216 protein-coding genes, 3 tRNA genes and 1 riboswitch (2 of these 220 running past the window's edge) are annotated in these 225,571 nt (G+C 64.5%); of the genes, 105 read left to right on the top strand and 114 right to left on the bottom strand.

All coding sequences use genetic code 11. From position 1 onward, the window contains the following. Positions 1 to 286, bottom strand: the beginning of a protein-coding gene (locus ABIB66_RS08800; RefSeq protein WP_275169060.1) for a thermonuclease family protein. Its footprint begins 302 nt before the window's first position; the window shows 286 of its 588 coding nt (coding positions 1-286); its start codon is at positions 284 to 286; its stop codon lies off the left edge, out of view. A 57-nt stretch (positions 287 to 343) separates the two neighbouring features. Further along, a complete protein-coding gene (locus ABIB66_RS08795; protein ID WP_275169058.1) occupies positions 344 to 553 on the bottom strand; it encodes a DUF1674 domain-containing protein in 210 nt (69 codons plus the stop codon). A gap of 188 nt (positions 554 to 741) precedes the next feature. Here ABIB66_RS08795 and ABIB66_RS08790 point away from each other — a divergent pair, with 188 nt between their 5' ends. From ABIB66_RS08790 to purH, 3 genes are all read left to right on the top strand, one after another. After that, on the top strand, positions 742 to 2,088 hold the full coding sequence (locus ABIB66_RS08790; protein ID WP_354209739.1) for an RsmB/NOP family class I SAM-dependent RNA methyltransferase: 1,347 nt from the start codon (positions 742 to 744) through the stop codon (positions 2,086 to 2,088). A 156-nt stretch (positions 2,089 to 2,244) separates the two neighbouring features. Then, positions 2,245 to 3,963 carry a heparinase II/III family protein gene (locus tag ABIB66_RS08785; RefSeq protein ID WP_275169155.1) on the top strand — a complete coding sequence of 573 codons (1,719 nt, stop codon included), beginning with the start codon at positions 2,245 to 2,247 and terminating at the stop codon, positions 3,961 to 3,963. 59 nt (positions 3,964 to 4,022) lie between these two features. Beyond that, a riboswitch (ZMP/ZTP riboswitch) is annotated at positions 4,023 to 4,104 on the top strand. A gap of 25 nt (positions 4,105 to 4,129) precedes the next feature. Beyond that, a complete protein-coding gene (gene purH / locus ABIB66_RS08780; RefSeq protein WP_354254700.1) occupies positions 4,130 to 5,722 on the top strand; it encodes a bifunctional phosphoribosylaminoimidazolecarboxamide formyltransferase/IMP cyclohydrolase in 1,593 nt (530 codons plus the stop codon). Positions 5,723 to 5,886: 164 nt separating this feature from the next. Here purH and ABIB66_RS08775 read toward each other — a convergent pair whose 3' ends face one another. Further along, positions 5,887 to 7,275: an MFS transporter gene (locus ABIB66_RS08775; RefSeq protein ID WP_275169052.1), complete on the bottom strand. Its 1,389-nt coding sequence runs from the start codon at positions 7,273 to 7,275 to the stop codon at positions 5,887 to 5,889. A gap of 99 nt (positions 7,276 to 7,374) precedes the next feature. Here ABIB66_RS08775 and ggt (ABIB66_RS08770) point away from each other — a divergent pair, with 99 nt between their 5' ends. After that, on the top strand, positions 7,375 to 9,126 hold the full coding sequence (ggt, locus tag ABIB66_RS08770) for a gamma-glutamyltransferase (protein ID WP_354209742.1): 1,752 nt from the start codon (positions 7,375 to 7,377) through the stop codon (positions 9,124 to 9,126). A 150-nt stretch (positions 9,127 to 9,276) separates the two neighbouring features. Here ggt (ABIB66_RS08770) and ABIB66_RS08765 read toward each other — a convergent pair whose 3' ends face one another. Continuing rightward, positions 9,277 to 9,942: a glutathione S-transferase family protein gene (locus tag ABIB66_RS08765; protein WP_354209743.1), complete on the bottom strand. Its 666-nt coding sequence runs from the start codon at positions 9,940 to 9,942 to the stop codon at positions 9,277 to 9,279. Positions 9,943 to 10,093: 151 nt separating this feature from the next. Here ABIB66_RS08765 and ABIB66_RS08760 point away from each other — a divergent pair, with 151 nt between their 5' ends. The 4 genes from ABIB66_RS08760 (at position 10,094) to panE (ending at position 13,970) form a co-directional block, all read left to right on the top strand. Next, entirely contained in the window at positions 10,094 to 10,690 is a 597-nt protein-coding gene (locus ABIB66_RS08760; protein WP_354209744.1) for a DUF2239 family protein, read from the top strand. A gap of 89 nt (positions 10,691 to 10,779) precedes the next feature. Further along, positions 10,780 to 12,129, top strand: coding sequence for an MATE family efflux transporter (locus ABIB66_RS08755; protein WP_354254698.1), 1,350 nt, complete (start codon positions 10,780 to 10,782; stop codon positions 12,127 to 12,129). A gap of 88 nt (positions 12,130 to 12,217) precedes the next feature. Then, positions 12,218 to 12,832 carry a 2-hydroxychromene-2-carboxylate isomerase gene (locus ABIB66_RS08750; RefSeq protein WP_473305872.1) on the top strand — a complete coding sequence of 205 codons (615 nt, stop codon included), beginning with the start codon at positions 12,218 to 12,220 and terminating at the stop codon, positions 12,830 to 12,832. Positions 12,833 to 13,046: 214 nt separating this feature from the next. Next, the gene (gene panE, locus ABIB66_RS08745; protein ID WP_354209747.1) at positions 13,047 to 13,970 is read left to right on the top strand and encodes a 2-dehydropantoate 2-reductase; all 924 of its coding nucleotides are present in this window, start codon (positions 13,047 to 13,049) and stop codon (positions 13,968 to 13,970) included. A gap of 186 nt (positions 13,971 to 14,156) precedes the next feature. Here panE and ABIB66_RS08740 read toward each other — a convergent pair whose 3' ends face one another. From ABIB66_RS08740 to ABIB66_RS08725, 4 genes are all read right to left on the bottom strand, one after another. Beyond that, positions 14,157 to 14,750: a c-type cytochrome gene (locus ABIB66_RS08740; RefSeq protein WP_354209748.1), complete on the bottom strand. Its 594-nt coding sequence runs from the start codon at positions 14,748 to 14,750 to the stop codon at positions 14,157 to 14,159. Between the two features lie 216 nt (positions 14,751 to 14,966). After that, positions 14,967 to 16,247, bottom strand: a complete 1,281-nt coding sequence (locus tag ABIB66_RS08735; protein WP_275169042.1) for a PQQ-dependent sugar dehydrogenase — start codon at positions 16,245 to 16,247, stop codon at positions 14,967 to 14,969. A gap of 378 nt (positions 16,248 to 16,625) precedes the next feature. Further along, positions 16,626 to 17,612 (bottom strand): NAD-dependent epimerase/dehydratase family protein, encoded by a 987-nt coding sequence (locus ABIB66_RS08730; protein WP_354209749.1) that lies wholly within the window; start codon positions 17,610 to 17,612, stop codon positions 16,626 to 16,628. A gap of 78 nt (positions 17,613 to 17,690) precedes the next feature. After that, positions 17,691 to 17,765 (bottom strand) — tRNA-Gly (locus tag ABIB66_RS08725). 275 nt (positions 17,766 to 18,040) lie between these two features. Between ABIB66_RS08725 and trxA (ABIB66_RS08720) the strand changes: the two genes are divergently transcribed. Beyond that, positions 18,041 to 18,964, top strand: coding sequence for a thioredoxin (gene trxA / locus ABIB66_RS08720; RefSeq protein ID WP_354254696.1), 924 nt, complete (start codon positions 18,041 to 18,043; stop codon positions 18,962 to 18,964). Positions 18,965 to 18,995: 31 nt separating this feature from the next. Continuing rightward, the gene (locus ABIB66_RS08715) at positions 18,996 to 19,673 is read left to right on the top strand and encodes an LON peptidase substrate-binding domain-containing protein (protein ID WP_354209750.1); all 678 of its coding nucleotides are present in this window, start codon (positions 18,996 to 18,998) and stop codon (positions 19,671 to 19,673) included. Between the two features lie 15 nt (positions 19,674 to 19,688). On the opposite strand, the gene ABIB66_RS08710 is transcribed toward ABIB66_RS08715, so the two are convergent. The 3 genes from ABIB66_RS08710 to ABIB66_RS08700 all read right to left on the bottom strand — a co-directional run bounded on the left by ABIB66_RS08710 (position 19,689) and on the right by ABIB66_RS08700 (position 21,188). Continuing rightward, a complete protein-coding gene (locus ABIB66_RS08710; RefSeq protein WP_354254695.1) occupies positions 19,689 to 20,282 on the bottom strand; it encodes a cytochrome b/b6 domain-containing protein in 594 nt (197 codons plus the stop codon). Between the two features lie 62 nt (positions 20,283 to 20,344). Further along, positions 20,345 to 20,623 (bottom strand): PepSY domain-containing protein, encoded by a 279-nt coding sequence (locus ABIB66_RS08705; protein ID WP_247357338.1) that lies wholly within the window; start codon positions 20,621 to 20,623, stop codon positions 20,345 to 20,347. A 214-nt stretch (positions 20,624 to 20,837) separates the two neighbouring features. Then, positions 20,838 to 21,188, bottom strand: coding sequence for a hypothetical protein (locus tag ABIB66_RS08700; protein ID WP_354209752.1), 351 nt, complete (start codon positions 21,186 to 21,188; stop codon positions 20,838 to 20,840). A gap of 105 nt (positions 21,189 to 21,293) precedes the next feature. On the opposite strand from ABIB66_RS08700, the gene ABIB66_RS08695 reads away from it, so the two are divergent. Then, the gene (locus ABIB66_RS08695; RefSeq protein WP_354209753.1) at positions 21,294 to 21,824 is read left to right on the top strand and encodes a TetR/AcrR family transcriptional regulator; all 531 of its coding nucleotides are present in this window, start codon (positions 21,294 to 21,296) and stop codon (positions 21,822 to 21,824) included. Positions 21,825 to 21,885: 61 nt separating this feature from the next. Next, positions 21,886 to 22,083, top strand: coding sequence for a Trm112 family protein (locus ABIB66_RS08690; protein ID WP_354254693.1), 198 nt, complete (start codon positions 21,886 to 21,888; stop codon positions 22,081 to 22,083). 241 nt (positions 22,084 to 22,324) lie between these two features. On the opposite strand, the gene ABIB66_RS08685 is transcribed toward ABIB66_RS08690, so the two are convergent. Beyond that, a complete protein-coding gene (locus tag ABIB66_RS08685; RefSeq protein ID WP_354209754.1) occupies positions 22,325 to 23,545 on the bottom strand; it encodes a ubiquinone biosynthesis hydroxylase in 1,221 nt (406 codons plus the stop codon). Between the two features lie 212 nt (positions 23,546 to 23,757). Here ABIB66_RS08685 and tesB point away from each other — a divergent pair, with 212 nt between their 5' ends. After that, positions 23,758 to 24,621 (top strand): acyl-CoA thioesterase II, encoded by an 864-nt coding sequence (gene tesB, locus ABIB66_RS08680; RefSeq protein WP_211394983.1) that lies wholly within the window; start codon positions 23,758 to 23,760, stop codon positions 24,619 to 24,621. Between the two features lie 40 nt (positions 24,622 to 24,661). Here tesB and ABIB66_RS08675 read toward each other — a convergent pair whose 3' ends face one another. Next, a complete protein-coding gene (locus ABIB66_RS08675; protein ID WP_354209755.1) occupies positions 24,662 to 25,552 on the bottom strand; it encodes a DUF4339 domain-containing protein in 891 nt (296 codons plus the stop codon). A 240-nt stretch (positions 25,553 to 25,792) separates the two neighbouring features. Here ABIB66_RS08675 and ABIB66_RS08670 point away from each other — a divergent pair, with 240 nt between their 5' ends. The 13 genes from ABIB66_RS08670 (at position 25,793) to xth (ending at position 39,412) form a co-directional block, all read left to right on the top strand. Continuing rightward, positions 25,793 to 26,131 (top strand): P-II family nitrogen regulator, encoded by a 339-nt coding sequence (locus ABIB66_RS08670; protein ID WP_007598647.1) that lies wholly within the window; start codon positions 25,793 to 25,795, stop codon positions 26,129 to 26,131. Positions 26,132 to 26,258: 127 nt separating this feature from the next. Continuing rightward, positions 26,259 to 27,560 carry an ammonium transporter gene (locus ABIB66_RS08665; RefSeq protein WP_354209756.1) on the top strand — a complete coding sequence of 434 codons (1,302 nt, stop codon included), beginning with the start codon at positions 26,259 to 26,261 and terminating at the stop codon, positions 27,558 to 27,560. A gap of 43 nt (positions 27,561 to 27,603) precedes the next feature. Further along, positions 27,604 to 27,918 carry an ArsR/SmtB family transcription factor gene (locus tag ABIB66_RS08660; protein ID WP_275169024.1) on the top strand — a complete coding sequence of 105 codons (315 nt, stop codon included), beginning with the start codon at positions 27,604 to 27,606 and terminating at the stop codon, positions 27,916 to 27,918. Next, positions 27,915 to 28,289, top strand: a complete 375-nt coding sequence (locus ABIB66_RS08655) for an SRPBCC family protein (RefSeq protein ID WP_354209757.1) — start codon at positions 27,915 to 27,917, stop codon at positions 28,287 to 28,289. Before ABIB66_RS08660 ends, ABIB66_RS08655 begins: the two co-directional genes overlap by 4 nt. 41 nt (positions 28,290 to 28,330) lie before the next feature. Then, positions 28,331 to 28,933, top strand: a complete 603-nt coding sequence (locus ABIB66_RS08650; protein WP_027514844.1) for an ATP-dependent Clp protease proteolytic subunit — start codon at positions 28,331 to 28,333, stop codon at positions 28,931 to 28,933. 436 nt (positions 28,934 to 29,369) lie between these two features. Continuing rightward, positions 29,370 to 29,708, top strand: coding sequence for a P-II family nitrogen regulator (locus ABIB66_RS08645; protein WP_008142813.1), 339 nt, complete (start codon positions 29,370 to 29,372; stop codon positions 29,706 to 29,708). Positions 29,709 to 29,746: 38 nt separating this feature from the next. Continuing rightward, positions 29,747 to 31,195, top strand: coding sequence for an ammonium transporter (locus tag ABIB66_RS08640; RefSeq protein ID WP_275169018.1), 1,449 nt, complete (start codon positions 29,747 to 29,749; stop codon positions 31,193 to 31,195). Positions 31,196 to 31,400: 205 nt separating this feature from the next. Further along, positions 31,401 to 32,999, top strand: coding sequence for a caspase family protein (locus tag ABIB66_RS08635; protein ID WP_354209758.1), 1,599 nt, complete (start codon positions 31,401 to 31,403; stop codon positions 32,997 to 32,999). 116 nt (positions 33,000 to 33,115) lie between these two features. Further along, complete coding sequence (locus tag ABIB66_RS08630; protein ID WP_354209759.1) at positions 33,116 to 33,520, top strand: GFA family protein; 405 nt, start codon at positions 33,116 to 33,118, stop codon at positions 33,518 to 33,520. 340 nt (positions 33,521 to 33,860) lie between these two features. After that, positions 33,861 to 35,075: an aminotransferase class I/II-fold pyridoxal phosphate-dependent enzyme gene (locus ABIB66_RS08625; protein ID WP_354209760.1), complete on the top strand. Its 1,215-nt coding sequence runs from the start codon at positions 33,861 to 33,863 to the stop codon at positions 35,073 to 35,075. A gap of 9 nt (positions 35,076 to 35,084) precedes the next feature. Next, positions 35,085 to 37,562, top strand: a complete 2,478-nt coding sequence (locus ABIB66_RS08620) for a DNA translocase FtsK (RefSeq protein ID WP_354254690.1) — start codon at positions 35,085 to 35,087, stop codon at positions 37,560 to 37,562. Between the two features lie 152 nt (positions 37,563 to 37,714). Next, entirely contained in the window at positions 37,715 to 38,470 is a 756-nt protein-coding gene (locus tag ABIB66_RS08615) for an outer membrane lipoprotein carrier protein LolA (RefSeq protein ID WP_275169010.1), read from the top strand. 126 nt (positions 38,471 to 38,596) lie between these two features. Further along, positions 38,597 to 39,412: an exodeoxyribonuclease III gene (gene xth / locus ABIB66_RS08610; RefSeq protein ID WP_354064942.1), complete on the top strand. Its 816-nt coding sequence runs from the start codon at positions 38,597 to 38,599 to the stop codon at positions 39,410 to 39,412. Between the two features lie 111 nt (positions 39,413 to 39,523). Here the strand turns inward: xth and ABIB66_RS08605 are convergent, their stop codons facing one another. Both ABIB66_RS08605 and ABIB66_RS08600 read right to left on the bottom strand, forming a co-directional pair. Then, complete coding sequence (locus ABIB66_RS08605; protein ID WP_007598631.1) at positions 39,524 to 39,967, bottom strand: cyclic nucleotide-binding domain-containing protein; 444 nt, start codon at positions 39,965 to 39,967, stop codon at positions 39,524 to 39,526. Positions 39,968 to 40,025: 58 nt separating this feature from the next. Further along, complete coding sequence (locus ABIB66_RS08600) at positions 40,026 to 40,712, bottom strand: response regulator transcription factor (protein WP_007598630.1); 687 nt, start codon at positions 40,710 to 40,712, stop codon at positions 40,026 to 40,028. A gap of 202 nt (positions 40,713 to 40,914) precedes the next feature. Between ABIB66_RS08600 and ABIB66_RS08595 the strand changes: the two genes are divergently transcribed. Beyond that, positions 40,915 to 41,484, top strand: a complete 570-nt coding sequence (locus tag ABIB66_RS08595; protein ID WP_354209762.1) for a L,D-transpeptidase family protein — start codon at positions 40,915 to 40,917, stop codon at positions 41,482 to 41,484. Positions 41,485 to 41,490: 6 nt separating this feature from the next. Next, a complete protein-coding gene (locus ABIB66_RS08590; RefSeq protein WP_354209763.1) occupies positions 41,491 to 42,264 on the top strand; it encodes a 2-keto-4-pentenoate hydratase in 774 nt (257 codons plus the stop codon). Positions 42,265 to 42,402: 138 nt separating this feature from the next. On the opposite strand, the gene ABIB66_RS08585 is transcribed toward ABIB66_RS08590, so the two are convergent. Then, positions 42,403 to 43,092, bottom strand: a complete 690-nt coding sequence (locus ABIB66_RS08585; protein WP_354064948.1) for a YggS family pyridoxal phosphate-dependent enzyme — start codon at positions 43,090 to 43,092, stop codon at positions 42,403 to 42,405. A 107-nt stretch (positions 43,093 to 43,199) separates the two neighbouring features. On the opposite strand from ABIB66_RS08585, the gene ABIB66_RS08580 reads away from it, so the two are divergent. Next, complete coding sequence (locus ABIB66_RS08580) at positions 43,200 to 44,897, top strand: diguanylate cyclase domain-containing protein (protein ID WP_275169001.1); 1,698 nt, start codon at positions 43,200 to 43,202, stop codon at positions 44,895 to 44,897. Positions 44,898 to 44,900: 3 nt separating this feature from the next. Here ABIB66_RS08580 and ABIB66_RS08575 read toward each other — a convergent pair whose 3' ends face one another. Further along, complete coding sequence (locus ABIB66_RS08575) at positions 44,901 to 45,947, bottom strand: GGDEF domain-containing protein (protein ID WP_354254688.1); 1,047 nt, start codon at positions 45,945 to 45,947, stop codon at positions 44,901 to 44,903. Between the two features lie 193 nt (positions 45,948 to 46,140). On the opposite strand from ABIB66_RS08575, the gene leuS reads away from it, so the two are divergent. The 3 genes from leuS to holA are packed head-to-tail and all read left to right on the top strand — an operon-like array spanning position 46,141 to position 50,379. Beyond that, the gene (gene leuS / locus ABIB66_RS08570) at positions 46,141 to 48,765 is read left to right on the top strand and encodes a leucine--tRNA ligase (protein ID WP_354254686.1); all 2,625 of its coding nucleotides are present in this window, start codon (positions 46,141 to 46,143) and stop codon (positions 48,763 to 48,765) included. Further along, on the top strand, positions 48,752 to 49,303 hold the full coding sequence (gene lptE / locus ABIB66_RS08565) for an LPS assembly lipoprotein LptE (protein ID WP_275168995.1): 552 nt from the start codon (positions 48,752 to 48,754) through the stop codon (positions 49,301 to 49,303). Before leuS ends, lptE begins: the two co-directional genes overlap by 14 nt. Positions 49,304 to 49,350: 47 nt before the next feature. Further along, positions 49,351 to 50,379: a DNA polymerase III subunit delta gene (gene holA / locus ABIB66_RS08560; protein ID WP_354209766.1), complete on the top strand. Its 1,029-nt coding sequence runs from the start codon at positions 49,351 to 49,353 to the stop codon at positions 50,377 to 50,379. Between the two features lie 161 nt (positions 50,380 to 50,540). Here holA and ABIB66_RS08555 read toward each other — a convergent pair whose 3' ends face one another. The 8 genes from ABIB66_RS08555 to ABIB66_RS08520 form a co-directional block, all read right to left on the bottom strand. Further along, on the bottom strand, positions 50,541 to 51,425 hold the full coding sequence (locus tag ABIB66_RS08555) for a ParB/RepB/Spo0J family partition protein (protein WP_275168991.1): 885 nt from the start codon (positions 51,423 to 51,425) through the stop codon (positions 50,541 to 50,543). Between the two features lie 174 nt (positions 51,426 to 51,599). Continuing rightward, positions 51,600 to 52,454, bottom strand: a complete 855-nt coding sequence (locus tag ABIB66_RS08550; RefSeq protein ID WP_007598621.1) for a ParA family protein — start codon at positions 52,452 to 52,454, stop codon at positions 51,600 to 51,602. A 29-nt stretch (positions 52,455 to 52,483) separates the two neighbouring features. Beyond that, positions 52,484 to 53,125, bottom strand: coding sequence for a 16S rRNA (guanine(527)-N(7))-methyltransferase RsmG (gene rsmG, locus ABIB66_RS08545; RefSeq protein WP_354254733.1), 642 nt, complete (start codon positions 53,123 to 53,125; stop codon positions 52,484 to 52,486). 139 nt (positions 53,126 to 53,264) lie between these two features. Next, positions 53,265 to 55,145: a tRNA uridine-5-carboxymethylaminomethyl(34) synthesis enzyme MnmG gene (gene mnmG / locus ABIB66_RS08540; RefSeq protein ID WP_354209768.1), complete on the bottom strand. Its 1,881-nt coding sequence runs from the start codon at positions 55,143 to 55,145 to the stop codon at positions 53,265 to 53,267. 432 nt (positions 55,146 to 55,577) lie between these two features. Then, positions 55,578 to 56,936 carry a tRNA uridine-5-carboxymethylaminomethyl(34) synthesis GTPase MnmE gene (gene mnmE, locus ABIB66_RS08535; protein WP_354209769.1) on the bottom strand — a complete coding sequence of 453 codons (1,359 nt, stop codon included), beginning with the start codon at positions 56,934 to 56,936 and terminating at the stop codon, positions 55,578 to 55,580. A gap of 312 nt (positions 56,937 to 57,248) precedes the next feature. After that, complete coding sequence (gene rho, locus ABIB66_RS08530; protein ID WP_007598612.1) at positions 57,249 to 58,514, bottom strand: transcription termination factor Rho; 1,266 nt, start codon at positions 58,512 to 58,514, stop codon at positions 57,249 to 57,251. A gap of 246 nt (positions 58,515 to 58,760) precedes the next feature. Next, a complete protein-coding gene (gene hemJ, locus ABIB66_RS08525) occupies positions 58,761 to 59,195 on the bottom strand; it encodes a protoporphyrinogen oxidase HemJ (protein ID WP_027514824.1) in 435 nt (144 codons plus the stop codon). A 176-nt stretch (positions 59,196 to 59,371) separates the two neighbouring features. Beyond that, on the bottom strand, positions 59,372 to 59,587 hold the full coding sequence (locus ABIB66_RS08520) for a hypothetical protein (protein ID WP_275168984.1): 216 nt from the start codon (positions 59,585 to 59,587) through the stop codon (positions 59,372 to 59,374). 66 nt (positions 59,588 to 59,653) lie between these two features. On the opposite strand from ABIB66_RS08520, the gene ABIB66_RS08515 reads away from it, so the two are divergent. From ABIB66_RS08515 to dnaQ, 4 genes are read left to right on the top strand one after another with little or no spacing between them, the layout of a single operon-like run. Continuing rightward, a complete protein-coding gene (locus ABIB66_RS08515; RefSeq protein WP_018459640.1) occupies positions 59,654 to 60,493 on the top strand; it encodes a pyruvate, water dikinase regulatory protein in 840 nt (279 codons plus the stop codon). Positions 60,494 to 60,511: 18 nt separating this feature from the next. Next, entirely contained in the window at positions 60,512 to 61,120 is a 609-nt protein-coding gene (locus ABIB66_RS08510) for a Maf family nucleotide pyrophosphatase (protein WP_275168983.1), read from the top strand. Positions 61,121 to 61,143: 23 nt separating this feature from the next. Further along, on the top strand, positions 61,144 to 61,743 hold the full coding sequence (coaE, locus tag ABIB66_RS08505; protein ID WP_354209790.1) for a dephospho-CoA kinase: 600 nt from the start codon (positions 61,144 to 61,146) through the stop codon (positions 61,741 to 61,743). A 28-nt stretch (positions 61,744 to 61,771) separates the two neighbouring features. Beyond that, positions 61,772 to 62,488 (top strand): DNA polymerase III subunit epsilon, encoded by a 717-nt coding sequence (gene dnaQ / locus ABIB66_RS08500; RefSeq protein ID WP_354209771.1) that lies wholly within the window; start codon positions 61,772 to 61,774, stop codon positions 62,486 to 62,488. On the opposite strand, the gene secB is transcribed toward dnaQ, so the two are convergent. Continuing rightward, the gene (gene secB / locus ABIB66_RS08495) at positions 62,485 to 62,967 is read right to left on the bottom strand and encodes a protein-export chaperone SecB (RefSeq protein WP_007598595.1); all 483 of its coding nucleotides are present in this window, start codon (positions 62,965 to 62,967) and stop codon (positions 62,485 to 62,487) included. The genes dnaQ and secB overlap by 4 nt on opposite strands. 415 nt (positions 62,968 to 63,382) lie before the next feature. On the opposite strand from secB, the gene ABIB66_RS08490 reads away from it, so the two are divergent. From ABIB66_RS08490 to ABIB66_RS08480, 3 genes are read left to right on the top strand one after another with little or no spacing between them, the layout of a single operon-like run. Beyond that, positions 63,383 to 64,078, top strand: coding sequence for a Tim44/TimA family putative adaptor protein (locus ABIB66_RS08490; protein ID WP_354209772.1), 696 nt, complete (start codon positions 63,383 to 63,385; stop codon positions 64,076 to 64,078). Beyond that, entirely contained in the window at positions 64,056 to 65,582 is a 1,527-nt protein-coding gene (gene mltA / locus ABIB66_RS08485) for a murein transglycosylase A (protein ID WP_354254682.1), read from the top strand. The genes ABIB66_RS08490 and mltA overlap by 23 nt, the downstream gene beginning before the upstream one ends. Next, positions 65,579 to 66,169, top strand: a complete 591-nt coding sequence (locus tag ABIB66_RS08480; protein ID WP_354209774.1) for a Smr/MutS family protein — start codon at positions 65,579 to 65,581, stop codon at positions 66,167 to 66,169. Before mltA ends, ABIB66_RS08480 begins: the two co-directional genes overlap by 4 nt. Before the next feature lie 147 nt (positions 66,170 to 66,316). Here ABIB66_RS08480 and ABIB66_RS08475 read toward each other — a convergent pair whose 3' ends face one another. The 5 genes from ABIB66_RS08475 to hslV form a co-directional block, all read right to left on the bottom strand. Continuing rightward, positions 66,317 to 67,438 carry a hypothetical protein gene (locus tag ABIB66_RS08475; protein ID WP_354254680.1) on the bottom strand — a complete coding sequence of 374 codons (1,122 nt, stop codon included), beginning with the start codon at positions 67,436 to 67,438 and terminating at the stop codon, positions 66,317 to 66,319. Positions 67,439 to 67,618: 180 nt separating this feature from the next. Continuing rightward, on the bottom strand, positions 67,619 to 68,923 hold the full coding sequence (hslU, locus tag ABIB66_RS08470) for an ATP-dependent protease ATPase subunit HslU (protein ID WP_275168975.1): 1,305 nt from the start codon (positions 68,921 to 68,923) through the stop codon (positions 67,619 to 67,621). 52 nt (positions 68,924 to 68,975) lie between these two features. Next, positions 68,976 to 69,593, bottom strand: a complete 618-nt coding sequence (locus ABIB66_RS08465; protein ID WP_275168973.1) for a DUF2585 domain-containing protein — start codon at positions 69,591 to 69,593, stop codon at positions 68,976 to 68,978. After that, positions 69,590 to 70,075, bottom strand: a complete 486-nt coding sequence (locus ABIB66_RS08460; protein ID WP_275168971.1) for a GNAT family N-acetyltransferase — start codon at positions 70,073 to 70,075, stop codon at positions 69,590 to 69,592. Before ABIB66_RS08460 ends, ABIB66_RS08465 begins: the two co-directional genes overlap by 4 nt. Before the next feature lie 183 nt (positions 70,076 to 70,258). Then, the gene (gene hslV / locus ABIB66_RS08455; RefSeq protein WP_027566238.1) at positions 70,259 to 70,819 is read right to left on the bottom strand and encodes an ATP-dependent protease subunit HslV; all 561 of its coding nucleotides are present in this window, start codon (positions 70,817 to 70,819) and stop codon (positions 70,259 to 70,261) included. Positions 70,820 to 71,021: 202 nt separating this feature from the next. On the opposite strand from hslV, the gene hisB reads away from it, so the two are divergent. The 8 genes from hisB to ABIB66_RS08415 all read left to right on the top strand — a co-directional run bounded on the left by hisB (position 71,022) and on the right by ABIB66_RS08415 (position 76,127). Then, entirely contained in the window at positions 71,022 to 71,615 is a 594-nt protein-coding gene (gene hisB / locus ABIB66_RS08450) for an imidazoleglycerol-phosphate dehydratase HisB (protein ID WP_275168969.1), read from the top strand. A gap of 66 nt (positions 71,616 to 71,681) precedes the next feature. Further along, positions 71,682 to 72,212 carry a DUF2628 domain-containing protein gene (locus ABIB66_RS08445; RefSeq protein WP_275168967.1) on the top strand — a complete coding sequence of 177 codons (531 nt, stop codon included), beginning with the start codon at positions 71,682 to 71,684 and terminating at the stop codon, positions 72,210 to 72,212. After that, positions 72,209 to 72,859: an imidazole glycerol phosphate synthase subunit HisH gene (gene hisH / locus ABIB66_RS08440; protein WP_027514809.1), complete on the top strand. Its 651-nt coding sequence runs from the start codon at positions 72,209 to 72,211 to the stop codon at positions 72,857 to 72,859. Before ABIB66_RS08445 ends, hisH begins: the two co-directional genes overlap by 4 nt. Continuing rightward, complete coding sequence (gene hisA, locus ABIB66_RS08435) at positions 72,847 to 73,593, top strand: 1-(5-phosphoribosyl)-5-[(5-phosphoribosylamino)methylideneamino]imidazole-4-carboxamide isomerase (RefSeq protein WP_275168965.1); 747 nt, start codon at positions 72,847 to 72,849, stop codon at positions 73,591 to 73,593. The genes hisH and hisA overlap by 13 nt, the downstream gene beginning before the upstream one ends. 10 nt (positions 73,594 to 73,603) lie before the next feature. Continuing rightward, positions 73,604 to 74,380, top strand: a complete 777-nt coding sequence (gene hisF, locus ABIB66_RS08430; protein ID WP_007604055.1) for an imidazole glycerol phosphate synthase subunit HisF — start codon at positions 73,604 to 73,606, stop codon at positions 74,378 to 74,380. Between the two features lie 100 nt (positions 74,381 to 74,480). Next, a complete protein-coding gene (locus ABIB66_RS08425) occupies positions 74,481 to 74,807 on the top strand; it encodes a phosphoribosyl-ATP diphosphatase (RefSeq protein WP_007598445.1) in 327 nt (108 codons plus the stop codon). A 20-nt stretch (positions 74,808 to 74,827) separates the two neighbouring features. Next, positions 74,828 to 75,784: a type I pantothenate kinase gene (gene coaA, locus ABIB66_RS08420; RefSeq protein WP_027514807.1), complete on the top strand. Its 957-nt coding sequence runs from the start codon at positions 74,828 to 74,830 to the stop codon at positions 75,782 to 75,784. A gap of 103 nt (positions 75,785 to 75,887) precedes the next feature. Beyond that, positions 75,888 to 76,127 carry a hypothetical protein gene (locus tag ABIB66_RS08415; protein ID WP_275168963.1) on the top strand — a complete coding sequence of 80 codons (240 nt, stop codon included), beginning with the start codon at positions 75,888 to 75,890 and terminating at the stop codon, positions 76,125 to 76,127. A 61-nt stretch (positions 76,128 to 76,188) separates the two neighbouring features. On the opposite strand, the gene ABIB66_RS08410 is transcribed toward ABIB66_RS08415, so the two are convergent. From ABIB66_RS08410 to ABIB66_RS08390, 5 genes are all read right to left on the bottom strand, one after another. Further along, positions 76,189 to 77,247 carry an AI-2E family transporter gene (locus ABIB66_RS08410; protein ID WP_275168961.1) on the bottom strand — a complete coding sequence of 353 codons (1,059 nt, stop codon included), beginning with the start codon at positions 77,245 to 77,247 and terminating at the stop codon, positions 76,189 to 76,191. A 54-nt stretch (positions 77,248 to 77,301) separates the two neighbouring features. Next, entirely contained in the window at positions 77,302 to 77,931 is a 630-nt protein-coding gene (locus ABIB66_RS08405) for a histidine phosphatase family protein (protein WP_354209776.1), read from the bottom strand. A gap of 102 nt (positions 77,932 to 78,033) precedes the next feature. Continuing rightward, a complete protein-coding gene (locus tag ABIB66_RS08400) occupies positions 78,034 to 80,259 on the bottom strand; it encodes an ATP-binding protein (RefSeq protein ID WP_354209791.1) in 2,226 nt (741 codons plus the stop codon). Between the two features lie 140 nt (positions 80,260 to 80,399). Next, positions 80,400 to 80,867, bottom strand: a complete 468-nt coding sequence (locus ABIB66_RS08395; protein WP_354209777.1) for a hypothetical protein — start codon at positions 80,865 to 80,867, stop codon at positions 80,400 to 80,402. 109 nt (positions 80,868 to 80,976) lie between these two features. Further along, the gene (locus ABIB66_RS08390) at positions 80,977 to 82,515 is read right to left on the bottom strand and encodes a YifB family Mg chelatase-like AAA ATPase (protein ID WP_354254677.1); all 1,539 of its coding nucleotides are present in this window, start codon (positions 82,513 to 82,515) and stop codon (positions 80,977 to 80,979) included. Between the two features lie 228 nt (positions 82,516 to 82,743). Between ABIB66_RS08390 and ABIB66_RS08385 the strand changes: the two genes are divergently transcribed. Further along, on the top strand, positions 82,744 to 82,989 hold the full coding sequence (locus tag ABIB66_RS08385) for a PilZ domain-containing protein (protein WP_007598461.1): 246 nt from the start codon (positions 82,744 to 82,746) through the stop codon (positions 82,987 to 82,989). Between the two features lie 80 nt (positions 82,990 to 83,069). Beyond that, a complete protein-coding gene (locus ABIB66_RS08380; protein WP_354254675.1) occupies positions 83,070 to 83,855 on the top strand; it encodes a tetratricopeptide repeat protein in 786 nt (261 codons plus the stop codon). 57 nt (positions 83,856 to 83,912) lie between these two features. Here the strand turns inward: ABIB66_RS08380 and ABIB66_RS08375 are convergent, their stop codons facing one another. The 7 genes from ABIB66_RS08375 to rsmI form a co-directional block, all read right to left on the bottom strand. After that, positions 83,913 to 85,202 carry a CpaE/TadZ family protein gene (locus ABIB66_RS08375; protein WP_354205569.1) on the bottom strand — a complete coding sequence of 430 codons (1,290 nt, stop codon included), beginning with the start codon at positions 85,200 to 85,202 and terminating at the stop codon, positions 83,913 to 83,915. Next, positions 85,199 to 85,933, bottom strand: coding sequence for a CpaD family pilus assembly protein (locus ABIB66_RS08370; RefSeq protein WP_354205571.1), 735 nt, complete (start codon positions 85,931 to 85,933; stop codon positions 85,199 to 85,201). The genes ABIB66_RS08375 and ABIB66_RS08370 overlap by 4 nt, the downstream gene beginning before the upstream one ends. A 57-nt stretch (positions 85,934 to 85,990) precedes the next feature. Next, positions 85,991 to 87,508, bottom strand: a complete 1,518-nt coding sequence (locus tag ABIB66_RS08365; protein ID WP_354064225.1) for a type II and III secretion system protein family protein — start codon at positions 87,506 to 87,508, stop codon at positions 85,991 to 85,993. 10 nt (positions 87,509 to 87,518) lie between these two features. Further along, a complete protein-coding gene (cpaB, locus tag ABIB66_RS08360) occupies positions 87,519 to 88,322 on the bottom strand; it encodes a Flp pilus assembly protein CpaB (RefSeq protein ID WP_354205573.1) in 804 nt (267 codons plus the stop codon). Between the two features lie 364 nt (positions 88,323 to 88,686). Further along, positions 88,687 to 89,631, bottom strand: coding sequence for a glutathione synthase (gshB, locus tag ABIB66_RS08355; RefSeq protein WP_354205575.1), 945 nt, complete (start codon positions 89,629 to 89,631; stop codon positions 88,687 to 88,689). Between the two features lie 10 nt (positions 89,632 to 89,641). Next, complete coding sequence (locus ABIB66_RS08350; protein ID WP_275168944.1) at positions 89,642 to 90,043, bottom strand: YraN family protein; 402 nt, start codon at positions 90,041 to 90,043, stop codon at positions 89,642 to 89,644. After that, positions 90,030 to 90,980 carry a 16S rRNA (cytidine(1402)-2'-O)-methyltransferase gene (gene rsmI / locus ABIB66_RS08345; protein ID WP_275168942.1) on the bottom strand — a complete coding sequence of 317 codons (951 nt, stop codon included), beginning with the start codon at positions 90,978 to 90,980 and terminating at the stop codon, positions 90,030 to 90,032. The genes ABIB66_RS08350 and rsmI overlap by 14 nt, the downstream gene beginning before the upstream one ends. 351 nt (positions 90,981 to 91,331) lie before the next feature. Here rsmI and ABIB66_RS08340 point away from each other — a divergent pair, with 351 nt between their 5' ends. Next, positions 91,332 to 92,585 (top strand): penicillin-binding protein activator, encoded by a 1,254-nt coding sequence (locus tag ABIB66_RS08340; RefSeq protein WP_354205578.1) that lies wholly within the window; start codon positions 91,332 to 91,334, stop codon positions 92,583 to 92,585. Between the two features lie 121 nt (positions 92,586 to 92,706). Here the strand turns inward: ABIB66_RS08340 and hemW are convergent, their stop codons facing one another. From hemW to rph, 3 genes are read right to left on the bottom strand one after another with little or no spacing between them, the layout of a single operon-like run. After that, positions 92,707 to 93,861: a radical SAM family heme chaperone HemW gene (hemW, locus tag ABIB66_RS08335; protein ID WP_275168938.1), complete on the bottom strand. Its 1,155-nt coding sequence runs from the start codon at positions 93,859 to 93,861 to the stop codon at positions 92,707 to 92,709. Then, the gene (gene rdgB, locus ABIB66_RS08330; RefSeq protein WP_354205581.1) at positions 93,848 to 94,483 is read right to left on the bottom strand and encodes an RdgB/HAM1 family non-canonical purine NTP pyrophosphatase; all 636 of its coding nucleotides are present in this window, start codon (positions 94,481 to 94,483) and stop codon (positions 93,848 to 93,850) included. Before rdgB ends, hemW begins: the two co-directional genes overlap by 14 nt. An 11-nt stretch (positions 94,484 to 94,494) precedes the next feature. Continuing rightward, positions 94,495 to 95,208 carry a ribonuclease PH gene (gene rph, locus ABIB66_RS08325; protein WP_027514789.1) on the bottom strand — a complete coding sequence of 238 codons (714 nt, stop codon included), beginning with the start codon at positions 95,206 to 95,208 and terminating at the stop codon, positions 94,495 to 94,497. 181 nt (positions 95,209 to 95,389) lie between these two features. Between rph and hrcA the strand changes: the two genes are divergently transcribed. Both hrcA and grpE read left to right on the top strand, forming a co-directional pair. Continuing rightward, positions 95,390 to 96,478 (top strand): heat-inducible transcriptional repressor HrcA, encoded by a 1,089-nt coding sequence (gene hrcA, locus ABIB66_RS08320; protein ID WP_007598483.1) that lies wholly within the window; start codon positions 95,390 to 95,392, stop codon positions 96,476 to 96,478. A gap of 96 nt (positions 96,479 to 96,574) precedes the next feature. Continuing rightward, positions 96,575 to 97,189 carry a nucleotide exchange factor GrpE gene (gene grpE, locus ABIB66_RS08315; RefSeq protein WP_275168934.1) on the top strand — a complete coding sequence of 205 codons (615 nt, stop codon included), beginning with the start codon at positions 96,575 to 96,577 and terminating at the stop codon, positions 97,187 to 97,189. 76 nt (positions 97,190 to 97,265) lie between these two features. On the opposite strand, the gene pncA is transcribed toward grpE, so the two are convergent. Together pncA and ABIB66_RS08305 are read right to left on the bottom strand one after the other, a co-directional pair. Next, positions 97,266 to 97,988, bottom strand: a complete 723-nt coding sequence (gene pncA / locus ABIB66_RS08310) for a bifunctional nicotinamidase/pyrazinamidase (RefSeq protein WP_354064243.1) — start codon at positions 97,986 to 97,988, stop codon at positions 97,266 to 97,268. 160 nt (positions 97,989 to 98,148) lie between these two features. Further along, complete coding sequence (locus tag ABIB66_RS08305; protein WP_354064245.1) at positions 98,149 to 99,090, bottom strand: hypothetical protein; 942 nt, start codon at positions 99,088 to 99,090, stop codon at positions 98,149 to 98,151. 395 nt (positions 99,091 to 99,485) lie between these two features. Here ABIB66_RS08305 and dnaK point away from each other — a divergent pair, with 395 nt between their 5' ends. The 8 genes from dnaK (at position 99,486) to ABIB66_RS08265 (ending at position 106,908) form a co-directional block, all read left to right on the top strand. Further along, complete coding sequence (gene dnaK, locus ABIB66_RS08300) at positions 99,486 to 101,387, top strand: molecular chaperone DnaK (RefSeq protein WP_007604023.1); 1,902 nt, start codon at positions 99,486 to 99,488, stop codon at positions 101,385 to 101,387. Between the two features lie 260 nt (positions 101,388 to 101,647). Beyond that, a complete protein-coding gene (dnaJ, locus tag ABIB66_RS08295) occupies positions 101,648 to 102,781 on the top strand; it encodes a molecular chaperone DnaJ (protein ID WP_275168930.1) in 1,134 nt (377 codons plus the stop codon). 88 nt (positions 102,782 to 102,869) lie between these two features. Next, entirely contained in the window at positions 102,870 to 103,469 is a 600-nt protein-coding gene (locus ABIB66_RS08290; RefSeq protein WP_007598495.1) for a class I SAM-dependent methyltransferase, read from the top strand. Between the two features lie 57 nt (positions 103,470 to 103,526). Further along, the gene (locus ABIB66_RS08285) at positions 103,527 to 104,105 is read left to right on the top strand and encodes an NADPH-dependent FMN reductase (RefSeq protein ID WP_354205585.1); all 579 of its coding nucleotides are present in this window, start codon (positions 103,527 to 103,529) and stop codon (positions 104,103 to 104,105) included. A gap of 6 nt (positions 104,106 to 104,111) precedes the next feature. Continuing rightward, positions 104,112 to 104,822, top strand: coding sequence for an orotidine-5'-phosphate decarboxylase (pyrF, locus tag ABIB66_RS08280; RefSeq protein ID WP_354205587.1), 711 nt, complete (start codon positions 104,112 to 104,114; stop codon positions 104,820 to 104,822). A 21-nt stretch (positions 104,823 to 104,843) separates the two neighbouring features. Continuing rightward, the gene (locus ABIB66_RS08275; RefSeq protein WP_354205589.1) at positions 104,844 to 105,155 is read left to right on the top strand and encodes a DUF1330 domain-containing protein; all 312 of its coding nucleotides are present in this window, start codon (positions 104,844 to 104,846) and stop codon (positions 105,153 to 105,155) included. A gap of 294 nt (positions 105,156 to 105,449) precedes the next feature. Beyond that, positions 105,450 to 106,265, top strand: a complete 816-nt coding sequence (dapB, locus tag ABIB66_RS08270; protein WP_275168924.1) for a 4-hydroxy-tetrahydrodipicolinate reductase — start codon at positions 105,450 to 105,452, stop codon at positions 106,263 to 106,265. A 19-nt stretch (positions 106,266 to 106,284) separates the two neighbouring features. Next, a complete protein-coding gene (locus tag ABIB66_RS08265) occupies positions 106,285 to 106,908 on the top strand; it encodes a 2,3-bisphosphoglycerate-dependent phosphoglycerate mutase (protein WP_354205592.1) in 624 nt (207 codons plus the stop codon). A 184-nt stretch (positions 106,909 to 107,092) separates the two neighbouring features. Here the strand turns inward: ABIB66_RS08265 and ABIB66_RS08260 are convergent, their stop codons facing one another. Together ABIB66_RS08260 and ABIB66_RS08255 are read right to left on the bottom strand one after the other, a co-directional pair. Next, positions 107,093 to 107,989 carry a methylated-DNA--[protein]-cysteine S-methyltransferase gene (locus tag ABIB66_RS08260; protein ID WP_354064251.1) on the bottom strand — a complete coding sequence of 299 codons (897 nt, stop codon included), beginning with the start codon at positions 107,987 to 107,989 and terminating at the stop codon, positions 107,093 to 107,095. Positions 107,990 to 108,045: 56 nt separating this feature from the next. Further along, positions 108,046 to 108,579: a DUF2244 domain-containing protein gene (locus ABIB66_RS08255; protein WP_354205594.1), complete on the bottom strand. Its 534-nt coding sequence runs from the start codon at positions 108,577 to 108,579 to the stop codon at positions 108,046 to 108,048. A gap of 22 nt (positions 108,580 to 108,601) precedes the next feature. On the opposite strand from ABIB66_RS08255, the gene nth reads away from it, so the two are divergent. Genes nth through ABIB66_RS08240 form a run of 3 tightly spaced genes read left to right on the top strand, consistent with a single transcriptional unit; the run spans position 108,602 to position 112,140 of the window. After that, complete coding sequence (gene nth, locus ABIB66_RS08250; protein ID WP_354205596.1) at positions 108,602 to 109,354, top strand: endonuclease III; 753 nt, start codon at positions 108,602 to 108,604, stop codon at positions 109,352 to 109,354. A gap of 34 nt (positions 109,355 to 109,388) precedes the next feature. Beyond that, positions 109,389 to 110,525 carry an HlyD family secretion protein gene (locus ABIB66_RS08245; protein WP_354205598.1) on the top strand — a complete coding sequence of 379 codons (1,137 nt, stop codon included), beginning with the start codon at positions 109,389 to 109,391 and terminating at the stop codon, positions 110,523 to 110,525. Then, entirely contained in the window at positions 110,512 to 112,140 is a 1,629-nt protein-coding gene (locus ABIB66_RS08240; protein ID WP_354205600.1) for an MFS transporter, read from the top strand. The genes ABIB66_RS08245 and ABIB66_RS08240 overlap by 14 nt, the downstream gene beginning before the upstream one ends. A gap of 74 nt (positions 112,141 to 112,214) precedes the next feature. Here ABIB66_RS08240 and ABIB66_RS08235 read toward each other — a convergent pair whose 3' ends face one another. Then, positions 112,215 to 112,955: a sulfate transporter family protein gene (locus ABIB66_RS08235; RefSeq protein ID WP_354205602.1), complete on the bottom strand. Its 741-nt coding sequence runs from the start codon at positions 112,953 to 112,955 to the stop codon at positions 112,215 to 112,217. A gap of 194 nt (positions 112,956 to 113,149) precedes the next feature. Here ABIB66_RS08235 and ABIB66_RS08230 point away from each other — a divergent pair, with 194 nt between their 5' ends. Together ABIB66_RS08230 and ABIB66_RS08225 are read left to right on the top strand one after the other, a co-directional pair. Next, entirely contained in the window at positions 113,150 to 114,343 is a 1,194-nt protein-coding gene (locus tag ABIB66_RS08230; RefSeq protein ID WP_354254672.1) for a CaiB/BaiF CoA transferase family protein, read from the top strand. After that, positions 114,340 to 115,284 (top strand): hydroxymethylglutaryl-CoA lyase, encoded by a 945-nt coding sequence (locus ABIB66_RS08225; protein ID WP_354205605.1) that lies wholly within the window; start codon positions 114,340 to 114,342, stop codon positions 115,282 to 115,284. The genes ABIB66_RS08230 and ABIB66_RS08225 overlap by 4 nt, the downstream gene beginning before the upstream one ends. Before the next feature lie 45 nt (positions 115,285 to 115,329). On the opposite strand, the gene nikR is transcribed toward ABIB66_RS08225, so the two are convergent. Both nikR and ABIB66_RS08215 read right to left on the bottom strand, forming a co-directional pair. After that, entirely contained in the window at positions 115,330 to 115,776 is a 447-nt protein-coding gene (gene nikR, locus ABIB66_RS08220; protein ID WP_354064267.1) for a nickel-responsive transcriptional regulator NikR, read from the bottom strand. A 51-nt stretch (positions 115,777 to 115,827) separates the two neighbouring features. Next, entirely contained in the window at positions 115,828 to 118,263 is a 2,436-nt protein-coding gene (locus tag ABIB66_RS08215) for a heavy metal translocating P-type ATPase (RefSeq protein WP_354205607.1), read from the bottom strand. 50 nt (positions 118,264 to 118,313) lie between these two features. On the opposite strand from ABIB66_RS08215, the gene ABIB66_RS08210 reads away from it, so the two are divergent. Further along, positions 118,314 to 118,589 (top strand): metal-sensitive transcriptional regulator, encoded by a 276-nt coding sequence (locus tag ABIB66_RS08210; RefSeq protein WP_354064271.1) that lies wholly within the window; start codon positions 118,314 to 118,316, stop codon positions 118,587 to 118,589. A gap of 100 nt (positions 118,590 to 118,689) precedes the next feature. Here ABIB66_RS08210 and ABIB66_RS08205 read toward each other — a convergent pair whose 3' ends face one another. Beyond that, positions 118,690 to 119,658, bottom strand: a complete 969-nt coding sequence (locus tag ABIB66_RS08205) for a C40 family peptidase (RefSeq protein WP_354064273.1) — start codon at positions 119,656 to 119,658, stop codon at positions 118,690 to 118,692. A gap of 192 nt (positions 119,659 to 119,850) precedes the next feature. On the opposite strand from ABIB66_RS08205, the gene ABIB66_RS08200 reads away from it, so the two are divergent. After that, entirely contained in the window at positions 119,851 to 121,239 is a 1,389-nt protein-coding gene (locus ABIB66_RS08200) for a flavin monoamine oxidase family protein (RefSeq protein ID WP_354205611.1), read from the top strand. Positions 121,240 to 121,378: 139 nt separating this feature from the next. Here the strand turns inward: ABIB66_RS08200 and ABIB66_RS08195 are convergent, their stop codons facing one another. The 4 genes from ABIB66_RS08195 to pheS all read right to left on the bottom strand — a co-directional run bounded on the left by ABIB66_RS08195 (position 121,379) and on the right by pheS (position 126,210). Beyond that, positions 121,379 to 122,149 (bottom strand): sulfite exporter TauE/SafE family protein, encoded by a 771-nt coding sequence (locus ABIB66_RS08195; RefSeq protein WP_354205613.1) that lies wholly within the window; start codon positions 122,147 to 122,149, stop codon positions 121,379 to 121,381. A gap of 23 nt (positions 122,150 to 122,172) precedes the next feature. Continuing rightward, positions 122,173 to 124,581: a phenylalanine--tRNA ligase subunit beta gene (gene pheT, locus ABIB66_RS08190; RefSeq protein ID WP_354205615.1), complete on the bottom strand. Its 2,409-nt coding sequence runs from the start codon at positions 124,579 to 124,581 to the stop codon at positions 122,173 to 122,175. 82 nt (positions 124,582 to 124,663) lie between these two features. Beyond that, entirely contained in the window at positions 124,664 to 125,047 is a 384-nt protein-coding gene (locus ABIB66_RS08185) for an endonuclease domain-containing protein (protein WP_354205617.1), read from the bottom strand. A gap of 80 nt (positions 125,048 to 125,127) precedes the next feature. Then, on the bottom strand, positions 125,128 to 126,210 hold the full coding sequence (gene pheS / locus ABIB66_RS08180) for a phenylalanine--tRNA ligase subunit alpha (protein ID WP_354064281.1): 1,083 nt from the start codon (positions 126,208 to 126,210) through the stop codon (positions 125,128 to 125,130). A gap of 31 nt (positions 126,211 to 126,241) precedes the next feature. Here pheS and ABIB66_RS08175 point away from each other — a divergent pair, with 31 nt between their 5' ends. Next, a complete protein-coding gene (locus ABIB66_RS08175) occupies positions 126,242 to 126,772 on the top strand; it encodes a hypothetical protein (RefSeq protein WP_502918316.1) in 531 nt (176 codons plus the stop codon). 3 nt (positions 126,773 to 126,775) lie between these two features. Here ABIB66_RS08175 and rplT read toward each other — a convergent pair whose 3' ends face one another. Both rplT and rpmI read right to left on the bottom strand, forming a co-directional pair. Continuing rightward, positions 126,776 to 127,135 carry a 50S ribosomal protein L20 gene (gene rplT, locus ABIB66_RS08170; protein ID WP_007598538.1) on the bottom strand — a complete coding sequence of 120 codons (360 nt, stop codon included), beginning with the start codon at positions 127,133 to 127,135 and terminating at the stop codon, positions 126,776 to 126,778. 81 nt (positions 127,136 to 127,216) lie between these two features. Beyond that, positions 127,217 to 127,417, bottom strand: a complete 201-nt coding sequence (gene rpmI / locus ABIB66_RS08165) for a 50S ribosomal protein L35 (RefSeq protein WP_007598540.1) — start codon at positions 127,415 to 127,417, stop codon at positions 127,217 to 127,219. A 270-nt stretch (positions 127,418 to 127,687) separates the two neighbouring features. Between rpmI and ABIB66_RS08160 the strand changes: the two genes are divergently transcribed. Further along, a complete protein-coding gene (locus tag ABIB66_RS08160) occupies positions 127,688 to 128,092 on the top strand; it encodes a hypothetical protein (protein ID WP_275168893.1) in 405 nt (134 codons plus the stop codon). Positions 128,093 to 128,184: 92 nt separating this feature from the next. Here ABIB66_RS08160 and infC read toward each other — a convergent pair whose 3' ends face one another. Beyond that, positions 128,185 to 128,724 carry a translation initiation factor IF-3 gene (gene infC / locus ABIB66_RS08155; protein WP_085349942.1) on the bottom strand — a complete coding sequence of 180 codons (540 nt, stop codon included), beginning with the start codon at positions 128,722 to 128,724 and terminating at the stop codon, positions 128,185 to 128,187. Positions 128,725 to 128,971: 247 nt separating this feature from the next. Between infC and ABIB66_RS08150 the strand changes: the two genes are divergently transcribed. Both ABIB66_RS08150 and ABIB66_RS08145 read left to right on the top strand, forming a co-directional pair. Further along, a complete protein-coding gene (locus ABIB66_RS08150) occupies positions 128,972 to 129,784 on the top strand; it encodes an alpha/beta hydrolase (RefSeq protein WP_354205621.1) in 813 nt (270 codons plus the stop codon). 149 nt (positions 129,785 to 129,933) lie between these two features. Further along, on the top strand, positions 129,934 to 130,401 hold the full coding sequence (locus ABIB66_RS08145; RefSeq protein WP_354205623.1) for a nuclear transport factor 2 family protein: 468 nt from the start codon (positions 129,934 to 129,936) through the stop codon (positions 130,399 to 130,401). Between the two features lie 18 nt (positions 130,402 to 130,419). Here the strand turns inward: ABIB66_RS08145 and ABIB66_RS08140 are convergent, their stop codons facing one another. The 3 genes from ABIB66_RS08140 to ABIB66_RS08130 form a co-directional block, all read right to left on the bottom strand. Then, positions 130,420 to 131,217, bottom strand: coding sequence for an acyl-CoA thioesterase domain-containing protein (locus ABIB66_RS08140; RefSeq protein WP_354205625.1), 798 nt, complete (start codon positions 131,215 to 131,217; stop codon positions 130,420 to 130,422). Positions 131,218 to 131,478: 261 nt separating this feature from the next. After that, positions 131,479 to 132,615: a tRNA epoxyqueuosine(34) reductase QueG gene (queG, locus tag ABIB66_RS08135; RefSeq protein WP_354205627.1), complete on the bottom strand. Its 1,137-nt coding sequence runs from the start codon at positions 132,613 to 132,615 to the stop codon at positions 131,479 to 131,481. 111 nt (positions 132,616 to 132,726) lie between these two features. Further along, positions 132,727 to 133,419, bottom strand: a complete 693-nt coding sequence (locus ABIB66_RS08130; protein ID WP_007598553.1) for a glutathione S-transferase family protein — start codon at positions 133,417 to 133,419, stop codon at positions 132,727 to 132,729. A 169-nt stretch (positions 133,420 to 133,588) separates the two neighbouring features. Between ABIB66_RS08130 and ABIB66_RS08125 the strand changes: the two genes are divergently transcribed. After that, a complete protein-coding gene (locus tag ABIB66_RS08125; protein WP_027566187.1) occupies positions 133,589 to 134,395 on the top strand; it encodes an undecaprenyl-diphosphate phosphatase in 807 nt (268 codons plus the stop codon). 69 nt (positions 134,396 to 134,464) lie between these two features. Here the strand turns inward: ABIB66_RS08125 and ABIB66_RS08120 are convergent, their stop codons facing one another. After that, entirely contained in the window at positions 134,465 to 135,430 is a 966-nt protein-coding gene (locus ABIB66_RS08120; protein ID WP_354205629.1) for a complex I NDUFA9 subunit family protein, read from the bottom strand. A gap of 163 nt (positions 135,431 to 135,593) precedes the next feature. Here ABIB66_RS08120 and ABIB66_RS08115 point away from each other — a divergent pair. Next, positions 135,594 to 135,680 (top strand) — tRNA-Leu (locus ABIB66_RS08115). Positions 135,681 to 135,901: 221 nt separating this feature from the next. On the opposite strand, the gene ABIB66_RS08110 is transcribed toward ABIB66_RS08115, so the two are convergent. Next, on the bottom strand, positions 135,902 to 136,363 hold the full coding sequence (locus ABIB66_RS08110; RefSeq protein WP_354205651.1) for a lysozyme inhibitor LprI family protein: 462 nt from the start codon (positions 136,361 to 136,363) through the stop codon (positions 135,902 to 135,904). A 636-nt stretch (positions 136,364 to 136,999) separates the two neighbouring features. On the opposite strand from ABIB66_RS08110, the gene ABIB66_RS08105 reads away from it, so the two are divergent. The 9 genes from ABIB66_RS08105 (at position 137,000) to ptsN (ending at position 146,719) form a co-directional block, all read left to right on the top strand. Continuing rightward, positions 137,000 to 138,523 (top strand): hypothetical protein, encoded by a 1,524-nt coding sequence (locus ABIB66_RS08105; protein ID WP_354205653.1) that lies wholly within the window; start codon positions 137,000 to 137,002, stop codon positions 138,521 to 138,523. Positions 138,524 to 138,606: 83 nt separating this feature from the next. After that, positions 138,607 to 140,040 carry a glycosyltransferase family protein gene (locus ABIB66_RS08100; protein WP_354254669.1) on the top strand — a complete coding sequence of 478 codons (1,434 nt, stop codon included), beginning with the start codon at positions 138,607 to 138,609 and terminating at the stop codon, positions 140,038 to 140,040. 119 nt (positions 140,041 to 140,159) lie between these two features. Continuing rightward, positions 140,160 to 140,774 carry a ribonuclease D gene (locus ABIB66_RS08095; protein WP_275168874.1) on the top strand — a complete coding sequence of 205 codons (615 nt, stop codon included), beginning with the start codon at positions 140,160 to 140,162 and terminating at the stop codon, positions 140,772 to 140,774. Positions 140,775 to 140,918: 144 nt separating this feature from the next. Further along, on the top strand, positions 140,919 to 141,647 hold the full coding sequence (gene lptC, locus ABIB66_RS08090; protein WP_354205657.1) for an LPS export ABC transporter periplasmic protein LptC: 729 nt from the start codon (positions 140,919 to 140,921) through the stop codon (positions 141,645 to 141,647). A gap of 5 nt (positions 141,648 to 141,652) precedes the next feature. Continuing rightward, a complete protein-coding gene (locus ABIB66_RS08085) occupies positions 141,653 to 142,363 on the top strand; it encodes an LptA/OstA family protein (RefSeq protein ID WP_354064307.1) in 711 nt (236 codons plus the stop codon). A gap of 256 nt (positions 142,364 to 142,619) precedes the next feature. Beyond that, on the top strand, positions 142,620 to 143,618 hold the full coding sequence (gene lptB / locus ABIB66_RS08080) for an LPS export ABC transporter ATP-binding protein (RefSeq protein WP_354064309.1): 999 nt from the start codon (positions 142,620 to 142,622) through the stop codon (positions 143,616 to 143,618). A gap of 91 nt (positions 143,619 to 143,709) precedes the next feature. Further along, complete coding sequence (gene rpoN / locus ABIB66_RS08075; protein WP_354064311.1) at positions 143,710 to 145,323, top strand: RNA polymerase factor sigma-54; 1,614 nt, start codon at positions 143,710 to 143,712, stop codon at positions 145,321 to 145,323. Between the two features lie 81 nt (positions 145,324 to 145,404). Further along, positions 145,405 to 146,019, top strand: coding sequence for a ribosome hibernation-promoting factor, HPF/YfiA family (gene hpf / locus ABIB66_RS08070; protein ID WP_275168865.1), 615 nt, complete (start codon positions 145,405 to 145,407; stop codon positions 146,017 to 146,019). Between the two features lie 238 nt (positions 146,020 to 146,257). Beyond that, positions 146,258 to 146,719: a PTS IIA-like nitrogen regulatory protein PtsN gene (ptsN, locus tag ABIB66_RS08065; protein WP_027514736.1), complete on the top strand. Its 462-nt coding sequence runs from the start codon at positions 146,258 to 146,260 to the stop codon at positions 146,717 to 146,719. A 232-nt stretch (positions 146,720 to 146,951) separates the two neighbouring features. Here the strand turns inward: ptsN and ABIB66_RS08060 are convergent, their stop codons facing one another. The 8 genes from ABIB66_RS08060 to ABIB66_RS08025 all read right to left on the bottom strand — a co-directional run bounded on the left by ABIB66_RS08060 (position 146,952) and on the right by ABIB66_RS08025 (position 154,282). Further along, positions 146,952 to 147,224 carry a BQ00720 family protein gene (locus ABIB66_RS08060; RefSeq protein WP_007598581.1) on the bottom strand — a complete coding sequence of 91 codons (273 nt, stop codon included), beginning with the start codon at positions 147,222 to 147,224 and terminating at the stop codon, positions 146,952 to 146,954. 51 nt (positions 147,225 to 147,275) lie between these two features. Next, positions 147,276 to 147,701 (bottom strand): Hsp20 family protein, encoded by a 426-nt coding sequence (locus ABIB66_RS08055; protein WP_007598583.1) that lies wholly within the window; start codon positions 147,699 to 147,701, stop codon positions 147,276 to 147,278. A 341-nt stretch (positions 147,702 to 148,042) separates the two neighbouring features. Then, a complete protein-coding gene (locus tag ABIB66_RS08050) occupies positions 148,043 to 149,131 on the bottom strand; it encodes a sn-glycerol-3-phosphate import ATP-binding protein UgpC (RefSeq protein ID WP_354205660.1) in 1,089 nt (362 codons plus the stop codon). 5 nt (positions 149,132 to 149,136) lie between these two features. Beyond that, positions 149,137 to 149,985 carry a sn-glycerol-3-phosphate ABC transporter permease UgpE gene (gene ugpE / locus ABIB66_RS08045; RefSeq protein ID WP_354205662.1) on the bottom strand — a complete coding sequence of 283 codons (849 nt, stop codon included), beginning with the start codon at positions 149,983 to 149,985 and terminating at the stop codon, positions 149,137 to 149,139. After that, on the bottom strand, positions 149,985 to 150,866 hold the full coding sequence (gene ugpA, locus ABIB66_RS08040; protein WP_354200327.1) for a sn-glycerol-3-phosphate ABC transporter permease UgpA: 882 nt from the start codon (positions 150,864 to 150,866) through the stop codon (positions 149,985 to 149,987). Before ugpA ends, ugpE begins: the two co-directional genes overlap by 1 nt. A 47-nt stretch (positions 150,867 to 150,913) precedes the next feature. Further along, positions 150,914 to 152,230, bottom strand: coding sequence for a sn-glycerol-3-phosphate ABC transporter substrate-binding protein UgpB (gene ugpB / locus ABIB66_RS08035; RefSeq protein ID WP_354205664.1), 1,317 nt, complete (start codon positions 152,228 to 152,230; stop codon positions 150,914 to 150,916). Positions 152,231 to 152,462: 232 nt separating this feature from the next. After that, positions 152,463 to 153,680: a CaiB/BaiF CoA transferase family protein gene (locus ABIB66_RS08030; RefSeq protein ID WP_354205666.1), complete on the bottom strand. Its 1,218-nt coding sequence runs from the start codon at positions 153,678 to 153,680 to the stop codon at positions 152,463 to 152,465. Between the two features lie 176 nt (positions 153,681 to 153,856). Next, positions 153,857 to 154,282 (bottom strand): organic hydroperoxide resistance protein, encoded by a 426-nt coding sequence (locus ABIB66_RS08025; RefSeq protein ID WP_007598424.1) that lies wholly within the window; start codon positions 154,280 to 154,282, stop codon positions 153,857 to 153,859. A gap of 153 nt (positions 154,283 to 154,435) precedes the next feature. Between ABIB66_RS08025 and ABIB66_RS08020 the strand changes: the two genes are divergently transcribed. Further along, the gene (locus ABIB66_RS08020) at positions 154,436 to 154,897 is read left to right on the top strand and encodes a MarR family winged helix-turn-helix transcriptional regulator (protein WP_275168854.1); all 462 of its coding nucleotides are present in this window, start codon (positions 154,436 to 154,438) and stop codon (positions 154,895 to 154,897) included. Between the two features lie 2 nt (positions 154,898 to 154,899). On the opposite strand, the gene ABIB66_RS08015 is transcribed toward ABIB66_RS08020, so the two are convergent. From ABIB66_RS08015 to ABIB66_RS08005, 3 genes are all read right to left on the bottom strand, one after another. Then, positions 154,900 to 155,121, bottom strand: a complete 222-nt coding sequence (locus ABIB66_RS08015; RefSeq protein WP_354206423.1) for a GIY-YIG nuclease family protein — start codon at positions 155,119 to 155,121, stop codon at positions 154,900 to 154,902. A gap of 153 nt (positions 155,122 to 155,274) precedes the next feature. Further along, positions 155,275 to 155,350 (bottom strand) — tRNA-Ala (locus tag ABIB66_RS08010). 66 nt (positions 155,351 to 155,416) lie between these two features. Beyond that, positions 155,417 to 155,827, bottom strand: coding sequence for a TIGR02300 family protein (locus ABIB66_RS08005; protein ID WP_007598417.1), 411 nt, complete (start codon positions 155,825 to 155,827; stop codon positions 155,417 to 155,419). Between the two features lie 172 nt (positions 155,828 to 155,999). Between ABIB66_RS08005 and aroA the strand changes: the two genes are divergently transcribed. The 12 genes from aroA (at position 156,000) to ABIB66_RS07945 (ending at position 168,159) form a co-directional block, all read left to right on the top strand. Beyond that, the gene (gene aroA, locus ABIB66_RS08000; protein WP_275168850.1) at positions 156,000 to 157,337 is read left to right on the top strand and encodes a 3-phosphoshikimate 1-carboxyvinyltransferase; all 1,338 of its coding nucleotides are present in this window, start codon (positions 156,000 to 156,002) and stop codon (positions 157,335 to 157,337) included. Next, complete coding sequence (gene cmk / locus ABIB66_RS07995) at positions 157,334 to 157,972, top strand: (d)CMP kinase (protein ID WP_027514724.1); 639 nt, start codon at positions 157,334 to 157,336, stop codon at positions 157,970 to 157,972. Before aroA ends, cmk begins: the two co-directional genes overlap by 4 nt. A gap of 265 nt (positions 157,973 to 158,237) precedes the next feature. Beyond that, on the top strand, positions 158,238 to 159,944 hold the full coding sequence (rpsA, locus tag ABIB66_RS07990; RefSeq protein ID WP_354254666.1) for a 30S ribosomal protein S1: 1,707 nt from the start codon (positions 158,238 to 158,240) through the stop codon (positions 159,942 to 159,944). A 230-nt stretch (positions 159,945 to 160,174) separates the two neighbouring features. Continuing rightward, complete coding sequence (sppA, locus tag ABIB66_RS07985; RefSeq protein ID WP_354205669.1) at positions 160,175 to 161,155, top strand: signal peptide peptidase SppA; 981 nt, start codon at positions 160,175 to 160,177, stop codon at positions 161,153 to 161,155. A gap of 172 nt (positions 161,156 to 161,327) precedes the next feature. Further along, positions 161,328 to 161,633, top strand: a complete 306-nt coding sequence (locus tag ABIB66_RS07980) for an integration host factor subunit beta (RefSeq protein ID WP_007598410.1) — start codon at positions 161,328 to 161,330, stop codon at positions 161,631 to 161,633. Positions 161,634 to 161,704: 71 nt separating this feature from the next. Next, the gene (locus ABIB66_RS07975; protein WP_354205671.1) at positions 161,705 to 162,097 is read left to right on the top strand and encodes a lipopolysaccharide assembly protein LapA domain-containing protein; all 393 of its coding nucleotides are present in this window, start codon (positions 161,705 to 161,707) and stop codon (positions 162,095 to 162,097) included. 81 nt (positions 162,098 to 162,178) lie between these two features. After that, positions 162,179 to 162,850 (top strand): phosphoribosylanthranilate isomerase, encoded by a 672-nt coding sequence (locus tag ABIB66_RS07970; RefSeq protein WP_354205673.1) that lies wholly within the window; start codon positions 162,179 to 162,181, stop codon positions 162,848 to 162,850. After that, complete coding sequence (gene trpB / locus ABIB66_RS07965; protein WP_275168842.1) at positions 162,847 to 164,064, top strand: tryptophan synthase subunit beta; 1,218 nt, start codon at positions 162,847 to 162,849, stop codon at positions 164,062 to 164,064. Before ABIB66_RS07970 ends, trpB begins: the two co-directional genes overlap by 4 nt. Then, on the top strand, positions 164,061 to 164,897 hold the full coding sequence (trpA, locus tag ABIB66_RS07960) for a tryptophan synthase subunit alpha (RefSeq protein WP_354205675.1): 837 nt from the start codon (positions 164,061 to 164,063) through the stop codon (positions 164,895 to 164,897). The genes trpB and trpA overlap by 4 nt, the downstream gene beginning before the upstream one ends. Positions 164,898 to 165,034: 137 nt before the next feature. Further along, on the top strand, positions 165,035 to 165,976 hold the full coding sequence (accD, locus tag ABIB66_RS07955) for an acetyl-CoA carboxylase, carboxyltransferase subunit beta (protein WP_354205677.1): 942 nt from the start codon (positions 165,035 to 165,037) through the stop codon (positions 165,974 to 165,976). Then, positions 165,973 to 167,316 (top strand): bifunctional folylpolyglutamate synthase/dihydrofolate synthase, encoded by a 1,344-nt coding sequence (locus tag ABIB66_RS07950; protein ID WP_354205679.1) that lies wholly within the window; start codon positions 165,973 to 165,975, stop codon positions 167,314 to 167,316. Before accD ends, ABIB66_RS07950 begins: the two co-directional genes overlap by 4 nt. Before the next feature lie 102 nt (positions 167,317 to 167,418). Then, entirely contained in the window at positions 167,419 to 168,159 is a 741-nt protein-coding gene (locus ABIB66_RS07945; RefSeq protein WP_354205681.1) for a metallophosphoesterase family protein, read from the top strand. 101 nt (positions 168,160 to 168,260) lie between these two features. Here the strand turns inward: ABIB66_RS07945 and ABIB66_RS07940 are convergent, their stop codons facing one another. The 12 genes from ABIB66_RS07940 to ubiE form a co-directional block, all read right to left on the bottom strand. Then, entirely contained in the window at positions 168,261 to 169,280 is a 1,020-nt protein-coding gene (locus ABIB66_RS07940; protein WP_473320922.1) for an ATP-dependent DNA ligase, read from the bottom strand. A 139-nt stretch (positions 169,281 to 169,419) separates the two neighbouring features. Beyond that, a complete protein-coding gene (trxA, locus tag ABIB66_RS07935; RefSeq protein WP_007598398.1) occupies positions 169,420 to 169,740 on the bottom strand; it encodes a thioredoxin in 321 nt (106 codons plus the stop codon). 63 nt (positions 169,741 to 169,803) lie between these two features. Beyond that, positions 169,804 to 173,313 (bottom strand): double-strand break repair helicase AddA, encoded by a 3,510-nt coding sequence (gene addA, locus ABIB66_RS07930; protein ID WP_354254664.1) that lies wholly within the window; start codon positions 173,311 to 173,313, stop codon positions 169,804 to 169,806. Then, positions 173,307 to 176,453: a double-strand break repair protein AddB gene (addB, locus tag ABIB66_RS07925; protein ID WP_354205687.1), complete on the bottom strand. Its 3,147-nt coding sequence runs from the start codon at positions 176,451 to 176,453 to the stop codon at positions 173,307 to 173,309. The genes addA and addB overlap by 7 nt, the downstream gene beginning before the upstream one ends. Before the next feature lie 179 nt (positions 176,454 to 176,632). Next, positions 176,633 to 177,355 (bottom strand): nucleotidyltransferase family protein, encoded by a 723-nt coding sequence (locus tag ABIB66_RS07920; RefSeq protein WP_354064355.1) that lies wholly within the window; start codon positions 177,353 to 177,355, stop codon positions 176,633 to 176,635. Positions 177,356 to 177,479: 124 nt separating this feature from the next. After that, positions 177,480 to 177,797: a PilZ domain-containing protein gene (locus tag ABIB66_RS07915; protein ID WP_354205690.1), complete on the bottom strand. Its 318-nt coding sequence runs from the start codon at positions 177,795 to 177,797 to the stop codon at positions 177,480 to 177,482. A gap of 115 nt (positions 177,798 to 177,912) precedes the next feature. Beyond that, entirely contained in the window at positions 177,913 to 179,445 is a 1,533-nt protein-coding gene (tsaE, locus tag ABIB66_RS07910) for a tRNA (adenosine(37)-N6)-threonylcarbamoyltransferase complex ATPase subunit type 1 TsaE (protein ID WP_354064359.1), read from the bottom strand. Next, positions 179,442 to 181,946 (bottom strand): sensor histidine kinase, encoded by a 2,505-nt coding sequence (locus ABIB66_RS07905; protein WP_275168821.1) that lies wholly within the window; start codon positions 181,944 to 181,946, stop codon positions 179,442 to 179,444. The genes tsaE and ABIB66_RS07905 overlap by 4 nt, the downstream gene beginning before the upstream one ends. 190 nt (positions 181,947 to 182,136) lie before the next feature. Beyond that, positions 182,137 to 182,595 (bottom strand): dUTP diphosphatase, encoded by a 459-nt coding sequence (gene dut, locus ABIB66_RS07900; RefSeq protein WP_354205693.1) that lies wholly within the window; start codon positions 182,593 to 182,595, stop codon positions 182,137 to 182,139. Continuing rightward, a complete protein-coding gene (gene coaBC / locus ABIB66_RS07895; RefSeq protein ID WP_354205695.1) occupies positions 182,592 to 184,055 on the bottom strand; it encodes a bifunctional phosphopantothenoylcysteine decarboxylase/phosphopantothenate--cysteine ligase CoaBC in 1,464 nt (487 codons plus the stop codon). Before coaBC ends, dut begins: the two co-directional genes overlap by 4 nt. 55 nt (positions 184,056 to 184,110) lie before the next feature. Beyond that, positions 184,111 to 185,685: a 2-polyprenylphenol 6-hydroxylase gene (ubiB, locus tag ABIB66_RS07890; protein WP_275168815.1), complete on the bottom strand. Its 1,575-nt coding sequence runs from the start codon at positions 185,683 to 185,685 to the stop codon at positions 184,111 to 184,113. Further along, on the bottom strand, positions 185,682 to 186,443 hold the full coding sequence (gene ubiE / locus ABIB66_RS07885; protein WP_275168813.1) for a bifunctional demethylmenaquinone methyltransferase/2-methoxy-6-polyprenyl-1,4-benzoquinol methylase UbiE: 762 nt from the start codon (positions 186,441 to 186,443) through the stop codon (positions 185,682 to 185,684). The genes ubiB and ubiE overlap by 4 nt, the downstream gene beginning before the upstream one ends. A gap of 81 nt (positions 186,444 to 186,524) precedes the next feature. On the opposite strand from ubiE, the gene mutM reads away from it, so the two are divergent. Then, a complete protein-coding gene (gene mutM, locus ABIB66_RS07880) occupies positions 186,525 to 187,406 on the top strand; it encodes a bifunctional DNA-formamidopyrimidine glycosylase/DNA-(apurinic or apyrimidinic site) lyase (RefSeq protein WP_275168811.1) in 882 nt (293 codons plus the stop codon). 271 nt (positions 187,407 to 187,677) lie between these two features. Here the strand turns inward: mutM and ABIB66_RS07875 are convergent, their stop codons facing one another. Then, a complete protein-coding gene (locus ABIB66_RS07875) occupies positions 187,678 to 188,421 on the bottom strand; it encodes a nucleotide-binding protein (protein ID WP_275168810.1) in 744 nt (247 codons plus the stop codon). Positions 188,422 to 188,661: 240 nt separating this feature from the next. Here ABIB66_RS07875 and ggt (ABIB66_RS07870) point away from each other — a divergent pair, with 240 nt between their 5' ends. Then, positions 188,662 to 190,341, top strand: coding sequence for a gamma-glutamyltransferase (gene ggt / locus ABIB66_RS07870; protein ID WP_354205699.1), 1,680 nt, complete (start codon positions 188,662 to 188,664; stop codon positions 190,339 to 190,341). Positions 190,342 to 190,486: 145 nt separating this feature from the next. On the opposite strand, the gene ABIB66_RS07865 is transcribed toward ggt (ABIB66_RS07870), so the two are convergent. Continuing rightward, on the bottom strand, positions 190,487 to 191,845 hold the full coding sequence (locus tag ABIB66_RS07865) for a serine protease (RefSeq protein ID WP_354205701.1): 1,359 nt from the start codon (positions 191,843 to 191,845) through the stop codon (positions 190,487 to 190,489). Positions 191,846 to 192,074: 229 nt separating this feature from the next. Here ABIB66_RS07865 and ABIB66_RS07860 point away from each other — a divergent pair, with 229 nt between their 5' ends. Then, on the top strand, positions 192,075 to 192,878 hold the full coding sequence (locus tag ABIB66_RS07860) for a HesA/MoeB/ThiF family protein (protein WP_354205703.1): 804 nt from the start codon (positions 192,075 to 192,077) through the stop codon (positions 192,876 to 192,878). 9 nt (positions 192,879 to 192,887) lie between these two features. Here the strand turns inward: ABIB66_RS07860 and ABIB66_RS07855 are convergent, their stop codons facing one another. Further along, complete coding sequence (locus ABIB66_RS07855) at positions 192,888 to 193,895, bottom strand: aldo/keto reductase (RefSeq protein ID WP_354205705.1); 1,008 nt, start codon at positions 193,893 to 193,895, stop codon at positions 192,888 to 192,890. Between the two features lie 115 nt (positions 193,896 to 194,010). On the opposite strand from ABIB66_RS07855, the gene ABIB66_RS07850 reads away from it, so the two are divergent. Further along, positions 194,011 to 194,916: a LysR family transcriptional regulator gene (locus ABIB66_RS07850; RefSeq protein ID WP_354205707.1), complete on the top strand. Its 906-nt coding sequence runs from the start codon at positions 194,011 to 194,013 to the stop codon at positions 194,914 to 194,916. A gap of 12 nt (positions 194,917 to 194,928) precedes the next feature. On the opposite strand, the gene ABIB66_RS07845 is transcribed toward ABIB66_RS07850, so the two are convergent. After that, a complete protein-coding gene (locus ABIB66_RS07845) occupies positions 194,929 to 195,930 on the bottom strand; it encodes a 2-hydroxyacid dehydrogenase (protein WP_354205709.1) in 1,002 nt (333 codons plus the stop codon). A gap of 325 nt (positions 195,931 to 196,255) precedes the next feature. On the opposite strand from ABIB66_RS07845, the gene ABIB66_RS07840 reads away from it, so the two are divergent. Further along, complete coding sequence (locus ABIB66_RS07840) at positions 196,256 to 196,786, top strand: SH3 domain-containing protein (protein WP_354205711.1); 531 nt, start codon at positions 196,256 to 196,258, stop codon at positions 196,784 to 196,786. A gap of 162 nt (positions 196,787 to 196,948) precedes the next feature. On the opposite strand, the gene irrA is transcribed toward ABIB66_RS07840, so the two are convergent. After that, positions 196,949 to 197,440, bottom strand: coding sequence for an iron response transcriptional regulator IrrA (irrA, locus tag ABIB66_RS07835; protein ID WP_354205713.1), 492 nt, complete (start codon positions 197,438 to 197,440; stop codon positions 196,949 to 196,951). A 353-nt stretch (positions 197,441 to 197,793) separates the two neighbouring features. Between irrA and fabA the strand changes: the two genes are divergently transcribed. The 3 genes from fabA (at position 197,794) to fabI (ending at position 200,516) form a co-directional block, all read left to right on the top strand. After that, positions 197,794 to 198,315, top strand: a complete 522-nt coding sequence (gene fabA / locus ABIB66_RS07830; RefSeq protein WP_007603915.1) for a bifunctional 3-hydroxydecanoyl-ACP dehydratase/trans-2-decenoyl-ACP isomerase — start codon at positions 197,794 to 197,796, stop codon at positions 198,313 to 198,315. A gap of 39 nt (positions 198,316 to 198,354) precedes the next feature. Next, complete coding sequence (fabB, locus tag ABIB66_RS07825) at positions 198,355 to 199,578, top strand: beta-ketoacyl-ACP synthase I (RefSeq protein WP_354205716.1); 1,224 nt, start codon at positions 198,355 to 198,357, stop codon at positions 199,576 to 199,578. A gap of 137 nt (positions 199,579 to 199,715) precedes the next feature. Next, positions 199,716 to 200,516, top strand: a complete 801-nt coding sequence (gene fabI / locus ABIB66_RS07820) for an enoyl-ACP reductase FabI (RefSeq protein WP_354205718.1) — start codon at positions 199,716 to 199,718, stop codon at positions 200,514 to 200,516. On the opposite strand, the gene ABIB66_RS07815 is transcribed toward fabI, so the two are convergent. The 4 genes from ABIB66_RS07815 to ABIB66_RS07800 all read right to left on the bottom strand — a co-directional run bounded on the left by ABIB66_RS07815 (position 200,513) and on the right by ABIB66_RS07800 (position 203,532). Next, positions 200,513 to 201,109 carry a glutathione S-transferase family protein gene (locus ABIB66_RS07815; RefSeq protein ID WP_354205720.1) on the bottom strand — a complete coding sequence of 199 codons (597 nt, stop codon included), beginning with the start codon at positions 201,107 to 201,109 and terminating at the stop codon, positions 200,513 to 200,515. The genes fabI and ABIB66_RS07815 overlap by 4 nt on opposite strands. Before the next feature lie 102 nt (positions 201,110 to 201,211). Then, complete coding sequence (locus ABIB66_RS07810; RefSeq protein WP_354254662.1) at positions 201,212 to 201,844, bottom strand: hypothetical protein; 633 nt, start codon at positions 201,842 to 201,844, stop codon at positions 201,212 to 201,214. A gap of 292 nt (positions 201,845 to 202,136) precedes the next feature. Beyond that, positions 202,137 to 202,598 carry a GNAT family N-acetyltransferase gene (locus ABIB66_RS07805; protein ID WP_354205724.1) on the bottom strand — a complete coding sequence of 154 codons (462 nt, stop codon included), beginning with the start codon at positions 202,596 to 202,598 and terminating at the stop codon, positions 202,137 to 202,139. Between the two features lie 7 nt (positions 202,599 to 202,605). Further along, complete coding sequence (locus ABIB66_RS07800; protein WP_275168783.1) at positions 202,606 to 203,532, bottom strand: hydrogen peroxide-inducible genes activator; 927 nt, start codon at positions 203,530 to 203,532, stop codon at positions 202,606 to 202,608. Between the two features lie 114 nt (positions 203,533 to 203,646). On the opposite strand from ABIB66_RS07800, the gene katG reads away from it, so the two are divergent. Next, positions 203,647 to 205,815, top strand: coding sequence for a catalase/peroxidase HPI (katG, locus tag ABIB66_RS07795; RefSeq protein WP_354205727.1), 2,169 nt, complete (start codon positions 203,647 to 203,649; stop codon positions 205,813 to 205,815). Positions 205,816 to 205,888: 73 nt separating this feature from the next. Here katG and ABIB66_RS07790 read toward each other — a convergent pair whose 3' ends face one another. From ABIB66_RS07790 to rimP, 9 genes are all read right to left on the bottom strand, one after another. Beyond that, entirely contained in the window at positions 205,889 to 206,623 is a 735-nt protein-coding gene (locus tag ABIB66_RS07790; protein ID WP_354205729.1) for a superoxide dismutase, read from the bottom strand. Positions 206,624 to 206,837: 214 nt separating this feature from the next. Continuing rightward, positions 206,838 to 208,991: a polyribonucleotide nucleotidyltransferase gene (gene pnp, locus ABIB66_RS07785; RefSeq protein WP_007603907.1), complete on the bottom strand. Its 2,154-nt coding sequence runs from the start codon at positions 208,989 to 208,991 to the stop codon at positions 206,838 to 206,840. Positions 208,992 to 209,368: 377 nt separating this feature from the next. After that, positions 209,369 to 209,638, bottom strand: coding sequence for a 30S ribosomal protein S15 (gene rpsO / locus ABIB66_RS07780; RefSeq protein WP_007598346.1), 270 nt, complete (start codon positions 209,636 to 209,638; stop codon positions 209,369 to 209,371). Positions 209,639 to 209,641: 3 nt separating this feature from the next. Next, on the bottom strand, positions 209,642 to 210,760 hold the full coding sequence (gene truB / locus ABIB66_RS07775) for a tRNA pseudouridine(55) synthase TruB (RefSeq protein ID WP_354064392.1): 1,119 nt from the start codon (positions 210,758 to 210,760) through the stop codon (positions 209,642 to 209,644). Further along, positions 210,757 to 211,188 carry a 30S ribosome-binding factor RbfA gene (gene rbfA, locus ABIB66_RS07770; protein WP_275169145.1) on the bottom strand — a complete coding sequence of 144 codons (432 nt, stop codon included), beginning with the start codon at positions 211,186 to 211,188 and terminating at the stop codon, positions 210,757 to 210,759. Before rbfA ends, truB begins: the two co-directional genes overlap by 4 nt. A 156-nt stretch (positions 211,189 to 211,344) precedes the next feature. Beyond that, the gene (infB, locus tag ABIB66_RS07765) at positions 211,345 to 214,050 is read right to left on the bottom strand and encodes a translation initiation factor IF-2 (protein WP_354254660.1); all 2,706 of its coding nucleotides are present in this window, start codon (positions 214,048 to 214,050) and stop codon (positions 211,345 to 211,347) included. Positions 214,051 to 214,120: 70 nt separating this feature from the next. After that, complete coding sequence (locus tag ABIB66_RS07760) at positions 214,121 to 214,804, bottom strand: RNA-binding protein (protein ID WP_354254658.1); 684 nt, start codon at positions 214,802 to 214,804, stop codon at positions 214,121 to 214,123. Between the two features lie 22 nt (positions 214,805 to 214,826). Further along, positions 214,827 to 216,437, bottom strand: a complete 1,611-nt coding sequence (nusA, locus tag ABIB66_RS07755) for a transcription termination factor NusA (RefSeq protein WP_007598336.1) — start codon at positions 216,435 to 216,437, stop codon at positions 214,827 to 214,829. 2 nt (positions 216,438 to 216,439) lie between these two features. Beyond that, the gene (gene rimP / locus ABIB66_RS07750) at positions 216,440 to 217,219 is read right to left on the bottom strand and encodes a ribosome maturation factor RimP (RefSeq protein ID WP_275168770.1); all 780 of its coding nucleotides are present in this window, start codon (positions 217,217 to 217,219) and stop codon (positions 216,440 to 216,442) included. A gap of 362 nt (positions 217,220 to 217,581) precedes the next feature. On the opposite strand from rimP, the gene ABIB66_RS07745 reads away from it, so the two are divergent. Further along, positions 217,582 to 218,664 carry a DUF2336 domain-containing protein gene (locus ABIB66_RS07745; protein WP_354205737.1) on the top strand — a complete coding sequence of 361 codons (1,083 nt, stop codon included), beginning with the start codon at positions 217,582 to 217,584 and terminating at the stop codon, positions 218,662 to 218,664. Here ABIB66_RS07745 and trmB read toward each other — a convergent pair. The 7 genes from trmB to ABIB66_RS07710 form a co-directional block, all read right to left on the bottom strand. Then, a complete protein-coding gene (gene trmB / locus ABIB66_RS07740; RefSeq protein WP_354205739.1) occupies positions 218,661 to 219,371 on the bottom strand; it encodes a tRNA (guanosine(46)-N7)-methyltransferase TrmB in 711 nt (236 codons plus the stop codon). The two genes, ABIB66_RS07745 and trmB, sit on opposite strands and share 4 nt — an antisense overlap. Next, complete coding sequence (locus ABIB66_RS07735) at positions 219,368 to 220,525, bottom strand: M20 family metallopeptidase (RefSeq protein ID WP_275168764.1); 1,158 nt, start codon at positions 220,523 to 220,525, stop codon at positions 219,368 to 219,370. The genes trmB and ABIB66_RS07735 overlap by 4 nt, the downstream gene beginning before the upstream one ends. Positions 220,526 to 220,610: 85 nt before the next feature. Continuing rightward, complete coding sequence (locus ABIB66_RS07730; RefSeq protein WP_007598327.1) at positions 220,611 to 221,024, bottom strand: helix-turn-helix domain-containing protein; 414 nt, start codon at positions 221,022 to 221,024, stop codon at positions 220,611 to 220,613. A gap of 210 nt (positions 221,025 to 221,234) precedes the next feature. Continuing rightward, positions 221,235 to 222,848, bottom strand: coding sequence for an apolipoprotein N-acyltransferase (gene lnt / locus ABIB66_RS07725; protein WP_354205741.1), 1,614 nt, complete (start codon positions 222,846 to 222,848; stop codon positions 221,235 to 221,237). Further along, entirely contained in the window at positions 222,845 to 223,963 is a 1,119-nt protein-coding gene (locus ABIB66_RS07720; RefSeq protein WP_354254656.1) for a hemolysin family protein, read from the bottom strand. Before ABIB66_RS07720 ends, lnt begins: the two co-directional genes overlap by 4 nt. Position 223,964: 1 nt before the next feature. Then, a complete protein-coding gene (gene ybeY / locus ABIB66_RS07715; protein WP_354205744.1) occupies positions 223,965 to 224,474 on the bottom strand; it encodes an rRNA maturation RNase YbeY in 510 nt (169 codons plus the stop codon). Between the two features lie 61 nt (positions 224,475 to 224,535). Beyond that, positions 224,536 to 225,571 carry the 3' portion of a PhoH family protein gene (locus ABIB66_RS07710; RefSeq protein WP_219678884.1) on the bottom strand. Its footprint extends 23 nt past the window's final position, so 1,036 of the gene's 1,059 nt are visible here — the last part of the coding sequence; the start codon falls outside the window, past its right edge; it ends in the stop codon at positions 224,536 to 224,538.

Below are 225,571 nucleotides of genomic sequence, written 5' to 3'. Positions count from 1 at the left end.
TGCGCTGACGAACGCGTGCGAGAAAGGTGTCGCCGTCAATGGTGCGAACGACGTCGACCGGCTCACGGACGTCAGGATTGGCCTGCTGTAAGATGATTTCGGCGTCCCGCGACTGACCGTCAGTCGCATGAGGGAAGGGCCAGTTCATCCCGTGCCGGAACGTGAACACCACGGCCACCACGATTCCGACCACGAACATCCACGGCAACAGGCCTGAGAAGCGGCGGCCAAACGGCGAGCCGCTGTATGAAGGCCGATACGGATGGCTTGGATCGAAACGCGACATCCGCGCACGCTAGGGCTGAGTCGGGCAGTACGGCAAGCGAGCCTCAAAAGGCAAGCTTCAGAAGTCGGAAGCGATGCCCTTGCGCTCCCAATCGCCATAGCGGGTCGGTTCGGGTCCTTTTGGGCCCTGCAACTCCTTTGGCGCCGCCTGGCCGTTGTTTTTGGCTCGGACTGCCGCAGCCTGCCGGCGCGCGTCGGCCTCGGCCAGCGCACGCTGGGCGGCCGGCGTAAGCTGCTTGCGGTCGGGAACAGGAGGCTGGTCACTCATCGTAGGCTTTCTAGCGCGGGACGGCGCACGGCGCGACGCCCAATAACGCATTCCTGAAATGGCGCCGAAAGGGCTGAAAAAACCCGGAAGCGATTCTTACATTTGGCATATTCGCGTGCCAGAGATCGCCTTCTCAAGGCATGCGCCCATTACGGCGAACTGCCGCTCGCTCAGAACCTTGTTTCCGCATGCCTTCTCAACGTTTCGCTCCTCCATCCGAAGTGCCCGGTCTCGCGGCGCGGCGGATTGCCGCCGACATCGTCGACGGCGTGCTGCAAAAGCACCGCACGCTTGACGAGCAGCTCGATGGCAGCGGCGCCCATCCCGGACTGAAGACGCTCCCCGACCGCGACCGCGCGCTGATGCGCCGCCTGGTCGCCACCGTGCTGCGCCGGCTCGGCACGCTCGGCCATGTGCTGTCTCGGTTGCTCGACAAGGGCATTCCCTCCGACGCGCCGCGCGCGCAGAGCGCGCTGTTGATCGGCGCCGCCCAGATCCTCTGGATGGACGTGCCCGATCACGCGGCCGTCGATCTTTCCGTTCGCCTCGTGCAATCCGACCGGCGCGCCGCGCGCTATGCCGGCCTCGTCAACGCCGTGCTGCGCCGCTGCGCCCGCGAGGGCAAGGCGCTGGTGGACGAGGTTGCGGCACAGTCGCTGGATCTGCCGCCCTGGATGGTCGCGCGCTGGCGCGCGCATTACGGAGAGACGGTCGCAAGAGACATGGCGCTCGCGCTCAGCCACGACCCTTCGCTGGATCTGACCGTGAAGTCGGACGCCGCGCAATGGGCGAGCCGCTTACATGGCGAGGTGCTGCCGACCGGATCGGTGCGTACGGTGCTGCATGGCGCGGTGACCATGCTTCCCGGCTTCGCCGAAGGACAATGGTGGGTGCAGGACGCCGCCGCTGCGCTGCCAGCTCGGCTGTTCGGCGACATCAAGGGCAAATCCATCGCCGATCTCTGCGCCGCTCCCGGCGGCAAGACCGCGCAACTGGCGCAGGCCGGCGCGCACGTCACGGCCATCGACCGCTCGCCCGCCCGGGTGGCGCGGCTGCGCGAGAATCTGATGCGGTTGTCGCTCCAGGCCGAGACGGTCGTCGCCGACGCCGTGGAATGGGCGGGTCCGGCCGATGGCTTCGACGGCATCCTGATCGATGCGCCCTGCACCTCGACCGGGACGATCCGCCGCCACCCCGATGTCTCCTGGCTCCGGCAGGAATCCGACATCGCGGCAATGACCGTGCTCCAGCGGCGGCTGCTGCAAAAATCGATCTCGCTGCTCAAGCCCGGCGGGACGCTGGTCTACTGTACCTGCTCGCTGGAACCCGAAGAGGGCGAGCATGCGGTCGCCGCGCTGCTGGCCACAGAGCCTGGGCTTCGCCGGGTTCCTATCGATGCGTCCGAGGTGTCGGGACTCAGCGAGATCGTCACCGCCGAGGGCGATTTGCGCACTCTGCCCAGCCATCTGCCGAACGCCGATCCCAAGCTCGGCGGGCTTGACGGATTTTTCGCGGCCCGGCTCGTTAAATCCTGATTTTGCACTGGATTTTGCAACCACGGCGCTGATTCGCGTCGTTCAAGGTGGTGTCGGCCGTCCGATTTTGGGATTAATAAGGATTCGTCGGAATCCTCTCCCCCATCAAGGCAAGGCGTGTCGGTCGCTCAACGCAGACGTATCTCGACGCTGGTGATGAACCGCTTCGCGCGGAACATGCTCGCGCGCGCGAGCGGCGGTTCCGTCGCCCTGTCGCGGGTCTGGCCCGGCCGCGCCGACCGGCTGATCATCGCGCCGCATGATCTGCGCACCGCGGATGCGACCCGCGCCGCCGAGATCTATGCCGGCCGCTTCGTCTTCGCCGGCAAGATCGTCAATTGCCACGGCCGTTCGATCTTCGATCTCGAGCCGCCGTCGGAGGATTGGGAGGTTGCGCTGCTCGGCTTCGGCTGGCTGCGCCATTTGCGCGCCGCGGACACCGCGCTGACGCGCGCGAATGCGCGCTCGCTGATCGAGGACTGGATCGGCAACCCTGCCAGCAAGCGCCGTCCCGTCGCGCGACGCGCCGACGTGCTGGCGCGACGCGTGATCTCCCTGCTGTCGCAGGCACCGCTGGTACTGAACGATACCGACAACAAATTCTACCGTCGCTATCTGCGCGCGCTGGCGCGCGAAATCCGCTTGCTGCGCTACACCATGGTCAACATTCCCGACGGAGTGCCGAAGCTCCAGGTGCTGATCGCGCTATGCTATGCGGCGCTGTGCCTCGCCAACCAGGCAAGTCACATCCGCAGCGCCTCAAAAAAGCTCTCCGATGAATTGCAGCGGCAGATCCTGCCCGACGGCGGGCATGTCTCGCGCAACCCGGGCGCGCTGATCGAGCTGTTGATCGACCTGTTGCCGTTGCGGCAGACCTTTGCCGCGCGCAACATCGCGCCGCCGCCCGCGCTGCTCAACGCGATCGACCGCATGATGCCGATGCTGCGCTTCTTCCGCCACGGCGACGGCAATTTCGCGCTGTTCAACGGCATGAGCGCGACGCCCTCGGACCTGCTTGCCACGCTGCTTGCCTATGACGACACCCACGGCGCGCCGATGTCGAACATGCCGCATACCGGTTTCCAGCGCCTCGATGCCGGCCAGACCACGCTGATCATCGACACCGGCCCGCCGCCGGCGGCCAGCGTCAGCCACGACGCCCATGCCGGCTGCCTGTCGTTCGAACTGTCCTCCGGCATCAGCCGCATCGTCACCAATTGCGGCATGCCGACCACGGGCCGCGACAATTGGCGACCGTTCGCGCGCGGCACCGCGGCGCATTCGACGCTGACCTATCACGACACCTCGTCATGCCAGTTCGTGGAGATGTCGGCGATGAAGCGGCTCTTGCACGGCGCTCCGGTCACCAGCGGCCCCGTCGAGGTCGAGAGCTATCGCGAAATCGTGCAGAACGGCACGCTGCTCACGACGTCGCATGACGGTTACCTGACAAAATTCGGCGCGATCCACCGTCGCGTGCTAATGATCGCCAATGACGGCGCGCGCATCGACGGCGAGGACACGCTGTCGCCGCCGCAAGGCGGACGCTTCAAGGGTGCGGATGCCGATTTCGCGCTGCGATTTCATCTGCACCCGGCGGTGAAGGCGAGCCGGCTGTCCGATGCCCGCGGCGTCATGCTGGTGCTGCCGAACCGCGACGTCTGGACCTTCGAGGCGCTCGACGACAAGGTGGAGCTGGAGGACAGCGTGTCCCTGGCCGGCAATGACGGCCCGCGCCGCACCGCGCAGATCGTGATCCGCCAGGATGCGCGGCAGGCGCCCTCGATCCGCTGGAGTTTTGTCCGCTCCACCGCCTCGCCGGCGATCACGAATGCCCGCAGAAATGCGCGGCGAGAGCCGGAACTTCCGCTGTAGACGCCCGCGATTCGGCCCCATCTGATCGTTGTGAAAGCGACCGAAAACTGCTATCGAGCCCTCGCTCGCGCGACTGGCGACCTTGGATGGAGCACCATCGGGAAGCGCGGGACTGAGCAGCCGCGCGCCTGGGCATAGACACTCCTTCAGACAGAGGATCTTGCTCATGACTGACCATCCCCGCCGCGTCACCCGCGCACTTCTCTCCGTTTCCGACAAGACTGGCCTGATCGACTTCGCAAAGGCGCTTGCCGCGCATGATGTGGAGCTGATCTCGACCGGCGGCACCGCAAAGGCGATCGCCGCGGCCGGCCTCAAGGTGAAGGACGTCTCCGAGCTGACCGGCTTCCCCGAGATGATGGATGGCCGCGTCAAGACGCTGCATCCGAAGGTGCATGGCGGCCTGCTCGCGATCCGCGACAACAAGGACCATGCGGAAGCGATGACCGCGCATGGCATCGCGCCGATCGATCTCCTCGTCGTCAATCTCTATCCGTTCGAAGCAACCGTCGACAAAGGCGCGGGCTTCGAGGATTGCATCGAGAACATCGATATCGGCGGCCCCGCGATGATCCGCGCCGCCGCGAAGAACCATGACGATGTCGCCGTCGTGGTCGAGGCGCAGGACTATCAGGCCGTGCTCGACGAGCTAGCCGCCAACAAAGGCGCAACCACGCTGAAGCTGCGCCGGCGCCTTGTCGCCAAGGCTTACGCGCGCACTGGCGCCTATGACGCCGCGATCTCGAACTGGTTCAACCGCCAGCTCGAGATCGACGCGCCCGATTTCCGCGCCTTCGGTGGCAGGCTGATCCAGTCGCTGCGCTATGGCGAGAATCCGCACCAGACCGCGGCGTTCTATGCAACGCCCGACAAGCGGCCGGGCGTCTCGACTGCACGGCAGCTCCAGGGCAAGGAGCTCTCCTACAACAATATCAACGACACCGATGCGGCCTATGAATGCATCGGCGAGTTCGACGCCAAGCGCACCGCAGCCTGCGTCATCGTCAAGCATGCCAATCCCTGCGGCGTCGCGGAGGGCTCCGACCTCGTCAGCGCGTATCGCAAGGCGCTGGCCTGCGATTCCACCTCGGCGTTCGGCGGCATCATCGCGATGAACCGCGCACTCGATGCCGACACCGCGCGCGAGATCACGAAGATCTTCACCGAGGTGATCATCGCGCCCGACGCAAGCGAGGAAGCGATCGCCATCATCGGCGCGCGCAAGAACCTTCGGCTTCTGCTCGCCGGCAGCCTGCCCGATCCGCGCACGCCCGGCCTCACCGCCAAGACGGTGGCGGGCGGTCTCCTCGTGCAGAGCCGCGACAACGCCGTGGTCGACGACATGACCTTCAAGGTTGTCACGAAGCGCGCGCCCACTGATGCCGAGATGCGCGACCTGAAGTTTGCTTTCCGTGTCGCAAAACACGTCAAGTCCAACACCATCATCTATGCCAAGGATCTCGCCACGGTCGGCATCGGTGCCGGCCAGATGAGCCGGGTCGATTCAGCGCGGATCGCGGCACGCAAGGCTCAGGATGCGGCCGCCGAGCTGAAGCTCGCCGAACCGCTCACCAAGGGCTCGGTGGTGGCGTCGGATGCGTTCTTCCCGTTCGCCGACGGCATGCTCGCCTGCATCGAGGCCGGCGCCACCGCCGTGGTGCAGCCCGGCGGCTCCATGCGCGACGACGAAGTGATCAAGGCCGCCGACGAGCACGGCATCGCCATGGTGTTCACGGGCACGCGGCACTTCAGGCATTAGGTCTGTCGTGCACTAAACTCTCAACGGGTCGTCCCGGCGAAGGCCGGGACCCATAGCCCCAGGAAGTAGTTTGGTGTGCGGTACTAGCCGCGTCGCGGCAACGAGAAATCACGCGGTATGGGTCCCGGCCCCCGTGCGCAATTGCGCACTAGGCCGGGACGACACTAATTTTCCCGCACCCGCATCAACAGCGCCAGCCCCGCGACGAAGAACACCACCAGCACGGCCATGCCGGCCTTTTGGCTCGCCGTCACCGCGGTGATCACGCCGATCAGGAGCGGGCCGATGAAGGACGTCACTTTCCCCGTCAGTGCGAACAGACCGAAATACTGCGCGATGCGGTCCTTCGGTGCGAGACGGATCAGGAGCGTGCGTGAGGCCGCTTGCAGCGGACCGCCGGCTGCACCGATCAGGCAGCCAAGCACCAGATAAGCGCGCTCCGACGCAGCGGCAAACAATGCACCGCCGGGCGCGGGCGGCGCGACCTTGATGAAGAAGATCGAATCCTTGTCGACCAGCAGGATCGCCGCCAGCGCCAGCAGCAGGACCAGCATGCTGCCGGCGATCACGCGCTTCGGCCCGAAGCGATCGTCCAGCTTACCGCCAAACCACGCGCCAAACGCGCCGGCGATCGCGAGCATGATGCCAAAGGTGCCGATCTGGATCGTGTGCCAGCCGAACGTGCCAGCCGCATAGATGCCGCCGAAGGCAAACAGCGACACCAGACCGTCGGTGTAGATCATGTTGGCGAGTAGAAACGCGGCAAGCGATTTCTGCTGCGGCAGCCCCTTGATCGATTGCTTCAGCTCCGACAGGCCTTCGTGCAGTGCCTCGCGCACCGGACGCTTCGCCGGATAGTCCGGAGTGAACAGGAACATCGGCGTCACGAAAATGATGAACCAAAGCCCGGTCAACGGTCCCGCGGCGCGGTCGCCTTGACGGCTGACGGGATCGAGCCCGAACAGCGGCGTAAAGCCGAGCAGCGTGCGGCCGGTCTCGGGATTCGCGGCGAGCAGGCCGAGCACGATGATCAGGCTGACGATGCCGCCGACATATCCCGTCGCCCAGCCGGTGCCGGACAGCCGTCCGATACGCTCCGGCGGCACCAGCGTGGGCATCATCGCATTGTTGAAGAGAGTGGCGAATTCCGCGCCGACGCTGGCGAGCGCGACCGCGGTGAGCAGCGGCGGAATGATCGAGGGATCGCCCGGCTTGCCGATCCACAGCGTGCAGGATGCCAGCACCAGCACGGCACCGAATCCGGCGATCCACGGCTTCCTGCGACCCGAAGCATCGGCAATAGCCCCCAGCACCGGCGACATCAGCGCGATTGCGAGGCCCGCGGCAGCCATCGCAAAGCCCCACAGCGATTGCCCGGTGGCGGGATTCGGCGCAATGCCGGTGGCAAAATACGGCGCGAACACGAAGGTCGTGATCAGCGTGAAATAAGGCTGCGCCGCCCAGTCGAAGAAGATCCAGCTGACGACGGCCCTGCGCTGCGGATAGGTCCGCTGCGCGCCGGCGATGCGCGCATCCGGGGCGATCGTCGTCACTCCACAATCCTCATCACGAACAGTTTTGCCTCTGTCGAAACAAACCGTATAGCATTGCAACGCTGCATGTGAACTGCCCATGGCCATTGCGGAAGTTTGATGATGTCGTCTTTTTCGACACGGCGGACATTTTTCGCCTTCCTTGCCACTCTGGCGTTCGGACTTCCGACCGCGACCGCGCAGGATGCGCGGCGGGCCTATGTGCCGCCGGTGCTCGACACGGTACGTGCCGTTCCCGCCGAGCACGGCATGGTGGTCGCGCAGGAGAAAATCTCTGCGCAGGTCGGCGCCGACATCCTGCGACGCGGCGGCAATGCCGTCGACGCCGCGGTCGCGACCGGCTTTGCGATGGCCGTGACCTATCCGCGCGCCGGCAATATCGGCGGCGGCGGCTTCATGGTGATTCATTCCACTGAGCGCAACGAAGACATCACAATCGATTATCGCGAGACCGCGCCGGCTGCGACCACGCCACAGATTTTCCTCGGCGCCGACGGCAAGCCCGATGCGGCGAAGTCGCGGGATTCCGCGCTCGGCGTCGGCGTGCCCGGCACCATCGCGGGTCTTGCGCTGGCCCTGGAAAAATATGGCTCGGGCCGGTTCACGCTGGCGCAACTGCTCGAGCCCGCGATCGCGCTCGCCCGCGACGGCTTCCTCGTCGGCGACGACATTGCCGACACTCTGCCGGGGTGGCACAAGCGGCTGGTGCGCTGGCCCTCCTCGGCCAGGATCTTCTCGCGGCCTGATGGTACACCGCTCGGCGAAGGCGACCGACTGGTGCAGAGCGATCTCGCCGAAACGCTGTCGGCTGTCGCCGCACAGGGCCCGCGCGGTTTCTATGAGGGGCCGGTCGCGGAAAAACTCGCCAAGGCCGTGACTGACGCGGGCGGCATCATGACGCCGGCCGATTTGAAATCCTATCAGGCGGTGATCCGTGCACCGGTGCGCGGCACCTATCGCGGCTATGACATCGTGTCGATGCCGTTGCCGTCGTCGGGCGGCGTGGTGCTGGTGGAGACGCTCAATATCCTCGAAGGTTTTCAGCTCGCGAATCTGAAGCAAGGATCGCCGGCCTCGCTGCATCTGCTGATCGAGGCCATGAAGCGTGCCTATGCGGACCGTGCGCGCTATCTCGGCGATCCCGCCTTCGTCAACGCACCGATCGGGACGCTCACCGCCAAAGACTACGCCGCCAAGCTGCGGGCAACCATCTCCGCCGATCGCGCCACGCCGTCGAAACAGCTCGTTTCCACCGCGGCCTCACCGCATGAGGGCAGCAACACCACGCATTTTTCCGTCGTCGACGCTAGCGGCAACGCGGTCAGCAACACCTATACGCTGAACTTCAGTTACGGCGTCGGTCTTGTCGCCGACGGCACCGGCGTGCTGCTCAATAACGAGCTCGACGATTTCACAGCGGCGGTCGGCGCTTCCAATGCCTACGGCCTCGTCGGCTTCGAGGCCAATTTGCCCGGGCCGGGCAAGCGGCCGCTGTCCTCGATGTCGCCGACCATCGTGCTGAAGGACGGCAAGCCGGTACTGGTGACGGGCTCGCCGGGCGGCAGCCGCATCATCTCGACCGTGCTCCAGGTGATCGTCAACGTCCTCGATTACAAGATGGACGTCGCGGCTGCCGTGGCCGCACCGCGGCTGCATCACCAATGGCTCCCCGACGAGGTCCGGGTCGAGAGCGGCTTTCCCGATAATGTGCTGGTCGAGCTGAAGGCGATGGATCATCTCATCGTCACGCCGATGGGGCAGACATCGGCGAATTCGATCGCGGTGACCGCCAACGGTCCGCTCGGCGCGCCCGATCCGCGTACCCGAGGTGCGGAAGCAGCGGGGCAGTAACTCTGTCCTTGCATGGCGCGAAGGCCGTCGGCCGGCTTGCGCGCGGGCCGCGCGTGCTACCACCGCGAGGCCAGAGAAACTGTCAGAGACGCGCGGACGCGTATTACATGCGAACTGGCGGGCACTGTCGCGCAGGGCGCACTGAGGAAGTTAGCGCCCCACCTGATACGGACCGCCCTTCTCGAGCGCTCTCGCGTAGGCCGGCCGCGCGTGAATGCGCTCCAGAAACGCCATCGCCTTGGGATGGCCAAGCTCGAGCCCGCCGCGCGCCTGGGCCGCTTCGAGCGGAAAGCTCATCTGGATGTCGGCAGCGGTGAACTCGTTGCCGGCGAACCACTCGCTCTTGCCGAGCTCACCTTCCCAGTAGTCCATGTGCTGCTTGAGCTGCGGATTGACCAGCGCGGTGAGCGCCTGGTTCGAGACCTTGCGCACCAGCGGGCGGAGCAACGCCGGCGCACGCTTCGGCATCAGCGTGAACAGCAGCTTGAGCAGCAGCGGCTGCATCGCCGAGCCTTCCGCATAGTGCAGCCAATAGGCGAAGCGCAGCCGCTCGGGCGTGTTCGGCGGCGGGACTAGCCGGCCGTTGCCGTAGGTGGCGATGAGATATTCGATGATCGCGCCGGATTCGGCGATGGTGTTGCCGTTGTCGGTGATCACGGGCGACTTGCCAAGCGGATGGATCGCACGCAACTCCTTCGGCGCGCGCATGTCCGGCTGGCGCTGATAGCGCACGATCTCGTAGGGCACGCCCAACTCCTCGAGCAGCCACAGCACGCGCTGCGAGCGCGAATTGTTGAGGTGATGAACGGTCAGCATCGCGTGGTCCCCGGGGCTAGGCATGGTTCGATCAGCCGCGCGTTCGTGCCAGCCCGGGAACGCAATGTCGAGCCATCCGGTCGGTTATTTTAACCCGGGTATATTGACCTCAGCAATTTACCCGGGTATTAAAGTCGCCATCTCGACGAATATGGCAATGATTCCAATGCAGAAGACTTTCACCGCTTTCCAAGGGCATCGCCGTCTGGTCTCCGGGCCGGCGGGAGAGGTCGCGCTGGTCATCAAGCGGATGGCGGAGCGGCCCGACGAACCCATCATCATCTTCGAGGACGCCACCGGCCGATCGATCGACTTCGATCTGCGCGGCGGAGACCGCGAGGTGCTGGCGCGGCTGGCGAAGCTTGTCCCGCCCCCGGTTGAGGACACTCCATCGCCGAGCGAACCGCGCGGCCGCGGCCGGCCGAAGCTCGGCGTGGTCGCGCGTGAGGTGACGCTGCTGCCGCGGCACTGGGAGTGGCTCAGCGCGCAAGCAGGCGGCGCTTCGGTGGCGCTGCGGAAACTTGTCGAAGAAGCGCGGCGCGCAAGCGGCGACAAGGACCGCGAGCGGCAGGCGCGCGATGCGGCTTATCACTTCATGTCGACCATGGCCGGCAATCTGCCGCAGTTCGAGGAAGCATCGCGCGCGTTGTTTGCGGACGACCGGCGGCGTTTCACCGGACTGATCGCAGATTGGCCCGTCGACATCCGCGACCACATCGTCAAGCTCGCCTATAGCGACCGCGCTTAGGCGCGCGCCTTCTCACAACCCCATCGACGACCGCGCCGCGCGCACTTCGCGTGGCGACGGTTCCGCACGCCCTGACGAAAGGCGAATCCATGTCCGCCGCCAAGCCGCCCTGGAAAAGTTTTCTGCGCTTCGTCGCGCCGTTGATGCTGAGCAATGCGCTGCAATCGCTGTTCGGCACCCTCAGTAACGTCTATCTCGGCCAGATGGTCGGGGTCGACGCGCTCGCGTCGGTCTCGGCGTTCTTTCCGGTGTTCTTCTTCCTCTTCGCCTTCGTCATCGGGCTAAGCACCGGCGCCACGGTGCTGATCGGCCAAGCCTATGGTGCAGGCGAGCAGGGCCGGATCAAGCTCATTGTGGGCACGACGCTCGCGATCGGCCTGCTGCTCTCGATTGCGATTGCACTGATCGGCGGGATCTTCAGCCGCCAATTGATGACCATGCTCGCAACGCCTGCGGATATTCTCGACCAGGCCAGCGCCTATGCCCGAATCATGCTGCTCACCATGCCGCTCGGCTTCATCTTCCTGCTGATGACGGCGATGATCCGCGGCGTCGGCGACGCGCTGACGCCGCTGCTGGCGCTAGCCTTGTCGACCGCGATCGGCTTGATCCTGACGCCGATGCTGATCCGCGGGTCGTTCGGATTTCCGGCGGCCGGCATCACCAGCCCGGCCTGGGCGGCGGCGATCGCGAACGCGCTGACGCTGGTCGCGCTGGCGGCCTATCTGCTCCGAAGAAAACATGCGTTGGCACCGGACGCTGCACTGCTGCGCCATCTGCGGCTCAATCGTGCGGTGCTGAGACAAATCCTTGGCATTGGACTGCCGAGCGCGATCGGCATGGTGGTGATGGCGATCGCCGAGCTGGTGCTGCTCGGCCTCGTCAACGGGTTCGGCTCGAACGCAACCGCAACCTATGGCGCGGTCAACCAGGTGATGGGCTACACGCAGTTCACGGCGATGTCGATTTCAATAGCGGTCTCGATCCTCGGCGCCCAAGCGGTCGGCCGCGGCGACAGAGCGGGGCTCGACGGCATCGTGCGCACCGGACTTGCGTTCAACATCGTCCTGACCGGCGGGCTGGTGGCACTGATCTATCTCGCGCCGCGCGCCGTGCTCGGCATGTTCATCACTGATGATATCGTGCTCGATCTGGCGAAGGGCTTGCTCAACATCGCGCTGTGGAGCTCGGTGCCGTTCGGCCTGGCGACGGTGTTTTCGGGTGCGATGCGCGCCGCCGGCGTGGCGCTGACGCCAATGCTGCTCGCGATCTTCGCCATTGGAGCAATCGAACTGCCGTCCGCGGTGATCCTGAGCCGCACGATCGGCCTTGAGGGTGTGTGGGCCGCCTATCCGATCGTGTTCTGCTCCATGTTCCTTTTGCAGATGGGCTATTACCTTCTGGTGTGGCGCAAGCGAACGATCCGGCGTCTGATCTGACGACATCATCAAGAGATTATGACCGTCATTAAATGGTGGACCCGCGGCGCGCGCTGCGCCACAATGCGAAAAAGCGACGTCAGGGAGGATGATTTTGACCCGCACAGCCCCGCAATTCCTGTTCGATTTCGGCAGCCCGAACGCCTATCTCAGTCATCTCGCGATCCCCGCCATCGAGCAGCGCATCGGCGTCAAGTTCGAGTACGTGCCAATCCTGCTCGGCGGCATCTTCAAGTCGACCAACAACAAGTCGCCGGCCGAGACGTTCGCCGGTATCAAGAACAAGCGCGAATTCCACGCGGTCGAGACGGAGCGCTTCGTCAAGCGCTTCCAGGTTCAGCCCTACGTCATGAATCCGTTCTTCCCGGTCAACACGCTGAACCTGATGCGCGCGGCGATCGCGGCGCAGCTCGAGGGCGTGTTCGAAGCATATGTCGAGGCCGCCTTCCACCACATGTGGCGCGAGCCGAAGAAGATGGACGATCCGGAAATCGCGGCGAAGGCGCTGGCGTCCTCCGGCCTCGACGCGCAAAAACTGTTCACCCGCGCCGGGGAACCCGAGGTGAAGGGCAGACTGATCAAGAACACCGAAGAGGCAGTCGCGCGCGGCGCGTTCGGCTCGCCGACCTTCTTCGTCGGAAACGAGATGTTCTTCGGCAAGGAGCAGTTGCGCGAGGTAGAGGAGATGGTGTCGGGGAAGTGATTTTCGTATGATGGACAGATCGAGCCATCATCTCCGATGTCGTCCTGGCAAAAGCCAGGACCCATAACCACCGAAGGCTATGGCTGGGACGAGCTGGGGCTTCAACTTGCCCGACAACATGCAGTCGGGGTAATGGGTCCTGGCTTTCGCCAGGACGACGGCAAGAAACAACGACGACGGCAAGAAGCAATCAAGAAACAACAAGGACAATCCCATGCGTATCCTCGTGGTCGGCGCTGGCGCCATCGGCGGCTATTTTGGTGGCAGGCTGTTGCAGGCCGGCCGCGACGTCACCTTCCTGGTCCGGCCACGGCGCGCCAGCGAGCTCGCGAGCGCTGGCTTAGTTATCAAGAGCCCGAACGGCGACGTGACGCTGAAAAATCCGCCAACCGTTCAGGCCGACGCGCTCAAGGAAAAGTTCGAGGTCGTGCTGCTCAGCTGCAAGGCCTTCGACCTCGCTGACGCCATCAAGTCGTTCGCGGCAGCAGTCGGGCCGAATACCGCGATCATCCCGATGCTCAACGGCATGAAGCATCTCGACATCCTCGACGGCAAGTTCGGCAAGGAGCGCGTGCTCGGTGGCCTCTGCGCCATCGCCGCGACGCTCAACGAGAAGCGTGAGGTGGTGCAGCTGCAGCCGATGCAGTCGATCAATTACGGGGAGCGCGACGGCAAGCTGTCGGATCGCGTCAAGGCGATCGACGAGGCCTTCAAGAGCGGCATCGTTGGGGCCAGCGCCAGCCAGAACATCATGCAGGACATGTGGGAGAAATGGGTGTTCCTGTCCTCGCTGGCGGCGTCCACCAGCCTGATGCGCAGCTCTGTCGGCAATATTCTCGCCGCTCCCGGCGGCAGGGATTTCCTGCTCGGCATGCTGGACGAGACCAGCGCGATCGCCGCCGCGTCGGGCTACTCGCCGGGCGGGCCGTTCTTCGAGCGCGTGAAGGGTAACCTCACAACCGAGGGCTCGCCGATGACGGCCTCGATGTTCCGTGACGTTAAGGCGGGCCTGCCGGTCGAGGCCGATCACGTCATCGGCGATCTCATCGCCCGCGCCGACGCCGCCAAGGTGCCGGTACCGAAGCTGCGCATCGCGTACACGCATTTGAAGGCGTATGAGAAGCAGCGGGCGGGGTAAGGCCCCTCGCTCGATCGTCATCCCGGGGCGCGCATGGCGCGAGCCCGGGATCCATAACCACAGGCCGTGGTTATGAACCGAGCTGGTCACGACGAGTCTTCGCCAAACCACTCCCTGTGGTTATGGGTCCCGGATCTGCGCTTCGCTTGTCCGGGACGACGGTGGAGTTTTGCAGCACATCGCGCGCTATTTGAAATACGCAAGATAGTGCGAGACGGCGGTGATTTCCTCATCGCTCATGTGATAGGCGACATCGGCCATCGCCGCGCCTCCGCCGCCGACGCGCTGGCTGCTCTTGTAGTCGTGCAGCGCCTTGACCAGGTATTCCTCGCGCTGTCCCGCCAGCCGCGCGACGGCCTTGGTGCCGGCAAAGCTATCCGTATGGCATGATGCGCAACGGCGGCCGGCGGCAACCTGGGCGCCCTTTTTCGACAGGTCCGGATCCTTGTCCTCCGCCGCTGTCGGCGGCGTCAGCGCTGCGAAATAAGCGCCGAGATTGCGGACGTCCTCGTTGGTAATTTCCTCGGCGATGGGCTGCATCTGGTCGTTCTTGCGCGAGCCGGCGCGGAAAAACACGAGCTGCCATTGCAGGAATTGATCGGGCTGCCCGGCGAGCGAAGGAATGTTCTCGGTCTGCGAGATGCCGTTCTCGCCGTGACAGCCGGCGCAGACGGCGGCCTTCTCCTTGATCGCGGCATTGTCGGCGGCGCTTGTGGGGAGAGAACCGAGCGCTGCGAGCGCAACCGCGCTGATTGCGTGCGAGATGAACTGCCGGCGCATGATTGGAATTTCCGATCTATCGAACGCGTCATTCCGGGGCGAAGAAGCGCGAGCTATGATGCGCAATTGCGCATCTGAGAATTCCATAACCCGCGTTCGTGGCTATGGGTTCCGCACCTGTGCGCAAGCGGCGCCCAACTCCGGGCGACGACGTGCGAAAATGAAATGAGAAAGGCTGCGGTGCCCCTCGGCACCGCAGCCTCGTGTCATCTTACGCTACTTCTTGCTGTAGCTGATGCGGTAGATCGCGCCGGCCCAATCGTCGGCGACGAGGATCGAGCCATCCTTGGCGAGGATGATGTCGTCGGGACGGCCGAGATAGCCCTGGTCGCCCTCGATCCAGCCGGAGGCGAACACCTCCTGCTTGGCGTTCTTGCCGTCGGGCCCGACGATCACGCGCATGATGCGACCGCCCTGGTACTTGTGACGATTCCAGGAGCCGTGCTCGGCGATCAGGATGTTGTTCTTGTACTCGGCCGGGAATTGGTCGCCGGTATAGAACTTCATGCCGAGCGGAGCGACGTGGGCACCGAGGTTCAGCACGGGCGGCGTGAACTCGGAGCACTTGTGGCCCATCGCGAACTTGGTATCCGGCAGGTCACCCTGGTGGCAGTAGGGATAGCCGAAGTGCTCGCCGATCCTGCTGATCATGTTCAGCTTGTCCGAGGGCAGATCGTCGCTGATCCAGTCGCGGGCGTTCTCGGTGAACCAGAACTTGCCGGTGCGCGGATCGACGTCGCCGCCGACCGAGTTGCGAACGCCCAGCGCATAGATTTCCGCATTGCCGGTCTTGGGATCGACACGGCGGATCTGCGACACGCTGGTCGGGGGCACGCCGATGTTGAAGGGCGGTCCGAACGGAATGTAGAACCAGCCTTCCTTGTCGACCGCGATGTACTTCCAGCCATGCGCGGCATAGGACGGCATGTCGTCATAGACGACCTTGCCTTCGCCGGGACTGTCGAGCTTGTTCTCGATGTCGTCGTAGCGGATCAGCTTGTCGACCGCGATGACGTAGAGCGCACCGTCCTTGACAGCCAGACCCGTGGGCATGTTCAGGCCCTTCAGGATCGTCTTGACTTCCTTCTTTCCGTTGTTGTCCTTGATGGCATAGACGTTGCCGAGGCCGAAGGATCCGACGAACAGCGTGCCCTTGTCACCCCAGGCCATCTGCCGCGCGGCCAGCACACCGGACGCGTAGACCTCCATCTTGAAGCCCGGCGGCAGCTTGACCTTCTTGACGATGTTGGCGAGCTCGGCGTCGGACGCGCCGGTCGGCGGACCCGACGGCGGCGCCAGGCCCTTCTGCGCCTCGGTCTCGTCGCCGAGGAACCAGTCGTCCGGCGGATGGGTCCAGAACTCCTTGGTGCCGGATTCGTATTTCTTCAGCGGCTTGTTCTTGTCCTGCTGCTGCGCGTGACCGGCGCTTGTCCCCGCGAGAAGGGCAACCGCTGCAAGCGCCAGGACGGATTGAAAGACGGATCGATGGAATTTCATCGCGTCACTCCCCTAAGGCAGCCATCAGGGCTGCACGTTATTTTGTTTTGCTAGTCGAGAGGCGAAGTTTGGACTCTGTCGAGAGGACAGACGAAAAAGGTTAGCACATCTGCCCGCGGAGAGAAGCGCGCCGCGTGCGCTGCGATAGCGCTCAATAAAAATTGAGACGGAAAGTCAACGATGGCGAATGCCGCGACGACAACGCTCTCGCTGCAGCGCGGAATCAAAATCGCGCGCGGCTAAATTGCGGGCAGCAGGAGCTCCGGAACAAAAAAACGCGAAAACAACCCCATGCACAGTAGAAATGCTCTGGCCATCTTGCTGCCGGTGACCCCGGCTAGACATCTGACGCGTCGAGCGAATTAGCAAAGGTGGCGACTACGTGGCGACGGGGTAGGGACCATCGTCGAAAATCGTCTCATGATAGCCCTTCGACCCGATATCGCGCGCCAGCGTGCTGCGAAAATCGCGGCCCTCGCGAAGGCAGTTCAAGACATGCGCGAAGTGGAATTCGGGCCGCCAGCCCAGCTCGCGCCGTGCGCGCTCATTGACATAAACACGGTCGATCGCTGGGAACAGTCGCCAGCCGCGCGCCGCAAAGAGCTCCGCACAATCCGGATAGAGCTCACGCACCACAGCGGCCGCGTCACGTGCAAGTGCTGTTAGATGGCGCTGCTCGAACGGGCTCGTCGCTGACACAATGTAGCGGGCAAAACCGATGTTCGGCGCACGCTCGGCGGCGAGCAGATGGGCGCTCACCGCATCCGCGATATCCAGCCGGCGATAGAGCAGCTCGTTGGCCCGCGCATTCTCCGGAGCGTAAGCCGATCGCATCGCCGGATCGTCATCGTCTTCCGGGAAGAAGCGCGAGGTCCTCAAGACCACGACAGGCAGGCCGCGCTCGCGACAGAACAGCTCGCAGAGAGTCTCAGCCATCAGTTTGGTCGTGCCGTAGATGTTCTTCGGGATCGGCGGCAGGTCCTCGGTGACCCACACCGCGGCCTGTCCCGCCTCGGAGCGAAGCTGCGAGCCAAACGCGCTGGTCGTGCTGGTGAAGACAAAGCTACGCACGCCAGCGGCCACAGCCGCTTCGAGCAGGTTGAGCGTGCCGATGACATTGGTGTCGATGAAATCTTGCTTGCTGTGGGTCACCACATGCGGCTTGTGCAGCGTCGCGGTGTGGATCACCGCGGAGACGCCGTCCATCTGGCCCCGCACGAAATCGGGATCGACGATCGAGCCGACGGCATCGGTGAAGGATGACGCCTTCAGGTCGATCCCACGCGCAGGCGAACCGCGCCCGTGGAGCGTGCGGAGAAGGGCTTCCCCGAGATGGCCTGCACTGCCGGTGACCAGAATTGTCATTCGTGACCCAATACAGCCGCCAGCGGCGTGGAAGAACACGTGCCCGTCCGGTTCGGCTGGATGCTTTGGGAGAAAAATTGGAGCGGGCGAAGGGGCTCGAACCCTCGACCCCGACCTTGGCAAGGTCGTGCTCTACCACTGAGCTACACCCGCATCCTGTGTCGGTCGCATGACTGCGCCGGCAACGGCTGTCGTATGCCAAAAGCGGGAGGGGAATGCAACAGCTACCGGCGGCATAGATGCGCAATCGGAGGCCCAATATGAACCCGAACGCGGCCAAATGACCCAAAAATGCCCCGGAACCGTCGAATCGGCACGCACGGATTGAAATTCGGCCGTCCCGGCCCAATTTAGGGCCAACAGCGAAGCATATGAATTGGCGACGTGCTAAAGACCCGCCAATTCCAGACATCAGACGAGGGGATCCCGTGACGATCATCGACCAGGGTAACGGAGCAGCGGGCCCGGCTGCCGCCGATCTGATCAAGGACACGACCACCCAGACCTTCGTGAAGGACGTCATCGAGGAATCGAAGCGCCAGCCGGTGCTGATCGACTTCTGGGCGGAGTGGTGCGGGCCCTGCAAGCAACTCACGCCCTTGCTGGAAAAAGCGGTCAAGGCCGCCAAGGGCAAGGTCAAGCTGGTCAAGATGAATATCGACCAGCACCCGGCGATCCCGGGCCAGATGGGCATCCAGTCGATCCCGGCAGTGATCGCCTTCGTCAACGGCCAGCCGGCCGACGGCTTCATGGGTGCGGTCCCAGAGAGTCAGCTCAACGCCTTCATCGAAAAGCTAACCAAGGGCGTGGCCGCGCCGGGTGAGCCGAATATCGCGGAAATCCTCCAGGAAGCCGAGGCCGTGCTCGCCGAGGGCGATGCCGCCGCGGCCGCCCAGATCTACGCGGAAGTGCTGCAGCTCGAATCGACCAACATCGCAGCCCTTGCCGGGCTCGCGAAATGCTACGCCGTCTCCGGCGCGATGGAGCAGGCCAAGCAGACGCTCGCTATGGTGCCGGAATCCAAGCGCAACGACCCCGCTGTGAAAGCCGTGCAGACCGCGATCGATCTCGCCGAGCAGGCGGAGCAGCTCGGGCCCGTCGCCGAGCTGGAACAGAAAGTCGCCGCAAACCCGCTCGATCATCAGGCCCGATTCGACCTCGCGATCGCGCTGAACGCGCAAGGCAACCGGGCAGCGGCCACAGAGCAGCTGCTCGCGATCATCAAGCGCGACCGCAAATGGAACGACGACGGCGCCCGCAAGCAGCTGGTGCAGTTCTTCGAGGCCTGGGGCGGCACGGACGATGCAACCGTCGAGGGACGCAAGCGCTTGTCGATCATCCTGTTTTCCTGACGCGCGCTGGCAAGGCCAGGGAACCCTGCAGATGCCGATCAACATCGAATATCGCGGGCCCGCCGACCTTCCGGAGATCCTTCCGGTGTTTCCGCTGCCGGGCGCGCTGCTGCTGCCGCGCGGGCAGATGCCGCTCAACATCTTCGAGCCGCGCTACCTCGCGATGGTCGACGATGCCTTCCGCGATGGCCATCGCCTGATCGGCATGATCCAGCCCGACATCGCGCACTCGCCCAAGAATTCCGACAAGCCGGCGCTGTTCCGTGTCGGCTGTGTCGGCCGCATCACCCAGCTCGCCGAATCCGGCGACGGCCGCTACATCCTCGAGCTCACCGGCGTCTCGCGCTTTAGAGTGCTCGAGGAGCTCGAAGTGCTCACCGCCTACCGGCAGTGCAAGGTGGATTTCTTTGCCTTCGTCGACGACTTCACGCCGCGCATGGGCGAGGAGGAGGTCGATCGCGAAGCACTGCTGACGGTGCTGGCGGACTTTCTGAAGGCCAACGACCTCAAGGTCGACTGGGAGGGCGTCGAGACCGCCCCGAACGAAGCGCTCGTCAACGCACTGGCGATGATGTCGCCCTATGGCGTGGCCGAGAAGCAAGCGATGCTTGAAGCGCCCGACCTGAAGACCCGCGCCGAAATCCTGGTCGCGGTCACCGAGATGGATCTCGCGAAGAAGCGCACCAGCGGCGATCCGCCGCTGCAGTGATCGGTGCGTGCGCGCTCAGGAATGACCGCGGATGCGCTTACGTCCGGTGATCATCGCGCTGATCAGGTTCTCGCGTTGAAGGCGCCCCATCATCAGCACGCCCAAGATGTGCAGCACGACCAGGACGATGACCGCGTCGGATGAATAGTGGTGGGTGTCCTCGACCCACCAGACGCCGAAAAATGTCACGGTCACCGACATCGCGCCTGATATCGTCGAGACCGCGAGCGAGACCAGCAGCGCCACCAGCATCAACGTGCCGGCGGGATTGAGACCGATATAGCGGCCGGTGATGCCGCGGCGCAGATTCCAGAGATAACCCGGTGCGGCCCGAAGCCTGACGCCGACCATGCGGAAGCGCGAATAGCGGCTTCCCCAAAGACCCCAGACCAGACGGAACGCAACAAGCCCGAGTACGGTATAACCGACGATGCGGTGAAGTCCGTCATAGACGGTCGGCGTGAACCACGCGGCCAGAACGCAAGCCGCGAGCGCCCAGTGCCAGAGCCGCAGCGGGAGGTCCCAGACCGCGACTGTCCGCGCAACGGCTCGATCCGCGGGGGTCCGGTTGGACTCCCCGCGTGCGTGCGGCACCGTTTCTTCGATCAAGCGAGGACCACCCTCAGGCATGACTTTGCGCAGACATTTGCGCGCAGACCATCTCGCGCGGTCTACTTCGCAATCGTGTGCTTCAGGCTGAGATCTTCGGGGCTGTAGAACAGCTCGTAAAGCTTGCCTTCCTTGACGCCGTAGACCTCGTAGCACGAGCCTTCGATCTTGGAGCGCCGCACCTCGTAGCCGAGCGCCTTGGCCTTGGCTTCGGCTTCGCTCGCCGGCTTCCACGACGCCTTGTCGAGCTTGGTGCAGTCCTTGAAACCATCGGCCAAGGCGGCCGATCCCATGCCAATCCCGATCGTCAATGCAACGGCAACAACACGAATAACCTTCACGAACGTCTCCTCTTCTGTCGTGGGCGCTACGCCCTGAGGCGAAGCGGGACCGAAGGAAGCAAAGCACATGATGAAGTCAATCCGCAGCTACGGCGGAAGCCTTTAGAGATATTCTAACGATCCGAAAAAGCTCAGCGCCCTCCGTGCGCAACGTGCATTTGGCGCGTCGATGCGGCCTTTCGCCTCACAACAGCATGACTGCGATATACCGCGCCTAGTAGCCGGCAGCCGCCATCGCGACGACAGCACTGAGCGCCATCCAGCCGAAGTGGCGACCGCGCGTTGCCCATGCGTTGGCGAGAGCGGCGAAGCCGAACACGCCGGCCATGGTGACGACGATCCAGTGGCGCGCCGGCTCCGATTCCATCCAGGGCGCCGCGATCAGAAGCACACCACTGCCGATCCAGGCGACGGTCGAGGCCTGCCAGACCAGGCGGATCAGGGTGCGGAGCCGTTCCGGCTCGATGCGGGCGCGCGCAAAGACCTTGGTCTCGCCGAGAATGCCATGAATGAGGGCCACGATAATGGTTACGACCCCGGCGCACTGGAGCAAGAGATCACGCATCGTCAAAACTCCTGAAAACTTTTTCCATACAGCTCTGTATGGCGAGATAAGCGCTGGCCTGCCGGCTGTCAATACACTAGTGTATGGTCGAATCCGGAACCCGACATGGCCGAACAGCTCACCGCCGACGACTGGATCAAACAGGGCCTGAAGGCGCTCGCGAGAGACGGCTTCACCGCGCTGAAGGCCGATCCGCTGGCGAAAGCCATGGGGGTGTCGCGCGGCAGCTTCTATTGGCATTTCGCCGATCTCGGCGCCTTCCATGCTGCTCTCTTGAAGCGCTGGCGCGAGATCGCGGCCGAGCAGATCATCGCCGATGTCGAGGCGGACAGCGACGAGCCGCTGAAAGCGCTACTGCTCAGGACTTTTAGCGCGCGGCTCGACCTCGAGCGCGCGGTGCGGAATTGGGCGGCCTTCGATGCGGCGGCACAAACGGCGGTGCGTGCCATCGACCGGCGCAGGCTCGACTATATCGAGGAGCTGCTGAGGAAGCGCGGGTTCGAAGCGGCGACGGCGCGAGCCCGCGCGCAAATCCTGTACTGGACGTTTCTCGGCTTCGCCCTGTCGGGCCCGCCATTACCCGCCGCGCGGCTCGAGGGTCTGCTCGACGAGATCCTGCGCATGGTCTCCGCTTGAGGCGATGCGATGGGCTGCTACGATTTTTTATGCTAGAGGCAACCGACCGCCGGAGACCCCCATGAATGCGCCCACCGAACGCCCCGAAGCCAGCGTCGATCCCAAATTGCTGGAGATTTTGGTCTGCCCGCTGACCAAGGGTCCGCTGGAGTTCGATTCCGCAATGCAGGAGCTGATCTCGCGCAGCGCCAAGCTCGCCTATCCGATCCGCGACGGCATCCCGATCATGCTGCCGGAAGAGGCCCGTAAGATCGATTGAGAGACTTGTGGCCCGGTGGTCGTTTGGCGCGATGACCGCGCCGCACCCCAGGTGTCGTCTAGGCCTAGTGCGCAATTGCGCACGGGGGCCAGGACCCATAACCACCGAATTGGGTTGTTGCGCGAGCTGGTCACTCCGAGTCTTCGCAAAACTATTGCTGCGGCGTGTGGGTCCCGGATCTGCGCGCGCTTGAGGCGTGCTTGTCCGGGACGACGGCGGAGAGTGAGGCGTCAGCGCGGCGCTACAGCGCCTCGCCCTTCAGCAGCCGCGGTATCTCACCGGTCAAACCCGCGGCTTGGCGGATGAACAGGTTCTTCAGCGGCGGGGCGCGGTCGACGAGGCCGAGGCCGATGTCGCGCACGGTACGCAGCAAGGTCGACTGATTGGAGAACAGGAAGTTCAGCGAGTTGGTGGCAACGCCCATGGCCATGGTGTCGAAGCGGCGCCAGCGCTGGTAACGTTCGAGCACGTCGGCGGCGCCGATATCCATGCCGAGCCGGGCGGCATCGACCACGACTTCGGCCAGCGCGGCGACGTCCTTCAGCCCCATGTTGAGACCCTGGCCCGCGATCGGGTGGATGACGTGGGCGGAATCGCCGACCAGCGCGAGGCGCTGGGCAATAAAGGAGCGTGCGACGAAATAGGACAGCGGAAACGCGCGCGGCTTGTCGAGCGCCTTCACCTCACCGAGATGCAGGCCGAAGCGTTGCTCGAGCTCGCCGTGAAATTCCTCATCGCTCAACGCAACGATACGCGCGGCTTCGCTGCGGCGCTCGGTCCAAACCAGCGAGGAGCGCTTGCCTGAAAGCGGCAGGATCGCGAACGGACCCGCCGGCAGAAAATGCTCTTCGGCGCGGCCCTCGTGATCGCGCTCATGCCCGACAGTTACGACGATGCCGGACTGATCGTATTCCCAGCCATGGGTGGCGATGCCGGCGCGCTCGCGCAGTTTCGACTTCGCACCGTCGGCCGCGACCAGGAGGCTCGCGGCAATCACGCTGCCATCACCGAGCGTCACGTCGATGCCTTCGGCCCGCGCGTTGTAAGACGACACTGTGGTCGCGCGGAGATCGATGCCCTCGGCCTCGGCGCGCACCACCAGCGCATCGATCAGGCGGCGGTTCTCGACCATATGCGCGAAGGGCTCGCCCGGCGCGACATCGCCGGCAAAGTTGAGGAACGCCGGACGGGTGGCGTCTTCCAGCTTGGAATCGGTGACGATCATGTCGAGGATGGGCTGCGCCTCGCCCCTGACGTCGTCCCAGGCGCCGATCGCCTCGAACAGGCGGCGGCAGGCTGCCACGATCGCGGTGGCGCGCGGGTCCCGGCTCGTCCGGGTGCCGAGCGCGGGGTCGGCGACGATGACGGGGATCTCGGGGCCGAGCCCCTGGCGCAGCGCCAGAGCCAGCGCCAGGCCCGCAAACGCGCCGCCACCGATGACAATGCTACCCTGTACCGACATACCCAATTCCCGGCTAAGTCTTCGCGTTTTCTTGGTCTTGCTACCAGACTTGAGGTGGGCGAAACAGTGCGGTGAAACAAGGGCGGAACGGCCTCATTCCGTCGTTCCGGGGCTCGCGCGAGCGCGAACCCGGAATCCAGAGGTCGTCAGCTCAAGATTTCAGGTTCGCACTCCGTGCGCCCGGAATGACGAGGCATTTTGAAAGCACCAGCATGTCCAAGAGCCTGATCGACCTCATCTCGATCCTCGACCTCGAACAGCTCGAGGTGAATCTGTTTCGCGGCAACAGTCCGAAGACCAGCTGGCAACGGGTGTTCGGCGGCCAGGTGATCGGGCAGGCGATGGTTGCAGCGTGCCGCACCGTCGAGGGCCGGCTGCCGCATTCGCTGCATTGCTATTTCATCTTGCCGGGCGATCCGCAGATCCCCATCATCTACCAGGTCGAGCGCCTGCGCGACGGCAAGAGCTACTCGACGCGCCGCGTCACCGCGATTCAGCACGGCAACGCGATCTTCTCGATCATGGTGTCGTTCCATGCCGAGGAGGAGAGCGCGTTCGATCACCAGGACAAGATGCCCGACGTGCCGCCGCCGGAAAAGCTCACGGCGGAGGAAGTGGCGAAGCAGCCGATGTTCAAGGAGATGCCGGAGTTCATCCGCCGCTACTATGAATCCGACCGTCCGATCGAGCTGCGCCCGGTCGAGCTCGGCCGCTATTTCGGCCAAAAGATCGAGGACGGCCGCATCCATGTCTGGATCAAGACCGCAGCGACGCTGCCGGACGATCCGGCGCTGCACATGTGCGCGCTGGCTTATGCGTCCGACTTCTCGCTGCTCGATGCCATCATGGCGCGCTACGGCCGCACGCTGTTCGACAAGCGCATGATGCCGGCGAGCCTCGACCACGCGATGTGGTTTCACCGGCCGTTCCGCGCCGACGAATGGCTGCTCTACGCACAGGATTCGCCGAGCGCCCGAAGCGGCCGTGGCTTGACCCGCGGCTCGATCTTCAAGCCTGACGGCACGCTGGTGGCCTCCGTCGCGCAGGAAGGCTCGGTGCGCGAACGGAAAGCCTAGGACGCATAAGCACGATCGATCGCGCTTATGCCTCTCGAGGTCATGCCCGGAGCGATCCTCGCGGAGCCAGGACGGTCTCCGACGCGAACCAGTTCATGATCCAGCGATACACCCACGGGATCGGGATGATGAAGCCGCACAGGAATGCGGCCACGATGCCCCTCCAGAGAATCCCGAGACCGCTGCCGTTGAAGACAATCTCGCGCCGCGTGCCTTCGATGCTGCGGCAGAACCAGCGCATCTGGGCCGCGGCGACCCAGGCCCAGCCGATGATGGTAATGATGGAGATCGCAAACAGCAGGCTCCAGCCGACATAGGCCCAGACCGTGCCGGTGAAGCTCAGGCCGAGCGGCTGCCCGTTGGAGGCGAGGTTCGCGACCATCCATTTGATCAGGAGCCAGTACAGAACGATCTGGGCGATGAACAGCAAATTGCTCAGCAACGGGGCGCCGATCAACCCGATCACGATCGCCAGAACGATGAAGCCGAAATACCAGGGCACCAGCGCCATCGCATTGCCGGTGAAGCTGAGATTGGGCCGCCCGGGGACCTTCACACAGGACACGATCCATTTCGTGTACCAGACGAACACCCACGGCACCGGGATGATGAAGCACATCCCGATCAGCATCACGATGCTGCGCCAGGTGAACTCGAGGATGCCGAAATCGACCGCCAGCGATCCTCCGCCGCCACCGCCGCCGTAACCGCCGGAGCCCATCATCGGCGGGCCGCCAGCCGGCATCATCGGGGGCGCACCGCCGTGGCCGATCAGGCCGGGGATTTCGGCGGCCTTCTGCCAGCCGGCCATGCCCTCCGACCACACCAGCGTATCCGGGCGCACGACTCCCTGGGCGACGAGGTCGCGGAATTGACCTTCCTGATAGGGCCCCTGCTGCTTGCCCTCGGATGCGTAGAACCAACTCGCCATAAAGCGTCCCCCTCAAACATAGTTTTGTACCGGCCGCGACGCTTGGGTTCATCGCATCCATGCCAAAAACGCATTGTGGAGGATGAACGGCTGCCCTGTACAGAGGCGGCCGTTCACATGGTCCAACGATTTTTCCGCTTCAATCTGCAACATTTTTATGCCATTTGCCCGGAAAGATGCCAGATTGACGCTGCGCCGGGGACATACGGCGCGGCGCATCCCCGGGGAACAGGCCTGACCATGAAACTCGTCGTCGCGATCATCAAACCCTTCAAGCTCGATGAAGTCCGCCAGGCGCTGACGGCGATCGGCGTCCACGGCATGACCGTGACTGAAGTGAAGGGCTATGGCCGCCAAAAGGGCCATACCGAGATCTATCGCGGCGCCGAATATGTCGTGAATTTCCTGCCGAAGCTGCGGATCGAGATCGCGGTTGCCTCCGATATCGCGGAGAAGGCCGTCGCCGTGATCACTGCGACCGCGCGCACTGGCCAGATCGGCGACGGCAAGATCTTCGTCACGCCGATCGATCACGCGACCCGCATTCGCACCGGCGAGACCGACAGCGACGCGCTCTAGATATTTGTTCTGACGCGTTTTCCTTACGCGAATCGGTATCCACTTCGCTCGAAAACGCTCTCCTTCTTCGATCGCACCCGGCAACGGCGCCACAGCGTGCGACGCAATCAATAGCTGGGGGAACGACATGGCGGGATTGTTGCGCCGCGCGGCCGCTATGGCCGCGCCGATCGGGTTTGCGTCGATCCTGGCTTCGCCGGCGCAGGCTGCAGGCTCCGAGATCAACACCGCCGACACCGCCTGGATGATCGTCGCCACCGCATTGGTGCTGATGATGACGATCCCGGGGCTCGCGCTGCTCTATTCCGGCATGGTGCGCAAGAAGAACGTGCTCGCCACCATGGCGCAAAGCCTCGCCGCGGTGACGATCATCTCCATTCTCTGGGTCGCGTTCGGTTATTCGCTGTGCTTCGTCGGCGACGGCCCGTGGATCGGCACGCTCGACCGCTGGTTTCTCGCCGGCATGACCATGGACAGCGTCAATCCGGCGGCGAAGACGATCCCGGAAGCGCTGTTCATGCTGTACCAGATGACGTTTGCGATCATCACGGTGGCGCTGGTCGCGGGCGCGGTGGCCGACCGGATGCGGTTCTCGGCCTATCTGTTGTTCTCGGTCGCCTGGTTCATCTTCGTCTACATACCGCTGGCGCATTGGGTGTGGGGCGGCGGCTTCCTCGCCAGCATGGGCGTGCTGGATTTCGCCGGGGGGCTCGTGGTGCATCTGTCGGCCGGCACCGCCGGCCTGGTCGCGGCGAAGGTGATGGGACGCCGTCATGGCTACGGCACTGAAAATCTCTCCCCGTTCGATCTGTCGCTCGCGGTGATGGGCACCGGGCTGTTGTGGGTCGGCTGGTTCGGCTTCAACGGCGGCTCGGCGGGCGCAGCCAATTCGCGCGCGGTGCTGGCGATCATCGCCACCCATCTCGCCGCCTGCTCCGGCGCGCTGACCTGGGGCGCGATCGAATGGTCGACGCGGCGCAAGCCGTCCGTGCTCGGCATGATCTCCGGCGCGGTGGCCGGCCTCGGCACCATCACGCCGGCCTCCGGGTTCGTTGCGCCCTGGCACGGTATCGTCATCGGCGTGATCGCAGGCCTCGTCTGCTACTGGGCCTGCACCTGGCTGAAGCACCGCTTCGACTATGACGATTCGCTCGACGTGTTCGGCGTCCACGGCATCGGCGGGCTGACCGGCACCCTGCTGGCCGGCGTGTTCGCAGCCAGCGCAATCGGCGGCACCGCCGGCCTGCTCGAAGGCCATCCGCAGCAGCTTCTGATCCAGCTCTCAGGGGTCGCCGTCACCTTCGTCTGGTCGGCCGGCGTGAGCTTCGTCCTGCTGAAGCTGGTCGGCCTGTTCGTGCCGTTGCGCGTCTCCCGCGAGCACGAACTCGAAGGCCTGGATATTTCGCAGCACGGCGAGGCGCTGCAGTGATCGGGGGCTTGCGCAACACATAAGCGTATGCTTATGTTTTGCCATGATCGAAGCCGACATCTTCAAGGCGCTGGCCGACCCGACCCGCCGCAAGGTCTTTGAGAAGCTGGCCGGCGGAAGCCTGAATGCCAGCGCTTTGCGCGACGGATTGGAGATCAGCCAGCCGGCGATGTCGCAGCATCTCGCGGTGCTGCGCGGGGCAGGCCTGGTGCGCGAACAGCGGCAGGGCCGCTTTGTGAATTACGAAGTCGATCCCGAAGGAATCGTTGCCATCGGGACGTGGCTTGCGCGCTACCGCGCCTATTGGCCGAAACGTATGGATGCCCTCGCCGATCTCTTGAAGGAGATGGATCAATGAGCGACGCCGTGAAGCCTGATCCCTCCGACGCAGACTTGGTGCTCAAAACAGACTTGGTGCTCGAATATGAATTCGATGCGCCGCCGGCCAAGGTCTGGCGCGCGGTGATCATTCCGGCTTTGCGCGAGCGCTGGCTGCCGGATTGCGATCTTGCGGGCGCCGAGCCTGAGACATCGATCCCAGGTCAAGAGGTGCGGTACCGGCTTCGCGATTCCGAACCGCCGTTTCGCGAAAGCCATGTCATCTTCCGGATCGAACCGAACGAGCACGGCGGCACCCGCTTCCGCATCATCCAGCAAGCCTGCGATATCCGTATGAAGCTGCCGCAGCCGGCCAACAGCAATGGCTGCCTGATGCGCGCGGCCGCCTGACACCGACACCACTTCATCACCCGCAGACATGGAGGTCGCCGATGCGCGACATGCTTCAGCTCGTCCCTATGGTCGTCGAACAATCCGCTCGCGGCGAGCGATCCTTCGACATCTATTCGCGCCTGCTGCGCGAGCGCATCATCTTCCTCAACGGCGAGGTCAACGATGCGATGTCCGGACTGGTCTGCGCGCAGCTCTTGTTCCTGGAGGCGGAGAATCCGAACAAGCCGATCAATCTCTACATCAATTCCTATGGCGGCGTGGTCACCGCTGGCCTTGCGATGTACGACACCATGCAGTTCATCAAGGCGCCGGTGCATACGCTGTGCATGGGCACCGCGCGCTCCATGGGCTCATTCCTGCTGATGGCGGGCGAGCCCGGTCACCGCGCCGCCCTGCCCAATGCGAGTCTTCACGTGCATCAGCCGCTCGGCGGCTTTCAGGGCCAGGCGTCCGACATCCTGATCCATGCCACCGAGATGCAGGAAACCAAGCGGCGCATCATCCGGCTTTATGCCCGGCATTGCGGGCGCCCTGAACCGGACGTGGAACGGACCTTGGACCGCGACCACTTCATGACCGCGCAGCAGGCGGTCGACTGGGGGCTGATCGACCGGGTATTCGCGGAACGCAGCGCCGCCTGACGGTCTCTGGCGGCGGCCGTCCGGCAAACCTCGCCACGCTCCAGCTGGTTGGCCCGGTTGAGCGTATTCCGTGAGCATTTGTGCGAGGGGCCCGATATTCCGCAGCACGGCGAGCCCTGCAATAGGCGCCCGCCTTACAGAAATACCTTTCTGCTGCCCGACGCGTGAGCACCAATGTGTCGGCAGCTTGTCATGCCTTTATTTTAATCAGACGTGGTCAGGTATTGAGCGCGGCGTAATGGCGCACTGCACCGCAATACGCGTCAAACGCGAAAACACCCGTTTTCATAGTCCGTTAGGCAACACGCCCGATCTGGCACGGCATTTGATTCTATGGGTCCTGGCTGTGCCCGCGTAGTGAACTTTCTCCCTCGTGGCGAACCAGTCGAGAAACGCCCGGCCACGTCCGGACCGGGCCCAAGCGGGGATAGGACCCATGAAAATTGTTATGGCGATTATTAAGCCATTCAAGCTGGAAGAAGTCCGTGACGCCCTGACCGCCATCGGCGTTCACGGTCTCACGGTGACGGAAGTCAAGGGATATGGCCGCCAGAAGGGCCATACGGAAATCTATCGCGGCGCCGAATATGCCGTGAGCTTCCTGCCCAAGATCAAGATCGAGGTCGCTGTCGCCTCCGACCAGGTCGACAAGACCATCGACGCCATCACGTCTGCCGCGAAAACCGGACAGATCGGCGACGGCAAGATCTTCGTCATCAATCTCGACCATGCGGTTCGCATCCGCACCGGCGAGGCCGATGCTGCGGCCCTTTGATTTCGCGCTCTATCAAAATTCAATCAGGAGTAAATGAAATGACGTTTAAGCGTCCCTATGGCGCGGGATTGGCGGCTCTCGCAGTCGGCCTGTTCGCTGCGACCGCAGCCTACGCCGAGCCAACGGTCAACAAGGGAGACAACGCCTGGATGCTGACATCGACAGTGCTCGTGCTGTTGATGACGATCCCCGGCCTCGCGCTTTTCTACGGCGGCCTCGTCCGCTCCAAGAACATGCTCTCGGTCCTGATGCAGGTGTTCTACACCGTATGCGTCGTCACCGTGATCTGGGCCGTCTACGGCTACAGCCTCGCCTTCACCGGCGGCTCGGACTTCATCGGCGGCTTCTCCAAGGCCTTCATGATGGGCGTCACCACCGATTCGAAGGCCGCGACCTTCTCGGTCGACGCCAACATCTCGGAGCTCATCTATATGTGCTTCCAGATGACCTTCGCGGCGATCACGCCCGCCCTCATCGTCGGCGCCTTCGCCGAGCGCATGAAGTTCGCGGCGCTCGCGCTCTTCGTTCCGCTCTGGGTCACGCTGATCTACTTCCCGATCGCGCACATGGTCTGGTATTGGCCCGGCCCGGACATGATCCAGGATGCTGCCAAGGCTCTGGCTGCTGCGACTGACGCGGCGGCGAAGACCGCGGCGCAGGCCAAGCTCGACGAGATCAACGCCGACGCAGGCTGGATCTTCAAGAAGGGCGCGATCGACTTCGCGGGCGGCACCGTGGTGCACATCAACGCCGGCATCGCAGGTCTCGTCGGTGCTCTCCTGATCGGCAAGCGCGTCGGTTACGGCAAGGAGCTGATGGCTCCGCACTCGCTGACGATGTCGATGATCGGCGCCTCGCTGCTCTGGGTCGGCTGGTTCGGCTTCAATGCTGGCTCCAACCTCGAAGCCAACGGCGGCGCAGCCCTCGCCATGACCAACTCCTTCGTCGCCACCGCAGCCGCCGCGCTGTCGTGGATGTTCGCGGAGTGGATCATCAAGGGTCACCCGTCGGTGCTCGGCGTCATCTCCGGCGCTGTCGCGGGCCTCGTGGCCGTCACGCCTGCCGCCGGCTTCTCCGGCGTGATGGGTGCGATCGTCCTCGGCCTCGTGGTCGGCGTGGTCTGCCTGTTCTTCTGCACCGTCGTGAAGAACGCGCTCGGCTACGATGACAGCCTCGATGTGTTCGGCGTGCACTGCGTCGGCGGCATCATCGGCGCCCTCGGCACCGGCATTCTCGTCAATCCGGCGCTGGGTGGTGCGGGCATCATCGACTACACCGCGATCCCGCCGAAGGTTGCCGATTACGACTTCGCGGCGCAGATGATCTCCCAGATCTGGGGCGTCGGCACCACGCTGGTGTGGTCGGGCATCGGTTCGGCGATCCTCTACAAGGTCGTCGATGTGATCGTTGGCCTCCGCGCCAATGTCGAGAGCGAGCGTGAAGGCCTCGACATCACCGAGCACACCGAGCGCGCCTACAACATGTAAGTCTCCTCCCGGGCGCGGCCTCCTCGGAGGTCGCGCTCACAACTACGGTTTGGGGCACATACCCGGCAATGTCCCGACCGTTGAGGGGCTCCAGCGCAAGTTGGAGCCCCTTTCTTTTTGGTCCCGTGCCGCTGGGCCGTCATAAGTTAAATTGCATTGCTGCGAGCTTGCTGAATATCATGCTCCCCGTTTGGAGCAGGATTTCATGCGTCTGCCCTATTGCCTGGTCTGGTGTTTCCTGTTGCTCGCTTCGTCGAGCCTCGAGGCCCGCGCGGACAAGCGCGTCGCGCTGGTGATTGGCAACGGCGCCTACCGAAACGTTCCCTCGCTCGCCAACCCGACCAATGATGCGGCCGATGTCGGCGCGGCCCTCAAGCGATCGGGGTTCGATCCTGTGGTCGCGACCGACCTCGACCAGCCCGCCATGCAGGACACCATTCTTCGCTTCGCGCGTGAGGCCCGCGGCGCCGATGTCGCCCTGTTCTACTACAGCGGGCACGCGCTCCAGTTCGCCGGCGTCAACTATCTGGTGCCTGTCGATGCCGTCGTTCGCGACGAGGTCGATCTGCGCCGCCTGGTACGTGCCGACGAGATCCTGGCGGATCTGCAGCAGGCCAAGAACCTGCGAATCCTCGTGCTCGACGCCTGCCGCGACAATCCATTTGCCGACGAGTTGCGGCGAAACGTCGGACAGGGCCGCGGCGTCACCGTCTCACGCGGCCTCGCCAAGATGGAAAGTCCCGAGGGCACCATCATTTCCTATGCGACACAGGCCGGCCGGACCGCCGACGACGGCAGCGGCCGCAACAGCCCCTATACCAGCGCGTTCCTGGAGCACATCGGCGACAAGGGCAACGTCAACACGGTATTTCAGACGATCAGCGCCGGCGTCTACCAGCGCTCGAAAGGCTCGCAAGTGCCGGAGCTGTCGCTGTCGTTCTTCGGCGAGTTCTACCTGAACGGCAAGCCCGAGACGGCGGCGTTGTCGCCTGCGACGCCTCAGGTGGATCCCTGCGCGGAGGCCGGAGACCATTGGCGCAGCGCGGAAGCGCTGGGAACGCTCGCGGCATTCAAGGATCACCTCGTACGCTTCCCGGCCTGCGCCTTCGCAGATCTGGCGAAATCACGCATCGAGAGCTTGGCGAAACCAGCGGACGCCGCCAAGCGCGTAACCGCGTTCGATGGAACCTGGATCGCGAAGGAGACTTGCGAGAACAAGCCTCCATTTTCCGAGGCCTATTTCCAGTATGCCCTGCGCGTCAAAGATGGCGTCCTGCACACTCTCTCCGGGGAAGAGGGCAAGCCCGGTGCGACAATCTATGACGGGAAGATTGAAGCGGATGGCAGCGCGACTGTCACCGTCAGCGGGCTGGTTGGTGAGAATGATCCGCTGCGCCGCACCGCCGGCGCGCCCTATCGGTACAAGCTCGCACTCGAGCTGAAAGGAACCACCGGCGCCGGCGTCCGCACCGAGACCAGCCGACCGTGTCGGATGGAACTCTCCAAGCTGGCGACACAGAGCCCCGCCGCAAGTCCGGGCCAACCTGATTCGAAGCGGGCGCCCACGCGCGACGACAAGAGGGCGGTGCTGCCGCCAGATCAGGCCGGAGCAGGGCAACCGCGGCAGACCGGAAGCGGCATGAGCTGTTCGTTCATGCGAAGCAGGTGCGCCACGGCATGCGTCAGTATGGGCGGCCGCGCGGATTGCGCTTCAACCGCTTGTCCACGGCTGGAGGCCGAGTGCATGAGCAGCGGGTGCTGGCGCGGCCGGGGATTCAACGGCTGCGGACTTGCCAAGAAATAGATGCACGAACCGGCTGCGGATGGTCTGCCTTTGTCCGCTCGCAAAGAAAAAGATTGCCATTCCATGCCGCCGGGGCAGAAATATCGACCTCAAGAATAACAAACCGGGAGGTCGTCATGCGTTTGGAAGGCGGATGCTATTGCGGCGGAGTGCGCTATGTCGCCGAGGGCGACCCGATGATGCAGGCGCAGTGTCATTGCCGCGAGTGCCAGTACATCTCGGGCGGCGCGCCCAACACCTTCATCGCGATGCCGGCGGCCGGCTTCAGCTACATCACCGGGCAACCCAAGCAGTTCACACGCAAGGACCTCGCACGCGCCGTGACGCGCGAATTCTGCGCCGAATGCGGCACGCATCTGGTGACCAAGGTCCCCGGATTGCCGGCCGCGATCCTGAAGGTCGGCACGCTGGACGAGCCTGCGCAGTTCCATCCGCAGATGGCAATCTACACCTGCGACAAGCAGGACTTCCACGCGATCCCCGCGGGCATGGCGACCTTCGAGAAGCTTCCGGCGCGCTAGGCGCGCCTGGTCACGGGGCCCGTCATTCCCGGGCCTGTCCCGGGCATCCACGTTCTTGGGCACAGCAGGAAGTTCTTGGGCACAGCAGGAAAGGCCGTGGATGGCCGGGCCCTCGCCTCGCCGAAGCGGCTTCGGCCGCGCAGGCGGGACAAGCCCGGCCATGACGAGCTTGCGGTTCGCCGCGCATCCCGTTGTTATCCGGCCTCATTATTCCTGCTCTGGACGGAGGCGGCGGCCGATGGTTAATCGCGTCTTAACCTCGCCCTATCTATGGTGAACTGAACCGCTTCCCGCCGGCGCCGTGCTGCGACCGGCTGTTCCAAGAGTGCTGGCGTCCAGAATGGCTATGACCGCTTCATCCCGTGCGCCGCAGGACAGTGGAAGCTCCGATAGCGAACGCTCTCCCTTCGTCCGGCTGAACGAGCTGCTGGCACCCCATCAGCCGGGCAAGCCTTTGATTTCCCTTGCCGTCGGCGAGCCGCAGCATCCCGTGCCCGACTTCGTCGGCCCGGTGCTGGCCAAGCACATCGCCGATTTCGGCCGCTACCCCGCGAATAAGGGCACCGATCCATTCCGCAAGGCTGCGGGCGCCTGGCTGTCGTCGCGCTTCAAGCTGCCGCGCGCCCTCGATCCCGAGAGCGAGATTCTCGTCCTCAATGGCAGCCGCGAGGGGCTGTTCCTCGCCGCGATCGCGGCGGCGCGCTATGTCGGCCCGCGTCCCGGCAAGCCCGCGATCCTGATGCCGAACCCGTTCTATCCGGTCTATGGCGCCGGCGCCGGCGCCGCGGGCTGCGAGCCGGTGTTTCTGCCGACCACCGCCGAAAATGGTTTCCTGCCCGATCTCGACGCCATCGACGAGGCGACGCTGGCGTGCACGGTGGCGTTCTATCTGGCTTCGCCCGCCAACCCGCAGGGCTCGGTGGCCTCGCGCGATTATTTCACGCGCCTGAAGCAGCTCGCCGATCGCTACGGCTTCGTGATCCTCAGCGACGAATGCTATTCTGAGATCTACACCCGCGAAGCGCCCGGCAGCGCGCTCGAATGTGCCGGCCCTGATTTCACCCGCGTGGTTGCGTTCCAGTCGCTGTCGAAGCGCTCCAACCTGCCGGGCATGCGTGTCGGCTTCGCCGCCGGCGACAAAAAGTTCATCGGCATGTTCCTCGAGCTGCGCAACATTGCGGCGCCGCAGGTGCCGGTCCCGCTGCAGCATGTCGCGACCGTCGCTTACGGCGACGAGGCGCATGTCGAGGAGAATCGCAGGCTGTACCGGATCAAGTTCGATCTCGCCGACCAGATCATCGGCGATCGTTACGGCTATCGCCGGCCTGACGCCGGCTTCTGCGTCTGGCTCAACACGTCCAAAATAGGCGACGACGTGTCTGTGTGCCTAAAACTCTTCACGGAAGCAGGCGTGCGCGTGGTGCCCGGCAGCTATCTGGCGCGGCTCCAGCCCGACGGCTTCAATCCCGGCGCGGGCTACATTCGCCTTGCGCTGGTGCAGGATGGCGAGACCACGGCGCAGGCGCTGCACCGCCTGGTCGAGACTCTGGGTTAGGCGGGGCCCGTGAGCATGTCGACGATCGAACGTGTCATTCCCCTGGTCGGCCATCTGCCGCCCTCGATCCGCGAGGGGCTGGCGCGGCGCGTGCGCGAGCTCAGCGGCCTCGGCCTGATCGCATTGTCGGGCGTCGCCTCGGCGGCGTTGATGACCTGGTCAGTGCAGGATCCCAGCCTCAGCCACGCAACGTCGCGGCCGATCCGCAACATTCTCGGCTATGCCGGCGCGATCGGCGCCGACCTTGCGATGCAGATCCTCGGGCTCGGCGCGATCATGCTGGTCCTGACGGTCGCGGTCTGGGGCTGGCGCATGCTGACCCACCGCCCGTTCGACCGCGAGGCGCTGCGGCTCGGCTCCTGGATTCTCTGCACGGTGATCGCGGCGGGCTTCGTCAGCTGCTGGCCGCATGGCGGCGCCTGGCCGCTGCCGACAGGCCTCGGCGGCGTGGTCGGCGATGCCCTGGTTCGCGCGCCCGCGGTGATCTTCGGACCGGCGGGCATGATCTATCGCATCGTGCTCGGCACGATCCTGTTCGCGGCGATGTCGGCGACCTTCCTGATCGCCTGCGGCCTTGGCGCACGCGAGCATGACGACGAACTCGCGGAAATCGAGGATGACGACAAGCCGCTCGACCAGGACGAGGAGGGCGATCGCGGTTCGGTATCGCTGGGCTGGCTGTTCCACGCCTTGATGAGCACGAAGGCACGGCTGACCTGGTTGCTTGGCGCTGCCTACCGCTCGCTGGTCTCGAGCGGACCGAAGACCAAGGCCGTTGCATTCAGCCGCCAGGAGCCGAAGATCGGTGGCGGCCGCTCCGCGCCGCCGATCTCACCGCAGTCGCAAGACGAGGACTACGAGGACGAGCACGAAGAGGTCGAGGAAGACGAGGAGGAAGAGGAGGAGCCGGTTGCGCGCGCCCCACGCAAGAAGGCAGCGCCGAAAGCCACTTCCAAGAAATCCTCCGACAAGTTCGAGCTTCCCTCCGTATCGGTGCTGGCCGCGCCCAAGGCCGGCGATCGCCAGCCGCTCAGCAAGGCCGAGCTGGAAGCCAATTCGCGCGCGCTCGAAGGCGTGCTGCAGGATTTCGGCGTTCGCGGCGAGATCGTGAAGGCCCATCCAGGTCCCGTGGTCACGCTGTACGAGCTGGAGCCGGCGCCGGGAATCAAGTCGTCGCGCGTGATCGGACTGTCCGACGACATCGCGCGTTCGATGAGCGCGCTGTCGGCGCGCGTCGCCGTCGTGCCCGGCCGCAACGCGATCGGCATCGAGCTGCCCAACGCCCATCGCGAAAAGGTCTATCTGCGCGAGCTGCTGGTCGCCAAGGAGACCGTCGATTCGGTTGCGAAACTGCCGCTTTGCCTCGGCAAGACCATCGGCGGTGATCCCGTCATCATCGACCTCGCACGCACGCCGCACATGCTGATCGCCGGTACCACCGGCTCGGGCAAGTCGGTCGCCATCAACACCATGATCCTCAGCCTGGTCTACCGGCTGCGCCCCGACCAGTGCCGCCTGATCATGGTCGACCCGAAGATGCTCGAACTCTCAGTCTATGACGGCATTCCCCATCTGCTCACGCCCGTCGTGACCGACCCGAAGAAGGCCGTGGTCGCGCTGAAATGGGCCGTGCGCGAGATGGAAGAGCGCTACAAGAACATGGCCAAGCTCGGTGTGCGCAACATCGACGGCTATAACACGCGCTTGCTCGAATTGAAGGCCAAGGGCGAAGAGCCGACGCGCACGGTGCACACCGGTTTCGACAAGGAAACCGGCAAGGCGATCTACGAGGAAGAGAAGCTCTCGCTCGACCCGCTGCCCTACATCGTCATCATCGTCGACGAAATGGCCGACCTGATGATGGTCGCCGGCAAGGACATCGAAGGCGCGGTGCAGCGCCTCGCGCAGATGGCGCGCGCCGCCGGCCTGCACGTGATCCTCGCAACGCAGCGTCCCTCGGTCGACGTCATCACCGGCACCATCAAGGCGAACTTCCCGACCCGCATCGCCTTCCAGGTGACGTCCAAGATCGACAGCCGCACGATTCTCGGCGAGATGGGCGCAGAGCAGCTGCTCGGCCAAGGCGACATGCTCTACATGGCGGGCGGCGGTCGCATCAGCCGCGTGCACGGTCCTTTCGCGTCGGACGACGAAGTCGAGAAGGTGGTGCGCCACCTCAAGACGCAGGGACAGCCGGAATATCTCGAAGCCGTCACGGCCGAAGAACCCAGCGAGGACGAGGACGGCGCGGTGTTCGACGCGTCCGCCATGGGCGCGGACGGCGGCGGCGATTTGTTCTCGCAGGCCGTTGCGATCGTCAAACGCGACCGCAAGGCCTCTACCAGCTACATCCAGCGTCGCCTGCAGATCGGCTATAACCGCGCCGCATCGCTGATGGAGCGCATGGAACTGGAGGGCATCGTCGGACCCGCCAACCACGCCGGCAAACGCGAGATTCTCGTCGAGGAAGAAGACAGCCATATGTGAGGCGAGCCGCCTCAGACCACCATTTCACGCAAAAACGTTATCTGCTTTTGGCCGAAATCAGGCTAAAAGGGCGCCCAGCCACACAGGACGACGCGTTGATCAGACATCCGGACATTCGATTCGCTGCCATCGTCGCTGCGCGAAGCGCGCGCATGGCCGGCGTGATTCTCGTCATCGCCGCGATGGTGAGTGCGGCGTCGTTCGCGCAGACCGTTCCCGTGCCGAAGCCCGCACCGAAGGGCCGCGATGGCGGTCCGGCCGGCGGCGGGCCCACTGTCACCGGCGCGACCCAGGCGCCGCCGAATCCGGTGATCCCGGACCCGCGCCGTAACGTGCCGAGCAGCATCTTCCAGACCTTCGATGCGAACCAGAAGGCGCAGGCCGCCAAGGTCAGTGCCTACCTATCGTCATTGTCGACGCTGGTCGGGAATTTCGTCCAGGTCGGTCCCGACGGCAGCAAGACGCAAGGCGACTTCTACATCCAGAAGCCGGGCAAGGTGCGCTTCGAATATGACGCGCCGAGCCCGATCGACATCGTCGCCGACGGATCGTCACTGGTGGTGCGCGACCGCAAGCTCGCGACGCAGGACGTCTATCCGCTGTCGCAGACACCCTTGCGTTTCCTGCTGTCCGACCGCATCGATCTGATGAAGGACACCAACGTCGTCAACGTCTCGGCCGACGACGTCTTCGTCAGCGTCACCATCGAGGAGAAGCAGGCGCTGGTCGGCACCAGCCGCCTCTTGCTGATGTTCGGCGCCAAGGACGGCCAGTTGAAGCAGTGGACCGTCACCGATCCGCAGGGCTACGACACCACGATCGCGGTCTATAATCTGGATACGAGCAAGAAGCTCGATCCCGGCATGTTCAAGATCGACTTCACGAATTACGGCGCGTCGCCGGGCTAAGGACTGTTTACTGCTCTATCGTCATGCCCGGGCCTGTCCCGGGCATCCACGTTCTGGACCTACAAAAAGGCGTGGATGGCCGGGTCAAGCCCGGCCATGACGGATGGAGTTTGTTAGATCAATCTCATGCGTTTTTCCCTGACAACCTGGAACATCAACTCGGTGCGGCTACGCATCGATCTGGTCGCAAAATTTCTCAAGAGCGCGCGACCGGACGTGCTGTGTCTCCAGGAAACCAAGTGCATCGACGACGCCTTTCCCCTGAAGCGCTTCAAGCGGCTCGGTTACGAGCATGTCGCGTTGAACGGGCAGAAGGGCTATCACGGCGTCGCCATCGTCTCCAAGATTCCGTTCGAGTCGAAGGACATCCGCACCTTCTGCGACAAGGTGGATTCACGCCACATCTCAGTATCGTTCGGTGAGAAGGCTGGGATCGCGAAGCCCCTGGTGGTGCATAATTTCTACGTGCCGGCCGGCGGCGACATTCCCGATCCCGCGTTGAACGAGAAATTCGATCACAAGCTCCGCTTCCTCGACGAGATGAAGGCGTGCGAGCCGTTGCATCCGCGCGGCGAGGATCGCCACATCCTGGTCGGCGATCTCAACGTTGCCCCGCATGAGAACGACGTCTGGTCGCACAAGCAGCTCCTGAAAGTGGTGTCGCACACGCCTGTCGAAACCGAGAAGCTGCAAGCCGCGCTCGCCGCCGGCGAGTGGGTCGACGTCGCCCGCGAGCGCATTCCGCTGTCGGAAAAGGTCTACACCTGGTGGAGCTACCGCTCCGCCGATTGGACCGTCGGCGACCGCGGCCGCCGGCTCGACCACATCTGGGTCTCGCGCGCGCTGAAAGATGCGGTCAGTGATTTCAGGATTTTGCGCGACGCGCGGAGCTGGGAGCGGCCGTCGGACCATGTGCCTGTTACGGTGACGCTCGATCTGTGATTACCGGAGATCCGTAGCCCGGATGGAGCGAGGCGCAATCCGGGACGGACTTTCCGTAGGCGAGAATCCTGGATTACGCTTCGCTCCATCCGGGCTACGAAGCTAAGACACTCAGCTCGTCAGCTTCGCACCCGCCATCAATATATCGCTGGCGATCTGGCTGGAGCGCACTGCGAATTCATCGCGCAGGCGAACGGCGGCGGCGGGGTCGCTTTCGAGCACGCGCTGAAACAGGCTGCGCGCGACGCGGATGACGGAGGCGTGCTCGATCGCGATCGCGCTCGACGGCCGCTTCATCGGTACGATCAGCGCGAGCTCGCCGATCAGCGCACCGGGACTTGCGATCATCTCCGCGCCGGCGCCGTCGTCGACCCGGAAGGCGCCGCGCTGGACCACGAAGCCGGCATCGGCATCGTCGCCGAGATTGAACAAGACGTCGCCGCGGACGAAGTCACGCTGCTCGGAGCCGATCGCCAGCATGCGCAACGAAGCGTCTCCCAACAGGCGCAGTGTCGGGACACGCTCGAGAAGCGCTACATCGTCGTCGATTGACATTCAGGTCCGGAGCTCAAGGGCATGCAATCTAAAACGATTCGCACGCCCCAGAAGCGTATCACGGCACCAGCTTGTAGCCACCGGCTTCCGTGACCAGGATTTCCGGGTTGGCGGCGTCCTTCTCGATCTTCTGGCGAAGGCGGTAGATGTGGGTTTCCAGCGTGTGGGTGGTGACGCCAGAATTGTAGCCCCAGACTTCCTGGAGCAGGGTCTCGCGCGAGACCGGCATCTGGCCGGCCCGGTAGAGGAAGCGGAGGATGGCGGTTTCCTTCTCCGTCAGCCGGACCTTGCGCGCATTGGCGGCGGTCAGCATCTTGGAGCCGGGCCGGAAAGAGTAGGGGCCGACCGAGAACACCGCGTCCTCGCTGGCTTCGTGCTGCCGGAGCTGGGCGCGGATGCGCGCCAGCAGCACGGCGAAGCGGAAGGGTTTTGCGACATAGTCGTTGGCGCCGGATTCCAGCCCCAAAATCGTGTCGGAATCGGTGTCATGCCCGGTGAGCATGATGATCGGAGCCTTGAACCCGCCCTTGCGTAACGAACGGACCACTTCGCGGCCATCCGTGTCGGGCAGGCCAACATCCATCAGGACGAGATCGGGGGCATTGGCCTTCGCGGCGCTCGCGCCCTTGGCGCCGGTATCGACCGCGGAGGCTTCGAATTCTTCGTGCAGCGACAATTGCTCCACCAACGTATCGCGCAGATCGGTATCGTCATCCACGATCAGGATCTTGCGGGCATTGGCCATAGGGGGTCATCCTTTTGGGGTCCGGCGCGGCGCGCATCCATGCTGCACCCAGCCGAGAGGGAAGTTTAGGGGTCGCCGTTATTATTGTTGTTCGTCTTGAAGTAGTGGGCTGTTACCGATTCACAAGCCAGAACCACTCTAACCCAGAATAGCAGGCCGTTTTGATGAATGTCCTGTAATGAATTCGACATCGCACGTTCACATGAAAAATAAAGCTGCGTCAGCTAGTTACACCATAAACCGAAGCGCCGGGCCGCTCTCGGCGATCCGCGTTAAGCCTGCCGCCGGGAATCCGCGCCGGGGTTGGCTGACTGCCGGAGCGCTGACGATTCCGGTGGCGCTCGGACGCGGCGGCATTCTGGCGAACAAGCGCGAGGGCGATGGCGGCACCCCGAGGGGCAGCTTCCGTCCCAGGCGATTGTGGTGGCGGGGCGACCGGCACAGCCGCCCGCAGACCTTCCTGCCGGCCCGGATCATCACCGGCGAGGACGCCTGGTGCGAGGATCCCAAGGACCGCCACTACAATCAGGGAATCCGGCTCGGCGAGGGGCAGGGCGGTGACCGGCTCAAACGAGCCGACCATCTCTATGACTTCATCGTCGAAATCGACCACAACACGAGGCCGCGGATCGCCGGCCGCGGCAGCGCGGTGTTTTTGCATCTGGCGCGCGACAATTTCGGCCCGACCGCAGGCTGCGTCTCGATGACCGAAGCAGCGATGCGACACTTGCTGCGGCGGCTGGGACCAAAAACAAAAATCATCATCGGGTGAGGACACATGCTCGACAGGGATCAGATCGCCGCCGCCTCGCAGGTTCTGGTCAAACATTGGCGCGACGGCACCAAGTTAGACGCACTGGAGCCACGGTTGCGGCCTCAGAACCGCACCGAGGGTTACGCCGTGCAGGCTGCGCCCAGCGGGACATTATTCGGCTGGAAGATCGCGGCGACGAGCGAGTCCGGACAGAAGCACATCAATGTCGCGGGACCGCTGGCCGGTCGGATCATGAGCGACACCGTGATCGCCGATGGCGGCACCGCCTCGATGAAGGGCAACGCGATGCGCGTCGGCGAACCCGAGTTCGCTTTCCGCATGGCGCGCGATCTGCCGCCGCGCGCGGCGCCGTATCCTGTCGACGAGGTGCTCGCCGCCGTGGACAGCTTGCATCCCGCGATCGAGATTCCCGATTCGCGCTTTGCTGATTTTGTCAGCGCCGGCGAGGCGCAGCTGATCGCCGACAACGCCTGTGCGCATCTGTTCGTGCTGGGCGCAGCGACGAATGCGAACTGGCGCGCCATGGATCTCGTCGAGCAGCGGCCGCAGATCACGCTGCGCGGCCAGCGCTATCTCGGTTACGGCAAGAACGTGCTCGGCGATCCCCGCATTGCCCTGGTCTGGCTGGCGAACGAGCTGCGTGGCCTCGGCATCACCTTGCGGGCAGGGGAGGTGGTGACCACGGGCACGTGCCATCCGCCGCTGCCGATCCAGGCGGGCGATCATTTCGCGGCGGATTTCGGCGTGCTGGGGATGGTGTCGGTGAGGTTCGAATAGGCCCCGCATACACCACCGTCATTGCGAGCGCAGCGAAGCAATCCAGAGTCCCTCCGTGGAAAGATTCTGGATTGCTTCGCTGCGCTCGCAATGACGAAATCGATAGCCGTTGCCGGGCGCGACCCAGGCTTACAGCTCTCACCGGTGCCCGAAGATCGCACTTCCCACGCGCACATGGGTGGCGCCGAGCATGATCGCGGTCGCATAATCCGCGCTCATTCCCATCGAGAGCTTCTTCAATCCATTGCGCGCGGCGATCTTGGCGGTCAGCGCGAAATGCGCCGCCGGCGGCTCGTCTACCGGCGGGATGCACATCAACCCCGATATCGTCAGCCCATAGCTGTCGCGGCAGCTCGCGATGAAAGCATCGGCCTCGCCGGGGGCGATGCCCGCCTTCTGCGGCTCCTCACCGATATTGATCTGGACAAACAATTCCGGGTGCTTGTTCTGGGATTCGATTTCCTTGGCTAACGCCTGGCAAATGCTCGGACGGTCGACCGAATGGATGGCATCGAACAGCGCGACCGCCTCTTTCGCCTTGTTGGATTGCAGCGGCCCGATCAGATGCAGCGCGATATCGGAGTAACCAGAAGTTAACGCGGGCCACTTGCCTTTGGCCTCCTGCACGCGATTCTCCCCGAATACGCGCTGTCCGGCGTCGATGACTGGGGTAATTGCATCCGCGGCGAAAGTTTTCGATACCGCGATCAGCGTCACGGAGCCACGTTCGCGGCGCGCATCCTTGCAGGCGCGCGCGATTTCGGCTTCGACCGCGGCGAGCGCGTTTGGTGAATGGCCGGTTAGCGGCGCGGCGTTGGCTTCAGTCATGATGTCGCATCGGAGTTGTTGTTGCGGAGCTAGTTCTAATTTTACCGAGTTCAAGAAAGAGTTTTTGAACCCTTTGCTTTACCTTGGCTGCGGGGTGGGCAGCGAAGATGGCAAACGTCAGTTTCAACCGCAAACGAGCGAAACTCAAGCAGGTTCTCGGAATCCGGGCGCGGCTTGCGTTGCTCGCGGTGATTCTGGTGACGCCTCTGATGTTCGAGCGCATCCGTTCGCTTGAAGACACGCGCACGAGGCAGATCGCGCAGGCCACGGCCGAATTCACCACCGTTGCAAGGCACAGCGCCGATGCGCAGCGCGAGGTGATCTCGTCGGTCGAGACCATCCTGAAATCGGAAGCTTTCATCCGCGCCTCCGCCGGCGGCATCAGCAAGAGCTGTGACGTGCTGCGCGCGAGCCTGCCGTCAAATCTCCCCTGGATCCGCACGCTTCTGATTGCCGGCCAGGACGGACGCATCCAGTGCGCCACCAACAACATGTATGTCGGTCTCGACCTCAGCGACCGGCCCTACTTCCAGCAGGCGCAGGAAACCGGCCGTTTCGTGCTGAGCGACTTCATCCTGTCGCGCCCGGTGCTAACACCGACCGTCATGGCGGTCTACCCGGTGTCCGCCTTTAGCGGCGTAGCGGATGCCGTCGTGCTCGCCACCGTCAACCTCGACTGGATGTCGAAGGTCATGAGCAATCTGGGTGGCCGCGCCGGCATCACGGCCGTGCTGGTCGACAGCGCCGGCATCGTGCTGGCGGCACCGGCCGACCAGCATAGCGCGATCGGCCGTCCGCTCGACAACATGCCGCTGATGTCCGCGATCGCCGACAAGGCGCTGAGGTCGGACCAGGACGAAGGCTCACTCTCTTTCCTCGCTGCCGACGGCTCCCGCCGCGCGGTCAGCTATATCCGCATCGCCGGGACCAATGCCCGCCTGATCGCCAGCATCGACGAGGACAAGGTGTCCGCGGCCGTGAGCCGCGACATCCGCACCGCCTATCTCCAGCTCGCTTTCGTCGTGCTATTCGTGCTGCTCGGCGCGCTGATCGCAGCCGAGAAACTGGTGATCAAGCCGATCAGGATGCTCGCCGACATGGCCAAGCGTCTGGGCGAGGGCGATCTGTCGGCGCGCGCCGCGCGCAATCGCCTGCCGGCCGAGTTCGTGCCGCTGGCCCGCGCGTTCAACGCGATGGCCGCGCAGCTCAGCCAGCGCGAACGCGAGCTGATGGCGAGCAATGACCGGCTCACGGTGATGGCCTCGATCGACATGTTGTCGGGGCTCGCCAACCGCCGCGGCTTCCAGAGCCGCCTCGACTTCGAATGGATGCGCGCGCAGCAATATGGCAGCGACCTCGCGCTTCTGATGATCGACGTCGACCATTTCAAGCTGTTCAACGACACCTATGGCCATCTCGAAGGCGATTCCTGCCTGACCAGGCTCGGCGAATCACTGTCCGGCATCGCCGCCGACACGATGGGCTTCGCGGCCCGCTACGGCGGCGAGGAATTCTGCCTGTTGCTGCCGAACACCGACGTGGCGCGTGCCGTCGAAATCGGCGAACAGGCGCGCGCGGCCGTGCTGAAGCTGTGCCTGCCGCACATCACCTCCGACCACATGATCGTCACCGTCTCGATCGGCGTTGCCGCGACAAAGCCCAACGAGAGCTTGCGTCCGGGCGATTTGATCGAAGCCGCCGACGCCGCGCTCTACGCCGCCAAGCACCGCGGTCGCAACAACGTCGTCGAGCACGGCATCACGGTGATCGACAACGGCGCGGCGGAAATGATGATGGCGGGTTGAGGGCTAACCCGCAGCCCCAGCCTGATCGAGCTCGATCTCAGTGACAACGCGATTGCGGCCGCTGTTCTTGGCGAGATAGAGCGCACGATCGCAGCGCTCGATGAGATCGGTGATCGCTTCGCCGCTCCGGTACTGCGCAACACCAATCGACACGCTAATATGGGGAAGGACCTCGCCGGTCGACCGGCGCGTGATCCTGCATTCCGCGATCGCGTGCCTGATGCGCTCGGCAATCTGGGCGCAGACGGCGAGATCGGCATCCGGCAACACCGCGATCAACTCCTCGCCGCCATAGCGGGCCGACAGGTCCTGCTCGCGGACCTTTTCGCGCAGCACCTTGGCCATCAGGCGCAGGACCTGGTCGCCGACGCCGTGGCCGAAACTGTCGTCGAAGGTCTTGAAGTGGTCGATGTCGAGCATCAGCACGCTGAGCGACTCGCCCCAGTCCGCAGTCGCCTGCGCCTTGCGCAGGAATTCATCGAGCGCCCGGCGGTTGGCGAGGCCTGTGAGCGTATCGGTGCGGGCACGCTCCTCGGATCTGGAGAGAGAGGCGCGGATCACGTCGAGCTCGCGGGTCTTTTCTGCAAAGCCCGCCTCTAGCCGCGTCGCGCGGGTGGCCGCGCGGCCCAGCTCGTTCATGAGCTGGGCAACCAGCGCTTTGGGATCGACGCCGGCCTTGCCCTGGTCCGCGACCTCGTTGATCGCCTGCATCTGGGAGTGATTGTCGGCAATCGCAGTCGCAAGAAAATCCTTCGCCGCCCCCATGAGAGCATGCAGCCGCTCCGAGGTCTCCGAGACGATAGCGCCCCCCTTGGGCGCGACATAGGTCTCGAACAGATCCTGATTGGTCCTGACGTCGAAGGGACGGTTATGATCGATCAGGAGGTCGATGGCGTTGCGCAGATCATCATGGCTGCCCGCGAAATAGCGAAACCAGACGGCGAAATTGGCCGGCGTGGCAGGGATCCGCTGTTCGGCCATGCTCCGCATCGCCCGTTCGGCAACGGACGCGGCATAGTCGTAATCGAGATCGTCGAAGCTGGCGTCCATCGCGAATCTTGAGAGTTCTGGTCAGTCGCAAACTCGCATCGACCCCTTAATCACGCCCCAACGCGGCCTCAGTAGTTATGCGGTGCAGCGCCGAAGGTTCCCAAATTGCGGCAACCCATTGACCCCTTGAGGACTTCTATGGCCTAGTCCGCCGTCTTTAGACGGCCCAGATCCACGAAAACCCAACGATTCCATGACCTCCGAACGCTATAACGCCCGCGACGCCGAACCGCGCTGGCAAGCCGCTTGGGACCAACAGGCGATCTTCGTCTCCAAGAACGACGATCCGCGGCCTAAATATTATGTGCTGGAGATGTTCCCCTACCCGTCGGGGCGCATCCATATCGGCCATGTCCGCAATTACACGCTCGGCGACGTGCTGGCCCGCTTCATGCGCGCCCAGGGTTTCAACGTGCTGCATCCGATGGGCTGGGACGCTTTCGGCCTGCCGGCCGAGAACGCCGCGATCGAGCGCAAGGTGGCGCCGAAGGCCTGGACCTACGACAACATCGCCGCGATGAAGAAGCAGCTCCGCTCGATCGGGCTGTCGCTGGACTGGAGCCGCGAGATCGCGACCTGCGATCCCAGCTACTACAAGCACCAGCAGAAGTTGTTTCTGGACTTCCTGCGCGAAGGCCTCGCCGAGCGCGAAAAGCGCAAGGTGAACTGGGACCCTGTCGACATGACCGTGCTCGCCAACGAGCAGGTGATCGACGGCAAAGGCTGGCGTTCGGGTGCCGTTGTCGAACAACGGGAAATGAACCAGTGGGTCTTCAAGATCACGAGGTACTCGCAGGAGCTGCTGTCGGCCCTGGATACGCTGGATCGCTGGCCCGACAAGGTGCGGCTGATGCAGCGCAACTGGATCGGCCGGTCCGAGGGCCTGTTGATCCGCTTCGCGCTTGATGCGGCGACGACGCCGGCCGGCGAGAGCGAACTGAAGATTTTCACGACGCGCCCCGACACGCTGTTCGGCGCGAAGTTCATGGCGATCTCGGCCGATCATCCGCTGGCGCAGGCCGCCGCGGCGAAGAATCCGAAGCTCGCCGAGTTCATCGGCGAGATCAAGCGGATGGGCACGGCGCAGGAGATCATCGACACCGCCGAGAAGCAGGGTTTTGACACAGACATCCGCGCGGCTCACCCGTTCGACCCGAGTTGGAAGCTGCCGGTCTATGTCGCCAACTTCGTGCTGATGGAATACGGCACCGGCGCCATCTTCGGCTGCCCCGCCCACGACCAGCGCGATCTCGACTTCGTCAACAAATATGCTCTCGGCAACACGCCGGTGGTGTGCCCCGAAGGCCAAGATCCCAAGAGCTTTGTCATCATCGATACCGCCTATGACGGTGACGGCCGCATGATCAATTCGCGCTTCCTCGACGGCATGACCATCGATCAGGCCAAGGACGAGGTAGCGAAGCGTCTCGAGACCAAGCTGCGCGGCAACGCGCCGGTCGGCGAGCGCCAGGTGAACTTCCGCCTGCGCGACTGGGGCATTTCGCGCCAGCGCTATTGGGGTTGCCCGATCCCCGTCATCCATTGCCCGAAATGCGATGTGGTGCCGGTGCCGGATGCCGACCTCCCGGTGGTGCTGCCGGAGGATGTGAGCTTCGACAAGCCGGGCAACGCGCTCGATCATCATCCGACCTGGAAGCACGTCACCTGTCCGCATTGCGGCGGCAAGGCTAGCCGCGAAACCGACACCATGGACACCTTCGTGGATTCGTCCTGGTACTTTGCGCGCTTCACCGATCCCTGGAACGAGAACGCGCCGACGACGCCTGCGGTCGCCAACCGCATGCTGCCGGTCGACCAGTATATCGGCGGCGTCGAACACGCGATCCTGCATCTGCTCTACAGCCGCTTCTTCACCCGCGCGATGAAGGCGACCGGGCACATCGCACTGGACGAGCCGTTCGCCGGCATGTTCACGCAGGGCATGGTGGTGCACGAGACCTACCAGAAGGCCGACGGCACCTATGTCCAGCCGGTCGAGGTGAAGGTCGAGACCGGCGCGAACGGCCGACGCGCCACGCTGCTGACGTCAGGCGAAGACATCCAGATCGGCCCGATCGAGAAGATGTCGAAATCGAAGAAGAACACGGTCGACCCCGACGACATCATCGAGACCTACGGCGCCGACGTCGCCCGCTGGTTCATGCTGTCGGACTCCCCGCCCGAGCGCGACGTGATCTGGAGCGATGAGCGCGTCCAGGGCGCCTCGCGGTTCGTGCAGCGGCTGTGGCGGCTGGTGAACGACTCAATTGAGCCCGGCAAGACCGCGCCGGCGGCCCGGCCGGCCAGCTTCGGCCCGGACGCCACCGCCTTGCGCAAGGCCGCCCATGGCGCGCTGGACAAGGTCACCACCGGGATCGAGCGGCTGCACTTCAACGTCTGCCTCGCCCATATCCGCGAATTCACCAATTCGTTTGCGGAGGTCTTGCAGCGTCCCGGCCAGCCGGCTCCAGACTTGGCCTGGGCGATCCGGGAGGCCAGCCAGATCCTGGTCCAGCTGTTCTCCCCGATGATGCCGCATCTGGCCGAGGAGTGTTGGCAGGTTCTGGGCCACAGCGGGCTGGTTTCCGAGGCCAATTGGCCCCAAATCGAACGCGATTTGCTGGTTGAAGACAGTGTGACCCTGGTGGTCCAGGTCAACGGCAAGAAGCGGGGCGAGGTCACAGTTGCAACAGCGGCCGAGAATCCGGAAATCGAGGCTGCCGTTTTGGCCCTCGATGCGGTAAAACTGGCCCTGGACGGCAAGCCCGTCCGCAAGGTGATTATCGTCCCCAAGAGGATCGTGAATGTTGTCGGCTAGGATCCGCATCGCAGCCCGCTTGCTGGCGGTCGCCGCACTGGCGGCCATGACGGCCGGCTGCTTCCACCCGATGTATGCCGAGCACACCGACGGCACCCCCGGCCTGCGCGAGAAGCTGATGGGGGTCGATCTGCCCCCGATCGCCAAGGCCAATGCGTCGCGCGAGGCCCGCGTCGGCGTCGAGGTCCGCAACGCGCTGGCCTTCAAGCTCTATGGCACCGCCACCGGCATGCCGCCGACCCACCGCCTCGAGATCCGCTTCGCAAGCAGCAAGACGTCGCTGATCGTCAATCCCAATACCGGCCTGCCGAGCAGCGAAAACTACGGCCTCGACGCCCAGTACAATCTGATCGAGGTGGTCAGCGGCAGGTCGGTGATGACCGGCACGACGTTCTCCCGCGTGTCCTACGACATGCCCGGCTCCTATCAGCGCTTCAGCCGCAACCGCGCGATACGTGATGCCGAGGATCGTGCCGCCAACGAGATCGCAGAGAACATCACGACTCGCCTCGCCTCGTTCTTCACCGCGGGCACTTAATTCATCCCGTCATCCCGGTTCGCCCGGAATGACGACCCCCAGGCAACATGGTCGCGCTGCGCGGAAAAGAGATCGACGCCTTTCTCGCCCGCCCCGATGCGGGCCGTCCGATCATCCTGCTCTACGGTCCTGACGCCGGCCTGGTCCGCGAACGCGCGGATGCGCTGATCGCCTCGGCTGTCGACGATCTCAACGATCCCTTTTCACTGGTCAAGGTCGATGGTGACGAGCTCTCCGCCGAGCCGTCGCGCCTCGTCGACGAGGCCATGACGGTGCCGCTGTTCGGCGGCCGCCGCGCCATCCGCGTGCGCGCCGGCTCGCGCAGCTTTGCCAGCGCTATCGACACGCTGGCGGAGATGGGCGTCAAGGATTGCCGCATCGTGATCGAGGCCGGCGAGCTGCGCCCGGAATCGCCACTGCGCAAGGCCTGCGAACGCGCCAAGACGGCCGTCGCGATCGCCTGCTATCCCGATACCGAGCGCGACCTCGCCAAGCTGATGGAAGACGAGCTTCGCATCGCCAATTTGCGCATCGCGCAGGATGCCCGCGCGGTGCTGATGTCGTTCCTCGGCGGCGACCGCCAGGCCTCCCGCAACGAGCTGCGCAAGCTCACGCTCTATGCCCACGGCAAGGGCGAGATCACGCTGGATGACGTGATGGCTGTCGTCGCCGATGCGTCGGAGCTGAAACTCGATCCGATCGTCGATGGTGCCTTCGCCGGCCGGCCCGAGATCGTCGAGAACGAATTTGCCAAAGCCATGATCGCCGGCACCTACCCCGGCGTGATCATCTCTGCGGCGCAGCGTCAGGCGGCGTGGCTGCACAAATCCGCGCTCGCGATCGCCGACGGCACGCCCGCTTCCGCCGTGCTCGACAGCGGCTATCCGCGCCTGCATTTTTCGCGGAAGCCCGCGGTCGAAACCGCACTGCGTAATTTCAGCATGGCGCGGCTCGCCGCCATCATCGAGCAGCTCGCGACCGCCGCGCTCGACACCCGCAAGCAATCCACCCTCGCCGCCGCCATCGCCCAGCGCACGCTGATGGCGATCGCCGCGAACGCGAAGCGGCGGGGCTGAGCACCCGCTCTGTCTGTCCCCTCGTCATTGCGACGAGCCCTTGCGACGAAGCAATCCAGAATCTCTCCCCGGAAAGATTCTGGATTGTTTCGCTACGCTCGCAATGACGTGTCGAATCGGCATGTCGTCCTGGCTTTCGCCAGGACGGCACCGAGAGCGGCCTACACCGCGCCCTTTGCCAGCCGCCGCATGACCTCGTCGAGCTGATCGAGGTTGCGGTAGTTGATCTGGACCGAGCCGCCGGGGTCGCGGTGGCTCACCGTGACCTTGAGCCCGAGCGCGTCGCTGACGCGCTTCTCCAGGTCGACCGTATCAGGGTCCTTTTCCTTTGCTCCCGTGCGGGCCTTCTGCGGCTTGCGCTCCGGCACGCCCTCTTCATGCGCCAGCGCCTCGGTCTGGCGGACGTTGAGGCCTTCTTCGACGATGCGCTTGGCGGCTGCGAGCGGATCAGGCACGCCGATCAGCGCGCGGGCATGACCCGCGGTCAGCTCACCGCTCGTGATCAACGCTTGTACCTCCGCAGGAAGCTTCGTCAGCCGCATCATGTTGGCGATGTGGCTGCGGCTCTTGCCGACGACTTTGGCGATGTCGTCCTGGCTGCGTTTGAACTCGTTGGCGAGCGCGTGATAGCCGAGCGCCTCTTCCATCGGGTTGAGGTCTTCGCGCTGCACATTCTCGACGATCGCGAACTCCAGCGCATCGCTGTCGCTGATGTCGACGGGAACGATCGGCACTTCGTGCAGGCCGGCCATTTGCGAGGCGCGCCAGCGCCGCTCGCCGGCGATGATCTCGAAGCGGTCCTGCGCCCCCTTCACCGGGCGCACCACGATCGGCTGGATCACGCCGTGCTGCCTGATCGAATCGCTAAGCTCCCTGAGCTCGCTTTCCGAAAAGGTGCGGCGCGGGTTGCGCGGATTGGGCTTGATGAACTCGATCGGCACCTTGCGCTGCGCGCGCGGCCGATCGACATGCTGAGCCTCGCCCCCGACGTCACCGATCAGACTCGCAAGACCCCGGCCCAATCGCGAACGCGCTTCGTCGGCCATCGCCAGCTCCCTTGGATTCACGCTGCAGCACTCCAGAACTGAATTTCGAATCGTAGGGTGGGTTAGCCCTGCAGATGCGCGAAGCGTATCTGCTCGGCGTAACCCACCTCTTCTGTTTCCGCGGAGATCGACAGTGGTGGGTTACGCCTTCGGCTAACCCACCCTACGGCAACATCAATGCGTCGTCCGCAGCTCGCGCTCGCGCTGGATTACTTCGGTGGCGAGCCGCAGATAAGCTTCGCTGCCGACGCATTTGAGGTCGTAGACCAGCACCGGCTTGCCGTAGGACGGCGCCTCCGAGATGCGCACGTTGCGCGGGATCATGGTCTTGTAGACCTTCTCGCCCATGAACTGCCGGACGTCGGCAACGACCTGGTTCGAGAGATTGTTGCGCGAGTCGAACATGGTCAGCACGATGCCGTGGATCGACAGGTTCGGATTGAGCGTCGAGCGTACCTGCTCCACCGTCTGCAGCAATTGCGACAAACCTTCGAGCGCGAAGAACTCGCACTGGAGCGGCACCAGGATCGCGTCGGAAGCCGCCATCGCGTTCACGGTGATCAAGTTGAGCGAGGGCGGACAGTCGATCAGCACGTAGGTGTAATCGGCGTCGGGAGAGACGTTGTTGTTGAGCGCGCTGATCGCGTCACGGAGCTTGTACGCACGACCGGGCGTGGTGCCGAGCTCGAGCTCGAGGCCGGAGAGATCCATGGTCGACGGCGCAATATGCAGCCGTGGCACAGCCGTCGAGACCACCGCTTCCCGCAGGCTCGCCTCGCCTACCAGAACGTCATAGGTCGAGCAGGAGCGGTTGCGGCGATCGATGCCGAGGCCGGTCGAGGCGTTGCCCTGCGGATCGAGATCGACGATCAGGACACGTTCGCCGATCGCAGCGAGCGCCGTGCCGAGATTGATCGCCGTGGTTGTTTTTCCCACGCCGCCCTTCTGGTTCGCCAGCGCCAGGATGCGCGGATGGCCCTGCGGGACGGCGGCGGTCTGTTCTTGCTGCGGCTCGTCAATCACGCTCATCGCAAATTCCCCACTCGGCCCCTGACGCCTCACCCGCGCCGTTCGACGGAAGCCAGCTCGACGATCCAACCGTCGCCTGTCCGGCTTTGGTGAAGCTGCGGCTGAATATTCCAATATTTAGTGGCTTCGGTCAATTCAGACTCTACATCTTGACCCTTAAGAAACAACGCTTTTGCGCCCTGGCGCATCAGCGGCTCCGCAAAGCCGATAAGTTGATGTAGCGGAGCCAGCGCACGCGCGGTGACGCAATCGACAGGGCCGGTGATTCTATCCACATTATCCCCGATCTCAGCGAGATGTACGACTCCCGGAGATGCCGTGACGCGAATGGCTTCGCGGAGGAAGGCCGCCTTCTTGGCGATTCGCTCGACCAGATGGACGCTCGCCCCGACGGTCCCCGCCATGGCGCAGGCCAGGACGATTCCCGGAAAGCCGCCGCCGCTGCCGAGGTCGGCCCAGCGTTGGGCGGACGGGGCGAGAGCGACGAGCTGAAGCGAATCGGCGATGTGCCGGGTCCAGAGATGCGGCAATGTCGAGGGCGCGACCAGGTTGGTCTTGGCCTGCCACTCCCGGAGCAGTGCGATGTAGCGATCGAGCCGGGCCTCGGTTTCATGTGAAACGGGCGCGAGCTTGAGCGCCGCAACCTTGTCGGCCGCGATCACGGCGTCCAGGGATCGATCGTTGGCGCTGGCCTTGTCGATCTTCGGCCGGGTCGGCGCCGGGTCGGAGCGACGACCGGCACCCTCACCCGCCGAGGGTTTTCCTGATGACGATCTGCCGCCGCCCGGCCCGCGCTGTTTCACGTGAAACCTATGCGATTGCTTTGGAAGTCTTCCGCGCTTCGCGGCGAAGATAGGCCCCAAGGATGCCGAGGGCCGCCGGCGTCATGCCGTCGATCCGGCCGGCTTGGCCAACGGTGAACGGCCGAGCCTTCTCCAGCTTGGCCCTCACCTCGTTGGAGAGACCGGGGACCTGCTGGTAATCGACGTCCGACAGCACCATCCCCTCGTCCCGCCTGAAGGCTTCGACGTCGGCGCTCTGGCGCTCCAGATAGACATCGTACTTCGCGTCGATCTCAAGATGGGTGGCAATGACGGGATCAATGGCGGCGAGCTCCGGCCAGATCGCGCGGACTTGGCTCCAGCCGATATCGGGATACGCCATCAGCTCGAAGGCCGACCGCCGCTGGCCGTCCCGATTCAGGGACAGACCATGCTTGATGGCCTCGTTCGGGGTGATCGCCAGCGACTTCGAGAGCGATCGAGCCGCATTCAGGGCGTCCATCTTGGCGCGATGATGCACCGTCCGGGCGCTGCCAACGCATCCCTGGGCGATGCCCTTCTCGGTCAAACGCTGATCGGCATTGTCCGCACGCAATGTCAGCCGGTACTCGGCCCTGGAGGTGAACATCCGATAGGGTTCGCTGATGCCGCGGGTGACGAGGTCGTCGATCATGACGCCGAGATAGCCGTCCGCCCGGTCGAACACCGTCAGCGCGGCGCCGCTCGCCGCCAACGCCGCGTTCAGTCCGGCCACGATGCCCTGGCCGGCGGCTTCCTCGTATCCGGTCGTGCCGTTGATCTGCCCGGCCAGGAACAAGCCACGCAGACGCTTGGTCTGGAGGGTCGGATCGAGCTCACGGGGATCGACGTGGTCGTATTCGATGGCATAGCCCGGCCGGACCATCTTCACCCGCTTCAGGCCCGGAATGGTTGCGAGGATGGCGAGCTGGACCTCCTCCGGCAGCGAAGTCGAGATGCCGTTGGGATAGACAGTGCTGTCGTCGAGCCCTTCCGGCTCCAGGAAGATCTGGTGACCGTCGCGATCGCCGAAGCGAACGATCTTGTCTTCGATCGAGGGGCAATAGCGCGGTCCGGAGCTCTTGATCTGGCCGGAGTACATCGGAGAGCGATGGACATTGGCCCGGATCACCTCGTGGGTCGCGGAATTGGTCCGCGTGATCCCGCACTGGATCTGCGGCGTCGTGATCCGCTGGGTCATCACCGAAAACGGCTCCGGAGGCTCGTCCCCCGGCTGCATTTCGACCGCCGACCAGTCGATGGTCGTGCCATCCAGACGCGGCGGGGTCCCTGTCTTGAGCCGTCCGAGGGTGAACCCGGCGCGCTCGAACGAGGTCGAAAGGCCCATCGCCGGCGCCTCGCCAACCCTGCCGGCCGGCCAGTTCTTCTCGCCCAGATGGATCAGACCGCGGAGGAAGGTGCCGGTGGTGACGACGACAGCCCCTGCCCGAAGTTCGCGGCCATCTGCCAGGCGCAGGCCGGTCACCCGCCCCTCGACCACGATCAGCTCTTCCGCCTCGCCTTCGACAACGGAAAGACCCTCGGTCTCCCGGATCGCCGCCTGCATTGCGGCGGCATAGAGCTTCCGGTCGGCCTGCGCGCGCGGACCACGGACCGCCGGGCCCTTACGACGATTGAGGACGCGAAATTGGATGCCCCCGGCGTCGCCGACCCGTCCCATCAGACCATCGAGCGCATCGACCTCGCGAACCAGATGGCCCTTGCCGAGACCGCCAATGGCGGGATTGCAGGACATCGCACCGACCGTGGAGAAACGGTGCGTCACCAAAGCGGTCGCTGCACCCGTCCGGGCTGATGCCGCCGCGGCCTCACAGCCGGCGTGGCCGCCGCCAATCACGATGACGTCGAAGCTCTCTCGCTCTGTTCGCATGGCGGACTTCTAACTCACAGGCGGGGAAGCCGGAAGTGGAAACTGGAGGGGGCGGTTGTTTCACGTGAAACTAGGCAAAGGGGAGCCCAAGTGTTTTTCGCGAAAACAACCCATGCACAGTAGAATGGCCCTTGGAAAGATTACCATTTTAGTGAGGGGAAAATGGGGATTATGAAGGGAAACGCGTGGTCCGTAGGTCGCAACCAGTGAGGGGGACGATTGGAAAGGCCAACGGCAGAGCCGTACTCCCGACATTGCGCCCCTTCCGCACACCAGCTCCTTAAAGGCGCCATCGCACGCAGAGCAGTCACTCCCGCGGGCGGCCGAGTGAACCTCAATGTTTCACGTGAAACATCTTGGAACAGCGCCGGCCGCGTTTCACGTGAAACGAAGAATTGGAACAACGGCTAGTTCTACAATGAAGAACTAGCCCTACTTTCCAACACAGAACTTCTGAAAAATCGCCCCAAGGACGTCCTCGACATCCACCCGACCCAGTAGCCGGCCCAAGGCATAGGCGGCCGCGCGCAGCTCTTCGGCGGCAAGCTCCTCACCCTCTTCTACGAGCTCAAGACTCCGGCGCAAGCTGTCCGCTGCCCGGCGCAGCAGATCCCGCTGGCGGGCCCGGGTCACCAACGCGCCCTCCGTCGTTCCGAAGAACTCGGCAGCGAATTTCACCAGGGCATCGACCAGCTCGGGAATGCCGTCCCCCCGGCTCGCCGCAATTCCGAACTCACCGCGCGGCCCGACGTCCTCGACCCCGCCTAGATCGATCTTGTTGCGCACGATCCAGACCGAGCCGCCGGAGGGACTGCTTGCGTTGCCAGACTTCCCTAGCAACGGCATCGCGGCCGGATCGACGGCGCGCCCAGCCTCCACCAGCCATAACACCAGGTCGGCGTCTTCGGCTCGCGCTCGCGCCCGGCGGACACCCTCCTGCTCCACGGGATCGTCGGTCTCGCGAATGCCGGCGGTGTCGATCACCGTGACGGGGTAGCCATCGAGATCGAGCTGCACCTCGATCACATCGCGTGTCGTGCCGGCATGCGGCGAGACGATCGCGACGTCGCGGCGCGCGAGCTGGTTGATGAGCGTCGACTTGCCGACATTCGGCTCGCCGGCGATCGCGACCACCAAGCCGTCGCGCAAACGTTCAGCTTGTCCCTGTGCCGCAAGGACTTCTGCGATTTCGTCGTGAAGCGCAACGATCGCCTTTACGGCAGGCGCCATCAACTCGGCGGGTACATCGCCCTCGTCGGAGAAATCGATGCCGGCCTCGATCAGAGCCGAGGCCTCGATGATGCGCTCGCGCCAGTCGCGCGCTCGATTGCCGAGGAGGCCCTGCAATTGCCGTAACGCCTGGCGGCGCTGGCGGTCGGTGTCGGCATGAATGAGATCGTCGAGGCCCTCCGCCTCGGTCAGGTCGAGCTTGCCGTTCTCGAAGGCGCGCCGGGTGAATTCGCCGGGCTCAGCGGCGCGCATATTCGGAATTAAAGAAATAGCGGTGAAGAGTGCGGCCAGCACCGCGCGACCGCCATGGACGTGAAATTCGGCGACGTCCTCGCCGGTCGCGCTGCCAGGCCCCGGAAACCACAGCACCACCGAATCGTCGATCGGCTGACCCGCGCCGTCATGAAGCAGCCGGCGGCTGGCCTGTCTCGGCGCCGGCAGCTTGCCCGCCAGCGTCGTCAGCCCCAGGCTGGCGCCTGGCCCGGAGACGCGCACCACCGCAAGCGCGCTCGGCGGACGGCCGGACGACAGTGCAAAGATCGTGTGGTCTCGCGGATGCATGGCCTATTTGTCCGGCTGACAGGAAAAAGGCAAACGTCCGTTTTGGCCGACAAATCACGCGATTTTGCTGCACCAATTCCCGCAGCAAAATCTATATTGCGATGCACCAAATTCGCGAGCGTCTGCTGCAAAAGCCACTCCCAACGGAATGGGCAGCGCTCCGATATCACATTATTCAACAACAATATCAATAACTTATATAAAATGTAGTCCAAGCGACGAACACCCCGCCATGCTGCACCTTCGCTGCAGCAAAGCCGCACAACGAAAAAAGGGCGCCCGGAGGCGCCCTTTGATCATATTGCACTGCAATCAGGTGTTCATCGAGTCGAAGAACTCGGAATTGCTCTTGGTCGAGCGCAGCTTGTCGAGCAGGAAGTCGATTCCGTCCATCGTCCCCATCGGGTTCAGGATGCGGCGGAGCACGTACATCTTCTTCAGGACCACCGGATCGGTGATCAGCTCTTCCTTGCGGGTGCCGGAGCGCGAAATGTCGATCGCCGGGAAAGTCCGCTTGTCCGAAACCTTGCGGTCGAGGATCAGCTCCGAGTTGCCGGTGCCCTTGAACTCTTCGAAGATGACTTCGTCCATGCGGCTGCCGGTATCGACCAGCGCGGTCGCGATGATCGTCAGCGAGCCGCCCTCTTCGATGTTGCGGGCGGCGCCGAAGAACCGCTTCGGCCGCTGCAGCGCATTGGCATCGACACCGCCGGTCAGCACCTTGCCCGATGACGGCACCACGGTGTTGTAGGCGCGGCCGAGACGCGTGATGGAGTCGAGCAGGATCACGACGTCGCGGCCATGCTCGACCAGGCGTTTGGCCTTCTCGATCACCATCTCGGCGACCTGGACGTGGCGCACCGCCGGCTCGTCGAAGGTCGAGGACACCACCTCGCCCTTCACCGAGCGCTGCATGTCCGTCACTTCTTCGGGACGTTCGTCGATCAGGAGCACGATCAGATAGCACTCGGGATGATTATGCGCGATCGAATGCGCGATGTTCTGCATCAGCACGGTCTTGCCTGTGCGCGGCGGCGCGACGATCAGCGCGCGCTGGCCCTTGCCGATTGGCGCGACGATGTCGATCACCCTTGCAGACAGGTCTTTCCGCGTCGGGTCGTCGATTTCCATACGGAAGCGCTGATTCGGAAACAGCGGCGTGAGGTTGTCGAAATTGACCTTGTGCTTGGCCTTTTCCGGGTCCTCGAAATTGAGCGTGTTGACCTTCAGCAACGCGAAATAGCGCTCGCCCTCTTTCGGGCTACGGATGTGGCCTTCGATGGTATCGCCGGTGCGCAGGCCAAAACGGCGGATCTGCGAGGGCGAAACGTAAATGTCGTCCGGGCCCGGCAGATAATTCGCATCGGGCGAGCGGAGGAAGCCGAAGCCATCGGAGAGAACCTCGACGACGCCTTCGCCGACGATGTCGGTCTCAGCGAGCGCAAGCTGCTTGAGGATGGCGAACAGCAGCTCCTGCTTGCGCATGGTGCTGGCATTCTCGACCCCGTTCTCTTCCGCGAACGAGACGAGCTCGGCCGGCGTCTTCGACTTGAGGTCCTGGAGTTTGATTTCCCGCATTGGGGTGGTCCTGTGGGGTAACCTGGGGAGGGGGTGCGAGGAGGCTCTGAAATGCGGACGCGAAAAGGCAAGGTCCGCAGGTCTGGCAAGGAGAGTGCCGGTGAGGCTTCAAACCTGATGGGGTGTCCGGCCTCTGGAAAGCTCAGACACAACCACATCCGCCTGCGTTGGGTGGGATATTGCTAATATAGAAAATCGCCTCACACTCCGCAAGCAGAAGCACTGAGCGATTGTTCACGACCCTGCCTAGAACGGCTTCACGATCACCATGATGACGATAAGAATCATCAAGGCAGTCGGTACTTCGTTGATAATCCGATAGAATTTCTGACTCCGGGGGCGTCGGTCCGCTGCGAAATCCTTCAGCCAGCGCGAAAAAAAGCCGTGGACCGCGGACATCGCCAGGACCAGTGCCAGTTTTACGTGCAGCCAGCCGAAAGTGAACCAGTGTCCGGCCCAGGCGAGATAGAGCCCGGCGAGCCAGGTCACGATCATGGCGGGGTTGATGATCGCCTTGAACAGCCGCCGTTCCATGACCTTGAATGTTTCCGACTGCTTCGAGCCGATTTCGGCCTCGCAATGATAAACGAACAGCCGTGGCAAATAGAGCATGCCCGCCATCCAGGAGATGACGGCGATCACATGCAGCGCCTTGATCCAGAGGTAGACGTCTTCAAACATGTCTGGGGTCCGGATTCCTGCCCAGCCGAAGGGAACGCTGGGGATAGTAAGGAGTCGTTAAGGTCTTGCCTGCACACATATCCGTCCGTAGCGCCCTTCTCCAATAAGAATCTTAGATTCTTAAGGTTTGAGTCTATGTGACGGTGAATTGGACTCACACATTTCCGTCCGCCCGTTCACACGCGCTTGTTCACATCCATCAACATATCCCTGATCGCTCTGGCCACTCTCGATAAGTCGGTCAGCTTCAAAGGCTTGCGCGTTTCTGTCGGCAGCTTATCAAGAGGGTTATCGACGCAATCCCGTTTCCCTTTCGGCAGGGCGTCGAAGTTGTTCTCAGGGGCAGTGGTGTGAAGAAAATCGGCACTTGTCCCGCCCCCGGTGTCGCACATCCCTTTCCGAGCGGTTAAGGTCCACAGAAATCCACAAACCACACCGACTTCATACAAAGGGCTTTTGTGCCGACCTCGAACAATTATTTCCATCTGCACCTCGTGTCCGATTCCACCGGTGAGACGCTGATCACGGTCGCGCGCGCCGTTGCCGCCCAGTACGCCAACGTCACGCCGGTCGAACACGTCTATCCGCTGGTGCGCAGCCAGAAACAGCTCGATCGCGTGCTCGACGAGATCGAGGAAGCACCGGGAATCGTATTGTTCACGCTGCTCGAGAAGGATCTGGTCTCCAGGCTCGAGGACAAGTGCAAAGGAATCAATGTTCCGAGCTTGTCGATCATCGGCCCGGTGATGCAGTTGTTCGAGGCCTATCTCGGAGCTGCCACGACCGGCCGGGTCGGCGCCCAGCACGTGCTCAACGCCGAATACTTCAAGCGCATCGACGCGTTGAACTACACGATGATCCACGATGACGGCCAGCATGTCGAAGGGCTCGACGATGCGGACGTGGTGCTCGTCGGTGTCTCCCGCACCTCCAAGACTCCGACGTCGATCTATCTTGCCAACCGAGGCATCCGCACTGCCAACGTGCCGCTGGTTCCCGGCATTCCGGTGCCGTCGCAATTGGAAACGTTGACGCGACCGCTGGTGGTGAGCTTGCATGCGACGCCGGAACGCTTGATCCAGGTGCGCACGAACCGGTTGCTCTCCATGGGCGCCGATTCCAGCAGCGACACCTATACCGACAAGCAGTCGGTCGCCGAGGAGGTCGCATTTGCCCGCAAGCTGAGCGCCAAGCACGATTGGCCGCTGCTCGACGTCACGCGGCGCTCGATCGAGGAAACCGCCGCGGCGATCATGAAACTCTACAGCGATCGCCAGCGTAACCGGCCTTCTGAATAGTTTTGGGATAGTTTCGCGATGGGTCTGTGGCTCGGCAAATCTTCGTTGATCCTGGCCTCGCAGAGCAGCGCGCGAAAGATGCTGCTGGCGAATGCCGGGCTCGAGTTCAAGGCGATCACGGCTGATATCGACGAGCGCGAGATCCAGGCCGCCTCCGGGCTTTCTGATCCGCGCGAGATTGCCCTGCTGCTGGCGCGCGAAAAGGCCAAGGCAGTCTCGACCCATCACGCCGGAAGCACCGTCATCGGTGCGGATCAAACGCTGGCGCTTGGCGATCGCCTCTTCAACAAGCCTGCGGGCCGCGCCCAGGCGCTGGCGCAACTGCGCGATCTCTCCGGCCATAGCCATGAGCTGAATTCCGCCGTGGCGATAGCACGCGACGGCGAGATCATCTTCGAGGACATCTCGGTCGCGCGCCTCACCATGCGGCAGATGACGGAGGCCGAGCTTTCGGCCTATCTCGACATCGCCGGCGATGCCGTCACCACCAGCGTCGGAGGCTATCAGCTCGAAAGCCTGGGTATCCATTTGTTCGAGCGCATCGAGGGCGACCACTTCACCATTCTCGGTTTGCCGCTGCTGTCGCTGCTTGCGTTCCTGCGGCGCGAGCGGCTAGTTGCGGTGTGAATGGCAGATATGGCTGGGTGCTGATGCGGATCCTGGGACTGACCGGCTCGATCGGGATGGGCAAATCGACCACCGCGAAATTATTCGCGGAGGCTGGCGTCCCTGTCTACGATGCCGATGCGGCCGTCCATCAGCTTTACGAGGGTGAGGCTGCGCCCGCGATCGAGGCCGCCTTCCCCGGCACCACCGCGAACGGCAAGGTCGATCGGGCAAAACTGTCGGCGCGTGTGGTGCACGATCCTGCCGCGATCAAGCAGCTGGAGCAGATCGTCCATCCGATGCTCGGCGCTTCCCGAAAGAAATTCTTCGCTGACGCCGAAGCCGCCAACGCGCCGGTGGTGGTGCTGGACATTCCACTGCTGTTCGAGACGGGCGGCGAGACGCGGGTCGACGCGGTGGTCGTCGTGACGACGTCTCCGGAACTGCAGCGCGAGCGGGTGCTGGCGCGCGGCACCATGGACGAGGCCAAGCTCGACGCCATCATCGCCAAGCAGACTCCCGACGCGGAAAAGCGCAAGCGTGCCGATTTCGTGGTGGATACGTCGCATGGACTCGAGCCGGTGCGCGCTCAAATCGCGCACATCCTGGCCGAGGTCGTTAAGATGCCGCAGCGGCGAGCCTGATTCGCCGCCTTACACGGCTTGCTGGACTATGCGCGAAATCGTTCTCGACACCGAAACCACCGGCCTCGATCCGCTGCGGGGAGACCGCCTGGTCGAAATCGGTTGCGTCGAGATGCTCAATCGCATGCCGACGGGGCAGAGTTTCCACGTCTACATCAATCCCGAAAGGGACATGCCGGCAGAAGCTTTTGCGGTGCACGGGCTGTCGGCCGAGTTTCTGGCGACGAAGCAGCTGTTTCACGAGGTCGTCGACGATTTTCTGGAGTTCATCGGCGACGCGCCGCTGGTGATCCACAATGCCTCGTTCGACATCAGCTTCATCAATGCCGAGCTCGACCGGATCAAGCGCCCGGGTATCCCGCGTGAGCGGCTGGTCGATACGCTGCTGCTGGCACGGCGCAAGCATCCCGGCGTGTCGAACCGGCTCGACGATCTCTGCTCGCGCTATGCGATCGACAATTCACGCCGCACCAAGCACGGCGCCTTGCTCGACGCCGAGTTGCTTGCGGAAGTCTATGTGGATCTGGTCGGGGCGCGGCAATCGCAGCTGCTGCTGGCTTCCGAATCCGAGGAAACTCGCGCCAATGGGGCTGCCGATGCGCCACGGCGGCAGCGGCCGGCGCCGCTTCCACCGCGGATTTCAGACGCCGAGCGCGAGGCCCACCGGGCCTTCATCGCAACGCTCGGCGACAAGGCGATCTGGAACGAGTTCTTGCCCGCTCCAGCGGTCGCTTCGGCTGGTTAAGCCTGGCCGCTCGGCTGAGCGGCCATTTGCCGCTCCATGTTCTGACGATAGAGGCCGACGAAGTCGACCGGATCCAGCATCAGGGGCGGGAACCCGCCGTCGCGCACGGCAGTGGCGATGATCTCACGGGCGAACGGGAACAGCAGGCGCGGGCATTCGATCATGACCAGCGGATGCAAATTGTCCTTCGGCACGTTGGAGATGCGGAACACGCCGGCATAAGCGAGCTCGAACGAGAACATGATCTTGCCGGCGGTCTCGGCCTTGCCCTCGACCGACAACGTCACCTCGAACTCCTGTTCGCTGAGGTTGTTGGCGCTGACATTGATCTGGATGTTGATCTGGGGTGGCTGGCTCTGCTGCTGGAGCGAGCTGGGCGCATTCGGATTTTCGAAGGAGAGGTCCTTGGTATATTGCGCCAGGACGTTGAGCTGGGGAGCCTGGGCCGCCTCGGGAGGGGTGCCGTTACCGTTGGTCATAAGAGTGTCTCCTTACCCGATTGGGCTGAATTTCGCGGCGGTTGGCTAACATAGGGCTACCTCGTTCCACAAGGACGAACGGTCCCGGATGGGGAATTCCGGCCACGCCCACAACTGTGGCGTCCATCCCGCCGATCCAGCGAAACCGCGCCTTAAACGATTGAAGATGCGCGATTTCCCGGCAGGATCGGGTTTCCCCTTAAGCATAAAACGCGCTACACTCGGTGCTGTGCCAAAAGGCGCCATTGGCCGGGCAAGATTTCGTGCCTACATCCCACGGACCGGACGCGCGGACCCGAAATGGTGATGTAGACTTGCCGTTCCGGTATGGAACGGTCTACTGGCCGGATCGATTTTCCCGGCACGATCCTTTCGAGACGGCCCCTTCTACAGACGACCAGAAAGCGAATACGACGTGGACATCTACACCATCATCTTCCTGGCGCTGGCGGTCTTCATCTTTTTGAGGCTGCGTAGCGTGCTGGGGCAGCGCACCGGCAACGAGCGGCCGCCGTTCGACCGCAACGCGCTCCAGGGTGCCCAGGACAAGAACGTCGTCACCATGCCGGGCAAGGTCATCGACCAGGCCCCCTTGGCGCCGACGGCCGAACCGACCCCGCCCTCCGACCGCTGGAAGGGCCTGACCGAGCCGGGCACCGTGCTCGCCCAGGGTCTCGACTCCATCGTCGAAAAGGATTCCACCTTCGATCCGCGCCATTTCATCTCCGGCGCCCGCGGCGCCTATGAGATGATCGTGCTGGCCTTTGCCAATGGCGACCGCCGCGCGCTGCGCGACCTGCTGTCGTCGGAGGTCTATGAAAGCTTCGACGCCGCGATCAAGGAGCGCGAGAAGAACGAGCAGAAGACCGAGACGCGCTTTGTCTCGATCGACAAGGCCGAGCTCGTCGGCGCCGAGCTGCGCGACCGCACCGCCCAGCTCACGATCCGCTTCGTCTCGCAGATGATCTCAGCCACCCGAGACAAGACCGGCAACATCGTCGACGGCAGCGCCGACACGGTCGCCGACATCACCGACATCTGGACTTTCGCCCGCGACATCACCTCTCGCGATCCGAACTGGAAGCTGGTTGGCACCGGAAGCGCGAATTAAGGTTTTCCTGAAGACCAGCGCGACGGCGCTTTGCGCAGGTGCCGTCGCGCTGTGGTCGTTTTCACTCGGCGCCGAGGCGGCGCGGCGCCACTATCGCAGCCATCACCATCATCTCCCGGAATTGCCTGCCGCGCCGCCGCGCGCCTTGCCGTATCCGCAGCTTCCCCTGCCGTTCGAGATTCCCGGCGCGCAATATCTGCCGCTGGCCTGGGCCGACGTGAAGGGCTGGAGCGACGACAATCATCTCGCCGCCTACAAGACCTTTCGCGCGAGCTGCCGTCCGATCAGCGCGCAGACCGGCGCTCCCGAACCCAAGGCTTTAGGCGCCTCGCTGGGCGAACCCTGCCGGGTCGCCAAGTCGCTCGAGCTTGCCGACGACGCCAAAGCCAAAACCTTCTTCGAAGAGAATTTTGCACCGCTGCGGATCTCGCGCCTCGGCGAGCCCGACGGTTTCGTCACCGGCTATTACGAGCCGGTGCTGGAGGGATCGCGCACGCAGACCGAGGTCTACAACGTCCCGGTCTATCGCCGCCCCTCGAACCTGTTCGTGCGCGGCTACAAGCAGGATTCGGTCAGCCTGCCCAACAAGGGCCCGGTCTATCGCAAGATCGGCCGCCGCAAGCTCGTACCCTATTATGACCGCGCCGAGATCGAGGACGGCAAGATCGCCGGCCGCGGACTCGAGATCGCTTGGCTGAAGGACCCGACCGATCTGCTGTTCGCCCAGATCCAGGGCTCAGCGCGGATCAAGTTCGACGACGGCGGCACGGTCCGGCTCAACTACGACGCCTATAACGGCTATCCCTATACGGCGGTCGGTCGCATCCTGATCGAGCGCGGCATCATTCCGAAGGAAGAGATGTCGATGCAGAAGATCAGGGAGTGGATGGCGCAGACCCCTGACGGCGCCAGGGAGCTGCGCCGCCAGAACCGCTCCTACATCTTCTTCCGCGAGGTCAATCTGTCCGACAAGGAAGAGGCGGTCGGCGCGCAGGGCATTCCGCTGACGGCCGGACGTTCGATCGCGGTCGACAAGTCGCTCCACGTCTACGGCACTCCGTTTTTTATCGAAGGCGAGCTCCCGATCGATTCCGAACGCGCGAAGACGCCGTTCCATCGGTTGATGATCGCGCAGGACACCGGCTCGGCCATCATCGGTCCGGCGCGCGCCGATCTCTATTTCGGCGCGGGTCAGGAGGCCGGCCGCGTCTCCGGGCGGCTGCGCCATGCCATGCATTTCGTGATGCTGGTGCCGAAGGGCCTCGATCCCACAGCGCGCGCCGCGCGGCTGCCTGTGCCGGATCCGCGGCCCTCGGAGAAAATTGCAAAACTGTTTCCGCAAACCGATCCTGCGAAGGACAAGCCGGCGGCAGCCGTGGCGCAAAGCAAGAGCGAGACGGTCGCTGTCGCCGGTCCAGTCCCGCTGCCGGTGCCGCGTCCCGTGATCGAGCCAGTTCAGGAGCCGCGGCGGCCGGTGAAAAGTCGTTCCCATCGGCAGCAATGAAGCGATCGTCCCGTCCGCCCGTGCTGGAGCCTCGTCCCTCGCCGCGCCGTCGCGCGCTGAGCGAGGAAGAGCGCGCGCTGTGGGATACGATCGCAAAGCAGGTCAAGCCGCTCAGGAAGCCTCGTGTCGCCAAGGCACAGGCTTCACCGCGCACCGAGCCTTCTCCTGCAGCGCCCGCCACGCGGCTCGCGCCATCGCCACGTCCGATTGCCGCTGCCCCGGCACCGCGTGCGGCGAAGCCGGCGGTGCCGCCGCTCGCGCCGCTCGGCAAGCGCGAGCGCACAAAGCTGTCGCGCGGGCGCAGCGAGATCGAGGCGCGCCTCGATCTGCACGGCATGACCCAGATGCGGGCCCATCGCGCTCTGAGCGGCTTCCTGCACCGCGCCCATCATGATGGTCTGACCTTCGTGCTCGTCATCACCGGCAAGGGCCGCAGCGGCGGCGAAAGCGGTGTGCTCCGCCGTCAGGTGCCGGAATGGCTGAGCCTGCCGGAATTCCGGGCCTTCGTCGTGGGGTTCGAGGAAGCCGGCATCGGCCATGGCGGCGAGGGCGCGCTTTACGTGCGGATCAGGCGGGCGAGATATTAACCGCAGGCTCGCTGCAACCTCTCCCGCTTGCGGGAGAGGTCGTCGCGCGAAGCGCGGCGGGTGAGGGCTCTCTCCTCTTGGGGAATCCCTCTGCGGAGACACCCTCTCCCCAACCCTCTCCCGCAAGCGGGAGAGGGAGCGCACCGTCTAAAACGGCCGCACGATTCCGACGCGCGGGATCAGCGTGACGATCAGGCCCATGATATTTGTCTTCTGATCTTCCGCCGGAATCAGCGGCGTCTCGCGAACTGCGGGCAGCATCTTCACCGCGTGCAGGATCAGGAACATGCAGACCGCCCAGTTCGAGATCCAGCGCGAATAGTCGAACACCATCGCGAACATCACGAGACAGGCGAGGCTGACACCGGCGAGCGCCGCGACCACGAGACGGCGATGCGTGTCGTTGAGCGCGCCGATCAGGTTGGCAAAATAGCGCCACAGCGGTGTGTGCAGCCAGATCAGCAGCGCGAACACGGGCACGCCGAGGACGTTGTGCGGCAGGCGACCCCAGGTGTCGGAAATCTCCTTCGCCAGCGGCTGATACCAGATGTAGGCAAACTGCAGCAGGTCGGTCCGCGACGGATCGGCCATCCGGCTCTTCAGGTAGGCAACGAAATCCGCCTCCGGGATCGGCATCGTTCCCCAAAACTGCGCGGCGAAGAACAGCGCGGAGACGGCAAGCAGGGCGATGATGCCGAACGCGACATTGGTGCGATCGCAGCCGTGCGTCAGATAGTGCCTGATCACGACGATGGTGATGATGGTCGGCACATACATCAGGAGATGGATGTGGTGGATCAGCACGAGCACGATCGAGAACAGCGCAGCGGTTGCAACGAACAGCAGCGATCCCGCCGGCACCAGCAGCAGGAAGATCGCCAGCGCGCAGCCATAGATGTCGAAATGGCCGAGCGTGTGCATGAAGTTCTTGAGAAAGAACGGCGAACCCGCGATGAAGACGAACAGCGGCAATGTCTTCGTGGTGAAGCCGAAAGTCTTCTGGAACAGTCTCGCGTAAAGCCCCAGCGTCACCAGCCATGTCGCGCCGCCGAGCGCGAACACCAGCCACAGCGGCACCTTGTCGGTGAACAGCGCGACGATCGCCCCGATCAGCGCGCGCTTGATGAAGCCAAAATGATAGTCGACGAGGAGGTGGATGTAGGGGACGTAAGGCGGCAGCTGGATCTTGTGAACGAAGACGCCGCCGATGATCGCGGCGTTGACCGCGAGCAGGATGCGCCAGGGGTTTTTCTGAAAGTCAGCGAGCATATGGCACTCGACGCGCGGCACCTTCCGTTGTCGTCCCGGCGAAGGCCGGGACCCATAGCCACGAATGTTTGCTTTGAGCCAAGGCTGGAGTCGCTATCTCTTCCAACAATAACCGCTGGTGCTTATGGGTCCCGGCCTTCGCCGGGACGACGGCGGAATAAATAGCGCGGCCCGGTCAAATTACAAAATGAACCGGCTCAAATCGGCGTTCTTGGCGAGGTCGCCGACGTGCTTCTGCACGAAATCGGCGTCGACCCTGACGGTCTCACCGCTGCGGTCGGGGGCGGTGAAGGAGATCTCGTCCAGCACCCGCTCCATCACGGTCTGCAGCCGCCGCGCGCCGATGTTCTCGACGGTGGAATTGACGGCGACCGCGACGTCCGCAAGCGCGTCGATGGCGTTGTCGGTGATGTCGAGCGTGACGCCCTCGGTCTGCATCAGCGCGACATACTGCTTGATCAGCGAGGCCTCGGGCTCGGTCAGGATGCGGCGCATGTCGTCGCGGGTCAGCGCCTGCAGCTCGACGCGGATCGGCAGGCGGCCCTGCAATTCCGGCAACAAATCGGACGGCTTGGCGACATGGAAGGCGCCGGAGGCAATGAACAGGATGTGGTCGGTCTTCACCGCGCCATGCTTGGTCGAGACCGTGGTGCCCTCGATCAGCGGCAGCAGGTCGCGCTGCACGCCCTCGCGCGAGACGTCGCCGCCGGCGCGGCCTTCGCGGGCGCAGATCTTGTCGATCTCGTCCAGGAACACGATGCCGTTGTTCTCGACCGCGCTGATTGCCTCCAGCGTCAACTGATCGCTGTCGAGCAGCTTGTCGGATTCCTCGTTGACGAGGATCTCGTGCGAGCTCTCCACCGTCAGCCGCCGCGTCTTGCTGCGCCCGCCGAGCTTGCCGAAGATGTCGCCGATCGAGACCGCGCCCATCTGCGCGCCGGGCATGCCCGGGATCTCGAACATCGGAAAGCCGCTGCCGCCCCCTTGCGTCTCGATCTCGATTTCCTTGTCGTTGAGCTCGCCCGCGCGCAGCTTCTTGCGGAAGGAGTCCCGCGTCGCGGCGCTGGAATTGGCACCGACCAGCGCGTCGAGCACGCGCTCCTCGGCGGCGAGCTGTGCGCGTGCCTGCACGTCCTTGCGCTTGCGCTCGCGGACCTGAGAGATCGCGACCTCGACGAGATCGCGCACGATCTGCTCGACGTCGCGGCCGACATAGCCGACCTCGGTGAATTTCGTTGCTTCCACCTTCAGGAACGGCGCGTTGGCAAGCTTGGCGAGCCGCCGCGCGATCTCGGTCTTGCCGACGCCGGTCGGGCCGATCATCAAAATGTTCTTCGGCAGCACCTCCTCGCGCAAGGAACCTTCGAGTTGCTGCCGCCGCCAGCGGTTGCGCAGCGCGATCGAGACGGCGCGCTTGGCATCGGCCTGGCCGACGATGAAACGGTCGAGTTCGGAAACAATTTCGCGGGGGGAGAAGTCTGTCATGGGACCTTAGCTAGGATCAGATGCGGGGCGGGACAAGCCGCTTTTTTTGCCGTCAGATGATCGGCGGACCCGATTGCCATTGTTTCACCGCCTCGATCGGATGGATCAGCATCAGGATATTGAGCGTCAGATTGTCGCGAATATGGAGCGCCAGCATGATTTCGAAGGCGAGCCCGAGCAGGACGGTCACCGATACAGGCAGCAAGCGCGCGGCGAGGAAGCCCAGCATCATGGACAGATTGTCAGAAACCGAATTGACGATGCTGTCGCCGAAATAATCCAGCGAGATCGTGCCGGCGCGGTAGCGTTCGATGATGAAAGGCGAGTTCTCGACGATCTCCCAGGCGCCTTCGATCAGCATGGCGACGATCAGGCGCGCGGGCCAGGACAGAGACACGAATGGCAGCCGCGCGAACAGCAGCCAGGTCAAGCCATAGAACAGGAACCCGTGCAGGATGTGCGAGAAGGTGTACCAGTCGGCGATGTGCTGCGAATTCTCGGAGCTGTTCACCACGCCATGCCACAGCTTGACATAGCCGCAGGTGCAGATCGGCACCCGGCCCATCGCGAGCAGGATCGAGGCCTGCATCGCCAGCAGCAGCAGCGCGATGCCGACCCAGGCGAGCGGCGGAAACGCGGCCCTGCTCTCATGCGTGGTTGCCAGCGTCATGGCGCGCGCACCATCAGCAGCGCCGGCCCGTCGGGCGTCTCGACGATGCGGTCGCGGACAAAGCCGGCCTTCTCATAGGCACGCACGGCGCGCGCGTTGAGCGGATCAGGATCAGTGACGATGCGCGGCAGGCCCTGCCGCAACTGCGCGTCGGCGAATTGGCGGATGAATGCCGAACCGTGCCCGCGCCCGATCATGTCGCTTTCGCCGATGAATTGATCGATGCCACGCGTGCCCTCCGGTTGCGGCCCAAGACCCGTATTCCAGGCGGTCAGGCGGTAGCATTGAAGATAGCCGAACGGCTTGTCGCCGGCCAACACGATGAACTGGTCCATGTCCGGCTCATCAAGATCGCCGCTCACGAGCGCGAACTGCTCGTCCGGATCGCCCCACCAGTCCCGCACATGTGCCTCGCCCAGCCATCGCCGGATCAGCGGCAGGTCGTCCGCGGTCATCGGGCGGAAGGTGTAGGCGGGGGTCATGGCCTAGCGGCCAACGGGTGGTGCACTCCCTCTCCCGCCTGCGGGAGAGGGTCGGGGAGAGGGTGCTTCCGCAATGGGACAGCCCCCAAGAGGACAGAACCCTCACCCGCGCCTTCGGCGCGACCTCTCCCGCAAGCGGGAGAGGTTACAGCCAGTTCTGAGCCCCGCTGTTCAATCACAGCCCTACCCGGCCGACAGCGCTTCGACGGTTACATTGCGGTTGGTGTAGACGCAGATGTCGGCGGCGATGTCGAGGGAGCGGCGGACGATGGTCTCGGCGTCCTTGTCGGTGTCGAGCAGGGCGCGGGCGGCTGCCAGCGCGTAATTCCCGCCGGAGCCGATCGCCATCACGCCGGCTTCGGGCTCCAGCACGTCGCCGGTGCCTGTCAGCACCAGGGAGACGTCCTTATCGGCCACGATCATCATGGCCTCCAGCCGGCGCAAATAACGGTCGGTGCGCCAGTCCTTGGCGAGTTCGACGGCGGCTCGGGTCAATTGCCCCGGATATTGCTCGAGTTTGGCTTCCAAACGCTCGAACAGCGTGAAGGCGTCGGCCGTTGCGCCGGCAAAGCCGCCGATGACGTCGCCCTTGCCGAGTTTCCGGACCTTCCTGGCGTTGTGCTTGATCACGGTCTGGCCGATCGAGACCTGGCCGTCGCCGCCGACCACCACCGTGCCGCCCTTGCGGACCGTCAAAATCGTGGTGCCGTGCCAGACCGGCGAGCTGTTTGGGGAGTCCTGCATGAATGATCCTCGTTGTCCGGCCTGATTTAGGCGGTCGGGGCCAAGGGGACAACTGGCGCACAACGGGCCGCTCCGGGACCAATTTCGCTCACCATAGGCAGAAGTAGAGGCCCGGCCAGCCGTTCCCGCAGTAGCGAAGGCGTCATTTGGCTGTTAAAAGACCGGCGTTTTCGGCCCCGAACGAGGATGAAAGCTAGTTTTGATGCGCACCGCGACGATCAAGCGCAAGACCAAGGAAACCGACATCGAGGTCACCGTGAACCTCGATGGCTCCGGCGTGTCCAATATCGCGACCGGCATCGGCTTTTTCGACCATATGCTCGATCTCCTCGCCCGCCATTCCCGCATCGACCTCACGGTCAAGGCGGTCGGCGATCTGCACATTGATCATCACCATACCACCGAAGACACCGGCATCGCGCTCGGCCAGGCCGTCAAGCAGGCGCTCGGCAACATGGCGGGTATCACCCGCTATGCCGGCGTGCACATGCCCATGGACGAGACGCTGTCGCGCGTGGTCATCGACATCTCGGGCCGCCCGGTCCTGGTGTTCAAGGTCGACTTCCCCCGCGACAAGATCGGCGAGTTCGACACCGAGCTGGTGCGCGAGTGGTTCCAGGCCTTTGCCATGAACGCCGGCGTGACTCTTCACGTCGAGACCCTATATGGCGATAACAGCCACCATATCGCCGAGTCCTGCTTCAAAGGTCTGGCACGGGCGCTGCGGACTGCCGTTGCGATCGACCCGAAGACGGTGGGCGAAATCCCTTCCACCAAGGGCTCGCTCGGCGGCTGACGTCTTTCGGCCGGCGGCGCGCGCCGCTTGCGGTATCACTGAATTCCTAGGGAACGGGGCATCGCCATGTCCGTCTACACAGTTCATGCTCCCTCACCTGCCGGAGCCGATCTGCGCGCGACCGACAAGTTCGTCTTCGTGCGCGACGGCTTCCATTTCTGGGCGATGATCTTCGGACCGTTCTGGCTGCTGTGGAATCGGCTGTGGCTGGCGCTGATCGGCTGGCTGATCTTCGTGGCCGCCTTCAATGTCGGGCTGTCCAGCCTCGGCGTCGGCCGGTCGTCGATCTTCTTCGCCGACGTCATCGTCGCGCTCCTGATGGGATTCGAGGCCTCCAGCCTGCGCCGCTGGACGCTGTCGCGCGGTAAATGGCGGCAGCTCGACGTGGTCATTTCCGACGATGAGGATACCGCCGAGCACCGCTTCTTCGAGCGCTGGAGCCAGAAGCAGCGCGGCATCGTCAACGATCAATGGGCCGTCGATCGCGGCGGCCCACCGCCGACCCGCAACGTGCCGGGTCAGCAATTCTCCAATCCGCCGCCGATGCCGGCGGGTGGCATCATTGGTTTGTTTCCAGAACCGGGAGGGTCAAGATGAGCGTCGCCATCATCGATTACGGTTCCGGCAATCTGCATTCGGCTGCCAAGGCGTTCGAGCGCGCCGCGCGCAGCATGGACAACCCGCAAAAGGTGTTCGTCACCAGCGATCCGGACCAGGCCTACAGCGCCGACCGCCTGGTGCTGCCGGGCGTCGGTGCGTTCGCCGATTGCCGGCGCGGGCTCGATGCCGTCAACGGCATGGTCGAGGCGATCACCGAAGCGGTGCGCGTCAAGGCGCGGCCGATGTTCGGCATCTGTGTCGGCATGCAGTTGTTCGCCACCCGCGGCAAGGAGCATGTCATCACGCAAGGCCTGAACTGGATCGGCGGCGACGTCGAGAAGATCACGCCGCGCGACGAGAGCCTGAAGATCCCGCACATGGGCTGGAACACGCTCGATGTGCTGCGCGAGCATCCGGTGCTGGACAAGCTGCCGCTCGGCCCCAAGGGCCAGCACGCTTATTTCGTGCACTCCTACCACCTCAATGCCGCCAACGAGGCGGACGTGCTCGCGCGCGCCGATTACGGCGGGCCTGTCACCGCGATCGTCGGCAAGGATACCGCCATCGGTACACAGTTTCACCCCGAGAAGAGCCAGCGCTTTGGTTTGGCCCTGATCTCGAATTTTTTGCGATGGAAACCGTGATCCTCTTTCCCGCGATCGACCTCAAGAACGGCCAATGCGTGCGCCTCGAACAGGGCGACATGGCGCGCGCGACCGTGTTCAACCTCAATCCCGCCGCGCAGGCGGCGAGCTTCGTCGCGCAGGGCTTTGAGTATCTCCACGTCGTCGATCTCGACGGCGCGTTTGCCGGCAAGCCGGTGAATGCGCAGGCCGTCGAGGCGATGCTGAAGACGATCACGATTCCGGTGCAGCTCGGCGGCGGCATTCGCGATCTCGCGACTGTCGAAGCCTGGCTCGACAAGGGCATCACCCGTGTCATCATCGGCACCGCCGCGGTGCGCGACCCCGAATTGGTGAAGGCGGCCGCCAGGAAATTCCCCGGCCGCGTCGCGGTCGGGCTCGATGCACGTGACGGCAAGGTCGCCGTCGAAGGCTGGGCTGAGACCTCGCAGGTGACGGTGCTGGAGATCGCACGGCGTTTCGAGGATGCCGGCGTCGCCGCCATCATCTTCACCGACATCGCGCGCGACGGGCTGCTCAAGGGCCTGAATCTCGATGCGACCATCGCGCTAGCGGATGCGATCTCGATTCCCGTGATTGCCTCCGGCGGCCTCGCCTCGATCGAGGACGTCAAGGCGATGCTGACGCCGCGCGCCAAGAAGCTCGCCGGCGCGATCGCCGGCCGCGCGCTCTATGACGGCCGGCTCGATCCCGCGTCCGCCCTCAACCTGATCCGCAACGCGCGCGCCGCCTAGGAGACATCCAATGTTCAAGGTGCGCGTGATCCCCTGCCTCGACGTCAAGGACGGCCGCGTCGTCAAGGGCGTCAACTTCGTCGATTTGCGCGATGCCGGTGACCCCGTTGAAGCGGCGATCGCTTATGACGCCGCCGGCGCCGACGAGCTCACCTTCCTCGACATCACCGCGACCCATGAGAATCGCGGCATCATGCTGGACGTAGTCCGGCGCACCGCTGAAGCCTGTTTCATGCCCGTGACCGTGGGCGGCGGCGTCCGTGAGGTCAACGACATCAAGACCCTCCTGCGCGCCGGCGCCGACAAGGTCTCGATCAACAGCGCCGCGGTGTCTCGGCGTGAGTTCGTCAAGGAAGCCGCCGAGAAATTCGGCGGGCAGTGCGTGGTGGTCGCGATCGACGCCAAGCGGGTCAAGCGCGCCGGTGGCGGAGAGCGCTGGGAGATCTTCACCCATGGCGGCCGCAACTCGACCGGCATCGACGCCATCGAATATGCCCAGGAGGTGGTCTCGCTCGGCGCCGGTGAAATCCTGCTCACCTCGATGGACCGTGACGGCACGCGGCAGGGTTTTGACATCCCGCTGACCCGGGCGATCGCCGACAGCATCCCCGTTCCCGTGATCGCCTCGGGCGGCGTCGGCAATCTCGACCACCTCGTCGACGGTATTCGCGACGGCCACGCCACCGCCGTGCTGGCCGCCTCGATCTTCCACTTCGGGGAATTCACCATCCGCGAAGCCAAGGAGCACATGTCCCGGCGCGGGCTGCCCATGCGCCTCGATGCCTGACGACTCCCGTCCATAAAAATGCTACATGATCGGCGGGGAGCGACTTATCCCGCCGGATAGACGGCCAATACCGGCCAAGGCGCGTTTTCCGAGTATTTGTATGCCGCGTTTCACGATCCACGATCTGGCCGAGACCATCGACGCCCGCGCGGCAGCGGGTGGCGAGGCGTCCTATACCCGCAAGCTCCTCGACAAGGGCGCCGAACATTGCGCCAAGAAGTTCGGTGAGGAAGCAGTCGAAACCGTAATCGCAGCAGTCGAAAACGATCGCGCGCATCTGATCGCCGAAGGCGCCGACCTGCTCTATCATTTCCTTGTGCTGCTCAAGGCCCGCGGCGTAAAGCTGGAAGAGGTTGAGGCCGCATTGGACAAGCGGACCAATATGTCAGGGTTGGAAGAAAAGGCGTCGCGCAAGGGCGGCAGCTAGCCGAGGTGGAGAGTCGCGTCATGGATATCCGCGCACCCGAGCAGCAGTATAATCCGTACCGCGTCTATACGCGCGAGGAGTGGTCGCGACTCCGCGACGACACGCCGATGACGCTGGAGCCGGGCGAGTTCGACCGGCTGCGCTCGCTGCACGACCGCCTCGACTTGCAGGAAGTCGAGGACATTTACCTGCCGCTGTCGCGCCTGCTGTCGATCTATGTCGATGCGATGCAGCGGCTTTATTACGCGGAGCGCCAGTTCCTCAACATCCGCGACCGCAAGATGCCCTACATCATCGGCGTCGCCGGTTCGGTCGCGGTTGGAAAATCCACCACGGCCCGCGTGCTTCAGGCGCTGCTGGCGCGCTGGTCGCCGCGCCCCAAAGTCGAGCTGATCACCACCGACGGATTTCTGTATCCCAACGCCGTGCTGGAGCGGCAGGGCATCATGCAGAAGAAGGGTTTTCCGGAGAGCTACGACCTGCCGTTGCTGCTCAGCTTCCTCTCCGACATCAAGGCCGGCCGCCGCCATGTGCGCGCGCCGGTCTATTCGCATTTGACCTACGACATCGTGCCGAACCAGTGGGCCGAGATCGACCAGCCCGACATCCTGATCGTCGAGGGCGTCAACGTGCTGCAGACCGGCAAGCTGCCGCGTGACGGCAAGGCCGTGCCCGTGGTGTCCGACTTCTTCGATTTCTCGGTCTATATCGACGCCGACGAGGCCGCGCTACGGCAGTGGTACATCCGGCGCTTCCTGTCGCTGCGCGACACCGCGTTCACGAATCCGAAATCCTACTTCAACCGCTACGCGCTGTTGTCGGACGAGGAGGCCACCGCCACCGCGATCGCGATCTGGGAACGCACCAACCTTGCCAATCTCGAGGACAATATCCTGCCGACCCGCCCCCGCGCGACCCTGATCCTGAAGAAGGGCGCCGACCACACGGTGTCGAGCGTGGCGCTGAGGCGGCTGTAACAGCCTTGATGAACGCGGCTCTTTAAATTTCGGGCTGAGTATCTTTTGTTGCAGACCGGCGAGGGGTAGTTGGTTATGGCTTTCGGAAACGCACACGGGCCCCATGGTTGATCGTCTCAGAAGCGCTGCCGAGCATCTCGAAGCACCGATATGCCCGGACTGCCATATCGAGATGAAGTGGTTCCGTTCCGAGCTGCTGGCGGACGAGCCGACCCCGATCATCGCGCATCTCTTCGTGTGTCCACATTGCAAGCGCGCGGTCCAGGCAGACACCAAATTCAAGGGCACGGCAGTGCCGCCGGCCAAGCTGTCCGCGCCGCGCTTTGCTGCTCACGCCGCATAGCATTCGGCGTCGGCCGAATTCGGCGCTCGGCTGACCGCCGGGTCGTCACTCGACATGACGGTCATTTCCGGGTCTCCTGTCGCGCTTTCGAGCCGATGAAGATGTGCCACGTCGTGAGAAACATCGCGGCGACGAGTGGGCCGATGACGAACCCGTTCGCTCCGAAAGCCGCAAGGCCGCCCAAGGTGGCGAGCAGCACGACATAGCTCGGCATTTGGATCGACTGGCCGACCAGGATCGGGCGGAGAAAATTGTCCGCAAGACCGATCACGAAGGTCCCGAATGCGAGCAGGATGATCCCTTTCGTGACTGAGCCTGCCACAAGCAGATAGAGCGCGACCGGAACCCAAACCAGGGCGGAGCCAAGCACGGGCAGGAGCGAGAGCAGCGCCATGAGGGCGCCCGCGAGCAGCGGCGCCGTCAAGCCGAGCAGCCAGAAAATCAGCCCGCCAAGCGCTCCCTGGATCAGGGCAACGAGAACGATCCCCTTGATCGTCCCGCGAACCGCGAGGGTGAACGCATTCAGAATCTCGGTGGTGTGGCTCGGCCGCAGCGGGAGCGCGTCGCGGATCCGTGCGTTGAGCTCGTCACCATCGCGGAGCAGGAAGAACAGCAGGTACAACATCACGAGCAAGCTTGCGACGAACTCCAGCGTCAACTGACCGATGTTGATGGCGTGCCCCGCCAGCTGTTGGCCGGCAGGGACGACCAGACTCGATAGACGTTCTTTCAGAGCCGAGAAATCGATGCCGGCCAAGCGATCCGCCAGGGAAGCGGCCCAAGCGGGCAGCGCGGATTTCAGCTGCTGCAGGGGATGAGCGAAACTGATCTCCCCAGTCTGAGCGCGCTGATACAGCTCCCCGCCCTGGTCGATCAGCGAGGCGATGACGACCGCCACGGGGATGAGGACCATGACGATCACGACGACGACAGCGAACGATGCCGCAAGGTTGCGGCGTCCCGGAAGCGTTTCCAGGGCGCGTCGATAGAGTGGTGCGAAGATGATCGCTAGAAGCGTGGCCCACAACAGCGCGCCGGAGAACGGCCAAAGCACCCACCCGAACGCAAGGGAGACCGCGGCAAGCAAGATGAGGAATGAGCGGTCTTCCGATGTTCTCACTGGTTCGCCAGCCCTTCTGTTGTCAAAGCATGATCCGGACTGATGTCGGGGCCGTCACTTGTCTGCTTTCGCAGTCCAGTCGGCAAGCTTGATCCGTCCTGCAAGGGTTGCGGGACCCGAGCTGCCCGCCTTGTAGACGAAAGCTTCGCCTTCCTGCACGTCCCCGGCATCCTTGCCGAAGGCATCGGCGATGTTGGTCTTATGGGTGACCAGGAAGGTGTTGGGGCCGGCTTTAGGCGGCGCGTCGACGAACTGCCGCACGGCTTGGCCCGCCTTTGCATTTGCACCCGTCGGATTTGCCATGCCCGACGCACTCGCGTTGCTGCTGTCCGTCAACGCATCGACCGGCTTGACCTCGCGGCCGGAGATCAGTCTCCCCGCCTCGATCGCGCGGTTCAGCCTGCTGGTGTAGACCTCGCCGATCGGGATCGCGAGTTCCTTGATGGCCGCCCCGATCTGGCGCGCCATGTCGCGGCCCTTTTCACTGAGCTGACGCTGGGCGCTCATGTCGTCGAATTTGAAAGGGTAGACATCCTTTTGGCTGTCGTCGGTGGCGGTGTGGCGAAACACCAGCACGTAACCGCCTTGCTTGAGCGAGGCGATCAGTTCCGGGCTAGCGGCCGCGGTGGCTTGAGTGGAACCACAGAGAAGGATCACGAAAGCGAGGCGGCACAGCACGTTCATGCGAAATCCTCTGTTCAAAATGCCCCAGAGGATGGTGACGCGCGACGCAGTCGATTTCAATTGTCGATTGCGGGCCGGGATCGGATTCCTATGAAATCCGGGTCAAACCGCCAGCTGCCGCGCCGCCGCCAGTCCGGCCAGCGCCCCTTCCAGCTTCTCGCGATCGAGCGGCTTGATCAGAAATCCGTTCATGCCCGCCTCAAAGCAGGCGTAGCGATCTTCCACCAGCGTATTGGCGGTGAGCGCGAGGATCGGCGTGTGGTGGCCGCCTGTGGCGGCCTCGTGCGCACGGATGCGTTTTGTCGCCTCGATGCCGTCGAGTTGCGGCATCTGGATGTCCATCAGCACGAGATCGTAGGGCGTGCCGGCCGATGACGCGCCGAGCCAGGATTCCAGTGCGGCCTCGCCATGGACGGCGATGACGACGCGGTGCCCGAGTTTCGTCAGCAGCGAGCGCATCAACAGCGCGTTGATTTCGTTGTCCTCGGCGACGAGAATTGATAGGCCCGTCGCCGGTACCGCGCCGGTGGATGGGGCCGATGGCTCCGGCGCGAGATCGGGCGAGGCGACCTCCGGGGGCAGCGCCAGGCGTGCGGCGAGTGAGGCCGCGCGTAGCGGCTTCACCAGGAAGCCGGTGAAGGCCGGCGAGAGCTTCTCGTGGCGCGAGCCCGACGTCAGCAGCACGAGGCGTTGCGTCGCATGGCTGCGTGCGGCCTCGCCGAGGCGGTCGGCGATGGCAGCGCCGAGCGCGCGATCGATCAGCACCGAATGCCATGAGCGCTCGGGCAGCAGCGCTTCCGCCACCGCGGCGTCCGTCACCATGCAGGTCTGGCCGCCCCAGCGCTCCAGCCGCCGCGCGATCAGCGAGGCCTCGATGCCGTCGGCAATCAGCAGGATTGACTTGCCCGCGAGATCGGGACTCGGGAATGCCGCCTGTTCCGTATCTACGGCGGATGACGCCAGCGGGACCGCGACCTCGAAGGTCGACCCCTTGCCCGGCTCGCTCGTGAGCGTGATGCGGCCGCCCATGCGCTTGACGATGCGTTCGCTGATGGAGAGACCGAGGCCGGTGCCGCCATGGGTGCGCGCGACGCGTTCGTCGGCCTGCTCGAACTCGCGGAAGATGCGCTGTTGCGCCTCCGGCGCAATGCCGATGCCGGTGTCGCGCACCAGAAAGCTGATCTCGTTCGGCCAGATGCCGGGTTCGACGATCAGCGCAACGCCGCCGCCCGCAGTGAACTTGATGGCGTTGCCGGCAAGGTTGAGCAGTACCTGGCGCAGCCGCGCGGCATCGCCGACCACTTCGAGCGGCAGCCGCTCGTCGACATAGGCGGCGATCTCGAGCTGCTTTGCCTGCGCGCGCGGCGCGAGCAGCTCGGTGATGTCCTCGATCAGGGTCGAGAGCGCGAAGGGTCGCTGCTCGAAATCGAGCTTGCCGGCTTCGATTTTGGAATAGTCGAGCAACTCCTCGATCAGCGCCATCAGCGCTTCGCCCGAGGTCTTCACGGCCTTGGCGTAGGTCGACTGCTCCGGCGTCAGCGTGGTGTCGAGCAGCAGCCCGCCCATGCCGATGATGCCGTTGAGCGGCGTGCGGATCTCGTGCGACGCCATCGCCAGGAAGCGCGATTTGGCGCGATTTGCGGCGTCAGCCTGGTCGCGGGCGTCGGACAGCGCACGCTCGGTCTCGGTGCGGTCGGTGACGTCGCGTCCGACGCTCTGCAATTCGGCGGGCTGGCCGGCGTCGAGGCGGACATAGCCTTCGCGCCAGGCAATCCAGCGCGCGCCGAGCGGGGTTGCGATCTTCTGGTCGTGAATGCGCGTGCCGTTGCTCTCGCGGGCGCTGTCGCCCTGCTCCAGCACGTCGAAATCGAAGCGCGTGCCGACCAGCGCGCCGCGCGCCGGTCCGGCAAGCGCGCAATAGGCGTCGTTGGCGAAGGTGATGCGGCCGCTTGTGTCGCGCAGCACGATCAGATCGCCCTGCTGTTCGAACAGGCTGCGAGCGCGTTCTTCCGCTTCCTTCAGCTCCCAATTGCGGTCGATCAGCGTTTCGTTGTGGGCGGCCAGCGCACGCATGCGCTTGTTGACGAAGCGCAGGCGCATGCTGAGTGTGGCGAGGCCGAGGCAGGCGAGCGCGAACAGGAAGCTGACGCCGATCGCAAACGCATTGGGATCGTAGCCGGAAGTCTCGGACCGGCTGCCGGAGACAAACCCATAGGCGCCGCCGAAGGTCGCCGAGAAGATCATGAAGGAGCGGATCGCGAAGGCGCTTCTGGGGTACTGTCGCCTGAAGCGGCGCATGCGCACCTTGATCCGGAACGTCCGATCCATCGCCACCGACCCGACTCTTTTCTTAAAACGCTGTGCTCGCTGTAAACGACGATGTGCCGCCGACCTTGCGAACAGTTTGATGCCCTGCGACCGCCTCCAAACAGGGTTGACGAGGCGTTAACGGCTCAAGGTGAGGCAGCTCAAAGCGAAGCGGCCTGGAGATGGCGGTGGCCGCCGCGGGCGCCGACGATCAGCGCCGCCGCCTCGCGCTGCGAGAACGTCTTCGAGCGTACATAGATGCGGTAATCCGCCGGCCCCTCGGTGGAGAGATAGACCACCTGACCGCCGTCGACCGGCTGCGCGGCAATCGAGATCAGGCGAGTCGAGGGGTTGGCCTGGCAGGATTCCGATTCCGAACCGGGGCCGTCGTCAACGACGGCGAAGTCGGCAGCGTCCGCGTCCTCCGTGATCTGAACCCGCACCGTGGCGCGCGCGGGATCATCGGTGAAGGCGACATGCATGCCGGCGGTCCAGAACAGCGACGTCAGCTCGACCGAGGTGTCGCCGAGGGCGATGCAGGGATGTGAGACCGATCCGATCTCACTGCGCGCGAACACCGCGGCCGCCAAAAGGGGAACAACCGAGGCCAGGATCTTGAAACGCAACATGACACGCTACTCGCCGGGCCCTGGGGAAACTCGTGGCGGGAACTGATGGGCCTTATGGTTTGCAGAGCGTAAAGGAAACTCGTTACCGCCGGGTTGATGCGCGGGATGATCACGCCAGCTGGCGCACATCCTCCGCGAGTGCGCGGTAGGACAGCGCCTCGGCGAGATGCAGCCGACCGATCTTGTCGGCGCCGTCGAGATCGGCGAGCGTGCGCGCCACCCGCAGCACGCGGTGATAGCCGCGCGCCGACAGCCGCATGGTCTCGGCGGCGTCGCGCAGCAGCTTCTGGCCTTGCGCATCCGGCTTGGCGATCTCCTCCAGCACCGAGGCCGGCGCTTCTGCATTGGTGCGAACCTTGGGCAGGCCGGCATCCGCGTAGCGCGCGAGCTGGATGTCGCGCGCGGCGGCCACGCGCGCGGCGACTTCGGCCGAGCCCTCTGCCGGCGGCGGCAGGATCAAATCGGCAGCGGTCACCGCGGGAACCTCGATGCGCAAATCGATACGGTCCATCAGCGGCCCCGAGATGCGAGCCTGGTAGTCGCCGGTGCAGCGGTCGATGCGGCCGCGCTTGCAGGCATAGCCGGGCTCGAACGCATTGCCGCAGCGGCACGGATTCATCGCCGCGACCAGCATGAAGCGTGCCGGATAGGTGACGCGGTGATTGGCGCGCGACACCGAGACCTCGCCGTTCTCCAGCGGCTGACGCAAGGAATCCAGCACGCGCGGATCGAATTCGGGGAGCTCGTCGAGGAACAGCACGCCCTGATGCGCAAGCGAGATCTCGCCGGGCCGTGCGCGCATGCCGCCGCCGGTGAGCGCGGCCATGCTGGCGGAATGATGCGGCGATCGGAACGGCCGCCGCGCCGTCAGCGCGCCGCCCTCGATCTCGCCGGCAACAGAGGCGATCATCGAGACCTCGAGCAACTCGCCCGGGGACAGCGGTGGCAGGATCGAGGGCAGGCGCGCCGCCAGCATCGATTTGCCGGCGCCCGGCGCGCCGATCATGAGCAGGTGATGGCCGCCGGCGGCCGCGATCTCCAGCGCCCGCTTGGCGCTCTCCTGGCCCTTGATGTCGCGCAGGTCGAGCGGCGAGCTTGCTGCTTCATGCACCTTCGGCACCGGCCGCGACAGCACCTGCGTTCCCTTGAAATGGTTGGCGATCTGGATCAGTGAACTTGCGGCGATGATCTGGATGTCCGGGCTCGCCCACGCCGCTTCCGAGCCGCAAGCCGCCGGGCAGATCAGCCCCTCCTCGCGCACATTGGCGCCGATCGCGGCGGGAAGGACCCCGGCCACCGGCGCAATCGATCCGTCGAGGCCAAGCTCACCCAGAACGGTGAAGCCGGTCAGCGCATCCGGGGGGATCGCGCCGATCGCTCCCATCAGCCCGAGCGCGATCGGCAGGTCATAATGGCTGCCCTCCTTGGGCAGATCGGCGGGCGCGAGATTGACGGTGATCCGCCGCGCCGGCAGCGCCAGCCCCGAGGCGATCAGCGCCGAGCGGACCCGCTCGCGCGCTTCCGACACCGCCTTGTCCGGGAGACCGACGATCGCGAAGGCCGGCAGACCCGGCGCGACCTGCACCTGCACGTCGACCGCGCGGGCCTCGATCCCCTCAAAGGCGACGGTAGAAACCCGCTGAACCATGCCCGAACCAGCCTGCCCTTTTGCGCAATTCGGGGTAGCAGAGCGCACCCCTCATGGCAAGAACAATACGGGAACGTGCCGAGGGGGGCCGCAAGGCCCTAACCCATCGTAAACACGACGAAGACACTACGCCTCGAATGCAAACTGCTCTGCTCAGCACATTCCAACGAATGTCCGCTACTCCTAGGGCTGCGGGATGGGCCGTGGTCTAACGGGTGAACAATTCAAATGCTTGCAAATCGCCGGAGAAGCGAACGAAGGATGTGCACGCGGCTCGCCAAGATTCATTTTGGCGCGGGTTCGCTGCCGCGGGACTGCACGATCACGGATATTTCGGATGGCGGCGTGAAAGTCGTCGCGGAATTTCTGGAAGTGCCGCCGCAATTCACCATCATCTTCGCGCCCGACTATTCCCGCCAGTGCCGCCTGCGCTGGCGCATCGGCTGCGAGTTCGGCGCTGAATTCACCGACTGAGCTATCGGAAGCGGCCCGCCTTAACGGGACTTTAGCGTTAATCGGTAAGCATCTCTGATCAGTCGCCGAGTGATCAGAGTATGTCCAAGCGTTCGTCCGTCGCCTCTCCTCCGGCGAGATATCTGTTTTCCGCGCTTCTGATCCTGGCCCTCGGCGGCTGTCAGACCACCGGCATCGAGGACGTCACCGGCGCGCTCGGCGGAAAGTCGGAAACGGCTGGCAGGGCCGAGGCCAAGCCGGAAGCAAGGCCGGACATGGATGCGCTGCGCGAGCGCTATCGCGCCCAGCCTGGCGATCCCAACGTCGCACTCGAATACGGCAAGGCGTTGCGCCAGACCGGCCAGCGCGCGCAGGCGCTCGCGGTGCTGGAGCAGGCCGTGCTCGCCCATTCCACCAACAAGGCGCTGCTCGCCGGCTATGGCCGCGCGCTTGCCGACAGCGGCAGTTTCCAGCAGGCGTTCGACGTCCTCGGCCGCGCGCATTCGCCCGAGGATCCCGACTGGCATATCCTGTCGGCGCAGGGCGCCGCGCTGGATCAGCTCGGTCGCAACGAGGAGGCGCAGCAATACTACGCCGCCGCGCTGAGGATCGTGCCGGACGAGCCGTCGGTGCTGTCCAATCTCGGACTGTCGTACATGCTGCAGAACAATCTGCCGCGGGCAGAGGAAACGATGCGCCGGGCGCACGAGCGCAATCCCACCGATTCCCGCGTGCGCGCCAATCTCGCGCTCGTGCTGGGACTGCAAGGAAAGCAGGCCGAGGCCGAAACCATGGTGAAGGCGGACCTGCCGCCGGATCAAGCGGCGGCAAAGGTCACGGCGCTGCGGCAGTTGCTGGTGAAGAAGCAGCAGCGGGCCGAGAAGTAACCCGCCCGCGCGCGTGTCAGGATGTCTTGGTCAGAACGCCTCGATCAGGATCCTTGGTCAGGACGCCTTGCGATGCGGGGCTGACCCGCGCCCCGACCTGCCCTTCAGCCTCTTCAGCAGCGGCCCGAGCAGCGAACGCTTCGGCTTCTTCACCTCGCCGCGCCCGGCGAGGCGGTTCGCCATGTTCTGGAACAGCTCGGTGGTGCGGTGGCTCTTGGAGACCTCCGCGATCATCTGGCCGTTGTTGGCCGCGGTCGAGAACAGCTTCGAATCGAACGGGATCACCGCGATCGGCTGGCTCTCCATGGTCTTGGCGAATGCCTTGACCTCGATCTCCGCCCGCTTGGGCATGCCGACCTGGTTAATGCAGTAGAGCGGTGGCCGGTCGTTCGGCCGCGCCGCCTTCAACACGTTCAGCATGTTCTTGGTGTTGCGCAGGTTCGCAAGATCGGGCTCGGCCACGATCACGATGTCGTCCGCGTTGACCAGCGCACGCCGCGTCCAGCCCGACCATTGGTGGGGAACGTCGAGCACGATGCAGGGCGTGGTCATGCGCAGCGTGTCGAACACCGCGTCGAAGGCCTCCGCGCCGAAATCGTAGACGCGGTCAAGGGTGGCGGGCGCAGCAAGGAGGCTGAGACGCTCGGTGCATTTGGAGAGCAGGCGCTCCATCAGGGCCGTGTCCGGCCGATCCTGCGACAGCACCGCATTGGCGATGCCCTGCGCCGGGTCCTGGTTGTAGTCGAGACCCGCGGTGCCGAAGGCGAGGTCGAGATCGATCACGACGGAATCGAGCGCGAGGTCGCGGGCGATGGTCCATGCCACATTGTGCGCGACAGTGGAGGCGCCGACACCGCCCTTGGCGCCGACCACGGCGATGACGCGGCCAGTGATGATGGTTTCGGATGCCGAGAACAGGCTGCAGATCGAGCGGACGACGTCGAGCGTTTCGACCGGTCCCACCACATAGTCGTTGACGCCGCGGCGGACCAGCTCGCGATAGGGCGCGGTGTCGCTGGGATTGCCGATCACGACCACACGGGTGCCGGGATCGCAGACGCCGGCGAGATCGTCGAGGCCCTCGAGGATGTCGCGCGTGCCGTCGGATTCGATCACGATGACGTTCGGCGTCGGCATCGTTTCATAGACTTCGATGGCCGCAGCGAGGCCACCGTCCTTGGCGGTGAGATGCGCCTTGGCGAGACGGCGATCCTGCCCGGCCGCGGTCACCGCGGCGAGCGTCTGCTCGGTCTCGCAAAAGGCCTGCACGGAGATGCGAGGAACCGGCGCAATGTGTTCCTCGGGGTGCTGCGGATCGTCCGCTTCTTCGTCGTGGACGCGTGTCATCTGCCTGTGTCGCTGAGTTTGGCCTTGTCGGCGTCTGGATTCATGGTCGCGATCGGCGTCCCCTTGCGATAGCGCTCGAAGGCCATGTCACGCCGTGCGTTATAGGCGGGCGTCTCGGACCGCGGCTGCTCGAGGTCGGCCGGATTGTCGATCATTGCCGCGAGGTTGCGCTGGTTGGCGCAGCCCAGATTGAAATAGGGCCGGTTCTCGTTGTAGCCGGGGTCGAGGATGGAGGGGCCGATATCTTCCGGCCACAGCCCGCAGGGGCCGGCGACCGCGGCGATCCGGGAATAGCTCAGGCGGATGGTGGGCAGCAGTCCGGGATCCTCGGGCCGATAGGGATGCTGGACGATGGCACGCGCGGGCACGCCGCCGGATGCGAGCACGGAACGGATCTCGTGATAGGTCGCTGCCGCCGCGCGCGAATTCGCGGCGTGGACGGGGACGTCGACGACGACCGAGCCGGTGCCTTCGCGCACCCAGTCCCGGGCAATGCCGGCGACGTCCGCATGCTGCGCGGCCGAGAGGCCGCCGCGAGCCTTGCCGACGAAGATCACGATCGACTTCTTGGCTTCCTCGACCGCGATCGGGTGACGCTGGCGATAGTCGGTCGGCACCGTCTGGGTGACGATCTCGCCGGTGGTGTTGCAGGCGCCCAGCATGACGGAGAGCCCCGTCAGCGTCAGCGCGACGCTCAACTTGTGACGTCGCTCGGCCATGGTCTTCGTCATCGCTTTATCCCCTCTTGCCCCGTCTCTTGCCCCGTTCCCCAAGCCGTCCGTTCGTCATCAGTCGATGATGAAGCCGAAATCACCCGGCGTGCCCGCGATCGGATCGACGCGGCGAGCGATGCCATAGAGGCGGTTCATGCGGCCGAGCAGCGCTGTCTGTGCGTCAGACGCCGGCGCGAAGCCGTCGTCGGGCCGGGACAGTTCCTTCTGAGCCACCGCGCGCACCACATAGGGGGTCACGATCACCATCAGCTCGGTCTCGTTGTTGACGAAGTCCTGGCTGCGGAACAGCGCGCCGATGATCGGCACCTGGTCGACGCCGGGCAGGCCGTTGATCGCCTGTTTGGTCTGCTGCTGGATCAGGCCGGCCATCGCCATCGAACCGCCCGAGGGAATTTCCAGCGTTGTTTCGGCGCGGCGGGTCTGGATCGAGGGGATGGTGATCGAGTTGGTCGAGGTCGAGGACAGCGCCTGGGTAACCGTGATGGCGCTCTGGTTCGACAGCTCGGACACCTCGGTCATCACCCGCAGGCTGATCCGGCCCTCGCTCAGCACGACCGGGGTAAAGTTCAGGGAGATGCCGAACTTCTTGTAGGTGATCTGGGTGGTGCAAACATGGGTGACGGGATCGCAGGCGTAGCCCGACGGAATGGGGAATTCGCCGCCGGCGATGAAGGTGGCGGATTCGCCGGAGATCGCGGTCAGGCTCGGCTCGGCGAGCGTGCGCATGACACCGGCACTTTCCATCGCGCGCATCGTGGCGCTGACGGTCGCGAACCCCTTGGTGAGGCCGGCGACACCTAATCCGTTGTTGCTGACGATCGGTCCGCCGCTGACCGAGAACGGGTTGGAATTGTTGAAGTTCACCACCGCGGTGCCGGCGTTCAGGCTGGCGCTGAGATCGACGCCCAACTGCTTGACGATATCGCGGCGCACTTCGCCGACCACGACCTTGAGCATCACCTGGTCGCGGCCGCGCACGACGATGTTGTTGACCACCTTGTCGGAGCCGCCGACCAGTTTCGCGGCGACGTCGCCGGCCTGCTGGGCCTCGACCGGGCTCGACACCGAGCCGGTCAGCATCACGCTGTCGCCGACGCCTTCGATCTGCACGCCCGGCAGCGCCTGACGCAGTGCCGTGCGCATGCCGTTGAGATCGCGCTTCACCGCGATGTCGTAGGCGGCCACCTGCTGGCCGTCGGCGGCGAAGAACACGACGTTGGTCTGGCCGACCTGTCCGCCGATGATATAGGCGCGTTGGGCCGAGCGGATCACGGCATTGGCGATCTTGGGATCGGCGACCAGCACGTCCTTGACGTCGCGCGGCAGATCGATGACGGCGGACTTGCCGACGCCGAGCGACAGGAAGCGCGTCTTCGCCGGCACGATCGTCCCGACCGGCGACAGATCGAGATCCGTTGCCTGCATCGGTGCCTGGTCGCCGACCGGTGCATCTGCGGCGCTGGCGACATCGGGGGCTGCGAGGAGCCCCAGGATCAGCATCGTCCCCGTCCAGAACGAGCGTGCGCGATTCCCCCGAATGCGCATGCTCGTCCGATCATCCCCAAAGTTCATCATATCCCCATCACTTCTGTGACGTCAGTTGCCGCGCCTGTACGCCGTAGCGGATCACGTTGACCCCGCCGGACCGCTTGCTCGCCTGGTCCTCGGGCGCGCTGTCGATCGAGTTGGCATCGACGATGCTGCGCAGCGCGAGTGTCAGCGTGCCGCCCTGGCGCGCTGCCGATAGCGTGGCGACCTGGTCGGGTTTGAGCTCTAGCGTGACGGTCCTGCCGACGACGGCGTTCTGGCCGTCTTTTTCCTTCGGCGCCTGGTCGATCGCGAGCACGCGAATATTGGTCAGGATCGCTTCGGACAGGATGAGGTCGTTACCGCCGGCCCCGTCAGGATTCTTCAGGCGGCGGGTCAGCATGATGTCGACGCGGTCATTCGGCAGGATGAAGCCGCCGGCGGCAGTCTCGGCTGAAATCTCGGTGGAGACGGCGCGCATGCCCGACGGCAGGATCGCGGCCATGAAGCCGGAGCCGTCGGCCTTGACCAGCTTCTGCTCGCGGATCGGCTCGCCCTGCATCAACGGCACGCGTGCGATCGAGCCTGCGATCTGGGTCTGCGCCTCGGGCCTGTTGTCGCGGCGGATGAAGGCGCTGCTCGCGGTCGCCGCCGGCCAGACCTGCCATTGCAGGTCCTCGGGCTTCACGGCTTGGCCGAGCTGGATGTCGTTCTTGGCGACCAGGACCTCGACCGTCGGCAGCTTCTCGGCGACGGGGAGAACGGGCGCGGGCTTGTTGTCATAGCCGCTCGCCAGATACGCAGCGACGCCGCCGGCGCCCAGTGCGATGACGAGAACGACAATGCGTGCGGTGTTCATACGCTTCTACTCTTACGCGGGGCACTCGAACCGCACCTGGCGGGTTCCCCGTGTCGATGAGTAGGCAGTAAAAGTATAAGCGGTGTTGCGAGGCCGAACGTGATCGACGGCCGCGCTGTGGTCTTTCGGCAGATGGTGAACGTCGCGTTAGCCGGTCGGCCACTGGCCCCGTAGTTTCACGCAGTGCTGCCGCTGCGTTCGAATGATGCGCGCCGCGTCATGGTGAATGGGTCGTTAGTGATGGGTGAGGTGATGCCGCGCATGCATTACGTAGCCCGGATGGAGCGAAGCGCAATCCGGGGCCGCTGAAGATGGTGTGGCATCCCGGATTTCGCTGCGCTCCATCCGGGCTACGGGCCAATGCCTACTTCGTCCGCTTCCGCTCGATCACGTCCCAGAGCTTTGCGGCAACGTCCGGTCCGCCGAGCCGCGCGATGGCGCGGATGCCGGTCGGCGAGGTTACGTTGATCTCGGTCAGATTGCCGTTGATGACGTCGATGCCGACGAACAACAGCCCGCGCTCGCGCAACGCCGGACCGACGGTGGCGCAGATCTCGCGCTCGCGCGGCGTGAGCTCGGTCTCCTGCGCGGCGCCGCCGCGCACCATGTTGGAGCGGAGGTCGTCGGCGGCCGGGACGCGATTCACCGCGCCGGCGAACTCGCCGTTGATCAGGATGATGCGCTTGTCGCCGTGCTTCACCTCGGGAATGAACTGCTGGATCACCCAGGCTTCCTTGAACGTCACCGAGAACATGTCGAACAGCGAGCCGAAATTCATGTCCTGCGGCATCACGCGGAACACCGCCGCGCCGCCATGGCCGTGCAAGGGCTTCATCACGACGGCGCCATGCTTGTCGCGGAAAGCGTTGATCTCGTCGAGGTCGCGCGAGATCAGCGTCGGCGGCATCAGCTGCGGAAAGTTCATCACGAACAGCTTTTCCGGCGCGTTGCGCACGGAGGCGGGATCGTTGACGACGAGTGTCTTCGGATGGATGCGTTCGAGAAGGTGCGTCGAGGTGATATAGGCGAGATCGAACGGCGGATCCTGGCGCAGCAGCACCACGTCGAAGCCGTTGAGCGCCTCGCGCCTGGGTTCGCCCAGGGTGAAATGGTTGCCCGGCTCGTCACGCACGGTGAGCAGCTGAACGGGAGCGACGATCTCCTCGCCGACCATCGAGAGCTTGTCGGGCGTGTAATAGGACAGGCCATGGCCGCGCTTCTGCGCCTCCAGGAGCAGCGCAAAGGTGGAATCGCCCTTGATGTTGATGCGGGCGATGGGGTCCATCTGGACGGCGACGTTCAGTTTCATGGTCTGCCTTTCAGGTCGAGGCGTCGAATGCCGCCAACACATGGCGTGGAAGTGACCGCGGCGCAATCAGCATGGCATCGAATCGCATTTCAAATTCCGCATGCTCGGGATGCGCGACGAGCCAGCCTTGGGCGGCATCGATGATGCGCTGCTGCTGGCGCGGTGTCACCGCGAAGGCGGCGTCGTACAGCGTCGCGCGCGCCTTGACCTCGACGAAGGCGATCAAATTGCGGCGGCGCGCCACGATGTCGATCTCGCCATGCGGCGTGCGGAAGCGCTTGGCGAGGATACGGTAGCCCTTGGCCATGAGATAGGCCGCGGCGCGGCTTTCCGCAGAGACGCCGGTGCGAAACGCGGCGACGCGCTCGGGCGAGGCGATTTTCGGTTCCGCCGGGACGTTAGTCTTCGCCATCGCCGCCCCGCAGATCTTTGGCAAGCTCGAGCGCGCGGGCATAGACCTCGCGGCGCGGCCGGCCCGAGAGCGCGGCCGCATGCGCCACCGCATCCTTGACGCTGTTGGCGGCGAGCTGCTCGCGCAGAACGTCGTCGAGCGCATCCGATGTCAGCATCTCGGCATCCGCCGCAGGCGGAGCGATCACCAGCACGAATTCGCCGCGCGTCTCCAGCGTGTCGGCATCGCGCGCGAGCTCACGCAGCGTCGCGCGCGAAATCTGCTCGTGCAGTTTCGTCAGCTCGCGGCAGATCGCGGCTTCGCGGGTCCCCATGATCTCGGCCAGCTCGGCGAGCGTGTCCTGTACGCGGTTGCCGGAATCGAACATCACCAGTGTCGCATCGATGCGCGCCAGCTCGGTCAGGCGCGACCGCCGCGCGGCCGATTTCGCCGGCAGAAAGCCCTCGAAGAAAAAGCGGTCGGTCGGCAGCGCTGCGACCGACAGCGCCGCCAGCACCGAGGACGGGCCGGGCAGCGCGTAGACGGCGTGGCCGGCGGCGCAGACCTCGCGCACCAGCTTGTAGCCGGGGTCCGAGATCAGCGGCGTGCCGGCGTCCGACACCAGCGCGATCGAGCCGCCCTGCGAAAGCCGCTCCAGGATCTTTGGGCGGGCCGCTTCCGCGTTGTGCTCGTGATATTGCTTGAGCTGCGCGGAGATGTCGTAGCGCTCGGTCAGGCGCCGCGTGATCCGGGTGTCCTCGCAGGCGATGATATCGACCCCGGCGAGGGTCTGCAGCGCCCGCAGCGTGATGTCACCGAGATTGCCGATGGGGGTCGCGACCAGGTGCAGGCCCGGCGCGGCCTTCGGCGCAGCAAGCCGATGGGCGTCGATGGAGAAACCGCGCGAGGCGGGCTCCATCGTCTCAGGTGTATTTATCGGGGACGGCTTTGCGCGCATAATCAGACGAACTTAGGCATGATCCCCGGGGCTGGGAACCGGTCCCCGGAAAAAGATCGTGCCTGGGCAAGGGCGAGGCAAGGGGCGAGGAAGGACTGGAATGTGATCCATTCGGCATCACATTCCCAAGGGAATGAAGCGTCAGCGCCATATTCGCGGCGGAAACGCCGCCTTGATGCTGGGTGACGGACGGCGGACAGCTAGCCAGAACTTGAGAGGAAGCCGCGTTAAGCGGGCATTATCCTTTTGTTTGAGTTAACTATTTGCCGACAATATGCCTGAATCCATGGCTGGTGTCGTGGAAAGAATATCGTGAGCGGCTGGCGACGGTCGGTCAGAAGAGAAACTGTCATGACGGGCCCACGTGATCCCAGATCTTCCTTTTCGGAGGAGTCTCCCGTTCAGGGGCCCCTGATATCGGGGGCAACCCGGCGAAGCGCGCTGGGCCTGTTGCTCGGTACGCCGCTGCTGTCGGCCTGCGCCGGCGTGCAGCAGAGCCTGAGCCAGTTCTCCAATCCGTTCAGCAGTTCCTCCCCGCCTCCGGCCCAGCCGGCCGGCCCGCCGCAACAGGCGACCACCGCCGGCACCGGCGGGGTGAAGGTTGCCGTGATCCTGCCGCTCTCGGCATCCGGCAATGCCGGCCTTGCCGCGCAGTCGATGCGCAACGCCGCCGAGATGGCGCTGGCCGAGTTCCAGAATCCCAACATCCAGCTCCTGATCAAGGACGACAATGGCAGCCCGCAGGGCGCGCAGGCGAGTGCGCAGCAGGCGGTCGACGAGGGCGCCGAGATCATCCTGGGGCCGCTGTTCGCGCAGTCGGTGCCCGCGGTGGCGCAGATCGCGCGCACGCGCGGCATCTCGGTGATGGCGTTCTCGACCGATTCCAGCATCGCCGGCCGCGGTGTCTATCTGCTGAGCTTCCTGCCGGAGTCCGACGTCAACCGCATCGTCGAATATTCCGCCAGCATCGGAAAGCGCTCCGTCGCCGTGCTCGTGCCTGACAATGCCTATGGCAATGTGGTCGAGGCCGCGGTGAAGGCGGCGGTGCCGCGCCGCGGCGGGCGCATCGTCGCGTTCGAGAAATACGGCGCCGATCGCGCCACGCCGGCCCGGACCGTGGCGCAGCAGCTCGGCAGCGCCGATGCGCTGTTCATCGCCGATGATGGCGACGCCGTCGTCTCGGTCGCCGATGCGATGAGCTCGGCGGGTGCTAATCTGCGCAATATCCAGCTGCTCGGCACCGGCCTGTGGGACAGTCCACGCGTCTATGCCAGCTCAAGCTTGCAGGGCGGCCTTTACGCCGCGCCAGACCCGGCCGGCTTCCGCGCCTTCTCCGGCCGCTATCGCACCAAATACGGCGCCGAGCCCGTGCGCACCGCAACGCTCGCCTATGACGCCGTCGCACTGGTCGCCGCGCTGGCGCGTACGCAGGGCACGACGCGCTTTTCGTCGGACGTGCTCACCAATCCCTCCGGCTTTGCCGGCATCGACGGCCTGTTCCGCTTCCGCGCCGACGGGACGAACGAGCGGGGCTTGGCGGTGATGAAGGTCACGACGGGCGGCGGCGTTGCGGTGGCGGGCTCGCCGAAAAGTTTTGGAGCGTAGCTCAAGACGACGGTGCCGTAGGGTGGGCAAAGGCGCGCTTTGCGCGCCGTGCCCACCATCTTTCTGCACATGTGGTAAAAATGGTGGGCACGCTTCGCTTTGCCCACCCTACGACAGCTCGCTACGCCGCGAGATCCGCGACCACTGCGTCCAGCACCGGAAAACCGCTGCTGGTCACGCGCAGCCGACCCGTTGCATCCACCGTGATCGCGCCTTCTTCGCGCAGCAGCGTGATGCGCTTGGGATCGAGCGAGCGGCCTGACAGTGCGCGGTAGCGCTCGGGGTCGATGCCCTCGGCGAGGCGAAGTCCCATCAGCAAAAATTCGTCGGCGCGCTCTTCGCTGTTGAGGAGGTCGTCGGTGACGTTGCCATGGCCGTTGGTCTCGACCCGCATCAGCCAGGCTTCGGGACGCTTCTCGGTGGCGGTTGCGTGCCTGATACCATCGATATCGAGCCGGCCATGGGCGCCGGGGCCGATGCCGGCATATTCCTCGCCGCGCCAGTAGACCAGATTGTGCCGGCACTCGGCGCCGCGCCGCGCGTGATTTGAAATCTCGTACGCGGGCAGGCCGAGCTTGTCGCAGGTCTCCTGCGTGACGTCGTAGAGCGCGCGTGCGACCGCTTCATCCGGCGTCTTCAGCTTGCCGGCTTGATGCAGGCCGAAGAACGGCGTGCCTTCTTCGATCGTCAATTGATAGAGCGACAGATGCTCGGCCGCCTCGTCGATCGCGAGACGCAATTCATCGGCCCACATCGCCGGCGTCTGGTCGGGACGGGCGTAGATCAGGTCGAACGAATAACGATCGAACGAGCGGCGCGCGATGGCAACCGCGTCGAGGGCCTCGCGTGCGCTGTGCATGCGGCCGAGCGCCTTCAGCGAGGCATCGTCGAGCGCCTGCACGCCGAGCGAGACGCGATTGACGCCGGCGGCGCGATAGCCGGCGAAGCGCGTAGCCTCGACGCTGGTCGGGTTTGCCTCCAGCGTGACTTCGACGTCTTTCGCCACGGTCCAGTGCTTGCCGATGGCGTCGAGCACAGCGCCGACGGTTGCAGGCTGCATGAGCGAGGGCGTGCCGCCGCCGAGAAAGATCGAGGTGACTTCGCGGCCGGGCGAACGTTGCGCGGTCGTTTCGATCTCACGTGCGAATGCTGACGCAAAACGCGCCTCGTCGATCGCGGCGTGGCGAACGTGGCTGTTGAAGTCGCAATAGGGGCACTTCGACAGGCAGAACGGCCAGTGCACGTAGACGCCGAAGGCTTCCTTAGCGCGGCTCAAGGCAGATCTCCGCCAGTTTCACGAAGGCGCGGGCACGGTGCGACAGGCCGAGACCGAGCGGCGGCAGGCCGTGCTTCTCGATGCTCTCCATCTCGCCGAAAGTGCGGCTGTGGCCGTCGGGCAAAAACATCGGGTCGTAGCCGAAGCCGGCGGTGCCGCGCGGCGGCCACACCAGCGTGCCGTCGACGCGCGCCTCGACCTCTGCGAGATGATCGTCGGGCCATGCAACGCAGAGCGCGGAAACGAAATGCGCCTTGCGTTTGGCGGGCGTGATCGCGCCGCGCTCCTGCAACAGCCGCTCGATCCGTGCCATCGCCGCGGCAAAATCCTTGTTCGGCCCGGCCCAGCGCGCCGAGTAGATGCCGGGCGCGCCGTCGAGCGCGTCGACCACGATGCCGGAATCATCGGCGAAAGACGGCAGCTTCGTCGCCTGCGCTGCCGCGATGGCCTTGATCGCGGCATTGCTGCGGAAATCGTTCCCGGTCTCTTCCGGCTCGGGAAGGCCTAATTCGCCGGCTGACACCGCGTCGATGCCGTAAGGCGCGAGCAGCTCCTTCATCTCGGCGAGCTTGCCGGGATTATGGGTCGCGATGACGAGCTTTCCGGTGATTCGGCGATGCATCGGCCTATTGACTACGCTACCGCCAGTTTCTGCAAGTCCACGAGACGCGCGACGCCCTTGCGCGCCAGCGCCATCAGCGCCAGGAACTCGGCTTCCGTGAACGGCTCGCGTTCCGCGGTGCCCTGGACTTCGATGATGCGGCCATCGCCCGTCATGACGAAATTGGCGTCGGTATCGGCTTCGGAGTCCTCGGCATAGTCGAGGTCGAGCACGGGCGTGCCCTTGTAGATGCCGCAGGAGATCGCGGCGACGTTGTCGCGCAACACATTGGCTTTGACCATGTTGCGCGCCTTCATCCAGGTGATGCAATCGGCGAGGGCGACCCAGGCGCCGGTGATCGAGGCCGTGCGGGTGCCGCCGTCGGCCTGCAGCACGTCGCAATCGACCGTGATCTGGCGCTCACCGAGCGCTTCGAGATTGATGATGGTGCGAAGCGAGCGGCCGATCAGGCGCTGAATTTCGACGGTGCGGCCGCTCTGCTTTCCGGCGGAGGCCTCGCGGCGGGTGCGTTCCGAGGTCGCGCGCGGCAGCATGCCGTATTCGGCGGTAACCCAGCCACGGCCTTGGCCCTTCAGCCATGGCGGCAGGCGGTCTTCCAGCGTGGCGGTGACCAGCACGTGGGTGTCGCCGAATTTCACCAGGCACGAGCCTTCCGCATATTTGACCACGCCGCGCTCCAGCGTTACGGGGCGCAATTCGTCGGGCGCACGGCGGCTTGGCCGCATGGGAAATCCTCCAAAACTCTCGGAAAAGGGCTGTTGGCGGTGCTTGTAGGTGGGGTGAGGGTGGGCGGCAAGGGGGAAGATCGAGGCCTTGTCCACCCCCGATTTTCAATCCGCGAACGCCACGCTTGTCAGAAGCCCCAGGGATAGACAAATTACCTGTATCTGAGAGGAGTTACCGTCTGTGGCCCATCACGATCCGATCCATCTGATCGCGCCGCGCGCGGGCCTCGCCCAGCTCAACGAGCGTTCCCGCGACATCTTTCGTCAAATCGTCGAAAGCTATCTCGCGACCGGAGAGCCGGTGGGCTCGCGCAATATTTCGCGCCTGATCGCCATGCCGCTGTCGCCCGCTTCGGTTCGTAACGTCATGGCCGACCTGGAACAGCTCGGCCTGATCTACGCCCCGCACACCTCCGCCGGCCGGTTGCCGACGGAACTCGGCCTGCGCTTCTTCGTCGATGCCCTGATGCAGGTCGGCGACCTCAATGATAGTGAACGGCAGGCGATCCAGAGCCAGTTGACCTCCGTCGGCCACGCGCAATCGGTGGAGGCTGCGCTCGAGGAGGCATTGACGCGGCTCTCCGGCCTGACCCGCGCAGCCGCCGTCGTGCTGACGCCGAAATCCAATGCGCGGCTGAAACATATCGAATTCGTCCGCTTGGAACCGGAAAAGGCATTGGTGATCCTGGTCGGCGAGGACGGGCAGGTCGAAAACCGCGTGCTGACGCTCCCGCCGGGGGTTCCATCCTCGGCGCTGACTGAAGCCGGCAACTTCCTCAATGCACGTATCCGTGGCCGGACCCTGGCCGAGGCCCGGCTGGAGCTCGAGACCGCGCTCGGAGAGGCGCGGACCGAGCTCGATCAGCTGACGCACAAGGTGATCTCGGCCGGTATCGCCAGCTGGTCGGGCGGCGAAAACGAGGATCGCCAGCTGATCGTTCGCGGCCACGCCAATCTGCTCGAAGATTTGCATGCGCTGGAGGATCTCGAGCGCGTTCGCCTGCTGTTCGACGATCTCGAGACCAAGCGTGGCGTGATCGACCTGCTCGGCCGGGCCGAAACCGCGGAAGGCGTGCGAATCTTCATCGGCAGTGAGAACAAGCTGTTCTCGCTGTCGGGCTCGTCCACCATCATCTCGCCCTATCGGGATGCCGCCGGCCATATCGTCGGCGTTTTGGGCGTGATCGGGCCGACACGGCTGAATTATGCCCGCGTGATCCCGACCGTGGACTACGCTGCCCGCATCGTCAGCCGGCTCCTGGGGGGCTGACCGGCGTCTCTCCCGATCACGGGCGCTTGATTTTCGGCGCCCGAAGCACGATATCCGGGCCAGAAACCCCCTGAGACGAATGCGAAAAGAGAGCCGATGACCGATCGAGACCGGCAACCCGAAGACACGAGTGCTGCGGCCGGCGAGCCCGTGGTGTCAAAACCCTACATCATGCCCGACGATCCCGAGCCCGGCTCGGTCGAGCTCCTGCAGAAGGAAGCCGCCGAGGCGCGCGATCGCATGCTGCGGACGCTGGCCGAGATGGAGAATTTGCGCAAGCGCACCGCCAAGGAGGTCGCAGACTCCAAGCTCTACGGCGTCACGGGCTTTGCCCGCGACGTGCTCGACATCGCCGACAACCTCCAGCGCGCGCTCGATGCCGTTCCGGCCGAAGCCCGTGCGGCGGCCGATGCAGGCTTGGCTTCGCTGATCGAAGGCGTCGAGCTGACCGAGCGCTCGCTGCTCAGCGCGCTGGAAAAACACGGCGTGAAGAAATTCGACCCCTTGGGCCAGAAGTTCGACCCCAACTTCCAGCAGGCGATGTTCGAGGTGCCCGATGCGTCGGTGCCCGCAGGCACCGTCGTGCAGGTCATGCAGGCCGGCTACACCATCGGCGAGCGCGTGCTGCGTCCCGCCTTGGTGGGTGTCGCCAAGGGCGGCGCCAAGGCCGCGCCCGCCAACAGCAACGAGCCGAACGGCGCGGCCAACTGATCGATCCTCATGGTGAGGAGGCGCGCGCGAAGGGTGCGCTCCTCAGGATGAGGGTCTGGCAGTTCGGTCGCGCCTCTTACGCGCTCGCCGCGATATCCGCGGACTGAATCCGCTTCACGCCGGCCTTGGCCATATCGGCCCAGGCTTTTGCGAGCGAGCCCTGATTGTCGATGCCGCGGCAGGCGTCTTCCACCACATAGACCTCGAAGCCCGCCTTGCGCGCGTCGAGCGCGGTCCAGGCGACGCAGAAATCCGTCGCCAGCCCCGCGACGAAGACGCGCTTGATCTTTCGCCCCTTCAGATAGCCGGCGAGACCCGTCGAGGTCTTGCCGTCGGCTTCGAGGAAGGCCGAATAGCTGTCGACGTCCTTGTGAAAACCCTTGCGGATGATGAGCTCGGCGTGCGGGATCGCAAGGTCCTTCGACAGCGCGGCGCCGTCGGTGCCCTGCACGCAATGGTCTGGCCACAGCACCTGCTTGCCGTAGGGAAGATCGACGGTCTCGAACGGCTTCTTGCCGGCGTGGACTGACGCAAAGGAAATATGGCCCTGCGTGTGCCAGTCCTGCGTCATCACCACGTTCGAAAATGCTTTCGAGATCTTGTTGATGACGGGGACCACCTGCTCGCCTTCCTTCACGGCAAGGCTGCCGCCGGGAAGGAAGCAGTTCTGTACGTCGATCACGAGCAGCGCGGATGCATCGTCCGGCTTGATCGATGCAGCTGCCAGAATTGCGGTTGGCGCGAGGGCCACGAGAGCGCTCGTCCCGAGCGCCGCCAAGACTTGTCGCCGATCCAGCATCATTCGCCTCCCTCCAGGATGAACTCAACGGAAGGGGAGCCTAGTTCCGTTCGTATACGAACAGAAGCCCGAAAATGCAGCCGGCTTTGGTGAGTCGTTGGGCTGCTGACCGGATATCATCGTCGTCCCGGCGTAGGCCGGGACGACGGTTAGTGTCGGGTCAGCCCTTCGGCTGGATGCCGTCGCGGACCGCGCGGAAGCGGGTGAAGGCGGCCGGCCACTGCTCGCGCGGGGCGCTGGCGATGATGCGCAGCGAGGCGCCGCCGCTGCTGAAGCGGATCCACTGCACCACGGTCACCGGCGTCTTGTCCTTGCCGCTGACGCCGTCGATCCGGGTCTCGAAACCCTGCTGGCCGCTGATGCGGATCGGCTCGGACATGGTGACGCGCGACTCCCGCACGCCGGGAATCTGGAGCGCCGCCTCCTGGGCGAAGCGGGCGCGGTCGTCGGCCTGCTGCGGGGTGGCGCCGATCACGCCGAGGATCATGAATGGCTTCGATTCATAGCCGGTACTCTCGTCGCCGTCGGCCAGGATGATGCTCGAGCCCGGCGCCAGCGTGCGAACGTCCTTGAAGTCGGCGAGATCGGTGATCTTGAACGGCATCAGCGCGATCTGCTCTTCGGCCGAGACCTGCTTGCGGGTGACGACGCTCGCGAACATCTGCCGCACCGCCTCGTCGGTGTAGATCTTGATCGCATTCTCCGGGATCTGCACCGCGACATAGCCGGAGAAGCCGGCGCCCGGCACGATCATCGAATAGCGCCGCACCGGCGTCTCGCCGGCCTTGCCGCTCTCAGTGGTGAAATAGGCAAGACCGGCGGGCGTCTCGATCTTGTCCTGCTTGACGCCGTTGGCTCCGGCCGGATTGGAGTTGAAGGCGCTCACGACTTCGCCATAGGCCGCCGGCGGCAGCTCTGTGATCAGCACCTTGACGCTGCCGTCCTCGCTCTCGAAGCCGGGAAAGGTCTTGGCCGTGTTAAGACCGACCAATGGCACCATGCCGAGGCGCAAGCCAGGCGGGAAAACGGCGTCGGCAGCCAGAGCCGGAAGCGCAGAGGCGACGAGGAGGGCGAGCGCAGCGAGGGGGCGGATCAGCTTCATGGGCACTCTGATTGGTTCACATTGAGGCCGTTCGATGGTGGCCGGCCGGTCGCTTTGTCGCGCGAGGCAGCCCGATGACGAGCCCAACCGGCTGCCCGCCTTTTAGCGGGTTTGGACTTGCCGCAACAGGGCGGGGCGGAATGCGACAGCGGAGGCCGGTCGATCGCGGCACCTGTTAATAATTCCTCACCCGCAAGGGCGGTGCAGCCCGGATATGTTCTTCCAAAACCCAATGTTTTCACGGCCGAAACTTGCGTTCGGTCCTTGCGGGCACCTCCCCCCCTCCTATATGACCCCCAACCATCGCAATATCGCGAATGTTTGATCTTAGGGGGTTTCGGTTCGGGTGCCTTCTGGGCCCAGCCAGCCTGCCGCAAAAACAAGGATATAGGACCATGGGAAAGGTCATCGGGATCGACCTCGGCACCACGAATTCGTGCGTCGCCGTAATGGATGGCAAGAACGCCAAAGTCATCGAGAATTCCGAAGGCATGCGCACGACGCCTTCGATCGTCGCCGTGACGGACGACGGTGAGCGCCTCGTCGGCCAGCCGGCCAAGCGCCAGGCCGTCACCAATCCCGAGCGCACGTTCTTCGCAGTGAAGCGCCTGATCGGCCGCCGCTACGACGACCCGATGGTCGAGAAGGACAAGAAGCTCGTTCCGTACAAGATCGTGAAGGCTTCCAACGGCGACGCCTGGGTCGAGGCCGACGGCCAGACCTACTCGCCCTCGCAGGTCTCGGCGTTCATCTTGCAGAAGATGAAGGAGACCGCGGAAGCCCATCTCGGCCAGAAGGTCGACCAGGCCGTCATCACCGTGCCCGCCTACTTCAACGACGCCCAGCGCCAGGCGACCAAGGACGCCGGCAAGATCGCGGGCCTTGAAGTGCTGCGCATCATCAACGAGCCGACCGCGGCCGCGCTCGCCTATGGCCTCGACAAGACCAAGGCCGGCACGATCGCCGTGTACGATCTCGGCGGCGGCACGTTCGATATCTCGATTCTCGAAATCGGCGACGGCGTGTTCGAGGTGAAGTCGACCAACGGCGACACCTTCCTCGGCGGCGAAGACTTCGACATGCGCCTAGTCGGCTATCTCGCCGACGAATTCCAGAAGGAGCAGGGCATCAACCTGCGCAACGACAAGCTCGCGTTGCAGCGCCTGAAGGAAGCCGCCGAAAAGGCCAAGATCGAGCTGTCGTCGACGACGCAGACCGAGATCAACCTGCCCTTCATCACCGCGGACCAGACCGGCCCGAAGCATCTGACGATGAAGCTCACCCGCGCCAAGTTCGAGGCGCTGGTCGATGACCTCGTTCAGAAGACCGTCGAGCCCTGCCGCAAGGCGCTGAAGGATGCCGGCCTCACCGCCGCCGAGATCGGCGAAGTGGTGCTGGTTGGTGGCATGTCGCGCATGCCGAAGGTCCAGGAAGTCGTGAAGCAGCTGTTCGGCAAGGAGCCGCACAAGGGCGTCAACCCCGACGAAGTCGTGGCGATCGGCGCCGCGATCCAGGCCGGCGTGCTTCAGGGCGACGTCAAGGACGTGCTGCTGCTCGACGTGACCCCGCTGTCGCTGGGCATCGAGACGCTAGGTGGCGTGTTCACCCGCATCATCGACCGCAACACCACGATCCCGACCAAGAAGAGCCAGGTGTTCTCGACCGCCGAGGACAGCCAGAACGCGGTCACCATCCGCGTCTTCCAGGGCGAGCGTGAAATGGCGGCCGACAACAAGATGCTCGGCCAGTTCGACCTGATGGGCATTCCGCCGGCTCCGCGCGGCATGCCGCAGATCGAGGTGACCTTCGACATCGACGCCAACGGCATCGTCAACGTCTCGGCCAAGGACAAGGCCACGTCCAAGGAGCAGCAGATCCGCATCCAGGCCTCCGGCGGTCTCTCGGAAGCCGACATCGAGAAGATGGTCAAGGACGCCGAGGCCAATGCCGAGGCGGACAAGAAGCGCCGCGAGGCCGTGACTGCCAAGAACGACGCGGACGGACTGGTGCATTCGACCGAGAAGGCACTGGCCGAGCACGGTTCGAAGGTCGCCGAGACCGAGCGCCGCGCCATCGAGGATGCCGTCAGCGACCTCAAGGAAGCGCTGAAGGGCGACGATGCCGAAGCGATCAAGGCCAAGACCCAAACGCTGGCCCAGGCCTCGATGAAGCTCGGCGAGGCCATGTACAAGCAGCAGGCCGAGGCCGACGCCAAGAAGGATGCGGCCAAGGACGACGTCGTCGACGCGGAATTTACCGAAGTCGACGACGACAAGAACAACAAGAAGTCCGCCTGAACCCTGCGAGGGTGATGATGCGGACGGCTTGGACCCCACACGCGCCAACGGCCTCCTCCCTCGCGGGGGAGGCCATCGTGTCGGGCTCGACGAGCCAAGGCACTGATAAAATCGGCGCCGTTACGATCGATCAATTCCCAGCCGTTATTCTGAACACTGCCGTGCAATCCTCTGCCGCGAGGCGGAAGGGTGCTTATATCGCTGCATGGCGACGTTGCTTCGCTCCGACTTGAATCGCGATCGGATAGACCGAGCTCATCATGTCCACGTCCACCAAGCGCTGCTACTACGAAACCCTCGAAGTCGAACGCGATGCCGACGATTCCGTCCTGAAATCGTCGTTCCGCAAGCTGGCGATGAAGTTTCACCCCGACCGCAATCCCGGGGACGACACTAGCGAAGTCAAGTTCAAGGAAATCAACGAGGCCTACGAGGTCCTGAAAGACAGGGACAAGCGCGCGGCCTATGACCGTTACGGCCATGCCGCCTTCGAGCAGGGCGGTGGTGGCGGCGCTGGTTTCGGCGCGGGCTTCGCCTCCTCCTTTTCCGACATTTTCGAAGATTTGTTCGGCATGGCTGGACAGCGCGGCGGCCGTGGCGGCCGAGAGCGCGGCGCCGACCTGCGCTACAACATGGAAATCACGCTCGAGGAAGCTTTTGGCGGCAAGACCGCGCAGATCGAGATCCCGGTCTCGGTCACGTGCGAAGCCTGTTCGGGCATCGGGGCCAAGGCCGGCACCAAGCCGAAGACCTGCTCGACCTGCGGCGGCGCCGGACGCGTACGGCAGTCGCAGGGCTTCTTCACGCTGGAGCGCACATGCCCGGGCTGCCAAGGGCGCGGCCAGATGATCGAGGACGCTTGCCCGTCCTGCTCGGGTCAGGGGCGCGTCACCCGGGAACGGACGCTGTCGGTCAACATTCCCCCGGGCGTCGAGGACGGCACCAGGATCAGGCTCGCTGGCGAGGGCGAGGCCGGGGTCCGCGGCGGCCCGCCCGGCGACCTCTACATCTTCCTGTCGCTGGCCCAGCACCAGTTCTTCCAGCGCGACGGCGCCGATCTGCATTGTCGTGTGCCGATCTCGATGGTGACGGCGGCGCTTGGCGGCGAATTCGAGGTGCCGACCATCGAGAAGGGCAAGACCAAGGTGAAGGTCCCAGCAGGGACCCAGTCCAGCCGCCGATTCCGCATCGCATCAAAAGGCATGCCGGTGCTGCGCTCGCGCCAGATGGGCGACATGTACGTTCAGGTCGTGGTCGAGACCCCGCAGAACCTCACCAAGAAGCAGCAGGAATTGCTGGCCGAGTTCGACAAGCTCTCCTCCGGCAACACCCAGCCGGAATCCGAGGGTTTCTTCACCAAGGTCAAGGATTTCTTCGGTAATCGCGCGAGTTGACGCGTCTTGACCGTGCCGCCTTCGGCCTATACGTCTTTATGACCATTTTCTGACACGCCGCGGTCACGCGGTCCCGGCCGGTCCCGACATGCCATTGCCATCGTCCGCGCGTGCGTTGAAGAAGCCCCGTCTCGATGACGAGGTGCGTTTTCTCCGGTCATGGATCGAAAAGCCCCTCCACATGGGCGCGGTGATGCCGTCGGGCAAACTGCTGGCCCGGACCATGGCCCATTACGTCGACGTCAATTCGGACGCACCAGTGGTCGAGCTCGGGCCCGGCACCGGCGCCATCACCTCCGCTCTGGTCGAGCGCGGCGTCGACCAGAAGCGTCTCGTCCTCGTCGAATACAATCCAGGCTTCTGCGCCCTGCTGCGCGACCGCTATCCGCAGGCCAAGGTGGTGCAGGGCGATGCCTATCGCCTGCGCGACACGCTGTGGAACGTGCTGAGCGCGCCGGCCTCCGCGGTCGTCTCGGGCCTGCCGCTGGTCACAAAACCGATGCTGACGCGGCTGCGGCTCATCCGCGACGCCTTCACGGCCCTGGCGCCCGGTGCGCCCTTCGTCCAGTTCACCTATGCGGTGGTGCCGCCGATTCCGAAATCGCTGCCCGGCGTGTCCACAGAGGCCTCGGAACGGATCTGGATGAACCTTCCGCCGGCCCGCGTCTGGGTGTATCGCAAGGACTAATTCCGCCGGCATTCCTGTTTGCGTGGCGGGCTCGTTTCGCCGAACGCATGGAAGCGGATGTCCGCACCGAAGATCCTGATCATTCCCGGCTCTCTGCGCACCGGCTCGCACAATGCGAAGCTGGCAGCGGTCGCCGCCTATGCATTCGACCAGGCCGGTGTCGACGTCACACGCATCTCGCTCGCCGATTTTCCGCTGCCGATCTATGACGGCGACCTGCAGGCCAAGTCCGGTGTGCCCAAACACGCGATCAATCTCAAGCGCATGATCGGCGCGCATCATGGCGTGCTGATCGTCTCGCCCGAATACAATGCCTCGGTGCCGCCGCTGCTGAAGAACGCGATCGACTGGGTCAGTCGCGTGCATGAGCTGCACGAGCCGCGCGGCGAGGTGTTCCGCAACCGCGTCTTCGCGCTCGCCGGCGCCTCGCAGAGCCGGCTCGGCGCGGCTCGCGCGCTGCAGGCGCTGCGGCTGATCCTGACCTCCTGCCACGCCAATGTGATTGCCAGCCAGCTGACGCTCGCCTTTGCCGACCAGGCCTATGACGATATGGACAGGCTGAGGCACGAGGGCGATATCGCCGCGTTGCAGGAACTGGTGCGGCAGTTGATCGACGTTTCCCAACGCATGATGTGAGGTGACATGACGCCAGCCGAGATTGCCCCGAAAGACCGCCTGATCGTCGCGCTCGATCTGCCCGGCGTTGATGCCGCGGAAGCGATGGTCAACCGGCTCGGCGACAGCGTCACCTTCTACAAGATCGGCTATCGGCTCGCTTATGCCGGCGGCTTGCCGCTGGTCGGCAAGCTCGCCGACAAGGGCAAGAAGGTCTTTCTCGATCTCAAGCTGCACGACATCGGCAACACCGTGGCGCAGGGCGTCGACAGCATCACCAGGCTCGGCGCAACCTTCCTCACCGTGCACGCTTATCCGCAGACCATGAAGGGTGCCGTCGAAGGTCGCGGCAGCTCGAAGCTGAAGATTCTCGCCGTCACTGTTCTGACGTCCTACAACGAGGACGATCTGCACGCGGCGGGCTTCCGGCTCGGCGTCTCCGAGCTCGTCGAAGCGCGCGCGTACCAGGCGCAGGTGCTCGGCATCGACGGGCTGGTATCGTCGCCCGAGGAAGTCGGAGCCTTGCGCAAGATCGTCGGCCACCAGATGAGCCTCGTCACTCCCGGCATCCGGCCGGCGGGCGCGGCGAGCGGCGACCAGAAACGCATCATGACGCCGGGCCGCGCGATTGCGGCCGGCGCGGACCATCTCGTCGTCGGGCGGCCGGTGGTGGAAGCCACGGACCCCAAGGCGATTGCGGAGGCTATTCAGGCTGAGATTGCGCAAGCGCTCGGCTAATCAACAACAGGGAGAAGAACAATGGCAAAAGGCTACTGGATCGGACGCGTCGACGTGAGCAGTGACGAGGGCTACAAGCCCTATGCCGTCGCCAATGGTCCGATCTTCAAGAAATGGGCTGGCCGCTTCGTCGTCCGCGCCGGCAAGTTCACCACTGTCGAAGGCAGTAGCCGCACCCGTAACGTCGTGATCGAATTCCCGGACTACGAGACCGCGATCGCCTGCTACAACTCGCCGGAATACCAGGCCAACATCAAGGTGCGCCAGCCGCACTCCATCGCCGACCTCATCATTATCGAGGGCTATGACGGCCCGCAGCCGTCAGACGGCTGAGGCCCCATCGAAGCTGGGCCGCCGTCTTGCTCTCCGCTTCCGAGCGGCGGCAAACATATGAGCAACAGGTCGTCATGCCCGGGCTTGTCCCGGGCATCCACGTTCTTCGTGCCGTGTGGTGAGGCGTGGATGGCCGGGACAAGCCCGGGCATGACGCCGTGGAGCCCTTCGCACCTGAACTCTCGCGTGCGATAGCCCCCCTCCGGGGGCCGTAAGAGCTTGCCCGTCAGCCTAATCCCCCTCGGTTGCCGGAACTGCGTCCCCCCGCTACAACGACCGTGAGAGGATCGCACCATGTCCGACATGCGCTTGATTGTTGCTGGAGCCGGCGGCCGGATGGGCCGGGCGCTGACACGGGCGATTGCCGAGAGCAAAGGCGCGGTGCTGGCCGGCGCGCTGGAGGCGCCGGGCTCGGAGCTGCTCGGCAAGGATGCCGGCGTGCTCGCAGGCCTGCCGGCCAACGGCATCAAACTTTCCGGCGATCTCTGGGCGTTATCAAAGGACGCCGACGGCATTCTGGATTTCACCGTGCCCGCGGCGACCCTCGCCAATGTCGCGATCGCCGCCGAGCGCGGCCTCGTGCACGTGGTCGGAACGACGGGGCTGTCAGGCTCCGACAACGCGGTGATCAAGAGCGTCACCAACCGCGCGGTGGTGGTGCAGTCCGGCAATATGAGCCTCGGTGTCAATCTGCTCGCCGCCGTGGTCAAGCGCGTCGCCAAGGCGCTCGACGAGAGCTTCGACATCGAGATCGTCGAAACCCATCATCGCATGAAGATCGACGCGCCCTCGGGCACGGCGCTGATGCTGGGTCAGGCGGCGGCCAGCGGCCGCGGCATCGCGCTCGACGAGCATGCAGATCGCGGCCGCGACGGCATCACCGGCGCGCGCAAGCCCGGCGACATCGGCTTTGCGTCGTTGCGCGGCGGCACCGCGGCCGGCGATCACAGCGTGAGCTTCCTCGGCCCGTTCGAGCGCCTGACGCTGTCGCATCACGCGGAGGATCGCATGCTGTTCGCCCACGGCGCGCTGAAGGCCGCGCTCTGGGCGCATGGCAAGAAGCCGGGGCACTACTCCATGGCCGACGTGCTCGGCCTGTCTGACATCTGAACGAAACGGAAAGCAGTCAATGAGCGAACGTCTTCTCGTGCTGGTGCGGCACGGCCAGAGCGAATGGAATCTGAAGAACCTGTTCACGGGCTGGAAGGATCCTGACCTTACCGAGCTCGGCGTCAAGGAAGCCTCGGAAGCTGGCCGCAAGCTGAAGGCGCAGGGTCTCGTGTTCGACGTCGCCTACACCTCGGTGCTGACGCGCGCACAGCACACGCTCGATCTCATTCTCGGCGAGCTCGACCAGAAGGCCCTGCCGACGACGAAGAACCTCGCGCTGAACGAGCGCGACTATGGCGATCTCTCCGGCCTCAACAAGGACGACGCCCGCAAGAAATGGGGCGAGGACCAGGTGCTGATCTGGCGACGCTCCTACGACGTGCCGCCGCCCGGTGGCGAAAGTCTGAAAGACACGCTGGCGCGCGCACTGCCGTATTACGTTCAGGAGATCCTGCCCGGCGTGCTCAACGGCAAGCGCACCTTGGTTGCCGCTCACGGCAATTCGCTGCGCGCGCTGATCATGGTGCTGGAAAAGCTCTCGCCCGAAGGCATCTTGAAGCGCGAGCTCGCGACGGGTGTGCCGATCATCTATCGCCTCAATGCGGATTCGACGGTGGCCTCGAAGCTGGACCTGGCGGGTTAAAGACGTTCGCGCGCGACGGAGCCGGCTAAATACTCAGCCGTCATCCTGGCGAAAGCCAGGACCCATAACAACTGTCGTTGGTTTTGCGATGACTGGTGGTTGGCAGTCGGCGCCAAAACATCTCCTTGGGGTAATGGGTCCTGGCTTTCGCCAGGACGACCACGTTGAGGCAATTGCAAATGATCTACTGCATCCCCAGCTGCCCGGCCTCCCAGCCCAGCATCGCTTGCTTGCGGGTGATGCCCCAGTGGTAGCCGGTGAGCGTGCCGCTCTTGCCGAGCGCGCGGTGGCAGGGCACGACAAAGGAGACCGGGTTCTTGCCGACGGCAGCGCCGACGGCGCGTGAGGCTTTCGGGCTGTTGATGTTGCAGGCGATGTCAGAATAGGACACCGCACGGCCCATCGGGATCTTCAGCAGCGTCTCCCACACCCGGACCTCGAAATCGGTGCCGATCATCACCACGCGCAGCGGCTGATCCGGCCGCCACAGTTTTGTGTCGAAGATGCGCTGCGCCAATGGCGCGGTACCTTCGTGATCCTCGACGTAGGTTGCGTTCCGCCATCGCCGCGTCATGTCGGCAAATGCCACCTGTTCCTCACCGGGATCGGCGAAAGCGAGGCCCGACAGTCCGCGATCGGTCGCGATCACGATCGCGGTGCCGAACGGCGAGTGATGGAAGCCGTAGCGCAAGATGAGCCCCGCGCCGCCGTTCTTCCATTCGCCCGGCGACATCGCCTCATGGGTGACGAAGAGATCGTGCAGCCGGCCCGGACCCGACAGACCGGAGTCGAGCGCCGCGTCGAGGATGCTCGCGGAGTCCCGCAGCAGGCCCTTGGCGTGATCGAGGGTGAGCGCCTGCATGAAAGCCTTCGGTGTGATCGAGGCCCAGCGGCGGAACAGATGGTGGAGCTCATCCGGCGTGACGCCGGCCGCATCCGCCATCGCCTCGATGGTCGGCTGTGCGCGCCAGTTTTCCGAAATGAAGGCGATCGCCCGGCGCACGGAATCATAGTCGCGCAACGCGGCGTTCTGGGAGCCCGGCCCGGCCAGGCGCTGGTCATGTATCGCGAGTGTCATCATGACCACAAATGTAGGAGAGGGCAGGGTACGAAACCACCCGATTTCCGATCCGCAAATCAGGTGACCGGATTGTAGGTCGGCCCGCGCCTGGCGGCATTTAATGCCTCAACCAAGCCTTTGTAGAAACTTGCCTTTTCGTCCGGTCCCAGGAAGCGGGCGATCTGGATCTGGTGACCTCGCGAAATCAGATAGAGATGCTCGATGCCAAAATCCTCGTCGATTTCCGTGTCGAGCCGGACCCAGAGCGGATTGAAGGTCCATTCGACGACCTGGCCGTGCTGGCTGACGCGCCGCACGCGCAATTCAGACGGCGTGACCACGATCTCCTCGCTGGCCCGCGCCGCGCGGAAATTGGCCTTGAAGGCCCACCAGATCACCAGCACATCGAGGCCGAAGAAGCCGAACACCGGCCACGCGCCCATCATCAGGAAGACGAGGCCGGTGACGAAGCTGACGATGCTGAGGAACAGCATCACGGCGAGGAAGCCGGTGCGGTTCAGCGAGCGGTGCGGCGTCAGCCGCGCGGAAAAGATCTGAGGCTCGGCCTCGCTCCCAGATTGTTCGCGCGCAATTTCGTTGCCTGTGCTCATCGTCCCTCAGTATATCCCGATCATGGCGAAAATCACCCGCAAGCCGGCCCCGCGCAAAACGTCCGTGCCGAAGAAAAAGGCAAAGCCGGTCGCGGCAAAACCGAAGGCGGCCGCGAAGAAATCGCTCAAAGCTATGAAGCCCTGGACGCCGCCCGAGGTCCACGAGGCCTTCAGCCGTTTCCGCAAGGCCAACCCCGAGCCGAAAGGGGAGCTCGAGCACGTCAATCCGTTCACGCTGCTGGTTGCCGTGGTGCTGTCGGCACAGGCGACTGACGCCGGCGTCAACAAGGCGACGCGCGCGCTGTTTGCGATCGCCGACACACCGCAGAAGATGCTGGACCTCGGCGAGGAACGCCTGCGCGAGTACATCAAGACCATCGGCCTCTACCGCACCAAGGCGAAAAACGTGATCGCACTGTCGGCGAAGCTGCTCAGCGAGTTCGGCGGCGAGGTGCCGCGCACGCGCGCCGGGATCGAGTCGTTGCCCGGCGCCGGGCGCAAGACCGCCAATGTCGTGCTCAACATGGCCTTCGGCGAGCACACCATGGCTGTCGACACGCATGTCTTCCGCGTCGGCAACCGGACCGGACTTGCGCCCGGCAAGACGCCGCTGGAGGTCGAGCTCGGTCTCGAAAAGGTGATCCCGGCCGAGTTCATGCTGCATGCCCATCATTGGCTGATCCTGCATGGCCGCTATACTTGCATCGCGCGCAAGCCGCGTTGCGAGGTATGCCTGATCAACGATCTCTGCCGGTGGCCGGAGAAGACGGTCTGAGACTGGTGTTCGGAAAGTGTTTTTGGAGTCTATCGTGAGTCAGCAGGAACAAATCCCGTCGTCGCCACCTGCTGCCACACCGGCGCCGCCACCGAAGCCTACGCAGCCACCGGCGAGCTCGCTATGGAGCCGGCTTGCGATTCCGCTGTTCGCGGTGATCGTCGCACTCGGCTTCGTCGCGCTGGCAACCCAGCGCTTCGACGAATGGGTCGGCAATTCGGTGGTCCAGACCACCAACGACGCCTATGTGCGCGCCGAGCTGACGCGGCTTGCCAGTCGCGTCTCCGGCGAAGTACTGACCGTCGGAGTCACCGACTTCCAGCGCGTCAAGGCCGGCGATCTCCTGATCCAGATCGATCCTGCCGACTATGAAGCGCAAGTCGCGCAATCCGAGGCCGCGGTTGCCGCCGCGCAAGCCGTGCTCGACAATCTGGCCAACCAGATCGAGCTGCAATATGCGACGATCGCGCAGGCGCAAGCCGCACGGCTCTCGGCCGAAGCCATGGAGGTCGAGGCGCGGCAGGAGCAGGAGCGTCAGCAATCGCTGACGCAGACCGAATCCGGCACTCGGCAGCGCTTCGAGCAGGCGGTCGCAGGCTACGCCAAGGCGCAGGCCGATGTGCGCGCAAGCCGTGCCGTGATCGCGGCCCAGCAGCACCAGCTCGAAGTCCTGCAAGGCAACAGGAAGCAGCGCGCCGCCGATCTCGAAGCGACCAAGGCGACGCTGGCGAGTGCGAAGCTCAAGCTCGGCTACACCAGGATATCGGCGCCGTTCGACGGCGTCGTCGGCGAGCGGCAGGTCCAGCCCGGCGACTACGTCAACATCGGCACCAACCTCATCAACGTCGTGCCGTTGCCGAAGGTCTATGTGATCGCGAACTACAAGGAGACCCAGCTTACCCACGTCGCACCGGGCCAGCCGGTCGAGATCACCGTCGACAGTTTCCCGCGCGAGAAGCTGCGCGGCCGGGTCGAGCGCATTGCGCCCGCGACCGGCGCGCAGGTCGCGCTGCTGCCGCCGGACAACGCAACCGGTAACTTCACCAAGGTCGTGCAACGCATTCCCGTGCGCATCCAGTTCGACGACAACCAGCCGTTGCTGGCGCGGCTGGTGCCGGGCATGTCGGTCGTCACGAGCATCGACACCAAGGCCGGCAATGGCGGAAAATGACGATTCCAGCCGCGGGCCGCTCTCGCGCGGCGGCGTCGCCCCGCAGCCGCTGTTTGCGGTGGCGGCGGTGCTGCTCGGCTCGTTCCTCGCCAATTTCGACAGCCGCCTGACCACAATAGGCCTGCCGGACCTGCGCGGCGCGTTCTCGCTCTCGTTCGACGAAGGCGCCTGGCTCTCCACGGCAGGCATCGGCTCGCAGATCTTCATAGCGCCTGCGGTGGCCTGGCTTGCCACCGTATTCGGCCTGCGCCGCGTGCTCGGCATCCCCAGCCTCGTCTATGCCGCGGTCTCGCTGATCATCCCGTTCGTGCACGACTATCCGACATTGCTCGCGCTCAGCGTCGTGCATGGCCTCTTGCTCGGCACCTTCGTGCCGGCGACGCTGATGATCGTGTTCCGCAATTTGCCGATCCGCTGGTGGCTCCCGGCGATCTCGATCTATTCGATCCGCGTCGGCTTTGCGCTGGACACGTCAAGCTCGCTGGTCGGCTTCTATGTCGACCATCTCGGCTGGCAATGGCTGTACTGGCAGAGCGTCGTGATCGCGCCCCTGATGGGCCTGATGGTTTATTGGGGTACGCCGAACGAGCCGGTGAATCGCGCTTTGCTGCGCGAGGCCGATTGGGGCGGCATGCTGCTGCTCGGCGCGGGCGTTTCGATGATCTATGCCGGGCTCGACCAGGGCAATCGGCTGGACTGGCTGGGGTCGGGAACGGTGATGGCATTGATCACTGCCGGCGCGGTGCTGGTCGCGGGCTTCCTCATCAACGAGGCCCTGGTGCGACAGCCATGGGCGCATATCAACGTGCTGTTCTCGCGCAATATCGGTCTCGGGCTGGTCCTGATCCTGCTCTATACGCTGACCAGCCTCTCCAACGCGTCGCTGGTGCCGAATTTCCTCGCCACCATCGCCCTGCTCAGGCCGGAGCAGAGTGGCTTGCTGCTGCTTACCTACGGCGCGTTGCCGATGTTCGTGCTGGTGCCGCTCTCGATCTGGCTGCTGCGGCATTTCGATACGCGCACGGTAGTGGTCGTGGGATTTGCCTGCTTCGCCGCCGCCAATCTCTGGGGCACGCAGCTCAGCCATGATTGGGCGCGCGAGCATTTCGCCGGCATCGTGCTGCTCCAGGCGATCGGGCAGTCGCTGACCTTGCTGCCGCTGATCATCACGCTGCTGTCCAATTCCGATCCGAGCCGTGCCACCTCGTTTGCCGCCTATATCCAGATCATGCGGCTCGGCGGCGCCGAGATCGGGGTGGCGTTGATGGGGACGTGGCTGCGGGTCCGCGAGCAGATCCATTCCTTCTATCTCGGCCAGAATCTCGGCGTCGGTGACGTCGATGTGGTCCGCATGCTGAAACAGCTCACCGACCATTTTGCGGCCCATGGTGCTGGCTCGGCACAGGCGCGCGCGGTCGGTACACTCGCGGGCTTGGTGCAGCGTGAGGCCAATGTGCTCGCCTATATCGACGGCTTCTGGCTGTGCTTCTGGGTCGCGATGGCCGCGCTCGGCGTCGTTGCGCTGGTCACCCGTGCCCCGCCCGGCCCGTTCACGCCGGCGCCGTTCGGCTTCGCCAGGATGCTGTTGCGGAAGTGCGGGGTGAACGTCGCCTGAACGATGATGGTTGGTTCGTTCGATCGTGCGTGGGGTTGATCAACTCTCCCGCAAGCGGGAGAGGGAGCGTCCAGTCACCGCATTTGCCGCGCCGGTTCGATCAGCTCGGGCCGCGGGCCTGACAGCCGCTTGTGCATGTGGACCATGAAGGCCATGGCGAAGATCGGCGTCGCCAGATTGAGGATCGGGATCGAGACGAAGGCTGCGATGAACAGGCCCGCCGTGAAGATGGTCGCGGCATTGTCGCGCCGCATCGCCTTGGCTTCCTCCGGCGAGCGAAACCGCATCGCCGCGAGCTCGAAATATTCGCGGCCGAGCAGCCAGGCCGTGGCGAGGAAGAAGACCAGGAAGCCGGCGCCGGCGAAAAGCACCAGCGGCAACGCGACCAGATAGACCAGGATCGTCAGCAGCGCGGTCTTGACGCCCTCGTAGATCGCCTGGCTGAAGGGCAGCGCGACGCCGGGCCGCTCGGCCGGATAGTGCTCGCGCTCGACGACGTCGGCGACGTCGTCGACGAACAGGCTCGCCACCAGCGAGGTGATCGCGGGCATCAGGAACACAGCCCCGAACACGACGCCAAGGCCCGCGGCGATCGAAATGATCCAGGACAATACCTCGAGCGATGAGTGCCAGCCCGGACCGAGCAGGCCCTCCAGCCAGGCCTCGCCATAGGTCGCAAACCAGCTCAGGAGCCGCTGCAAGCCGATCGCCAGCACGATGATCAGCACCAGTGCGACGCCGATCGACCGCCACAGGATCGAGCGCATCGGCGGCGAGATCATTTGCGACAGCGCCTTGACGGCGGCATCCAGCATGGGAGCACCTCTCGGGAAAACCACCCGCGAGAGGTAGACACAGCAGGCCCGTTCGGCAAGAGAGATCGGCGGCACCAGCGCAGTGGCGGATTGACCGCTCGCATCAACGAAGCCACGATGAATTCGGCAAGACTGTTGCTTCATCAACCCGCTTGACAACAAGCGGAACCAGCCGGGCAAAGGAACAGGCTCATATGGCGATGGAAGAACCGGCGGCCGGATTGCCGCTTGCAGGCGTGCGCGTCGTCGAGATGACCCACATGGTCATGGGCCCGACCTGCGGCATGATCCTGGCGCAGCTCGGAGCCGACGTGATCAAGGTCGAACCGCCTGCGGGCGACAAGACCCGGAGCTTGGGCGGCATGGGCACCGCCTTCTTTCCGCTGTTCAACCGCGGCAAGCGCAGCGTGGTGCTGGATTTCGAGAAGCCTGAGGATCGCGACACCATGCACCGGCTGCTGGCGACGGCCGACGTGTTCCTGGAGAATTTTCGCGACGGCCAGCTCGAGAAGCAGGGGCTCGGCGCGGACGAATTGCGTCCCCGGCATCCGGGTCTGATCATCGCCGGCCACAAGGGTTTCCTCTCCGGTCCCTACGAGCACCGCCCCGCGCTCGACGAGGTCGTGCAGATGATGGCGGGCCTTGCCGCCATGACCGGCACCAGCGAAAAGCCCCAGCGTGTCGGCTCGTCCGCCAACGACATCATGGGCGGCATGTTCGGCGTGATCGCGATCCTCGCGGCGCTCTATCAAAAGCGCGGAGGACAACGCGACGGCGCCGATATCCGCATCGGCCTGTTCGAGAACTGCCTGTTCCTGGTCGCCCAGCACATGGTCGAATACGAGATGACCGGCAACAAGCCGCGCTCGATGCCGGAGCGCGAGCATGCCTGGCCGATCTACGACATCTTCGAGACCGCCGGCGGCGAGCGCATCTTCATCGGCGTCGTCACCGAAGGCCATTGGCAGAGCTTTTGCCGCGAATTCGGGCTGACTGACTTGCTCGATGATCCCGCCTTGCGCACCACGACCGATCGCATCCTGGCGCGCGGGCGGATCATTCCGCGCGCCGCTGACATCATCAGGCAGTGGGACGTGAAAAAACTGTCCGAGAGGCTCGATGCGCTCAACATCTGCTTCTCGCCCATCAACCGGCCCGAGGATCTCTTCACCGATCCGCATGTGCTGCGGCCGGGTGGGCTCGTCAACAATGTCACCGCCGACGGCAAGCCGTTCCGGGTCCCGGCGCTGCCGATCGAATGGAACGGCAGCCATATCGGCGAAGGCCTGCAGGTCGCGCCGCTCGGCGCCGACACCGCGGTCGTTCGCGCCGAGATCGACAACGAAAATGAAGACGTCACGTCAAAAACAACAGGGAGGCGCGCATGAGCCGGATCCAGGAGATTTACCCCGCGGAGCGCGTCAGCCTGCGCGAGGTGGGCTTGCGCGACGGGCTCCAGCTTGTGAAGAAAATTCCGTCGACCGACGCCAAGCAACGCTGGGTGCGCGAGGAATATGCCTCCGGCGTGCGGCATTTCGAGGTCGGCTCGTTCCTGCCGGCAAAGACGTTTCCGCAGTTCGTTGATGTCCGGGACGTCGTCGCAACCGTCGCTTCATTGCCCGGCGCGCATGGCATCGCGCTTGCGCTCAACGAGCGCGGCGTCAACGAGGCGCTGGAATCCGGCGTCGGCGAGATCGCCTCGGTGGTCTCGGCGACGGAAGAGCACAGCCAGGCCAATGCGCACCGCTCGCGCGAGTCCGCGATCGCCAATCTGAAACGCTTGTGCGAGCTGCGCGATGCCACCAGCCACAAGCCGCTCGTCAACGCGGCGATCTCGATGGCGCTGGGCTGCTCGATCACGGGGGCGGTTGATCCCGCAGAAGTGCTGCGGCTGGTCGACAAGTGCCTCGAGGCCGGTGTCGATTTCGTCGGCATCGCCGACACCGTCGGCTATGCCGGGCCGAAGCAGGTGGCGGAGCTGACGCGTGCGGCGGTGAAGCTCGCAGGGTCAAAGCCGATCTGCATTCATCTCCACGACACCCGCGGAATGGGTATCGCGAACGCGGCCGCGGCGCTCGACGAAGGCGCGCGGATCCTCGACGGCTCGCTGGGCGGCCTCGGCGGCTGCCCCTTCGCCCCCGGCGCGACCGGAAATGTCGTGTTCGAGGATCTCGTGTTCCTGTGCGAGAGCAAGGGCTTTGCGACGGGTATCGATTTGGAGAAGTTGATCGCGGTCCGCAGGATCCTGCGCGAGGAGATGCCGAACGAAACGCTGTATGGCGGCATCGCGCGGGCGGGGCTGCCGGGTGGGAGTGCGAAGGCAGCCTGAGGCTCTTTCTTCACCTCGCCCCGCTTGCGGGGAGAGGGAGAAGTATCAGTCATGCCGGTGCGCCTGCTTGCGCGCTTTCGCCTGCTTGCCGTCACCCGTCGGGATCATCACGACGCGGCCGTAGCGGACGCCGCGTTCGGCGATGATGTGGTCGGCGAAATGTCTGACCTCGCCGGCGTCGCCGCGCAGTGCCGTCATCTCCATGCAATTGTTGTCGTCGAGATGGACATGCAGCGTCGCCAGCGCGAGGTCGTGGTGGCCATGGAATTCCTGCACCAGGCGTTTTGAGAGATCGCGGGCGGCGTGGTCGTAGACATAGACGAGGCCGGCGACGCAGGGCCCGGTCTGTGCGGTGTCCTCGCTGCTCTGTTGCAAGCCGGCGCGCGCGAGGTCGCGGATGATCTCGGAGCGGTTCTGGTAGCCGCGCGCTTCAGCCGCCGCGTCGATCTCCGCCAGGAGATCGTCCTCGATCGTGATCGTAATTCGCTGCATCAGAATGCTCCATCGCGCGCTCGATGCCGTTTTACACGGATTCCACGGTGCTCACAGCCGCGTTGCCCGCAGCCGCAGTGCATTCCCGACCACGCTGACCGAGGACAGCGCCATCGCGGCCGCGGCGATGATCGGTGAGAGCAGCACGCCAAAGGTCGGATAGAGGATGCCAGCCGCGATCGGAATGCCTGCGGCGTTGTAGATGAAGGCGAAGAACAGGTTTTGCCGGATGTTGCTCATCGTCGCCTGCGACAGTTTTCGCGCACGCACGATGCCGATGAGATCGCCCTTCAGCAGCGTGACGCCGGCGCTCTCCATCGCCACATCCGTGCCGGTGCCCATCGCGATGCCGACTTCGGCCGCGGCCAGCGCCGGCGCGTCGTTGACGCCGTCGCCGGCCATCGCGACGCTGCGGCCGGCCTTCTGCAGCTTTGTCACCACCGCGCTCTTCTGATCCGGCAGCACCTCGGCTTCGACATCGGCGATGCCGAGCCTGCGCGCCACTGCCTCCGCCGTGGTGCGGTTGTCGCCGGTCAGCATGATGACCTTGATGCCCTCGGCCGCGAGTGCCTTCAGCGCCTCCGGGGTCGAGGCCTTGACCGGATCGGCGATCGCGAACAGGCCGGCAAGCCGGCCGTCGACGGCCATATTGATCACGGTCGCGCCATCGCCGCGCAGCCGTTCGGCTTCGCCATCGAGCGCTTTGGTGTCGATGCCGATCGACGTCAAATATCTGGCATTGCCGAGCACGATGGTTTTGCCGTCGACCTTGCCGGTGGCGCCCTTGCCCGTCGGTGAATCGAATTGCTCGACCTGGCCCAGCGCGAGCTGCTTCTCCTTTGCGGCGCGCATGATCGCGTCGGCAAGAGGATGCTCGCTGGCGCGCTCGACGCTGGCGGCCAAGCGGAGGATGTCATCTTCCGCAAAACCGGCGGCCGGCACGATCGCGACCACCTTCGGCTTGCCCTCGGTCAGGGTGCCGGTCTTGTCGACCACCAGCGTGTCGACCTTCTCCATCCGCTCCAGCGCCTCGGCGTTCTTGATCAGCACGCCCGCTTGCGCACCGCGGCCGACGCCGACCATGATCGACATCGGAGTCGCCAGGCCAAGCGCGCAGGGGCAGGCGATGATCAGCACGCTGACGGCGGCAACGAGGCCGAAGGCCAGCCGCGGCTCCGGCCCGAACCAGGCCCAGGCCGCGAAAGCAGCGACCGCGACCGCAATCACGGCCGGCACGAACCAGCCCGCGACCTGGTCGGCGAGGCGCTGGATCGGCGCCCGCGAGCGCTGCGCGTCCGCGACCATCTGCACGATCTGCGACAGCAGCGTCTCACGCCCGACCTTTTCGGCGCGCATGATGAAGCTGCCGGACTGGTTGAGCGTGCCGGCGATCACCTTCGCGTCCGTCTCCTTGGTCACCGGCATGGATTCGCCTGTTACGAGCGACTCGTCGAGCGAGGAACGGCCTTCCAGAATGACGCCGTCGACCGGCACTTTTTCGCCCGGCCGCACGCGCAAGCGGTCACCGGCATGAAGTGCGTCAATCTCGACCTCGTGCTCGCCGCCGTCAGCATCGACGCGGCGCGCTGTCTTGGGGGCGAGCTGCAGCAGCGCCTTGATCGCACCCGACGTCGCGTCGCGGGCGCGCAGTTCCAACACCTGCCCGAGCAGCACCAGCACGGTGATGACGGCCGCGGCCTCGAAATACACCGCGATCGCGCCTTCGTGGCCGCGGAACGTTGCGGGGAAGATCTGCGGCGCGATGGTGCCGATCAGGCTGTAGACATAGGCAACGCCCGTGCCCATCGCGATCAGCGTGAACATGTTGAGGTTGCGCGTCAGCAGCGACTGCCAGCCGCGGACGAAGAACGGCCAACCGGCCCACAGCACCACAGGCGTGGCGAAGACGAGCTGGATCCAATTCGACAGCGTCGCATCGATCCAGTTGTGCGGGCCTGCGAGATGGCCGCCCATCTCCAGCACGACGGCCGGTAAAGCCAGCGCGCCGCCGACCCAGAACCGCCGCGTCATGTCGGCAAGCTCGGGATTGGGGCCGGTCTCCAGGCTCGCCAGTTCCGGCTCCAGCGCCATGCCGCAGATCGGGCAGGTGCCGGGTCCGGCCTGGCGGATCTGCGGATGCATCGGGCAGGTGTAGATCGTGCCTGCGGGCATCTCGGGCTCGGGCGTCTTGTCCTTTGCGAGGTACTTTGCGGGATCGGCGGCGAATTTGGTGCGGCAGCCGGCCGAGCAGAAATGGAAGGTCTCGCCGTGATGGTCGAACCGGTGCTTTGAGGTCGCGGGATCGACGGTCATGCCGCAGACGGGATCGCGGACTTTTGCCGCGGCGCCGTGGTCATGCGCGTGATCGCCGTGCGCGCCGCAGCAGGAGGCAGCGGCGGGCTTGTCGACCGGAGCAGCTTTACTGGAACAGCCGCATCCGGAATGTGTTTCCGGCTTGTGATGGTGTTCGTGTTCGGCGTCATTCATTGCCACGCTCCGGCCTTGCAAGTTATACCCTGGGGGGGTATATAGGCCGCATGCGCAAGGACATCAAGGCATCGCTCGGAAAACGTCTCGGCCGGATCGAGGGGCAGGTTCGCGGCCTCTCGAAAATGGTCGAGGAAGACCGCTATTGCATCGACATCGTCACCCAGATCTCGGCGGTCCGCGCCGCACTGCGCCGGGTCGAGGAAGAGGTTTTGAAAGACCACGTCGCCCATTGCGTCGAGCATGCGATCGCGAGCGGCGACAAGGCCGACCAGCGCGAGAAGATCGCGGAGCTGATGGCGGTGATCGGGCGGGCGGAGCGGTAGGTCGCCGTCGTTGCGAGGAGCGTAGCGACGAAGCAATCCAGACTGTTCGGGCAGAGGCAGTCTGGATTGCTTCGCTGCAATGACGATGCTGGAGGAACGGCTACGCCGCCATCTCCAGCGCGTGTCCCCGTGCGCGGTACTTTGCGAGATCGTTCAGCAGCACAAAATGTTCGGAGAAGGCAACGCTCATCTCCGCAGCCGCCTCGCGCATCACTTCTTCAGCCGAAACCGACGCCTCTTCGTCAATCGCTTCAGGAACGAGCGGCGGCGCACAGAACGTTTCTGGAAACACACTGAATGTGCCGGCTACCTCCTCGAGCGGCTTCTGCTTGTCGGCCCAGTGCAAGGCGGTGTAGTCGAAGCCGTGCACGATGGTGGGTTTGACGACTTCGAAATAGGGCGAGATGTCGAAGTCGCGGGGCATGTAGAGCGAGGAATCGCGGATGTGAAGGATCTCGCGGCGGGCGGCGCGGCTGCCGGCCTTGGTGATCTTGGGCAGGATCGGGTAACGCACGGCATCGAAAGCCTGCGCGATCAGGGCCGAGCAGATGATCTTGGTGGGATCGCCGGAGCCGATCGAGATCATGCGGCGGCGCCAGCGCTGCGGGATCGGCAGCGGAAACAGAAAGCGCATCAGGTCGACGATGTTCTTGGTGTCGTAGCCGAAGCCGATGCGGTTGATCGCATAGCGGCAGACCGTGGTGCGGTCCTCATAGGACAACCCGACCGGGCGGCAGAGGCGGGTGTGATAGGGGAAATATTTCGACAGCGGCGCGGACGTGACGCCTTCGCCGATATTGGCCTCGATCAGGACGTGTGGCTCGCCGTCGGGCTCTTCCGCGCCCTCGATCGGGCCGACATAGAGTGCGCCGTGGGACCAGGTCGACTGCGTCAGATATTTGATGATGCCCGAGATGCGGTTGTTGCCCTCGACCAGCAGCACGTCGCCGGGCTCGATGACGCCGCGCAGATGCTCGGGGTCGCTCGGCGTGAACGGCTCATAGCCCGGCACCTCCTTCGAGAGGTACGCGGCAATCAGCTTGCCGACTGAATCCAGGACCGTCCCCATTTCAAAACTCCCCCACGGCCTTTTGCGGCCGTCTTTTTCTCTTCTCTACCATGGTCGGAACGTGTTGCAATTCGGTTCATCGATCTGTGACATCAAGCACGATTGATTCACCATGATGGTTGCCGCGCAACATCAGATACGGCAAGGTTCGCTAGCTGTTCCCGTTTGCTGCAAGTCTCCGGAAACCATGCCATGACAATCACGCGCCGCAGCTTCCTATCGGCGTCGGCGGGCCTTGCCGCGATGCCGGTCCTGCGCGCAACCGCCGCGACCCTGCCGCGCGAGGCTGACATTGTCGTGATCGGCGCGGGCGCGGCCGGAATTGCCGCGGCGCGGCGCATCATGGCGGCCAATCGCAAGGTCGTGGTGGTGGAAGCGGCATCGCAGATCGGCGGCCGCTGCATCACGGATACGACGACCTTCGACACGCCGTTCGATCGCGGGGCGCGCTGGATGCACAATCCCGACACCAATCCGATGATCCGGTTGGCGCGCAGCGCCGGGCTCGACGTTCTGCCGGCGCCATCAGGCCAGAAGATGCGCATCGGCCGCCGCAACGCACGCGCCGGCGAGACCGAGGAATTCCTGGCGGCGCTGGTGCGCGCCAACCGCACCATCGACGAGGCCGCGCGCGGCAAGCTCGATACCGCCTGCGCCTCGGTGCTGCCGAAGGATCTCGGCGACTGGGCCGGTGCGGTCGAGTTCATGCTCGGCGCGAGCTTCGCCGGCAAGGACCTGAAGGAGTTGTCTGCGATCGACAAGGCGCGGGCACAGGATCGCAACGCCGCGATCGCCTGCCGCCAGGGCTTGGGGACCCTGATCACCAAACTCGGTGAGCAGGCGCCGGTCGCGCTGTCGACGCCGGCGAGCCGGATCGTCTGGAGCAATCGCGACGTCAGCGTGGAGACACAGGCCGGCAGGATCGCCGCCCGCGCCGCCATCATCACGGTCTCGACCAACGTGCTGATTTCGGGCGCGATCAAGTTTGGGCCTGACATTCCGAAGCGCACGCTCGATGCCGCGTCGAAGCTCACGCTCGGAAGCTACGATCACATCGTGCTGCAACTGCCGGGCAATCCGCTCGGCCTGTCGCGCGACGACATCCTGATCGAGCAAAGCAACTCGACGCGCACGGCGCTGATGTTCGCCAATATCGGGGGATCCTCGCTGTGTTCGATCGATATCGGCGGTTCGTTCGGCCGCGATCTCACCCAGCAGGGCGAGAAGGCGATGACGGCCTTCGCCAGAGAATGGATCACGAAACTGTTCGGCAGCGAAGTCGCCGCCGCCGTGCAGAAAGCCAGCGCGACGCGCTGGAACGCCTCGCCGTTCGTGATGGGTGCCATGTCGGCGGCCTCCCCGGGCGGTCAGCTCTCGCGAAGAATCCTGACTGAGCCGATCGGCAACATGTTCCTCGCCGGCGAAGCCACGCACGAGACGCTGTGGGGCACAGTCGACGGCGCTTGGGAAAGCGGCGAGCGCGCCGCGGACGCAGCCTTGCGCAAGATCGGCGCGCTGAAGGATGAGCCGGCCGACGTGCCGACGCAGTCGACGAAGAAGCGCAGGGCGAGGCCGCAATAAGCTTAACTCGTCGTCTCGGCGAAGGCCGGGACCCATAACCACAGGATGTGGTTTGGCGAGGACTCGGAGTTACCAGTTCGCGTAACAAAAGCCGATCGGGACTATGGGTCCCGGCCTTCGCCGGGACGACGTGGATGATTCAGCGCAAAATCCCATCCAGCACCGGCAGCCCCGCGATCACGGCCAGCGCGATCAGCCCGTAGCAAATCGCGCGAAACACTTTCTCGCTGGCGCGGCCGAACAGCGACGCGCCGAATGCAACGCCGATCGCATAGACCGGACCAACAATGAGCGAGAGCACCAGCGATTCGCGCGAGATCAGGCCTGTGGTTGCATAGCTGACCATCGAGAAGAAATCCGACGCGCCAAAAAACAGCAAGATGTTGGCGCGCGCGACGATCGGGGCGATGGGGCGGCCGAGCCAATAGCCGACGATCGGCGGGCCGCCGGTCTGCGCGAGGCCGCTACAGAAGCCGGAGAGGCTACCGATGCCGACCGAGAGCCAGGCGTGGTCCTTGCCGCGATAGCGCCAGCCCGACAGCAGCAGAAGCAACAGCGCAGCGACGAAGCAGGAGATGATCCATCGTGTCGTGACGGGTTCGAGCACGCTGAGGAAATAGGTGCCGACGGGGACGCCGACCAGCGCGCCCAGCACGAGCACCGCGGTGGCCTTGCGATCCGCCTTGCGCCAGGCGTCAGGCAGCAGCGGCGCGGCCGCGACGAAATCGATCACGAGGAGCAGCGCGGCAACGAGACGCGGCGCCGCGATGCTGCTCGCCAGCGGCATGAAGATCAGCGCCGAGCCGAAGCCGGAGAAGCCGCGCGCGGTGCCTGAAACGAAAGCGACGGCGCAGAGCGCCGTCGCAACAGTGAAGCTGACGTCCTTCGGAAGAAAGTCAGTGAGATTCATGCTCTATGATTTCTCGAGCATGATCATGCTCGCAAAGTGCCGCCGGTCTTCTTCGTCACCTCCGCCACGATTTTCGCGGCCACGGCCTCGATCTCCTGGTCGGTCAGGGTCTTTTCGCGCGGCTGGATCGTCACCGCGATTGCAATCGACTTCTTGCCGTCGTCGATGCCCTTGCCTTCGTAGACGTCGAACACGTTCACCGCGGTGATCAGCTTTTTGTCGACGCTCTGAGCCGCGCGCACGATGTCGCCGCCCTTCACGGTGCGGTCGACAATGAAGGCGAAATCGCGTGAGACCGGCTGGAATGCCGACAGCTCGATCACGGGCTTGGCGCGGGTCGGCTTCTTCTTCGCCTCGGGGATGCGGTCGAGGATCACCTCGAACACCATCAGCGGGCCACCGGCGCCGAGCGCCTCGAGCGCGCGCGGATGCATCTCGCCGAAATAACCGAGCACGTTCTGCGGTCCGATCTGGATCGTGCCGGAGCGCCCGGGATGCAGCCAGGACGGGCCGCCCGCGACGATCTGAAGGGCCTGCATCGGAGCGCCGGCAGCCGCGAGCACCGCGAGCGCATCGGCCTTGGCGTCGAACAAGTCAGCCTGCGCCGAACCCGACCAGTGCCGTCCGAGACCCTGCGATGATGCAAAACCGCGGCGGACGCCGCTCGCCGCCATGAACTGATCCTGCGGGCGGTCGCCTTTGAACACCTGCCCGACCTCGAACAGGGCGACATCGCCAAAGCCGCGATCGGCATTGGCCTGCGCCGCCGCGATCAGGCCGGCCAACAGGGTCGGGCGCATGTCGGACAAATCCGACGCGATCGGGTTGGCGACTTCGAGTTCGCGCTGGCCGCCGCCGAACAGCTGTGCGGCAGATTTGGTGATGAAGGACCAGGTCACCGCTTCGATGATGCCGCGGCTCGCGAGCGCCCGCCTGGCGCGGCGGGTGCGGAGCTGGAGCGGGGTCAGCACGGATTTTCGTGCGTCCTCGCCCCGCTCGAACGGCGTCATCGGCACCTTGTCGACGCCGTGGATACGGACGACTTCCTCGACGATGTCGGCCTTGCCGTGCACATCGGTCCGCCATGACGGCACCGCGACCTTCACGACGGGGCCCGGGCCCGCCATCATGAAGCCGAGATGGGTCAGGATGCGCTTCATCTCCGGCATCGGTACTTCGATGCCCGAGAGTCGCTTGACCTCGGTGACCGGAAAATCGATCACGCGGTCGTCGCCGAAGGTCTTGCCGACCACGACGTTCTCCGACGGCGTGCCGCCACACATCTCCATCACGAGTTTCGTCGCGAGCTCCAGCCCCGGCACCATGAAGGCCGGATCGACACCGCGCTCGAAACGGTAGCGCGCGTCCGAATTGATGCCGAGCTTGCGGCCGGTCTGGGCGATGTTGATCTCGTTCCACAGCGCCGATTCGATCAGCACGTCGGTGGTGCCTTCGTCGCAGCCCGAGGCCTCGCCGCCCATGATGCCGGCGAGCGATTCGACGCCATGCTCGTCCGCGATCACGCAAATCGTGGGATCGAGGTTGTAGCTGCGGCCGTCGAGCGCGAGCAGCGTCTCGCCGTCACGGGCGCGGCGCACCACGAGATTGCCGTTCACTTTCTTCGCGTCGAACACGTGCAGCGGCCGCGCGCGGTCGTAAGTCATGAAGTTGGTGATGTCGACCAGCGCGTTGATCGGACGCAGGCCGATCGCGGTCAGCCGCTTCTGCAGCCATTCCGGCGAGGGCCCGTTCTTCACGCCGCGCACGAGGCGTAGCGCGAAGCCCGGGCAGAGCGCGGCGTCCTCGACCGTAACATTCACCGGACACGGGAATTCGCCCTTGATCGGCTTGATGGTCGGGTCCTTGAACTTGCCCATGTCGGCAGCGGCGAGATCGCGCGCGATGCCGTGCACGCCGGTGCAGTCCTGCCGGTTCGGCGTCAGATTGATCTCGACCACGGGATCGCCGAGGCCGGCCCATGCGGCGTAAGCAGCGCCGATCGGCGCATCCGCGGGCAATTCCATGATGCCGTCATGGTCGTTGGAAATCTGCAATTCGGCCGCCGAGCACAGCATGCCGCGGCTCTCGACGCCGCGGATGGTGCCGACACCGAGCGTGATGTCCTTGCCGGGAATGTAGGTGCCGGGCGGCGAGAACACGCTGACGAGACCCGTCCGCGCATTCGGCGCCCCGCACACCACCTGCACGGGCGCGCCACCGTCGCCGGTGTCGACCATGCAGACGCGCAGCCGATCCGCGTTCGGATGCTGCTCGGCGGATATCACCTTCGCGATGGTGAAGGGCTTCAGCGCCTTCGCCTTGTCCTCGATGTTCTCGACCTCGAGCCCGATCATGGTGAGCTTCTCGGCGAGCTTTTCCAGCGGCTCGTCGCTGTCGAGATGTTCCTTCAGCCAGGAGAGAGTGAATTTCATGGCTGCGTGCCTCGGCTTTTGTCGGTGTTCACTGAGTTGCTTTGGTCGGTGTCAATGTTCCCTCCCCCCTTGTGGGGGAGGGTCAGGGAGGGGGTAAGCCGCGGGCTCCGGCGGATGCCGCCTGGCGGATTGCCTCAACAACTCCCTCCAGATTTGTCATCACCTGCTCGTTGGTGAAGCGCAGAACCTGAAACCCTTCGGCAGCGAAGAATGCGTCGCGCCGTCGATCCGCCTTTTGGCGCTCTTCGAAATCGTGGGATTCCCCATCGACCTCAATGATGATCTTTGATGAGAAGCACACGAAATCGGCGATGTAGTTTCCGATCGGCGTCTGACGACGGATGCCGACACCATCCATCCGGTTAGCTTTTAGATAGCGCCACAGCAGTGTTTCGGCGCGCGTCATCGCTTGGCGAAGTTGCTTCGCCCGGCCGCGCTGACGCTGGCTTACAACTGCGTGCGGCATCCGCGGCTACCCCCCTCCCTGACCCTCCCCCACAAGGGGGGAGGGAACGGAGAGAGTCTTCGTGCGTCCGAGCAAGCCCATCATGAGCTCAGCCCTCCCGCGAGGGTCGGTACTTCGAGCGGCTTGAAGCCGTAATGGGAGAGCCAGCGGACGTCGTTGTCGAACAGCTGGCGCAGGTCGGCAATGCCGTATTTCAGCATGGCGATGCGGTCGATGCCCATGCCCCACGCGAAGCCCTGGTACTCGTCGGGATCGATGCCGCAGGCGCGCAGCACGTTCGGATGCACCATGCCGCAGCCGAGAATCTCGAGCCAGTCCTCGCCCTCGCCGAAGCGGATCTCGCCCTTGTCGCGGCGGCACTGGATATCGACTTCCAGCGACGGCTCGGTGAACGGGAAGAACGAGGGGCGGAAGCGCATGTTGATGTGATCGACCTCGAAGAACGCCTTGCAGAACTCGTGCAGGATCCATTTGAGGTGGCCGAGATGGGAGTGCTTGTCGATGACGAGGCCTTCGACCTGGTGGAATTGCGGTGTGTGGGTCGCGTCCGAATCGATGCGATAGGTGCGGCCCGGGCAGATCACGCGGATCGGCGGCTTCTGGCTCAACATGGTGCGCACCTGCACCGGCGAGGTGTGGGTGCGCAACAGCATGCGGGAGCCGTCCTCCTTCGGATGGAAGAAGAAGGTGTCGTGCATCTCGCGCGCGGGATGTCCTTCCGGAAAATTCAGCTTGGTGAAGTTGTAGTCGTCGGTCTCGATATCGGGCCCTTCGGCGACCGAGAATCCCATATCGGCGAAGATCGTGGTCAGCTCGTCCCAGACCTGGCTCAGCGGATGGATGCGGCCGGCCTCGGCCGGCGCATCGCGCAGCGGCAGGGTGACGTCGATGGTTTCCGACGCAAGCCGCGCGTCGAGCGCCGCCGATTTCAAGACGTCGCGCCGCGCGGCGAGCGCCTCGGTGACCTTGTCCTTGGCCTGGTTGATCGCAGCGCCTTGCGTCTTGCGTTCGTCCGGCGACATTTTTCCGAGCGTGGCAAGCAGCGCCGAGATCGAACCCTTCTTGCCGAGGGCAGCGACGCGCACCGCTTCGAGGGCGGCCTCGTCGCCGGCGGCGGCGATCTGGTCGAGGATGGATGTTTCGAGCATTGCGAGGTCGGACACGGTCAAATCCCTGCTGCCAAATTCGGCTGGGTTGTCGCCGCCCGAAGGCCGTAACGTCAAGCGAAAAGCCGGTCATTTCGGGCTGACGAGCGGCTGGGTTGAACCTCGCGCGGGGGGCTGGCACCAAGGGGAAAGCGAGGAGGCTTTCGCGATGCTCTCAAGATCCTGTCTGGCTGCTCTCGCCGTCGTTCTCTCCGTCGCGAGCACCCCGGCGCGCGCCATGGTCTGCATGGAGAAGTCGATGACGCTGGACGAGGTCGTCGACGCCATCGCTGCCCAGAAGGGCTGCGAAAGCGCGATGAAAATGTTTCAGGATTGCCAATTGACCGCGAGCGGCGATGTCCAGCTCGGCGCCGCCGTCGAGAAGAAATGCGAGGCGGACTTCATGCCCGGCCTCAACACTGCGCGGAAACAGGCTTACCAACGCGAGATGCGCGTGTGCGACCGGAAGTACCGGAATAAATCCGGCACCATGTATCTGTCATTCACGGCATTCTGCCGGGCGGAGATCGCCCAGCGCTATTCGCAACGCGCGCTGAAGGCCGGCGGGGCCGGCCGTTAGGCCTCAGGCCGCCAGAGCGGCTTTGGCCTTCTCGGCGATCGCCTGGAACGACGCGGGCTCGTTGATCGCGAGATCCGACAGCACCTTGCGGTCCACGGTGATCCCGGACTTGGCCATGCCGTCGATAAAGCGGCTGTAGGTCAGGCCGAACGGACGCACGGCAGCGTTGATGCGCTGGATCCAGAGTGCGCGGAACGTCCGCTTCTTGCGCTTGCGATCACGGAAGGCATACACGAGAGCCTTCTCGACCGCCGGCTTGGCGGTGCGGATCGTGTTCTTGCGGCGGCCGCGGAAACCCTTGGCGGCCTTGTAGACTTTCTTGTGCTTGGCGTGGGCGGTCACACCGCGTTTGACGCGAGCCATGACAAAAATCCTTCGAAAGATGACTTGATGTTCGGATCGCCGCGAAAGCTGCGGCGCGGGTGGCAATGATCGTGGACGCGATCAGGCGTTGGGCAAGAAGTACTTCTTGACGTTGTCGCCGTCGGTCTTGAACAGCACGGCGGTGCCGCGCAGCTGCCGGATCTGCTTCTTCGTCCGCTTGATCATGCCGTGACGCTTGCTACGATGCGCGAACATCACTTTGCCGGTGGCAGTCACCTTGAAGCGCTTTTTAGCGCCCGATTTGGTCTTCAGCTTGGGCATTTGGCTCTCCTAATGGCCATAGCAATCCGCCCGCAAAGGCGGCTGGCCGTCAAAATGCTCGTCAGAGCGTTGATTGTGCTCAGGTTTTACGAACAAGCGCGAAACCCGCACGGACACCGCCACGGCAGCCCTTAATCAGCCGGGCAATGAAGGCTGGGCTTATGACAGAGGACGGGCGAATTGGCAACGATGAACCGGTGGAACCTAGCCGCCGACTATCCGGGATTGCTATCTTCATGTCCGAGCCGTGTCGCCCGGAGCAGGATTAACATGCCCTATTTTTCCCAATCGCTTCCGTCTTTGACGGATGTCGCTCGTCCGCGCTGCCTGGCGCTGTTGGCCGTGCTCGCCATGGCTGCGTTTCCCTCGACTGCCGATGCGCGCATCCGCGGCTATGACGGCGTCTGGAACGTCACCTTCGCCACCACCCGCGGCAATTGCAGCTCCGGCTACAGCGTTCCCTTCACCGTCGCCGGCAGCCGGGTGTCGTCCGCAGGCGGTGGCCGGGTCTCCGGCAAGGTCAATCGCAGCGGTGCCGTCGCGGTCCAGGTTTCGGTCGGGGCGTCCCATGCCAGCGGCGGCGGCCGGCTCGCCGGCGTGAAGGGCGCCGGTTCGTGGAGGGGTATCATCTCCGGCGATCAGTGCAGCGGCACCTGGCAGGCGACGAGGACGTAACTATCGCCAACAGGACGGGTGCCCAGGGAAAACAAAACGGCCCGCCGGACATCCGGACGGGCCGTTGAACTCTCAATCCTGAACAACTCGCGTCAGCGCGGCGCCAGCACCATGACGACCTGACGGCCCTCGAACCGCGCGTCCTGCTCCACCTTGGCGAGCTCGGCCACGTCGGTCTTGATCTTGTCGAGCAGCTTGGTACCGATCTCCTGGTGCGCCATTTCGCGGCCGCGATAGCGCAGGGTGATCTTGACCTTGTCGCCCTCTTCGAAGAACCGCTGCATGGCGCGCATCTTCACTTCGTAGTCGTGGTCGTCGATCATCGGGCGGAGCTTGATCTCCTTGATCTCGACGATCTTCTGCCGCTTGCGGGCTTCGGCGGCTTTTTTCTGCGCGGAATATTTATACTTCCCGTAGTCCATGATCTTGCAGACGGGAGGGCTGACGTTCGGCGAGATCTCGACCAGATCCATGCCGGCTTCCTGGGCCAGGCGGATAGCCGCGACGGTCTCGATGGTGCCCTTGTTGTCACCGGTCTGATCGATCAGCTGGATCTGCGCATTGCGAATGTCGTCATTGATGCGCGGCCCGTCTTTGGCGGCAGTGGGCGGGGCTTTATTGGGACGGCGAATGGGTGGTTCTCCAAAGTTATGAAAAGAGGCGGCTATTTTGCAGGAAGATACGCTTGCCGGCAAGCAATCGCTCGTGCGGCGGTCGAAAAAGCCTCAAATGCGAGGCATTTTGGCCACGGCGGGGCACGCAGACCGACATAGACACCTTGCTTCTGTTCCGCAAGCGTCCCAAAGGGCAAATGCCGACGTCCGGCTGCTGCGGAGCACGTCCGGACAGCTCAAACTGCACAGCCAGAGTAAACGTTCCATGACCCCTGCAATTCCCGATGCCGTGCTCGACTTCATCGATGTGGGCGAGGGCCCGTCCGCACGCCGGATCGCGGTGCGCCGCCGCGCCAGCCAAAAATCTGGTCAAGGACCGGGACTGGTCTGGCTCGGCGGGTTCAAATCGGACATGCGGGGCAGCAAGGCCGTGGCGCTGGACGATTGGGCTCGTGATCACGGCCGTGCCGTGGTCCGGTTCGATTATTCCGGCCACGGCGAATCCGGTGGCGATTTCGCCGACGGAACCATCGGGCGCTGGCTCGAGGAAAGCGTCGCGGTCTTCGAGCGGTTCTGCGACGGCCCGCAAGTCCTGATCGGCTCGTCCATGGGCGGCTGGATGGCGCTGCTACTCGCGCGCGAGATCAAAAAGCGGCAAGAGAAACAGCAAGCCAAAGCCTCGCTGGCGGGCCTGGTGCTGATCGCGCCGGCGCCCGACTTCACCGAGGAGCTGATGTGGAAGAATTTTCCGGCCGCAGTGAAGAAAGAGATCGAGACCAAGGGCGTCTGGCTGAGACCGTCGGATTATGGCGACGGCTCGCCCTATCCGATCACGCGGAATCTGATCGAGGAGGGGCGCAACCACCTCGTGCTCGGCAGCGCCATCGATCTCGGCTGTCCCGTCCGCATCTTGCAAGGTGCTCAGGATCCTGACGTGCCCTGGCAGCATGCGTTCGCACTGACCCATCGCCTGCCGGCCGACGACGTCGTGCTGACCATGATCCAGGACGGCGATCACCGCCTCTCGCGCCCGCAGGACATCGCCCGCATTCTTGCCGCGGTGGCCGAGATCGGGTGAAATCGCGACCTAGCACTCGGTGTCATCGCCCGACTTGTTTGGGCGATCCAGTATTCCAGAGGCGCTCGTGCTCAAGCCGAGAAGCCGCGGCTTACTGGATGCCCCGGTCAAGCCGGGGCATGACTGAGAAAGGGAGGGGAGAATCGTCAATGACAAACACCGCCATGCTGCGCGCCTTCTGCGACGCCGTCGAACAGCGCAACGGAAAAGCCTTCGCGGATCTCTTCACCGAGGACGGCGTCTATCACGACGTGTTCTACGGCACCTTCGCGGGCCGCGAGAAGATCGCAGCGATGATCGACGACTGGTTCTATCGCACGGCGACCGACTTCCGCTGGGACATGCACGACCCGGTGTCGAACGGCACCACGCTTTATGCGCGCTACATGTTCAGCTATCGCTCGACCTTGCCGGAAGCGAACGGCGCGCGGGCGATGTTCGAGGGCGTGGCGATCATGACGCTTCGCGACGGCAGGATCGTCAGCTATCACGAGGTCGCCAACACCGCGCCGGCGTTCGTCGATCTGAAGTTTGCGCCGGAACGGATTGCGAAGATCGTCGCCAGGCAGGGCGCGGAGCTCAAGGCGCGGCCGGAAATGAAGCGGCACTTGGGTTAGCCGTTGTTCTTGCGCCCCTTACCGCTTCGTCGGATTTACCATCGGCTTGCGTTGCGCCAGCGCGGCGACCGTGGCAGTGCCGATCGGGCCCTGCTCGTCATAGAGCCAGCATTCGCCGATCGCCACACCGTCGGTGGCCTGGTGGTTCACCACCTCGAAGCCGATCCAGTTCGTCACCGGCAGGCGGTGCAGATAGATCGTGACGTCGCTGTTGATGTAGCCGAGCCCCTTGTCGCCGGCGTTCGCGAACGGACTGGCGAAGTCCGCGCCGGTGGCGACATGGACGAACGGCGTCATCGGCACGCCCGCGATCAGCTCGCGCACCTCGCTCATCCAGAGTTTTCGTGGCCCGAGCGAGCCCATCTGGCCGACGATCGGTCGCGTGGTCCATTTGCCGTTCATGCCAAGCCTGGGATCGGTCGGCTTGGGAATGTCGGCCGGCTTCGGCACGTCCCAGTTCGGCGGCGACCAGACATTGCCGTCCGGATTCTGGGTCCGCCGCAACAGCTGGCATGAGGCGCGCGCCATGCCGACGCCGCCGGAGAAGAACTCCGCCTCCACGACGCGGATGCGCATCCCGTCGCGCACCAGCCGTGTGGTTACTTCGATTGGATTGTCGATGGTCGGCAGCCGAAACATATCCACGGTCAGCCGCGCCGGCACGAATTCAGGGCCGGAATGCCGCTCCTCGATGGCGAAGCCGAGCAGGCCGACGATGACGCGCCCGTGCAGCGATTTCGGATCCCACGGGCCGTTGGCGACTTCCGTCGGATGGAATGTGTCGCCGTCGCGGGTGAAGAAAGGCATGTTTGTCATGACGCGCGAGCTTGAAGGAACGTGTGGGGAAATCAAGATGCTCAATCCTCCCGGTGAGGAGGCGCGAAGCGCTCTCACAACAACGGTGTCATCGCCGGCTTGACCGGGCGATCCAGTACTCCGAGACGGCTGTGGTTCAATCGAGAGGCCGCGGCGTACTGGATGCCCCGCTTGCCGCCTACGCTAAAGCTTCGGCGCCCCTGGATCTCAACCCCGGCGAAGCCTTGGCGTAGCCGGGTCGCGGAGCATGACAGCGGAGGATTAGGAGGCGGTGCGCCACTCCTCACGCACGCTTTCGTCGCGCTCGCCAGCAATCGCATCCGTCTTGATCGCCTCGAACTCATCCCGCGACACCAACTTCCCCAGCGCCCACACCGCAGCCCCGCGCACCAGCGCGCTCTCATCCTCCAGTAATCGCCGCGCCTCGTCCGCCAACGCCGCATCGCCGGAGTTACCGATCGCGATCAGCACGTTGCGCAAAAAGCGGTCGCGGCCGATCCGTTTCACCGGTGACTTCGTGAACAGCGCACGGAACGACGCGTCGTCGAGCCGTGCAAGCTCGGCAAGACCTGGCGCGCGCAAAGCGTCACGGGCGGCAAGCTTTGCCTCACGGCCCTCCTGCGCGAACTTGTTCCAAGGACAGGCGGCGAGGCAATCGTCGCAGCCATAGATGCGGTTGCCGATGCTTTTACGAAACTCTTGCGGGATGGGTCCCTTGTTCTCGATGGTGAGGTACGAGATGCAGCGCCGCGCATCGAGCTTGTAGGGCGCGGGGAAGGCCGCGGTCGGGCAGATGTCGAGACACGCCCGGCACGAGCCGCAATGATCGATCTCGGAATCGTCGCGCGGCAGCTCCAGCGTGGTGTAGATCGCGCCGAGAAACAGCCAGGAGCCGAACTCGCGCGAGACCAGATTGGTGTGCTTCCCCTGCCAGCCCAGATGCGCGGCTTGCGCCAGCGGTTTCTCCATCACGGCCGCGGTGTCGACGAACACTTTCACTTGGGACGGTGCAGTCGCGACCAGCCATCGCGCCAATGCCTTCAGGCGCTTCTTGATGAGGTCGTGATAATCGTCGCCCTGCGCATAGACCGAGATGGCCGCGCGCGTGCGCTGTTGCAGGATCGCGAGCGGATCCTGGTCGGGGCCGTAATTGACGCCGAGCATGATGACGCTGCGCACGTCCTGCCACAGCCCGCGTGGATCGACCCGGCGCTCCGGCTGCGCGGCGAGCCAGTCCATGTCGCCATGGCCGCCGGATGCGATGAATTCGAGAAAATGCTGTCCGGCGCTTTCGATCGTGCCGGGCTCCGTGATGCCGATGCAGTCGAAGCCGAGCGCGCGTGCCTCGTTTGCAAGCGCCGTACGAAGCTCATCAATGTCGATGCTGGATTTGATCATCGATGCATCCACGCGCGTCATGGCCGGGCTCGTCCCGGCCATCCACGTCCTTGCGTCGCATAACAGAAAGAACGTGGATGCCCGGGACAAGCCCGGGCATGACGTTCACCATCAGAAGTCCAGGTCCACGTAGGTCCGCGACGCCGGCACGCCGGCCAGCCATTCGCTCAACAGCGGACGGAACGACGGGCGGGATTTCACCCGTGCGTACCACGCCTTTGCCGCGTCGTCCTCGCTCCATGGCACGTCGCCCAGATAGTCGATCGCCGAGAGGTGCGCCGCGGCGGCGAGATCCGCGTAGCTGAGCCGGTCGCCGGCGAGGAAATTACGCGTCTGCGCCAGCCAGCCGATATAGGCCAGATGATAGCGCACATTTGCCTTGGCCGCGCGCATCACGTCGGCCGAGGGCGGGCCGCCGCCGTTGTCCTCGCTCATGAAGCGCTTGTAGATGCGCTCGGTGACGAGCGGGTGGGAGACTTCCTCGAAGAATTTTTCGTTGAACCAGGCCATCAGCCGGCGGACCTCGACGCGCTCGCCGATGGTGTCCGGCATCAGGCGCTTCAGTCCCATCTCGGAGCCATAGGCTTCGTCGACATATTCGGCGACGATCGCCGCGCCCGGGATCGGAGGCTGCTCGTCGTCCACCAGGACGGGCGTCGTGCCCGCCGCATTGAGCAGCAGAAATGCTTCGCGCCGCTCCCAGCTGCGCTCTTCGATCAGCTTCAGCTCAAGCCCGTATTCTCCCGCGATCAGGCGGATGAACCGCGAATGCGGGCAGAACGGATGATGAAACAGCGTAAACATGAAGCCTTTGACTATGTGATGGTGCTTAAGAATCCATCAATGTTTGTGCGGCGCCACACTAGTCATTCAAAACCGCGAAGCAAGGGCGCGACGCCGCATTTTGCGATTGCAGCAAGGGAGCGGATGGGCGAGAAGAACCCCGCTTTTCCAGCCGAAATGGACCGTAAATATGTCAGATGCAATACGGGCAGTGATCCTCGGCATCATCGAGGGTGTGACCGAGTTCCTTCCCGTGTCCTCGACTGGCCATTTGCTGCTTGCGGAGCGCTTCTTCCATCTCGGCGAGGGCGCGTTCTGGGATTCGTTTACGGTCCTGATCCAGCTCGGCGCCATCCTCGCGATCGTCGTATTGTACTTCAAGAAATTGTGGGACGTCGCGATCGGCATGTTCACGGGCGACGCCTATGCACGCCGCTTCGTGATCGGCGTGCTGGTGGCGTTCCTGCCCGCTGTCGTCGTCGGTCTCGTCGCCGGCAAGTACATCAAGAGCATGCTGTTCAATCCGTGGGTGGTGTGCTTCTCGCTGATCGTCGGCGGCGCCATCCTGCTTTGGGTCGACAAGCTCGATCTCAAGGCGCGCGAGCACGACGCCACCCGGTTTCCGCTGCTGATGTATCTCTATATCGGCATCGCGCAGTGCATCGCGATGATCCCGGGCGTGTCGCGCTCCGGTGCCAGCATCGTCGCGGCGATGTTCCTGGGGGCCGACAAGCGCGCGGCGGCGGAGTTCTCGTTCTTCCTCGCCATTCCCACCATGATCGGCGCGTTCGCCTACGATTTCTACAAGAACCGCTCCGAGATGACGATGGACCACATGGGCATCGTCGCGATCGGCTTCGTGGTGTCGTTCGTCACCGCGATCATCGTGGTGAAGACATTCCTGGAATACGTCACCCGCCACGGCTTCGTGGTATTCGCCTGGTGGCGCGTGATCGTCGGCACGCTCGGCCTGATCGCGCTGGCGCTGGGGCGGTAAACCCGAACGTTAAACAACTGCAGTCCAGACATTGAAGTTCGTCATGCCCGGCCATGACGGCGGGGATGGTTACGCGCTCTTGCGCTGGAATTGCCCGGCGGCGCGGAAACGCCAGAGATATTGCGGGGCGATCGCTTCCAGCGAGTCGGGCGTGATGCCGAGGCCTTCCAGCGTCAGGCCGGTGGCCTTGGCCGCATCCGACACCACATTGTCGCGCGCGAGCAGCGTGACCTGGTCCGGCGTCAGCTTCAGCGCGCCGGGCGCGAATTGCAGGACGTTGGCCTTGAAGCGGGCGAGGCCAAACGGCAGCGGCATCAGCATCGGCTTGCGATCGGCGATCTCGAGAATGGCCTCGATGATCTCGCGCATGGTCAGCACTTCCGGGCCGCCGAGTTCGTAGGTGGCGCCCGCCTTGGTCTTGCCGTCGACGGCATCCGCGACCGCGGTGGCGACGTCGCCGACATAGACCGGCTGCATCCTGGTTTCGCCGCCGATCAGCGGCAGCACCGGCGACATCCGCGCCAGTGCCGCGAAGCGGTTGGTGAACTGATCCTCGGGGCCGAACATCACGGAGGGGCGGAAGATCGTCGCCGACGGCACCGCGGCCAGGACCGCGGCTTCGCCGGCCGCCTTGGCCCTGGCATAGCGCGAGGGCGATTCCGCGTCGGCGCCGATCGCCGAGACATGGATCAGCTGTGCCCCGGCGGCCGCGGCCGCCTTGGCGATGGTCTCGGCGCCCCTGGCCTGGACGGCATCGAAGCTCTGCGCGCCGCCTTCGGTCAGGACGCCGACCAGATTGATCACGACCTGCGAATCACGCAGCGCCGCCTCGATCGAGGCCGGATAGCGGACGTTGGCCTGGACGGTGTGGACCTGACCGACCTTGCCGGACGGCTGGAGGTACCCGGCCAGCTCCGGCCGCCGCACCGCGACCCGGACCCGGTAGTCGCGCCGGCACAGCGCGCGGACCACATTCCGGCCCAAAAACCCCGATCCGCCGAAAACCGTGACGAGCGTGTCCAGATTCGATGCCATGGGATCCATTCCTGGGGTCCATATCCTGCGGGAAGAGTGCGTCTCGTCAGGCTTGTATCGGGCCGGTTTGCGATGCGCAATCCGCATCCCGAAGCGGGGTTCAAGCATGAATTGACAACCGCGTCACCGAACCGTAGTAACCGCCTCCGTGCCTAACCGGCATGCCCAGGTGGTGGAATTGGTAGACGCGCTGGCTTCAGGTGCCAGTGGCTTAACGGCCGTGAAGGTTCGAGTCCTTTCCTGGGCACCACCTCCTACTCAAGCGATTGAACTCGCTTTTGCAGGGAATTTGAGCTGCTGACCGGTACACAAAACCGAGGCACGGCGCTCATGGCGTACCGAATGGCCTACATCGCTTGTCGGGTCGGCTCGGATCGCAGGCGATCTGGAGGCGGCTGGCTTCAGTCGCTCAGGCAAGCGCTACGCGCCGAAAGGTCGGCAAAGCTGATGACCCCGAGCGCCTAAGAGGGCTTAGTGCTCGTTGACCGCAGCGCCGAGCTTGATCAGGCTCAGCGAGCGGTTCGCGGTCTCGCGCAGGCGGCAGTAGCTCGCGTCGCCCGGGTACATGCCGGGCTCGACCTTGTCGAAGACCGCGCAGAAGCGATCACGCGACGCGGCGAAAGTTTTCTGCGAGTCATTGACCGCCTTGATCACGTCGGCGAACCCGCCGGCCTGAACCTTCTTTAGCGCCTCATTGGTTTTCTGCGTCCAAATGGCGAGTTCGCGCGCCGCGCAGGCTTTCCATTTGGCGACATCGTCATTCGCGCCCTCTGCCGCTTTGATGCAGGGGTCGGCGACGAGCCCGACGCACGCGCCGCCGAAACCGCCGGTTTTCTCCGCGGTCTTCAGGCAGCCATCGATCACCGCAAGTTCGGCTGGCGCGATGCCTTGGGCGAAAGCCATCGATGCGAGCGGGAGGCTTGCGGCGAGCATCGCGGCGGCAAGTTTGAGCTTCATTGGAGATCTCTGTTCGGCGCATCGAAAATATGAAACACAATACCACTGCGAGCGCATGAAGCTCAGCGAGACGGTAGACCGGCGGGTGTGGCGGAAGGGCCGGACGGCGAGTGCGAAGGGAACACGAGGGGGTATGCGGCTTCGGCTACGCCCTCTCCAATCAATGCCTTTGATGCGCCTTGACCTGACTTACGAGATTTTCGACCAATAGGTGATACATGCAAATTTGGTCATCGAAGGCCCAGCGTTGGTTCACCTGAATGTGGAACAGGAGCTACGCTGACGAACAATGACGGCGGCACCGGCCGGACGCCACGAGTTCGTTCATCACGCTCTCGAGCGTCTCTCCCAAATCGGCGCTCACGGCCATGCCGGACCCTCCGTTCAATGTCTAATAACTTTTATTGGGCGCTGAAACTTTCAAGTCTAAACAGCTGCTTAGCGGCCTCGGAAGCCCGCCGTCGCGCCAAATTTCATTCCGCCAAACCCCATCGATTGCACCGTCCGAATTTACCCTACTTTAGACAAACTGGCCCTAAGTCAGCGGGCAGGCTCGCATCCGGCCGTCGGCGAGCGCGGAGCCATCGGGCTCGCTTTGTCGTGAGGGAAGCGGTGGATCAGCACCAGGTCTGGCACGAGCCGGCATTCGACAAGATTGCGAACGCGATCAGCCCGTTCTTCCTGAGATCGGGGACTTATCTGTTCCTGATCTCGTTCATTTGCCTGTTCTACGTCCTGAACGCACCGCTTCTGCTCGGTCACTACGATCTGGGCTGGCATCTCGCGGCCGGAGATCTCATCCAGGAACGCAACGCCATCCCGCTCCAGGATCCGTGGTCGTTCACCCATGGCGACAAGCCATGGCTCAATCTGTCCTGGCTCTGGGACGCGCTCGCCAGTGCGACGTTTCAATACACAGGCTTCGGCGGCCTCGTGCTGTCGACGGTCGCCTGTGGCGCAGCGATCGCCGGCATCCTGACTGCGATCTCTCTTGGCTACGGCGCGTCGGCGATCGCAGTCTGCGTCTCGGTCTTCTTGGCCTGCCTGCTCTATCCCGCTTACGAAGCTTCGCCGAACATGTATCTCGCGGTCTCGCCGAATACATGCACGATGCTGTTCTGCGTCGTCTTCTATCGCGAATGCCTGAGACGAACGCGATGGTTCGTGCTTCCCGTGTTGATGGTGCTCTGGGCCAATCTGCACGGTGGTTTTCTGCTCGGCTTTCTGGTGATTGGCGTGTTCTGCGGCGCCGCCTTGCTCAGAGGGGCCTGGGCCGACCTCAGGATCCTTGCTCTCGCGGCGATCGCGTGCCTTGCCGCGACATTCGTCAATCCGCTCGGCTGGACTATCTATGCCGGTGCCGGCGCGACGATGGGGCACTTCGTCCAGGGCAATATCGGCGAATGGCTGTCCTACTATCACAACATGGAAATGCCGGGCAGCATTCCCGGCATCCTGTACATGCTGGCCTTCGTCGCGCTCGAGCTCCGCTACAGAAACTCCAGACCCATCCCGCTCGAGCCGAGATTGATGTCCTGGCTGTTCCTGATTCTGGGACTGTATCAATTCAGGTACATCGCCTTCTTCTTCATCTTCTCGACCGCGCCGATGGCGCTTCACCTCAGCCGCTTGCTGCCTGAGCGTCTCACTGGTCGCGACGTGCGGGGAGCGTTGCTGGCCGCGGGCATCGTCGGTCTCGGCACCCTGCCGATGGCTTACTTGCGCGTTGCGCCGGCGCTCGCACTTCCGACGATGCTGTCGCGCGAAGATGCCGGCTATCTGCAAAGGCATCTCACAGGTGCGCGGGTCCTGAACAATTGGAATGTTGGCGGCTATCTGATTTTCGCGACGCACGGCACCGTCCCCCTGTTCGTCGATGGCCGCGCCGCGACCGCCTATCCGGACGATTTGCTGCGCGATTATTTCAAGCTGGTAAGCTGGGCGATTGACGAACCCGCGTGGGACATGGTGCTCGACAAATACCGGATCGACGCCGTGCTGTGGGTCAAGGCGCATCAACAGCTGCGGCAGTTCCTGGTGGAGCGGCGAGGCTGGCGCGAGCAATACACCGGCGCCTACGAGACCGTTTACGTCAGGCCGCAATCCGGTTTGGCCGGCGAAGCCAAAACACAATGACGACGAGCACCGCAGCTCTGCCCGCCATCGCACCCGCCGTCAAGGCCGAGAGCTTCGCGACGCGGTACGGCGCCTTGTGCGCATTGCTGCTGCTGGCCGCAGTAGTCCGGCTGCCGCTCGCCTTCTGGCCCAACATCGTTCACGTCGACGAGCTGTATCAATATCTGGAGCCGGCCTGGCGCCTGCTCGGCCACCAGGGGGTCGTCACCTGGGAATGGCGCGACGGCATCCGGAGCTGGTTTCTGCCGACCTTGTTCGCGGGGCCGGTCGCTCTGGGCGACTGGCTTGCGCCGGGCGGGTGGGGCGCCTTCGTCGTGCCTCGCCTGGTGGTCGGGCTTGCCTCGCTGTCGATCGTCGCGACCGCCTGGCATTTCGGCGAACGCATCTCCAGGTCGCATGCCGTCGTCGCGGCGTTTGCCGCCGCGGTCTGGTTCGAGCTGGTCTACTACGCGCCCCACACGCTGAGCGAACCGCTGGCGACGGCCGTGATCCTGCCGGCGGCTTATCTGCTGACGGGCGAGCTGGCGCGAAACCGGCTCTTCACCGCAGGTGCACTGCTTGCTCTCGCCTGTGTCTGGCGCTTTCAATATGTGCCGGCTTGCGCGGTGTTTGCGTTGGCGGCGTGCTGGCGCGACCTGCGAAACGCGATCGCGCTGGTCACGGGCGCATGCGTCGTCCTGGTGCTGTCCGGCGCCCTCGACCTGATTCACGGCTCAGCGCCGTTTGCGTGGCTCGTCCAGAATATTCAGCAAAACCTCCTGCATGACCGCGCATCGGAATTCGGTGACGCGCCGGCGGCCGCGTACGTTCTGCAGGCTTCAATTCTGTGGTCGGGCACGACGCTGCTGATGCTGCTGGCGCTCTGGCGCGGCTGGCGACATGCACCCCTGCTGATCGTCGCGGCCGTCGTGAACGTCGGGTTTCACAGCGTGATCGTGCACAAGGAATACCGTTTCATTTTCCTGTCGATCGTGCTGCTGATCATCGCTGCGGCGCTTGGCTCCGCCGATTGGGTCCAGATGATGCGCCGGCAAAGCGCGTGGCGCTCCCGGGCACTTGCCGTCGTATGTGGCGGCTGGCTGCTGCTCTCCCTCGGTCTGTCGGGCGCTACGCTCATCATGCGCGACAACTGGATGCGCGGCATCGGCGTGGCCCAGTTGATGGCGGAGCTCGAGGTCGATCCGGAGTTCTGCGGTCTGGCCCTCTACGCCATCAACTATCCCTTTGTGCCCGGACGTGGGCAGCTCGCGGCCCGCAAGCCGATCTATTCCTTTTATCGGGACGACCCCCTGGCAAAGGGACGACTTCCGGCTGTGGTGCAGACGCACCAGGCCGGGTTCAACCGCATCATCGGCCCGGCGAGCCTGGCCAGCGAATTGCCGGCGGATTTCTCGCCACGAAGTTGCGCGACAATGAACGATGACAAGCCGGCCTGCGTCTTCGCGCGCCGCGGCGCTTGCGATGCGCCCGCCAGCCCCTTCGACGTCAACGACGTACTCGTACGCCTGAATTACTAGCCGCGCCTGACGCTTGCGCCGGCAGCTGCCAGCGGATACATCGCGGCCGGCCCTCGCCAGCATCTGTCCCGGGGATTAGCCTGCCTAGGCGCATCGATTCGATTGAGGTTTGAAACGCCATGACCGTACGCCTGCACCGCGGCGACCTGCCCGATCTGTCCCGCTACACCGGAGCGGTGGCGATCGACACCGAGACCATGGGCCTGAACCCGCACCGCGACCGGCTCTGCGTGGTGCAGCTCTCGCCCGGCGACGGCAGCGCAGACGTGGTGCAGATCCCCAAAGGGCATACCGACGCGCCGAATCTGAAGGCCCTGCTGGCCAATTCCGCCAACACGAAAATCTTCCACTTTGCGCGGTTCGACGTCGCGGTGCTGTACCAGACGTTTGGTGTCATGACCGGGCCGATCTACTGCACCAAGATCGCCTCCCGCCTGATCCGCACCTATACCGACCGCCATGGCCTCAAGGACCTCGTGCGCGAGGTGCTCAATGTCGACCTCTCCAAGCAGCAGCAATCGAGCGATTGGGGTTCCGACAGCCTGACCGAGCCGCAGCTCGCCTACGCCGCTTCCGACGTGCTGCATCTGCACGGCTTGCGCGAGCGGCTCGATGCCATGCTGGTGCGCGAAGGTCGCACCGCGCTGGCCAAAGCCTGTTTCGACTTCCTGCCGACCCGCGCCCTGCTCGATCTCCAGGGCTGGGCTGAAGAGGACATTTTCGCGCATTCCTAGGCTTTCGCGTGGCGGCCGGATTGGGCGGTCGCCCCGTTTCAGACACTTTCGTAACGGCCTGTCGCAGGCTGCATATTTTGGCGTTGCCGGCTACAATGGGGCGCCCGCCAACCGGACAAGGCGAGCGACACCTCAGGAGCCCAGGTGAATTCGGCCCATAATGTCACCTATGATGCCGCGCTTGCGGCGAAGTTCGCCAGCGCGGCGCGCCACAGCCGCCTGGTGCGGATTCTACGCATCGCGGTGCCGGCGACAGTGGCTGCGGCAATGGGTCTGCTCGTCCTCATCTCGACCATCTTCAACCCGTTCCAGATTCCCGTGAAGCTCGACTCCGGAAATCTCGTGGTGACAGGCACCAAGATCACGATGGAATCACCGCACATGTCCGGCTTCACGCCGGACCAACGGCCCTACGAGCTCTGGGCCAAGACCGCGACCCAGGACATCACCGATCCCGATCATGTCGATCTCCATGATTTGCGCGCGAAGGTGCTGATGGAAGACCAATCGACCCTGTTCCTCGATGCCCGCACCGGAAGGTTCGACAACAAGCAGCAGCAGCTCGACCTGCACAAAGACATCTTCCTGCGCACTTCGACAGGTTACGAGGCGCGGCTGAACTCGGCTTTCGTCGACATGGGCAAGGGCACGGTCTCCTCGGATGAGCATGTCGACGTCAAGCTGACCAACGGAACGCTGACCGCGGATCGGCTGCGGATCACGGAAGGCGGCGACGTCATCCGCTTCGAAGGCAATGTGGTGATGCACCTCGACAAGCTGGACGACCCCGCCGCCGCTCAGCCTGCGCCGGCCGAGCCCGCGTCGCCAGCGAAGACACGTACGCCCCAGAACAAGTCCGCCAATTCAAAGTGATTTTCATGATCAGGTTTTTTCCGCGCAACGACGACAAGCGGCGCGTCATCCCTGGTGCGGCCGCGCTCGCCGTCGGCATCGCACTGGTCGCAACAGGTGCGGCAAGCGCGCAGAGCACGATGCAAGGCGTGCCCAACGCGATGCAGGGCTTCTCGCAGAACCGCGATCAGCCGATCCAGATCGAAGCCGCCTCGCTCGAGATGCGCGACAAGAAGAAGGAGGCGACCTTCTCCGGCAATGTGAAGGTCATTCAGGGCGACACCACCATGACCTCGAAGACGCTGGTGGTGTTTTACGATTCGGGCGGCGACAAGCCGGCCGCGCCGCAGCCTGCGGCGAAGTCGGCAAAGGGGGCGCCGATGCAGTCGGCGACGCCGGGGCCGGGGGGGAACTCCTCGATCAAGCGGCTGGAGGCGCGCGGCAATGTCGTCGTCACCCAGAAGGACCAGGTGGTGACGGGCGAGACTGCCGTGTTCGACACCAGGACCAACCTCATCACCATGCTTGGCGGCGTCGTCTTGACGCAGTGCAAGAACGTACTGCGTGGCGACCGGCTGGCGGTCGACATGACCACCGGCGTGTCGCGTGTGGAATCCGACAGCGGCCGGGTGCAGGCGCTGCTGCCGCAGGGCGGCGGCAATGATTGCGGATCCGGAGGCGCGGCCAAGCCCAATGCGGGACCTCTGCAATTGCCTGGCGCAACCAAGCCCAAATGAGCTGAAGTCAGTCAAAGTAAATTAGAGGAATGATTTCAGACGCTTGGGTCGATCACTCCCGATCCGAGGTTGAAGCTTGCCCGCCGAGACTGTATCTAGCGCGAAGGGCTTTCGAAGCGGGGTCCGCCGCTCTTCGGGCGTGTTTCACTGGGCATGAGACATCCCTTCATTCATGCTGCGTCGGCGAATCCTGAGGCCGGCGCGGCAGATCGCGCGAAGACCGCGCAGGATCGTCGCGAAAGGCTAGAAGGCGGGGATGGTCGATCTCTTCAGCATGTTCCGTCGGCGCCCCGCCAAACGCGGCCGGCCAGGATTTGCGCGCCAGGACATCACCGCACTCGGTGACAGCGTCGGTGGTCTCGTGGCCAGTCCCGTACGGGACGCGCCGCCGATCGCCCGTAACCAGCCGATGCATGCACCCGATCAGTTCCAAGGCGACTATCAGGCCGAGCAGCCCCGGGCCCAGGCGGTTCACCCCGTGAGGGCCGCCGGCAGGCCCAACGGCGCGGGCGGGCCTCAGCTCTTGAAGCGGCCGGGCTTCCTGGCTGTGCATAGCGTGGAAAAGAGTTTTGGCAGCCGCCAGGTCGTGCGCGGCGTCAGCATCTATGTGCGCCGCGGCGAAGCGGTCGGCCTGCTCGGCCCCAACGGCGCCGGCAAGACCACCGTGTTCTACATGATCACCGGCCTGATCAAGGCCGATCGCGGTGCGATCGAGCTCGACGGCCACGACGTCACCAAGCTGCCGATGTATCAGCGTGCGCGGCTCGGCATCGGCTATCTGCCGCAGGAAGCCTCGATCTTCCGTGGCCTTACCGTCGAGCAGAACATCCGCGCCGTGCTCGAAGTGGTCGAGCCCTCGCGCAAGAAGCGCGAGCAGCAGCTCGACTCGCTGCTCGACGAATTCAACATCACGCGCCTGCGGAAATCGCCGTCGATCGCGCTGTCCGGCGGCGAGCGGCGCCGCGTCGAGATCGCGCGCGCGCTGGCGACGCGCCCGAACTACATGCTGCTCGACGAGCCCTTTGCCGGCATCGATCCGATCGCGGTCGGCGATATCCAGGACCTCGTCCGCCACCTCACCAACCGCGGCATCGGCGTGCTGATCACCGACCACAATGTGCGCGAGACGCTTGGCCTTACCGATCGCGCCTACATCGTCTATGCCGGTGAAATCCTCACCGAGGGGAGCCCGGATGAGATCGTCGCCGATCCGGACGTGCGCCGCCTTTACCTTGGCGAGGAATTCCGCCTCTAGCCCGTTTTTCCATTTCGTCAAGACGTGTACATCGGGCTTGGACTAGGATAAGCAAAAATCGGACCAACTTTTTGGGATCGGTTCTTGCTTCATGGCGCTTTCGCAGAGATTAGAGTTCCGGCAATCGCAGTCGCTGGTCATGACGCCGCAGTTGATGCAGGCGATCAAGCTGCTGCAATTGTCCAATCTCGATCTCACGACGTTCGTCGAAGAGGAACTCGAGCGTAACCCGCTGCTGGAACGGGCCAATGACGAGCCGCCCGCCGGCGAGGGCCCGGCCGAGACCGGGCAGTTCAACGATAGCGACGGCGGCCACAACGACGAGCCCGGCGGCGGCCCGGGCGAAGCCTTCGAGCCCGGCCAGGAAGAGTGGATGAGCAAGGATCTCGGCACCCGCGCCGAGATCGAGCAGACCATGGACACCGGTCTGGACAACGTCTTCTCCGAGGAACCCGCCGAGGCGGCTGCCCGCAACGCCCAGGATGCGGCGCCGACCACCTATACCGAATGGGGCGGCGGCGCCTCCGGTGACGAGGACTACAATCTCGAAGCCTTCGTCGCTGCCGAGATCACGCTCGGCGACCATCTCGCCGAGCAGCTCTCGGTCGCCTTCACCGGGGCCGCGCAGCGCATGATCGGCCAGTATTTGATCGACCTCGTCGACGAGGCCGGCTATCTGCCCCCGGATCTCGGCCAGGCCGCCGAACGGCTGGGCGCGTCGCAACAGGACGTCGAGAGCGTTCTTGCCGTGCTGCAGAAATTCGATCCTCCCGGCGTCTGCGCGCGCAATTTGAGCGAATGCCTGGCGATCCAGCTCCGCGAGCTCGACCGCTACGATCCCGCGATGCAGGCCCTGGTCGAGCATCTCGACCTCCTCGCCAAGCGCGACATCGGAGCCTTGCGCAAGGTCTGCGGCGTCGACGACGAGGACATTGCCGACATGATCGGCGAGATCCGCCGGCTCAATCCCAAGCCCGGCATGAAGTTCGGCTCGGCCCGGCTGCAGACCATGGTGCCCGATGTCTATGTCCGGCCGGGTCCCGACGGCGGCTGGCATGTCGAGCTCAACAGCGACACCTTGCCGCGCGTGCTGGTCAACCAGACCTACTATTCGCAGCTCTCGAAGAAGATCGGCAAGGACGGCGACAAATCCTATTTCACCGACGCGCTTCAGAACGCGACCTGGCTGGTGCGCGCGCTCGACCAGCGTGCCCGCACCATCCTGAAAGTCGCAACCGAGATCGTGCGCCAGCAGGACGGCTTCTTCACCCATGGCGTGGCGCATCTGCGACCGCTGAATCTGAAGGCCGTCGCCGACGCCATCCAGATGCATGAATCCACGGTGTCGCGCGTCACCGCCAACAAATACATGGCGACCAATCGCGGCACGTTCGAGCTGAAATATTTCTTCACGGCCTCGATCGCTTCGGCCGATGGCGGCGAGGCGCATTCGGCCGAAGCCGTGCGCCATCACATCAAGCAGCTGATCGATGCGGAGGCGCCGTCCGCGATCCTGTCCGACGACACCATCGTGGAACGCTTGCGCGGCTCGGGCATTGATATCGCCCGCCGCACGGTCGCGAAGTACCGCGAAGCCATGCGCATTCCTTCCTCGGTGCAACGCCGTCGCGACAAGCAGAGCGCTCTTGGTAACGTCCTCTCCACCGCCATGGCCGATCGCTCCCGCAATCCCGAACCGGCCTGATTGCGCCGGCGCCAAATCGCGCTACTCTCGATCTGCTATCGGGCCCAAATCCAGGCCAGGCACGAACCAAGCGAGGTTCACATGACTCTCCGCATCTCGGGAAAGAGCGTCAATGTCGGCGAGGCCCTGCGCGGCCGCGTCACCGACCGGACTGAAGAGGTTCTGCGCAAATATTTCGACGGCAACTACTCCGGTCACATCACGCTGAGCAAGGACGGCTTCGGCTTCCGCACCGACTGTGCGCTGCATCTTGATTCGGGAATTACGCTCGAGGCCGATTCGAACGCACCGGACGCCTATGCCAGTGCCGACCAGGCGCTGCTGATGATCGAGAAGCGGCTCAAGCGCTACAAGAGCCGGCTCAAGGACCGCTCCGCCCGCAAGGCCCATGTCGCCTCCGCGGCGCTGGCCGCCATGGATGCCACGAGCTACGTGCTGGAGGCACCGGGCGAGGGAGAGGACGAGGACGAGATCACCGGCTACAGCCCCGTCATCATCGCCGAGGCCACCACCTCGCTGAAGCCGCTGTCCGTCAGCGAAGCGGTCATGGAACTCGACCTCAGCGGGGCGCCTTGCCTGGTCTTTCAGCACGGTTCCTCGGGTCGGGTGAACATCATCTACCGCCGGGCCGACGGCAATGTCGGCTGGATCGACCCCCCGGGCACCAAGGCGGACGGCAAGGACGGCAAGGCGTGAGGCCGTCGGGCGACGGCCCTGGGGCTCCGCGCCGGGGCCCCTTTCGGCCTTAACAATGACCGGGGCAAAGCTGCACGCGGGAGTTGGCACCGGGATTGCGTTGGAGTAGAAGCCCCCCACATCAGGGGCGAGCTAAGTCCGCCTCCTGCTTCAACTTCTCGACGTCGGCCCGCCCAGGTTCTTTGTCCAGGCTGGCCAATTCGGAACCTGACGTTTTCATTCACCTCGGAAGACTTCCATGCCGATTACCGATCTGGTCGCGCCCGAGGCGATTCTCCCGGCATTGAAGGTCAACAGCAAGAAGCAGGCGCTTCAGGAACTCGCGGCCAAGGCCGCCGAGCTGACCGGGCAGAACGAGCGTTCCGTGTTCGAGGTGCTCCTGCAACGCGAGAAGCTCGGCACCACCGCGGTCGGCTACGGCGTCGCCATCCCCCACGGCAAGCTGCCCAAGCTGGAAAAGATTTTCGGCCTGTTCGCGCGCCTCGATCGTCCGATCGATTTCGAATCGATGGACGGCCAGCCGGTCGATCTCGTCTTCCTGCTGCTCGCCCCCGAAGGCGCCGGCGCCGATCACCTCAAGGCGCTCGCCCGCATCGCCCGCCTGCTGCGCGACCAGGACATCGCCAAAAAGCTCCGCGCCTCGCGCGACGCCCAGGCGATCTATTCGGTGCTCGCGCTGCCGCCGGCGACCGCAGCGTAAGCGTCTCCGCGTCCGGAACACGAGAGCAGGGCACGCCTTAGCCTCACACTCCGTCATTGCGAGGATCACAGCGACGAAGCAACCCAGAATGTCTCCACGGAGAGATTCTGGATTGCTTCGCTTCGCTCGCAATGACGGGGAGATTGCAGCGATCCGTCGTCGAATAAAAACGGGCACGCCTTCCTTCGAAGGCATGCCCTCTTGAAACTCTATTGATGCGACGCGCGCGTGCTCAGTGCACGCTCACCGCTTGCAGCTCATTGCTCCAGGCGTTGGCGATCGCGGCTTCGCGGCTGTCGGTCAGCATGATCGGCGTGCCGTCGGCGGCGTGGAGCGCGAAGAGCTTGAGGCCCGGCGCGATCTTCGGCGCTTCGGGAAACAGGCCCGGCACATCCTCGGAGCGGATCTGCTTCACATAGGCGATATGGCCTTCGCCGAGGGTTGCCAGCGTCTCTGGCGAGACGTTCTTGGCTTCGTATTCGAACGCAACGTGACCTTCACTCATGGTCTCGACTCCTTCACAGAAACTAAGCGGTCGAGTCCGCTACTCGTTCCATTATTCGTGCTCATTGATAGCGATTGTCTTAACGATCCTCTCCGGTTCCGGCCGGGCAAGATCGATCGCCAGCAATCCGTTCTTCAGATCCGCACCCAGCACCAGCATCCCCTCCGCCAGCACGAAAGTGCGCTGGAAGTGGCGCGCGGCGATGCCGCGATGGATGTATTGCCGGGTCTTGTCGTCCTGCTGCCGTCCGCGAATGACGAGCTGGTTTTCTTCAATGGTTACATCGAGTTGGTCGCGGGTGAATCCGGCGACCGCCAGCGTGATCCGCAAACGCTCGGGCTGGCCCTCCGATCGGTCGCACCTCTCGATATTGTAGGGAGGGTAACCGTCGGCGCCTTTGACGACCCGATCGAGCACGCGCTCGATCTCGTCGAAGCCCAGAAGGAACGGACTGGAAAGCGTGGGAACACGAGACATAGTTTACAAAGTCCTCTCGAAGCGACTTTGGTGCATCAGGGCCCGTACAGGCACCCCTTGATCAGCAATATGGGCATATCCGCGTGTAGGTTCAAGGACGTAGCCGGGGGCTGTGGATGGGCCATTTCCGCTTACGTGCACCGTTGCTTCCGCATCGTCATGGCCGGGCTTGTCCCGGCCATCCACGACCTTTACTCGCGCGTGAAGAACGTGGATGCCCGGGACAAGCCCGGGCATGACGACGAGTTAGCCGGCCGAATTCTCTCAACGAAAACAAACCCCCTTCTACTGTGCATGGGGTTGTTTTCGCAGTTTTTTAATCGACGGCCCCCTGGAACCGGTCAGGCCTCGATCCGCGTCCGGCCGTCGCCGCTGAACAGATGCAGCTTTTGGCGCATTGCTGCGACGCGGATCTTCTCGCCGATCGGCGGCGCCTCTGAGCCGGGAATGCGCACGATGACCTCGCCGGGCGGCAGCTCGCCGGGGTTGGCGGCGATGCGCTGCTCGTCCTGAGCCCGCGTGCCGTAGACGAAGGTTTCGGCGCCGACGCGCTCGATCGCTTCCACGGTGAGCGGCAACACGACGCCGTCGGCGGGCGTCTGGTCGGTGATGACGAAATCCTCCGGGCGGATGCCGAGGATTCCGGCGTCAGCCGCGCCGCTGCCGGCGAGCTGCGACCGGATCTCCTCGGGCCGCGTCGACATCAGATTCATCGGCGGCGCGCCGATGAAGGAGGCGACGAAGGTCGTCGCCGGCTTTTCGTAGATCGCCAGGGGATTGCCGACCTGCTCGACCTGGCCGCCATTCATCACGACGAGAATGTCGGCAAGCGTCATCGCCTCGAGCTGGTCGTGGGTGACGTAGATCGACGTGGTGTTGAGCCGGCGCTGCAATTTGCGGATCTCGACCCGCATCGCGATGCGGAGTTTGGCGTCGAGATTGGACAGCGGCTCGTCGAACAGAAATACTTTCGGCTGGCGCACGATGGCGCGGCCCATGGCGACGCGCTGGCGCTGGCCGCCGGAGAGCTGGCGCGGCTTGCGCTCCAGCATCGACGTGAGCTCGAGCACGCGCGCGGCTTCGTCGACGCGGCTCTTGACCTCGGCCTCCTTCATGCCGCGGTTGCGCAGGCCGTAGGCCATGTTGTTGAAGACGCTCATATGCGGATAGAGCGCGTAGTTCTGGAACACCATGGCGATGTCGCGGTCGGCGGGCTCGATCTGGTTGACGATGCGGCCGCCGATGTCGATCTCGCCGCCGGTGACGGTTTCGAGGCCTGCGACCATGCGCAGCAATGTCGACTTGCCGCAGCCGGATGGGCCGACCAGCACGCAGAATTGTCCGTCGCCGACATCGACGTTGACGCCCTTGATGGCCTCGAAGCCGCCGGGATAGGTCTTGCGGACGTTGCGCAGGGTGACGTTAGCCATGAGATTTACTTTTCCGTCTCCACGAGTCCGCGCACGAATAATTTCTGCATCGCTACGACGACGAACACCGGCGGCAGCATCGCCAGCACGGCGGTCGCCATCACGATCGGCCATTCGGTCAGCGCGTCGGTGGTGGTGATCATCTTGCGGATGCCGACCTGGATGGTCTGCATGTCGTCGCGGGTGGTGATCAGCAGCGGCCAGAGATATTGATTCCAGCCGAGGATGAAGAGGATCACGAACAGCGCCGCCATGTTGGTGCGCGACAGCGGCAGCAGCGTATCCCAAAAGAAGCGCAGGGGACCGGCGCCGTCGATGCGGGAGGCCTCCAGCAGCTCGTCCGGCACGGTCATGAAGAACTGGCGGAACAGCAGCGTCGCGGTGGCCGAGGCGATCAGCGGCAGCGACAGGCCGGCGTAGCTGTCGAGCATGTGGAGATCAGCGACGATCTTGTAGGTCGGATAGATGCGCACCTCGACCGGCAGCATCAGCGTGATGAAGATGATCCAGAAGATCGGCATCCGGAACGGAAAGCGGAAATAGACGATCGCATAAGCCGAGATGATAGAGATCGAGATCTTGCCGACTGCGATCAGCAGCGCCATCACCAGGGAGTTCAGCATCATGTTGCCGACGGGCTCGCGGGTCGAGCCGCTCGTGCCGACGAAAATGGTCTGGTAGTAGACCTCGAAGAAATGACCGCCCGGCAGCAGCGACATCTGCCCGTTGGCGATCAGCGCGTTGTCCTGCGTCGAGGCGACGAACGCGATGTAGACCGGGAAGGCGACGATCGCGATCCCGATCCAGAGGATGATATGGGCGATGTAGCGCCGGAAGCCCTCTTCCTCGACCATCAGTAGGTCACCTTGCGTTCGACGAAGCGGAACTGGATTCCGGTGAGCACGATGACCATGACCATCAGGATCACCGACTGCGCCGCCGAGCTGCCGAGATTGCCGCCGAGCAGTCCGTCGGAATAGACCTTGTAGACCAGCGTGACCGTCGACGTTCCCGGACCGCCGCGGGTCATGGTGTCGATGATGCCGAACGTGTCGAAGAAGGCGTAGACGATGTTGACCACCAGCAGGAAGAAGATGGTCGGCGACAGCAGCGGGAAGGTCACGGTCCAGAACCGCCGCATCGGACGGGCGCCGTCGATCGCGGCGGCCTCGAACACGCTCTTCGGGATCGCCTGCAGGCCGGCGAGGAAGAACAGGAAATTATAGGAGATCTGTTTCCAGGCGGCGGCGAGGATGATCAACGCCGCGGCCTGGTCGCCATCGAGCAGCGGATTCCAGTCGATGCCCATATTGCGTAGATAGCGCGAGAGCACGCCGAGCGAGGGATGCAGCATGAAGATCCAGAGCACGCCGACGACCGGCGGCGCCACCGCATAGGGCCAGATTAGCAGCGTGCGGTAGAGCATCGAGCCACGCAGCGGCTTGTCCGCCATCACGGCGAGCAGCAGCGCGAAGGACAGCGACGAGACGGCGATCGCGAACGAGAAGAAGAACGTTCGGACGATCGCCTCGAAATAAGCCGCGTCCTTGAACAGCTCGATGTAATTTTCGAACCAGACAAAGGTGGTCGACAGCCCAAACGCATCCTGGAGCAGGAAGGACTGGATCACCGCTTGCAGGGCCGGCCAATAGAAGAAAATCAGGACGATCGCGAGCTGCGGCGCAACCAGCGCGTACGGCAACAGCCTTGACTGGAAAATGGCTTGCTTTTGCATGATGCCAGCAGAGCGGCAGGCCGGGTCGCGGCCTGCCGCTCATTGCCTCACTTGACGGCGGTCTTTTCGAACTGCCGCAGCATCGTGTTGCCGCGCTCGACGGCGGCATCCAGCGCCTGCTTGGCGGTCTTCTTGCCGGCCAGCGCCTGCTCGATCTCTTCCGACCAGACGTCACGCAGCTGAACCATGTTGCCGAGGCGCAGACCGCGCGAATTCTCGGTCGGCTCCTTGTTGGTCAGCTCCAGCAGCGGGGTCTCGAGGTAGGGCTGATCCTTGTAGAAGCCCTCGGCCTTGGCCTTCTCATAAGCAGCCTTGGTGATCGGCAGGTAGCCTGAGGCCTTGTGGATATAGACCTGGCGATCGGTGTCCGAGAGGAAGGTCAGGAACTTCGCGACGCCCTTGTATTCGTCGGCCGACTTGCCGCCCATCACCCACAGCGAAGCGCCGCCGATGATCGAGTTCTGCGGCGCGCCCTTGACGTCCGGATAATACGGCATCGGCACGGCGGTGAAGGCGAACTTGGCCTGCGCCTTGACGTTGCCGAAGAACGCCGACGAGGTCAGATAGATCGGGCATTCGCCGGAGGTGAAGCGGCCCTCGCCGGTGTTGGTGCGGCCGGCGTAGTCATAGGTCTTGGTCTTCTGCAGCTCGACCAGGGTTTCGAGATGCTTGACCTGAAGCGGACCGTTGAACTCGAGCACGGTGTCGAAGCCGTCGAGGCCGTTGGCCTTGCTGGCGAGCGGCACGTTGTGCCAGGCGGAGAGCTGCTCGAGATTGACCCAGGTGATCCAGGAGCCCGAGAAGCCGCAGGTGTCATGACCGGCAGCCTTCAGCTTCTTGGCGGCCTCGAACGTTTCGGGCCAGGTCTTCGGGATCTCGACGTTCGCCTTCTTCAGCTCGTCGAGGTTCACCCACATCACGGTCGAGGACGAGTTGAAGGGGAATGAGAGCATCTCGCCCTTCGACGTCGAATAATAGCCGGTGATGGCGGGCAGGTAGATCTTGGGATCGAACTTCTCGCCGGCGTCGGCCATCAGCTTGTAGACGGGCTTCACGGCGCCGGTCGCGGCCATCATGGTCGCGGTGCCGACCTCGAACACCTGCATGATGTGCGGGGCATTACCGGCGCGGAACGCCGCGATGCCGGCGTTCATCGTATCGGGATAGTTGCCCTTGTAGGTCGGGATCACCTTGTAGTCGCTCTGCGACGCGTTGAAGTCGGTGGCGAGCTTGACGATGACGTCGTTGTTGGCGCCGGTCATCGCGTGCCACCACTGGATTTCGGTCGCGGCCAAGGCCGGCGGGGCCGAGAGTCCAACCGTGAGTGTAATAGCGGCAGCCGCTCCAAAGTGTCGAAGAGCCATCAAGTAAACCTCCCTTGGCCGTTCTCTTAGGCCGTCAAAAATGATCGCTTGCGCTAGCAGCGCCATATGACGTTCACATGACTGTGTAAGCGGCCGAAACGAAAGCGGCAAGCGCTGGAAAAGGGAAGCCGTCAAATAGGCGAATGCCGCGCGCGCATCGTCCTCCGTTCGCGGTGCACAGAGCGCCCGCGCCGCAGTGCGGCATTGCCGTGGGATGTGGAAGGCGAGGGCCCTAGCGCTTGCGCTCGGGTCCGCAGACCGTGCCCTGCTCGACCATCGCGTCGATCTCGGACGTCGAATAGCCGAACTCGCCCAGCACCTCGGCTGCGTGCTGGCTGAATTTCGGCGGCAGGCGACGCAGGCTTGGCTTGCTGCGATCGAGCCGGATCGGGGACGCCACGCCCTTGTACCAGTCCTTCTCGATAATATCGCCGCGCGCGATTGTGTGCGGGTTGGTCAACGCCTGGTCGATCTTCTGCACGGGGCCTGCGGGCAGGCCCGCGGCGAGCAGGCGATTGCACAGCGACTCGGCCTCGTGCTGACTGAACACGGCGGCGAGCTCGGCCCGCAGCGCTTCGCGATTGGCGATGCGGTCCTTGTTGCGCGCAAAGCGCGGATCGGTGCCTAGCTCGGGCTTGCCGATCTCCTTGGCGAGCTTGCGGAAGGTGCCGTCATTGCCGACGCCGATGAAGATATTGTCGGTCTTGGTCGGGAAAATCGCATAGGGCACGAGGTTGGGATGCTCGTTGCCGGTGAGCGAGGGCGGCTTGCCATGCATGAAATAATTCGCGGTGTGCGGATGCATGATGGCGAGACCGGTCTCGTACAGCGTGGTCTCCAGGAACTGGCCCTGGCCCGAGCGCTGCCGTTCCGCCAGCGCCATCAGGATGCCGATCGCCGCATAGAGGCCGGTGCCGATATCGACCAGCGGCACGCCGATCCGCATCGGTCCGCTCTCGGGCGAGCCGGTCGCCGCGATCATGCCGGTCATGGCCTGGATGATGGCGTCATAGCCGGGATTGCCGCCGCGCGGGCCGTCGGCGCCGAAGCCGCAGATCCGGCAATGCACGAGGCGCGGGAATTTTTCGCGCAACATCTCGTTGCCGATGCCCCATTTCTCCAGCGTGCCCGGCTTGAAGTTCTCGATCAGGACGTCGGCGCTCTCCAGCATCTTGAGCAGCACGGTCCGGCCGCCCTCGGAGGCGAGGTCAAGGCCGATCGAGCGCTTGTTGCGGTTGATGCCGATGAAATAGGCCGCGTCTTCCTCGTGGAAGGGAGGGCCCCAGTCGCGCACCTCGTCGCCTGCGGGCGGCTCGACCTTGATCACGTCGGCGCCGTGGTCGGCGAGGATCTGGGTGCAATAGGGACCGCCGAGCACGCGCGTGAGATCGATGACGCGCAGGCCGCTCATTGCGCCCGTGGCAGCTCCAGAACTGACGGCTTCAGTCATGCCTTCGCGTCCCCTGTGTCGATGTGATCACAGGCCTAACGAGGTTCGTCCGAGCCGGCAATGGCTTCCCGCGTAGGGCGTCATGCAGGTCGGTCGCCGCATCCCGCGGCATGGCAAATAATCAAGGGAAGCGGCCGGCCCGAGGGGATCCGGGGTCAGCCGCTTCAGCTAACCGATCAGACGACCGTCAGGCGAACGTCGACATTGCCGCGCGTCGCGTTGGAATACGGGCACACCTGGTGCGCCTTCTCGACCAGCGCCTCGGCTTCCGCGCGGGCGAGGCCCGGCAGCGAGACGGCAAGGTCGATATCGAGACCGAATCCGCCGGCCGCGCGCGGGCCGATACCGACGGTGGAGGTCACGGAGGCGTCGGCCGGAACCTTCGGTCCGCCTTGCGAGGATACGAACTTCATCGCGCCGATGAAGCAGGCGGCATAGCCCGCCGCAAACAGCTGCTCGGGATTGTTGCCGGCGCCGCCGCCGCCGCCGAGCTCCTTCGGCGTGGTGAGCTTGACGTCGAGCGCGCCGTCGAGGGTCGCAGCATGGCCGTCGCGGCCGCCGGTGGCCTTTGCGCTGGTCTTGTAGAGGACGTTCACTGACATTTTCGTCTCCCTGTGTTTTCGGGTGGGGTGGCATCCTTATCGCAAACAATTAGATTGTGCGCAATTGAAATTATGAAGCCTCACATTTAATTGTTCGCAATTGAATGTGGCGCCGGCCGGCCCCAGAATGGAGCTGGTCCTGTGAGATTCTCGATGCCCCGGAAACATTCAGCAGCGGACGCGCCGCTGCGCCTCGACAACCAGATCTGCTTCGCGGTCTATTCGGCCGCGCATGCCTTCAACCGCGTCTACAAGCCGCTGCTGGACCGGCTCGGCCTGACCTATCCGCAATATCTGGTGATGCTGGTGCTGTGGGAGCGTGACGACGTGCCGGTCAAAAGCATCGGCGAAAAGCTGCACCTGGATTCGGGCACGCTGACGCCGCTGCTCAAGCGCCTCGAGGCCGCCCACCTCGTCAAGCGCACGCGCTCGAGCGAAGACGAGCGTCAGGTGCTGATCGCATTGACACCGCAGGGCCACGCCCTGAAGGACAAGGCGCGCGCCGTGCCGCAATCGATCCTGGCGGCGTCGGATTGCTCGGTCTCGGAACTGGTCGCGATGAAGGATGAGATTGTGGCGTTGCGCGATCGGTTGAATGCGGTGATCGGGGAGTAGGGTTAGAGCCGTTTCTTGGCGAAGGCGCGACCGGACGCTGACTTCAGATACTTCTCGAATGCTACGGCTTGCTTCTCGTTGCTGAACGCAACGTAAGTCTTGAGACGCCAAGGCCCGTATTTCGAGGTGTGGGGCACCTCGCCAGCATTGTGCTTTGTCAGTCGGGCGCGCAGATCGTCGGTAATCCCGACATAGAAGTGGAGGGAATCGAGGCTCTCAAGGATGCCCCGGCTGTCGAGGGAGAGCCTAATATATCCGCTTTCGATTGCTGAAGCCCGGCTTCGCCCTGCGGGCTACGCCGCGGCAGCCTTCGCTAGCTTCGCTACGATGGAGCGGAGCTGGCTTGCCGAGCCGAAGCTCGCGAAGCGAGCGAAGGCTGGTGGAGCCAGGCGGGATCGAACCGCCGACCTCTTGCATGCCATGCAAGCGCTCTCCCAGCTGAGCTATGGCCCCTTAACTGTCCGACGCGCCTTGGGCGACGCGTCGGGAAAGACCCAGAACCACAGTTCTGGAATTATCTCAAGTCTCTTCGTCACCGCCGACATCACCAATGATGTCGGTGACGTCCTCATCGCCTTCTTCGTCGTCGGCGATAAAGGTCGAATCATCGTCGTCATCGTCCTCGATGGTCTCATCGACTTCGATGTCGTCCTCGGATTCGGGCACAACGGCCTTGACCTTGCCGGTGTTCTCCTCGGCATCGGCCTCCTCGAGCGAGACCTCCTCGACCTCCGCCGGCTCCGGCGTGGCGTCGGCGGCAGCGGCTGCGTGGCGAGCTTCGGCGCCACGGGGCGCGCGAGCCGGCGCGATGGGCGCGATCGGCACGACTTCACCGGTATAGGGCGAGATCACCGGATTCTTGTTGAGGTCATAGAACTTTTTGCCCGTGGTCGGGCAAATACGTTTAGTTCCGAGTTCGGACTTGGCCACGGCAGAGGAATCCTGGAAATGTCTGAAAAGCGGTGCTTCACTTGGCTAGTTGGCGGCCCGCTGTCAATAGCGCATTGCGGGAGAACGACATGCCCGTGACGGCGGGGAGACCATGTGATACCTGCCCCGCGAGTCCCACAGGGACGTTTCGGGCCTATCCAAGGACACAAACTTGACCGATTCCGACAAGCCGACGCCGCTCCAGTCGCGCGCCAGCGGTCCCCTGACCGGGAAAGTAAGGGTGCCCGGAGACAAGTCGATCTCCCACCGCGCCCTCATCCTCGGCGCGCTCGCGGTGGGAGAGACGCGGATTTCGGGCCTCCTGGAGGGCGAGGACGTCCTTAACACCGCCAAATCCATGCAGGCGCTCGGCGCCAGGGTCGAACGCACCGGCGATTTCGCCTGGAAGGTGAACGGCGTGGGTGTCGCAGGCTTTGCGGAGCCCAAAGCGCCGCTGGATTTCGGCAACTCCGGCACCGGCTGCCGGCTCGTCATGGGCGCCGTTGCGGGCTGCCCGATCTCTGCGATTTTCGACGGCGATGCCTCGCTGCGGAGCCGGCCCATGCGCCGGATTCTGGACCCGCTGGAAAAGATGGGTGCGAAGGTCGTCTCCGGCGGCGAGGGCGGCCGTTTGCCGCTGACTGTCCAGGGTGCGCGCGATCCGCTGCCGATCACCTACAAGACGCCTGTCGCCTCGGCCCAGATCAAATCCGCCGTGCTGCTCGCGGGCCTGGCTGCGCCGGGCACCACGACCGTCATCGAAACCGAGGCCAGTCGCGACCACACGGAGCTGATGCTCAAGCATTTCGGCGCCGAGATCACCTCGGTGCAGGAAGGTCAGCACGGCCGCCGTATCACGCTCGTGGGCCAGCCGGAGCTGCATGGCGCCAATGTCGTCGTGCCCGCCGATCCCTCGTCGGCGGCGTTCCCCGTGGTTGCTGCGCTGATCGTCGAAGGCTCCGAAATCGTCCTGTCCGATGTCATGACCAATCCGCTGCGGACGGGTCTTTTCACCACGCTGCGCGAAATGGGTGCCTCGATCGAGGAAAGCGAAGTTCGCGGCGACGCCGGCGAGCCGATGGCGAAGCTGCGCGTACGCGCCTCGAAACTGCGCGGTGTCGAAGTGCCGCCGGAGCGCGCTCCGTCGATGATCGACGAATATCTGGTGCTGGCGGTGGCGGCCGCCTTCGCCGAGGGCACGACCATCATGCGCGGCCTCCAGGAGCTGCGCGTCAAGGAATCCGACCGTCTCGAAGCTACTGCCGCGATGCTCCGTGTCAACGGCGTCAAGGTCGAGGTCTCCGGCGATGATTTGATCGTCGAAGGCCGCGGCCACGTTCCCGGCGGCGGCGTTGTGGCCACCCACATGGACCATCGCATCGCGATGTCCGCGCTGGTGATGGGCTGCGCCTCCGACCAGCCGGTGACCGTCGATGACACCGCCTTCATCGCCACCAGTTTTCCGGATTTCATCCCGATGATGCGTTCGCTTGGGGCCGAGTTTTCATGATCATCGCTATCGACGGGCCCGCGGCGTCGGGCAAGGGCACGCTCGGCAAGCGTCTTGCCCACCATTACGGCTACCGTCATCTTGATACCGGCGTGATCTATCGCGCGGTGGCCTATTCCCTGATGCAGTCCGGGCATGATCTCCGGGACGAGGCGGCGGCGGTCGCTGCGGCGCTGGAACTCGATCCTGAAAAGTTCGGCAATCCCGCCCTGAAGACCCAGAAGGCCGGCGAGGGCGCCTCCATCGTCTCGGCGATCCCCAGGGTGCGCGAGGCCCTGGTCAGTTTTCAGCGGCAATTCGCCGCCGACCCGCCCGGCGCCGTGCTCGATGGCCGGGATATTGGAACCGTGATCTGCCCCCACGCCGACGTGAAGATTTTCGTCGTCGCCGACCCCAAGGTCCGCGCCCGCCGCCGGACCATGGAGGCCAAGGCGCGGGGCGAGGAGGCCGACGAGGCGGCCGTGCTCGCCGACATCATCCAGCGCGACGAACGCGACAAGAACCGGGCGATCGCGCCCCTGAAGCCGGCGGCGGATGCTTACTTGCTAGATAACTCCCAACTGGATATAGAAGGCGGCGTCCGGGCCGCCATCGACATTATCGAGGCCGTCCGAGCGGGCCGGTCGCGGGGTTAAGCCGCTGCCGTCATTGGAGGAAGCGCCCGCTCCCGCTCTTTGAGGTCGATACTCTCGGTCCCTGCTCGGGCCGACGCGATCCAGGTTCCGGACAAAAGATTTCCACGTATCGAACGCGCGGGCCTCAGCCGGCCCGCTCCCGCTGTTCCGCCTCCAGGTCGGAGCAGCGAGCGGTCGCTCGAAGGTTCTGCGGACCTTCCGACACTGCGCGTACGATGCGCCCAAGAACCCAACGGCCGGCACGACATCCGCAACTGGAGAACAAATGGCTTCGACTTCTGCTGATACCTATAGCCCGTCGCGCGACGATTTCGCCGCGATGCTCGACGAGTCCTTCGCAGGCGGCATCCTGCAGGAAAGCTCCGTCATCAAGGGCAAGGTTGTTGCAATCGAAAAGGACATGGCCGTCATCGACGTCGGCCTGAAGACCGAGGGCCGCGTTGCCCTGCGCGAATTTTCCGGCCCCGGCCGTGACAGCGAGCTCAAGGTCGGCGACGAGGTGGAAGTGTTCCTCGACCGGATCGAGAACGCCCTCGGCGAAGCCGTGCTGTCGCGCGACAAGGCGCGCCGCGAAGAGAGCTGGGGCAAGCTCGAGAAGGCTTTCCAGAACAACGAGAAGGTCAACGGCGTCATCTTCAACCAGGTCAAGGGCGGCTTCACCGTCGACCTCGACGGTGCCGTGGCCTTCCTGCCGCGCTCCCAGGTCGACATCCGTCCGATCCGCGACGTTGCGCCGCTGATGAACAACTCGCAGCCGTTCCAGATCCTTAAGATGGACCGTCGCCGCGGCAACATCGTGGTGTCGCGCCGCACGGTTCTCGAAGAGACCCGCGCCGAGCAGCGTCAGGAGCTGGTGCAGAACCTCGAAGAGGGTCAGGTCATCGACGGCGTGGTCAAGAACATCACCGATTACGGTGCGTTCGTTGATCTCGGCGGCATCGACGGTCTGCTGCACGTCACCGATATCGCGTGGCGCCGCGTCAACCATCCGACCGAGGTGCTCTCGATCGGCCAGACCGTGAAGGTCAAGATCATCAAGATCAACCACGAGACGCACCGCATCTCGCTGGGCATGAAGCAGCTGTTGGACGATCCGTGGCAGGGCATCGAAGCCAAGTACCCGCTGGGTGCCCGCTTCACCGGTCGCGTCACCAATATCACCGACTACGGCGCGTTCGTCGAGCTCGAGCCGGGCATCGAAGGCCTGATCCACGTCTCCGAGATGTCGTGGACCAAGAAGAACATGCACCCCGGCAAGATCGTTTCGACCTCGCAGGAAGTCGAAGTGCAGGTGCTGGAAGTCGATTCCGTCAAGCGCCGCATCTCGCTCGGCCTCAAGCAGACCATGCGCAACCCGTGGGAGGTCTTCGTCGAAGGTCACCCGACCGGTTCGACGGTCGAAGGCGAGGTCAAGAACAAGACCGAGTTTGGTCTGTTCCTGGGCCTCGAGGGCGACGTCGACGGCATGGTCCATCTCTCCGACCTCGACTGGAAGCAGCCGGGCGAGCAGGTGATCGACAACTACAAGAAGGGCGACATGGTCAAGGCCGTGGTGCTCGATGTGGACGTCGAGAAGGAGCGCATTTCTCTTGGAATCAAACAGCTTGAAGGCGACCCCTTCGCCGAGCCGGGCGATGTCAAGAAGGGCGCGGTCGTGACCTGCGAAGTGATCGAAGTGAAGGAGAGCGGCATCGAGGTGAAGATCACCGGTACCGACTTCACCACGTTCGTGAAGCGCTCGGAGCTCGCCCGTGACCGCAACGATCAGCGCGCCGAACGCTTCGCTGTCGGCGAGAAGGTCGATGCCCGCGTGATCCAGTTCGACAAGAAGGCCCGCAAGGTCCAGGTGTCGATCAAGGCGCTCGAAGTCGCCGAAGAGAAGGAAGCCATCGCGCAATACGGCTCCTCCGATTCGGGAGCGACGCTCGGCGACATCCTCGGCACCGCGCTCAAGAACCGCGACACCAAGTAAGCGAAACGCAGGTTTCACTGCATCAAAGCCCCGGCGCGAGCCGGGGCTTTTTTGTTGCTATCGTCGTCCCGGCCTTCGCCGGGACGACAATGAGGGTGTCGCTACGTCGTGGCCCATGCCGCTACCGGCCTTGTTTTCTTCTAATTGCGCCGCAATTGATGTATCCAGATAAGCCAATGGTGACGCTGCGACGGCGCAACGCGCCTGGCCTTTCATTTGGAGATATCTCGATGTCGCTCGATTCGGACATCATCGTCGATCGGCGCAGGATCCGCCGCAAGCTGACGTTCTGGCGCGTATTGACCGCGCTGATCGCGATCGCGGCGATCGCAGGCTTCGCGCTGGTCGCGACGCCGGGTGCGCGCGGCACGTTCGCGTCCGCCGGCTCGATCGCTCGGGTCCAGATTGACGGCCTGATCCGCAGCGATTCCGATCGCACGCAGGCGCTCGAGCGGCTGGAGAATTCGCAGGCTGCCGCCGTCATCGTCCACATCAATTCGCCGGGCGGCACCACCGCCGGCTCCGAGCAGCTCTATGATTCGCTTGTGAGTCTGAAGGCGAAGAAGCCTCTCGTCGTGGTCGTCGAAGGCCTCGCCGCCTCCGGCGGCTACATCACCGCGATCGCCAGCGATCATATCATCGCCCAGCAGAGCTCGCTGGTCGGCTCGATCGGCGTGCTGTTCCAGTTTCCGAACGTCTCGGAGCTGTTGAAGACCGTTGGCGTCAAGGTCGAGGAGGTAAAATCCACGCCGCTGAAGGCCGCGCCCAACGGTTTCGAGCCAACCAGCCCCGAGGCACGGGCCGCGCTCGATGCGCTGGTGAAGGATTCCTATGCCTGGTTCAAGGGATTGGTGAAGGAACGGCGTGGCATGGATGACACGCAGCTCGAGAAAGTGGTTGATGGCCGTGTCTTCACCGGACGCCAGGCGATCGATCTCAAGCTGATCGACCAGATCGGCGACGAGAAGACCGCCGTGACCTGGCTGGTCGAGCAGAAGGGCGTCAAGAAGGGGCTCTCCGTGCGCGATTACAAGCTGCAGCCGCGCTTCAGCGATCTGCCGTTCCTCAAGACGGCGGCCGCAGTCACGCTGGAAGCACTGGGTTTAGGCTCGATTGCGCATCAAATTGGACAAACCGGCGTCGTGCAGGCGGTCGATCGGCTCGGAATGGATGGAATGCTGGCTTTGTGGCAGCCGGCGGCATCGAACTGACCGGCGCCGGGCGAGCCTCAGAGGTTTTTCCCGTTCGGCGCGTACAGGGCCAGCCCGCTTTTTCGGCATTTGTCACGTATTTTCACGACGCTCAACCTTCATTTAGCGTCTTGACAGATCACGGTATTTTCACGGAAATGGTCGTCCGCACGCTCCCGGGTCCTATCTCTCGATGATCAAATCCGAACTTGTTCAGCGTATCGCCGAGCACAACCCGCATCTGTACCAGCGGGATGTCGAGAACATTGTGAATGCGATTCTCGAAGAGATCGTAGCGGCTCTCGCGCGCGGTGACCGCGTCGAGTTGCGCGGCTTCGGTGCCTTCTCGGTCAAGCATCGCCCTGCCCGCGCAGGGCGCAATCCGCGCACCGGCGCCCATGTACCTGTCGATCAGAAGAGCGTTCCGTTCTTCAAGACCGGCAAGGAAATGCGCGAACGGCTGAATCGCGACCACCCGGATCCAGGCGCGCCAGACTGAGGTCCACCTCAGGGTTTCCCGCGGCCGCGCGCGATGCGGCCGCAAGCTTGATTCAAGGCGAGCGAGCCGAGATGCGAAAATTCCTGACCGCGCTGGTCGTGATTCCGCTGGGTCTGATCCTGATGGTCTTTGCCGTCGCCAACCGGCAATTCGTCACGGTCTCGTTCGATCCCTTCGTGTCCAACGACCCGTCATTCTCGGTCACGCTGCCGCTGTTCCTGCTCCTGATCGTGGTGGCTGCGCTCGGGGTCCTCGCGGGCGGTTGTGCCGTTTGGTTCGGTCAGCGGCACTGGCGGCGCGCGGCGCGCCGGCATGACGCGGATGCCCGGGCCGCGCGAGGCGAGCTGGCTGATCTCCGGGCCCAGGCGGCCGCAGCCAAGCCTGAGTCCCAGCGCCTCCTTGTTCCCTCCGGGGTGGGGCTTTACGGGCCCGTCGGGCGAGACAAGCAGCGCGCGACGTTGTAGAAGCGGCCGCAACCGAAAAGCCCGTTTTCCGGCCGCGGGCCCGCGGCCTCCATTTGCTTTGAGCCCATATCCCGCGAGAACATGTCCCTGCTCGTCAAAATCTGCGGCCTGTCCACGCCCGAGACGCTCGAAACGGCGCTCGATGCGGGTGCCGACATGGTGGGCTTCGTGTTCTTCCCGCCGTCGCCGCGGCATTTGTCGCTGGAAGCCGGCCGGGAGCTCGGCCGTCAGGTGAAGCGGCGCGCGCTCAAGGTCGCGCTCACCGTCGACGCCGACGATGCCATGCTCGACAACATCATGGACGCGCTGTCGCCGGATATCTTCCAGCTTCACGGCACGGAGAGCGTGGCGCGGGTGCGCGACATCAGGCAGCGGTTCGGTCGCCCCGTGATGAAGGTCGTGCCGGTCGCAACGTCAGCCGATCTCGCCGTGCTGCCCGGTTACGCAGAGGTTGCCGAACGCATTCTGTTCGACGCACGCGCACCGAAGGACGCGACCCGGCCCGGCGGCCTCGGTGCACCGTTCGATTGGCATCTGCTCGGAAACCTCGAGCTCGCGCTGCCGTATATGGTCTCGGGCGGCCTCAGCGCCGACAACGTCGCCGAAGCCGTTCGCGTCACCCGAGCCGGTGGTGTCGACGTCTCCTCCGGTGTCGAGAGCGCCCCGGGCGTGAAGGACCCCGAGATGATCAAGGCCTTCATTCGCGCCGCGCGCGCAAGCCAAGATGCAAGTCAAGAGTTGAGCGTCCGATGAATGTTGTAAAACCCAATTCCTATCGCAGCGGCCCCGACGAGCGCGGCCATTTCGGCATTTTCGGCGGACGCTTCGTTGCCGAAACCCTGATGCCGCTGATCCTCGATCTGGAGAAAGCCTACACCGAGGCCAAGGCCGACCCGGCCTTCCAGGCCGAGATGAACGGCTATCTCAAGAATTATGTCGGCCGGCCCTCGCCGCTCTATTTCGCTGAGCGTCTGACCGAGCATCTCGGCGGCGCGAAAATCTATCTCAAGCGTGAAGAGCTCAACCATACCGGCTCGCACAAGGTGAACAACGTGCTCGGCCAGATCATGCTGGCGCGGCGCATGGGCAAGAAGCGCATCATCGCCGAGACCGGCGCCGGCCAGCACGGTGTCGCCACCGCGACGCTCTGCGCGCGCTTCGGCCTCGAATGCATCGTCTACATGGGCGCCGTCGACGTCGAGCGGCAGCAGCCTAACGTCATCCGCATGGAGATGCTGGGCGCGACGGTGGTGCCGGTGCAGTCGGGCACGCGCACGCTGAAGGACGCCATGAACGAGGCGCTGCGTGACTGGGTCACCAACGTGCACAACACCTTCTACTGCATCGGCACGGTCGCGGGTCCGCATCCCTATCCGACGCTGGTGCGCGACTTCCAGTCGATCATCGGCAACGAGACCAAGGTGCAGATGCAGGAGATCGAAGGGCGCCTGCCGGATTCGCTGGTCGCCTGCATCGGCGGGGGCTCCAACGCGATGGGCCTGTTTCATCCGTTCCTCGACGATTCCACCGTCGAGATCTTCGGCGTCGAAGCTGCGGGCCACGGACTGACGCAACTGCATGCGGCATCGATCGCCGGCGGCCGGCCGGGCGTGCTGCACGGCAACCGCACCTATCTCCTGATGGACGCGGACGGCCAGATCCAGGACGCGCATTCGATCTCCGCCGGCCTCGACTATCCCGGCATCGGCCCCGAGCACTCCTGGCTGCACGAGATCGGCCGCGTGAACTATCTCTCCGCGACCGACGACGAGGCGCTCGCAGCGTTCCAGTTGCTGTCAAAGCTGGAAGGCATCATCCCCGCGCTCGAGCCGGCACATGCCATCGCCAAGGTGATGGAGCTCGCGCCGAAGCGGACGAAAGATCACCTGATGGTCGTCAACCTCTCCGGCCGCGGCGACAAGGACGTCCCGCAGGTCGGCGACATCCTGAGGGGCAAGAGCAAGTGACCACGCGTATCGACACCCGTTTCGCCGAGCTGAAGAAGGCCGGCCGCGCAGCCTTCGTCACCTTCGTGATGGCCGGCGATCCCGATCCGGCGACCTCGCTCGAGATCATCAAGGCGCTGCCGAAGGCGGGTGCCGACGTGATCGAGCTCGGCATGCCCTTCACCGACCCGATGGCCGACGGTCCGTCGATCCAGGCGGCAGGCCTGCGCGCGCTCAAGGCCGGCATGACGCTGAAGAAGACGCTCGATCTCGTGCGCGGCTTCCGCAAGGACGACAACGCCACGCCGATCGTGCTGATGGGCTATTACAACCCGATCTACATCTATGGCGTCGACAAATTTCTGGTCGATGCGAAAGCCGCCGGCATCGACGGCCTCATCATCGTCGACCTGCCGCCGGAAGAGGACGACGAGCTCTGCCTGCCCGCAATGAAGGCGGGCCTCAATTTCATCCGCCTGGCGACGCCGACCACCGACGACAAGCGCTTGCCGGCCGTGCTCGCCAACACCTCGGGCTTTGTCTACTACGTCGCGATTACCGGCATCACCGGCGCGGCGGCCGCGGATGCCTCCGCCGTCGGCGAGGCGGTTATCCGCATCAAGCGGCACACCAAGCTGCCGGTCTGCGTCGGCTTCGGCATCCGCACGCCGGAGAATGCCCGCGCGATTGCCTCGCATGCCAATGGCGCCGTGGTCGGCACCGCCCTGGTCGATGCCCTCAAGAACAGCCTCGATGCGGACGGGCGCGCCACCGACAAGACCGTCAACGCCGTCGCTGAGCTGACGGCGGCACTGGCCCAGGGCGTCAAAGGCGCGCAACAGGCGGCGGAATAGGCCTTAATTCCGCTGCCAAGTCCGACGAGCAAGTCCGACGAGCAAGGCGGACGATACGGCGGCTTGCCGGGCCGGGTCCCGGCCGCCATATATCCCTTCAGGCGGTCCCCAGGCGGGATCGCACATCGGAGCAAACCATGAACTGGCTTACCAATGTGGTCCGGCCGAAGATCCGCAACATGCTGCGGCGGGAGACGCCGGAGAATCTTTGGATCAAGTGCCCGGATTCCGGACAGCTCGTGTTCTACAAGGACGTCGAGGCCAACCAGTTCGTCATCCCCGGTTCGAACTACCATATGCGCATGAACGCGGTGGCGCGTCTGAAGTCGATTTTCGACAACGAGACCTGGTACGACGTCGCGCTGCCTGACGTCACGCCCGATCCGCTCAAGTTCCGTGACGAGAAGAAGTACGTCGATCGCATCAAGGATGCCCGCGCGCGAACTAACCTCAACGACGCGATCAAGGTCGGCTACGGCAAGCTCGAAGGCGCCGCCGTCGTCGTCGCCGTGCAGGATTTCGACTTCATGGGCGGCTCGCTCGGCATGGCCGCGGGCGAAGCCATCGTGCGCGGACTGGAACTCGCGCTCGAGAAAAAGTCGCCGTTCATCGTGTTTGCCGCCTCAGGTGGCGCGCGCATGCAGGAAGGCATCCTGTCGCTGATGCAGATGCCGCGCACCACGGTCGCGGTGCAGATGCTGCGTGAAGCAAAACAGCCCTACATCGTCGTGCTGACCAACCCGACCACCGGCGGCGTCACCGCGTCTTATGCGATGCTCGGCGACGTGCAGATCGCCGAACCCGGTGCGCTGATCGGTTTTGCCGGCGCGCGTGTGATCGAGCAGACCATTCGCGAAAAACTCCCCGAGGGCTTTCAGCGCGCCGAATACCTCAAGGAGCACGGCATGGTCGACATGGTCGTGCATCGCCACGAATTGCGCCCGACCCTGGCGCGGCTCTGCCGCCTGTTGACCAGGGCGCCGGCGCTGGAGAGCGCGTCGAAACCGGTGCAGCCGGTCGTGAGCCCGGCGCAGATCGTATCGGCTCCCGAAACGGCGCCGGCCGCGCCGCACGCGTGAACGCTTCCTCTGACCGCGCCATGCCGTCGCTTGACGAATTGATCGGGCGGCTGTCGGCCCTGCATCAGAAACGCATCGATCTCGGGTTGGAGCGGATGCACCGCCTGCTCGAGCGGCTCGGTCACCCCGAGCGCAAGCTGCCGCCGGTGATCCACATCGCCGGCACCAACGGCAAGGGCTCGACGCTCGCTTATCTGCGCGCGACGCTGGAAGCCGCCGGCCTGCGCGTCCACGCCTACACCTCGCCCTATCTCGTTCGCATCAACGAATGTTTCCGGCTCGGCCGGGTCGCTGGCGGCGTGCTGGTCGGTGACGACGAATTGCGCGCTGCTCTGGAAGAGGTCGAGCGTGTCAATGCCGGCGAGGCCGCCACCGTGTTCGAGCTCAAGACCGCGGCTGCATTTCATCTGTTCGCGCAGAATCCGGCCGATGTGGTTCTGCTGGAGGTCGGCCTTGGTGGCCGGCTCGATTCAACCAACGTGGTCGATGCACCGGTGGCCTGCGTGATCACGCCTGTCAGCATGGACCACATGGACTTTCTCGGCGATACGCTGACGTCCATCGCCGGTGAGAAGGCCGCGATTATCAAGCGTGGCGTGCCCGTGGTTTGCGCCGAGCAATCGGCTGAGGCGATGGCCGTGATCGAGGCGCAGGCCAAGCGCATGCGCGCGCCGTTGTTTGCCGCGGGCGAGAGCTGGCATGTCAATGTCGAGAACGGGCGGCTGGTTTATTCCGATGAGCGCGGCTTGATGGATCTCACGGCGCCGCGCCTGTTCGGCCGCCACCAGTTCGACAATGCCGGCCTCGCGATCGCGACGCTGCGGGCCACCAGCGCCTTCAAGATCAACCAGGCGGCGTTCGAGGCCGGGATCGTCGGTGCGGAATGGCCGGCACGGATGCAGCGCATCGCTTCGGGCGAGCTGCTCGGTCTCGGCCCGCAAGGATCGGAGATCTGGCTCGACGGCGGCCACAATGCGGAAGGCGGCCGCGTCGCGGCGGCCGCGCTCGGCGATCTTGAAGAGCGGGTGTCGCGGCCGCTGGTCGTGATCGCGGGCATGATGGCCAACAAGGACGCGCAAGGTTTTCTCGCCAATTTCGCCGGTCTGACCCGTCACATCATCGCGGTGCCGATTCCCGACACCGACAACGCGATGCCGGTCGACCGCCTCACGGATGCCGCCCGCAGCCTCGGCATGCGCGTCGAGCCCGCGCCCGGCATCGAGGCCGCACTGCGCGCCTTGGCGAAGCTCGCCTACGAAGTGCCGCCGCGCATCCTGATCACCGGCTCGCTCTATCTCGCCGGCCACGTGCTCGCCATCAACGGCACGCCTCCTGCATAGAGGTTGGGTAGCCCGGATGGAGCGAAGCGCAATCCGGGACTGTACCGCAAGTGACGAAGGCCCCGGATTACGCTTCGCTCCGTCCGGGCTACAGGAAGACCCATGCGTTTTGCAGCGATTGCCGACGTCCACGGAAATTACCTCGCGCTGGAAGCTGTGCTCGCCGACATCCGCGCGCAAGGCGTGGCCGACATCGTCAATCTCGGCGACATGCTGAGCGGTCCGCTCGATGCGCGCCGCACCATCGAGATCCTGATGAAGCTCGATGCAGTGCACGTGCTCGGCAATCACGACCGCTATCTGCTCGACCGTCCGCCGGAGAAGATGGGCTCGTGGGATCGCCCGGCCCATGCAGCGCTCAATGCCGCGCAACTCGACTGGCTGCGCGCGCAGCCGATGACGCGCGTGTTTCGCGAGCAGGTTTTCATGTGTCATGCGACGCCCGACAATGACGAAGTCTACTGGCTGGATACCGTGCATCCCGACGGCGCGGTGGCGCTGTCGCCGCTCGATCGCATCGAGCAATTTGCGCAAGGCATCGCGCAATCGCTGATCCTGTGCGCCCACACCCATCTCGCCCGTGCCGTGCGGCTTCGCGACGGAAGGTTGATCGTCAATCCCGGCAGCGTCGGCGGCCCGGGCTTCCGCGACAAGCATCCATTCCCGCATGTCGTCGAGGCCGGCACGCCGCACGCGCGCTATGCGATTCTCGAGCTGACCGATGATGCATGGCAGGTCACGTTCCGCCATGTCGTCTACGATCACGAGGCGATGGCCGCGCTCGCTCGCCGCAATGGCCAGCCGGAGTTGGCAAACGCGCTGGCGACGGGATGGATTGCCTAGCGCCGTCGCCTCGTAGCCTGGATGGAGCGAAGCGCAATCCAGGAATCGTACCACAAATGACGACGGCCCCGGATTACGCTGCGCTCCATCCGGGCTACCGGCTACAGCTGTTTCAGCAGCTTCATCGGATCGGCCACCTTCTGCTTCAGCTGCTCGAAGCTGCATTGCCGCGGGGCCTTGTCGGGGCGCCAGCGCAGGATCGAGGTGCCGTGGCGAAAGCGCTCGCCGCTGAAATGGTCGTAGCAGACCTCGATCACCAACTTCGGCTTGAGCGGACACCATTTTGCCGACCGCTCGGTGGACCAGCGGCTCGGCCCGCCCGGCGCGTTGCCGGTGAAGCCGGGCTCGCCGATCAGCGCCTCCAGCCGATCGGTCAGGTCAGGCTTTTCCGTCGCCTTGATTGCCGAGGTAAAACCGACGTGGTGCAGGAGACCTTCGTCATCATAGAGTCCGAGCAGCAGCGAGCCGACCACGCTCCGGCCGGCGATCTTGTTGGTGGCATAGCGGAAGCCGCCGACCACGCAATCGGCGCTGCGGAATTTCTTGATCTTCTGCATGCCGTCGCGATTTCCCGCCTGGTAGGGCAGGTCGATACGTTTGGCGATGACGCCGTCCGAGCCGCCGCCGGATTGCGCCAGCCATTTTTTCGCAATGGCATAGCTCGTCGTCACCGGTGAGAGGCGGAAGAGGCTGCCTTTCAGATTGGCTTTGGCAAACGCTTCCAGCGCCGGTCGCCGCTCACTCAGCGGCTGCTCGGCAAGTTGTTTCTCCCTGGCCGTCGCAAGCAGATCGAAGGCGAGATAGAGCGCCGGCGTTTCCTCCGAGAGCTTCTTCACGCGGCTCGCCGCCGGATGAATACGTTGCAGCAGCGCGTCGAAGGAAAACCCCTTGCCGTGCGGCACGACGATCTCGCCGTCGAGCGTGAAGCGATCCGCCTTCAGCTTCAGCGCTGCGGCGACGATCTCGGGGAAATAACGCGCGAGGTCCTCGCCGGATTTCGAGCGCAGATCAATGCTGCCGCCGTTGCGCGACAGCAGACACCGGAAGCCATCCCATTTCGGCTCGTATTGCCACTCCTTGCCGCGCGGGATCTCGTCGACCGAGCGCGCCTCCATCGCCACGAGGGGAGCCGACTTTCGCGCGCGTTTTGCGGGAGGGGGAGGCAACAGGCGGGACTCGTCATACGCTGGACATGTCCCATCAACGCAAACGGCCGGCTTTCGCCGGCCGTTTCCAAAAAATATTCTTGTGCGAGACGGATCAGACCGCGGAGGTGATCCACTGCTGCAGCTTCGCCTTCGGCGCCGCGCCGACCTGGCGGGAGGCCATCTCGCCGCCCTTGAAGATCATCAGGGTCGGGATCGACATCACGCCGTATTTCGATGCGGTCTTCGGGCTCTCGTCGACATTGAGCTTCACGATCTTGACCTTGTCGCCCATCGCGCCGGCGATCTCGTCGAGCGCGGGTGCGATCATGCGACAGGGGCCGCACCATTCGGCCCAGAAATCGACGACTACGGGGCCGTTTGCCTTGAGCACTTCGGCTTCGAAATCGGTGTCAGAAACCTTACCAACGGCCATGGGAGTACCTCGTACCTGAGAGAAGGGCGCGACGGGAATCGCGCCCGAGATCATGGCGTCAACCTATGAATGGCTCCTTGCCGGGTCAAGGACGCTCACACCGAGATGAAGAGATGCCAGCGCCGCGTCCAGCGCGGGAGCCGAAATCTCCATATATTCAAGGGCCTCGGTCCAGAGCAGGACGGCGCGGACCGGCTTTTGGGGATAAAGCCTCGATAGCACCGCCCGGTAGAGCGCCAGCTGCCGGACATAGGCGACGGGCGCCGCATCGGCGCTCCCGGGAGCCGCCTGATTGGTCTTGAAATCGACGATCAGGACCTCATCCGGCCGGACGACCAGCCGGTCGATCTGGCCGGATACCAGCGCCGGGGCGCGGCCCGGCCGCTCCAGCCTGCCGACGATCGCGACCTCCGCCCGGCTGCCGGCGGCAAACACGGGGGCAAACCGTGGTTCGGCGATCAAGGCGAGCACCTTGTCGGCCAGCGCGGCGCGGTCAGCCTCCGCCCAGTCCGCGGCATTGCGCGCCATGAAGCCGAGTGCCGCCTCGCGCCGGCGCTCGGTGGCGATGTCGGGGAGCGATTGCAGCAGCCGGTGTACCAGCGTGCCGCGTTGCAGCGCGAGCGCGCGGGACTGCACTGATTCGCCCGACAGCACCGCGCGGCCTTCCCCGGACGACTGGCCGGAGGGGCGCACCGGATCGTCGTCGATGGTCTCGCGCGGTACCGGCGTCCGCAGCCAGACCGGGAGCGCGGTGGTCTGGTCCAAAGAGGCCGCGGGCGGGCCCAGCGCCACGACATCCTCCGGTCGGGAGAAGCGCGTCACCTTTCCCAGCGGCGTCTCGATTGTCTCTTTCGCCAGGCCCGAGCCGGCGAGCCCAGTGTCGACCAGATCGTACCAGCTCAGCTTGCGGACCGTCTTCATGTTGCCGGGCATGCAGCCGCCGACGATGAGCCGGTCGGCGGCGCGCGTCATCGCGACGTAGAGCAGGCGGCGATATTCGTCCTCGGTCTCCTCAAGCATCGCCTTGCGCGCGTCGGCGACGGGTTTTGGGTCATCCGCCTTGCGTCCGGCCCAGACCACCACCTCGCCGCCATTGCCGCGCGGGACGTGGATCAGCCGCAACCGCCGCGAATCCGCAGGCGACGATGTGGTGTCGACCATGAACACGACCGAGGCCTCCAGGCCCTTGGCGCCGTGCACGGTCATGACCCGCACCTCGTCGCGCGAGATCTCCATGTCACGCTTGACCTCGGTATCGGCCGAGCGCAGCCAGGCCATGAAACCCTGCAGCGAGGCCGGCGCCTTGCGCTCGTAATTCAGCGCCAGCTCCAGGAACTCATCGAGCGCGTCGTTGGCCTCATGACCGAGCCGGCGCAGCATGCGTGCGCGTCCGCCGTCGCCTCCGAGCAGCCAGGCGTAAAAGGCGAACGGCGTCTCCTCGCGCGCTCGGGTTTCGCAGGCTTCGAGGCGTCGCAACGCAGCAGTGAATATCTCGCTTCTCGGGGCATGCTCGCCAAGCGCGCGGCGCAGCGATCCCCTGCGATCCCAGGCCAACTGGAACAGATCGTCGTCATCGAGCCCGAACAGCGGGCTCTTCAGCGCCACGGCGAGCGCGAGATCGTCCTGCGGCAGCAGCAGCGCATCGGCGAGGTTCATCAGGTCGATGATTCCGATGTGCTCGGTGAGCTTGAGCCGATCGGCGCCGGCGACCGGAACGTTGGCGTGCTTCAGGGCCTGGATCACCGCGTCGAACGCATTGCCGCGCCGGCGCACCAGGATCAGCATGTCGCCATAGCGCAGCGGACGCCGCTCGCCTTCGTGCCCGGTCAGCGTGCCGCTCTCGACCAGCCGCTTGATCTCGGTCTGGATCCGGCGCGCGAGCTTCACCTCGGGGCTGGTGGCGGCGACGCCGTCGAACGGCGCGCGCCAGCCCTCGATCTCCTGCCTGTCGTCGGCTTCCGCAAGGTCCCACAGCTCGATCACGCCGGGGCCTGCATCGCCGAGTGCATTGTGCAGGGGATGACCGGTCTCGACCGAATGGATGCTCTTGTAGATCGCGGGCTCGCGGAAGACGTGGTCGACCGAATGCAGGATCGCAGCGCCGGAGCGGAAGGAATAGGTGAAGGCGACCGGATCGAATTTCAGTCCGGCCGCCGTGAACTTGCGGTGCAGTTCGCGCCGGCGCGCGTCGAATTCTCGGGGCTGAGCCCCCTGGAACGAGAAAATCGACTGCTTCTCGTCGCCGACGGCGAAGACGGTGCGGTTCAGTCCCTCGCGCGCGCCTTCGCCGGCGGTGAACTCCGAGATGATGTGCGCGACGATGTCCCATTGCCGCGGACTGGTGTCCTGGGCTTCGTCGATCAGCACGTGATCGACGCCGCGGTCGAGCTTGTAATGCACCCAGCCGGAGGAAACGCGGTCGAGCATCGCCAGGGTCTTGTCGATGAGATCGTCATAGTCAAGCAGGCCGCGCTCCTGCTTCTCGCGGCGGTAGTTTGCGGCAGCCGCGGTCGCGATATGCAGCAGGGCCGCGGTGCGGTCGCGCATGGTCACAGCGCGGCGCGTCTCGACCAATCCGCTGACGCGCTGCGCCTCGTTCTCGAACAGGCGGGCGACGGACGGGTTGTGATCGCAGAACTTCTTGGTCAGCACCGCCTTCCGCGGCAGCTTTTCGTCGGTGAGGAAGACGCTGAGATAGGCATCGACCTGCGCGGAGCCGGAAAAGACCTTTGCCTCGCGAAGCCGGCAGGCCTGGTCGTTGTCGGACTTGCTGCCGTCCTCCAGCGCAAAAGCGATGTCGTCCCAGCGCGATCGCGGCAGGAACGGACCGTCGACAATCTCGGTCTCGACGTCCTCGATGCGGTCGCTGGCGTCAACGCCCAGCGCGGCCGCCATCTGCGCGGCAGCCAGCTCCGCGCTGCCGGCTTCATCGGTCCAGGCCATGAAATGATCACGGCTCAGGCAGGCCTCGCGCACCACCTCCTTGAAGGTGACATCGGCGGCGCTCGCCATCGCAGTCAGCAGCGCGCGACCGGTCACGCTGTCGGGGTCGCGGGCGGCCTCCAGCAGCACCTTCAGATTGGCGCGTTCCATCATGTCGGTCTGGTCGCGCTCGTCGATCACGGCAAAGCGCGCGGGGACATTGGCCTCGAACGGAAACTGCTGGAGGAGGCGGGTGCAGAGTGCGTGGATGGTCTGCACCTTCAAGCCGCCCGGTGTCTCCAGCGCGCAGGCGAACAGCTTTCGCGCGTCACGGCGCAATTTTGCAGTGGGGTGTGGGATGCCGACCGCGCGGATCGCTGCATCGAGCCCGGTATCATCGAGCGTTACCCAATGCCCGAGCGTGGTGAACACGCGCTCGGCCATGTTGGCGGCAGCCGCCTTGGTGAAGGTGATGCAGAGGATCTTCTCCGGCGGCACGCCCGCGAGCAGCAGCCGGATCACCCGCTGCACCAGCACATGCGTCTTGCCCGAGCCGGCATTGGCCGACACGAAAGCCGACGCGGTCGGGTCCGATGCGCGCGCCTGTCGCGCGCGCACTTCATCCGGGATGGGGCGCGGTGCCTTCACCATTCCTCGATACCCAATCCACCGGCCGCGGACCATTCCTTGATCCGGGCGAGATCGTCATAGGCGCCGTAGCGGTTGGTCCACATCGGCAGGTTCAGCGAGGTGTAGGGCTGGTTCTCGTCCTCAAAGGCGCGAATCAGCGCCTCCAGCTTGGCCCGTGCTTCGGCGGCGGCCGTATCAGGCGGCTGCGGCTCGTCGCCCTGCTTGAACTTGAGTTCGAGAACGCGTTCTTCGCCCGGCGGATTGTTGCCGCTCAGGCGAACATAGACGAGCTGGCTCACGGACGCGCCGGCGTCGATGTCGGGAAAACCGCCCTCGCGCAGGATCGCGGCCTCCAGCGTGAGCTGCGGCGAAAGGCCCATGCGGACCTGCTTGCCGGTCGGTGGCTGGCCGGTCTTGTAGTCGAGGATGGCGTAGCCGCCGCCCCGGCGCCGCTCGATGCGGTCGGCGCGGGCGGAAAGACGGAAGCTGCGCCCATGGTCGAGCGAGATCGAGATCTCGCCGCGGGTTTCCGCGGCGATCGCCTCGATCGCGCCGCGCCGCGCCGTCTCCCATTCGCCGAACCAGCGCGCGATGCGCTGGAAGCGCGGCCACCACAGCGCCCGCGCCTCGGGTCGCTCCATCAGCGGCGCAAAGTGTTTTTCGCCGATCGCGCGCAGCACGCGCGCGGGATCATCGGGCAGATTCGTGGCGTAGCGTTCCGTGAACTCCCCGAGCGCATCATGGATCGCCGAGCCGCGGTCGGCGGCCGACAGCGGCATGTCGACGGGATCGAGCGCGTCGAGCCGCAAAATGTGTTTTGCGTAGATCGTATAGGGATCGCGCAGCCAGTCCTCGATCCCAGTCACAGACATCCTGAGCGGCCTGGTCGCGCGTGGCGGTCGCGGCTCGGGCTGCTTGATGGGCCTCACCTGGTCGGGCTGGTCAAGCGCGGCTGCAAACTGCACGTATTTTTCCCCCGCGCGAATGGCGGCCTTCCAGTGCGCATCGCCCGCGACCGCCTCCAACCGGTGCAGGAAGCGCGAGGCGACCGCCGGCGCACCGCCAGCCTTGGCGGAGTGGGTGAGGATGACCTCCTCGCCGCCGAGCAATTGCGCAAAATCATGCGCGGAGAGGCCGATACGGCGTTCCGGCAGATCGAGGCCGAGCTGGTGCCGCATCGGTCGGCTCAGCCACGGATCGATGCGCGGCGCGGGCGGCCAGACGCCCTCGATCAACCCGCCGACGATGATGCGGTCGGCCTGCATCAGGCGTGATTCCAGCGGGCCGTAGATATGGAGCCGCGCGCCCGGCCTGTCCCGCCGCCGCACCGCGCGATCGCTGAATGCGGTCTGGAACACGTCCGCGTAGTCGGGCAGCGTGACCATCAATCCGCTGGTGGTGCCGCCGCGCAGGAGATCGTCGAAGGCGCTCGCGAGCGCGAGGCCTTCGCGCTCCTCGAACGCCAGGGGGATACCCTGCTCGTCGCGCGACAGCTCGATCATGATCTCGCGATGCCGATGCGCGAGTTCGGCGAAGTCAAACGGTTTTGATGACGCAAGACTCTCGATCGGCGCCAAGGCTTGTCGTAGGCCATCGATCAGCGCCTGAATGCGATCGAGGTCTTCCGCCTTGAGACGTGCGCGCGGCTCGGCCTTGTGTAGCGCGGAGACCTCGCTGCGCCACAGCTTTGCCAGGTCCTCGCGAAAGCGATTGAATTCGCGCAACAGCCCGGCGATGGCCGCAGGCGGGCGCGTGCCGCGCAACAAAGCGAGCTCCAGGCTTTCGATCGCCGCCTTCCATGCGCCAGGCGCCCGGCCGAGCCGGCACAGCGGGTGCTTCAGCATTGCGAGCAGCGTCGGCGGCTCCAATCCCCTGGTCGCAGCCTCCGCTGTCAGTCGCGCAAAGACGCCGGCGGACGTTTCCATCAGGACGTCGCCGCCGGAATCGTCGAAAGCGAGATCCCACCGTGTCAGCGCAGCCATCACCCGCCGCGCCAGCGCGCGATCGGGCGTGACCAGCGCCGCGGATTTGTCGAGGTGCCGCGCCTCGCGCATCGCGATTGCGATGGCGAGCGCTTCCATCTCGGGGTTGGGAGCTTCGACAATCGCGAGGTTCTTCATGCCGCCGGTGATCTTGGCGGCCACATCCGGCTGCTTCAGCCGGTCGTGCCAGATCTCGGTCTTGGCCGAGGGCCGCATCGATTCCGACGCCAGCAGATCGCGACCGCCTTCTGCCGGTGGCTGGAGACTATCGACGTCGCTGCGCTTGATGCCAAAGCGATCCAGCAGCGCGTGCATGGCATATTGCGGATGGTTCGAGACCGGGTGCTCCGCGAACTTGCCGAGCGAGTCGCGGACGCCGCCGATGCTGCGCCATGCATCGTCGTCGAGATCGGTGTCGAGGCCGGGCAGCACCACGGCGCCATGCGGCAGCGAGGCGACTGCGTGCAGAAATCTTGCCGTGGCCGGCATCGAGCCGGTCGAACCGGCCGCGATTACGGGGCCATGGCGATGCGCGGTCAGCCGCTTGGCTTCGGCATCGATCAGGAGGTCGCGGCGGGCAGCGGGCTCGATGCGTTTGATTTCGGCGAGATGACCGGGCCAGGCGATGCGCGCGATGCGCAGGAATTCAAGCGAGTGCTGCCAGTACCGGTCGAGCATATCAGGCACCAGGCCATCGAGCGCGCTCCAGTCGACGCCGCGCGTGACCATGTCGTCGATCAGGCGCGCGAGATCGGACGCCAGTGCCAGCGTCGAAGCGGGGCCGCCGACGACCAGCGGCGACAGCACCGGACCCTTGGCCCAGGCCGCGACGAGCTGCGCCAGTGTCAGCCGCCGTTCGAGCTCGCCGAGCCGCGGCGGAATGTCGAGCGGCGTTGCGCCGGAAAACTGTTCGCCCTCATCGGCGAAAGCGAGCTCATCCTCGTCGATGTCGCCGAGCGCGACGATGCGCGGCAGCACGACCGCATCCGCCTTCATCTCGTCGAGGAAGATCTCGCGGACGACGCGCATGGCGCGCCGTGTCGGCAGGTACAGCGTGGCATCGGCAAGCCGTGCCGGCTCCTTGCGCGCGTCAAAGCCCTCGACCAGCCGGCCGTCGAGCAAGCTTGAGACGACGGTGCGCAGGAGCGGAACTGAGATAGGAACGCTGAAAACGCGCATGAGCTGCCTGATTCGGGAATCAGGCGCCAATATAGGGAGGCGGACTCAAATGGATATGGGGCGGAGGGGGATAGTCCCCGCTCTCCCGCTGTCATTCCGGGGCAGTGCGCAGCACCGAGCCCGGAACCTCGAGATTCCGGGTTCGCGCTTACGCGCGCCCCGGAATGACGAGGCAACTCTTAAGCCACGCTCTCCAGAAACGCCTCTTCGGCCGCGTGGACGGCATCAGGCGTGCCGACATGCATCCAGACGCCGTCGAGGCGAAGGCCGAACAGCCGCTCCTGCTCGTTGGCACGGTCGAACATCTTGGTCAGCGAGAACTCGCCAGTCGGGGCATCGGCGAAGATCGACGGCGACAGAATCGCGGCGCCCGCATAGACGAACGGAACGACCTCTTTTTCCTTGCGCTTGCGCAGGGCGCCGTCGGCCAGCATGCCGTAATCGCCGCGGCCGCTATAGCCAATGCTGGTCGCCGTCGGCGCCATCAGGAGCAAGATGTCCATGCGCTCAGGGTCGAAGTTTTCGGCGAGCCGCGTCAGGTTCGAGCGCACGCCGTCGATCCACAGCGTGTCGGAATTGACGTGAAAGAACGGTGCGTCCCCGAGCAGCGGCAGTGCCTTGACCACGCCGCCGCCGGTGCCGAGCACCTGGTCGCGCTCGTCCGAGATGGTCACGCGCGGATGCTGGCGAGATGCGGTGTGATCGATGATCTGGTCCGGCAGGTAGTGCACGTTGACCACCGCCTCGCTCACGCCGGCCTGGGCAAGCTTGTCGAGCACGTGGTCGAGCAGCGGCTGGCCGGCCACCGGAACCATCGGTTTCGGCATCTTGTCCGTCAGCGGACGCATACGCAGGCCGAATCCTGCGGCGAGCACCATGGCTTTGGTCGGTTTGACGGGCATCCTTCGCTTTCTCAGACCCACTGATTTCGCGTTCGCAGCAATCCTAACACGAGGCTCAACTGACCGCACCGCGTCTTAACCGCCTTAACCACCTGCCGTGACGCTTGTACGACGGGTGTTGCCGTTACGCCCCGATGGATGTGGAACGCGCCTTTTTCTTCTTGTCGCCGAGCTTGAGAAAGTTGACGCCGATCTGGTCGCCATTGACCCAGGAAAGCTCGCAGCGCCGATACGCAAGTCCGGTGGACGACAGCAGCAGAAAAAATTCCTTCAGGTGCAGACCTTCGACCGAGCCGTCTATGGTCAGCTTGGCGCCGCTCTCGGAGACGTCCTCCATGGTGCAGTCGCGCCGCCAGGTACCGTCGATACCCATCATCTGGGCCGCGATCCCGCGCTCGAAAACAACCCGGCTGTTGCCGCGCTCGTCCGTCTTCACCGCCATCTGCCCTGCTCCAGCCCCGTAATCATCCGGCTGCCTCGCCGCCAGATTACCGGCGCCTTGGCTAACAGCCGGTAAATCGGGTTCCAAATCAGCCTTTTCAGCCTCTTTTGGCCGTTCAGCCTTGGGCCGGCCTTTGGGGCGGCGGGACGTTGGCGAGATACCAGTCGCGCAGATGGGCGAGCGCGGGATGCGCCAGGGAGCGCTGGAGATAGGTCCAGATCCGCGGCTGGTGACGCAGATAATGCGGCTTGCCGTCGCGGCGGTTGAGGCGGGCGAAGGTGCCGAGCAGACGCGTGTTCCGCTGCGCCGACATGATGGCGTAGAGCTCGGCGAAGCCGGCCGCGTCGAAGCTCGCGTCGCTCGTGCGGCGCGCCTTGATGTAGCGCGACAGCAGCGTCAGTTCGATCGCCTCAGGCACGTCGATGCGGGCGTCCTGGAGCAGCGACACCACGTCATAGGATTGCGGCCCCAGCACGGTGTCCTGGAAATCGATCACGCCGACGCGTTCAATGCCGGTGCGATTCCCGAGCCAGATCAGGTTCGGTGAGTGATAATCGCGGATGATCCACGTCTTCGGTGTCGCCAGCGGCTTCTTCAACAGCTCGCGCCACATCGCGAAGAATTCGGCGCGCTTCCCGTCGCCCAGCGGCGCGTTGCGATCGGGCAGGTACCATTCCGGCATCAAGCCGATTTCAATCAGCAGCGCCTCGGTATCGAAGACGGGAATGGCGTAGGTCTGGTCCCCGAGCGGCAGCGTCTCCGGCAGCGTCTTGCCGTGCAGCACGGCCAGCAAATCGGTTGCGGCTTCGTAGCGTTCGGCGATCGGGCGCGGCGGATCGCCCTCGATCACGCCTTCGCTGCCGAAGTCTTCGCTGATCAGGAATCCGTGGTCGAGGTCGGAATGATGGATCGCGGGCGCGGAGATTCCTTGCGCGCGCAGGCCCTCGTCGATGGCAACGAACGGTTTGATGTTTTCGGCGAGATGCACCGCGGCGCTGTAGGATTTTCCGCTGTACATGGCAGCGCCATCCGGGCGCTGCGGAGAATTCATGAGGATAACGATCTCGTCGTCGCGCAGCAGCCGCGCATAGGAGCGGGTCGAGGCGTCGCCCGCCATGCGCTTGCGCGTTGCCTCCATGTAGCCGGATGCATCGAGGAATTCGCGCAGCGCCTTCAACCGCGCGACGGTGGCGGCAGCCTTGCCGTGACCGGTGATGTCGGCAGCGCGTGCATTCGAGCCCAGCGCCGGCCGGTGCGTCAGCGCGATGTCGATGCGGTCTTGAGGCATCGCCGATGGTGCGCGCTCCGGCCATTCGATCAGGACGAGGGTTGCTTCCGGCAGCGGCGACAGCCCGATCTCTTCGAGCTCGCTCTCGTCCTCGACGCGGTAGAGGTCGGCATGCATCACCGGGAATGGTGGCAGCTCGTAGCCCTGCACCAGCGTGAAGGTCGGGCTCGGTACTTCCAGTGCGTCATCGCCGGCGAGGTAGCGGATCATGGCCCGCGCCGCCGCGGTCTTGCCGGCACCGAGATCGCCGGTGAGCGTGATGACATCGCCGGGGCCGACCAGCAGCGCGAGGTCGGCCATCAGTTGCGCAGTGGCCGTCTCGTTGTGGAGCGCGACGGAAAATGTGGTTGGCGCAGTCATTCGGCGGCGTCGCGATGCGCCGCCTGGTCGGTCGGGAAGTCACAGATCACGACCGTGCCCCTGCCCACGATCGAATCCACCCGGATATTGCCGCCATGCAGCTCGACGAAGGAGCGCACCAGCGACAGGCCAAGCCCGGCGCCGCGATGACGCGAGCCCTGCGAGCGGCTTTCGAACCAGTTGAACACCTTGTCCTTCATGTCGGCAGGTATTCCAGGCCCGGAATCTGTCACAGTGAAGACCACACTGCGTTCGGTGCGGCGGGCGCTGATGCCGACGGTGGAATCCGGTGGAGAAAACCCGACGGCGTTGGCAAGGAGGTTATAGAGCACCTGCACCACGCGCTTCTCGTCGCCGGTGAAGCTGCCGACATCGGGCGCGATCTCGACCTTGAGGCGGATGCGGTCGGTGGCGAGCCGGTCCTGGAGACCCTCGGCGGCGAGCTCGATGGTCTTGCTGACGTCGACCGGGCCGAGTTCCAGCTTCATGGCGCCCGCGTCGATGGTGGCGAGATCCAGGATGTTGTTGGTCAGCGCCAGCAGCGCATTGGTCGATTTGGTGACGTAGTCGAGATACTCGGCCTGTTTCGGCGTCAGCGGCCCGGTCGAGGGATCGCTGAGGAAATGCGCGAAGCCGATGATGGTGGTGAGCGGCGAGCGCAGCTCGTAGGAGACGTGGTGGACGAAATCCACCTTCATCTGGTCGGCCGCCTCCAGCGCCTCGTTGCGCTCGCGCAGCGCGCGCTCGACGTTCTCGGTGTCGGTGATGTCCTGGAATGTCAGCATCGTGGCGCCATCGTGCAGGGGCCGGATCATGCCGTCGAGCACGCTGCCGTCCTTGCGCTCCAGCTTCAGCGGAACGTCGGCGCGGCTCTCGATCGAGGTGACGGCCTCGCGGATCTGGCGCCAGACGATCGCGTCGTCGAACAGCTGATGGCACCAGCCCTCGACCGTCTGGATGTGCGGCTCGTCGCGCATGGCGTCAGCGGACAGCTTCCACATCCGGACGAAGGCCGGGTTGAACAGCTGCGCCTTGCCGTTGCTGCCGAACACCGCGACGCCCTCGGCGAGGCTGTCCAGCGTCTCGCGCTGGACGCGGATCATGCCGTCGAAGCGGCGGGCGAGTTCGAGGCTCTCGGTGACGTCGTCGAACAGATAAGTGACGCCGCCTTCCGGGTTCGGCGTGGTGACGACGGAGAGCGCGCGTCCATCGGGCAGGTACCAGGTGTCCTTGGCGGCCTCGACCGCGCGATAGGCTTCGTGCAGCTTGGCCTTCCAGGCGCGGAAGTCCGGCTGCTCCGGCAATTTGCGTGAGGAGCGGAGCTTGTCGAGCACGCTGGAATCATCAGGGTTGGCATCGAGAAAGGTGCGGTCGAGGTCCCACAGCTGGCGGTAGGAATCATTGTAGAAGGCCAGCCGGCGCTGGCCGTCGAACACGGCAACGCCGGAGGAGAGCTGGTCGAGCGTGCGGCGATGCGCTTCCGCCATGCGCACCAGCGCCGAGCTCAAGGCATCCGCCTCGCTGGCATCGATGGCAACGCCGACATTGCCGCCGCCCACATTGACGGCGCGCACGTCATAGATGCGCCGCTCGCCGCCGATCACGATCGGCAGCCGCGAGGTGAAATTGGCGGTTTCTTTCAGTCCGCGCTCCATCGCGGTCCGGTCGGCGCTGTCGAGCAGCTCGAGCTTGCGCTCCTGGGCGTCGGTGATGCTGGCTGCCTCGGTGGCACGGACATAGGCGGGGTTGGCGTAAGCCAGCGCGCCGTTCTCGCCCTTGGCCCAGATCGGCCAGGGTGCGGCGGTCGCGAAGCCGCGCAGCATCTCCGTCTCGTCGGAGAGTGCCTTGTAACGCAGATTGGTCTCGGCCAGATCGCGGCGGAGCCCCGAGAGTTCGCGAATCCTGACGATGGCCTGGCCACCGATGGCGCGGCCGATGGCCTCCAGCGTATGGCCATGCGCGGTAGTGAGGGTCAGCTGGAACCCGTCGCCACGGTCGCGCAACGCGTCGACGGCGTGATCCATCTGGAGCGCCGGTTCCGGCGGCAACCAGGTTCCAAACGCGAGCACGCGCTGTGGAGAAGAGTCCCGCGGCAACACCAGGGAGATGTCACCGGAGATCTGCGCGCGATTGTCACCGGCGGGCCAGGAAATCAGGATCTGCGGCTCGGCGAACAGCAGTGCGCCGAAGCGGTCGGCCTGGAGCTGGAGTTCTCCGATCCGGGCGCGCAGCCGCGCCTCGTTCCTTGCCGTGCGCACGCGCGTGCGCATCAGGAGGATCGCGGCGACCACCGAGAAGCCGAGCAGGGCAAGCGCGGTGGCCAGCACCGCGAGCTCCTGCCGGTTGAAATCCAGCAACGTTGAGAGTGTGTCGACGAGGTCGGCGGCCTCAGCCGGCGCAGCCGGCAGCAGCGCCGCGAGAGCGCTTCCCAACAAGCCGTTGCGCACGAGCGATGTGCACGACAGCAGCGTCCGACGCATCGACACGATCACGCCTGACATAGTTGCCCCAAGATCGCACGAATTTGCGCGCGGCGACCCCCGTCGCGCGCGAATCAAACGACAATACCCTCACCGTGACTCCACCGGTAAGAGTCCAGATCGTGAACGCAAAGACGGTCCCAAAAAAATGCGGGGCGCGGTGTTCCAGTTCACGTAGTTCCTCGGGTGATTCGGCGGGAATTGCAGCGCGCTAGCGGCCGGTGGAGCCGAAACCGCCGGCACCGCGGTCGGTCGCGGACAGGGTAGCGACGGGAACCAGCGCGGCCTGCACCATTGGCGCGATCACCATCTGCGCGATGCGCTCGCCGCGCTTGAGCACGAAGGCAGTCTGGCCGTGATTGATCAGGATCACCTTGATCTCGCCGCGATAGTCCGCGTCGATCGTGCCCGGTGAGTTCAGCACGGTGACGCCGTGCTTGGCCGCAAGCCCTGAGCGCGGCCGCACCTGCGCCTCGTGCCCGGGCGGCAGTGCGATAGCGAGGCCCGTCGGCACCAGCGCGTATTGGCCGGGCGCCAGCGTCAGCGGCTCGTTCTCGGCCACCGCCGCCATCAGGTCGAGACCGGCGGCATCGGCTGTCTGATAGGCCGGCAGCGGCAGCCCCTCCGCATGGGGCAGGCGTTGCAGTTCGACCGTGACTTTGGTGCTCAAGATGCGGGCTCCCGGGATTTGCCGGTCACGCTCTTTGCGATATGCGCGACCAGTTCAATGGCGACCTGTTCCTTGGTCATCGCCGGCCAGGAATCAACTGCAATCTCGCCATCCTTCTCATCGTGCTTCTCACCTTTCTTGCGGCTGATGAGGTGCACGGTGTTGCGGTCCCCGCCCATCACGCCGGTTGCGGGGGAGACGTCGTTGGCGACAATCCAGTCGCAGCCCTTGCGGGCAAGCTTCGACTTGGCGTTGTCGATGAGGTGCTCGGTCTCGGCGGCAAAGCCGATCACCAGCGGCGGACGCTTGTCGGTCAGCCTGGAGATCGTCGCGAGAATGTCGGGGTTCTCGACCAGCTCGAGCGGCGGCATGCCGGCCGAGGTCTTCTTCAGCTTCTGCTCGCCTTCATTGGCGACCCGCCAGTCGGCGACGGCGGCGGCGAAGATCGCGATGTCGGCGGGAAGTGCGGCCTGCACCTGCTCAAGCATCTGCCGTGCCGATTCCACATGCTTGACAGTCACGCCCTGGGGATCGCTGAGATCGACCGGGCCGCTGACCAGGATCACCTCGGCGCCCGCGGCTTGTGCGGCGGCGGCGATCGCAAAGCCCTGCTTGCCGGAGGATCGGTTGGCGATGTAGCGCACCGGATCGATCGGCTCGTGGGTCGGACCTGCGGTGATCAGCACGCGCTTGCCGGCGAGTGGGCGCGGCACCGGCGGCCGCAGCAGGCGCTCGGCTGCGGTCGCAATTTCGATCGCCTCGGACATGCGGCCGATGCCGGCCTCGCCGGCTTCGGCCATCTCGCCAGAATTCGGCCCGATCAGCATCACGCCGTCGCGTTGAAGCTGCGCGACATTGCGCCGCGTCGCCGCGTTGTTCCACATCAGCGGATTCATGGCCGGCGCGAGCAGGACCTTGCGGTTGGTCGCGAGCAGGATGGCGCTGGCGAGATCGTCGGCATGGCCGTTGGCCATCTTGGCCATCAAATCGGCTGTCGCAGGCGCCACAATGATCAGGTCGCACTCGCGCGCCAGCCGGATATGACCGGCGTCGAACTCGCTCTGGGGATCGAACAGGTCGGTGTAGACGCGCTCATGGGAGAGCGCGCTCACGGCCAGCGGCGTGACGAATTGCTGCGCCGCCTTGGTCAACACGCAATGCACCTCGATCCGCCGCTCCTTGAGCCTTCGGATCAGGTCGAGCGATTTGTAGGCCGCGATCCCGCCACCGATGATCAGGGTGACGCTGGCTTCTGGAGCGGCGCCGCTGCGCTGGGGCGTGGGGGCGGGAGACGTCGCGGGCGGCGCCGTGAACGGCGTCAGGGGCTCCTCGCGGCCCTCGATCAGCTCCCCGAGGATGACCCGGACCTCTTCCTCGACCGACCTGCGGTTCTTGGCCGAGCGCAGCCTGAGGTAAGTTTTGATGCCTTCGTCGAGCTTGCGAATGGTCAGGCTCGCCATGGCGCCCTCCAGCACAAATGATAGCGATGCTATCATTTGCATGATTGCAGTGCAATCACAGATTCCGGACGGCGATCAGGATGCCGATGAAGGTCGCGGCGATGATCCAGAGCGCCACGGTGCGCCAACGGTTCTTGCGACCCTCGCTGCGGCCCATCGCCGCGATGCTTTCCGGCGACAGCCGGATGCCATCCCGCGTCATGGTCTCGAGCTGTTCGAGCACCGCAACCGAGCGCTCGGCGATGTCAGGCAGACGCATCAGGATGCGCGCGAGATCGCCGCCGCCCGCAATTGCGCCCTGGACCCGGCCGATCGGTCCGAGATTGCGCTCGATCCATTCCCGCACCACGGGGTCGGCGACCTTCCAGATGTCGAGCTTCGGATCGAAGCCGCGCGCCACGCCCTCGACCACCACCATGGTCTTCTGCAGCAGGATCAGCTCGGGCCGCGTGGTCATGTCGAACAGGCCGGTGACCTCGAGCAGCAGCGTCAGCAGCCGCGCCATCGAGATCTCTTCCGCCGTGCGGTTGTGAATGGGCTCGCCGATGGCGCGGATCGCTTGCGCGAAGTTCTCGACCGAGTGATGCGCGGGCACGTAACCCGCCTCGAAATGCACTTCCGCGACACGACGATAGTCGCGGGTGATGAAGCCGAGCAGGATTTCGGCGAGGAAGCGCCGCTCCTTCATGCCGAGCCGGCCCATGATGCCGAAATCCACCGCGACGAGGCGGCCCGCGTCATCCAGGAACAGATTGCCCGGGTGCATGTCGGCGTGGAAAAAGCCGTCGCGCAGCGCGTGGCGCAGGAAGCTTTGAATCACCTTGCGGCCGAGATCGGGCAGGTCGACCTGCGACTCTGCGAGGCGCTTGTGATCGTTCAGCGCGATGCCGTCGATCCACTCCATGGTCAGCACGTTATGCGTGGTACGGTCCCAGTCGACGGTCGGCACGCGGAAATCAGGATCGTCGCGCGTGTTCTCCGCCATCTCCGACAGCGCCGCGGCCTCGAGGCGCAGGTCCATCTCCATCGCGACCGAACGCGACATGGTGTTGATGACCTCGATGAGGCGCAGGCGCCGCGCCTCGGACGAATAGGATTCGGCCTTGTGTGCGACAAAAAAGAAGTCGGAGAGGTCGCGGCGGAAGCGTGCGGCCACGTTGGGGCGCAGCACTTTCACGGCGACTGCCTTGCGGATGCCGTCGCGCAGGACTTCGCCGCGATGCACCTGTGCGATCGAGGCGGCTGCGACCGGCGCACTAAGGCTCGCGAACACATCGGTCAGCGGCCGTTCCAGCGACGTTGCGATCGCAACTTCCGCTTCGGCTTGCGAGAACGGTGGCAGGCGGTCCTGAAGGCTTTCAAGGTCGCGCGCCATGAGGACGCCGACGACGTCGGGGCGGGTCGCCAGAAATTGTCCGAGTTTGAGATAGGCCGGGCCCATCCGGGTCAGCGCGCGCGACAGCCGCGGGCCATGCTTCGGACCGCGCCGTTCGATCAGGCGCGCAAGTTTCAGCGCGAGCTGTCCGTGCGGCGGGACCAGGCTCGGATCGACGGCGCCGAACACGCCCTCGCGCGCGAATACGAACGCGGCGCGCATCAGGCGCGCACTATGGGTTATGGCAGAGATCACAAACGCCAGCCCGAATGCAGTGCGACGATGCCGCCGGACAATATCTGCCAGTTCACGCGGGCGAAGCCGGCGTCGCGGATCATGTCGGCGAAGGCGTTGGGTCTTGGGAATTTGCGGATCGACTCGACCAGATATTGGTAGGACTCGGCGTCACCCGTGATCATGCGGCCGAGCGGCGGGATCACCTTGAACGAGAACAGGTCATAAAGGCGGTCGAGCCCGGGCATCTCGACGGTGGAGAATTCCAGACAGAGGAAGCGGCTGCCTGGTTTGAGCACGCGATACGCCTCTTCCAGTGCGAGATCGATCCGCGGCACGTTGCGAATGCCGAAAGCTATCGTATATGCGTCGAAGCTGCGATCGGCGAAGGCGAGCGCTTCGGCATTACCCTCGACGAAATCGACCCGGGTCTCGAGATGCCGCTTTGCGGCACGCTCGCGGCCCACCGCCAGCATCTCGGTGTTGATGTCGCAGACGGTGGCATGGAAGCCCACTCCTGCGGCCTTGGCGGCGCGGAACGAGATGTCGCCGGTGCCGCCGGCAACGTCGAGCAGCGCGAACGGCCGGTCGCCTCGCGGCGGGTCGAGCGCGGTGATCATGATGTCCTTCCAGACCCGGTGCAGTCCGCCGGACATCAAATCGTTCATCAAATCATAGCGCGACGCCACGCTGTGAAACACATCGTTCACCAGCGTCTGCTTGTCGCCCAGGGGAACGTCCCTGAAGCCAAAATGCGTGGTTTCGCCCGGCCGATCCATTACTCTACTCCACGAGGCGGACCATAGCGCGCCCGCCGCAATGGCGCTATCACACCGCCCTGATAAGGTGAATGCCTGACCATGCCCGAATTGCCCGAAGTCGAGACCGTCCGCCGCGGCCTTCAGCCTGTCATGGAGGGTGCGAAAATCCTCGTCGCGGAGGCCCGCAGGCCGGATTTGCGCTTTCCCTTCCAGCCGGATTTCGTGGCCCGACTGAAGGGACAGGTCGTCACCGGGCTCGGGCGCCGTGCAAAATATCTCATGGCCGATCTCGCCTCCGGCGACGTGCTGTTGATGCATCTGGGCATGTCAGGCTCGTTTCGCGTCATCAAGCCGGACAACGAGGCGGCGCCCGGCGAGTTTCACTATCCGCGAGCCAAGGACTCCACGCATGACCACGTGCTGTTTCGGATGTCCTCCGGCGCCGACATCATCTTCAACGACCCGCGCCGCTTCGGTTACATGAAAGTGATCGCGCGCAGTGCGCTCGACGAGGAGCCGCTGCTGCGGGGGCTCGGCCCCGAGCCGCTCGGCAACGAATTCGACGCCGCGATGCTGGCGCGGTCCTGCGCCGGCAAGACCACGAGCCTGAAAGCCGCGCTGCTCGATCAGCGCGTGGTCGCCGGGCTCGGCAATATCTATGTCTGCGAAGCCCTGCATCGTTCGCATCTGTCGCCGCGCCGGATCGCCGCGACGCTGTCGACAAAAAAGGGCGAGACGACGGACCACGCAAAGCGATTGGTCGGCGCGATCCACACCGTGTTGAATGACGCGATCAAGGCCGGCGGATCATCATTGCGCGACCACCGTCAGACCTCCGGCGAGCTCGGCTATTTCCAGCACTCGTTCAAGGTCTATGACCGCGAGGGCGAGAAATGCAGCACGCCGCGATGCGGCGGCACAGTGAAGCGTTTTACGCAGAACGGCCGGTCGACCTTCTGGTGTCCGAAATGTCAGAAGTGAAAATCAGGCTCGTAACCCAGAGGCCGCGAGCTTCTGCGAGGATGACGAGCCCACCACGATCGTCATTGCGAGCGCAGCGAAGCAAGCCAGAATCTTTCCGACGAAACAATCTGGATTGCTTCGTCGCAAGGGCTCCTCGCAATGACGGCACGATAGAGCGTTCTCACAAGCGCGAAGCGAAGCAATCCGGCCGGGCTGGTGGCCGGATTGCTTCGTCGCTAAGGTCCTTCCGGATGGTGAAGGGCCGGCTGCCGTCTGAGCGATTGCCCGCTCAGGACGCCAGTGTCGTGGTCTCGTCGGCCGCAAGCTCGGCGGCGACGTGCAACATTCCGTCCGCGGCCGCGATAACCTGGTCGATCAAGACATTGGTGGTGGCGGCGAGCTCGAGCCGGGTCTCGATCCAATGCCAAAGGCCGCGGATCTCCTCGGTCGATTTGCCGTTCGGCGCAAACTCGCTGACCGCAAGGCCGCTTGCGAGCGAATCCTGGTGGTCGTTGCGCATCACGATCAGGGGACGCGCGAGCACCTCGGCGAGATCGAGGGCTGCTTCCTCGGCGAGGGTGTTGGCAGCGTTATCGATGCGCTGGCCGCGGATCGGCGTCTGGTTCAGCACGAAGCTGTAAGGCCGCTTCCAGGCGCGCGCGACGCTCAGCGTCGAAACCGTCGCCTCGATGTCGGCAACGCTCGGGCGGGCCGGGATCAGGCAGAGGTCGCAATGGCGGATCGCAGCGGTGGTCGCGGCGCTGAGGCCGGCGGCGGTATCGACGATCGCGAGCTGGAGGCCGCTGTCGGCCAGCATTTTCAGGCGCGGCTCGATGTCGGCGGCGTGATAGATCGGCTCGACGACGAGATCGTCGGCGGTGCGGCGGCGCTGCCAGTTGGACAGTGTGCCCTGCGGGTCGGTTTCGATCAGGCGGACGGTGAAGCCGGCCTGCTTGGCTGCCAGCGCGAGGCCGATGGCGAGCGTGCTCTTGCCGCTGCCACCCTTTTGGGTGGCCAGTACGATCGTGTGCATTGAAGATCAATCCTTTGGAGTGCTCGAGTCTCGGGAAACGCCACGCGAACGTGCATCGATCTCGATGCTGAGCTCTTCTCGCTCAGGACGTGCCGGCCCGATCCAAAGGGGATCGCGGAGGTCCGAATCAGCAGTAACGATCATGGCGGAATCGGAAATGCCAGCGAATCCGTACCATTACTGGACCCGTACTCGTACGTGTGCTGTGCTTGCTGCCGTGAATAAATAAGGACGAGCGGCATGGGCGGAAACTGGCGCGACCGGACGGCGACGAATTTTGAATGCCAGAAGATGCCCGCGGTATCGAGCCGCGGCATGGTGGTCAGCAACCATCCACTGGCCTCCAGCGCTGGCGCGGAGATGCTGGCCGCCGGCGGCAACGCCATCGACGCCGCGATCGCGACCCTGTTCACGCTGACCGTGGTCGAGCCGATGATGGTGGGCATCATCGGGGGTGGCATGGCGCACATCCGGCTCGCCGACGGCAGCCACCGTTTCATCGACGGGCAGAGCACCGTGCCCGCGGCGGTGCTTGACACCAGCTACACCCCCGCGCCGGGTTCCGCGCATGACGTGTTCGACACCGTCGGCAATGAAAATCTCAACGGCCCAAAGGCGGTCGCTACACCGGGTTCGCTGAAAGCCTGGTGCGAGACGCTGCGCCGCTTCGGCACCATGAGCCTCGCCGACGTCATGCAGCCCGCGATCAAGCACGCCGCGCGCGGCTATGCAGCGACACCCTATCTGCACGAATGCATCACCGAGAGCGCCGCCGAGATGCGCAAGGACAAGCCGATCGCGGCGATCTATCTGCCAGACGGCGAGCCGCTCAAGGTCGGCGAGCGCGTGGTGCAGGCCGAATATGCCGAGACCTTGCGGCATATCGCCGACCACGGTGAGCAGGCGCTCTATGAGGGGCCGCTTGGCGACATCCTCGTCGACTACATGAAAAAGGCCGGCGGATTCATCCGACGCAACGATCTCACCAGCTACAAGACCGTCGAACGGCAGCCGATCCGCGCCGATTACCGCGGCTGGACCATCTTTGGCCCGCCGCCGCCTGCGGCCTCCGGCGTGCATATCGCGCAGATGCTGAACATCCTGGAGGGTTACGACATCGGTAGCCTTGGCTTCGGCACGCCGGAAACGATCCACTATCTCGCCGAGGTCCTGAAGATCGCATTCGCCGATCGCGCCGCGGCCAGCGGCGATCCTGATTATGTCGGCGTCCCCGTGGAGCGGCTGACCTCAAAAGCTTATGCCGAGGAACGCCGCGCTGCGATCGATCCGGCGCGGGCGCGGAGCTGGGGCGCCGGCGTGTCGCAGCTTGAAGGCGCTCATACCACGCACATGACGGCGGCCGATGCGTTCGGCAACGTGGTTGCGACCACGCAGACCATCAACAATCTGTTCGGCGCCAAGATCATGATCCCGGGCCTCGGCGCCATCGCCAACAACTACATGAACCTGTTCGATCCGCGTCCAAGCCACGCCCTGTCGCTGGCGCCGGGCAAGCGGGTGACGACCTCGATGTCGCCGATGATGGCGCTGCGTGACGGCAAGCTGCGCTACGCGCTGGGCTTGCCCGGAGGAAAACGAATCTTCCCGAGCGCGATGCAGGCGCTGGTTAATCTGATCGACCACGGTATGAGCTTGCAGGAAGCAGTCGAGGCGCCGCGGGTCTGGACCGAGGGCAATGCACTCGAAGTCGAGCAGAAGGTGCCGGAGAGCGTGCGCGCGAAGCTCGAGCGCCTCGGCCACAATGTGCAGCCGGTGGCGACGGTCGCCGGCGGCATGAACGGCATCGCCTTCAACGACGACGGCACTATGAGTGGCGCCGCTTGCTGGCGTGCGGACGGCACGCCGGTCGGAATCTCGGGTGGTCTCGCGAAGGCCGGGATCAGGTTCCGGCTGAGCTAGCTCTCGTGCCCCAGACGCAGCGCAACGCTTCTTCAGCGGTGCGCTGCCAGAGACGGGGCCACGACTTGTTGCATGCGGTGTGGATGCACGGATCCCGGTTCAGCGGCGCGGCATTACATGCCGCACCGCGCCCGGGACAGGAGAGTTACTTCCGCACGCAGATCACACGCACGACGGCGGCTTTCGCATCCGTGGACGTGCTATTCGCGGTGATGGCGTTCGCCTTCAGAAAATCACGTACGCTTTCCGCGGAGACCATCACCGCCTGCGACGCCGGTACCGATGTCGCGGGACCCGCAACCATCGCCGGCTTCAACAGTGCGATGCCGGCGAACTTGCCGTCGCCGTCGATGGCGGGGCTGCCAGAGAAGCCAACAGCCGGTGGCGGTGAGAGCGGGGAATCGCCGCCACCGACGGATGCCAGCGCCGCCTTGAGGCTCGACGCACCGGCGGCTCCGCCCTGGCTCTGCGGATCCGCGATACCGATGATATCGACACCCGTCTTCGCCGCGCCGGCGGCGAGGCTGAGGGGCTTCAGGCCGCGGGCGCCGTAGATGTGCAGCAGCGCGAGGTCGTGTTCCCGGTCCTCGGCGAGCCGGTCGGCGCTGCCATAGCCGGCGATCGTGATCGCGAGACAGGAATCGGTGACGAGGCGGTCGGTGACGATCGCGCCATCGTCGCTGACGACGAGACCGCTGCCATATTCGACGGTCTTGCGCGGCGGCGGCCCGGGTTGCGGCCCTGACGGAAACGCGTTGAACGCGCTCGACATCGCGATCACGACCGGCTCGACGGTGTTCTCGGTCGCCTGATCGTAGAGGATCGTCATGATGCGGACTTCATCACCCCTGGAGGTGCCGCGCACGTAAAATTTCTTCAGGCCCTGCAAACCCGACAGCACGAAGAAATCGGGCTTCACCACGGTGTAGTCGACCTTGCGACCTGGCTCCTTCTTCTCCGCTTCGGCAAGCTTGGCGGTGGTCGGGTTCGTCTCCTTGCGGCGGCTGAGCAGCACCTGCACTGTGCCGGTCGGCGAGGTCCATTTCGAGCCGGTTGCGTCGGTCGCCTGCTGTGGCACCAGTTTTGAGGGAATGCCAAGCCGCGCGCCGCTGGTCATCTCCGTCACGATCTTCCAGCCGACGCTGTCCTGCTTTCGTCGCGCGGTCTCGGCGAGCGCGGCGCGTTCCTGCGGATTGAGCACGCCGGTCGGCTTGCCGCCCTTGGCCTTCTGATATTCCTTGATCGCCTCGACCATGCGCGCGCTGACGTCGCCGGTGATGGCGCCGTTATATTGGCCGACCCAGGCGAGGTCGGACTGCAGCGACAGCCGCTCCGCCTGCGCCATGGCATCGGCAGTCGCAGCCGGCGTCTGCAACGCAGGAGGCCGGATCGGAACGGTCTGGACCGGCTTCGGCTTGGTGCCGGGAATCTGCGGTGTCGTCATCTGGGCGTTCGCGCCTGTCGCAGCCGCCAACATCAGTGTTGCCGCAAGCATCGATCTCATGACAAATCCAGCCAGCCCATTGAACGCATTGCCATTGAAGCACATCTCGTTGGTCGCGAACAATGTTGCGGTGGTTCAGACCGGCAGGAGAGGCCTAGCCCCTCATCCTGAGGAGCCGCGTCAGCGGCGTCTCGACGGATGAAGGCCGTGCAGCCGCAGCGGGGCCTTCATGGTTCGAGACGGCGCTTCGCGCCTCCTCACCATGAGGGGAGGATCTGGAGGGATAACGATGCTGAGCCCGGACGAACTCGAACGTTATGCCCGCCATATCGTGCTGCGCGATGTCGGTGGTCCCGGCCAGGCTGCGCTGAAGCGGGCCTCCGTGCTGGTGATCGGCGCCGGCGGGCTCGGCGCGCCGGCCCTGATGTATCTGGCTGCGGCAGGGATCGGCACGCTCGGCGTGGTCGATGACGATGTGGTGTCGCTGTCCAACCTCCAGCGCCAGGTCATTCACACCACGCCCGATATCGGCCGGCACAAGGTCGAGAGCGCAGCCGAAAGGATAACGGCGCTCAATCCGCATGTCAGCTTCGTCGGCCACGCCACCTGGCTCAATGCCGACAACGCGCTGTCGCTGATCGGCGATTATGACCTCGTGCTCGACGGCTCCGACAATTTCTCGACCCGCTATTTGGCCTCGGACGCCTGCTTCTTCGCCAAAAGACCGCTGATCACGGCGGCACTCGGCACCTTCGATGGCTCGCTGACCACCATCCGCGCCCATGAGAAGAACGAGCAGGGCGAATTCAATCCGACCTATCGCTGCCTGTTCCCGGAGGCGCCGCCGCCCGGGACCGTGCCGGCGTGCGCCGAAGCCGGCGTCATGGGCGCGCTCGCGGGCGTGATGGGCTCGATGATGGCGCTGGAGGCAATCCGCGAGATCGTCGGCTTTGGCGACGGCCTGGTTGGTCGCCTCCTGATGATCGATGCGCGCGCGATGCGCTTCGAGACGCTGCGTTACGCGCGCGATCCAGCCAATCCGCTCAATGGCGATGGGCCTGTGATCACTGACCTCAGCGCCCATCGCACCTGATCGCAGCCGCTACGCCGTGGCCGGCTTCTCGCTGTCGAGGTGCGCCATTTGCTCGGCCGCGTAACGCGTACCGGCGGCGACATCGGGCGGGAAGGCCTTTGCCAGCACCGCGAGATGAGCTGGCGTCAGCGTGAGCTTGGCCGCACCAAGTGCCTCGCTGAGGCGGTTGCGGGTGCGGGCGCCGACCAGCGGCACGATCTCTTTCCCTTGCGCCGCCACCCAGGCGATCGCGACCTGCGCCGGCGTCGCACCAATCTCGGCGGCGATGGCGCGCAGCTGCTCCACCAACGCGAGATTGGCATCGAGATTCGATCCCTGGAAGCGCGGCGTCATCAGCCGGTAGTCCTTGCCTGTCTTGCCGGAATCCTTCGACCAGTGGCCGCTGATCAGGCCACGCGCCAGCACGCCGTAAGCCGTGATGCCGATGCCGAGCTCGCGGCAGGTCTTCAGAATGTCGCGTTCGATGCCACGCTCGATCAGCGAATATTCGATCTGGAGATCGGCGATCGGGTGCACGGCATGCGCGCGGCGGATGGTGTCGGAGCCGACCTCGGACAGGCCGATATGCCTGATGTAGCCGGCCTTCACGAGATCGGCGATGCCGCCGATGGTCTCCTCGATCGGAATGTTGGGATCGAGCCGCGCCGGACGGTAGATGTCGATGTAGTCGGTGCCGAGCCGCTGCAGCGAATAGGCGAGGAAGTTCCTCGTTGCGGCCGGCCTCGTGTCCATGCCGGTGAATTCGCCGGCAGGACCGCGCAGCGCACCGAACTTGACGCTGATCTGCACTTTTTCGCGCGGCACGTCCTGGAGCGCTTCGCGCACCAGCATTTCATTGTGGCCCATGGCGTAGAAATCGCCGGTGTCGACCAGGGTGATGCCGGCATCCAGCGCCGCGTGGATCGTGGCGATGCTCTCGCCGCGATCGGCGGGGCCGTAGACCTCGGACATGCCCATGCACCCGAGACCGAGAGCGGAGACGGTGGGGCCGGTTGAACCGAGTTTGCGCTGTTCCATGATGGCTCTCCTCGAAAAGGCGCTGACTGCGCCGCGTGACGAGGCCTGATATGCGCCTGATCGATTGCGCCGATAAGCTGGACAATCGAGAACGGCTTGTTCACATTGGCGAACAATGGCTGAACCCGACCTGCGTGATCTCGACGTCTTCGTGGCGGTTGCCCGCACCCGCAATTTCCGGCGCGCTGCGGTCGAAATTCGTGTGTCGGTGTCGAGCCTTAGCCAGCGGCTTCGGGATCTGGAGGAGCGCCTCGGCGTCCGCCTGATGAACCGCACCACCCGCAGCGTCGCCCTGACCGAGGCGGGCGAGCTGCTGCTTTCGCGCGTAGCGCCGGCGCTGCGCGATGTCGGCGACGCCCTCGATCAGGTCCGCGGCCTGCGCGAAGTGGCCTCGGGCCGGCTGCGCATCAACGCGCCGCCGCCCGCGGTCGATCTCGTGCTGGCGCCGATGATCGGGCCGTTCCTCAAGGCCTATCCGCAGGTCGACCTCGACGTCGTCTCCGAGAGCGGGTTCGTGGACATCGTCAGCGCGGGCTTCGATGCCGGCGTGCGTTATGGCGAGCATCTCGCGCAGGACATGGTCGCGATCTCGCTGAGCGGCCCGCAGAGCTATGTCGTGGTCGCTTCGCCCGATTACCTCGGACGCCGCGGCAAGCCTGAGCATCCGAAGGATCTGCTCGACCATGATTGCATCCGCGCCCGCTACTCCAGCGGTGTCATGCATGATCTGGAGTTCGAGAAGGCCGGTCAGCTGGTGAAGGTCGATCCGCCCGCAAAGCTGATCTCGACCAACATGGGACTTTCCATGCGCGCTGCGCTCGACGGTGCCGGTATCTGGGCAACGCTCGATGGTTATGTCGGCGAAGCCCTGAAGTCGGGCGCGCTGATCAGCCTGCTCCAGGACTGGTGCGAGCCGTTTCCGGGCCCGTTCCTATATTATCCAAGCCGGCGCCAAGCGCCGCCGGCACTGCGGGCCTTCATCGATTTCGTCGCCGACAGGCGCAAGCGCGAAACGCGCTGAGACACTGAACTCTCAGAGCATGCTCGGCAGCACGCGATCCGGTGGCTTGTGCGCGTCGAGGAAGGTGCGGATGTTGATGATCACCTTCTCGCCCATCTCGACGCGGCCCTCGATCGTGGCCGAGCCCATATGCGGCAGCAGCGTCACCTTGCCGGCCTTGGCGAGCCGCACCAGCTTCGGGTTCACCGCGGGCTCGTGCTCGTAGACATCGAGGCCGGCGCCGCCGATCTCGCCGCCTTCGATCAGCTTGATCAGCGTGTCCTCGTCGGTGACCCCGCCGCGCGCGGTGTTGACGATGTAGGCGTCCTTGCGGATCAGCTTCAGCCGGCGCGCCGACAGCAGATGGTAGGTCGCCGGCGTGTGCGGACAGTTCACGGAGATGATGTCCATCCGCGCCAGCATCTGGTCGAGGCTTTCCCAATAGGTCGCGCCCAGCTCTTCCGCGATCTTCGGCGCCACCGGCCGGCGGTTGTGATAGTGGATCTGCAAGCCGAAGGCGCGGGCGCGGCGTGCGACCGCCTGGCCGATGCGGCCCATGCCGATGATGCCGAGGCGCTTTCCGCCGATGCGATGGCCGAGCATCCAGGTCGGCGACCAGCCCGGCCAGGGTTTTCCTTCCGTCAGGATCGAGGCGCCTTCGATCATCCGCCTGGGCACGGCGAGGATCAGCGCCATGGTCATGTCGGCGGTGTCTTCGGTCAGAACTTTGGGCGTGTTGGTGACGGTGATGCCGCGGGCATGCGCGGCCTCGACATCGATGTTGTCGACGCCGTTGCCGAAATTCGCGATCAGTTTCAGCCTGCAGTCGGGCTGATTGATGATGTCGGCGGAGATGTGATCGGTCACGGTCGGAACCAGCACGTCCGCGGTGCGGGCGGCTTCCGCGATCTGCTCGGGCGACATCGGCGCGTCGTCGAGATTGATCCGCGCGTCGAATAGCTCGCGCATCCGGGTCTCAATCGAGTCCGGAAGCTTGCGCGTCACCACGACGAGGGGCTTTTTCTTCACCGACATGTCCTGCCCTCATGAGGCGTTGCGAGCCGCCTCTGTCACCAAAGGCCGGCCGTTGAGGCCTCATTAACCCGGTTGTTCGACACTGCCTTTGCCGTGTCGTCCCGGCGTTTCCTTCAAGCTCTCCCGACATTTCCGGCCGGAAAATCGGGACAAACCGGTTGTTCAGACGTCCGTCCTCTCTAGCAGAAGGCCGGGCCAAGACAAGAACCACGGGCAAAGAGCTCGGGAACACCCGCGTGGGGCGGGTCAGGGGCGACAGCGGCCTGGTTTTGGAATTTTGGGGTGAGGGCCCGGCTCGGCCGGACCTTCGACAGGAGACGGGTTGATGGCGTTGGGGCGTTTTTGTTCGGTGATGGCGCTCGTTTGCACGTGGTTGAGCGCTTCGGTCAGTCCCGGGCATTCGGCAAAGGACAATACCCCTCAGACGGCCTCGGGCCTCCCGGTGCCGCGCTACGTCAGCCTGAAATCGGATCACGTCAACGTCCGCGCCGGCCCAACCAAGGACAATGACGTTGCCTGGGTCTACACCCGCTCCGGCTTGCCGGTCGAAATCACCGCCGAGTTCGAGAACTGGCGCCGGGTCCGCGATTCCGAGGGCGCCGAGGGCTGGGTCTATCACTCGCTGCTGTCGGGCCGCCGTACCGCTGTCGTCACCATGAAGCACAAGGACGACCTCGCGCCGATCTACGATCGCGCCGATCCCGACAGCGCGGTTGCGGCCAGGCTCCAGGCCGGCGTCGTCACCCAGGTGAAGAAGTGCACCGCAAACTGGTGCCACGTCCTCGGCAACGGCTTTGACGGCTGGATCCAGCAGGAGCGCCTCTGGGGCGTCTACTCGGACGAGCAGGTGAACTGATCTGGTTGTCGTCCCGGCGAAGGCCGGGACCCATAACCACAGGCAGTAGTTTGAGGAAGACTGGTGGTTACACAGTCGTCCCGCGGTACAGATAGCTGTGTCTACCGATAAATCACGCGGTATGGGTCCCGGCCTTCGCCGGGACGACGCGAGATTCGAAGCTCAGCGCTTCTTGCGCAGCCGTACGACCATGTCGATGCGGGCGATCTCGTAACCCTCGGGCACCTCCGGCATCTTGGACAGCGCCAGATGCGGATCCTCGATGTCGACCAGCTCGTGGCTGTTCTCGAGATAGTAGTGATGGTGGGTCGTGACGTTGGTATCGAAATAGGTCTTGGTGCCGTCGACGCTGACCTGACGGAGCAAGCCGGCATCGGTGAGCTGGTTCAGCGTGTTGTAGACGGTCGCCAGCGAGACCGGCACCTTGGCCAGCGTCGCTTCTTCGTAGAGCATTTCAGCCGTGAGGTGACGTGCACCCTTGCCGAACAGGAGCCAGCCGAGCGCCATGCGCTGGCGCGTCGGGCGAAGCCCCGCGGACTGGAGCATTTCGTTGACGTCGTGCCACGGGCAACCGGTCAAAGCCGGCTGGCGGCCGGACATAAGAGCCGCCGCGTGGGCCTCTTCATCGCGATGGGGCGCGTTATTTTCGTTCATTTCCAGCTTCGGGCACGCGTGAACACTGTCGTTCTCAAACATATATGGAGAGATAGATGCAGATGCAAGTTTCTCGCAACTAGAGTGGTTCTAATTAGCAGGGGAACCGCGCCCGGCCCCCGTCATTTTACCTTCATGAGAGCGCTTTGCTACCCGAAATAGCCTGTGTTAGAGAGCCCGCGGTTCCGCTTAACCGATTTGGCGCGGCCCGGCATTGAAGGCCGCTCGCTATCCATCCGGGTCCTTCGGTATTCTCGTCTGACAATGGCAACAGATGTTGCTTTTCGAACAGGATGGGGCCCATTTTCGCCGGAAACGCCGCTCAATCGGGGTTTGAACACAAAGGCTTCCGCATGCTGAACAGGCGCAACGGTTACGAATATGAAGATCTGCTGGCATGTGCCCGCGGCGAGATGTTCGGCCCTGGCAATGCGCAATTGCCGCTGCCGCCGATGCTGATGTTCGACCGCATTACGGACATCAGCGAGACCGGCGGTGAATTCGGCAAGGGGGTGGTGCGCGCCGAGCTCGACGTGAAGCCCGACCTCTGGTTTTTCGGCTGCCACTTCAAGAACGATCCGGTGATGCCCGGCTGCCTCGGGCTCGATGCGCTGTGGCAAATGGTCGGCTTTTATCTGGGCTGGAGCGGAGGTGAAGGTCGCGGTCGCGCGCTTGGCCTCAACGAGCTGAAGTTCAGCGGCCAGGTGCTGCCGGAGGCCCGCAAGGTTGTGTACAACATCGATATCAAGCGCGTGATGCGTTCAAAGCTGGTGCTCGGTATCGCCGACGGATGGCTTTCGGTCGATGACCAGATTATCTATCGCGCGAAGGATTTGAAGGTCGGCCTGTTCAAGCAGGGCACGAGCCTGGGCTGAGCGCATCACCACGAAGACAACGATTGAGGCGAGGCTGTCATGAGGCGGGTTGTGGTCACCGGGATGGGCATTGTCTCCTCCATCGGAAACAACACCCAGGAAGTGCTTGCGAGCCTTCACGAGGCGAAGTCGGGCATTTCGCGGGCTGAGAAATATGCCGAGCTCGGCTTCCGTTCGCAGGTGCAAGGTGCGCCGACGCTCGATCCTTCGGCGATGGTCGACCGCCGCGCAATGCGTTTCCTCGGTCAGGGCGCGGCGTGGAATCACGTCGCGATGGAACAGGCGATCCAGGATTCCGGTCTTTCGCCTGACGAAATTTCCAACATTCGCACCGGCATCATCATGGGCTCCGGCGGTCCCTCCGCGCGCACCATCGTCGAGGCCGCCGACATCACTCGCACCAAGGGACCGAAGCGCGTCGGACCGTTTGCAGTGCCGAAGGCGATGTCCTCCACGGCCTCCGCAACGCTTGCGACCTGGTTCAAGATCAAGGGCGTGAACTATTCGATCTCGTCGGCCTGCGCCACGTCGAACCATTGCGTCGGCAACGCTTATGAGACGATCCAGATCGGCAAGCAGGACGTCATCTTCGCCGGCGGCTGCGAGGAGCTGGACTGGTCGCTGTCGGTGCTGTTCGATGCCATGGGCGCGATGTCCTCGAAGTACAACGACACGCCCGCCACGGCCTCGCGTCCCTACGACGTCAACCGCGACGGCTTCGTGATTGCCGGCGGCGCCGGCGTGCTGGTGCTGGAAGAGCTCGAGCATGCCAAGGCGCGCGGCGCGCGCATTTACGGCGAGATCGTCGGCTACGGCGCGACGTCCGACGGCTACGACATGGTCGCACCATCAGGCGAGGGCGCCGAGCGCTGCATGCGCATGGCGATGTCGACCGTGAAGACCAAGGTGGACTACATCAATCCGCACGCGACATCGACGCCGGCCGGCGATCCGCCGGAGATCGACGCGCTCCGCAGGGTGTTCGGAAGCGGCGAGAAGTGCCCGCCGATCTCGGCGACCAAGGCGCTGACCGGTCACTCCCTGGGTGCAACCGGCGTGCAGGAAGCGATCTATTCGCTGCTGATGATGAACAATGGTTTCATCTGCGAGAGCGCCCACATTCAGGAGCTCGACCCCGTGTTCGCCGACATGCCGATCGTGCGCAAGCGCATCGACAACGTCAAAATCGGCACCGTGCTGTCGAACTCCTTCGGCTTCGGCGGCACCAACGCCACGCTGGTGTTCAGCCGGCTGGACGTGTGAGGTTACCGTCATCGACGGATAGTTAGTTCGTCATGGCCGGGCTTGTCCCGGCCATCCACGTCTTTGCTACTGGTTCGGAAGAACGTGGATGCCCGGGACAAGCCCGGCCATGACGGAGAGCGGAGGGTAATTGCGAGATGGAAGGTTTTATGAAAGGCAAGCGCGGTCTGATCATGGGCATCGCCAATGATCATTCGATCGCCTGGGGCATGGCGAAGACGCTGCATGCCCACGGCGCCGAGCTCGCCTTCACCTTCCAGGGCGAGGCGCTGGGCAAGCGCGTCAAGCCGCTGGCCGAGCAGCTTGGCGTCGACATGGTACTGCCCTGCGACGTCGAGGACATCGCCAGCGTCGACGCCACATTCGCGGCCTTGCGCGAAAAATGGGGCCGGCTGGATTTCGTGATCCATGCGATCGGCTTCGCCGACAAGAACGAGCTCAAGGGCCGTTACGCCGACACCAGCCGCGAGAATTTTTCGCGCACCATGGTGATCTCCTGCTTCTCCTTCACGGAAGTGGCAAAACGCGCCGCTGACCTGATGACGGAGGGCGGCAGCATGATCACGCTGACCTTCGGCGCCTCGGAACGCGCGATGCCGAACTACAACGTGATGGGGGTGGCCAAGGCGGCGCTGGAAGCCTCGGTGCGCTATCTTGCGTCCGATTTCGGGCCGCGCGGCATCCGCGTCAACGCGATCTCCGCAGGCCCGATCCGCACGCTCGCGGGTTCCGGCATCGGCGAGGCGCGCGCGATGTTCGCCTTCATGCAGAAGCATTCCCCGCTCCGCCGCGGCGTCACGCTGGACGAGCTCGGTGGCTCGGCGCTGTATCTGCTGTCGGATCTTTCCGGCGGCGTGACCGGCGAGATCCATTATGTCGATTCCGGCTACAACATCGTCCTGATGCCTAGGCCGGACGATTTGAAAGCGGAAGATTAGCCCGCCGCGATCTTCTCCGCGCGCTGGAACGCCGGTCGCGCCATGCAGCGCGCGAGATAGGCATCAAAGGCCGGGCGCGACGGCACCATCTTGAACAGGCGCACCGCGAAGTTCAGACCCGATCCGATCGTGATGTCGGCGGCCGAAAACTCCTCGCCGAGAATCCACGGTCCGTTCGCGAGCGCGGCTTCCAGCACGTCGAAGACCTGCGTCGCGCTGCCCCAGGCCGCGGTCGAGGTCGGGATCTCGATCTTGGTGAAGATCTGGATGATGGCGGGTTCGATGCAGCCCGGCGAGAAGAACAGCCATTGCAGGTAACGCGCACGGCGCGGGTCGGTCACGGCTGGCGCCAGCCTGGTCTCGGGATAGCGGTCGGCAATGTAGGCGCAGATGGCGGCGGCTTCGCCGAGCGCGGCATCGCCGTCGGTCAGCGCCGGAACCTTGCCCATCGGATTGACCTTCAGATAGTCCGGCGCTTTCTGCGCACCGGTCGAAATGTCGGTCAGCACGCGCTCATAGGGCAGACCGCTTTCTTCCATCAGCCAGAGCGTCGTGAACGAGCGCGAGCGAGGCGACCAATAGAGTTTGATCATGGGAAGCGGACCTTTCATCGCTGGGAGCCGAACGGCGCGCAATTCATGCCGCGTTTGCCGGGCATTCGCAACGCACACCGCTCAGGTCCAGAATGCTCCGGCTCAGTCCTCCTTGAGATAGCCGGGGAGACCTCGGTCGAGCCTGTCTGCGACGAGTGTTCGTGTCCTCTCGCGCAACGCCGCGTTGGCCGAAGCTGCCGCGGGCGGGTCGGGGAACATTGAGTTGTCGAGTTTGGTCAGCGGGTCTTCGGTCAGTCGCATACTTGCGGCGAAGTTCGCGCCGAAATTCACAAAGGGGCGCTTGATTTCCTCATAGCTTCTGCCGTCGATCAGGTTGATCGAGATGTTGGCGAACAAATGCGAATGCCGGATCAGATTTCCGAGCCCCTGATTGAACGTGCCGATGCCGTTTAACATCAGGCGGGTGCCCGGCAGTTCTCCCTTGTACGTGGTCGCAACCAGATAGCGATCGCAGCTCCCGTTCGGAGTGATGCCGCGCACGATCGCTGGCAGGCGTTCGTTAGGATCGGGAATGAATCGCGATTTCGGATTGTAAAAGGGCTCGAAGGTTCCCTTGGGGTAGGCGATCCTGCGAACACCGGGATCGCCACCCGTTGCGGCTTTAACCCGCGCAAACACGAGATCGTCGAGACCCCAGTCGATGGGAACTTCGGTCTCCTCGTTCTCGAAAATGGTCAGCCCGAATTTTTGGACGGAATAGCGCTCGCCGATCACCGAGATCACGCCAAGCCGGCACGGGCCGCTCTCGACCGCGACCGGCTGCTTCGCCACCGGTTTGGCTTTCGCGGGCTTCTTGGCAGCTGGTTTTGCCGGTGCGGCCGCTGCGGGAGATGCGGTGGTTGCGGAAGGAGTTTGCGCTGCTGCCGGAGCCAGAAAGGACAGCAGGACGAGCACTGAGGCAGCAAATCGAAACATGGATTCCAGAGGATTAGCGGCAGGAGGTCATCGGTCACGCCACACTAGGTTGGGATCATGACAACCGCAAGCTGCATCCCGAACTCGCTGTCTATCCAGCTGCTCCCTGCCGCCACCGATAATACTTCATCACAAACCCGTTCGACGGCTCGATCTCTTGCTTCTCGAACACAAAGCCTTCGCGCTCGTACCAGCGCCAGGCCTTTTCATTCTCGCGGACGCAGCGCAGATACATCTCGTCGGGCATTTGTGTGCGCGTGAAGGCGAGCAATTGGCGGCCGAGCGATTGGCCCTGATAGCCGGGCGCGACGAACAGCATGTCGAGATAGAGTTTTGGCAAATGCAGCGCCAGCATCGCGGCGATCGTGCCGTTGTCGTCGGCGACGAACAGGCTCCAGCCGTCCTCGATCTCGCGCCGGATTCGTGCACGCAGGTTGGCCAGCAGGAATTCGCTCGCCTCGCCGAGCCCGGTCGAGACCCAGCTCTCCATCCAGACACGGCCGATCTCGTCGTATTCGTCCGCGCCGGCCGGGCGGATGGTGGGATGCGACATCGAGGCCTCAGGTCGGCTTGCTGCGCACGGATGGGCGTGCGCGCACCTTGCCCGCCGACAGGCATACCACCTCGGAGATCTGAAGGAGTTGCCGCGCGAGCGGGCTGGTCTTGCGCCAGACCATGCCGATGGTGCGTGACGGCTGCGGGTCGCGGAAGCGCGCGAGCGAGACCGAGGCCGATCGCGTCTCCACCGACACCGCCATTTCCGGGATCAAGGTGACGCCGATGCCGGCGCTGACCATCTGGACCAGCGTCGACAGCGAATTGGCGTCCAGCATCTCGCGCGGCGGCGCCGATTGCATGTTGCAGAATGACAGCGCCTGATCGCGGAAGCAGTGCCCCTCTTCAAGCAGCAGCAGCCGCATCTCCCGCATCATCTCCCGCGATGGGGCCGGCGTGCCCTCATCCGCGCTCGGCCGCACCAGCAGGAATTTTTCCTCGAACAGGGCGACCTCGGTGAGCGAGGGCTCGGACACCGGCAACGCAACGATGGCGGTATCGAGCCGGCCTTCCACCAGTTCCTGGATCAGCCGCGGCGTCATCGTCTCGCGCACGCGGATGTCGAGCTCCGGATGCATGCGCGTCAGGTTCTTGGTGATCGTCGGCAGCAGATAGGGCGCGATCGTCGGAATCATGCCGATGCGCAGCCGTCCGGAGAATCGGTCCTGCGAGGCGCGGGCGAAATCGCCAAGCTCGTCGACCGAGCGCAAAATGTCGCGGACGCGCTGCGCGAGCTCCTCGCCAAATCGGGTCAACGCCACCTGCCGGGCGCTGCGCTCAAGCAGCAGGCCGCCGAGCGCCTCCTCCAGCTCCTTGATCTGCATCGACAGGGCAGGCTGCGAGATCGAACAGGACTCAGCCGCGCGCCCGAAATGATTGTGACGCGCCAGGGCGTCGAAGTACCGGAGCTGGCGCAGGGTGAGGTTTAGCATCAGAAAATCTTATCGCTGCGATCATTAAAGTCAACTTCCCCTGATCGAACGCGAAGCTTAGAGTGCTTCTACCTGGTCAAAGGCGCGAGTTCGACGCCACCAGAGGAGGTATTCATGGACGACTCTTCAAAGTGCCCGTTTTCGGGTGGAAAACGTGTGCCGGCGAACCGCGATTGGTGGCCGACCCAGCTCAGCATCGAGATGCTGCACAAGAATTCGGCCAAGTCCGACCCGATGGACAAGGACTTCGACTACGCCAAGGAATTCAAGTCGCTCGACCTGAACGCGGTCATCAAGGACCTGACCGCTTTGATGACCGAATCGCAGGAATGGTGGCCCGCCGACTTCGGTCACTACGGCGGCCTCATGATCCGCATGGCCTGGCACAGCGCGGGCACCTATCGCACCACCGACGGCCGCGGTGGCGCCGGTGCCGGGCAGCAGCGTTTCGCGCCGCTGAACAGCTGGCCCGATAACGCCAATCTCGACAAGGCACGCCGTCTGCTCTGGCCGATCAAGCAGAAATACGGCCGCAAGATCTCCTGGGCCGATCTGATGGTGCTGGCCGGCAACGTCGCGCTGGAGTCGATGGGCTTCAAGACCTTTGGCTTTGCCGGCGGCCGCGTCGACGTCTGGGAGCCGGAAGAGCTGTATTGGGGTCCGGAAGGCACGTGGCTGGGCGATGAGCGCTACAGCGGCGAACGCCAGCTCGCCGAGCCGCTCGGCGCGGTGCAGATGGGCCTGATCTACGTCAATCCGGAAGGCCCGAACGGCAAGCCGGATCCGGTCGCCGCGGCCAAGGACATCCGCGAGACCTTCTCCCGCATGGCGATGAACGATGAAGAGACCGTCGCGCTGATCGCCGGCGGCCACAGCTTCGGCAAGACCCATGGTGCCGGCGATCCGTCGCTGGTCGGACCGGAGCCGGAAGCAGGCGCGCTCGAGGATCAGGGCCTCGGCTGGAAGAGCAAGCACGCGTCGGGCCACTCGGGCGATTCCATCACCAGCGGTCTCGAGGTGACCTGGACGACGACACCGACCAAGTGGAGCAACAACTTTTTCGAGAACCTGTTCAATTTCGAATGGGAGCTGACGAAGAGCCCGGCCGGTGCGCAGCAGTGGACGGCCAAGAACGCCGACGCGATCATTCCCGACGCCTTCGACAAGTCGAAGAAGCACCGGCCGACGATGCTGACGACCGACCTCTCGCTGCGTATGGATCCGGCCTATGAGAAGATCTCGCGCCGCTTCCTGGAGAATCCCGATCAATTCGCGGACGCCTTCGCCCGCGCCTGGTTCAAGCTCACCCATCGCGACATGGGCCCGATCCAGCGCTATCTCGGCCCGCTGGTGCCGAAGGAAACGCTGATCTGGCAGGACCCGATCCCGGCCGTGAATCACGAGCTGGCCAGCGAGCAGGATATCGCCTCGCTGAAGACCAAGATCCTGGCTTCGGGTCTGTCGGTCTCGGAGCTGGTCTCGACCGCCTGGGCGTCGGCCTCGACGTTCCGCGGCTCGGACAAGCGTGGCGGCGCCAACGGCGCGCGCATCCGCCTCGCCCCGCAGAAGGATTGGGAGGTGAACGAGCCGGCTCAGCTCTCGAAGGTCCTGGGCAAGCTCGAAGCGATCCAGAAGGACTTCAACGCGTCATCCGGTGCGAAGAAGGTCTCGCTGGCGGACCTCATCGTGCTCGGCGGCACCGCCGCGGTCGAGAAGGCCGCGAAGGATGCCGGCGTCGACGTCAAGGTCGGCTTCACGCCGGGCCGCATGGATGCCTCGCAGGAGCAGACCGACGCCGCCTCGTTTGCTCCGCTGGAGCCGCGGGCCGATGGCTTCCGCAACTTCATCGGCAAGCGGCAGCAGTTCATGATGCCCGAGGAGGCTCTGGTCGATCGTGCGCAGCTGCTCCGGCTTACCGGCCCGGAGATGACGGCCCTCGTCGGCGGTCTGCGCGTGCTCGGTGCCAATGCGAACGGTTCGAAGAACGGCGTCCTCACCTCGAAGGTGGGAACGCTGAGCAACGACTTCTTCGTCAACCTGCTCGACATGAGCACGCAGTGGACGCCGGCCGGCACCGACGGCACCTATGAGGCCCGCGACCGCAAGACCAATGCGGTCAAGTGGACCGGCACGCGCGTCGACCTGATCTTCGGCGCGCACTCGCAGCTTCGCGCCTACGCCGAGGTCTATGCCACGTCGGATTCCAAGGAGCAGTTCGTCAAGGACTTCGCCAAGGCCTGGACCAAGTTGATGAACCTCGACCGGTACGACATCGCGGCTTGATCGCTGAGTTCAGCAAGCGGCAATGAAAAGGGCGGCTGAGAAGCCGCCCTTTTTTGCTCGAAATTTGCGGCGTCTACACCCCGAGCGTGCCGCCCTTCGCCGCAGCGTAACGCTCGCTGATCTTGCTCCAGCTCACCGTGTTCCACCAGGCCTTGAGGTAGTCGGCACGGCGGTTCTGATAATTCAGATAATAGGCGTGCTCCCAGACGTCGTTGCCGAGCAAAGCGCGCTTGCCGTCAATGATGGGATTGTCCTGGTTCGGCCGCGTCTCGATCGCCAGCTTTCCATCCTTGTCGACGATGACGAACACCCAGCCCGAGCCGAACACCCGTCCGCCGGCAGCGTTGAAGTCGGTCTGGAATTTCTCCATGCCGCCAAGATCGCGGTCGATCGCGGCCAGCACTTCGCCTTCCGGCTTGCCCCCGTTCGGTCCCATGATCTGCCAGAACATCGTGTGGTTGGCATGGCCGCCCATGTTGTTGCGCACGCCGGTGCGGATCGCTTCGGGCACCGCGGCAAGATTGCCGAGAACGTCGCCGATGGGTTTGTCGGCAATCCCTGGGTTCTCCTTGGCGAAATTGTTGAGGTTGGTGATAAAGGCCTGGTGATGTCGGTCGTGATGGATCTCCATGGTCTTCGCGTCGATATGCGGTTCGAGCGCCGCGGTCGGATAGGTCAACGGCGGCAGCATGAAGGGACCTGCTGCGGCGGCCGGTGACGCGGCTTGAGCGAACACACGCGGGGCGGCGGCGACCGCCGCAATGCCGGTGGCAGCCAGCATGAGATGGCGCCTGGAGATCGATGACATTTGAACTTCCTTCGCTTCATGGGTGAAGACGCCGGTGAGATGCGGCGCGGGCAGTGTGCTCAGTTACGGGTCAAGCCGCATTGCCGGTTTCAGCCAAAGGCATTCTGACGCTGCGGCGGAATCGCACATCGCCGAGGCGCGCAAACAATAAAAGCGCACAAACAAAAAGGGCGGCCGCGAGGCCGCCCTTCGTGTTTCTGGCAGGTAGCGAGATTTACTCGCCGGCCGCTTCGCGCGCGGGCTGCTGGCTCTCGCCCTTGCCCTCGAGATCTTCGCCGGTCTCCTGATCGACCACCTTCATCGATAGGCGGGTCTTGCCGCGGTCGTCGAAGCCGAGCAGCTTGACCTTGACCTTGTCGCCTTCCTTGACGACGTCGGAGGTCTTCTGCACGCGCGCCGAGGCGAGCTGGCTGATGTGGACGAGACCGTCCTTGGAGCCGAAGAAGTTCACGAAAGCGCCGAACTCCATCACCTTGACGACGGTGCCGTCATAGATCTGGCCGACTTCCGGATCGGAGGCGATCGACTTGATCCACTTGATCGCGGCCTTCATGGCCTCGCCGTCGCTGGAGGCGACCTTCACGGTGCCGTCGTCCTCGATGTTGACCTTGGCGCCGGTCTTCTCGACGATCTCGCGGATCACCTTGCCGCCGGTGCCGATCACTTCGCGGATCTTGTCGGTGGCGATCTTGAACGTCTCGATGCGCGGCGCGTATTCGCCGAGCTCGGCACGGGCGTTGGTGAGCGCCTTCGACATCTCGCCGAGGATGTAGATACGCCCATCCTTGGCCTGGCCGAGCGCGACCTTCATGATCTCCTCGGTGATGCCCTCGATCTTGATGTCCATCTGGAGCGAGGTGATGCCCTGCTCGGTACCGGCGACCTTGAAGTCCATGTCGCCGAGATGGTCCTCGTCACCGAGAATGTCCGAGAGAACCGCGAAGCGCTTGTCTTCGAGGATCAGGCCCATCGCGATGCCCGCGGTCGGCCGCTTCAACGGCACGCCGGCGTCCATCAGCGCGAGCGAGGCGCCGCAGACCGAAGCCATCGACGAAGAGCCGTTGGATTCGGTGATCTCCGACACCACGCGCGTGGTGTAGGGGAATTCGTGGTGCGGCGGCAGCACCGGGTGGATCGCGCGCCAGGCGAGCTTGCCGTGGCCGATCTCGCGGCGCTTGGTGCCGCCGAGGCGGCCGGTCTCACCGACCGAGTAGGGAGGGAAATTGTAGTGCAGCAGGAACGTCTCTTTGTACGTTCCCGACAGCGCGTCGATGTACTGCTCGTCCTCACCGGTGCCGAGCGTGGTCACGACCAGCGCCTGGGTCTCGCCGCGGGTGAACAGCGCCGAGCCGTGGGCGCGGGGCAGCACGCCGACTTCGGCGACGATGTTGCGCACGGTCTTGGAATCGCGACCGTCGATACGCTTGCCGGTGTCGAGAATGTTCCAGCGAACGATCTTGGCTTCGAGCTCCTTGAACACGCCGCCGATGCGCAGCTTGTCGTATTTCGGCTCCTGCCCTTCGGGGAAGTAGTGGGCGATCACCTTTTCCTTGACCTTGCCGACCGCGGCGTAGCGATCCTGCTTGACCGGAATGGCGTAAGCGGCGCGCAGCTCCTGCTCGACCATGCCGAGCATTTCCTTTTCGAGCGCCGAATTGTCGATCGTGGTGACCTCGCGCGGCTCCTTCGCGGCCTTTTCAGCCAGCTCGATGATCGCGTTGATCACCGGCTGGAAGTGGCGGTGACCGAACATCACGGCGCCGAGCATGATCTCTTCGTTCAGCTCCTTGGCTTCCGATTCCACCATCAGCACGGCGTCCGCGGTGCCGGCTACGACGAGGTCGAGCTGGGTGTCGACCATCTCGTCGAGCGTCGGGTTGAGGATGAACTCGTCATTGGCGAAGCCGACGCGCGCGGCGCCGATCGGGCCCTTGAAGGGGGCGCCCGACAGGGTCAGCGCAGCCGACGATGCCACCAGCGCGACGATATCGGGATCGTTCTCCATGTCGTGCGAGAGCACGGTGACGATCACCTGGGTCTCGTTGCGCCAGCCGTCGACGAACAGCGGACGGATCGGACGGTCGATCAGGCGGGAGACCAGCGTTTCCTTCTCGGTCGGACGACCCTCGCGCTTGAAATAGCCGCCGGGAATGCGGCCGGCTGCGTAGGTCTTCTCCTGGTAGTCGACGGTCAGCGGCAGGAAGTCGACGCCCTCGCGGGGCGACTTCGCGGCAACGACGGTGGCGAGCACCACGGTCTCGCCGTAGGTCGCGACGACGGCGCCGTCGGCCTGGCGGGCGATCTTGCCGGTTTCGAGCTTGAGAGGGCGTCCACCCCAGTCGATCTCGACTGAATGCTTATTGAACATAGAGGTCTTCTTTCATGGGTTCTCGAAAGAAGGACGGGTCGAAAAACAAAAACCATGCGCAAGATTGCGGGACGTTGATCGAAGCGGGCGATCAGCGTCCTGCGATCCTGCCATGGTTTTTGGATTTCGGATGGCGTCCATCCCTTCGGGTCATACGGGCGCCTTGCCCGTTGTGCCCAGCCGCCGGATTGCTGCTGGACTGTCAGTCGGCACGAACGCGAACACCGAAGCGCGGTGTTCGCCCATCATGCCCCGGATGCTCGCCGTCAACGGCTCGCATCCGATGCGCACGCAGCCTCGACGAAAAACCTTTAAACAAACGCTTTCGTTCGAAATCACGCGCGAAAACGCGCGCCGGTTGGCGCGCGCAAGAACTCTTAACGACGAATGTTGTGCTTCTCGAGCAGCGCCTTGTAGCGCGCCTCGTCCTTCTTCTTCACATAGTCGAGGAGCGAGCGGCGGGTCGAGACCAGCTTCAAGAGGCCGCGACGCGAATGGTTGTCCTTCACGTGGGTCTTGAAATGGTTGGTGAGGTTGGCGATGCGTTCCGACAGGATCGCGACCTGAACCTCTGGCGAGCCGGTATCGCCGGCCTTGTTGGCATTCGTCTTGATGACTTCCGCTTTGCGTTCTGCGGCAATCGACATCGGTCAATTTCTCTCGTTGCGATCGGCGCTGGCAGTCAGGCCGGTCAGGTTGAACACACGCTTGGGGATGATTTCGCCATTGCCGACTTCGGCAAGCGCGAGAAGCCGGCCTGCCACCGTGACATAGACTGTGCCGCTACAAGTGGGCGCATCCCGTCCGCGCAACAAAACGGCTTGGCCCCGATGGAGCCTTGCCGCATCAGCCCGAGTGACGGCCAGTGCCGGGATGTCGTCCAGCGCGGTCTCAACGGGCATAAGCGCGTCGGCGAGGCTACCCTCGCCGGACGCGGCTCTATCGCACAAAGCCTCCAACTGATCCAGCGGAATCATGTCGTTCTCGCCAAATGGGCCGACCAGGGTCCGCCGTAGCGCGCAGATATGGCCGTAAGTGCCGAGAATCCGGCCCATATCGCGGGCCAGCGCGCGGACATAGGTGCCCTTGCCGCACTCGGCCTCGAACACGGCATGGCCGCTATCCGGTTGATCTACAAGGCTTAAACGGTGAATCTCGACCGGACGGGGGGCAAGCTCCACGATCTCGCCGTCGCGGGCGAGGTCGTAGGCGCGCTCGCCCTGGACCTTGATCGCGGAGTAGCGCGGCGGGATCTGCTGGATCACCCCGGTGAAACGGGGCAGCAGGGCCTCGATGGCCTCCCGGGTCGGGCGATGGTCCGAGGTTGCGGTCGCCCGGCCCTCGATGTCGTCGGTGTCGCGCTCCTCGCCCCAGCATACCGTGAACCGGTAGCGCTTGCGGCCGTCCATGACGAAGGGGACGGTCTTGGTGGCCTCGCCAAGCGCGATCGGCAGGCCGCCGGAAGCCAGCGGATCGAGCGTGCCGGCATGGCCGGCGCGCTTGGCGTTGAACAGGCGCTTCAGCACGGCAACGGCCTGCGTCGAGGTCATGCCGATCGGCTTGTCGAGCACGACCCAGCCGTGGACGTCGCGGCGGTCGCGGCGCGGCTGATTGCCCTTCTGCTTGTTGGCGCGCGGATCGTTATTGACGCGGCGCGGCTCCTGATGCGGCTGAGAATTGCCGCTCATGTCCGCAAAATTATTTTTCTGCACGTCGAGCTGATCGGTCTCTTCGCCGCCGATCGTGCCGTGAGCCGGGTCCATCGTCATCGTTCTTCTTCCCGATCCGAATCCGGATCCTGTTCCAGGTCCTTCTGCACCGCGGGTGTTCGCAAAAGCTTCTCGATCCGTTCCGCTTCGTCGAATCGTTCGTCGACGCGGAAGCGAAGGTCAGGTGCAAATTTCAGGTTAACGCGCCGCGCGACCTCGCCGCGCAGGAATTTCTTGTTGCGCTCAAGCGCAACGAGGACGATCTCGGTGTCGCGGCCACCAAGCGGCATCACATAGACTGTTGCGAGCTTCAGGTCGGGCGACATCCGCACCTCCGGCACGGTGATGATGTGGCCTTCAAGGTCAGCATCATGCACGCTGCCTTGCGCCAGAATCTCGGCTATCGCATGGCGAACCTGCTCGCCGACCCGCAACTGACGTTGCGAGCCGCCGGACGCGGAACTCTTTTTCTGATGATGGCGGGGCATGGTCTGAAAATCACCTCGTCGTGCCCGCTTTTGGGACACGGGCATTGTCATTTGTCTTGCTGAAACGAAGAGGGGTGGATGGCCGGAAAAAATCCGGCCATCGCACTCCCGCAATTCAGTTCAAAAAAGATCCAGGCGCTTCGGTAAGATTTGGACTTACAGGGAGCGCTGGATCGTCTCCACGCGGTAACACTCGATGACGTCACCGGCGCGCATGTCGTGATAGTTCTCGAAGGCCATGCCGCATTCCTGACCGGACTGGACTTCCTTCACTTCGTCCTTGAAGCGCTTCAGCGTCGACAGCTTGCCTTCGTGCACGACGACGTTGTCGCGGATCAGGCGCACGTTGGCGCCGCGTTCCACGGTGCCGTCGGTGACGCGGCAGCCCGCGACCTTGCCGACCTTGGAGATGTTGAAGATCTCCAGGATAGCGGCATTGCCGAGCATGGTTTCCCGCAGGGTCGGCGCGAGCAGGCCGCTCATGGCCTTCTTCACGTCGTCCACGAGGTCGTAGATGATGTTGTAGTAACGGATCTCGATGCCGTTGCGCTTGGCGGCCGCAGCGGCCTCCTTGTTCGCACGAACCGAGAAGCCGATGATCGCGGCGTTGAAGCCTTCCGCGAGCGTCACGTCCGATTCCGAGATGCCGCCGACACCCGCATGCAGGATACGCGCGGCGACTTCGTCGGTGCCGAGCTTCTCCAGCGATCCGAGGATCGCTTCCAGCGAGCCCTGCACGTCGGCCTTGATGATCAGCGGGAATTCCTTGCGGCCCGCCGTCTTCAGTTGCGACATCATCTGCTCGAGCGAGCCGCGCATGCCGGAGATCGAGGCAGCCGCGTTCTCGCGCTTCTGGTGCGCGCGGTAGCTGGTGACCTGGCGGGCGCGGGCTTCGTTCTCGACCACGGCGAGACGATCGCCGGCTTCCGGCGGACCGTTGAAGCCGAGCACCTCGACCGGCACTGACGGACCTGCCTCCTGCACCGTTTCGCCCTGATCCGAGATCAGTGCGCGGACGCGGCCCATTTCGGCGCCGGCGACGATGATGTCACCGACACGGAGCGTGCCGCGCTGGACCAGAACGGTCGCGACCGGACCGCGGCCGCGATCGAGCTTGGCTTCGATCACGGTGCCTTCGGCCGGGCGATCCGAATTGGTCTTGAGGTCGAGGATGTCGGCCTGGAGCGCGATCATCTCGAGCAGCTTGTCGAGATTGGTCTTGTTCTTGGCCGATACTTCGACGTCGACGACTTCGCCGCCGAAGGATTCCACCTGCACCTCGTGCTGGAGCAGCTCGGTGCGCACGCGCTCAGGCTTGGCGTCCGGCTTGTCGATCTTGTTGATGGCAACAATGATCGGCACCCGCGCCGCCTTGGCGTGGTTGATGGCTTCGATCGTCTGCGGCATCACGCCGTCGTCGGCCGCAACCACCAGCACGACGATGTCGGTCACCTTGGCGCCGCGGGCGCGCATCGCGGTGAACGCGGCGTGGCCGGGCGTGTCGATGAAGGTGATCTTCTTGCCGCTTTCGGGCGACAGCACCTGATAGGCGCCGATATGCTGGGTGATGCCGCCGGCTTCGCCGGAGACGACGTTGGCATGGCGGAGCGCGTCGAGCAGCGAGGTCTTGCCGTGGTCGACGTGACCCATCACGGTCACCACCGGCGAGCGCGGCTCGGTATCGGTGGAATCGTCGATGGCGTCGAACAGGCCTTCTTCAACGTCGGACGCGGCAACGCGCTTGACGGTGTGACCGAGCTCTTCGGCGATCAGCTGCGCAGTGTCGGCATCGATCACGTCGGTGATCTTGTGAATCGCGCCCTGCTTCATCAGCATGCGGATGATTTCCACCGCGCGCTCCGACATGCGGTTGGCGAGCTCCTGGATGGTGATCGCTTCCGGAATGACCACCTCGCGGATGAGCTTTTCCTTCGGCTCGTTCGCGGCATGGCCCTTCAGGCGCTGGGTGCGGCGGCGGAACGAGGCGATCGAGCGCTCGCGGACGTCGTCGGCATTGAAGGCGGTGACGACCGTCAGGCGGCCGCGCTCCTTCTGCGGGCCGGGCTTGTGGGTGGGCTTGGGAGCGACCACAGGCCGCGCAGCGCCGCCGGGGCCGCGTCGGATCTGGCGCGGACCCTCGTCCTCGTCCGGTCCGGCCGCGACAGCGGGGGCGCGGCCCACCGGGCCTCCCGGCCGCTGCGTGGTTGTTCCCGGCCGCACGGTCGTTGTTCCCGGGCGTGCCGTGGTGGTTGTGCCGGGGCGCGCCATCGGCGCTCCGGGCCGCGCTGCAGGAGCGGCCGAGGTCGCGGTGGCAGGGCGCGCCGCGGATTGCGGCTGCTCGCCTTCGCCAAAACGCTTCTTGGCCTCGGTTTCGGCCTTCCGCTTGGCTTCCTCTTCGTGGCGGTGACGCTCCTCCTCGGCCTTGCGGCGGGCTTCGGCGGCCTCGCGATCGGCACGCTCTGCGCTTTCGCGGACGGAGCGGCGCTGGGCCTCTTCCTCGGCATGGCGGCGCTCTTCGACTTCGCGCACCTTGGCATCGGCCAGCGCGCTGGCGCGGGCGGAACGTTCGTCTTCGGTCAGTGTACGCAGCACCACACCGGAGCCGGCGTTGCGCGGCGGCGCGGGGCGGGCCGGAGCAGGCTTGGGCGCGGCGGCGGCCGGCGCGGGCTTCGCCACCTCGGCCACCTGCGGCTCGGGGCTGCCGTCGACACGGCGCTTGCCACGCTTCTCGACCACGACCTGCTTGCTACGGCCATGACTGAAGCTCTGGCGCACGGTGCCCGTTTCGACGCGCGGCTTGAGCGATAGCGTCTTGCTCGGAACGCTCAGCTTCTTGTCGCCAGGGGTCTTGGTATCAACCATTAAGCAGTCCTAATCCTGATCTTGTTGTCTTGTGCGTTGCCGCACCGTGCTATCGGGTGGTCGTTGTCTCTCAGAAATCCTGGCCGGGCTTTTCGGCAGTCCTGTCAGCGTCCGCCATCCGGTATCGGACCAGCATCTGGCTACGTGACAGGAATGACTTGCTCGCCGGGCCCGCGAGCAGGGCAGCATGTATCACATTTGACCGGGTAAGTGCCAAATCCAATTCTGTCGATTTTAGTGCGGTGACGACGGGAATCTGCGGCTTGGCGCCGCGATTTCCCTCATTTTGACGCGCCAGCATGTCCAATTTGCGGATTCCGTCCGCGGCCCCGTCGCTGGCATGGATCAGGACCTCGACCGTACCTTCCCGAAGCGCGCTTTCGACCTTGCCGAAACCGGCGACGATCTGGCGCGCCTTGGCAGCAATCCCAAGGGCTTCGACCACGCTCCGGACCAGGAGCGCCTCGAGGTCGGCGGGAAGCGTCTGAGGGATGCGCAGCTCGCGCTTGAAGGCTTTCGTAAAATGGTGACGCCGAACGGCTTCCGCAACCACCTCACGCGAGGCGGTGACCCACATGCCGCGTCCGGGCAGCTTGCGCTTGAGATCGGGAACTATGTGCCCTTGCGGCGAGACGACGAAGCGGATCAGCTCGTCGATCGGCCGGACCTCGCGGCCGACCGCACACATCCGCATGGTCGCGGACCTTTCGGTCCGCGGTCCATGGTCGAGTTCGGGGTCAGTATCGGCGAGCATCCGGGTGACATCCTCCTTCGCCCTAAGCCGGCTGATCTTCAGTCGCCTCGGCCTCTTCGGCGGGCTTGGCGAGATCGGCCTCGGTGATCCAGCCGGCCTTGACGCGGGCCTGCATGATCATCGCTTCAGCATCGTCACGGGAGATATCGAGGCCATCGAGCGCGCCCGGATATTTAGTCTGCTCGCCGCCTTCCTTGCGCTCGGTCCAGCCGACCAGATCGTCCGTGGCGCAGCCGGCGAGGTCGTCGACCGTCTTGATGTCGTTCTCGCCGAACTTCACCAGCATCTTCGAGGTGACGCCGGGCACGTCCTTTACGGCGTCCTCGACGCCGAGCTCCTTGCGCCTGGCCTCGAGCTCGGCTTCGAGCTGTTCGAGATATTCACGGGCGCGGTTCTGGAGTTCCTGCGCGGTCTCCTCGTCGAAACCTTCGATGCCGGCGAGTTCCTTGACATCCACCATCGCGAGTTCCTCGACGGAGGTGAAGCCTTCGGACGCCAGCAATTGGCCGACCACTTCGTCGACGTTGAGCGATTCCATGAAGACGCGGGTGGAGTTCTCGAAATCGGCCTGGCGGCGCTCCGATTCCTCCTGCTCGGTCAGGATGTCGATGTCCCAGCCGGTGAGCTGCGAGGCCAGACGCACATTCTGGCCACGGCGGCCGATCGCCAGCGAGAGCTGGTTGTTGGTGTCGGGCACGACGACCTCGATGCGCTCGCGGTCTTCGTCGATGACGACCTTGGAGACCTCGGCCGGCGCCAGCGCGTTGACCACGAAGGTCGCGATGTCGGGCGACCACGGGATGATGTCGATCTTCTCGCCCTGCAATTCGTTCACCACCGCCTGCACGCGCGAACCGCGCATACCGACGCAGGCGCCGACCGGATCGACCGAGGAATCGCGGGAAATCACGCCGATTTTTGCGCGCGAGCCGGGATCGCGGGCGACCGCCTTGATCTCGACGATGCCGTCATAGATCTCGGGCACTTCCTGCGCGAACAGCTTGGCCATGAACTGCGGATGGGTGCGGGAGAGGAATATCTGCGGGCCGCGGGTCTCGCGGCGGACGTCGAAGATGTAGGCCCGGACGCGGTCGCCGTTGCGGAACACTTCGCGCGGCAGCATCTCGTCGCGGCGGATGATGGCCTCGCCGCGGCCAAGATCGACGATCACGCTGCCGTATTCGACGCGCTTGACGACGCCGTTGACGATGTCGCCGATGCGGTCCTTGAATTCCATATATTGCCGGTCGCGCTCGGCTTCGCGCACCTTTTGCACGATCACCTGCTTGGCCGACTGCGCGGCGATGCGGCCATATTCCAGCGGCGGCAGGGTGTCGGCGATGGTGTCGCCGACCTGGGCACCGGGATTGGCGCGCTGCGCATCCACCAGCGAGATCTGGTTGGAATGGTTTTCGACCGTTTCGACCACCAGCATGTGGCGCGACAACCGCAGCTCGCCCTTCTTCGGGTCGATCTCGGCATGAACGTCGGTCTCGCTGCCGTAACGGGCCCGCGCCGCCTTGGCGATGGCATCCTCCATCGCCGCGATGACGATGCCGCGGTCGATCGATTTCTCGCGCGCAACGGCGTCGGCGATCTGAAGCAATTCAAGTCGATTGGCGCTGACTGCCATGGCTAGTCTCCTTCGTCAGGATCGATCTCGCCTCGTCGCGCGCGTTCGGCGGCCAGGCGATGTTTCTTGGTATTGGTCGGAGCCGGCTTCTTCGTAGGGGCCGGCGCCGGCTTCTTAGTCGGCTTGGTGTTCTTGGTCGTCTTTTCGCTGATGCTGGCGTGCGGTGCCGCCGGCGGCTCAAGGCCGAGATTGCGGCGCATCTCGCGTGCCTGGGCCTTGCCGCGGCGCATGGATTCCGCGATCAGCTCGTCGGTCAGCACCAGCCGAGCCTCGGCGATGTCTTCCATCGTCAGGAGAACGTCGGCAGCCTCGGTCCCCTTGACGTCGTCGCGATGCAGATGCAACCGGTCGCCTTCGACGGGGCCGATCGTGCCGCGGAACCGCTTCCGCCCCTCGTGGGCGACCGCCATCTCGATCTTCACCAGATGGCCGGCATAACGTTCGAAATCGGAGCGGCGCACCAGCGGGCGGTCGATCCCCGGCGAGGAGATTTCCAGCCGGTAGGCGCGATCGACGGGATCGGCGACGTCGAGCACGGGCGACAGCGCCCGCGAGATCGCCTCGCAATCCTCGATCTGCATGGAGCCGTCCGGCCGCTCGGCCATGACCTGCACGGTGCAGCCGGATTCCCCGGAAATGCGGATCCGCACCAGGCGGTAGCCCATGCCTTCGAGCACCGGCCCGGCGACCGCGGACACCCGTGCCGCCACGCCCGGCTCGACCACGAGCCTCGGCTCGGCCAGCAATTCGGCATCCGTGGAACCAGGGTTCGGTTCGGTCATGTCAGAGGTCAAGGCGCTCGATATGGTTAAGGCTTGGTTTAAGATCTCAAAGCTCGCTTCGGAACTCTCCCGACAGATCGCCGGGCCGCATATCTTCCACCAAGCCGCCTTCAGGTAATAAAAAAGAGCGGGTCCTTTCGGGCCCACTCTCACTACGCGGATCGTATGAGAAGATGAATCGGCGCTGATATAGCCCTTTCCGTCTTCCCGGACAAGGCCCATGCAGGGCAGGCTAGGCTTTTTGCGCCCGGCCCGCGGCCCCGCGCAACGCTTCCTTCACCTCCGAGGCCTAAATTCCCTGATTGTGGGGCGGCTTGGACCGAGGGCGCACCCGCGGCGTGCCCCGTACGAGTTTGCGTTTCATGACCGTTGCCACGTCGCTCATTCCCGGACTGGACGATATCGTCAAACGCGGCGACCCGCGGCGTCGCGGCGAGATCGCGCACGCCATCTCCCAATTGTTCTTTCAGGACGCCGAGAACCTTCGTCCCGATGTCATCGATCTCTTCGACAACCTGCTGATCGATCTCGTCCCGCATGCCGAGCTCGCCTCGCGCGTCGATCTCGCCGAACGCTTCTCGCGCCTGAACAACGCGCCGCGGCACCTCGTGAGCCAGCTCGCGCGCGAAAACGAAATCGCGGTGGCGGGCCCCGTGCTGCGCCATTCGCCCGTGCTCGACGACGCTGCTCTCGTCGAGATCGCGCGACTGAAGGGCCAGGGCCATCTGCTGGCGATGAGCGAACGCCCCACGCTGTCGGCCGTCATCACCGACGTGCTGGTCGAGCGCGGCGATCGCGACGTGGTGCGCCGCGCCGCGGGCAATTCCGGCGCGGCGTTCTCGCCCGGCAGCTATTCCGAGCTGATCAAGCGTGCCGCGCAGGATGGCGTGCTGACTCTCAGGATCGGCCAGCGTAGCGATCTTTCGGGTGAGAACCTGAAACAACTTCTCGACGGCACGCTCGACGTCATCCGCCGTCGCCTCTCGAGCGTGGTCAATCCCGTGCGCCAGGTCGAGATCAAGCGCGCCATGGCGGCCATCGAGGAAGCCACGCTGCCGCCGGGCCCGCGTCGCGATTTCTCGGGGGCGCAGCGCACGGTGCTGGCCTTGCATCGCGAGGGTCATCTTGGCGAGAGCGCGCTGCTTGGATTCGCGAAGGCCCACAAATACGAGGAGGCGATCGCCTCGCTTTCGGCAATGTCCGGCGTCCGCCTCACGATCCTCGACCGCCTGATCACGGGTGACCGCTACGATCCAATTCTGGTTCTCGCGCGCGTGCTGAATGTCAGCTGGCCGACGGTGCGGGCGCTGATCCTGATGTGGTACGGCCCGAATCGCACGCCAGCCGACGCCGATCTTGAGCAGGCGCGCGCGAACTTCACGCGGCTGATGCCGACGACCGCCGAGCGCGTCGTGAATTTCTGGCGCAACCGGCAGACGATCTAGACCCGCCTGAATCGCAGATACGCGGCCTTGCGGCCTTCGCGCGCGGCTTTCCTTCCGTAACGCGTCATGGTGTAGCCAGCCCAGGGTTGCCGGAAATCATCAGCGCGCTCCGCAAGCCAGACGAAATCCGTCGAGCGCGACAGATGCGATAACGTCCAGGCGCAGTAATCGTCGATGTCGCAGACGAAACGAAATTCGCCGCCTGCTTTCAGCACGCGCGCCATCGCGGCGATGGTCCGGTCCTGGACGAAGCGCCGCTTCCAGTGTCGCCGCTTCGGCCAGGGATCGGGATGGATCAGGTCGATCCGCGACAGCGAAGCCTTCGGCAGCCAGGCCAGGAGCTCGGCGGCATCGCCTGCGAACAGGCGGATGTTGCCGATGTCGGCGGCCTCGATCTGCGCGAGGATCTTCGCCATGCCGTTGACGTAAGGCTCGCAGCCGATGAAGCCGGTGGTGGCGAAGTTTTGCGCTTCCGCAGCAAGATGCTCGCCGCCGCCGAAGCCGATCTCGAGCCGCAAATCGTCGGCTGCGGGCACGAAGATCTCGCGGGCATCCGCCGGTGCTTCGCGATCGATGGCGAGCGCAAGACGCGGCAGCAAATGATCGATCAGCTCGGCCTGGTGCTGCCTGAGCTTGTGGCCCTTGCGGCGTCCGAAGAAGGCGCGCTCGCTGTCCTCGCGATCGGGATCTGATTTGCGCTCACTCATCGTAGCGTCTGGTACAGGCGATGAAGCAGCCGCGCGCGCGGTTCGAGCGACGAGACATAGAGCTGCTCATAATGAGTGTGCGCGCCCTTACCGTCGACGCCGAGCCCGTCGAGCGTCGCGGTGTGGGCGGCGGTGAAATTACCGTCCGAGCCGCCGCCGGTGTGAACGTCGACCAGCTCGAAGCCGATCTCCGTGGCAACCGTCTTCGCATGTTCGTACAGCGAGGCGCCGGCATTGCTCTTCTCGTAAGGCGGACGATTGAGCCCGCCCGTGACCTTGACGGTGACGCCATCCGTCTTCGATGTCAGGGCGAGGATCTTGCCGACGAATTCATCCGCGTCCTTCAGGCTCAGCACGCGCAGATCGATTTCGGCATAGGCTTCTTCCGGCGTCACGTTGGGCCGCGTGCCGCCGCGCACCACGCCGACATTGACGGTGACGCCGCGCGCCAGATCGTTCATCGCTTCCAGCGCCAGGATGACGTTGGCGAGCTCGCGGATCGCGCTGCGGCCATCCTGGGGCCGCGTGCCGGCATGCGCGGGCACGCCCTTGATGAACACTTCGAATCGTCCGACGCCCTTGCGGCCGGTGACGATCTTGCCGCCGTCGCGGGCCGGCTCCGTCACCAGCACGTACTTCGCTTTGCGCCCTTCGGTCTCGATGAGTGCGCGAGAGGTGGGGCTGCCGATCTCCTCGTCGGAGGTGAACAGATGGGTGATGCCGAGCGGCGAGCGATCGGCCGTGGCACAAAGCGCGCGAAAGGCGTGATGGGCGATGTAGGCGCCGCCCTTCATGTCGTAGATGCCGGGACCGAATGCGCTGTCGCCTTCGACCTTGAACGGCAGGCGCTCGATGAATCCCATGGGGTGAACGGTATCGAGGTGGCTCAGCACCAGGATGCCGGGCCGGTCCTGACCCCAGGTCGAGCGCGCCACGAGATGATCGCCGCAGCCATCGACGCCGGCGATGCGCTCGAGCGTAACAGGGAGGTCGCGGTATTGCTCCGCGACCATCGAGACCAGCTTGTTGACCTGTTCAGGCGCGTCCGTTGGCGTCTCGACCTCCACCCAGCGGCGGATGCCATCGAGAATAGTTTGAGAATCGAACCAATTGGAGCTGACCATGAGCGCATCTGTGCCTTTGAATCGCATCATCGAGGAAGACGCGCATCAAAGCGCGGCCACAAATGACGACATAGGCCAGATTTGACGCAGCCTCAAATCGGATTGAGATACCGCCTCAGCGCTTATCGGGGCCTTCGCGGGCCGCGATCTGCTCGACGAGATCGACGATCGAGCGGCGCATCTTGGAATCGGTGATTCGGGTGAACGCCTTGGTCAGGGCGAGTCCTTCGGAAGTCGCGAGGAAATCCGAGACGTAAGACGGCGATGCGCCTTCTGCGAAGCCGTCCGGCCCCGCCACGCCGCTCGGACCGCCCTCGAACAGGAACGACACCGGCACCTGGAGAATTTCGGCAATTTGCTGGATGCGGCTCGCGCCGACCCGGTTTGTGCCCTTTTCGTATTTCTGAACTTGTTGGAAGGTCAGGCCCAAAGCTTCACCCAGCTTTTCCTGGCTCATGCCCAACATGATGCGGCGCATCCGCACGCGACTGCCGACATATTTGTCAACAGGGTTGGGCGCTTTCGACATTTCCTCAGCCCTCCAAACATCACCTTCGGCGCAATCAGGAATGCCTCAGGTGTAAGCAACGTCAAAATCAGACCCTGTTATTGGGAAACATTGCGGAGAAATTTAGCAATACCCACTGTCTTTTGCAGCCGGTGCAGAATGAGGAGGCCGCGTGCAGTCTGTCAACCGTGGGACTACGGTTGTCAAAAGTTATCGGCCGCGGCTGCGCGATCAGAGGTGCCGTTTGGCAACACGTCGGCGGACCGCCACAAACACGGCGAGCGCGACGAGCATGGCCGCGGGTACGTCGCCCACGCGCGCATAGATGGTCGGCGGGATCGCGGCGGGCAGATCTGCATCCAAAATGCCTTCGATCCCGAGACCGAGACTGGCGACGATGCGTCCCACCGGATCGATTACCGCGGAAACGCCGGTATTGGCGGAGCGAACCAGCGGCAATCCGAGCTCGATCGCGCGCATCCGCGCCTGTTCGAGGTGCTGATAGGGGCCCGTCGAGATTCCGAACCAGCCGTCATTGGTGAGATTCACGATCCAGCCCGGACGTTCATTGCGTCCAGCCACCTCGCCGGGAAAAATTGCTTCGTAGCAGATCAGCGGCAGCGCGGACGGCGCACCGGGGACCGGCAGCGCATGCCGCACGGTGCCGGGAATGAAGCCGCCGCGCACACGCGTGAGTTGCTCGAAACCGAGCTTCTCCATCAAGCCCTGATACGGAAGAAATTCGCCGAACGGCACCAAATGCAGCTTGTCGTACATAGAGAGCACGCTGCCGTCGTGGTCGATCACATAAATCGAATTATAGGCGCGGGTGATTGGCGTGCCCCGCGGCAGGTCGGGCGCGCGGACCGAGCCCGTGATCAGCACGGTGCCCTTGGGCAGAAGCTCCGCAATTTGCGCCATCGCATCGGCTTCGCGAGTCAGGAAGAACGGAAAGGCGGATTCCGGCCAGATCAGGATGGTGGCATCGCGCACGCCGGTCGATTGCGGCCCGGAGGCGCGGTCCGACAAGGCCAGATATTTCTTCATCACCTCCGCCTTGGCGGCGTAGTTGAACTTCGCGTCCTGCTGGAGATCCGGCTGCATCAGGCGCAACTTGGTGCCCGCGACCATCGTGGTCGGATGCAGCGACAGGCGGATCGCGCCGAAGATGCTCATGACAAGCAGGAGCGCCACGGCTGCGGCCGGCGCGCGCCACGCCAGGCGGCGATCGGGCGTGCGGTCGATCAGCGCCGCCGGGCTCGCGAAGATCGCAACCGTCAGGAAAGTCATACCCCACAGGCCGATCAGCGACGCCGTTTGTGCCAGCGGCAGCGGCTCGGAGAGCGCATAGCCGAACGCGTTCCAGGGAAAGCCGGTCAGCGCATGACCGCGCAGCCATTCGGTGATGGTGAGGCTTGCCGCGAGCGCAAGCACGCGCGTCGCATTCTTGGTCCAGAGCAGGCGGGCGAGCGCAAAGCCCATTGCCGTGAATATGGAAAGATAGGCCGGCAGGCCCAGCACAGCGAACGGTGTCAGCCAGGCGAATACATCGGCATCGACGAAGAAGGCGTAGCCGATCCAGTAGAGGCCGGGCACGAAATAGCCGAGCCCGAACCAGTAGCCGGTCAGCGCCGCGGCGGGGACGCCGCGATATCGTCCGGCGCCGGCGCCGTCGATCAGCCAGACCAGCACGGGGAAGGTGATGAACAGCACCGGGAAGGCGTTGAACGGCGCCAGCGCCAGCACCGAGAGCGCACCGGCAGCCATCGCGACGAGCGCGCGCTTCCATCCCCAGGTCAGGATGATGGCAAGCGCGATCTGGCGAAATCGCTGGAAAGGGCTCACTGCGGACTGGTCCCGTCGCTTGGCGGCGGGGTGGGCGTGTCGCTGGCTGTCGGCGGGCTGCCATCCGGCGCAGCCTCGCGGCGCCGGCTCTCGCGCTGGGTGCGCGGCGCGGGACGCTCCTTTCGCGTCGAGATCCGCAGTCGCTTGACCCGGCGCGGATCGGCATCGAGCACCTCGATCTCGTAATGGCCGGGGCCCGAGATCACCTCGCCACGCACCGGCAGGCGCCCGACGAAGCTGACGAGATAACCGCCCAGCGTCTCCACTTCCTCGCCGGCCTCCCCGGTGACGAAATCCTCGCCGATCACGGTGCGGACGTCGTCGAGGCTGGCGCGGGCGTCGGCGATGAAGGCGTTGTCGGGCAGCCGCACGATCGAGGGCGGCTCGTCGCTGTCATGCTCGTCGTCGATCTCGCCGACGATCTGCTCGACGATGTCCTCGAGCGAGACCAGGCCGTCGCTGCCGCCATATTCGTCGACCACCAGTGCCAGATGGATGCGGGTGGCCTGCATCTGCGCGAGCAGGTCGATCGCCCGCATCGACGGCGGCACGTAGAGCAACTTGCGGATGATGCGCGCTTCTTCGAGCGGCAGCGCGAGATCGACCGTACGCAGATCGAGCCCGGCCGGCAGCGGCTTCTTGCGCTTGGTTTTCGTGACCCCCGACACGCGCGCACGCGCGGTCATGAAGGCGAGCAGATCGCGGATATGGACGATGCCGACGGGATCGTCGAGCGTCTCGTTGTAGACCACAAGGCGCGAATGGCCGGCGCTCTCGAAGCGGTCCATCAACTCGCCGAGCGGGATGTCGCGCTTCACCGCGATGATGTCGGCGCGATGCACCATGACATCGGCGATGCGACGCTCGTGCAGGCCGAGGATGTTGCGCAGCATGGTGCGCTCGACCGTCGAGAAGCCGGTGTCGTCCGGCGTCGTGGCGTCGAGCACGACCTGGAGGTCGTCGCGCACCGAACCCGCCTTCCAGCCGAACAGGCTGCGAATGGCACGCAGCAGCCAGCCTTCCGCGGTCGGGCGCATCACCTCGCCGGGCGTTACCACGACCGGCAAATTGGCCGTAGTGCGCGGATTGTCTTGAATCGGGTCGGAATCCGGCATCTCAATGCGTCCCTGGGCGGTCGGCATAGGGGTCGGGAATGCCGAGATGAGCCAGGATCTCTCGTTCGAGCGCTTCCATTTCCTCGGCGTCGTCTTCATTTTCGTGGTCGTAGCCGACCAGATGTAGGAAACCGTGCACGGCGAGATGGCTCAAATGATGATCGAACGGCTTTTGTTCCTCGTCCGCCTCACGCCGCATGGTCTCGTAGGCGATCGCGATGTCGCCGAGCATGCGCGGGGCATCGCCCGGTTTCCAGTCGCCTTCCGGCTGCAGCGCGGGAAACGACAGCACGTTGGTCGGCTTGTCGATGCCGCGCCAGTTGCTGTTCAGCGTGCGGATGCCGGCATCATCGGTCAGCATCACCGCCACTTCCGCCTCCGCAACGTCTTCGTCGACATTCTCGGCGGCGGCCGCCACGGCGCGCTGGATCACGGCTTCGGATTCGGGCTCCCGCTGCCAGCAATCGGCGACGACGAGGACCTCGGTGATGGGAAGGTTGGAGTGTGACATTGTCCTTGTTCGGAACGAAGGGGCGGCTAGTCCACGCCCATATGGTCCGGTTGCTGTCTCGTCAGGATTTACCGGCGGCCGGCCGCTGCGGTGCCCCTTCGTAGGCGGAGACGATCCGCGCCACGAGTTCGTGGCGGATCACGTCTTCGGCCTTGAAATGAACTTGCGCAATGCCTTCGACGCCGCTCAGCAGGCGCGTCGCCTCGGCGAGGCCCGAGGTCTGGCCATTCGGCAAGTCGATCTGCGAGGGATCGCCGGTGACGATCATGCGGCTGTTCTCGCCGAGACGGGTCAAAAACATCTTCATCTGCATCGACGTGGTGTTCTGCGCCTCGTCCAGGATGATGGCCGCGTTGGTCAGCGTGCGACCGCGCATAAAGGCAAGCGGCGCGATCTCGATCTCGCCGGTCTGCAGCGCGCGCTCGACAATGCGCGCGTCCATCAGGTCATAGAGCGCGTCGTAGATCGGGCGAAGATAAGGATCGACCTTTTCGCGGAGATCGCCGGGCAGAAAGCCGAGCCGCTCGCCGGCTTCCACCGCCGGGCGGGACAGGATGATCTTGTCGACTTCCTTGCGCTCGAACAGTTGCGCGGCATGGGCGACCGCGAGCCAGGTCTTGCCGGTGCCGGCGGGGCCGATGCCGAACACCAACTCGTGGCGCTTCAGCGCGCGGATGTAGGAATCCTGCGCCGCCGTGCGCGCGCGCACCGGGCGCTTGCGCAAATTGATACTGTCGAAGGTGGATTTGGCCGACTTGGCGTCGAACTCGAATAGCGAGCCCTGCGCGATCACGGCACGGATCGCGCCCTCGACCTCGCCCTGGTCGAGATCCTGCCCCTTCACGGCCTGGGCATAGAGTGTCTCCAGCACGCGGCGCGCGGCATCGCAGCCGTCGCGCGAGCCGCCGATGGTGATGTGGTTGCCCTTGGAATCGACGACGACGCCGAGCCGCCGTTCGATCTGTGCCAGATGCTGGCCGTAAGGGCCGACCAGCGCGGATGCGGCGCGGTTGTCGTCGAAGTCGATGACGACCTGGGTCTCGGGTGGAACCTGCATGTCGCGGTCAAATTTGCGGCTAGGAGCGATGGAAGAAGAC

This window comes from Bradyrhizobium sp. F1.13.3 (genome assembly GCF_040548265.1).
Taxonomy (GTDB): domain Bacteria; phylum Pseudomonadota; class Alphaproteobacteria; order Rhizobiales; family Xanthobacteraceae; genus Bradyrhizobium.
The sequence above is the reverse complement of the archived record's forward strand: the minus strand, read 5'-3'. Positions and strand labels throughout refer to the sequence as shown.

Coding starts and splice junctions, on each gene's coding strand:
- ABIB66_RS08795 (WP_275169058.1), bottom strand. CDS start 553: ATGAGTGACCAGCCTCCTGTTCCCGACCGCAAGCAGCTTACGCCGGCC.
- ABIB66_RS08790 (WP_354209739.1), top strand. CDS start 742: ATGCCTTCTCAACGTTTCGCTCCTCCATCCGAAGTGCCCGGTCTCGCG.
- ABIB66_RS08785 (WP_275169155.1), top strand. CDS start 2,245: ATGAACCGCTTCGCGCGGAACATGCTCGCGCGCGCGAGCGGCGGTTCC.
- purH (WP_354254700.1), top strand. CDS start 4,130: ATGACTGACCATCCCCGCCGCGTCACCCGCGCACTTCTCTCCGTTTCC.
- ggt (WP_354209742.1), top strand. CDS start 7,375: ATGATGTCGTCTTTTTCGACACGGCGGACATTTTTCGCCTTCCTTGCC.
- ABIB66_RS08765 (WP_354209743.1), bottom strand. CDS start 9,942: ATGCTGACCGTTCATCACCTCAACAATTCGCGCTCGCAGCGCGTGCTG.
- ABIB66_RS08760 (WP_354209744.1), top strand. CDS start 10,094: ATGGCAATGATTCCAATGCAGAAGACTTTCACCGCTTTCCAAGGGCAT.
- ABIB66_RS08755 (WP_354254698.1), top strand. CDS start 10,780: ATGTCCGCCGCCAAGCCGCCCTGGAAAAGTTTTCTGCGCTTCGTCGCG.
- ABIB66_RS08750 (WP_473305872.1), top strand. CDS start 12,218: ATGATTTTGACCCGCACAGCCCCGCAATTCCTGTTCGATTTCGGCAGC.
- panE (WP_354209747.1), top strand. CDS start 13,047: ATGCGTATCCTCGTGGTCGGCGCTGGCGCCATCGGCGGCTATTTTGGT.
- ABIB66_RS08740 (WP_354209748.1), bottom strand. CDS start 14,750: ATGCGCCGGCAGTTCATCTCGCACGCAATCAGCGCGGTTGCGCTCGCA.
- ABIB66_RS08735 (WP_275169042.1), bottom strand. CDS start 16,247: ATGAAATTCCATCGATCCGTCTTTCAATCCGTCCTGGCGCTTGCAGCG.
- ABIB66_RS08730 (WP_354209749.1), bottom strand. CDS start 17,612: ATGACAATTCTGGTCACCGGCAGTGCAGGCCATCTCGGGGAAGCCCTT.
- ABIB66_RS08715 (WP_354209750.1), top strand. CDS start 18,996: ATGCCGATCAACATCGAATATCGCGGGCCCGCCGACCTTCCGGAGATC.
- ABIB66_RS08700 (WP_354209752.1), bottom strand. CDS start 21,188: ATGCGTGATCTCTTGCTCCAGTGCGCCGGGGTCGTAACCATTATCGTG.
- ABIB66_RS08695 (WP_354209753.1), top strand. CDS start 21,294: ATGGCCGAACAGCTCACCGCCGACGACTGGATCAAACAGGGCCTGAAG.
- ABIB66_RS08690 (WP_354254693.1), top strand. CDS start 21,886: ATGAATGCGCCCACCGAACGCCCCGAAGCCAGCGTCGATCCCAAATTG.
- ABIB66_RS08685 (WP_354209754.1), bottom strand. CDS start 23,545: ATGTCGGTACAGGGTAGCATTGTCATCGGTGGCGGCGCGTTTGCGGGC.
- tesB (WP_211394983.1), top strand. CDS start 23,758: ATGTCCAAGAGCCTGATCGACCTCATCTCGATCCTCGACCTCGAACAG.
- ABIB66_RS08675 (WP_354209755.1), bottom strand. CDS start 25,552: ATGGCGAGTTGGTTCTACGCATCCGAGGGCAAGCAGCAGGGGCCCTAT.
- ABIB66_RS08670 (WP_007598647.1), top strand. CDS start 25,793: ATGAAACTCGTCGTCGCGATCATCAAACCCTTCAAGCTCGATGAAGTC.
- ABIB66_RS08665 (WP_354209756.1), top strand. CDS start 26,259: ATGGCGGGATTGTTGCGCCGCGCGGCCGCTATGGCCGCGCCGATCGGG.
- ABIB66_RS08660 (WP_275169024.1), top strand. CDS start 27,604: ATGATCGAAGCCGACATCTTCAAGGCGCTGGCCGACCCGACCCGCCGC.
- ABIB66_RS08655 (WP_354209757.1), top strand. CDS start 27,915: ATGAGCGACGCCGTGAAGCCTGATCCCTCCGACGCAGACTTGGTGCTC.
- ABIB66_RS08650 (WP_027514844.1), top strand. CDS start 28,331: ATGCGCGACATGCTTCAGCTCGTCCCTATGGTCGTCGAACAATCCGCT.
- ABIB66_RS08645 (WP_008142813.1), top strand. CDS start 29,370: ATGAAAATTGTTATGGCGATTATTAAGCCATTCAAGCTGGAAGAAGTC.
- ABIB66_RS08640 (WP_275169018.1), top strand. CDS start 29,747: ATGACGTTTAAGCGTCCCTATGGCGCGGGATTGGCGGCTCTCGCAGTC.
- ABIB66_RS08635 (WP_354209758.1), top strand. CDS start 31,401: ATGCGTCTGCCCTATTGCCTGGTCTGGTGTTTCCTGTTGCTCGCTTCG.
- ABIB66_RS08630 (WP_354209759.1), top strand. CDS start 33,116: ATGCGTTTGGAAGGCGGATGCTATTGCGGCGGAGTGCGCTATGTCGCC.
- ABIB66_RS08625 (WP_354209760.1), top strand. CDS start 33,861: ATGGCTATGACCGCTTCATCCCGTGCGCCGCAGGACAGTGGAAGCTCC.
- ABIB66_RS08615 (WP_275169010.1), top strand. CDS start 37,715: ATGGCCGGCGTGATTCTCGTCATCGCCGCGATGGTGAGTGCGGCGTCG.
- xth (WP_354064942.1), top strand. CDS start 38,597: ATGCGTTTTTCCCTGACAACCTGGAACATCAACTCGGTGCGGCTACGC.
- ABIB66_RS08605 (WP_007598631.1), bottom strand. CDS start 39,967: ATGTCAATCGACGACGATGTAGCGCTTCTCGAGCGTGTCCCGACACTG.
- ABIB66_RS08600 (WP_007598630.1), bottom strand. CDS start 40,712: ATGGCCAATGCCCGCAAGATCCTGATCGTGGATGACGATACCGATCTG.
- ABIB66_RS08595 (WP_354209762.1), top strand. CDS start 40,915: ATGAAAAATAAAGCTGCGTCAGCTAGTTACACCATAAACCGAAGCGCC.
- ABIB66_RS08590 (WP_354209763.1), top strand. CDS start 41,491: ATGCTCGACAGGGATCAGATCGCCGCCGCCTCGCAGGTTCTGGTCAAA.
- ABIB66_RS08585 (WP_354064948.1), bottom strand. CDS start 43,092: ATGACTGAAGCCAACGCCGCGCCGCTAACCGGCCATTCACCAAACGCG.
- ABIB66_RS08580 (WP_275169001.1), top strand. CDS start 43,200: ATGGCAAACGTCAGTTTCAACCGCAAACGAGCGAAACTCAAGCAGGTT.
- ABIB66_RS08575 (WP_354254688.1), bottom strand. CDS start 45,947: ATGGACGCCAGCTTCGACGATCTCGATTACGACTATGCCGCGTCCGTT.
- leuS (WP_354254686.1), top strand. CDS start 46,141: ATGACCTCCGAACGCTATAACGCCCGCGACGCCGAACCGCGCTGGCAA.
- lptE (WP_275168995.1), top strand. CDS start 48,752: ATGTTGTCGGCTAGGATCCGCATCGCAGCCCGCTTGCTGGCGGTCGCC.
- holA (WP_354209766.1), top strand. CDS start 49,351: ATGGTCGCGCTGCGCGGAAAAGAGATCGACGCCTTTCTCGCCCGCCCC.
- ABIB66_RS08555 (WP_275168991.1), bottom strand. CDS start 51,425: ATGGCCGACGAAGCGCGTTCGCGATTGGGCCGGGGTCTTGCGAGTCTG.
- ABIB66_RS08550 (WP_007598621.1), bottom strand. CDS start 52,454: ATGAGCGTGATTGACGAGCCGCAGCAAGAACAGACCGCCGCCGTCCCG.
- mnmG (WP_354209768.1), bottom strand. CDS start 55,145: ATGCGAACAGAGCGAGAGAGCTTCGACGTCATCGTGATTGGCGGCGGC.
- mnmE (WP_354209769.1), bottom strand. CDS start 56,936: ATGCATCCGCGAGACCACACGATCTTTGCACTGTCGTCCGGCCGTCCG.
- rho (WP_007598612.1), bottom strand. CDS start 58,514: ATGCGGGAAATCAAACTCCAGGACCTCAAGTCGAAGACGCCGGCCGAG.
- hemJ (WP_027514824.1), bottom strand. CDS start 59,195: ATGTTTGAAGACGTCTACCTCTGGATCAAGGCGCTGCATGTGATCGCC.
- ABIB66_RS08520 (WP_275168984.1), bottom strand. CDS start 59,587: ATGTGCGACACCGGGGGCGGGACAAGTGCCGATTTTCTTCACACCACT.
- ABIB66_RS08510 (WP_275168983.1), top strand. CDS start 60,512: ATGGGTCTGTGGCTCGGCAAATCTTCGTTGATCCTGGCCTCGCAGAGC.
- coaE (WP_354209790.1), top strand. CDS start 61,144: ATGCGGATCCTGGGACTGACCGGCTCGATCGGGATGGGCAAATCGACC.
- dnaQ (WP_354209771.1), top strand. CDS start 61,772: ATGCGCGAAATCGTTCTCGACACCGAAACCACCGGCCTCGATCCGCTG.
- secB (WP_007598595.1), bottom strand. CDS start 62,967: ATGACCAACGGTAACGGCACCCCTCCCGAGGCGGCCCAGGCTCCCCAG.
- ABIB66_RS08480 (WP_354209774.1), top strand. CDS start 65,579: ATGAAGCGATCGTCCCGTCCGCCCGTGCTGGAGCCTCGTCCCTCGCCG.
- ABIB66_RS08475 (WP_354254680.1), bottom strand. CDS start 67,438: ATGCTCGCTGACTTTCAGAAAAACCCCTGGCGCATCCTGCTCGCGGTC.
- hslU (WP_275168975.1), bottom strand. CDS start 68,923: ATGACAGACTTCTCCCCCCGCGAAATTGTTTCCGAACTCGACCGTTTC.
- ABIB66_RS08465 (WP_275168973.1), bottom strand. CDS start 69,593: ATGACGCTGGCAACCACGCATGAGAGCAGGGCCGCGTTTCCGCCGCTC.
- ABIB66_RS08460 (WP_275168971.1), bottom strand. CDS start 70,075: ATGACCCCCGCCTACACCTTCCGCCCGATGACCGCGGACGACCTGCCG.
- hslV (WP_027566238.1), bottom strand. CDS start 70,819: ATGCAGGACTCCCCAAACAGCTCGCCGGTCTGGCACGGCACCACGATT.
- hisB (WP_275168969.1), top strand. CDS start 71,022: ATGCGCACCGCGACGATCAAGCGCAAGACCAAGGAAACCGACATCGAG.
- ABIB66_RS08445 (WP_275168967.1), top strand. CDS start 71,682: ATGTCCGTCTACACAGTTCATGCTCCCTCACCTGCCGGAGCCGATCTG.
- hisH (WP_027514809.1), top strand. CDS start 72,209: ATGAGCGTCGCCATCATCGATTACGGTTCCGGCAATCTGCATTCGGCT.
- hisA (WP_275168965.1), top strand. CDS start 72,847: ATGGAAACCGTGATCCTCTTTCCCGCGATCGACCTCAAGAACGGCCAA.
- hisF (WP_007604055.1), top strand. CDS start 73,604: ATGTTCAAGGTGCGCGTGATCCCCTGCCTCGACGTCAAGGACGGCCGC.
- ABIB66_RS08425 (WP_007598445.1), top strand. CDS start 74,481: ATGCCGCGTTTCACGATCCACGATCTGGCCGAGACCATCGACGCCCGC.
- coaA (WP_027514807.1), top strand. CDS start 74,828: ATGGATATCCGCGCACCCGAGCAGCAGTATAATCCGTACCGCGTCTAT.
- ABIB66_RS08415 (WP_275168963.1), top strand. CDS start 75,888: ATGGTTGATCGTCTCAGAAGCGCTGCCGAGCATCTCGAAGCACCGATA.
- ABIB66_RS08405 (WP_354209776.1), bottom strand. CDS start 77,931: ATGAACGTGCTGTGCCGCCTCGCTTTCGTGATCCTTCTCTGTGGTTCC.
- ABIB66_RS08400 (WP_354209791.1), bottom strand. CDS start 80,259: ATGGATCGGACGTTCCGGATCAAGGTGCGCATGCGCCGCTTCAGGCGA.
- ABIB66_RS08395 (WP_354209777.1), bottom strand. CDS start 80,867: ATGTTGCGTTTCAAGATCCTGGCCTCGGTTGTTCCCCTTTTGGCGGCC.
- ABIB66_RS08390 (WP_354254677.1), bottom strand. CDS start 82,515: ATGGTTCAGCGGGTTTCTACCGTCGCCTTTGAGGGGATCGAGGCCCGC.
- ABIB66_RS08385 (WP_007598461.1), top strand. CDS start 82,744: ATGCTTGCAAATCGCCGGAGAAGCGAACGAAGGATGTGCACGCGGCTC.
- ABIB66_RS08380 (WP_354254675.1), top strand. CDS start 83,070: ATGTCCAAGCGTTCGTCCGTCGCCTCTCCTCCGGCGAGATATCTGTTT.
- ABIB66_RS08375 (WP_354205569.1), bottom strand. CDS start 85,202: ATGACACGCGTCCACGACGAAGAAGCGGACGATCCGCAGCACCCCGAG.
- ABIB66_RS08370 (WP_354205571.1), bottom strand. CDS start 85,933: ATGACGAAGACCATGGCCGAGCGACGTCACAAGTTGAGCGTCGCGCTG.
- ABIB66_RS08365 (WP_354064225.1), bottom strand. CDS start 87,508: ATGAACTTTGGGGATGATCGGACGAGCATGCGCATTCGGGGGAATCGC.
- cpaB (WP_354205573.1), bottom strand. CDS start 88,322: ATGAACACCGCACGCATTGTCGTTCTCGTCATCGCACTGGGCGCCGGC.
- gshB (WP_354205575.1), bottom strand. CDS start 89,631: ATGAAACTGAACGTCGCCGTCCAGATGGACCCCATCGCCCGCATCAAC.
- ABIB66_RS08350 (WP_275168944.1), bottom strand. CDS start 90,043: ATGGCGAAGACTAACGTCCCGGCGGAACCGAAAATCGCCTCGCCCGAG.
- rsmI (WP_275168942.1), bottom strand. CDS start 90,980: ATGCGCGCAAAGCCGTCCCCGATAAATACACCTGAGACGATGGAGCCC.
- ABIB66_RS08340 (WP_354205578.1), top strand. CDS start 91,332: ATGACGGGCCCACGTGATCCCAGATCTTCCTTTTCGGAGGAGTCTCCC.
- rdgB (WP_354205581.1), bottom strand. CDS start 94,483: ATGCATCGCCGAATCACCGGAAAGCTCGTCATCGCGACCCATAATCCC.
- rph (WP_027514789.1), bottom strand. CDS start 95,208: ATGCGGCCAAGCCGCCGTGCGCCCGACGAATTGCGCCCCGTAACGCTG.
- grpE (WP_275168934.1), top strand. CDS start 96,575: ATGACCGATCGAGACCGGCAACCCGAAGACACGAGTGCTGCGGCCGGC.
- pncA (WP_354064243.1), bottom strand. CDS start 97,988: ATGCTGGATCGGCGACAAGTCTTGGCGGCGCTCGGGACGAGCGCTCTC.
- ABIB66_RS08305 (WP_354064245.1), bottom strand. CDS start 99,090: ATGAAGCTGATCCGCCCCCTCGCTGCGCTCGCCCTCCTCGTCGCCTCT.
- dnaK (WP_007604023.1), top strand. CDS start 99,486: ATGGGAAAGGTCATCGGGATCGACCTCGGCACCACGAATTCGTGCGTC.
- dnaJ (WP_275168930.1), top strand. CDS start 101,648: ATGTCCACGTCCACCAAGCGCTGCTACTACGAAACCCTCGAAGTCGAA.
- ABIB66_RS08290 (WP_007598495.1), top strand. CDS start 102,870: ATGCCATTGCCATCGTCCGCGCGTGCGTTGAAGAAGCCCCGTCTCGAT.
- ABIB66_RS08285 (WP_354205585.1), top strand. CDS start 103,527: ATGTCCGCACCGAAGATCCTGATCATTCCCGGCTCTCTGCGCACCGGC.
- pyrF (WP_354205587.1), top strand. CDS start 104,112: ATGACGCCAGCCGAGATTGCCCCGAAAGACCGCCTGATCGTCGCGCTC.
- ABIB66_RS08275 (WP_354205589.1), top strand. CDS start 104,844: ATGGCAAAAGGCTACTGGATCGGACGCGTCGACGTGAGCAGTGACGAG.
- dapB (WP_275168924.1), top strand. CDS start 105,450: ATGTCCGACATGCGCTTGATTGTTGCTGGAGCCGGCGGCCGGATGGGC.
- ABIB66_RS08265 (WP_354205592.1), top strand. CDS start 106,285: ATGAGCGAACGTCTTCTCGTGCTGGTGCGGCACGGCCAGAGCGAATGG.
- ABIB66_RS08260 (WP_354064251.1), bottom strand. CDS start 107,989: ATGATGACACTCGCGATACATGACCAGCGCCTGGCCGGGCCGGGCTCC.
- ABIB66_RS08255 (WP_354205594.1), bottom strand. CDS start 108,579: ATGAGCACAGGCAACGAAATTGCGCGCGAACAATCTGGGAGCGAGGCC.
- nth (WP_354205596.1), top strand. CDS start 108,602: ATGGCGAAAATCACCCGCAAGCCGGCCCCGCGCAAAACGTCCGTGCCG.
- ABIB66_RS08240 (WP_354205600.1), top strand. CDS start 110,512: ATGGCGGAAAATGACGATTCCAGCCGCGGGCCGCTCTCGCGCGGCGGC.
- ABIB66_RS08235 (WP_354205602.1), bottom strand. CDS start 112,955: ATGCTGGATGCCGCCGTCAAGGCGCTGTCGCAAATGATCTCGCCGCCG.
- ABIB66_RS08230 (WP_354254672.1), top strand. CDS start 113,150: ATGGCGATGGAAGAACCGGCGGCCGGATTGCCGCTTGCAGGCGTGCGC.
- ABIB66_RS08225 (WP_354205605.1), top strand. CDS start 114,340: ATGAGCCGGATCCAGGAGATTTACCCCGCGGAGCGCGTCAGCCTGCGC.
- nikR (WP_354064267.1), bottom strand. CDS start 115,776: ATGCAGCGAATTACGATCACGATCGAGGACGATCTCCTGGCGGAGATC.
- ABIB66_RS08215 (WP_354205607.1), bottom strand. CDS start 118,263: ATGAATGACGCCGAACACGAACACCATCACAAGCCGGAAACACATTCC.
- ABIB66_RS08210 (WP_354064271.1), top strand. CDS start 118,314: ATGCGCAAGGACATCAAGGCATCGCTCGGAAAACGTCTCGGCCGGATC.
- ABIB66_RS08205 (WP_354064273.1), bottom strand. CDS start 119,658: ATGGGGACGGTCCTGGATTCAGTCGGCAAGCTGATTGCCGCGTACCTC.
- ABIB66_RS08200 (WP_354205611.1), top strand. CDS start 119,851: ATGACAATCACGCGCCGCAGCTTCCTATCGGCGTCGGCGGGCCTTGCC.
- ABIB66_RS08195 (WP_354205613.1), bottom strand. CDS start 122,149: ATGAATCTCACTGACTTTCTTCCGAAGGACGTCAGCTTCACTGTTGCG.
- pheT (WP_354205615.1), bottom strand. CDS start 124,581: ATGAAATTCACTCTCTCCTGGCTGAAGGAACATCTCGACAGCGACGAG.
- ABIB66_RS08185 (WP_354205617.1), bottom strand. CDS start 125,047: ATGCCGCACGCAGTTGTAAGCCAGCGTCAGCGCGGCCGGGCGAAGCAA.
- rplT (WP_007598538.1), bottom strand. CDS start 127,135: ATGGCTCGCGTCAAACGCGGTGTGACCGCCCACGCCAAGCACAAGAAA.
- rpmI (WP_007598540.1), bottom strand. CDS start 127,417: ATGCCCAAGCTGAAGACCAAATCGGGCGCTAAAAAGCGCTTCAAGGTG.
- ABIB66_RS08160 (WP_275168893.1), top strand. CDS start 127,688: ATGCCCTATTTTTCCCAATCGCTTCCGTCTTTGACGGATGTCGCTCGT.
- ABIB66_RS08150 (WP_354205621.1), top strand. CDS start 128,972: ATGACCCCTGCAATTCCCGATGCCGTGCTCGACTTCATCGATGTGGGC.
- ABIB66_RS08145 (WP_354205623.1), top strand. CDS start 129,934: ATGACAAACACCGCCATGCTGCGCGCCTTCTGCGACGCCGTCGAACAG.
- ABIB66_RS08140 (WP_354205625.1), bottom strand. CDS start 131,217: ATGACAAACATGCCTTTCTTCACCCGCGACGGCGACACATTCCATCCG.
- queG (WP_354205627.1), bottom strand. CDS start 132,615: ATGATCAAATCCAGCATCGACATTGATGAGCTTCGTACGGCGCTTGCA.
- ABIB66_RS08130 (WP_007598553.1), bottom strand. CDS start 133,419: ATGTTTACGCTGTTTCATCATCCGTTCTGCCCGCATTCGCGGTTCATC.
- ABIB66_RS08125 (WP_027566187.1), top strand. CDS start 133,589: ATGTCAGATGCAATACGGGCAGTGATCCTCGGCATCATCGAGGGTGTG.
- ABIB66_RS08120 (WP_354205629.1), bottom strand. CDS start 135,430: ATGGCATCGAATCTGGACACGCTCGTCACGGTTTTCGGCGGATCGGGG.
- ABIB66_RS08110 (WP_354205651.1), bottom strand. CDS start 136,363: ATGCTCGCCGCAAGCCTCCCGCTCGCATCGATGGCTTTCGCCCAAGGC.
- ABIB66_RS08095 (WP_275168874.1), top strand. CDS start 140,160: ATGACCGTACGCCTGCACCGCGGCGACCTGCCCGATCTGTCCCGCTAC.
- ABIB66_RS08085 (WP_354064307.1), top strand. CDS start 141,653: ATGATCAGGTTTTTTCCGCGCAACGACGACAAGCGGCGCGTCATCCCT.
- lptB (WP_354064309.1), top strand. CDS start 142,620: ATGGTCGATCTCTTCAGCATGTTCCGTCGGCGCCCCGCCAAACGCGGC.
- rpoN (WP_354064311.1), top strand. CDS start 143,710: ATGGCGCTTTCGCAGAGATTAGAGTTCCGGCAATCGCAGTCGCTGGTC.
- hpf (WP_275168865.1), top strand. CDS start 145,405: ATGACTCTCCGCATCTCGGGAAAGAGCGTCAATGTCGGCGAGGCCCTG.
- ptsN (WP_027514736.1), top strand. CDS start 146,258: ATGCCGATTACCGATCTGGTCGCGCCCGAGGCGATTCTCCCGGCATTG.
- ABIB66_RS08060 (WP_007598581.1), bottom strand. CDS start 147,224: ATGAGTGAAGGTCACGTTGCGTTCGAATACGAAGCCAAGAACGTCTCG.
- ABIB66_RS08055 (WP_007598583.1), bottom strand. CDS start 147,701: ATGTCTCGTGTTCCCACGCTTTCCAGTCCGTTCCTTCTGGGCTTCGAC.
- ABIB66_RS08050 (WP_354205660.1), bottom strand. CDS start 149,131: ATGGCTAACGTCACCCTGCGCAACGTCCGCAAGACCTATCCCGGCGGC.
- ugpE (WP_354205662.1), bottom strand. CDS start 149,985: ATGGTCGAGGAAGAGGGCTTCCGGCGCTACATCGCCCATATCATCCTC.
- ugpA (WP_354200327.1), bottom strand. CDS start 150,866: ATGCAAAAGCAAGCCATTTTCCAGTCAAGGCTGTTGCCGTACGCGCTG.
- ugpB (WP_354205664.1), bottom strand. CDS start 152,230: ATGGCTCTTCGACACTTTGGAGCGGCTGCCGCTATTACACTCACGGTT.
- ABIB66_RS08030 (WP_354205666.1), bottom strand. CDS start 153,680: ATGACTGAAGCCGTCAGTTCTGGAGCTGCCACGGGCGCAATGAGCGGC.
- ABIB66_RS08025 (WP_007598424.1), bottom strand. CDS start 154,282: ATGTCAGTGAACGTCCTCTACAAGACCAGCGCAAAGGCCACCGGCGGC.
- ABIB66_RS08020 (WP_275168854.1), top strand. CDS start 154,436: ATGCCCCGGAAACATTCAGCAGCGGACGCGCCGCTGCGCCTCGACAAC.
- cmk (WP_027514724.1), top strand. CDS start 157,334: ATGATCATCGCTATCGACGGGCCCGCGGCGTCGGGCAAGGGCACGCTC.
- rpsA (WP_354254666.1), top strand. CDS start 158,238: ATGGCTTCGACTTCTGCTGATACCTATAGCCCGTCGCGCGACGATTTC.
- sppA (WP_354205669.1), top strand. CDS start 160,175: ATGTCGCTCGATTCGGACATCATCGTCGATCGGCGCAGGATCCGCCGC.
- ABIB66_RS07980 (WP_007598410.1), top strand. CDS start 161,328: ATGATCAAATCCGAACTTGTTCAGCGTATCGCCGAGCACAACCCGCAT.
- ABIB66_RS07975 (WP_354205671.1), top strand. CDS start 161,705: ATGCGAAAATTCCTGACCGCGCTGGTCGTGATTCCGCTGGGTCTGATC.
- ABIB66_RS07970 (WP_354205673.1), top strand. CDS start 162,179: ATGTCCCTGCTCGTCAAAATCTGCGGCCTGTCCACGCCCGAGACGCTC.
- trpB (WP_275168842.1), top strand. CDS start 162,847: ATGAATGTTGTAAAACCCAATTCCTATCGCAGCGGCCCCGACGAGCGC.
- accD (WP_354205677.1), top strand. CDS start 165,035: ATGAACTGGCTTACCAATGTGGTCCGGCCGAAGATCCGCAACATGCTG.
- ABIB66_RS07945 (WP_354205681.1), top strand. CDS start 167,419: ATGCGTTTTGCAGCGATTGCCGACGTCCACGGAAATTACCTCGCGCTG.
- trxA (WP_007598398.1), bottom strand. CDS start 169,740: ATGGCCGTTGGTAAGGTTTCTGACACCGATTTCGAAGCCGAAGTGCTC.
- addA (WP_354254664.1), bottom strand. CDS start 173,313: ATGGTGAAGGCACCGCGCCCCATCCCGGATGAAGTGCGCGCGCGACAG.
- addB (WP_354205687.1), bottom strand. CDS start 176,453: ATGCGCGTTTTCAGCGTTCCTATCTCAGTTCCGCTCCTGCGCACCGTC.
- ABIB66_RS07920 (WP_354064355.1), bottom strand. CDS start 177,355: ATGCCCGTCAAACCGACCAAAGCCATGGTGCTCGCCGCAGGATTCGGC.
- ABIB66_RS07915 (WP_354205690.1), bottom strand. CDS start 177,797: ATGGCGGTGAAGACGGACGAGCGCGGCAACAGCCGGGTTGTTTTCGAG.
- tsaE (WP_354064359.1), bottom strand. CDS start 179,445: ATGACTGCGCCAACCACATTTTCCGTCGCGCTCCACAACGAGACGGCC.
- ABIB66_RS07905 (WP_275168821.1), bottom strand. CDS start 181,946: ATGTCAGGCGTGATCGTGTCGATGCGTCGGACGCTGCTGTCGTGCACA.
- coaBC (WP_354205695.1), bottom strand. CDS start 184,055: ATGGCGAGCCTGACCATTCGCAAGCTCGACGAAGGCATCAAAACTTAC.
- ubiE (WP_275168813.1), bottom strand. CDS start 186,443: ATGGATCGGCCGGGCGAAACCACGCATTTTGGCTTCAGGGACGTTCCC.
- mutM (WP_275168811.1), top strand. CDS start 186,525: ATGCCCGAATTGCCCGAAGTCGAGACCGTCCGCCGCGGCCTTCAGCCT.
- ABIB66_RS07875 (WP_275168810.1), bottom strand. CDS start 188,421: ATGCACACGATCGTACTGGCCACCCAAAAGGGTGGCAGCGGCAAGAGC.
- ggt (WP_354205699.1), top strand. CDS start 188,662: ATGGGCGGAAACTGGCGCGACCGGACGGCGACGAATTTTGAATGCCAG.
- ABIB66_RS07865 (WP_354205701.1), bottom strand. CDS start 191,845: ATGAGATCGATGCTTGCGGCAACACTGATGTTGGCGGCTGCGACAGGC.
- ABIB66_RS07860 (WP_354205703.1), top strand. CDS start 192,075: ATGCTGAGCCCGGACGAACTCGAACGTTATGCCCGCCATATCGTGCTG.
- ABIB66_RS07855 (WP_354205705.1), bottom strand. CDS start 193,895: ATGGAACAGCGCAAACTCGGTTCAACCGGCCCCACCGTCTCCGCTCTC.
- ABIB66_RS07850 (WP_354205707.1), top strand. CDS start 194,011: ATGGCTGAACCCGACCTGCGTGATCTCGACGTCTTCGTGGCGGTTGCC.
- ABIB66_RS07845 (WP_354205709.1), bottom strand. CDS start 195,930: ATGTCGGTGAAGAAAAAGCCCCTCGTCGTGGTGACGCGCAAGCTTCCG.
- ABIB66_RS07840 (WP_354205711.1), top strand. CDS start 196,256: ATGGCGTTGGGGCGTTTTTGTTCGGTGATGGCGCTCGTTTGCACGTGG.
- irrA (WP_354205713.1), bottom strand. CDS start 197,440: ATGAACGAAAATAACGCGCCCCATCGCGATGAAGAGGCCCACGCGGCG.
- fabA (WP_007603915.1), top strand. CDS start 197,794: ATGCTGAACAGGCGCAACGGTTACGAATATGAAGATCTGCTGGCATGT.
- fabB (WP_354205716.1), top strand. CDS start 198,355: ATGAGGCGGGTTGTGGTCACCGGGATGGGCATTGTCTCCTCCATCGGA.
- fabI (WP_354205718.1), top strand. CDS start 199,716: ATGGAAGGTTTTATGAAAGGCAAGCGCGGTCTGATCATGGGCATCGCC.
- ABIB66_RS07815 (WP_354205720.1), bottom strand. CDS start 201,109: ATGATCAAACTCTATTGGTCGCCTCGCTCGCGCTCGTTCACGACGCTC.
- ABIB66_RS07805 (WP_354205724.1), bottom strand. CDS start 202,598: ATGTCGCATCCCACCATCCGCCCGGCCGGCGCGGACGAATACGACGAG.
- ABIB66_RS07800 (WP_275168783.1), bottom strand. CDS start 203,532: ATGCTAAACCTCACCCTGCGCCAGCTCCGGTACTTCGACGCCCTGGCG.
- katG (WP_354205727.1), top strand. CDS start 203,647: ATGGACGACTCTTCAAAGTGCCCGTTTTCGGGTGGAAAACGTGTGCCG.
- ABIB66_RS07790 (WP_354205729.1), bottom strand. CDS start 206,623: ATGTCATCGATCTCCAGGCGCCATCTCATGCTGGCTGCCACCGGCATT.
- pnp (WP_007603907.1), bottom strand. CDS start 208,991: ATGTTCAATAAGCATTCAGTCGAGATCGACTGGGGTGGACGCCCTCTC.
- rpsO (WP_007598346.1), bottom strand. CDS start 209,638: ATGTCGATTGCCGCAGAACGCAAAGCGGAAGTCATCAAGACGAATGCC.
- truB (WP_354064392.1), bottom strand. CDS start 210,760: ATGACGATGGACCCGGCTCACGGCACGATCGGCGGCGAAGAGACCGAT.
- rbfA (WP_275169145.1), bottom strand. CDS start 211,188: ATGCCCCGCCATCATCAGAAAAAGAGTTCCGCGTCCGGCGGCTCGCAA.
- infB (WP_354254660.1), bottom strand. CDS start 214,050: ATGGTTGATACCAAGACCCCTGGCGACAAGAAGCTGAGCGTTCCGAGC.
- ABIB66_RS07760 (WP_354254658.1), bottom strand. CDS start 214,804: ATGCTCGCCGATACTGACCCCGAACTCGACCATGGACCGCGGACCGAA.
- nusA (WP_007598336.1), bottom strand. CDS start 216,437: ATGGCAGTCAGCGCCAATCGACTTGAATTGCTTCAGATCGCCGACGCC.
- rimP (WP_275168770.1), bottom strand. CDS start 217,219: ATGACCGAACCGAACCCTGGTTCCACGGATGCCGAATTGCTGGCCGAG.
- ABIB66_RS07745 (WP_354205737.1), top strand. CDS start 217,582: ATGACCGTTGCCACGTCGCTCATTCCCGGACTGGACGATATCGTCAAA.
- trmB (WP_354205739.1), bottom strand. CDS start 219,371: ATGAGTGAGCGCAAATCAGATCCCGATCGCGAGGACAGCGAGCGCGCC.
- ABIB66_RS07735 (WP_275168764.1), bottom strand. CDS start 220,525: ATGATGCGATTCAAAGGCACAGATGCGCTCATGGTCAGCTCCAATTGG.
- ABIB66_RS07730 (WP_007598327.1), bottom strand. CDS start 221,024: ATGTCGAAAGCGCCCAACCCTGTTGACAAATATGTCGGCAGTCGCGTG.
- ABIB66_RS07720 (WP_354254656.1), bottom strand. CDS start 223,963: ATGCCGGATTCCGACCCGATTCAAGACAATCCGCGCACTACGGCCAAT.
- ybeY (WP_354205744.1), bottom strand. CDS start 224,474: ATGTCACACTCCAACCTTCCCATCACCGAGGTCCTCGTCGTCGCCGAT.